Source organism: Pseudomonas sp. S2_B10, from assembly GCF_054668425.1.
The window spans coordinates 2,228,472-2,459,157 of sequence record NZ_CP162768.1 but is presented as its reverse complement, the minus strand read 5'-3'; the positions used below and the strand labels follow the sequence as shown (position 1 = coordinate 2,459,157).

At 59.3% G+C, this 230,686-nt stretch carries 202 protein-coding genes, 7 tRNA genes, 3 rRNA genes and 5 pseudogenes; 127 read left to right on the top strand and 90 right to left on the bottom strand.

The window, feature by feature from the left end; translation table 11 throughout:
• Positions 1–268: 268 nt before the first annotated feature.
• The 6 genes from mdtD to betI form a co-directional block, all read right to left on the bottom strand.
• Positions 269–1,696: a multidrug transporter subunit MdtD gene (mdtD, locus tag AB4O45_RS11025; RefSeq protein ID WP_056786508.1), complete on the bottom strand. Its 1,428-nt coding sequence runs from the start codon at positions 1,694–1,696 to the stop codon at positions 269–271.
• A gap of 190 nt (positions 1,697–1,886) precedes the next feature.
• Positions 1,887–3,224, bottom strand: coding sequence for a TldD/PmbA family protein (locus tag AB4O45_RS11020; RefSeq protein WP_056786510.1), 1,338 nt, complete (start codon positions 3,222–3,224; stop codon positions 1,887–1,889).
• On the bottom strand, positions 3,224–4,666 hold the full coding sequence (locus AB4O45_RS11015; protein WP_460161394.1) for a TldD/PmbA family protein: 1,443 nt from the start codon (positions 4,664–4,666) through the stop codon (positions 3,224–3,226). Before AB4O45_RS11015 ends, AB4O45_RS11020 begins: the two co-directional genes overlap by 1 nt.
• Before the next feature lie 261 nt (positions 4,667–4,927).
• Positions 4,928–6,631, bottom strand: a complete 1,704-nt coding sequence (gene betA, locus AB4O45_RS11010; protein ID WP_252882797.1) for a choline dehydrogenase — start codon at positions 6,629–6,631, stop codon at positions 4,928–4,930.
• 180 nt (positions 6,632–6,811) lie between these two features.
• Positions 6,812–8,284 (bottom strand): betaine-aldehyde dehydrogenase, encoded by a 1,473-nt coding sequence (gene betB / locus AB4O45_RS11005; RefSeq protein WP_039757620.1) that lies wholly within the window; start codon positions 8,282–8,284, stop codon positions 6,812–6,814.
• An 88-nt stretch (positions 8,285–8,372) separates the two neighbouring features.
• Positions 8,373–8,966: a transcriptional regulator BetI gene (gene betI / locus AB4O45_RS11000; protein ID WP_041476768.1), complete on the bottom strand. Its 594-nt coding sequence runs from the start codon at positions 8,964–8,966 to the stop codon at positions 8,373–8,375.
• Between the two features lie 486 nt (positions 8,967–9,452).
• Between betI and AB4O45_RS10995 the strand changes: the two genes are divergently transcribed.
• Complete coding sequence (locus tag AB4O45_RS10995; RefSeq protein ID WP_224787278.1) at positions 9,453–11,393, top strand: BCCT family transporter; 1,941 nt, start codon at positions 9,453–9,455, stop codon at positions 11,391–11,393.
• Positions 11,394–11,662: 269 nt separating this feature from the next.
• Here the strand turns inward: AB4O45_RS10995 and choV are convergent, their stop codons facing one another.
• The 3 genes from choV to AB4O45_RS10980 form a co-directional block, all read right to left on the bottom strand.
• Positions 11,663–12,841, bottom strand: coding sequence for a choline ABC transporter ATP-binding protein (choV, locus tag AB4O45_RS10990; protein ID WP_016772804.1), 1,179 nt, complete (start codon positions 12,839–12,841; stop codon positions 11,663–11,665).
• Positions 12,838–13,683 carry a choline ABC transporter permease subunit gene (gene choW, locus AB4O45_RS10985; protein ID WP_016772805.1) on the bottom strand — a complete coding sequence of 282 codons (846 nt, stop codon included), beginning with the start codon at positions 13,681–13,683 and terminating at the stop codon, positions 12,838–12,840. The genes choV and choW overlap by 4 nt, the downstream gene beginning before the upstream one ends.
• Before the next feature lie 77 nt (positions 13,684–13,760).
• Positions 13,761–14,708 (bottom strand): choline ABC transporter substrate-binding protein, encoded by a 948-nt coding sequence (locus AB4O45_RS10980; RefSeq protein ID WP_016772806.1) that lies wholly within the window; start codon positions 14,706–14,708, stop codon positions 13,761–13,763.
• Between the two features lie 435 nt (positions 14,709–15,143).
• Here AB4O45_RS10980 and AB4O45_RS10975 point away from each other — a divergent pair, with 435 nt between their 5' ends.
• Both AB4O45_RS10975 and gbdR read left to right on the top strand, forming a co-directional pair.
• On the top strand, positions 15,144–16,520 hold the full coding sequence (locus tag AB4O45_RS10975) for an L-serine ammonia-lyase (RefSeq protein ID WP_056786515.1): 1,377 nt from the start codon (positions 15,144–15,146) through the stop codon (positions 16,518–16,520).
• Between the two features lie 547 nt (positions 16,521–17,067).
• Positions 17,068–18,171, top strand: coding sequence for a choline metabolism transcriptional regulator GbdR (gene gbdR / locus AB4O45_RS10970; protein ID WP_007949927.1), 1,104 nt, complete (start codon positions 17,068–17,070; stop codon positions 18,169–18,171).
• 73 nt (positions 18,172–18,244) lie between these two features.
• Here gbdR and AB4O45_RS10965 read toward each other — a convergent pair whose 3' ends face one another.
• From AB4O45_RS10965 to AB4O45_RS10940, 6 genes are all read right to left on the bottom strand, one after another.
• Complete coding sequence (locus AB4O45_RS10965) at positions 18,245–18,508, bottom strand: hypothetical protein (RefSeq protein ID WP_008083190.1); 264 nt, start codon at positions 18,506–18,508, stop codon at positions 18,245–18,247.
• Between the two features lie 388 nt (positions 18,509–18,896).
• Positions 18,897–20,060, bottom strand: a complete 1,164-nt coding sequence (locus AB4O45_RS10960) for a gamma-butyrobetaine dioxygenase (RefSeq protein WP_460161393.1) — start codon at positions 20,058–20,060, stop codon at positions 18,897–18,899.
• A 26-nt stretch (positions 20,061–20,086) separates the two neighbouring features.
• Positions 20,087–20,563 carry a thioesterase family protein gene (locus AB4O45_RS10955; protein ID WP_122706814.1) on the bottom strand — a complete coding sequence of 159 codons (477 nt, stop codon included), beginning with the start codon at positions 20,561–20,563 and terminating at the stop codon, positions 20,087–20,089.
• A gap of 127 nt (positions 20,564–20,690) precedes the next feature.
• Positions 20,691–21,656 carry an L-carnitine dehydrogenase gene (locus AB4O45_RS10950; protein ID WP_150636865.1) on the bottom strand — a complete coding sequence of 322 codons (966 nt, stop codon included), beginning with the start codon at positions 21,654–21,656 and terminating at the stop codon, positions 20,691–20,693.
• 133 nt (positions 21,657–21,789) lie between these two features.
• Complete coding sequence (locus tag AB4O45_RS10945) at positions 21,790–22,677, bottom strand: beta-keto acid cleavage family enzyme (RefSeq protein WP_056786525.1); 888 nt, start codon at positions 22,675–22,677, stop codon at positions 21,790–21,792.
• A 104-nt stretch (positions 22,678–22,781) separates the two neighbouring features.
• Positions 22,782–23,726, bottom strand: a complete 945-nt coding sequence (locus AB4O45_RS10940; RefSeq protein WP_016772813.1) for a choline ABC transporter substrate-binding protein — start codon at positions 23,724–23,726, stop codon at positions 22,782–22,784.
• A 191-nt stretch (positions 23,727–23,917) separates the two neighbouring features.
• Here AB4O45_RS10940 and AB4O45_RS10935 point away from each other — a divergent pair, with 191 nt between their 5' ends.
• Entirely contained in the window at positions 23,918–24,862 is a 945-nt protein-coding gene (locus AB4O45_RS10935) for a GlxA family transcriptional regulator (protein WP_041476759.1), read from the top strand.
• 134 nt (positions 24,863–24,996) lie between these two features.
• Here AB4O45_RS10935 and AB4O45_RS10930 read toward each other — a convergent pair whose 3' ends face one another.
• Positions 24,997–25,413 (bottom strand): DUF3010 family protein, encoded by a 417-nt coding sequence (locus AB4O45_RS10930; RefSeq protein ID WP_095181371.1) that lies wholly within the window; start codon positions 25,411–25,413, stop codon positions 24,997–24,999.
• A gap of 48 nt (positions 25,414–25,461) precedes the next feature.
• The gene (locus AB4O45_RS10925) at positions 25,462–25,863 is read right to left on the bottom strand and encodes a lysozyme inhibitor LprI family protein (protein WP_236167684.1); all 402 of its coding nucleotides are present in this window, start codon (positions 25,861–25,863) and stop codon (positions 25,462–25,464) included.
• A 231-nt stretch (positions 25,864–26,094) separates the two neighbouring features.
• On the opposite strand from AB4O45_RS10925, the gene AB4O45_RS10920 reads away from it, so the two are divergent.
• The 6 genes and pseudogenes from AB4O45_RS10920 to etfB all read left to right on the top strand — a co-directional run bounded on the left by AB4O45_RS10920 (position 26,095) and on the right by etfB (position 33,888).
• A complete protein-coding gene (locus tag AB4O45_RS10920; protein ID WP_024014597.1) occupies positions 26,095–27,072 on the top strand; it encodes a dipeptidase in 978 nt (325 codons plus the stop codon).
• Positions 27,073–27,177: 105 nt separating this feature from the next.
• Entirely contained in the window at positions 27,178–27,708 is a 531-nt protein-coding gene (locus AB4O45_RS10915; RefSeq protein ID WP_039757633.1) for a 4-vinyl reductase, read from the top strand.
• A gap of 15 nt (positions 27,709–27,723) precedes the next feature.
• Positions 27,724–29,784 carry a dimethylglycine demethylation protein DgcA gene (dgcA, locus tag AB4O45_RS10910; RefSeq protein ID WP_252877027.1) on the top strand — a complete coding sequence of 687 codons (2,061 nt, stop codon included), beginning with the start codon at positions 27,724–27,726 and terminating at the stop codon, positions 29,782–29,784.
• Positions 29,785–29,939: 155 nt separating this feature from the next.
• Positions 29,940–31,889, top strand: coding sequence for a dimethylglycine demethylation protein DgcB (dgcB, locus tag AB4O45_RS10905; protein ID WP_460161392.1), 1,950 nt, complete (start codon positions 29,940–29,942; stop codon positions 31,887–31,889).
• Positions 31,889–33,108: pseudogene (gene etfA, locus AB4O45_RS10900) on the top strand (electron transfer flavoprotein subunit alpha). Before dgcB ends, etfA begins: the two are co-directional and overlap by 1 nt.
• A gap of 9 nt (positions 33,109–33,117) precedes the next feature.
• The gene (etfB, locus tag AB4O45_RS10895) at positions 33,118–33,888 is read left to right on the top strand and encodes an electron transfer flavoprotein subunit beta (protein WP_095181374.1); all 771 of its coding nucleotides are present in this window, start codon (positions 33,118–33,120) and stop codon (positions 33,886–33,888) included.
• An 876-nt stretch (positions 33,889–34,764) separates the two neighbouring features.
• Here etfB and gbcA read toward each other — a convergent pair.
• Positions 34,765–36,060 carry a glycine-betaine demethylase subunit GbcA gene (gene gbcA / locus AB4O45_RS10890; protein ID WP_250605877.1) on the bottom strand — a complete coding sequence of 432 codons (1,296 nt, stop codon included), beginning with the start codon at positions 36,058–36,060 and terminating at the stop codon, positions 34,765–34,767.
• 296 nt (positions 36,061–36,356) lie between these two features.
• On the opposite strand from gbcA, the gene gbcB reads away from it, so the two are divergent.
• A complete protein-coding gene (gene gbcB / locus AB4O45_RS10885) occupies positions 36,357–37,457 on the top strand; it encodes a glycine-betaine demethylase subunit GbcB (RefSeq protein WP_016772824.1) in 1,101 nt (366 codons plus the stop codon).
• A 58-nt stretch (positions 37,458–37,515) separates the two neighbouring features.
• On the opposite strand, the gene AB4O45_RS10880 is transcribed toward gbcB, so the two are convergent.
• Positions 37,516–38,280: a hypothetical protein gene (locus AB4O45_RS10880; RefSeq protein ID WP_460161391.1), complete on the bottom strand. Its 765-nt coding sequence runs from the start codon at positions 38,278–38,280 to the stop codon at positions 37,516–37,518.
• 147 nt (positions 38,281–38,427) lie between these two features.
• On the opposite strand from AB4O45_RS10880, the gene AB4O45_RS10875 reads away from it, so the two are divergent.
• On the top strand, positions 38,428–38,595 hold the full coding sequence (locus AB4O45_RS10875) for a hypothetical protein (protein ID WP_163018906.1): 168 nt from the start codon (positions 38,428–38,430) through the stop codon (positions 38,593–38,595).
• Between the two features lie 305 nt (positions 38,596–38,900).
• Here AB4O45_RS10875 and AB4O45_RS10870 read toward each other — a convergent pair whose 3' ends face one another.
• The 3 genes from AB4O45_RS10870 to AB4O45_RS10860 form a co-directional block, all read right to left on the bottom strand.
• A complete protein-coding gene (locus AB4O45_RS10870; protein WP_460161390.1) occupies positions 38,901–40,259 on the bottom strand; it encodes a hypothetical protein in 1,359 nt (452 codons plus the stop codon).
• 104 nt (positions 40,260–40,363) lie between these two features.
• Complete coding sequence (locus tag AB4O45_RS10865; protein ID WP_056786550.1) at positions 40,364–40,849, bottom strand: Hcp family type VI secretion system effector; 486 nt, start codon at positions 40,847–40,849, stop codon at positions 40,364–40,366.
• A gap of 159 nt (positions 40,850–41,008) precedes the next feature.
• On the bottom strand, positions 41,009–42,049 hold the full coding sequence (locus AB4O45_RS10860) for a threonine aldolase family protein (protein WP_016772826.1): 1,041 nt from the start codon (positions 42,047–42,049) through the stop codon (positions 41,009–41,011).
• A 126-nt stretch (positions 42,050–42,175) separates the two neighbouring features.
• Between AB4O45_RS10860 and AB4O45_RS10855 the strand changes: the two genes are divergently transcribed.
• From AB4O45_RS10855 to fdhA, 8 genes and pseudogenes are all read left to right on the top strand, one after another.
• Positions 42,176–42,886: a TraX family protein gene (locus AB4O45_RS10855; protein WP_460161389.1), complete on the top strand. Its 711-nt coding sequence runs from the start codon at positions 42,176–42,178 to the stop codon at positions 42,884–42,886.
• 273 nt (positions 42,887–43,159) lie between these two features.
• Complete coding sequence (glyA, locus tag AB4O45_RS10850; protein WP_252886907.1) at positions 43,160–44,413, top strand: serine hydroxymethyltransferase; 1,254 nt, start codon at positions 43,160–43,162, stop codon at positions 44,411–44,413.
• A gap of 21 nt (positions 44,414–44,434) precedes the next feature.
• A pseudogene (locus AB4O45_RS10845) lies at positions 44,435–45,684 on the top strand (sarcosine oxidase subunit beta family protein).
• Between the two features lie 14 nt (positions 45,685–45,698).
• Positions 45,699–46,028 (top strand): sarcosine oxidase subunit delta, encoded by a 330-nt coding sequence (locus AB4O45_RS10840; RefSeq protein ID WP_090286971.1) that lies wholly within the window; start codon positions 45,699–45,701, stop codon positions 46,026–46,028.
• Positions 46,025–49,042, top strand: coding sequence for a sarcosine oxidase subunit alpha (locus AB4O45_RS10835; RefSeq protein WP_071173849.1), 3,018 nt, complete (start codon positions 46,025–46,027; stop codon positions 49,040–49,042). The genes AB4O45_RS10840 and AB4O45_RS10835 overlap by 4 nt, the downstream gene beginning before the upstream one ends.
• A 142-nt stretch (positions 49,043–49,184) precedes the next feature.
• Positions 49,185–49,817, top strand: coding sequence for a sarcosine oxidase subunit gamma (locus AB4O45_RS10830; protein ID WP_126367130.1), 633 nt, complete (start codon positions 49,185–49,187; stop codon positions 49,815–49,817).
• Between the two features lie 215 nt (positions 49,818–50,032).
• Positions 50,033–50,890, top strand: coding sequence for a formyltetrahydrofolate deformylase (gene purU, locus AB4O45_RS10825; RefSeq protein ID WP_039757644.1), 858 nt, complete (start codon positions 50,033–50,035; stop codon positions 50,888–50,890).
• Between the two features lie 174 nt (positions 50,891–51,064).
• On the top strand, positions 51,065–52,264 hold the full coding sequence (gene fdhA / locus AB4O45_RS10820) for a formaldehyde dehydrogenase, glutathione-independent (protein ID WP_016772834.1): 1,200 nt from the start codon (positions 51,065–51,067) through the stop codon (positions 52,262–52,264).
• A 62-nt stretch (positions 52,265–52,326) separates the two neighbouring features.
• Here fdhA and AB4O45_RS10815 read toward each other — a convergent pair whose 3' ends face one another.
• Complete coding sequence (locus tag AB4O45_RS10815; protein WP_056786558.1) at positions 52,327–52,635, bottom strand: hypothetical protein; 309 nt, start codon at positions 52,633–52,635, stop codon at positions 52,327–52,329.
• 282 nt (positions 52,636–52,917) lie between these two features.
• Here AB4O45_RS10815 and AB4O45_RS10810 point away from each other — a divergent pair, with 282 nt between their 5' ends.
• Positions 52,918–53,475, top strand: a complete 558-nt coding sequence (locus AB4O45_RS10810) for a DUF2780 domain-containing protein (protein ID WP_016772837.1) — start codon at positions 52,918–52,920, stop codon at positions 53,473–53,475.
• A gap of 1 nt (position 53,476) precedes the next feature.
• Here the strand turns inward: AB4O45_RS10810 and AB4O45_RS10805 are convergent, their stop codons facing one another.
• Positions 53,477–54,364, bottom strand: coding sequence for an acyltransferase (locus AB4O45_RS10805; protein WP_460161388.1), 888 nt, complete (start codon positions 54,362–54,364; stop codon positions 53,477–53,479).
• A 278-nt stretch (positions 54,365–54,642) separates the two neighbouring features.
• On the opposite strand from AB4O45_RS10805, the gene rloA2 reads away from it, so the two are divergent.
• The 4 genes and pseudogenes from rloA2 to creD all read left to right on the top strand — a co-directional run bounded on the left by rloA2 (position 54,643) and on the right by creD (position 58,794).
• Positions 54,643–55,149, top strand: a complete 507-nt coding sequence (gene rloA2, locus AB4O45_RS10800) for a retropepsin-like aspartic peptidase RloA2 (protein WP_041476742.1) — start codon at positions 54,643–54,645, stop codon at positions 55,147–55,149.
• Positions 55,150–55,218: 69 nt separating this feature from the next.
• Positions 55,219–55,899, top strand: coding sequence for a two-component system response regulator CreB (gene creB / locus AB4O45_RS10795; protein WP_016772840.1), 681 nt, complete (start codon positions 55,219–55,221; stop codon positions 55,897–55,899).
• Positions 55,899–57,317, top strand: coding sequence for a two-component system sensor histidine kinase CreC (gene creC / locus AB4O45_RS10790; protein ID WP_460161387.1), 1,419 nt, complete (start codon positions 55,899–55,901; stop codon positions 57,315–57,317). The genes creB and creC overlap by 1 nt, the downstream gene beginning before the upstream one ends.
• Positions 57,318–57,449: 132 nt before the next feature.
• A pseudogene (gene creD, locus AB4O45_RS10785) lies at positions 57,450–58,794 on the top strand (cell envelope integrity protein CreD).
• Between the two features lie 199 nt (positions 58,795–58,993).
• On the opposite strand, the gene AB4O45_RS10780 reads toward creD, so the two are convergent.
• The 8 genes from AB4O45_RS10780 to AB4O45_RS10745 form a co-directional block, all read right to left on the bottom strand.
• Complete coding sequence (locus AB4O45_RS10780) at positions 58,994–59,623, bottom strand: glutathione S-transferase (RefSeq protein ID WP_041476739.1); 630 nt, start codon at positions 59,621–59,623, stop codon at positions 58,994–58,996.
• A gap of 163 nt (positions 59,624–59,786) precedes the next feature.
• Positions 59,787–59,966 carry a hypothetical protein gene (locus AB4O45_RS10775; RefSeq protein WP_095181386.1) on the bottom strand — a complete coding sequence of 60 codons (180 nt, stop codon included), beginning with the start codon at positions 59,964–59,966 and terminating at the stop codon, positions 59,787–59,789.
• Positions 59,963–61,093, bottom strand: coding sequence for a PepSY-associated TM helix domain-containing protein (locus tag AB4O45_RS10770; protein WP_460161386.1), 1,131 nt, complete (start codon positions 61,091–61,093; stop codon positions 59,963–59,965). Before AB4O45_RS10770 ends, AB4O45_RS10775 begins: the two co-directional genes overlap by 4 nt.
• 74 nt (positions 61,094–61,167) lie before the next feature.
• A complete protein-coding gene (locus AB4O45_RS10765; RefSeq protein ID WP_460161385.1) occupies positions 61,168–63,594 on the bottom strand; it encodes a TonB-dependent siderophore receptor in 2,427 nt (808 codons plus the stop codon).
• A 179-nt stretch (positions 63,595–63,773) separates the two neighbouring features.
• Positions 63,774–64,748, bottom strand: coding sequence for a FecR domain-containing protein (locus AB4O45_RS10760; RefSeq protein ID WP_460161384.1), 975 nt, complete (start codon positions 64,746–64,748; stop codon positions 63,774–63,776).
• The gene (locus AB4O45_RS10755; protein ID WP_221264883.1) at positions 64,745–65,221 is read right to left on the bottom strand and encodes an RNA polymerase sigma factor; all 477 of its coding nucleotides are present in this window, start codon (positions 65,219–65,221) and stop codon (positions 64,745–64,747) included. Before AB4O45_RS10755 ends, AB4O45_RS10760 begins: the two co-directional genes overlap by 4 nt.
• Positions 65,222–65,569: 348 nt before the next feature.
• Positions 65,570–66,277, bottom strand: a complete 708-nt coding sequence (locus AB4O45_RS10750; RefSeq protein ID WP_460161383.1) for a 3'-5' exonuclease — start codon at positions 66,275–66,277, stop codon at positions 65,570–65,572.
• Positions 66,274–68,208, bottom strand: coding sequence for a putative nucleotidyltransferase substrate binding domain-containing protein (locus AB4O45_RS10745; protein WP_423520338.1), 1,935 nt, complete (start codon positions 68,206–68,208; stop codon positions 66,274–66,276). The genes AB4O45_RS10750 and AB4O45_RS10745 overlap by 4 nt, the downstream gene beginning before the upstream one ends.
• Positions 68,209–68,463: 255 nt before the next feature.
• On the opposite strand from AB4O45_RS10745, the gene AB4O45_RS10740 reads away from it, so the two are divergent.
• A complete protein-coding gene (locus AB4O45_RS10740; protein ID WP_016772851.1) occupies positions 68,464–68,910 on the top strand; it encodes a response regulator in 447 nt (148 codons plus the stop codon).
• Positions 68,911–69,173: 263 nt separating this feature from the next.
• Here the strand turns inward: AB4O45_RS10740 and AB4O45_RS10735 are convergent, their stop codons facing one another.
• Positions 69,174–71,351 carry a malate synthase G gene (locus tag AB4O45_RS10735; protein WP_460161382.1) on the bottom strand — a complete coding sequence of 726 codons (2,178 nt, stop codon included), beginning with the start codon at positions 71,349–71,351 and terminating at the stop codon, positions 69,174–69,176.
• Positions 71,352–71,990: 639 nt separating this feature from the next.
• Between AB4O45_RS10735 and AB4O45_RS10730 the strand changes: the two genes are divergently transcribed.
• Positions 71,991–72,509 (top strand): glycine cleavage system transcriptional repressor, encoded by a 519-nt coding sequence (locus tag AB4O45_RS10730; protein ID WP_016772854.1) that lies wholly within the window; start codon positions 71,991–71,993, stop codon positions 72,507–72,509.
• 223 nt (positions 72,510–72,732) lie between these two features.
• Here AB4O45_RS10730 and rarD read toward each other — a convergent pair whose 3' ends face one another.
• From rarD to AB4O45_RS10705, 5 genes are all read right to left on the bottom strand, one after another.
• Positions 72,733–73,620: an EamA family transporter RarD gene (rarD, locus tag AB4O45_RS10725; protein WP_041476730.1), complete on the bottom strand. Its 888-nt coding sequence runs from the start codon at positions 73,618–73,620 to the stop codon at positions 72,733–72,735.
• 160 nt (positions 73,621–73,780) lie between these two features.
• A complete protein-coding gene (locus AB4O45_RS10720) occupies positions 73,781–74,755 on the bottom strand; it encodes a serine/threonine protein kinase (protein WP_056786600.1) in 975 nt (324 codons plus the stop codon).
• A gap of 165 nt (positions 74,756–74,920) precedes the next feature.
• Complete coding sequence (locus AB4O45_RS10715) at positions 74,921–76,822, bottom strand: PhoX family phosphatase (RefSeq protein ID WP_315435767.1); 1,902 nt, start codon at positions 76,820–76,822, stop codon at positions 74,921–74,923.
• 70 nt (positions 76,823–76,892) lie between these two features.
• A complete protein-coding gene (locus AB4O45_RS10710) occupies positions 76,893–77,657 on the bottom strand; it encodes a TOBE domain-containing protein (RefSeq protein WP_256808065.1) in 765 nt (254 codons plus the stop codon).
• Between the two features lie 186 nt (positions 77,658–77,843).
• Positions 77,844–78,578, bottom strand: coding sequence for a ComF family protein (locus tag AB4O45_RS10705; RefSeq protein ID WP_256808067.1), 735 nt, complete (start codon positions 78,576–78,578; stop codon positions 77,844–77,846).
• Between the two features lie 91 nt (positions 78,579–78,669).
• Here AB4O45_RS10705 and bioB point away from each other — a divergent pair, with 91 nt between their 5' ends.
• The 10 genes and pseudogenes from bioB (at position 78,670) to AB4O45_RS10655 (ending at position 91,054) form a co-directional block, all read left to right on the top strand.
• Positions 78,670–79,725: a biotin synthase BioB gene (bioB, locus tag AB4O45_RS10700; protein WP_056786610.1), complete on the top strand. Its 1,056-nt coding sequence runs from the start codon at positions 78,670–78,672 to the stop codon at positions 79,723–79,725.
• A 159-nt stretch (positions 79,726–79,884) separates the two neighbouring features.
• Positions 79,885–81,063 carry an 8-amino-7-oxononanoate synthase gene (gene bioF, locus AB4O45_RS10695; RefSeq protein WP_423662588.1) on the top strand — a complete coding sequence of 393 codons (1,179 nt, stop codon included), beginning with the start codon at positions 79,885–79,887 and terminating at the stop codon, positions 81,061–81,063.
• Positions 81,056–81,787: an alpha/beta fold hydrolase gene (locus tag AB4O45_RS10690; RefSeq protein ID WP_305381643.1), complete on the top strand. Its 732-nt coding sequence runs from the start codon at positions 81,056–81,058 to the stop codon at positions 81,785–81,787. Before bioF ends, AB4O45_RS10690 begins: the two co-directional genes overlap by 8 nt.
• Positions 81,780–82,588: pseudogene (gene bioC, locus AB4O45_RS10685) on the top strand (malonyl-ACP O-methyltransferase BioC). The gene AB4O45_RS10690 and the pseudogene bioC overlap by 8 nt, the downstream one beginning before the upstream one ends.
• Positions 82,585–83,265: a dethiobiotin synthase gene (gene bioD / locus AB4O45_RS10680; protein ID WP_041476721.1), complete on the top strand. Its 681-nt coding sequence runs from the start codon at positions 82,585–82,587 to the stop codon at positions 83,263–83,265. Before bioC ends, bioD begins: the two are co-directional and overlap by 4 nt.
• 108 nt (positions 83,266–83,373) lie before the next feature.
• Positions 83,374–83,670: a hypothetical protein gene (locus AB4O45_RS10675; protein ID WP_016772865.1), complete on the top strand. Its 297-nt coding sequence runs from the start codon at positions 83,374–83,376 to the stop codon at positions 83,668–83,670.
• A 274-nt stretch (positions 83,671–83,944) separates the two neighbouring features.
• A complete protein-coding gene (locus AB4O45_RS10670; protein ID WP_024014564.1) occupies positions 83,945–85,750 on the top strand; it encodes a phenylacyl-CoA dehydrogenase in 1,806 nt (601 codons plus the stop codon).
• Positions 85,751–85,941: 191 nt separating this feature from the next.
• Entirely contained in the window at positions 85,942–87,231 is a 1,290-nt protein-coding gene (locus AB4O45_RS10665; protein ID WP_039757672.1) for a GGDEF domain-containing protein, read from the top strand.
• A gap of 90 nt (positions 87,232–87,321) precedes the next feature.
• On the top strand, positions 87,322–89,118 hold the full coding sequence (locus tag AB4O45_RS10660) for an acyl-CoA dehydrogenase C-terminal domain-containing protein (RefSeq protein ID WP_460161381.1): 1,797 nt from the start codon (positions 87,322–87,324) through the stop codon (positions 89,116–89,118).
• Positions 89,119–89,275: 157 nt separating this feature from the next.
• Positions 89,276–91,054: an acyl-CoA dehydrogenase C-terminal domain-containing protein gene (locus AB4O45_RS10655; RefSeq protein WP_041476717.1), complete on the top strand. Its 1,779-nt coding sequence runs from the start codon at positions 89,276–89,278 to the stop codon at positions 91,052–91,054.
• 228 nt (positions 91,055–91,282) lie between these two features.
• Here AB4O45_RS10655 and AB4O45_RS10650 read toward each other — a convergent pair whose 3' ends face one another.
• Entirely contained in the window at positions 91,283–92,197 is a 915-nt protein-coding gene (locus AB4O45_RS10650; RefSeq protein WP_460161380.1) for a LysR family transcriptional regulator, read from the bottom strand.
• Between the two features lie 169 nt (positions 92,198–92,366).
• Between AB4O45_RS10650 and AB4O45_RS10645 the strand changes: the two genes are divergently transcribed.
• The 4 genes and pseudogenes from AB4O45_RS10645 (at position 92,367) to AB4O45_RS10630 (ending at position 94,765) form a co-directional block, all read left to right on the top strand.
• Complete coding sequence (locus tag AB4O45_RS10645; RefSeq protein WP_460161379.1) at positions 92,367–93,593, top strand: aspartate aminotransferase family protein; 1,227 nt, start codon at positions 92,367–92,369, stop codon at positions 93,591–93,593.
• Between the two features lie 251 nt (positions 93,594–93,844).
• Positions 93,845–94,199 (top strand): annotated as a pseudogene (locus AB4O45_RS10640) (type II toxin-antitoxin system RelE/ParE family toxin).
• Positions 94,192–94,512, top strand: coding sequence for a helix-turn-helix domain-containing protein (locus AB4O45_RS10635; RefSeq protein ID WP_039757682.1), 321 nt, complete (start codon positions 94,192–94,194; stop codon positions 94,510–94,512). Before AB4O45_RS10640 ends, AB4O45_RS10635 begins: the two are co-directional and overlap by 8 nt.
• Positions 94,513–94,606: 94 nt before the next feature.
• Complete coding sequence (locus tag AB4O45_RS10630) at positions 94,607–94,765, top strand: YqaE/Pmp3 family membrane protein (protein WP_003228885.1); 159 nt, start codon at positions 94,607–94,609, stop codon at positions 94,763–94,765.
• 141 nt (positions 94,766–94,906) lie between these two features.
• On the opposite strand, the gene AB4O45_RS10625 is transcribed toward AB4O45_RS10630, so the two are convergent.
• The 15 genes from AB4O45_RS10625 to rpsU form a co-directional block, all read right to left on the bottom strand.
• The gene (locus AB4O45_RS10625; protein ID WP_460161378.1) at positions 94,907–96,706 is read right to left on the bottom strand and encodes a S9 family peptidase; all 1,800 of its coding nucleotides are present in this window, start codon (positions 96,704–96,706) and stop codon (positions 94,907–94,909) included.
• Positions 96,672–97,844 carry a pyrroloquinoline quinone biosynthesis protein PqqE gene (gene pqqE / locus AB4O45_RS10620; protein ID WP_150743542.1) on the bottom strand — a complete coding sequence of 391 codons (1,173 nt, stop codon included), beginning with the start codon at positions 97,842–97,844 and terminating at the stop codon, positions 96,672–96,674. The genes AB4O45_RS10625 and pqqE overlap by 35 nt, the downstream gene beginning before the upstream one ends.
• Entirely contained in the window at positions 97,816–98,091 is a 276-nt protein-coding gene (gene pqqD / locus AB4O45_RS10615; protein WP_056786642.1) for a pyrroloquinoline quinone biosynthesis peptide chaperone PqqD, read from the bottom strand. The genes pqqE and pqqD overlap by 29 nt, the downstream gene beginning before the upstream one ends.
• A complete protein-coding gene (pqqC, locus tag AB4O45_RS10610) occupies positions 98,088–98,840 on the bottom strand; it encodes a pyrroloquinoline-quinone synthase PqqC (RefSeq protein ID WP_039757691.1) in 753 nt (250 codons plus the stop codon). The genes pqqD and pqqC overlap by 4 nt, the downstream gene beginning before the upstream one ends.
• Before the next feature lie 139 nt (positions 98,841–98,979).
• Entirely contained in the window at positions 98,980–99,891 is a 912-nt protein-coding gene (gene pqqB / locus AB4O45_RS10605; protein ID WP_252877004.1) for a pyrroloquinoline quinone biosynthesis protein PqqB, read from the bottom strand.
• 81 nt (positions 99,892–99,972) lie between these two features.
• Positions 99,973–100,047, bottom strand: coding sequence for a pyrroloquinoline quinone precursor peptide PqqA (gene pqqA / locus AB4O45_RS10600; protein WP_003444522.1), 75 nt, complete (start codon positions 100,045–100,047; stop codon positions 99,973–99,975).
• A gap of 156 nt (positions 100,048–100,203) precedes the next feature.
• A complete protein-coding gene (gene pqqF, locus AB4O45_RS10595; RefSeq protein WP_460161377.1) occupies positions 100,204–102,615 on the bottom strand; it encodes a pyrroloquinoline quinone biosynthesis protein PqqF in 2,412 nt (803 codons plus the stop codon).
• Between the two features lie 38 nt (positions 102,616–102,653).
• Positions 102,654–103,448, bottom strand: a complete 795-nt coding sequence (locus tag AB4O45_RS10590) for a carbon-nitrogen hydrolase family protein (protein ID WP_315435776.1) — start codon at positions 103,446–103,448, stop codon at positions 102,654–102,656.
• Between the two features lie 12 nt (positions 103,449–103,460).
• Positions 103,461–105,143: a flavin monoamine oxidase family protein gene (locus AB4O45_RS10585; RefSeq protein WP_024014552.1), complete on the bottom strand. Its 1,683-nt coding sequence runs from the start codon at positions 105,141–105,143 to the stop codon at positions 103,461–103,463.
• A gap of 223 nt (positions 105,144–105,366) precedes the next feature.
• On the bottom strand, positions 105,367–105,828 hold the full coding sequence (locus tag AB4O45_RS10580) for an Lrp/AsnC family transcriptional regulator (RefSeq protein ID WP_041476707.1): 462 nt from the start codon (positions 105,826–105,828) through the stop codon (positions 105,367–105,369).
• 454 nt (positions 105,829–106,282) lie between these two features.
• Positions 106,283–106,359: transfer RNA gene (locus tag AB4O45_RS10575), tRNA-Ile, on the bottom strand.
• A gap of 15 nt (positions 106,360–106,374) precedes the next feature.
• On the bottom strand, positions 106,375–110,121 hold the full coding sequence (locus AB4O45_RS10570) for a bifunctional diguanylate cyclase/phosphodiesterase (protein WP_460161376.1): 3,747 nt from the start codon (positions 110,119–110,121) through the stop codon (positions 106,375–106,377).
• A gap of 125 nt (positions 110,122–110,246) precedes the next feature.
• Positions 110,247–112,094 (bottom strand): RNA polymerase sigma factor RpoD, encoded by a 1,848-nt coding sequence (gene rpoD, locus AB4O45_RS10565; protein ID WP_024014550.1) that lies wholly within the window; start codon positions 112,092–112,094, stop codon positions 110,247–110,249.
• Between the two features lie 67 nt (positions 112,095–112,161).
• Positions 112,162–114,126: a DNA primase gene (gene dnaG / locus AB4O45_RS10560; protein WP_252887988.1), complete on the bottom strand. Its 1,965-nt coding sequence runs from the start codon at positions 114,124–114,126 to the stop codon at positions 112,162–112,164.
• Between the two features lie 486 nt (positions 114,127–114,612).
• Positions 114,613–114,828: a 30S ribosomal protein S21 gene (rpsU, locus tag AB4O45_RS10555; protein ID WP_002551877.1), complete on the bottom strand. Its 216-nt coding sequence runs from the start codon at positions 114,826–114,828 to the stop codon at positions 114,613–114,615.
• A gap of 199 nt (positions 114,829–115,027) precedes the next feature.
• On the opposite strand from rpsU, the gene tsaD reads away from it, so the two are divergent.
• Entirely contained in the window at positions 115,028–116,053 is a 1,026-nt protein-coding gene (gene tsaD / locus AB4O45_RS10550; protein WP_457265080.1) for a tRNA (adenosine(37)-N6)-threonylcarbamoyltransferase complex transferase subunit TsaD, read from the top strand.
• 23 nt (positions 116,054–116,076) lie between these two features.
• Here tsaD and plsY read toward each other — a convergent pair whose 3' ends face one another.
• Positions 116,077–116,646, bottom strand: coding sequence for a glycerol-3-phosphate 1-O-acyltransferase PlsY (gene plsY / locus AB4O45_RS10545; RefSeq protein ID WP_186568892.1), 570 nt, complete (start codon positions 116,644–116,646; stop codon positions 116,077–116,079).
• 74 nt (positions 116,647–116,720) lie between these two features.
• On the opposite strand from plsY, the gene folB reads away from it, so the two are divergent.
• Positions 116,721–117,077, top strand: a complete 357-nt coding sequence (gene folB, locus AB4O45_RS10540) for a dihydroneopterin aldolase (RefSeq protein ID WP_016772885.1) — start codon at positions 116,721–116,723, stop codon at positions 117,075–117,077.
• A complete protein-coding gene (gene folK, locus AB4O45_RS10535) occupies positions 117,068–117,586 on the top strand; it encodes a 2-amino-4-hydroxy-6-hydroxymethyldihydropteridine diphosphokinase (protein WP_095181407.1) in 519 nt (172 codons plus the stop codon). The genes folB and folK overlap by 10 nt, the downstream gene beginning before the upstream one ends.
• An 85-nt stretch (positions 117,587–117,671) precedes the next feature.
• Here the strand turns inward: folK and AB4O45_RS10530 are convergent, their stop codons facing one another.
• The 11 genes from AB4O45_RS10530 to AB4O45_RS10480 form a co-directional block, all read right to left on the bottom strand.
• Positions 117,672–118,901: a multifunctional CCA addition/repair protein gene (locus tag AB4O45_RS10530; protein ID WP_460161375.1), complete on the bottom strand. Its 1,230-nt coding sequence runs from the start codon at positions 118,899–118,901 to the stop codon at positions 117,672–117,674.
• A gap of 63 nt (positions 118,902–118,964) precedes the next feature.
• Complete coding sequence (locus tag AB4O45_RS10525; protein WP_024014545.1) at positions 118,965–120,527, bottom strand: SpoVR family protein; 1,563 nt, start codon at positions 120,525–120,527, stop codon at positions 118,965–118,967.
• On the bottom strand, positions 120,524–121,795 hold the full coding sequence (locus tag AB4O45_RS10520; RefSeq protein ID WP_460161374.1) for a YeaH/YhbH family protein: 1,272 nt from the start codon (positions 121,793–121,795) through the stop codon (positions 120,524–120,526). The genes AB4O45_RS10525 and AB4O45_RS10520 overlap by 4 nt, the downstream gene beginning before the upstream one ends.
• A 119-nt stretch (positions 121,796–121,914) precedes the next feature.
• A complete protein-coding gene (locus AB4O45_RS10515; protein WP_016772892.1) occupies positions 121,915–123,837 on the bottom strand; it encodes a PrkA family serine protein kinase in 1,923 nt (640 codons plus the stop codon).
• 296 nt (positions 123,838–124,133) lie between these two features.
• Positions 124,134–124,463 (bottom strand): thiosulfate sulfurtransferase GlpE, encoded by a 330-nt coding sequence (glpE, locus tag AB4O45_RS10510; RefSeq protein WP_095181409.1) that lies wholly within the window; start codon positions 124,461–124,463, stop codon positions 124,134–124,136.
• 34 nt (positions 124,464–124,497) lie between these two features.
• Positions 124,498–125,379, bottom strand: a complete 882-nt coding sequence (locus AB4O45_RS10505; RefSeq protein WP_056786666.1) for a symmetrical bis(5'-nucleosyl)-tetraphosphatase — start codon at positions 125,377–125,379, stop codon at positions 124,498–124,500.
• On the bottom strand, positions 125,379–125,759 hold the full coding sequence (gene apaG, locus AB4O45_RS10500; RefSeq protein ID WP_056786669.1) for a Co2+/Mg2+ efflux protein ApaG: 381 nt from the start codon (positions 125,757–125,759) through the stop codon (positions 125,379–125,381). The genes AB4O45_RS10505 and apaG overlap by 1 nt, the downstream gene beginning before the upstream one ends.
• 113 nt (positions 125,760–125,872) lie before the next feature.
• The gene (gene rsmA, locus AB4O45_RS10495; protein ID WP_041476699.1) at positions 125,873–126,691 is read right to left on the bottom strand and encodes a 16S rRNA (adenine(1518)-N(6)/adenine(1519)-N(6))-dimethyltransferase RsmA; all 819 of its coding nucleotides are present in this window, start codon (positions 126,689–126,691) and stop codon (positions 125,873–125,875) included.
• Complete coding sequence (gene pdxA, locus AB4O45_RS10490) at positions 126,688–127,677, bottom strand: 4-hydroxythreonine-4-phosphate dehydrogenase PdxA (protein ID WP_406227690.1); 990 nt, start codon at positions 127,675–127,677, stop codon at positions 126,688–126,690. Before pdxA ends, rsmA begins: the two co-directional genes overlap by 4 nt.
• Complete coding sequence (gene surA / locus AB4O45_RS10485) at positions 127,674–128,996, bottom strand: peptidylprolyl isomerase SurA (RefSeq protein WP_177434216.1); 1,323 nt, start codon at positions 128,994–128,996, stop codon at positions 127,674–127,676. The genes pdxA and surA overlap by 4 nt, the downstream gene beginning before the upstream one ends.
• The gene (locus AB4O45_RS10480; RefSeq protein WP_460161373.1) at positions 128,971–131,769 is read right to left on the bottom strand and encodes an LPS-assembly protein LptD; all 2,799 of its coding nucleotides are present in this window, start codon (positions 131,767–131,769) and stop codon (positions 128,971–128,973) included. The genes surA and AB4O45_RS10480 overlap by 26 nt, the downstream gene beginning before the upstream one ends.
• 130 nt (positions 131,770–131,899) lie before the next feature.
• Here AB4O45_RS10480 and AB4O45_RS10475 point away from each other — a divergent pair, with 130 nt between their 5' ends.
• Genes AB4O45_RS10475 through AB4O45_RS10465 form a run of 3 tightly spaced genes read left to right on the top strand, consistent with a single transcriptional unit; the run spans position 131,900 to position 134,356 of the window.
• Positions 131,900–132,919, top strand: coding sequence for an aminoglycoside phosphotransferase family protein (locus AB4O45_RS10475; RefSeq protein ID WP_095181413.1), 1,020 nt, complete (start codon positions 131,900–131,902; stop codon positions 132,917–132,919).
• A complete protein-coding gene (gene murU, locus AB4O45_RS10470) occupies positions 132,916–133,587 on the top strand; it encodes an N-acetylmuramate alpha-1-phosphate uridylyltransferase MurU (RefSeq protein ID WP_252882769.1) in 672 nt (223 codons plus the stop codon). Before AB4O45_RS10475 ends, murU begins: the two co-directional genes overlap by 4 nt.
• Position 133,588: 1 nt before the next feature.
• The gene (locus AB4O45_RS10465) at positions 133,589–134,356 is read left to right on the top strand and encodes a TerB family tellurite resistance protein (RefSeq protein WP_041476693.1); all 768 of its coding nucleotides are present in this window, start codon (positions 133,589–133,591) and stop codon (positions 134,354–134,356) included.
• A 97-nt stretch (positions 134,357–134,453) separates the two neighbouring features.
• On the opposite strand, the gene AB4O45_RS10460 is transcribed toward AB4O45_RS10465, so the two are convergent.
• Positions 134,454–135,440 (bottom strand): alpha/beta hydrolase family protein, encoded by a 987-nt coding sequence (locus AB4O45_RS10460; protein WP_460161372.1) that lies wholly within the window; start codon positions 135,438–135,440, stop codon positions 134,454–134,456.
• A 73-nt stretch (positions 135,441–135,513) separates the two neighbouring features.
• Between AB4O45_RS10460 and AB4O45_RS10455 the strand changes: the two genes are divergently transcribed.
• The 10 genes from AB4O45_RS10455 to trpE all read left to right on the top strand — a co-directional run bounded on the left by AB4O45_RS10455 (position 135,514) and on the right by trpE (position 148,107).
• Positions 135,514–137,910 (top strand): PAS domain-containing sensor histidine kinase, encoded by a 2,397-nt coding sequence (locus tag AB4O45_RS10455; protein ID WP_460161371.1) that lies wholly within the window; start codon positions 135,514–135,516, stop codon positions 137,908–137,910.
• 84 nt (positions 137,911–137,994) lie between these two features.
• Positions 137,995–138,624: a response regulator gene (locus AB4O45_RS10450; RefSeq protein WP_003228820.1), complete on the top strand. Its 630-nt coding sequence runs from the start codon at positions 137,995–137,997 to the stop codon at positions 138,622–138,624.
• 333 nt (positions 138,625–138,957) lie between these two features.
• A complete protein-coding gene (locus AB4O45_RS10445; RefSeq protein WP_041476689.1) occupies positions 138,958–140,082 on the top strand; it encodes an ABC transporter ATP-binding protein in 1,125 nt (374 codons plus the stop codon).
• Between the two features lie 48 nt (positions 140,083–140,130).
• Positions 140,131–141,174 (top strand): ABC transporter substrate-binding protein, encoded by a 1,044-nt coding sequence (locus AB4O45_RS10440; protein WP_016772907.1) that lies wholly within the window; start codon positions 140,131–140,133, stop codon positions 141,172–141,174.
• Positions 141,175–141,432: 258 nt separating this feature from the next.
• Positions 141,433–142,680 carry an ABC transporter permease gene (locus tag AB4O45_RS10435; protein WP_400557403.1) on the top strand — a complete coding sequence of 416 codons (1,248 nt, stop codon included), beginning with the start codon at positions 141,433–141,435 and terminating at the stop codon, positions 142,678–142,680.
• Between the two features lie 12 nt (positions 142,681–142,692).
• On the top strand, positions 142,693–143,517 hold the full coding sequence (locus AB4O45_RS10430) for an ABC transporter permease (RefSeq protein WP_016772909.1): 825 nt from the start codon (positions 142,693–142,695) through the stop codon (positions 143,515–143,517).
• A 285-nt stretch (positions 143,518–143,802) separates the two neighbouring features.
• Positions 143,803–144,951: an iron-containing alcohol dehydrogenase gene (locus AB4O45_RS10425; protein ID WP_460161370.1), complete on the top strand. Its 1,149-nt coding sequence runs from the start codon at positions 143,803–143,805 to the stop codon at positions 144,949–144,951.
• Positions 144,952–145,065: 114 nt separating this feature from the next.
• Positions 145,066–145,740: a ribulose-phosphate 3-epimerase gene (gene rpe / locus AB4O45_RS10420; RefSeq protein WP_007918813.1), complete on the top strand. Its 675-nt coding sequence runs from the start codon at positions 145,066–145,068 to the stop codon at positions 145,738–145,740.
• Entirely contained in the window at positions 145,737–146,555 is an 819-nt protein-coding gene (locus AB4O45_RS10415; protein ID WP_024014534.1) for a phosphoglycolate phosphatase, read from the top strand. The genes rpe and AB4O45_RS10415 overlap by 4 nt, the downstream gene beginning before the upstream one ends.
• A 70-nt stretch (positions 146,556–146,625) precedes the next feature.
• On the top strand, positions 146,626–148,107 hold the full coding sequence (gene trpE, locus AB4O45_RS10410) for an anthranilate synthase component I (protein ID WP_122612453.1): 1,482 nt from the start codon (positions 146,626–146,628) through the stop codon (positions 148,105–148,107).
• A 173-nt stretch (positions 148,108–148,280) separates the two neighbouring features.
• Here trpE and estP read toward each other — a convergent pair whose 3' ends face one another.
• Positions 148,281–150,188: an esterase EstP gene (gene estP, locus AB4O45_RS10405; protein ID WP_460161369.1), complete on the bottom strand. Its 1,908-nt coding sequence runs from the start codon at positions 150,186–150,188 to the stop codon at positions 148,281–148,283.
• A gap of 407 nt (positions 150,189–150,595) precedes the next feature.
• On the opposite strand from estP, the gene AB4O45_RS10400 reads away from it, so the two are divergent.
• The 4 genes from AB4O45_RS10400 to AB4O45_RS10385 all read left to right on the top strand — a co-directional run bounded on the left by AB4O45_RS10400 (position 150,596) and on the right by AB4O45_RS10385 (position 153,904).
• The gene (locus tag AB4O45_RS10400) at positions 150,596–151,189 is read left to right on the top strand and encodes an aminodeoxychorismate/anthranilate synthase component II (protein ID WP_041476683.1); all 594 of its coding nucleotides are present in this window, start codon (positions 150,596–150,598) and stop codon (positions 151,187–151,189) included.
• A 9-nt stretch (positions 151,190–151,198) separates the two neighbouring features.
• Positions 151,199–152,248 (top strand): anthranilate phosphoribosyltransferase, encoded by a 1,050-nt coding sequence (gene trpD / locus AB4O45_RS10395; RefSeq protein WP_041476682.1) that lies wholly within the window; start codon positions 151,199–151,201, stop codon positions 152,246–152,248.
• Positions 152,245–153,081 carry an indole-3-glycerol phosphate synthase TrpC gene (trpC, locus tag AB4O45_RS10390; RefSeq protein ID WP_041476681.1) on the top strand — a complete coding sequence of 279 codons (837 nt, stop codon included), beginning with the start codon at positions 152,245–152,247 and terminating at the stop codon, positions 153,079–153,081. Before trpD ends, trpC begins: the two co-directional genes overlap by 4 nt.
• A 124-nt stretch (positions 153,082–153,205) precedes the next feature.
• Positions 153,206–153,904 carry a lipoate--protein ligase family protein gene (locus tag AB4O45_RS10385; protein WP_252868379.1) on the top strand — a complete coding sequence of 233 codons (699 nt, stop codon included), beginning with the start codon at positions 153,206–153,208 and terminating at the stop codon, positions 153,902–153,904.
• Here the strand turns inward: AB4O45_RS10385 and crp are convergent.
• Positions 153,901–154,545: a cAMP-activated global transcriptional regulator CRP gene (gene crp, locus AB4O45_RS10380; RefSeq protein ID WP_041476679.1), complete on the bottom strand. Its 645-nt coding sequence runs from the start codon at positions 154,543–154,545 to the stop codon at positions 153,901–153,903. The two genes, AB4O45_RS10385 and crp, sit on opposite strands and share 4 nt — an antisense overlap.
• A gap of 235 nt (positions 154,546–154,780) precedes the next feature.
• On the opposite strand from crp, the gene AB4O45_RS10375 reads away from it, so the two are divergent.
• Together AB4O45_RS10375 and speD are read left to right on the top strand one after the other, a co-directional pair.
• On the top strand, positions 154,781–155,203 hold the full coding sequence (locus AB4O45_RS10375) for an OsmC family protein (RefSeq protein WP_016772921.1): 423 nt from the start codon (positions 154,781–154,783) through the stop codon (positions 155,201–155,203).
• A 237-nt stretch (positions 155,204–155,440) separates the two neighbouring features.
• Positions 155,441–156,235 carry an adenosylmethionine decarboxylase gene (speD, locus tag AB4O45_RS10370; protein ID WP_024014530.1) on the top strand — a complete coding sequence of 265 codons (795 nt, stop codon included), beginning with the start codon at positions 155,441–155,443 and terminating at the stop codon, positions 156,233–156,235.
• 112 nt (positions 156,236–156,347) lie between these two features.
• On the opposite strand, the gene coq7 is transcribed toward speD, so the two are convergent.
• The 6 genes from coq7 to hemJ all read right to left on the bottom strand — a co-directional run bounded on the left by coq7 (position 156,348) and on the right by hemJ (position 160,894).
• Complete coding sequence (gene coq7, locus AB4O45_RS10365; protein WP_252886882.1) at positions 156,348–156,995, bottom strand: 2-polyprenyl-3-methyl-6-methoxy-1,4-benzoquinone monooxygenase; 648 nt, start codon at positions 156,993–156,995, stop codon at positions 156,348–156,350.
• 195 nt (positions 156,996–157,190) lie between these two features.
• Positions 157,191–157,529: a histidine triad nucleotide-binding protein gene (locus AB4O45_RS10360; RefSeq protein WP_017128660.1), complete on the bottom strand. Its 339-nt coding sequence runs from the start codon at positions 157,527–157,529 to the stop codon at positions 157,191–157,193.
• 56 nt (positions 157,530–157,585) lie between these two features.
• Complete coding sequence (locus AB4O45_RS10355) at positions 157,586–158,374, bottom strand: SDR family NAD(P)-dependent oxidoreductase (protein ID WP_041476677.1); 789 nt, start codon at positions 158,372–158,374, stop codon at positions 157,586–157,588.
• A 61-nt stretch (positions 158,375–158,435) separates the two neighbouring features.
• Positions 158,436–159,383, bottom strand: a complete 948-nt coding sequence (locus AB4O45_RS10350; RefSeq protein WP_252886881.1) for a DUF805 domain-containing protein — start codon at positions 159,381–159,383, stop codon at positions 158,436–158,438.
• An 80-nt stretch (positions 159,384–159,463) separates the two neighbouring features.
• Positions 159,464–160,432 carry an NAD(P)H-dependent flavin oxidoreductase gene (locus AB4O45_RS10345; RefSeq protein WP_460161368.1) on the bottom strand — a complete coding sequence of 323 codons (969 nt, stop codon included), beginning with the start codon at positions 160,430–160,432 and terminating at the stop codon, positions 159,464–159,466.
• A gap of 33 nt (positions 160,433–160,465) precedes the next feature.
• Positions 160,466–160,894 carry a protoporphyrinogen oxidase HemJ gene (gene hemJ / locus AB4O45_RS10340; protein WP_039757756.1) on the bottom strand — a complete coding sequence of 143 codons (429 nt, stop codon included), beginning with the start codon at positions 160,892–160,894 and terminating at the stop codon, positions 160,466–160,468.
• A 134-nt stretch (positions 160,895–161,028) separates the two neighbouring features.
• On the opposite strand from hemJ, the gene argC reads away from it, so the two are divergent.
• Together argC and erpA are read left to right on the top strand one after the other, a co-directional pair.
• Positions 161,029–162,063, top strand: coding sequence for an N-acetyl-gamma-glutamyl-phosphate reductase (gene argC, locus AB4O45_RS10335; protein WP_041476674.1), 1,035 nt, complete (start codon positions 161,029–161,031; stop codon positions 162,061–162,063).
• A gap of 147 nt (positions 162,064–162,210) precedes the next feature.
• Positions 162,211–162,561 carry an iron-sulfur cluster insertion protein ErpA gene (gene erpA, locus AB4O45_RS10330; RefSeq protein WP_003228776.1) on the top strand — a complete coding sequence of 117 codons (351 nt, stop codon included), beginning with the start codon at positions 162,211–162,213 and terminating at the stop codon, positions 162,559–162,561.
• Between the two features lie 69 nt (positions 162,562–162,630).
• On the opposite strand, the gene AB4O45_RS10325 is transcribed toward erpA, so the two are convergent.
• Entirely contained in the window at positions 162,631–163,722 is a 1,092-nt protein-coding gene (locus AB4O45_RS10325; protein ID WP_305381630.1) for an anhydro-N-acetylmuramic acid kinase, read from the bottom strand.
• A gap of 3 nt (positions 163,723–163,725) precedes the next feature.
• Entirely contained in the window at positions 163,726–165,150 is a 1,425-nt protein-coding gene (locus AB4O45_RS10320) for a peptidoglycan DD-metalloendopeptidase family protein (protein WP_252868375.1), read from the bottom strand.
• Between the two features lie 212 nt (positions 165,151–165,362).
• Here AB4O45_RS10320 and tyrS point away from each other — a divergent pair, with 212 nt between their 5' ends.
• The 56 genes from tyrS to bfr all read left to right on the top strand — a co-directional run bounded on the left by tyrS (position 165,363) and on the right by bfr (position 209,038).
• Positions 165,363–166,562, top strand: coding sequence for a tyrosine--tRNA ligase (gene tyrS / locus AB4O45_RS10315; RefSeq protein WP_016772931.1), 1,200 nt, complete (start codon positions 165,363–165,365; stop codon positions 166,560–166,562).
• Positions 166,563–167,115: 553 nt separating this feature from the next.
• A 16S ribosomal RNA gene (locus tag AB4O45_RS10310) occupies positions 167,116–168,652 on the top strand.
• A 123-nt stretch (positions 168,653–168,775) separates the two neighbouring features.
• A tRNA-Ile gene (locus AB4O45_RS10305) sits at positions 168,776–168,852 on the top strand.
• A gap of 10 nt (positions 168,853–168,862) precedes the next feature.
• Positions 168,863–168,938, top strand: a tRNA-Ala gene (locus tag AB4O45_RS10300).
• Positions 168,939–169,176: 238 nt separating this feature from the next.
• Positions 169,177–172,070 (top strand): 23S ribosomal RNA (locus tag AB4O45_RS10295).
• A 154-nt stretch (positions 172,071–172,224) separates the two neighbouring features.
• A 5S ribosomal RNA gene (gene rrf, locus AB4O45_RS10290) occupies positions 172,225–172,340 on the top strand.
• The 16S, 23S and 5S rRNA genes sit together here with 2 tRNA genes alongside, the layout of an rRNA operon.
• Before the next feature lie 131 nt (positions 172,341–172,471).
• Positions 172,472–173,425: a bifunctional biotin--[acetyl-CoA-carboxylase] ligase/biotin operon repressor BirA gene (birA, locus tag AB4O45_RS10285; RefSeq protein WP_150638814.1), complete on the top strand. Its 954-nt coding sequence runs from the start codon at positions 172,472–172,474 to the stop codon at positions 173,423–173,425.
• Positions 173,415–174,167 carry a pantothenate kinase gene (locus tag AB4O45_RS10280; RefSeq protein ID WP_095181970.1) on the top strand — a complete coding sequence of 251 codons (753 nt, stop codon included), beginning with the start codon at positions 173,415–173,417 and terminating at the stop codon, positions 174,165–174,167. Before birA ends, AB4O45_RS10280 begins: the two co-directional genes overlap by 11 nt.
• A 7-nt stretch (positions 174,168–174,174) precedes the next feature.
• Entirely contained in the window at positions 174,175–174,606 is a 432-nt protein-coding gene (locus AB4O45_RS10275) for a hypothetical protein (RefSeq protein ID WP_460161367.1), read from the top strand.
• 142 nt (positions 174,607–174,748) lie between these two features.
• Positions 174,749–174,833: transfer RNA gene (locus tag AB4O45_RS10270), tRNA-Tyr, on the top strand.
• A gap of 25 nt (positions 174,834–174,858) precedes the next feature.
• Positions 174,859–174,932 (top strand) — tRNA-Gly (locus AB4O45_RS10265).
• Between the two features lie 27 nt (positions 174,933–174,959).
• Positions 174,960–175,035 (top strand) — tRNA-Thr (locus tag AB4O45_RS10260).
• An 85-nt stretch (positions 175,036–175,120) separates the two neighbouring features.
• Positions 175,121–176,314: an elongation factor Tu gene (tuf, locus tag AB4O45_RS10255; protein ID WP_064361246.1), complete on the top strand. Its 1,194-nt coding sequence runs from the start codon at positions 175,121–175,123 to the stop codon at positions 176,312–176,314.
• A gap of 53 nt (positions 176,315–176,367) precedes the next feature.
• A tRNA-Trp gene (locus AB4O45_RS10250) sits at positions 176,368–176,443 on the top strand.
• A gap of 45 nt (positions 176,444–176,488) precedes the next feature.
• A complete protein-coding gene (gene secE, locus AB4O45_RS10245; protein WP_016772937.1) occupies positions 176,489–176,857 on the top strand; it encodes a preprotein translocase subunit SecE in 369 nt (122 codons plus the stop codon).
• 9 nt (positions 176,858–176,866) lie between these two features.
• A complete protein-coding gene (nusG, locus tag AB4O45_RS10240; RefSeq protein ID WP_007957598.1) occupies positions 176,867–177,400 on the top strand; it encodes a transcription termination/antitermination protein NusG in 534 nt (177 codons plus the stop codon).
• Positions 177,401–177,518: 118 nt separating this feature from the next.
• Entirely contained in the window at positions 177,519–177,950 is a 432-nt protein-coding gene (gene rplK / locus AB4O45_RS10235) for a 50S ribosomal protein L11 (protein ID WP_003176435.1), read from the top strand.
• Positions 177,950–178,645: a 50S ribosomal protein L1 gene (gene rplA / locus AB4O45_RS10230; RefSeq protein ID WP_024014523.1), complete on the top strand. Its 696-nt coding sequence runs from the start codon at positions 177,950–177,952 to the stop codon at positions 178,643–178,645. The genes rplK and rplA overlap by 1 nt, the downstream gene beginning before the upstream one ends.
• 198 nt (positions 178,646–178,843) lie before the next feature.
• The gene (rplJ, locus tag AB4O45_RS10225; protein ID WP_008081912.1) at positions 178,844–179,344 is read left to right on the top strand and encodes a 50S ribosomal protein L10; all 501 of its coding nucleotides are present in this window, start codon (positions 178,844–178,846) and stop codon (positions 179,342–179,344) included.
• A 73-nt stretch (positions 179,345–179,417) separates the two neighbouring features.
• Complete coding sequence (rplL, locus tag AB4O45_RS10220) at positions 179,418–179,783, top strand: 50S ribosomal protein L7/L12 (RefSeq protein ID WP_007962228.1); 366 nt, start codon at positions 179,418–179,420, stop codon at positions 179,781–179,783.
• A 221-nt stretch (positions 179,784–180,004) separates the two neighbouring features.
• On the top strand, positions 180,005–184,078 hold the full coding sequence (gene rpoB, locus AB4O45_RS10215; RefSeq protein WP_016772939.1) for a DNA-directed RNA polymerase subunit beta: 4,074 nt from the start codon (positions 180,005–180,007) through the stop codon (positions 184,076–184,078).
• Positions 184,079–184,142: 64 nt separating this feature from the next.
• The gene (gene rpoC, locus AB4O45_RS10210) at positions 184,143–188,342 is read left to right on the top strand and encodes a DNA-directed RNA polymerase subunit beta' (RefSeq protein WP_016772940.1); all 4,200 of its coding nucleotides are present in this window, start codon (positions 184,143–184,145) and stop codon (positions 188,340–188,342) included.
• Between the two features lie 216 nt (positions 188,343–188,558).
• On the top strand, positions 188,559–188,930 hold the full coding sequence (gene rpsL, locus AB4O45_RS10205) for a 30S ribosomal protein S12 (RefSeq protein WP_003186084.1): 372 nt from the start codon (positions 188,559–188,561) through the stop codon (positions 188,928–188,930).
• 107 nt (positions 188,931–189,037) lie between these two features.
• A complete protein-coding gene (rpsG, locus tag AB4O45_RS10200; protein ID WP_016772941.1) occupies positions 189,038–189,511 on the top strand; it encodes a 30S ribosomal protein S7 in 474 nt (157 codons plus the stop codon).
• Between the two features lie 30 nt (positions 189,512–189,541).
• The gene (gene fusA / locus AB4O45_RS10195) at positions 189,542–191,647 is read left to right on the top strand and encodes an elongation factor G (protein WP_016772942.1); all 2,106 of its coding nucleotides are present in this window, start codon (positions 189,542–189,544) and stop codon (positions 191,645–191,647) included.
• Between the two features lie 31 nt (positions 191,648–191,678).
• Complete coding sequence (gene tuf, locus AB4O45_RS10190) at positions 191,679–192,872, top strand: elongation factor Tu (protein ID WP_064361246.1); 1,194 nt, start codon at positions 191,679–191,681, stop codon at positions 192,870–192,872.
• Between the two features lie 154 nt (positions 192,873–193,026).
• Positions 193,027–193,338 carry a 30S ribosomal protein S10 gene (rpsJ, locus tag AB4O45_RS10185; RefSeq protein WP_003186070.1) on the top strand — a complete coding sequence of 104 codons (312 nt, stop codon included), beginning with the start codon at positions 193,027–193,029 and terminating at the stop codon, positions 193,336–193,338.
• Positions 193,339–193,418: 80 nt separating this feature from the next.
• Complete coding sequence (gene rplC, locus AB4O45_RS10180) at positions 193,419–194,054, top strand: 50S ribosomal protein L3 (protein WP_003228738.1); 636 nt, start codon at positions 193,419–193,421, stop codon at positions 194,052–194,054.
• Between the two features lie 12 nt (positions 194,055–194,066).
• Positions 194,067–194,669, top strand: a complete 603-nt coding sequence (rplD, locus tag AB4O45_RS10175; protein WP_003228735.1) for a 50S ribosomal protein L4 — start codon at positions 194,067–194,069, stop codon at positions 194,667–194,669.
• A complete protein-coding gene (gene rplW, locus AB4O45_RS10170; protein ID WP_002555488.1) occupies positions 194,666–194,965 on the top strand; it encodes a 50S ribosomal protein L23 in 300 nt (99 codons plus the stop codon). The genes rplD and rplW overlap by 4 nt, the downstream gene beginning before the upstream one ends.
• A 14-nt stretch (positions 194,966–194,979) precedes the next feature.
• On the top strand, positions 194,980–195,804 hold the full coding sequence (gene rplB, locus AB4O45_RS10165) for a 50S ribosomal protein L2 (RefSeq protein ID WP_016772943.1): 825 nt from the start codon (positions 194,980–194,982) through the stop codon (positions 195,802–195,804).
• 16 nt (positions 195,805–195,820) lie between these two features.
• Positions 195,821–196,096: a 30S ribosomal protein S19 gene (gene rpsS, locus AB4O45_RS10160; protein ID WP_011336172.1), complete on the top strand. Its 276-nt coding sequence runs from the start codon at positions 195,821–195,823 to the stop codon at positions 196,094–196,096.
• Positions 196,097–196,107: 11 nt separating this feature from the next.
• Positions 196,108–196,440 carry a 50S ribosomal protein L22 gene (gene rplV / locus AB4O45_RS10155; protein WP_003103908.1) on the top strand — a complete coding sequence of 111 codons (333 nt, stop codon included), beginning with the start codon at positions 196,108–196,110 and terminating at the stop codon, positions 196,438–196,440.
• Between the two features lie 13 nt (positions 196,441–196,453).
• On the top strand, positions 196,454–197,140 hold the full coding sequence (gene rpsC / locus AB4O45_RS10150; RefSeq protein WP_003176422.1) for a 30S ribosomal protein S3: 687 nt from the start codon (positions 196,454–196,456) through the stop codon (positions 197,138–197,140).
• 12 nt (positions 197,141–197,152) lie between these two features.
• Positions 197,153–197,566, top strand: coding sequence for a 50S ribosomal protein L16 (gene rplP, locus AB4O45_RS10145; RefSeq protein ID WP_003228729.1), 414 nt, complete (start codon positions 197,153–197,155; stop codon positions 197,564–197,566).
• On the top strand, positions 197,566–197,757 hold the full coding sequence (gene rpmC / locus AB4O45_RS10140; protein ID WP_002555481.1) for a 50S ribosomal protein L29: 192 nt from the start codon (positions 197,566–197,568) through the stop codon (positions 197,755–197,757). The genes rplP and rpmC overlap by 1 nt, the downstream gene beginning before the upstream one ends.
• Positions 197,758–197,759: 2 nt before the next feature.
• Entirely contained in the window at positions 197,760–198,026 is a 267-nt protein-coding gene (gene rpsQ / locus AB4O45_RS10135; protein WP_003194644.1) for a 30S ribosomal protein S17, read from the top strand.
• 23 nt (positions 198,027–198,049) lie between these two features.
• Positions 198,050–198,418: a 50S ribosomal protein L14 gene (rplN, locus tag AB4O45_RS10130; protein ID WP_002555479.1), complete on the top strand. Its 369-nt coding sequence runs from the start codon at positions 198,050–198,052 to the stop codon at positions 198,416–198,418.
• 11 nt (positions 198,419–198,429) lie between these two features.
• On the top strand, positions 198,430–198,744 hold the full coding sequence (gene rplX / locus AB4O45_RS10125; RefSeq protein WP_003186046.1) for a 50S ribosomal protein L24: 315 nt from the start codon (positions 198,430–198,432) through the stop codon (positions 198,742–198,744).
• Positions 198,745–198,764: 20 nt separating this feature from the next.
• On the top strand, positions 198,765–199,304 hold the full coding sequence (rplE, locus tag AB4O45_RS10120) for a 50S ribosomal protein L5 (protein ID WP_003210069.1): 540 nt from the start codon (positions 198,765–198,767) through the stop codon (positions 199,302–199,304).
• 13 nt (positions 199,305–199,317) lie between these two features.
• Positions 199,318–199,623, top strand: a complete 306-nt coding sequence (gene rpsN, locus AB4O45_RS10115) for a 30S ribosomal protein S14 (RefSeq protein ID WP_003186042.1) — start codon at positions 199,318–199,320, stop codon at positions 199,621–199,623.
• A gap of 208 nt (positions 199,624–199,831) precedes the next feature.
• Positions 199,832–200,224 (top strand): 30S ribosomal protein S8, encoded by a 393-nt coding sequence (rpsH, locus tag AB4O45_RS10110; RefSeq protein ID WP_016772944.1) that lies wholly within the window; start codon positions 199,832–199,834, stop codon positions 200,222–200,224.
• A gap of 12 nt (positions 200,225–200,236) precedes the next feature.
• The gene (gene rplF / locus AB4O45_RS10105; protein WP_003228722.1) at positions 200,237–200,770 is read left to right on the top strand and encodes a 50S ribosomal protein L6; all 534 of its coding nucleotides are present in this window, start codon (positions 200,237–200,239) and stop codon (positions 200,768–200,770) included.
• Between the two features lie 10 nt (positions 200,771–200,780).
• Entirely contained in the window at positions 200,781–201,131 is a 351-nt protein-coding gene (gene rplR / locus AB4O45_RS10100; RefSeq protein WP_003186037.1) for a 50S ribosomal protein L18, read from the top strand.
• Positions 201,132–201,134: 3 nt separating this feature from the next.
• The gene (gene rpsE / locus AB4O45_RS10095; RefSeq protein ID WP_007955637.1) at positions 201,135–201,635 is read left to right on the top strand and encodes a 30S ribosomal protein S5; all 501 of its coding nucleotides are present in this window, start codon (positions 201,135–201,137) and stop codon (positions 201,633–201,635) included.
• Between the two features lie 2 nt (positions 201,636–201,637).
• Complete coding sequence (rpmD, locus tag AB4O45_RS10090; protein WP_003176408.1) at positions 201,638–201,814, top strand: 50S ribosomal protein L30; 177 nt, start codon at positions 201,638–201,640, stop codon at positions 201,812–201,814.
• 3 nt (positions 201,815–201,817) lie between these two features.
• Complete coding sequence (rplO, locus tag AB4O45_RS10085) at positions 201,818–202,255, top strand: 50S ribosomal protein L15 (RefSeq protein WP_003228720.1); 438 nt, start codon at positions 201,818–201,820, stop codon at positions 202,253–202,255.
• On the top strand, positions 202,256–203,584 hold the full coding sequence (gene secY / locus AB4O45_RS10080; RefSeq protein ID WP_016772945.1) for a preprotein translocase subunit SecY: 1,329 nt from the start codon (positions 202,256–202,258) through the stop codon (positions 203,582–203,584).
• A gap of 27 nt (positions 203,585–203,611) precedes the next feature.
• Positions 203,612–203,728 (top strand): 50S ribosomal protein L36, encoded by a 117-nt coding sequence (rpmJ, locus tag AB4O45_RS10075; protein WP_002555468.1) that lies wholly within the window; start codon positions 203,612–203,614, stop codon positions 203,726–203,728.
• A 130-nt stretch (positions 203,729–203,858) separates the two neighbouring features.
• Complete coding sequence (gene rpsM, locus AB4O45_RS10070; protein WP_003186020.1) at positions 203,859–204,215, top strand: 30S ribosomal protein S13; 357 nt, start codon at positions 203,859–203,861, stop codon at positions 204,213–204,215.
• A 30-nt stretch (positions 204,216–204,245) separates the two neighbouring features.
• Complete coding sequence (rpsK, locus tag AB4O45_RS10065; RefSeq protein ID WP_002555466.1) at positions 204,246–204,635, top strand: 30S ribosomal protein S11; 390 nt, start codon at positions 204,246–204,248, stop codon at positions 204,633–204,635.
• Positions 204,636–204,653: 18 nt separating this feature from the next.
• Complete coding sequence (gene rpsD, locus AB4O45_RS10060; protein WP_003176404.1) at positions 204,654–205,274, top strand: 30S ribosomal protein S4; 621 nt, start codon at positions 204,654–204,656, stop codon at positions 205,272–205,274.
• A 22-nt stretch (positions 205,275–205,296) separates the two neighbouring features.
• The gene (locus AB4O45_RS10055; RefSeq protein WP_016772946.1) at positions 205,297–206,298 is read left to right on the top strand and encodes a DNA-directed RNA polymerase subunit alpha; all 1,002 of its coding nucleotides are present in this window, start codon (positions 205,297–205,299) and stop codon (positions 206,296–206,298) included.
• Positions 206,299–206,340: 42 nt separating this feature from the next.
• Complete coding sequence (rplQ, locus tag AB4O45_RS10050) at positions 206,341–206,727, top strand: 50S ribosomal protein L17 (protein ID WP_003176402.1); 387 nt, start codon at positions 206,341–206,343, stop codon at positions 206,725–206,727.
• Between the two features lie 239 nt (positions 206,728–206,966).
• Entirely contained in the window at positions 206,967–208,403 is a 1,437-nt protein-coding gene (locus tag AB4O45_RS10045; RefSeq protein WP_315435969.1) for a catalase, read from the top strand.
• A gap of 167 nt (positions 208,404–208,570) precedes the next feature.
• On the top strand, positions 208,571–209,038 hold the full coding sequence (bfr, locus tag AB4O45_RS10040) for a bacterioferritin (RefSeq protein ID WP_016772947.1): 468 nt from the start codon (positions 208,571–208,573) through the stop codon (positions 209,036–209,038).
• Positions 209,039–209,103: 65 nt separating this feature from the next.
• On the opposite strand, the gene uvrA is transcribed toward bfr, so the two are convergent.
• Positions 209,104–211,938, bottom strand: a complete 2,835-nt coding sequence (gene uvrA, locus AB4O45_RS10035; protein WP_039761937.1) for an excinuclease ABC subunit UvrA — start codon at positions 211,936–211,938, stop codon at positions 209,104–209,106.
• A 191-nt stretch (positions 211,939–212,129) separates the two neighbouring features.
• On the opposite strand from uvrA, the gene AB4O45_RS10030 reads away from it, so the two are divergent.
• Both AB4O45_RS10030 and AB4O45_RS10025 read left to right on the top strand, forming a co-directional pair.
• Positions 212,130–213,527 (top strand): MFS transporter, encoded by a 1,398-nt coding sequence (locus AB4O45_RS10030; protein WP_041477665.1) that lies wholly within the window; start codon positions 212,130–212,132, stop codon positions 213,525–213,527.
• A gap of 9 nt (positions 213,528–213,536) precedes the next feature.
• Entirely contained in the window at positions 213,537–214,058 is a 522-nt protein-coding gene (locus AB4O45_RS10025) for a single-stranded DNA-binding protein (protein WP_041477666.1), read from the top strand.
• Between the two features lie 198 nt (positions 214,059–214,256).
• Here the strand turns inward: AB4O45_RS10025 and AB4O45_RS10020 are convergent, their stop codons facing one another.
• The 7 genes from AB4O45_RS10020 to AB4O45_RS09990 all read right to left on the bottom strand — a co-directional run bounded on the left by AB4O45_RS10020 (position 214,257) and on the right by AB4O45_RS09990 (position 219,515).
• A complete protein-coding gene (locus AB4O45_RS10020; protein ID WP_460161366.1) occupies positions 214,257–215,414 on the bottom strand; it encodes a glutathionylspermidine synthase family protein in 1,158 nt (385 codons plus the stop codon).
• 1 nt (position 215,415) lies between these two features.
• Positions 215,416–216,114: a DUF1190 domain-containing protein gene (locus tag AB4O45_RS10015; protein WP_056790788.1), complete on the bottom strand. Its 699-nt coding sequence runs from the start codon at positions 216,112–216,114 to the stop codon at positions 215,416–215,418.
• A gap of 18 nt (positions 216,115–216,132) precedes the next feature.
• The gene (locus tag AB4O45_RS10010; RefSeq protein WP_016772952.1) at positions 216,133–216,558 is read right to left on the bottom strand and encodes a DUF350 domain-containing protein; all 426 of its coding nucleotides are present in this window, start codon (positions 216,556–216,558) and stop codon (positions 216,133–216,135) included.
• A gap of 15 nt (positions 216,559–216,573) precedes the next feature.
• Positions 216,574–217,224 carry a DUF2491 family protein gene (locus tag AB4O45_RS10005; RefSeq protein ID WP_460161365.1) on the bottom strand — a complete coding sequence of 217 codons (651 nt, stop codon included), beginning with the start codon at positions 217,222–217,224 and terminating at the stop codon, positions 216,574–216,576.
• A 208-nt stretch (positions 217,225–217,432) separates the two neighbouring features.
• Positions 217,433–218,131: a PspA/IM30 family protein gene (locus AB4O45_RS10000; RefSeq protein WP_460161364.1), complete on the bottom strand. Its 699-nt coding sequence runs from the start codon at positions 218,129–218,131 to the stop codon at positions 217,433–217,435.
• A 17-nt stretch (positions 218,132–218,148) separates the two neighbouring features.
• Positions 218,149–218,730: a YjfI family protein gene (locus AB4O45_RS09995; RefSeq protein WP_225914461.1), complete on the bottom strand. Its 582-nt coding sequence runs from the start codon at positions 218,728–218,730 to the stop codon at positions 218,149–218,151.
• A gap of 230 nt (positions 218,731–218,960) precedes the next feature.
• Positions 218,961–219,515 carry a cysteine hydrolase family protein gene (locus AB4O45_RS09990; protein ID WP_460161363.1) on the bottom strand — a complete coding sequence of 185 codons (555 nt, stop codon included), beginning with the start codon at positions 219,513–219,515 and terminating at the stop codon, positions 218,961–218,963.
• A 101-nt stretch (positions 219,516–219,616) separates the two neighbouring features.
• Between AB4O45_RS09990 and AB4O45_RS09985 the strand changes: the two genes are divergently transcribed.
• From AB4O45_RS09985 to AB4O45_RS09975, 3 genes are all read left to right on the top strand, one after another.
• Positions 219,617–220,597 (top strand): GlxA family transcriptional regulator, encoded by a 981-nt coding sequence (locus tag AB4O45_RS09985; RefSeq protein WP_460161362.1) that lies wholly within the window; start codon positions 219,617–219,619, stop codon positions 220,595–220,597.
• A gap of 298 nt (positions 220,598–220,895) precedes the next feature.
• Positions 220,896–222,005: a DUF3182 family protein gene (locus AB4O45_RS09980; protein ID WP_315435967.1), complete on the top strand. Its 1,110-nt coding sequence runs from the start codon at positions 220,896–220,898 to the stop codon at positions 222,003–222,005.
• Positions 221,995–222,753, top strand: coding sequence for an alpha/beta hydrolase family protein (locus AB4O45_RS09975; RefSeq protein WP_073475756.1), 759 nt, complete (start codon positions 221,995–221,997; stop codon positions 222,751–222,753). The genes AB4O45_RS09980 and AB4O45_RS09975 overlap by 11 nt, the downstream gene beginning before the upstream one ends.
• Before the next feature lie 83 nt (positions 222,754–222,836).
• Here the strand turns inward: AB4O45_RS09975 and AB4O45_RS09970 are convergent, their stop codons facing one another.
• The 5 genes from AB4O45_RS09970 to AB4O45_RS09950 form a co-directional block, all read right to left on the bottom strand.
• Positions 222,837–223,832 (bottom strand): IS110 family RNA-guided transposase, encoded by a 996-nt coding sequence (locus AB4O45_RS09970; RefSeq protein WP_460066159.1) that lies wholly within the window; start codon positions 223,830–223,832, stop codon positions 222,837–222,839.
• Positions 223,833–224,138: 306 nt separating this feature from the next.
• Positions 224,139–225,128 (bottom strand): lysylphosphatidylglycerol synthase domain-containing protein, encoded by a 990-nt coding sequence (locus AB4O45_RS09965; protein ID WP_122611007.1) that lies wholly within the window; start codon positions 225,126–225,128, stop codon positions 224,139–224,141.
• Positions 225,125–226,399, bottom strand: a complete 1,275-nt coding sequence (gene clsB, locus AB4O45_RS09960) for a cardiolipin synthase ClsB (protein WP_016772961.1) — start codon at positions 226,397–226,399, stop codon at positions 225,125–225,127. Before clsB ends, AB4O45_RS09965 begins: the two co-directional genes overlap by 4 nt.
• On the bottom strand, positions 226,396–227,193 hold the full coding sequence (locus AB4O45_RS09955; RefSeq protein WP_315435966.1) for an endonuclease/exonuclease/phosphatase family protein: 798 nt from the start codon (positions 227,191–227,193) through the stop codon (positions 226,396–226,398). Before AB4O45_RS09955 ends, clsB begins: the two co-directional genes overlap by 4 nt.
• Positions 227,190–228,116: a DUF72 domain-containing protein gene (locus AB4O45_RS09950; protein WP_056790764.1), complete on the bottom strand. Its 927-nt coding sequence runs from the start codon at positions 228,114–228,116 to the stop codon at positions 227,190–227,192. The genes AB4O45_RS09955 and AB4O45_RS09950 overlap by 4 nt, the downstream gene beginning before the upstream one ends.
• 386 nt (positions 228,117–228,502) lie before the next feature.
• On the opposite strand from AB4O45_RS09950, the gene AB4O45_RS09945 reads away from it, so the two are divergent.
• Positions 228,503–230,605: a mechanosensitive ion channel domain-containing protein gene (locus tag AB4O45_RS09945; RefSeq protein WP_460161361.1), complete on the top strand. Its 2,103-nt coding sequence runs from the start codon at positions 228,503–228,505 to the stop codon at positions 230,603–230,605.
• Positions 230,606–230,686: the final 81 nt, after the last annotated feature.

Sequence of the window (230,686 nt, the reverse complement as noted above, 5' to 3'; positions counted from 1 at the left end):
AAAACAAAATGTCGCGCAGTGTAGCAGCCCCGTGCCGGTTTCCTCGACAGTTCTGGACGAACAGCGATTGAACCCGAGGCAGGGATTAACTGTGGCGAGGGGATTTATCTGTGGCGAGGGGATTTATCCCCGATGGGGTGCGCAGCACCCCCAATACCTGCCACCTCGATTCATCAGGCTGACCGCATCCAACCTTTTTGGGGCTGCTGCGCAACCCAGCGGGGATAAATCCCCTCGCCACAGAAGTCAAAGAACTCCTTCAGCAGAATCAGTGTTCGATGTGTTCTTGTGGACGTTTCGCCCGGCGCCCGTCTTCCTTCGACAGTTGCGAGAAGATCGTCGCCGCCAGCATCGCCATCACGCCGACCGTGACGAAGGTCAGCTGGAACGCGCCGAGTACGGTTTCCACGCCATCATTGCCGACCTTCGCAGTGAAGCCACCAAGCAGCGCACCGGCGCAGGCCACGCCGAGGCTCAGCGACAATTGCGCGACCACCGACAGCAAACTGTTGCCGCTACTGGCGCTGGCATCGTCGAGGTCGATCAGCGTCACCGTATTCATCGCGGTGAATTGCAGCGAGTTGATTGCCCCCAGCACCGCCAGCAGGCATAGCAGCAGCCAGTACGGCGTCTGCTCGCTGACCAGGCCCATGCTCGCCAGCATGATCCCCAACGCCAAGGTGTTGCCGGTGAGCACGATGCGATAGCCGAGGCGTTCGATCAGCGGCCGCGCGACCCACTTGGCGACCATCGCCGCAGCGGCCAGCGGCAACATGCTCATCCCGGCTTGCGACGGCGAATAGCCCAACGCCACTTGCAGCAGCAGTGGCACCAGAAATGGCAGAGCACCGCTGCCCAGTCGCGCAAACAGGTTACCGAGAATGCCGACGGCGAAGGTGCGGGTCTTGAACAGTGACGGCGCGAACAGCGGATTCTCGATATGCCCGGCGCGCAGCCAGTACGCCGCCAGACAGGCCATGCCGGCGAACAGCAGCAGCATCACCCGCAGGTGCGGCAGGTGCAGTTCGCCAAGACCTTCCATGGCGATGGTGATGAGGATCATCGCTGCGCCGAACAGCAGAAAGCCGAGGCTATCGAAGCGGGTGCGCTCCGTGCCGCGCAGGTCGGGGATGAATTTCCACACCGCGTAGCAACCGATCACCCCGACCGGCAGATTGATCAGGAAGATCCAGTGCCACGTCACGTATTCCACCATCCAGCCGCCCATGGTCGGGCCGATCAGCGGGCCGAGCAGGCCGGGAATGGTGATGAAACCCATGATCCGCACCAGTTCCGAGCGCGGGTACGCACGCAGCACCACCAGCCGCCCGACCGGCAACATCAGCGCACCGCCGAGGCCCTGGATCACCCGTGCGCCGATAAGCATGCTCAGGCTGCTGGATAACGCGCAGAGCAACGAGCCGAAGCTGAACAGCAGAATCGCGCCGAAGAAGATTTTCTTGGTGCCGAAGCGGTCGGCGATCCAGCCAGAGGCCGGGATCAGCAGGGCCACGGTGAGCATGTAGGCGATGATCACACCCTGCATGCGCAACGGGTCTTCGGCCAGATCGCTGGCCATGGCCGGCAGCGCGGTATTGAGGATGGTCCCGTCGAGGGACTGCATGAAGAACGCAATGGCGACGACCCACGGCAACCAGCGGGCGGTGATGGCGTCGAGAGGCGGGCGGTTGGGCATGGAACCTCTTGTGGGTGGTTAATCCAGATTTTTGTTCAAACATGAAACCCTGTGGCGAGGGGATTTATCCCCGCTGGGTCGCGCAGCGGCCCCAAAAAAGCGGGACTGCTGCGCAGTCCATCGGGGATAAATCCCCTCGCCACAGTTTCTATTACAACAGTTGATCCCCTGTGTGCCGGGGATCTTTGTTTTACAGCGTTAGGGTCAACCGGCTGACCAGCGCCCCCGGCAACAGCGATGACGAGGTATTGCGCTGGCTGTACGTACTCGCCGACAGCAGCAGCTCACGCTCGGTGGTCAGTGCCTCCAACTGCGAACCGAGCAGGTTGTAGGCGCTATCGTCAAAGCGCATGGTGCTGACCGGCGCCTGGATTTCGCCGTTCTCGACCCAGAAGGTCGCGAAGCGTGTCATGCCGGTCATGCGCGCCGCCGGTTGATCCGAGTAGTTCAGATACCACAGGTTGCTGATATACAGCCCGGTGCCCAACTGCTTGAGGATCTCTTGCTGCGACAGATCACCGGCGGCCATGTTCAACGCACTGGGCATCTCGCCGCCGCCCGCACCGTTCGCCGCCAGACCATATTCGGCGGCGCTGCGCGAGCCGACCAGTTGATCGCCGGCCTTGCCTTCGATGATCAGACGCAGATCGCTGCGCGGATAACCCTCGGCGGAAAACGCCGGGCTCAGGGACTCGCTGACTTTTTCATCCAGCGACAGCAACGGGCTGAATGCCTGATCGCCGACGTAGAGCTTCTGTAACGGGCTGCTCTTGCTGGCGATCGATTGCGCCGAGAACCCGCCCCAACTGAGCATGCCCATGATTTCTTCCAGTGCCGCCGGTGCCAGATAGGCGCGGTACTGCCCCGGTGCCAGGGTGCGTAACGGTCGGCCGAGAAACTCCAGCTGTTCGCGTGCCTGGGCGAAACGCCGGGCGAAGCCCTCGTCGCTCCAATCGTGGCCGGCATAGCTGGCCTTCACCGCTTCGCCGTTTTCGTGGAACAGGCTGAAGTCGAAATTGAAGCTGTTGGCTTCATGCCAGCCGAACGCGCCAGCGGAGCTGGCAAAGCCACGGCTGATCGGACCGGCAGCATAAAAACCGACCAGATCGAGACCTTCAGCGGCGGCGCAGATTTGCCCGACGACATCTTCGGTGTCCGGCAGCGGATGCGCTTGTACGTGCGTGCTCTGCCAGCTGTTGTGATTGAGCAGCAAGTACGGGTCCTGCGGCAGCAGCGGCAAGGTTTCGCGCAATTGTTGCAGGCCTTCGGCGAGCCGTTGCAGATCGGCTTCCTGATCCCCGGACAAGGTGATCTGCAGGTCGGCGTGGCGACCGTCGTTGATCAGTTTCAGGCCGACGTTGGCTTGCTGCACTTGCCCGGCCTGGCGAACCTTGGCGTGATTGAAGCGCACGAACGCCGAGGCTTCGGCGGCGTAGCTGAGCGTGAACTGTTCCGGCTCGCGCACGCTGTCGCGCAGCCAGTTGACCATGACCTTGAAGGCGTCGGACTGACGCTTCGAAATGCTCATCAGGCGTCTCCCCCAAACACATCAATGTTGCTGAATACGCAGGCCGGCGAAGCATGGCCGACGCGAATCACCTGGTTCGGTTCGCCCTTGCCGCAGTTCGGCGTGCCCAGCACCTTGACGGTGCTGGCATCGCCGACGGCGCGCAGGCTCTTCCAGATGTGCGCGGAAATCGCCCGGTAGTTGGGGTTTTTTACCACGCCTTTCAGTTCACCATGCTCGATCAACTGGCCCCATTCGCAGCCGAACTGGAATTTGTTGCGCGCGTCGTCGATCGACCACGAACGGTTGGTGCTCATCAGAATGCCGTGCTCGATACCGCCGATCATCTGCTCCAGCGTCTGATCGCCCGGCTCGATGTTGAGGTTGGCCATGCGGTCGATCGGCGGCCGGTTCCAACCGCAGGCGCGGCTGTTGGCAACGCCATCGAGGCCGGCGCGATATTGCGACAGCGCTCCGCCCAGCGGCCGCAGCAACAGGCCGTCGCGAATCAGGAATTGTTTGCTCGCCGCGGTGCCGTCGTCGTCATGGCCGTAGCTGGCGAGTTCTTCCGGGATGCCGGGGTCGAAAGTCACGTTGAGCAAATTCGAGCCGTATTGCAGGCTGCCGAAATCGCTGGTCTTGACGAAACTGGTGCCGGCGTAATTGCGCTCATCGCCGAGGATGCGGTCGAGCTCCAGCGGGTGACCGATGGACTCGTGGATCTGCAGCATCATCTGATCAGGCATCAGCAGCAGGTCGCGCCGGCCTTGCGGGGTGTTCGGCGCGAGCAGCAATTGCAGGGCCTGATCGGCGACTTGCGGACCGGCACCGACCAGGCCGCAACGGCTGATGACGTCGGCGCCACCCTGCTGGCCGAAGTTCTCGCGGCCGAGGCTGCGGGTCTGGCTGTCGTTGCCGTCGTAGGCGGTGACGTCGAGGCTCGGATAGACGAAGCGCTGGGCCTGGCGCAATTCGGCGCCGGCGCTGCTCAGGTAGATCTGCTCGACATGGGTGATGCCGATGCTTACCTGCCAATTGACCAGGCGCTCATCCTTGGGCACCGAGGCGGATTCCGCGCCGAGCAGATCGAAGCATTCGCTCAGGGACGGGAAGGGCTGTTCGAGATTGGGTGAAAAATAATCAGCGCGATCGCTGGAAAGCGGCTGCTCGCGCAGATCGAGCAAGGCGTGCGGCTTGAGCCGGCGGGCCTGTTGCTCAGCGCGCTCGAGAGCGGCTTGCAGGCCTTGTTGCGAGAGGTCATTGGTCGCCGCATAGGCTTCGACGCCATTGACCCGGACGGTGAGCATCGCCCCTTCATCGCGACTCAGGCTAGGCGGTTCGGCGACGTTCTTGCGCACCGACAGAAACTGCCCGGACTCGCGCACATACCGCAGGGAAAAAAATTCAGCGCCCGTGCGCAAGGCAGCAAAGCGCTGCTTGAGCTGGGGGTGGAAATCGAACATTCGGGAACCTCCTTGTAATGGAGTAGCGGCATGGCGACAGCGGGGAGGGGTGAAACGGTTGCGCGAGGTCTAGAGTAGGCCTGCGTGGGGGTAGGATCAAGTGAAGAGGGGGTGTAGGGGGATTTACTGTGCAGCGGGGAAGTGTGTGTTGCTGTGAGGGCCTCTTCGCGAGCAGGCTCGCTCCCACAGGGGATTTGTGAATGCCACAGATCCAGTGTGGGAGCGAGCCTGCTCGCGAAGGCGGCGCCTCGGTACTACGACTTACTGCGTAACCGGGGTGATATCCCGCATCGGCTTGCCTTTGACCGGTGCGCCGTTCGCGACGTAATAAGCAGCGGTGCTGCGCGGCAGCGGCTTGCGGCCACGGATCTTATCGGCGATTTTCTCGGCCATCATGATCGTCGGCGCGTTGAGGTTGCCGGTGGTGATGATCGGCATGATCGAGGCATCGACCACGCGCAGGCTCTGCATGCCGTGCACACGACCTTCGCCATCGACCACGGCCATCTCGTCGGTGCCCATCTTGCACGAGCAGGACGGGTGGAACGCGGTTTCGGCGTGCTCGCGGATGAACTTGTCGAGCTGCTCATCGGTTTGCACTTCGATGCCCGGGCTGATTTCGCGACCACGGTATTGATCGAGTGCCGGTTGCTGCATGATTTCGCGGGTCAGGCGGATGCCGTCGCGAAATTCCTGCCAGTCCTGCTCGGTGGCCATGTAGTTGAAGAGGATGCTCGGGTGCTGGCGCGGGTCCTTGGATTTGACCTGGATGCGACCACGGCTGGGCGAACGCATGGAACCCATGTGCGCTTGGAAACCGTGCTCTTTCACACCGTTGCTGCCGTTGTAGTTAATCGCCACCGGCAGGAAGTGGTACTGGATGTTCGGCCATTCGAATTCCGGACGCGAACGGATAAAACCGCCGGCCTCGAACTGGTTGCTGGCGCCGATGCCGGTGCCGTTGAACAGCCACTCGGCACCGATCGCTGGCTGGTTGTACCAGAGCAGTGACGGGTACAGCGAAACCGGTTGGGTGCAGGCGTATTGCAGGTACAGCTCAAGGTGATCCTGCAGGTTTTCACCGACGCCCGGCAGATCGTGGACCACCGGGATGTCGAGGCTTTCCAGCAGTTTCGCCGGGCCGACACCGGAGCGCTGCAAAATTTGCGGCGAAGCGATGGCGCCGGAGCACAGCAGGACTTCCTTGCGCGCCTTGGCTTCAACACGTTCTTCAGCGTCGCCGATCAGGTAACGCACGCCGACCGCACGCTTGCCTTCAAAGAGAATCTTGTCGGTCAGGGCGTGGGTGACGATGGTCAGGGTCGAACGTTTTTTGGCGATGTCGAGGTAGCCACGGGCGGTGGATGCACGGCGGCCGTTCGGCGTCACGGTGCGGTCCATCGGGCCGAAGCCTTCCTGCTGGTAACCGTTGAGGTCTTCGGTACGCGGGTAACCGGCCTGCACGCCAGCTTCAACCATGGCGTGGAACAGCGGGTTGTTGCCGGCTTTCGGCGTGGTCACGCTGACCGGGCCGTCGCCACCGTGGTAATCGTTCGGGCCGATGTCACGGGTTTCGGCTTTGCGGAAATACGGCAGACAATCGAGGTACGACCAGTCTTCCAGGCCCGGCAGTTTCGCCCAGCCGTCGTAGTCCATGGCGTTGCCACGGATGTAGCACATGCCGTTGATCAGCGAAGAGCCGCCAAGGCCCTTGCCGCGACCGCATTCCATCCGGCGACCGTCCATGTGTGGCTCTGGATCGGTTTCGTAGGCCCAGTTGTAGCGACGACCCTGCAGCGGGAACGCCAGCGCGGCGGGCATCTGGGTACGGAAGTCGAGGCGGTAGTCCGGCCCCCCGGCTTCGAGCAGCAGAACGGTGACGCCTTCGTCTTCAGTCAGACGGGTCGCCAGGGTGTTACCGGCCGAGCCGGCACCGATGATGATGTAATCGAATTCTTGGGACATTGAATGCACCCTCTTTGATAGTGGTCAGGTCGGACCTTGGCGAGTGCTGTGCACTCGAATCGCTGGCAAGCCAGCTCCCACAGGGATTGGGGGCTGCCACAAATTGGGTGGACGACTCCAAACCTGTGGGAGCGGGCTTGCCCGCGAAGAGGCCTTCGCGAGCAATGCAAATCTCGGGTCTTAGAACACCGAGACGTAATCGCCCAGTTCGACCTGTACCGATTTGATGCGGGTGAAGTTGTTCAGCGAGCTGATCCCGTTCTCACGGCCCACACCCGACTGCTTGTAGCCGCCGACCGGCATTTTTGCGTCGGACTCGCCCCAGGCGTTGATCCAGCAGATACCGGCTTCCAGTTGATGAATCACGCGGTGGGCGCGGTTCAGGTCTTTGGTGACGATACCGGCGGCCAGGCCGAAGTCGGTGTCGTTGGCGCGGCGGATCACTTCTTCTTCGGTTTCGTAGGAGAGGATCGCCATCACCGGGCCAAAGATCTCTTCACGAACGATGGTCATGTCGTCGGTGCAGTCGGTGAACACGGTGGGCGCAACGAACGCGCCCTTGGCGAATTCGCCGTCGGTCAGACGACCACCGCCGCACAGGACGCGGGCACCTTGTTCCTTACCTTTTTCGATGTAGGCCAGCACGCTTTCCATGTGGGCGAAGCTGACCAGCGGGCCGAAATTGGTGTTTTCGTCTTCCGGGTTGCCGACGCGGATGCGCGCAACGCGCTCAACGATCTTGGCCTCGAACGCGGCTTTCAGATGCGCCGGTACGAACACGCGAGTGCCGTTGGTGCAGACCTGACCGGAGCTGTAGAAGTTGGCCATCATCGCCGTGTCGGCGGCGCGATCGAGGTCGGCGTCGTCGCAGATGATCAGCGGCGACTTGCCGCCCAGTTCCATGGTCACGTCTTTGAGCGACGAAGCCGAAGCGCTGGCCATGACTTTCTTGCCAGTGTCGGTGCCGCCAGTGAAGGAGATTTTCTCGATGCGCGGGTGCTCGGTCAGCCAGGTGCCGACTTCGCGGCCGCTGCCGGTCAGCACGTTGAACACGCCGTTCGGTACGCCGGCTTCGGTGTAGATCTCAGCCAGTTTCAGGGTGGTCAGCGAGGTGACTTCGCTTGGCTTGAAGATCATCGCGTTACCGGCCGCCAGGGCTGGAGCGGATTTCCACAGCGCGATCTGGATCGGGTAGTTCCACGCGCCGATACCGGCGACCACGCCAAGCGGCTCGCGACGGGTGTAAACGAAAGAGGTGTCACGCAGCGGGATCTGCTCGCCTTCGATGGCGGGCACCAGGCCTGCGTAGTATTCCAGCACGTCAGCGCCGGTGACGATGTCGACGTACTTGGTTTCGGAGAAGGATTTGCCGGTGTCCAGGGTTTCCAGCGCAGCCAGCTCATCGTTGCGCTCGCGCAGGATGTCGACGGCGCGACGCAGGATGCGCGAACGCTCCATGGCGGTCATCGCGGCCCAGATTTTCTGGCCCTTTTCGGCGCTGACCACGGCGCGCTCGACGTCGTCTTTGGTCGCACGTTGCACCAGTGCGAGGACTTCACCGTTCGCCGGGTTGATGGCTTCGAAGGTGGCGTCGCTGCCGGCGTCGGTGTACGCGCCATCGATGTAGAGTTTTTGCAGTTCGAAACGGGCCATAGTGTCCTCGCAAGTGCATTGGTGGTTGGCGTTGACCACCGCGATGACGCTGCGGTGGAGTTCAGGGGCCGAGCATTTTCTGTGTGCTCTAGCTCACCTTCTTGGCCAATTGGAAATCCATGTATTCGTAAGCGATCTGTTGCGCCTGCGCCGTGTCGAAAGCGTCTCCCGACAGCGCGCCGCGCAACCACAAGCCGTCAATCAACGCTGCCAGACCCCGGGCGGCGCTGCGCGCATCTTCGAGCGGCAGCACACGGCGGAACTGGCAGCACAGGTTGGAATACAGACGGTGATCGTTGATCCGCTGCAACCTGTGCAAAGACGGCTGGTGCATGCTGGTGGCCCAGAAGGCCAGCCAGGTTTTCATTGCCGGGCCATTGACCTGGCTGGCGTCGAAGTTGCCTTCGATGATCACCTGCAGATGCGCCCGTGGGTTGTCATCTGCCAGCGCCTGACGGCGCGCGGTGACGCTCTCGCTGAGGGCGGTCATCAGGTACCGCATCGTGGCGGCGATCAGTCCGTTCTTGTCCTGAAAGTAATGACTGATGATGCCATTCGAGACACCGGCCAAACGGGCGATCAGCGCAATGCTGGCGTCCCCCATTCCGACCTGATCGACCGCTTGCAAAGTGGCTTCGATCAATTGTTGGCGGCGGATGGGTTGCATACCGACCTTGGGCATCTTGCACATCTCCTTAGGCCTTCCGAGGGGCGAATGACGCCGATCGGATTGAGGGCCAGTCTATTTTGTTTTGATTGAACGTTCAATCAACAAAGAATAAGATCTGCGACAATTCGTCGCTGCCTACAGAAAATTCCTACGCGTAATGACGATAAAAACCGACACCTGAAACGGCTCGAAACCTGCGCGGGGCATGGCGCGGTTCGCGATTCGATGGACGTGTTGAAAGGGCAAGACGCTCGGGGCCAGGTTTCGGATGAACGTCCGTCGCCTCTGGCCACGAAAGCGAATACGCAACGCCATTTCGGCAGGTTCGGGCTTTTTTCGGAGTGTCTTTATATCACCCGCCGGTCGGCTGCCAACTAACCGATTGGTCGGGTTCCGTGATGCCTTGTGTTCTTCTCTCGCACTGCCTGGAGCATTTGTGCCATGAGTTCTGCCTCGCTAATAAAGACCCCGCCCGAGAAGGTGACGGTCAACGGTTGGGTGTTCTACACCTCGACCGCGCTGATTCTGTTGTTGACCGCCATTCTGATTATCGCCCCGCAAGAGGCCGGCAGAATGTTGGGCATGGCCCAGGCCTGGTTGTCGCGCAGCTTCGGCTGGTACTACATGGTGGTGATCGCTGCCTACCTGGTGTTCGTGGTCGGTCTGGCGTTTTCCTCGTACGGCAAACTCAAACTGGGCAGCAAGGACGACACCCCGGATTTCAGTTACGGCGCCTGGGCGGGGATGCTGTTCTCGTCGGGCATCGGCATTTCGCTGTTGTATTTCGGCGCGTCCGAGCCGCTGGATCACTACTTCAATCCGCCGGAAGGCACCTCGGCCAGCAACATGGCCGCGCGTCAGGCAGTGCAACTGACCTTCCTGCACTGGGGCCTGCACGGCTGGGCGATCTACGCACTGGTCGGCCTGGCCGTGGCGTATTTCGCCTATCGGCATAACCAGCCGCTGGCGCTGCGTTCGGCGCTGTATCCATTGGTCGGCGAGCGTTGGGTCAAAGGCGCTGCCGGGCACGCGGTGGATGGCTTCGGCATGTTCGTGACCCTGCTGGGTCTGGTGACCAACCTGGGGATTGGCTCGCTGCAAGTGTCGTCCGGGCTGGAAAACCTGTTCGGCATGGAGCACAGCAACACCAACCTGCTGATCGTCATCATCGTCATGAGCACAGTAGCGACCATCGCTGCCGTGTCGGGTGTGGAAAACGGCATCCGTCGTCTGTCCAACCTGAACATCGTGCTGTTCAGCGGCCTGCTGATTTTCGTCCTGCTGTTCGGCCCCACTTTGCACCTGCTCAACGGTTTCGTGCAGAACATTGGCGACTATCTCAACGGCGTGGTGCTGAAGACATTCGACCTGTACGTCTATGAAGGCGACAGCGCCAAGTCCGACCGCTGGCTGGGCCTGTGGACCCTGTTCTATTGGGCCTGGTGGATTTCCTGGGCGCCATTCGTGGGGATGTTCATTGCGCGGATTTCCCGTGGCCGCAGCGTGCGTGAACTGGTCGCTGGCGTGCTGCTGATTCCGCTGGGCTTCACTTTGGCGTGGCTGTCGATCTTCGGTAACTCGGCACTGGATCTGGTGATGAATCAGGGCGCGGTGGAGCTGGGCAAGACGGCGCTGGAACAGCCGTCGATGGCGATCTATCAATTGCTTGAGCATTACCCGGCGTCGAAAGTCGTGATTGGTGTGTCGATCTTCGTCGGCTTCGTGCTGTTCCTGACCCCGGCCGATTCCGGCGCGGTGATGATGGCGAATCTTTCCTGCAAGGGCGGTAACGTCGATGAAGACGCGCCGCACTGGCTGCGGATCTTCTGGTCGGTGGTGATCACGCTGGTGACCATCGGCCTGCTGTTCGCCGGCAACTTCGAAGCCATGCAGACCATGGTCGTGTTGGCCGGCCTGCCGTTCTCGGTGGTGCTGATCTGCTTCATGTTCGGCCTGCACAAGGCGATGCGCCAGGACGTGCAGATCGAACAGGAGCAAGCACAACTGGCCGAGCGCGGACGCCGTGGTTTCAGTGAGCGCCTGACGCAACTGGATCTGCAGCCGAGCCAATCGGTGGTGCAGCGCTTCATGGACAAGCACGTCACTCCGGCGCTGGAAGATGCAGCGGCGCAATTGCGCAATCAGGGCATTGAAGTGCAGACGCTGCTGGGCAAGGCCAAGCGTTGCATGGGCGTGCGGGTCGAGATGGAAGAGGGCAACCCTTTCGTCTACGAAGTGAGCCTGGATGGTTATCTGGCGACTCCGACCGAATCGGCGCAATCAGATGAAGCGCGTCAGCGTTATTACCGCGCTGAGGTGTATCTGCACAATGGCAGTCAGGACTATGACTTGATGGGCTTCACCCCGGAGCAGATTACGCGGGATGTGCTGGATCAGTTTGAAAGCCATCGGCAGTTGTTGGGGCGGGTTTATAGCTAAAGTCAAAAGCTGTCCCTCACCCCAGCCCTCCCGAAACGTCGGACCGCCCGTAGGGAGAGGGAGCCGACTGAGGTGTCTGGCGTTGTACATTGACCTGAAAGATCGAGTCGATTATGGATTCGGTAAAGCAAGATCAGGTCGGTGCAGATCTGCAGCATCCCCCGATCGGTCCCCTCTCCCTCTGGGAGAGGGCTAGGGTGAGGGGCTATTCATGACCCAACAAAAAGGGATCGCTCACCGCGATCCCTTTTTTTATCCCACCTGGCGCATTACCCCAGATTCTTGCCCAACAACGCGTGATACAACTCGCTGTCGCCCAGAATCCCCACCACATGATTGTTATCGTGCAGCACCAGCTTGTTGCCGGTCTGATAACGGATCTGCAGCGCGTCACGCATGCCGATGTTCGAGTCCACCAGCGTCGGTTTGCGCTCCAGGCCTTCCACCGCTTGCCCCGGTGCCCAGTTCTGCAGGTTCAGCACCGAGCCGTTCTGCCGCGCGCCTTTGATGGTGTTGCCTTCGGCCAGGTCCAGCCACGAGTCGCCGCCCGGATCGAGGCACACCGAGCCGTTGATGCGTTTGCACTTGTCCAGCGTGCGCATCAGGCTGCGGCCGCAGAGCACGTTGAGCGGATTGGTGTGGGCGACGAAGGTGCGCACATAGTCGTCCGCCGGGTTGAGGACGATTTCCTCCGGCACGCTGTACTGGATGATCCGACCGTCCTTCATGATCGCGATGCGGCTACCCAATTTGAGTGCTTCATCGAGGTCGTGGCTCACAAACACGATGGTCTTGCTCAGCTTGCGTTGCAGCTCGAGCAGTTCATCCTGCAGACCCTGGCGGATCAGCGGGTCGAGCGCCGAGAACGGTTCGTCCATCAGCAGAATGTCGGCGTCCATGGCCAGCGCGCGGGCGAGGCCGACGCGCTGTTGCATGCCGCCGGAAAGTTCGTCCGGCTTCTTGTTGCGCCATTGGGTCAGGCCGACCAGTTCGAGTTTCTCATCGACCAGTTTCTTGCGTTCCTTCTCCGGTCGACCCTGCATTTCCAGACCGAAACTGATGTTCTCGCGCACTGTCAGCCAGGGCATCAGGGCGAACTTCTGGAACACCATGGCAATGCGCTTGGTGCGCATCATCTTCAGCTCGGCGGGCGTGCAGGAGGCGATGTCGATCTGGCGGTTTTCATGCTCGACGAACAGCTTGCCGCGGCTCACGGTGTTGAGGCCGTTGATGCAGCGCAGCAGGCTCGATTTGCCCGAGCCGGAGAGGCCCATCAGCACGCAGATCTCGCCTTTGTTGATGTCCAGCGTGGCTTTTTCCACGCCGACGATCTGCCCGGTCTTCTTCAGGATCTCGTTGCGGGTCATGCCCTGATCGAGCAGCTTGAGTGCCTCGCGCGGGTCCTTGGAGAAGATTACGTCGACGTCTTCGAAGCGAATTATGCTCATGCGTCACCCCCTACTTTGGCGTCGGGTTGTTTGCAGATACGGTCGAGCATGATCGCCAGCAGTACGATTGCCAGGCCTGCTTCGAAGCCCAGCGCAATATCAGCAGTGTTCAGTGCGTTGACCACCGGTTTGCCGAGTCCGTCGGCGCCGACCAGTGCCGCGATCACCACCATCGACAGCGACAGCATGATGCACTGGGTGATGCCGGCCGCGATGCTCGGCATGGCGTGCGGCAATTCGATCCTTGAGAGCAATTGGCGACGCGAGCAGCCGAAGGCCTTGCCGGCGTCCATCAGTTCTTGCGGGACATCACGGATGCCCAGGTAGGTCAGGCGGATCGGCGCCGCGATGGCGAAGACCACCGTGGAGATCAGGCCCGGTACCACACCCAGCCCGAAGAGGGTCAGGGTAGGAATGAGGTAAACGAAGGTCGGCACGGTCTGCATCAGATCGAGCACCGGCCGCATCATGGTGTAGAACATCGGTTTGTGCGCGGCGACGATGCCCAGCGGCACGCCGATCAACACGCAGACCAGGGTGGCGAACAGCACCTGGGCGAGGGTTTCCATGGTTTCCTGCCAGTACCCCAGGTTGAGGATCAGCAGGAACGAGGCGACCACGAACGCGGTCAGGCCCCACTTGCGTTGAATCAGATGGGCAATGATGGCAATCAGGCCAATCAGCACCAGTGGGTTGAACCAGGTCAGCGCAAACGTCACGCCGTGGATCATCGTTTCCAGTGTCACGGCGATTGCGTCGAAGGTGTTGGCGCCGTGTTGCGTCAACCATTCGACGAAGCCCGCGATGTACTGGCCTAAAGGTATTTTCTGATCAATCAGCATGGTAGTGAACGTCCGCATGCAAGGAAATTAACAGCCCGGGCAGGCACGCCTGCCCGGCATAAGCGATGCCCCTCAAATCAAGGCGCGAGCTTGGCTTTCACGGCCTCCAGGCCTGGTTTACCGTCAATGGTGGTCACGCCAGCGAGCCAGGTATCGAGCACCTGTGGATTCTTTTTCAGCCAGGCCTTGGCGGCCGCGTCAGGCTTCATCTTGTCGTCGAGGATGTTGCCCATCAGTTCACTTTCCATGTCGACGGTGAACTCCAGGTTTTTCAACAGCTGACCGACATTGCTGCATTCTTCGGCGTAACCCTTGCGGGTGTTGGTCGCTACGGTGGCTGCGCCGAAATCGGGGCCGAAGAAGTCGTCGCCGCCGGTCAGGTATTGAATCTTGAAGCGCTTGTTCATCGGGTGCGGTGCCCAGCCGAGGAAGACCACGGCGGTGTCGCGCTTCTGCGCCCGGTCGACTTGCGAGAGCATGCCGGCCTCGGAAGATTCGACGATCTTGAAGCCAGCGGTTTTCAGGCCGAAGGCATCCTTGTCGATCATGCTCTGGATCAGCCGGTTGCCGTCGTTGCCCGGCTCGATGCCGTAGATCTTGCCGTCGAGTTCTTTCTTGAATTTGGCGATGTCGGCGAAGTCATGCAGGCCTTTGTCGTACAGGGCTTGCGGCACGGCGAGGGTGTATTTGGCACCCTTGAGGTTGGTGCGCACGGTGTCGACGGTGCCGGCATCGCGATACGGCTTGATGTCGTTCTCCATGGTCGGCATCCAGTTACCGAGAAACACGTCCATGTTCTTGCCGTCGGCCAGCGACTTGTAGGTCACGGGCACGGAGATCATGGTGGTCTTGGTCTTGTAGCCGAGGGCGTTGAGAACAACGGAAGTGGTAGCGGTGGTGGCGGTGATGTCGGTCCAGCCGACATCGGAGAAGTTAACGAGGCTGCACTGTGCCGGTTCTGCGGCTTGCGCCAGTAACGGCAGACTCAGCAGGGCGGCCAACAACAACGACGGGGAACCTTTCATGGATGGACTCCTTGGTGTTTTTTTTGGCAGTGTTCCGACTGTGGACCACCGCACTTATGGGTTGCGGTTGGTGGCGTTTTTGAGACAGCTCTACCGCAGCGCCTTGCAATCGAGTCATCCCGATCATGTACCAGTGAAAATCTGACGCCTACAGGGAGGGTCGTATCCAGTACAGGGATGGTCGCTTCCAGTGTCGGTGACGTCGCTTACAGCTTTTTTCCGCCCCCGATGACCTGCTCGACTGCATAAAAACGGCGTATTTGCGGGGCGAAAACGTGACGACGCTGCTGGACATGACTGCGTCGGTGTCAGACGCCGTGCGCGCCGACAAAAGCCCGATGATGCCGGCATTCGGCGGATCGCAGCTTGAGCGTAGCAGCTCCGCCAGCGGGCGCTTTTGCCGCCCGGACCGGTATTCTCAGGAGCTTCGCAGCAATGGCTATCAGCGTTTTCGACCTGTTCAAAATCGGCATCGGCCCTTCCAGTTCCCACACCGTCGGGCCGATGCGCGCCGCCGCACTGTTTGTCGAGTCGCTGCGCGGCAAGCATCAACTGGAGCAGGTGCGGCGCATCGAGGTGCAGTTGTTCGGATCGCTGTCGGCCACCGGCATCGGTCACGGCAGCGACAACGCGGTGATCATGGGCCTGATGGGCGAGTGGCCGGACGCAATCGACCCGGCGCAGATCGGCCCGCGCATTCAGGCGCTGCGCGAAACTCATACGCTTTTATTGGATGGTCGCCTGTCGGTGCCGTTTGTCTGGGCGCGGGACATGCGCCTGATCGACGAAAACCTGCCATTCCATCCCAACGCCATGACCCTGGTTGCCGAAGGCGAATTCGGTGAGCTGCATCGTGACACCTACTATTCAGTCGGCGGCGGCTTCGTCGTTGATGAGGCGCAAGCGGCCAGCGGTGTGGTCGATCTGGATCGCACCGAATTGCCCTACGACTTCTCCAGTGCGGTCGAGCTGCTGCAGTTGTGCAAAACGCACAACCTGCGCGTCGCCGAACTGATGATGGCCAACGAAAAGGTCTGGCGCAGCGAAGAAGAGATCCGTGCCGGGCTGATGAAACTGTGGCGGGCGATGCAGGATTGCGTCGAGCAGGGTCTCAAGCACGAAGGCATTCTGCCCGGCGGCCTCAACGTGCGACGGCGTGCGGCGAAGTTGCACCGCAGCCTGCAAGAGCTGAATAAACCCAATGTCATCGGCTCGACCCTGAGCGCGATGGAGTGGGTCAATCTGTTCGCCCTTGCCGTCAATGAAGAGAATGCTGCCGGCGGGCGCATGGTCACTGCACCGACCAACGGCGCGGCGGGGATCATCCCGGCGGTGCTGCACTATTTCATGAAGTTCAGCGAAGCGGTCACCGACGCCAACGTCGTCGACTATTTCCTCGGCGCGGCGGCAGTCGGCATTTTGTGCAAGAAGAATGCGTCGATCTCTGGGGCCGAGGTCGGTTGCCAGGGCGAGGTCGGTTCGGCCTGCGCGATGGCGGCGGCAGGGCTGGCGGAGATTCTCGGCGCCACCCCTGAGCAACTGTGCAACGCGGCGGAAATCGGCCTGGAACACAATCTGGGCCTGACCTGCGACCCGGTCGGTGGCCTGGTGCAAGTGCCGTGCATCGAGCGCAATGCGATTGCCGCAGTGAAAGCGATCAACGCGGCGCAAATGGCCCTGCGTGGCGACGGTCAGCACTTTATCTCGCTGGACCGGGTGATCCGCACCATGCGTGATACCGGCGCCGATATGCATGACAAATATAAGGAAACTTCGCGCGGTGGCTTGGCGGTCAGTGCTGTTGAGTGCTGAGCCAGCCACACCGGGGTGAATGCTTCGCGAGCAGGCTCGCTCCCACAATAGATCTCCAGTGAACACAATATTTGTGGACCCCAGATTCCAATGTGGGAGCGAGCCTGCTCGCGAAGGCGCCAGACCAGTCAAAACTGCTCAACAAAAGAACACCCCAATCCAGCCGCGCCACCTTTTGGCGCGTCGCAATCAGACAAGCGTCATTGTCAGTCGTGACTTGTCAGTCGTTACCTGACCGTCCGTCGTCCGTGCTTGCGGTGACACTCTGTGCAAATCCTCTGCAGGCCAGTTCCCACAAGTGCTACCGATCTGCTCACGGGCTGCGCGGCAGGGCTCTCGCGGCATCTGATGGCACTTCGAAATGGCGTGTTCCGAGGTCTCGTATAGACGCGTCGCGAGGTCGTTTTCAGGAGTTATTGAATGGCCGTCCAATTTCAGGCACGGCAATTGCTCTGTCATAACAAAGCCTGCTTTCTCTGTGAGACGCGGGCAATAACAAGAGCCTCCGCCTGAGGCCGCCACCCGCTTTGTGTGAGGAGATACCGCGATGACGTCGTTCAACTCCGGGGCCCAACCCCAGAACCGTGCGCCTCAATCCATCGGCTTTCTGCTGCTGGACAATTTCACGCTGATTTCCCTGGCGTCCGCCGTTGAGCCGCTGCGCATGGCCAACCAGTTGTCCGGTCGCGAGCTGTATCGCTGGAGCACCCTCACCGTCGATGGCGGCCAGGTCTGGGCCAGTGACGGTCTGCAGATCACTCCCGACGCCTCCATGCACAAAGCCCCGCCCCTGGACACGGTGATCGTCTGCGGCGGCATCGGCATTCAACGTACCGTAACCCGTGAACACGTCTCGTGGCTGCAAAGTCAGGCGCGCCAGTCCAAGCGCCTTGGCGCGGTGTGCACCGGCAGTTGGGCGCTGGCCTGCGCCGGTCTGCTCGACGGCTTCGATTGCAGCGTGCACTGGGAATGTCTGGCGGCGATGCAGGAAGCTTTCCCGCGCGTGGCCATGAGCACACGCCTGTTCACCCTCGACCGTAACCGCTTCACCAGTTCCGGCGGTACCGCGCCGCTGGACATGATGCTGCACCTGATCAGCCGCGATCACGGTCGTGAACTGTCGGCAGCGATCTCGGAAATGTTCGTCTACGAGCGCATTCGCAACGAACAGGATCACCAGCGTGTGCCGCTCAAGCACATGCTCGGCACCAACCAGCCGAAGCTGCAGGAAATCGTCGCGTTGATGGAAGCCAATCTGGAAGAGCCGATCGACCTTGATGAGCTGGCAGTGTATGTCGCGGTGTCGCGTCGACAGCTTGAGCGGTTGTTCCAGAAATACCTGCACTGCTCGCCGTCGCGCTACTACCTGAAGCTGCGCCTGATCCGCGCCCGACAACTGCTCAAGCAGACGCCGATGTCGATCATCGAAGTGGCGTCGGTGTGTGGTTTCGTCTCCACGCCGCACTTCTCCAAGTGCTATCGCGAGTACTTCGGCATTCCGCCACGTGACGAGCGCGTCGGCTCCAACACCACCCAGCAGGTAGCCATGCTGCCGCTGCCGCAGGCCATCGTGATGTCGCCGCTGTCGGGGCCGATGTCAGCGCTGAGTCAGGCGCGCAATGAGTCGACGTTTGCCAGCGTAAGGCTGTAGACCGAGTCTGATCGTTCCCACGCAGAGCGTGGGAACGATCAGGTGGGAGCGAGCCTGCTCGCGAAGGGGTTTCTCAGGCGCTGTGGGACTGCTGGTAATCCGCAAGGGCCGGCAACAACTGTTTGTCGATCGCCTGACGCACCGCCGGCTGAATGCTGGCGCCGCTGGTGTACATGTCCTTGACCATCTTGCGCAGTTCGAATGCACGAACATTATCCAGGCCACGCACCGCGCACTCGCAGGCCTGCTCGGCGGTGGTACCGCTCGGCACCTGAATACCCAAGGCCTTGAGCTGGCCCAACAGATCTTCCTGGTCAATCAAATCGGCGTACATCATTACGCAAATCCTTCTGTGGCAACGGAGGTCTTGGCTCGATTCTGGTGGCCCCGACCGGACGCGGCAAGGGCGTTTTTTCGCGGTGGCCGGGACGACTATGAACAGGTCGTTTTCGGCTAACCGACTGGATTGTCGACTAGGCACACTGGCCTCAGCTCGCTTCACGAAGGTTTGGTCACCCTCGCCTGGCAGCTCCTCAACAGTACCCTCCTCAGCTCCGATCCTGTCACGGCTTGATCGGAGTTTTTTTGCCTGTGAATCAGCCAGAGATTTGTTGTTCCCGCTGGCGCTTTCGCGAGCAGGCTCGCTCCCACAGAAGACCGCGTTCATTCAGGGGAATGCGGTTAATAGTGGGAGCGAGCCTGCTCGCGAAGAACGATGACGCGGTTCAACGTTGCAACACCAGAATCCGCGACAACAACTCATCCCGGTCGACATAGCAGCCCTGAAAATGCCGCGCCCCGGTGGCTGGATCAAAGGCATTGCGCGCATGCAGCGTGCGGCGGTTGTCAAAGCACCACAATTCGCCCGGCTTGAGCCGCTGCATCAGCCGGAATCGCGGCTCGCGGGTCATCGCAATCAAGCGCCGATAGGCGCGATACAGCAACGGCATCTGCGCCACCGACGTATCGAACGCCCCGCGCAGAAAGTTGGCCATGCGAATCTCCGCCACCCGGCCCAGCGCATCCAAAGCGATGACCGGCGCCAGGCAGCGATAGTCGCTGTGCCGGTCCTTGTTGCGGAACTCCACGGGTATTTCACACAGGGCCTCAAACAGCTGCGGATCCTCCAGACGCAAGGCGTCGGCGATCGCAAAACCATCGACGAAAATACTCTCGCCACCCTCGGCATCATTCACCAGGCAATGCAGAAATTGCAGCCCCGGTTGCAGCTCGCGAGTCGGCAAATCCGTGTGCAATGGCAGGTTGAAGGCGGTGTAGGCGTTGCTGTCGGCGTCGGCTTTGGATTGCACATTGAACAGCACGCCGAAATTGCTTTCGCGAATGAAGGAAATCCTTTGCGCGATGAGCTTCAGCGAGCCCGGCTCGGTGGGCACGCCGCGCACTTGGGTCAGGCCGATGTCGCGCACGGCGAGCAACCATTGCAGCAGCGCGGCGTTGTCGTTCATCAGCGCGGTGTAGTCGAACACCGGCAACTGCAGATCGCTGTGCCACAAACGGGGCTGCGGTTTGCCGGCCAGGCGTTCGGCGCGGGATTCATCGTCATAGGCATGTGCGCGCAGCCAGCCCGGGTCGAAGCGGCTGAGGTGACCGTCCTGCCAGTCGATGCGCAGGCAGCCATCGCTGTCGATGCGCGTGGCCAGCGGTTGCAAATCCTCGGCGGCATCGACGCTTTCGAAGACTTGCTCGCGAGTGACGCTGTAGACACATTGATCACACGGGCAATTGTCTCGCAGCCATACGTGGTGAAACGGGCTGACACGACCGTCAGCCCATTCGATGACAACGCGATCCGCCAGACCCTGCACGCCACCGAGCGCGCTGATCAACGGATAAGTACGAAAATCGGCAACAGCGACGGCGGTGTTCATGGCGGCTCCTTGGCGATGGGGGGGATTTACCGAGCGGGTGGCAGCGCGATCACGCGGCCGATGTAAGCGGGAGCGGGCAGGTCGGTCTGATCGGCGACGATGGCTTGCAGGCGATGCAACGTATCAGGGCTGAACGGCGCCGAGCGCGGGCCGGCGAGGTCGACGTGCAAAAGCATCTGTTCATTGCCGGCCAGCGCTTGCTCATCGCCGATTTTGTGCAGGCTGTGGTAGAGGTGCAGGCGCTTGCTGTCGTGGCCGATGATTTGTGTGCGCACTTCGACCTCGGTGTCGAGTTTCACTTCGTGCAGATAATTGAGGTGCAGTTCGAGGGTGAACAGCGAGTGGCCGCTGGCCTCGCGGTTGCTGCTGTCCATGCCGAGGCGGTCCATCAGCGCGTCGGTGGCGTAGCTGAAGATCAGCAGGTAGAAGGCGTCGCGCAGGTGGCCGTTGTAGTCGACCCAGTCGGGGATGATGGTGGTTTGGTAGGTGGTGAGGTGGGGCATGGTTTCGGTTCCAACATTGATGATGACTGGACGGCCGTCTTCGCGAGCAGGCTCGCTCCCACATTGAAATGCGTTTACCTGTGGGAGCGAGCCTGCTCGCGAAGGGGCCGGAAGCGCTTTGCAAGGTCTATTCGCTGAAACTCATTCCGTGCTTCTCTTTGGTGGTCTTCACCGCTTCAAGCACCGCCAGCAAACAATCATCACGATAGCGCTCCAGCGCCGAAATGCTGTGCCGACCGAGCTGATCAGTGGTGCCATCGACCACATCATCGATCAGCTTGTCGGTCAGCTCCGGTGCTGGCAGATACGTCCACGGCAACTGCAACGCCGGACCGAATTGCGACATGAAGTGGCGCATGCCGGCATCGCCGCCGGCCAGGGTGTAGGTCAAGAACGTGCCCATGAACGACCAGCGCAGACCAGCGCCAAAACGGATTGCATCGTCGATCTCGCCGGTCGTCGCGACACCGTCGTTGACCAGGTGCAGCGCCTCGCGCCACAGCGCTTCGAGCAAACGATCGGCGATAAATCCGGGCACTTCCTTGCGCACATGCAACGGGCGCATGCCGAGGGATTCGTAGACTTGCATCGCCGCTTGCACCGCTTCCGGCGCGGTATTTTTGCCGCCGACCACTTCCACCAGTGGCAACAGATAAACCGGGTTGAACGGATGCCCGACCACGCAGCGTTCAGGGTGCGTCGAACTCTCGTAGAACTCGCTGGGCAACAGGCCTGAAGTGCTGGAGCCGATCAGCGCATCGGGCTTGGCCGCGGCGCTGATTTTACTGTGCAGATCGAGCTTCAGTTCCAGCCGCTCCGGGGCGCTTTCCTGGATGAAGTCGGCGTCACGCACGCATTCCTCGATGGTCGCGACAAAACGCAGACGATCCTGCGAAGCACCCGGCGCCAGGCCGTTTTTCTCCAGCGCGCCCCAGGCATTGGCCACGCGTTGGCGCAATGCCGCCTCAGCGCCGGGCGCCGGATCCCAGGCCACTACATCGAGGCCGTGGGCGAGCGCGCGGGCGACCCAGCCACTGCCGATGACACCGCTACCGAGAGCGGCGAAGGTTTTGATTTCGGTGATAAAGCGCATGGTGATGTCCTGAAGAGTTCGAAGAGCCCTGTAGGAGCTGCCGAAGGCTGCGATCTTTTGATCTTGCTTCTAAAAAATCAAAGTCAAAAGATCGCAGCCTTCGGCAGCTCCTACAGGTGAAATGGGTGATGGATCAGCCGCGCTGGGTCAGGCCCATTTTTTTGCGACCTTCTGCCGGTGTGAGCACGCGGGCGCCGAGGCGGCTGAGGATTTCCGTGGCGCGTTCAACCAATTGGCCATTGGTCGCCAGCACACCTTTGTCCAGCCACAGGTTGTCTTCCAGGCCGACCCGCACGTTGCCGCCGAGCAGCACCGCTTGCGCCGCCATCGGCATCTGCATGCGGCCGATGCCGAAGCCGGCCCACACCGCGTCGGCGGGCAGGTTGTCGACCATGGCTTTCATCGTGGTGGTGTCGGCCGGTGCGCCCCACGGGATGCCCAGGCACAGCTGGAACAGCGGGTTGTCGAGCAAGCCTTCCTTGATCATCTGCTTGGCGAACCACAGATGCCCGGTGTCGAAAATCTCCAGTTCGGCCTTCACCCCCAGTTCGGTGATGCGCTTGGCGCCGGCGCGCAGTTGCGCCGGAGTGGATACGTAAATGGTGTCGCCGTCGCCGAAGTTCAGCGTGCCGCAATCGAGGGTGCAGATTTCCGGCAGCAACTGTTCAACGTGGGCGAGACGGGTCAGCGGACCGACCAGATCGGTGTTCGGGCCGAACTCCATCGGCTTCTCGCCAGGTCCGATTTCCAGGTCGCCGCCCATCCCGGCGGTCAGGTTGACGATGATGTCGACGTCCGCCTCGCGGATGCGCTCCATCACTTCGCGGTACAGCGCCACGTCACGGCTGAACTTGCCGGTCTGCGGATCGCGCACATGGCAGTGCACCACGGTGGCGCCAGCCTTGGCCGCTTCCACCGCTGCAGCGGCGATCTGTTTCGGGGTGATCGGCACGTGTGGACTTTTGGCGGTCGTGTCGCCAGCACCGGTAAGTGCGCAGGTGATGATGACGTCGTGGTTCATGGTGCGTTTCCTTCAGGCGTGATGGGTCTGTCCGCAGCCCGTTGCGGGGCTGCGAAGCTTGATTGAAATACCCTCTCCCTGTGGGAGAGGGTCAGGGTGAGGGGTTATTTGCTGGTCAGTTGCAGATTTTCAGCGGCCGGTTTGCCATCGAAAGTCGTCACACCTTCAAGCCAGCGCTGTTTGTCTTCGGGGTGATCCTTGAGCCACTGCTTCGCCGACTCGAAGGCATCCTTGTGATCGAGCAGCGGCTGCATCATCCGGCTCTCGGATTCGGCGGTGAACGTCAGGTTGGTCAGCAGGCGGCCGATGTTCGGGCATTGCTCGGCGTACTTCGGTGATGTGACCGTCCACACCGTGGCCATGCCTTCGTTCGGGCCGAGGGCGTCTTCGCTGCCGGTCAGATAGGTCATCTGGATGTTGACGTTCATCGGGTGCGGCGCCCAGCCGAAGAACACTACGGCTTCCTTGCGGCGCACGGCGCGATCGACGGCGGCGAGCATGCCGGCCTCGCTCGATTCGACGAGCTGGAATTTGCCCAGACCAAACTGGTTCTTGGCGATCATCGCTTTGATCTGCGTGTTGGCGCCCGAGCCTGGCTCGATGCCGTAGATCTTGCCGCCCAATTCCTTCTCGAATTTGGCGATGTCGGCGAAGGTTTTCAGGCCCTTGTCAGCCAGATAGGTCGGTACGGCGAGAGTGGCGCGGGCATCTTTCAGGCTCGGTGCTTCGAGCACTTTCACCTGATTGGCCTCGACGAACGGCGTGATGGTTTGCGTCATCAGCGGGTTCCAGTAGCCGAGGAACAGGTCCAGGCGCTGATCGCGAATCCCGGCAAAGATAATCTGCTGGGAGGCGCTGGTCTGTTTGGTGCTGTAGCCGAGGCCGTCGAGCAGGACCTGGGTCATGGCACTGGTGGCGATCACGTCAGTCCAGTTGACCACGCCCATGCGTACGTTCTTGCAGGAGGCCGGTTCGGCCGCCATCACGCCGGTGCTGAAGAAAGCGGTACCGCTGAGTGCAAGAACGCAGCTGCTGATCAGTCGTTTCATGTCGGGTTCCTCGGCAGTTCGATTATTGTGGTTCCCGGCATCTGCGCGCCGGTGAGGCCAAGTTACGCAGCTATAGGCCCGTGAAAGCGCACTGCGGCGACTGGCATTTGCACTGTAGCGACCTGCGCGCTTGAACGCCGCCGATAATCGGCGTATCAACGAGCCACGCGACCCGCCAACCGAGTGCGCCCATGTCCCAGGATTTCTACTTTTTGCTGATGCCGGGGTTCTCCGCCATCGGCTTTATTTCCGCGATCGAACCGTTGCGCGTGGCCAACCGTTTTCGCGGCGAGTTGTACCGCTGGCATGTGCTCAGTGCCGATGGCGGCGCGGTATTGGCGAGCAACGGCATGTCGGTCAACGCCGATGCAGCGCTGGAGCCGCTGAAGAAAGGCGCGACCTTGCTGGTGGTGGCCGGCTTCGAACCGCTGAAGTTCATCACGCCGACGCTGGAACACTGGTTGCGCAGGCTGGACAACGACGGCGTAACCCTCGGTGCGATCGACACCGGCAGCTTCGTCCTTGCCGAAGCAGGCCTGCTCGACGGCCATCGCCTGACCCTGCACTGGGAGGCGATCGATGCCTTCAAGGAATCTTATCCACAGCTCAGCGTCACCCAGGAGCTGTTCGAGATCGACCGGCGGCGGATCACCTCGGCGGGAGGTACGGCCTCGATTGATCTGATGCTCGACCTGATCGCCCAGGCCCACGGCCCGCAACTGGCGATTCAGGTCAGCGAGCAGTTTGTGCTCGGGCGCATACGCCCGCGCAAGGATCACCAGCGCATGGAAGTCGCCACGCGTTACGGCATCAGCAACAAGAAACTGGTGCAGGTGATCGGCGAGATGGAACAGCACAGCGAACCACCGCTGACCACGCTGCAACTGGCGGAGTCGATCAAGGTGACCCGGCGGCAACTGGAGAGGTTGTTCCGGCTGCACCTGAACGATACGCCGAGCAATTTCTATCTGCGGTTAAGGCTGGAAAAGGCCCGGCAGTTGCTGCGCCAGACCGACATGAGCGTGCTCGAAGTGAGCATTGCCTGCGGGTTTGAATCGCCGTCGTATTTCACCCGCAGCTATCGCGCACGTTTCGCCCGCTGCCCCCGGGAAGACCGGCGTACCGCGCAGGCGTGAATGGGCTTGCATGAAAGCAATGTGGGAGCGAGCCTGCTCGCGAAAGCGGTCTGTCATCCAACACTGATGTTGCCTGACACATTGCATTCGCGAGCAGGCTCGCTCCCACATAATTTCCGGCGCCTGAGAGAGGCTTATTTCTTCACCAACGCCGAGCACGCCGCCTTGTAAGCCTCATGCTGATATTTGTTCAACGTCCCGGGCAGGTCAAAGTTGTGCTTCTTGGCCTGGGCATTGATCGTCTGCGGCGACAGCAGCGTTACCTCACAACCATCGAGCAGTTGAAACACGCCCTCGATCTTGAACGTCGTCGGCCCACCGGCAAACTCGCCCTTTTTGCTGCGCTTCTTGATCGCAATCCGGTCCACCGAGTTCTCCCGCACAAACGATGCCACCTGCGCCGCGAACCGCCGCACGTTCGCCGCCTCGTCATCGTCATCCAGAGCAATCTTCTTCGTGGCGAGAGGGACGTGGCTCAACGTCGAACCATCGAGCGCCGCCACGGCGATGATCGCTTCGCTGCCTTTGATTTCAATGCCGCAGATGTTCATGGGAATCCTTAGACTGGCTTAAGAGGTTCAGCTTACAGCTCAAAACACTCACTCCTGCCCAATCGACTCCAAAAACTCCGACCGTTCATCACTCATCCGCGCGACACAGTCATTCTGCGCAATGGTGAAGGCCTTGCTCCCCGCCGTGGACGGGAACGCTTCCACCGCGCAATCCGCATCCCGCGTCTTCAACCACTGCTGCTGGGCGGTTTTCAGTTTGGCGGTGATGTCGGCCAGTTGCGTCGGGTTCTTGCCGTAGGCGGCCTGCATGCGCTCGTTGAGGCTGGCGTAGTTGTCCTTGAGCAGGTCTTCGGCGGTGCTGCGGCTGTAGGCGGAGCATTCCAGGGTCTGGATGTCGTTTTCCACCGCGTCGCACGGGTTGTTCTCGGATTCTTCGGCGGCGTGGGCGCCGGTCGCAATCAGTGCCAGGGCGAGGATTATTGATTTCATTGGGGTCGCTCTAATCCGTTGGTAGGTGCAGGCTGCGGCAGATTCTGGCGCAAGCGCGCGGGCTTGAACAGCCAGCCGATGAGGACGGCTGACGACCCTTTGTCGCGGATTGACGCTTTCGGCAATTCCCCTGTCGTTTTTGCACCCGGTCGCCCCGGCACCGAGGCATATGCTGGCCCCAAAGCGCCGGCAGACGATTCGGCGCATGAATTGCCAATAAGGGGACGCCTGATGAGCCCAGCCGAATTACACGCCGACAGCATCGTTATCGACGGTCTGATCATTGCCAAATGGAACCGCGAGCTGTTCGAAGACATGCGCAAGGGCGGTCTGACGGCAGCCAACTGCACTGTGTCGGTGTGGGAAGGCTTTCAGGCGACCGTGAACAACATCGCTGCCAGCCAGAAACTGATCCGCGAAAACAGCGACCTGGTGATGCCGGTGCGCACCACCGCCGACATCCGTCGCGCCAAGGAGCAGGGCAAGACCGGCATCCTCTTCGGCTTCCAGAATGCCCATGCCTTTGAAGATCAGATCGGCTACGTCGAGGTGTTCAAGCAGCTCGGCGTCGGCATCGTACAGATGTGCTACAACACCCAGAATCTGGTCGGCACCGGTTGCTACGAGCGTGACGGCGGCCTGTCGGGTTTCGGTCGCGAAATTGTGGCTGAAATGAACCGTGTTGGCGTCATGTGCGACCTGTCCCACGTCGGTTCCAAGACCTCCGAAGAAGTCATTCTCGAATCGAAAAAACCGGTCTGCTATTCGCACTGCCTGCCGTCGGGTCTCAAAGAGCACCCGCGCAACAAATCCGATGCAGAGTTGAAGTTCATTGCCGACCACGGCGGTTTCGTCGGCGTGACCATGTTCGCGCCGTTCCTCGCCAAGGGCATCGATTCGACCATCGACGATTACGCCGAAGCGATCGAATACACCATGAACATCGTCGGCGAAGACGCCATCGGTATCGGCACCGATTTCACTCAGGGTCACGGCCAGGACTTCTTCGAATACCTGACCCACGACAAGGGCTACGCCCGCCGCCTGACCAGCTTCGGCAAGATCATCAACCCGCTGGGCATCCGCACAGTCGGCGAATTCCCCAATCTCACCGAAACCCTGCTCAAGCGCGGCCATTCCGAGCGTGTGGTGCGCAAGATCATGGGTGAGAACTGGGTAAGCGTCCTTAAGAACGTCTGGGGCGAATAACGCTTTCTCAAGACCGCCGCCGATCTGCCCCCTCTCCTGCGGGAGAGGGCTGGGGTGAGGGCCGCGGCCAACACTGAACCATCATTTTTCTGGAGTTAAGTTTCCATGGCCAAGATCGCCCCGCAATTGCCAATCGAAGTCGACAGCGAGACCGGTGTCTGGACCTCCGACGCCCTGCCAATGCTGTATGTGCCGCGCCACTTTTTCGTCAACAACCACATGGGCATCGAGGAAGTGCTCGGCGCTGAAGCCTATGCCGAGATCCTCTACAAGGCCGGCTACAAATCCGCCTGGCACTGGTGTGAAAAGGAAGCCGAATGCCACGGCCTGGAAGGCGTCGCGGTGTTCGAGCACTACATGAAACGCCTGTCGCAGCGCGGCTGGGGTCTGTTCAAGATCCAGGACATCGACCTCGACAAAGGCACCGCCAGCGTCAAGCTCGAGCACTCGGCGTTTGTCTATGTCTACGGCAAGGTCGGGCGCAAGGTCGACTACATGTTCACCGGCTGGTTCGCCGGCGCCATGGATCAGATCCTCGAAGCCCGTGGCAGCAAGATTCGTACTGTGGCCGAACAAGTCTACGGGGGCTCCGAAGAGGGCCACGATGACGGCTTGTTTATCGTCAAGCCGTTGTAAGCCGAGGAACCCGCCATGGCTTTCGAAGCAATGTTCCAGCCGATCCAGATCGGCAAACTGACCATCCGCAACCGCGTGCTCAGCACCGCGCACGCCGAGGTCTACGCGACTGACGGTGGCATGACTACCGACCGCTACGTCAAATACTACGAAGAGAAAGCCAAGGGCGGTATCGGCCTGGCCATCTGCGGCGGTTCGTCCGTCGTGGCGATCGACAGCCCACAGGAATGGTGGAGTTCGGTCAATCTGTCCACCGACCGGATCATTCCGCACTTCCAGAATCTGGCCGACGCCATGCACAAGCATGGCGCCAAGATCATGATCCAGATTACCCACATGGGCCGGCGCTCGCGCTGGGACGGCTTCAACTGGCCGACCTTGATGTCGCCCTCGGGCATCCGTGAACCGGTGCACCGCGCCACTTGCAAAACCATCGAGCCGGAAGAGATCTGGCGAGTGATCGGCAACTACGCCCAGGCGGCGCGCCGGGCCAAGGCCGGTGGCCTCGATGGCGTCGAACTGTCGGCAGTGCACCAGCACATGATCGACCAGTTCTGGAGCCCGCGCGTCAACAAGCGCACCGATGAATGGGGCGGCAGCTTCGAAGGGCGGATGAAGTTCGGCCTGGAAGTGCTCAAAGCCGTGCGCGCCGAGGTCGGTGACGACTTCTGCGTGGGCATGCGCATCTGCGGTGACGAGTTCCACCCGGACGGCTTGTCCCACGAGGACATGAAGCAGATCGCCAAGTATTACGACGACACCGGCATGCTCGATTTCATCGGCGTGGTCGGCTCGGGTTGCGATACGCACAACACCCTGGCCAACGTGATTCCGAACATGAGTTATCCACCGGAGCCGTTCCTGCATCTGGCCGCCGGGATCAAGGAAGTGGTCAAGGTGCCGGTGTTGCACGCGCAGAACATCAAGGACCCGAACCAGGCCACGCGCATTCTTGAGGGCGGTTACGTCGACATGGTCGGCATGACCCGCGCGCACATCGCCGACCCGCACCTGATCGCCAAGATCAAGATGGGCCAGATCGACCAGATCAAGCAGTGCGTCGGCGCCAACTATTGCATCGACCGCCAGTATCAGGGCCTGGACGTGCTGTGCATCCAGAACGCCGCGACCTCCCGTGAATACATGGGCGTGCCGCACATCATCGAGAAATCCACCGGGCCGAAACGCAAAGTGGTGATCGTTGGTGCCGGCCCGGCCGGGATGGAAGCAGCACGCGTGGCTGCCGAGCGGGGCCACGACGTCACACTGTTCGAGAAAAAAGACTTCATCGGCGGGCAGATCACCACCGCATCGAAAGCACCGCAGCGTGACCAGATCGCCGGCATCACTCGCTGGTTCCAGCTGGAACTGGCGCGGCTGAAAGTCGATCTGCGCCTGGGCACGGCGGCGGATGCCGACACCATCATGGACCTGCGTCCGGACGTGGTGGTGCTGGCGGTCGGCGGTCATCCGTACCTTGAGCAGAACGAACACTGGGGCGCGGCCGAAGGGCTGGTGGTCAGCAGCTGGGACGTGCTCGACGGCAAGGTTGCGCCGGGCAAGAACGTGCTGGTCTACGACACCATCTGCGAGTTCACCGGCATGTCGGTGGCCGACTTCCTCGCCGACAAGGGCAGCCAGGTGGAGATCGTCACCGACGACATCAAACCGGGCGTGGCCATCGGCGGCACATCGTTCCCGACCTACTACCGCAGCATGTACCCGAAAGAAGTGATCATGACCGGCGACATGATGCTGGAGAAGGTCTACCGCGAGGGCGACAAGCTGATCGCGGTGCTGGAGAACGAATACACCGGCGCGAAAGAGGAGCGGGTGGTCGATCAGGTGGTCGTCGAAAACGGCGTACGCCCGGACGAGGAAATCTACTACGCCCTCAAGGACGGCTCGCGCAACAAGGGCCAGATCGACGTCGAAGCGCTGTTCGCGATCCAGCCGCAGCCTTCGCTGAGCGAGGCGGGTGACGGCTACTTGCTGTTCCGCATCGGCGACTGCGTGGCGCAGCGTAATACTCACGCCGCGATCTATGACGCACTGCGGTTGTGCAAGGATTTCTGACGGCTTGCACCAAACCCTGTGGGAGCGAGCCTGCTCGCGAATGCAATCTGTCAGTTGACGATGATGTCGACTGACTCACCGCTTTCGCGAGCAGGCTCGCTCCCACAGTAAAGCGGATCGTGTTTCTCCAGGTTGCACTGGTGGGAGCTTCACCTATGTTGAACACCCTTCTTCCAATCCTGTTGTTCGCAGCCCTGGGCCTTGCTGTCCTCGGCGCGTTGCGGCGGATGAACATGTGGCGCCGGGGGCGGGCGGCGAAGGTCGACCTGCTCGGCGGTCTGCTGGCCATGCCCAAGCGCTACATGGTCGACCTGCACCACGTTGTGGCGCGGGACAAATACATTGCCAACACCCACGTCGCCACGGCGGGCGGTGCGGTGGCGTCGATCGTGCTGGCCATTCTGGTGCACGGTTTCGGCCTGCATAACCGCATCCTTGGCTACGCCTTGCTGCTGATGTCGGCGGTGATGTTTGTCGGTGCGATCTTCATGTACCTGCGTCGGCTCAATCCGCCTGCACGTCTGTCGAAAGGCCCGTGGATGCGCCTGCCGAAAAGCCTGCTGGCCTTCTCCGCGTCGTTTTTCCTGGTGACCCTGCCGGTTGCCGGGATCCTGCCGGAAAACTTCGGCGGCTGGCTGCTCGCAGCCATCCTCGGTGTTGGCGTGCTGTGGGGCGTGTCGGAACTGTTCTTCGGCATGACCTGGGGCGGGCCGATGAAACATGCCTTTGCCGGTGCGCTGCACCTGGCCTGGCACCGTCGCCCGGAACGCTTTGGCGGCGGGCGCTCGACCGGTCTGAAACCGCTGGACCTGAACAATCCCGATGCGCCGCTGGGCGTGGAAAAACCCAAGGATTTCACTTGGAACCAGTTGCTCGGTTTCGACGCCTGCGTGCAGTGCGGCAAGTGCGAAGCGGCTTGCCCGGCCTTCGCCGCCGGACAGCCGCTGAACCCGAAAAAACTGATTCAGGACATGGTCGTCGGCCTCGCCGGCGGCACTGACGCGAAGTTCGCCGGCAGCCCGTATCCGGGCAAACCGATCGGCGAGCATGGCGGCAATCCGCATCAACCGATCGTCAACGGTCTGGTCGACGCCGAAACCCTGTGGTCGTGCACCACCTGCCGCGCCTGCGTCGAGGAATGCCCGATGATGATCGAGCACGTCGATGCGATCGTCGACATGCGCCGGCATCTGACCCTGGAAAAAGGCGCTACGCCGAACAAGGGCGCCGAAGTCCTCGAAAACCTGATCGCCACCGACAACCCCGGCGGTTTCGCCCCCGGCGGGCGGATGAACTGGGCAGCGGACCTGAACCTCACTCTGCTCAGCGAAAAGAAATCCACCGACGTGCTCTTCTGGGTCGGCGACGGCGCCTTCGACATGCGCAACCAGCGCACCCTGCGTGCCTTCGTCAAAGTGCTGAAGGCAGCGAAAGTCGACTTCGCTGTACTCGGTCTTGAGGAGCGCGACAGCGGCGATGTGGCCCGCCGTCTCGGCGACGAAGCAACGTTCCAGCAGCTCGCCAAACGCAATATCCAGACATTGGCCAAATACAGCTTCAACCGCATCGTCACCTGCGATCCGCACAGTTTCCATGTGCTGAAAAACGAATACGGCGCCTTCGACGGCAACTATCTGGTGCAGCACCACAGCACTTACATGGCCGAGATCATTCAGGCCGGCGCGCTCAACCTCGGGCAGCACAAAGGCAACAGCGTGACCTATCACGATCCGTGCTACCTCGGCCGCTACAACGGCGAGTACGAAGCGCCGCGCGAAGTGCTGCGTGCCCTCGGCATCGAAGTCAAAGAGATGCAACGTTCCGGCTTCCGCTCACGCTGCTGCGGCGGCGGTGGCGGCGCGCCGATCACTGACATTCCGGGCAAGCAGCGCATCCCCGACATGCGCATGGAAGACATCCGCGAAACAGGCGCCGAACTGGTGGCGGTGGGTTGTCCACAGTGCACGGCGATGCTCGAAGGCGTGGTCGAACCGCGTCCGCTGATCAAGGACATCGCCGAACTGGTGGCCGACGCGCTGCTCGAAGACGCCGCGCCAAGCAAGCCTGCCACGCCGGCCAAACGTGAACCTGCGGAGGTGCACTGATGAGCGACATTATCCGCCGCGACCCGCGCGCCGAATGGATTGCGCGCAACCGCCTGCATCCGCTGCACGCGGCGATGCAACCGGCGCAGCACAGTTGGATGGGTCCCAATGGCGTCATCCGCAAGAATCTGCACGGCATGGGTTTTATCGGCCCCAACGGCATCAAACGCATTGACCGCAGCGGCGCGCAGCAGGGGGGGCGGTCAAACGCTCGGCCGCTGTTGAAGTGCAGTTGCCGCTGCATCAGGTACCGGCCCCGGCGTTCTACATCAGCGTGGTGCCGGATATGGTCGGCGGTCGCCTGAGCAGCCACGACCGCGATCTGCTCGGCCTCGCTCACCAACTGGCCGGCACCGATGGTGCGGTGCTCGCCGTGGTGTTCGGCGAGCACAAGGAAAGCGCTTTCGAAACCGCGGGCGTTGATCGCCTGCTGCTGCTCGAAGGCGAGGAATTCAGCGGTTATGCACCGGAACAACGGGTGCAGGGGTTGCGCGCTGTGGATAACCAATTCAACCCGCGTCACTGGTTGCTGCCGGACAGCCGCAGCGGTGGCGGCGAACTCGGCCGGCGCTTTGCTGCTGCACTGGGCGAGCGTCCGGCCACGCGGGTCTGGCAGGTCAAGGATCAGGAGTGCATCGGCCGCGCTGGGGCCGGATTGCAAGACCTGGCGCGTCCAGTGGCGCGGTTGATTCTCGCCGCTGCCGAATGCGCAGAACCGGTCAGCGAAACTCGTCACGAAGCGTTGCCAGTGGAGTTATCCACAAGCGTCGCGCGCAGCTTGTCGCGAATCGAAGATCTTGGTGCCGTGGCGGTGGATCCGGCAGCGATTCCGATGGCCGAAGCGGAGTTCATTTTCTCCGGCGGCAACGGCGTCAAGGACTGGCAGTTGTTCCACGAAACGGCCGCAGCCCTCGGCGCCACCGAAGGCGCTTCGCGGGTGGCGGTGGACGACGGCTTCATGGCGCGCGATCGTCAGGTCGGCGCGTCCGGCACCTGGGTCTCCGCGCGGGTCTATGTGGCTGTGGGTATATCTGGCGCAATCCAGCACCTGCAAGGCATTGGCGCCTGCGACAAGGTGGTGGCAATCAACCTCGATCCGGGTTGCGACATGATCAAGCGTGCCGACCTCTCGGTGATCGGCGAAAGCGCAGAGATTCTGCAAGCGTTGATCGAAGCGGTCGCGGCTTACCGCAACGAAGCCAAGCGCGATGCGGCGTAAGGAAACCCTATGAACACGAACGTTATCAGTCTGGTTTCAATCGGCGCTCACCCGACCTCAGGTCGGCCACGGCGCGCCGATCAGGATGCGCGCGCGGTGGAACTGGGCCTGCAATTGGCTGGGGATAACCTGCAAGTGCTGCACGCCGGTGATGTTGCCGAACCGGCCCTGCGTGCCTATCTGGGCATGGGCCTGGAACAACTGCATGTGCTGGAACAACCCGTTGGCGCCGATGCATTGCCGGCGCTGACCGCGTACCTGCGCGATGCCGGGGCGCAAGTGGTGCTGACCGGCAGTCAGGCGGAAACCGGGGAAGGTTCGGGGATGTTGCCGTTCCTCCTGGCCGAAGGCCTGGGCTGGCCGCTGGTGGTGGGCCTGGCGCAGGTCGAATCAATCAATGACGGTTCGGCGCTGGTCCTGCAAGCGTTGCCGCGCGGGCAGCGACGCCGCTTGAAGGTGAAACTGCCGTTTCTGGCGACTGTGGATAACGCCGCCCCGAAGCCTCGGCAGAGCGCGTACGGCCCGGCACGACGGGGCGAATTGGCTGCCGATGACGTTGAAGTGGTTGAGGACCAATTGTTGGCCGTGGCCACGCTGCAACCGGCCAAGCCACGGCCCAAGCGCTTGAAGGTGATCAAGGCCAAGAGCGGCGCCGACCGGATGAAGGCCGCGACGGCCAAGGCCAGTGGCGGCGGGGGGCAGGTGCTCAAGGGCGTTACCGCGCAGGCTGGGGCTGAAGCGATTCTGAAGTTGCTTATTGAAGAAGGCGTTGTCCGCTAGTCACCCTCTTCCAGGCATGGAATAACCTCTGTGGGAGCGAGCCTGCTCGCGAAAGCTATGGGTCAGTCGATACATGTATCAGCTGATAGTCCGCTTTCGCGAGCAGGCTCGCTCCCACATTGGTATTCATTCACAGTCAATCTTTACTGTTTACCCACAATCCCTGTTGGCGAAGCTGTGGATAACGTGTTCGCCCTTGCTCGCACCCCACGCCATTCAAGCCTTTCAGCCATAAGATCAAAAAATGATCAGCGTAACTCACGGATTTCTCGGGCTTTTCGGTCGGTATAAATTGAGAAGTTGCCCCCAATCTCTGTTGGCGCTTCTGTGGATAAGATGTTCGCTATCAGCTGTAGCCCATATGGAGCAGGGCTTACATGGGTTTGATCAATTATTGATCAAATGTGATCCCCGGGCGCCGAGAGCTGTTAACGCGAAGGGGTTTTCCCCAGTCACAGGTGTTTTTCCACAGGAGATTGAAAGTTGTCCCCGATCTCTGTTGGCGCTTCTGTGGATAACATGTTCGCTACCCGCTACAGGCCTCTGAATACGTGTTGTGTACGAGTGTGATCAAAAAACGATCAATTGTTTTGAGAAACCGCGATTCAGCATAAGTCACGGTTTTTCTTTGCAAATCAGCAGGATATTTTTTGAGTCATCCACAGTTACCCCCATTTGCTGTGGGCGGGTATGTGGATAACTTGTTTGCGGAAGGCTGGAGGGCTTGGTGGGTATGGGTGCGAGGGTGGTTGATCGGAAATTGATCAGTTGGAAGATGTAGCGTGGGTCAGGGCGTCTTCGCGAGCAGGCTCGCTCCCACAGGGGAATGCATTCCACCTGTAAGAGCTGCCGCAGGCTGCGATCTTTTGCTCTTGATCAGCCCTGAACCGGTACGCCTTTGAGGTAAGGCGCTGGCTCAGCCCCGAGGTTGTTCAACATCCTCTCGCTGTACCAGTCGACGAAGTTGACCACGCCGAATTCATAGGTTTTGGAGTAAGGCCCCGGCTGGTAAGCGGTGGAGTTGATCCCGCGCTGGTTTTCCTCAGCCAGACGGCGGTCCTGATCGTTGGTCGCATCCCACACCTGGCGCATGCGCTCGACGTCGTAATCGACACCTTCCACGGCGTCCTTGTGCACCAGCCACTTGGTGGTGACCATGGTTTCCTGGGCGCTGATCGGCCACACGGTGAAGACGATAATGTGATCGCCCATGCAGTGGTTCCACGAGTGCGGCAGATGCAGGATGCGCATCGAGCCCAGGTCCGGGTTCTTGATGCGGCCCATCAGTTTCGCGCAGCCCTGCTTGCCGTCGAGGGTCATCGACACGGTGCCCTTGAGCAGCGGCATGCGCACGATACGGTTGCGCAAGCCGAAACTGGCGTGAGCGTAAGGGATCTTTTCCGCTTCCCAGGCAGCGGCGGAAGCGGCGACGTGATCCTTGAACGCCTGATCGGCGCGCGGATCGGTGACGTCGTCCCATTCCAGCAGGGTTTTCAACAGTTCCGGGTGCGATGCGTTGCAGTGGTAGCACTCGCGGTTGTTTTCCAGCACCAGTTTCCAGTTGGCCTTTTCCATCAAGGTGGTGGTGATCGCCACCTTGGTGTTCTCCATGTCGTACGGTTCCATGTAATGGTTGAGCGTCGACAGGAAGTCATCGATGGCCGGCGGGTTATCTGCCAGGCTGATGAAGATGTAGCCGCCAGCGGTTTTCACGTTCACCGGTTTCAGGCCGTACTGCTTCATGTCGAAGTCGGCGCCCATCTCGGTGCCGGCAAACAGCAGGCGACCGTCCAGTTCGTAAGTCCACTGGTGGTAATGGCAGACCAGTTTGGCGACTTTGCCTTTTTCACTGGTGCACAGGCGCGAGCCACGGTGGCGGCAGACGTTGTGGAACGCGTGCACCACGCCCTCGGCGCCGCGAATGACGATGATCGGGTTCTTGCCGACCTGCAGGGTCAGGTAGTTACCCTTGGCCGGGATCTCGCAGGTCATGCCGGCGATCAACCATTCCTTCTGGAAGATCTCCTGCATGTCGATATCGAACAGGCGCTCGTCGCTGTAGAACGGCTGTGGCAGCGAAAAAGTGCGCTCGCGCTCCTGCAGCATCTGTGCGGTGGCCTTGCGTGCGGGTTCCAGCGGATCGCCCAGGCTGATTTTTGCGGTGACGTCCATCGATGTAATCCTCATGGCCCTCTGCGTGGCCGGCGAAAGTGGCTGATCAGGTGTGCTGCAAAACGGTTGCTACGCAAGGTGTAAAGAAGTCGTCTTGTGTTGGGGCGAGTGTGGGGCCGGCGCTGGGGGGAACCTTATCCATGCGCGACATGGCGCAATCTGTTCCCGACGCGCAAGGCCCGGTGTTCAAGGGCTGGTCGCGATAAGTATGTCAATGTCGCGGATAGGTAAACGCACGGTCTGCGCTATACGCAGAATCGCCGACAAGAGGCCGACAGTCGGCCGTGGAGAACAGCATGTCCAACAGCTTCCTGAATCCGGTCACCACCCAGACCTGGGCCAATGGCCGACACATTGTCCGTTGCGTCAAAGTCATCCAGGAAACCTGGGATGTGCGCACCTTCTGCTTTATGGCCGACCAGCCGATCCTGTTCTTCTTCAAGCCGGGGCAGTTCGTCACCCTGGAGCTGGAAATCGAAGGCCAGCCGATCATGCGCTCGTACACCATTTCAAGCTCGCCGTCGGTGCCGTACAGCTTTTCGGTGACGATCAAACGCGTGCCGGGCGGCAAGGTCTCGAACTGGTTGCATGACACTTTGCATGAAGGTCAGGAGCTGGCGGTGCACGGCCCGGTCGGGCTGTTCAACGCGATCGACTTCCCGAGCCCGAAGGTCCTGTATCTGAGCGGCGGCGTCGGCATCACCCCGTGCATGTCGATGGCGCGCTGGTTCTACGACACCAATGCCAACGTCGACATGACCTTCGTGCACAGCGCGCGCTCGCCGAAAGACATCATTTACCACCGCGAACTCGAGCACATGGCTTCGCGGATCGATAACTTCAGCCTGCACCTGATCTGCGAAAAGCACGGCCTCGGTGAGCCATGGGCCGGGTATCGCGGTTATCTGAATCACAAGATGCTCGAACTGATGGTCCCGGACTTCCTTGAGCGCGAAGTGTTCTGCTGCGGCCCGACGCCGTACATGACCGCGGTCAAACGCTTGCTGGAAGCGGCCGGCTACGACATGTCGCGTTACCACGAAGAATCCTTCGGCGCCACGCCACCCGAGGCCCGCGCCGACGCGGTGGAACAGGCCGAACAAGCCGCCGATGCGCCGGAAATCGACGCCGCGGATTTGCACCAGGTCGAATTCACCGCCTCCGGCAAAAGCATCCGCGTCGGCCCGGGCGAAACCGTCCACGCAGCCGCCGCCAAACTCGGCCTGATGATCCCGAAAGCCTGCGGCATGGGCATTTGCGGGACATGCAAGGTGATGAAACTGGGCGGCGAAGTGGAGATGGAACACAACGGCGGGATTACCGAGGATGACGAGGCGGAAGGGTTTATCCTGTCGTGCTGCAGCGTGCCGAAGGGGGATGTGCGGATTGAGTTTTAAATAGGCATGAACTTGGGTCGATCTCCTAAATGAGGAGATCGACCGGGAAAGTGCTATTTCAAATCAGCCCGAACAAAGCGAGCAGGCCGAAGCCCACAAAGGCAAAGCCAAATATCTGCTGGTATTTATTCAGTTTGAGCAGGTCGCGTTTGAGTTTTGGCGGGAAATTCTTAACATCTCTTGCGCTGACTTTGCCTTGGGAAATGTACCGTGCGGGTCTTTTGAGGATGCCGAAAATCTCACCCAACATATAAATACGTCCCCCCAGGCCCGCTTGCCATAACATGAGCAAAGACGATGTGATTGAACTGCGTTTCAGGCTATTTAGGATCGTTTCCAGTTTTCTCTTGGCGGTATAAAGTAAAATTCCATTTACCACTAAAAGACCTGTGAAACTCACCAGCGTCATGATCACAATTGGATCTTTTACGATATTGTTAATTTGATCTACGGATGAGCTTATTCCCAGGCACATCATAATTGCAAAAAAAATGAAAACCAGTTTGTATAAAATAATCAGGTTCTTTTTCAGTTTTTTGGGGAAGTTTTCGAAGTCTTTCGCGCAAAGTTTTCCTGTGTGAATGTAAAATTCAGGGTTTCGCATGATGTCGAACACTTCTCCCATCATGTAGATTTTGCCCCAAGGACCTCCGTGCCAAAGCATTATCAGTCTGCTCGAAATAGAACTGTTTGTTAGATGGTTCAATATGGTTTCGGTCTTTGTTTTCGCGACATACAACATCACTCCTATCAAAGTAAATATGCCGACGAAGTCTATGATACCAATCAACAAGAATATTTTCTCTGAAGTACCAAGAGTCATTTAACAGCCTCGTATACTTTCTGTGCGATCCATTCGCCGCCTTTCTCGCCCAAAGTCCCGCCGGCGTAATTTCCGAGTCCTGCGTGCCAGATCTACCGGACGGGATGTCCAAAAAACGATGCGCTGAAATAAAGCAGTGGAGTTGAGATGAAGCTGAAAATTAAGATCCGATCAAATGGCTTTGAATTGAAATGTTTGCCTTGGTCTCCAATGATGATTGAAAAAGTCGTCATCAAAACCGCAAGCATAAACATTGCTGACAAGGGGGCTGCTATTTCCAATCCGTTGAATTCGTACCACTGGGTTTTTCTCTGAATTCTGTAAGGTAACTGAATGCTCTGTTTGTAAATTGCGCGAGCAGCAACGATAAACAAGCATAGGGTCGCCAGGTCGCATATTAGAAGTCCACGCCTTCTCGGTGTAAGGGCGAACCATTTTTTTGGCTGCGGCAGGCGTTTTTCAAACCTGCTGCCACAAACATGACATTTGAAAAGCGTCTTTTTATTTTTGGCACTGCATGTTTTGCATATTTTTGTTCGTGGTTTCATAAAGAAAGACGCTATTTGGTTCTGCTTGGAGTGTTCGCTGGTTTTATATTGGGAAATGTTTGGTCAGGCGACTTATCGAGAATCTTGGTAAATTATCTCAGCAGCATCTTCGCCCAATGTTTCACCTATTATTACCGCTGCAAGAGATCCGACGCCCACCGCTACTGCACCGCAGACCAAGGTGCCAACTCCTCCTGTCGGAACGCCTATTCCCAGACAAATTTTCGCTGCTAGTGGCGCAGTCAAGAGGCGACTGCTGATTGCTCCTCCAACCATGCCACCCATAAAGCTTCCGGTTTCCGTGAATTTCACCTTTTCACACGCCTCGGTATTCCCATGCAGGCACACATCCTGCATCTTCAAGGCCGAGGCGCCACCGCCTACTGCTGTGCCGATCCAGCCGCCATATTTGACGTACTGTGACGCTTGGCTGATAGCCCGAATATGTGTGGCATAACCTGGGTTCTGGCCGATGCCGCCAGCCTTTCTCCAGCGGTGCACAAGGTGAGGATGATCGATGCCGAGAGCGGTCTTGAGGCTCGGGTGATCCGGGAGACCAATGCTTTGCCGCGTGAACCGGTTGAGATGGACGTCCAGTTTTTCCAGCAACTGCGCACGTTGTTTTTTGAACGGCTTCGAGTTCAGGCTGCCATTTGCGTCCAGCGTATGAACATGCAGCTTCTCAAGATCCGCGAGGACATTTTTTATGCCATCCAGATGATTGGCCGCCATGGCCGTGACGACCCCGATCACTTTTGATTCATAGGCGAGTGCGGTCTGGATCACGCCATAGTGCTGCGCCATGAAATCCGCTTCTTCCACGGTCAGCGGTTCCAGCGTCGCACTGACGAAACGCGCGGTCTGCATCAGCAATGCTTCCTCGTATGTGCATTGCTGATTGTCAGGGTCGCTCAGCACGATCATCGAACCGGCTTTAATCATGTCCGGGGTCGGATTCAAACTTCTGAATCTGGCGATGACATTCGGGTTGGCGGAGGGGAGCAGTTGTGCCTCAAGCTTCTCGGCGACAATGCTTTTCGGCACGATGTAAAAACCCGGCTCCGATGGGGCCGGACGATCTTGCGGCCAGTGCTCGCTGGGGAAGAACTTCAAGTCGTTGATGGGGTGAGGGCTGCGCGCGGTGCTGCTGTTATTAACGCGCGCCACCCTGAGGTTCTGCTGATGAATCGCGCGCAGCAACCTGTCTGGATCGGAGCGCGAGGCAGGCTGCCTGAGCATCGATAACGGGCGTTTTTTCACCGCTTCAGGAACGGCACCTTTGGTGCCGCGTACCAGAACTCTGGATTGGTTCAGAAGATGACGCTGTTCCTGTGCAAAGGCGTCAAGGCCCATGTCCGCTGAAAGGCGGCCGCTGGCGACATCATCGACAATGCCCTTGGCGAAGCGCGCGACCTCCTGATTGAACTGCACGCGCGCACTGCCGAATGCCAGATGACGTGAGCCGACTGTCTGTGCCTGTGCGAGCAGCTTGCCGGCAACGTGTCGAACGTCGCTGAGACCATGGCGCCGATCGCTCAACCTTCTTCGCCCCACGAGGCATGGCCGCTGGTCCCGGCGAGGTGATGCACCCAGCTGATGCCACGATAACGAATGGCGACCTGCTCCTGAGGTTCCGCGTCGTTGTGCAGAATGACGTGGGGCATATCCAGGTTCAGTTCGGTTAGCACCGCACCGTCGATCGAGACAGAAAAGTATTTTTCCTGCTGACCCTGAGGGGAGGTTCGGTAGAAGTTGATCTTGCAGTCGATCTCTTCACGGTTGGCCAGTGCCTGGGCCAGCAGCGGTGAAGATTTGTCGACGACTTTGGTGACAATGACCGGCGCGTGGGTGGCTCGGTGAGAGTTGTCGAGGTTGGCGAGGTTGTGGCTGTACGACAGCACCATGATTTCATCGGTGTGTGCCGCCTGATATCTGTTGCCCACCGAATCAGGCGTTGAGCAGCCTGCCGAAATCAGCCCTTGGGTCTTGCCCGTGATCGTCATGTAGCCGGGAATTGCCATCGCGTGCGCTCCTTGAATCGGGAGCAAGCAGTCTATGGCGGGATTTTTGTGCTTTCTGTAGGCCTTGGTGTAGGCCGATTCTGAAAATGCAGGTCCGCGACGCGCAGCCTCTGGGTTGCATTCCCGTGCTGAGCATGGGAATGCAACTTGGGAGGGGAATCAGGCCGACATGACCTCGCGAATATCGCGCGCCAGTTCGCGCACGCGTTCTTCTTCGGTGTCCCAGGAGCACATGAAGCGTGCGCCGCCCTTGCCGATGAAGGTGTAGAAGCGCCAGTTCTTTGCAGTCAACGCAGCGATGGCCGGCTCGGACAGTTGCAGGAACACGCCGTTGGCCTGCACCGGGAACATCAGTTCGACCCCGGGAATGTCGCTGACCAGTTCTGCCAGCAGTTGCGCGCAGTGGTTGGCGTGGCGGGCGTATTTGAGCCAGGCGTCGTTTTCCAGAATGCCGACCCACGGTGCCGACAAAAAGCGCATCTTCGACGCCAGTTGCCCGGCCTGCTTGCAGCGGTAGTCGAAGTCTTCGGCCAGTTTGTGGTTGAAGAACAGGATCGCTTCACCCACCGCCATGCCGTTTTTCGTGCCGCCGAAGCACAGCACATCAACGCCGGCTTTCCAGGTCAGATCGGCGGGCGAGCAGCCGAGGAATGCGCAAGCGTTGGAGAACCGCGCGCCGTCCATGTGCAGGTGCAGGCCCAGCTCTTTGCAGGTTGCGCTGATGGCGCGGACTTCTTCCGGGGTGTAGACGCTACCGACTTCGGTAGCTTGAGTCAGGGTTACCACGCGCGGTTTCGGGTAGTGGATGTCCTGACGCTTGAGTGCGACTTCGCGGATCGATTGCGGGGTGATCTTGCCGTTTTCAGTGCCGGCGATCAGCAGCTTCGAGCCGTTGGAGAAGAATTCCGGAGCGCCGCATTCGTCGGTTTCGACGTGGGCGGTTTCCGAGCAGATCACGCTGTGGTAACTCTGGCACAGCGACGACAGGGCCAGCGAGTTGGCGGCGGTGCCGTTGAAGGCGAAGAACACTTCGCAGTCGGTTTCGAACAGTTTGCGGAAATGATCGGCCGCGCGGGCGGTCCATTCATCGTCGCCGTAAGCGCGCTGGTGGCCGTGGTTGGCCTGTTCCATGGCAGCCCAGGCTTCAGGGCAGATCCCGGAATAGTTGTCGCTGGCGAATTGTTGGCTCTTGTCGGTCATGGCCGGCTTCCGTAATCGAGACTCTTGTGAAGGCTCGTGGTCAATGAGGATGCGCACTTTACCGAAGATCTTCCGGGGAGCACATGCGATGTCGGGTGGGGAAAATTACCAGTTTATGGGCCGATTATGCACCTGAGCCAACGCGACGGTGCTCTGGATCTGCTCAAGTGGCTGGCGTTGCTGAGCATGTTGCTCGATCACCTGCGATATGTCGGCTTCTCCGCCGATTGGTTGTATGTGCCCGGGCGATTGGCGTTTCCATGGTTTTGCCTGGCGATGGCGGCGAATCTGGCACGAGACGGTTCGCGCAAAATGGAATGGCGCTATCTGGGCTGGCTGTTGCTGTTCAGTGCAATCAGCGAAATCCCTTATCGCTTTTATATCCCCGACCCTGACACGTTCAACGTGATGCCGACGCTGGCGCTGGGCTTGCTGGTGGCGCGCGGCTGGCAAGACTCAGCGTCGGTGCCACGGTTGCTCGCGCTGGCCGCGCTGGTGGTTGCGGCGGTTTTTTCAGAACGACTGATGTTCGGTTTCTTCGGTGTATTGTTGCCGTTGGCGATGCTGCTGGTGTTGCGCCGACCTTGGTATTTCAGCCTGTTGCCGGGGCTGGTGTGTCTGGCGGCGAACCAATGGCAGGTGCTGCTCGAATCGGCGCGTTTCGGCAACAGCGTGGCGATGCTTGGGCTGGCGGCCTGTGTGTTTGCGCCGATGCTCGGAATGTTCTTGTTGCGACATGGGCGACATGTCCGGCCTCCACCGATGCGGCGCTGGGCATATGCGCTGTATCCCGCGCATTTCTTCCTGCTGCTTGCCATCCGCCAAATCATCGCCTGATCCCTGTGGGAGCGAGCCTGCTCGCGAAAGCGGTCTGCCAGTCAACTTCTATGTCGGATGTGCCGGCCTCTTCGCGAGCAGGCTCGCTCCCACAGTGGATCTCCGGCGTTTCGAAGAGAGCATTTCCAGCCATGTCGTAAACGCACCTTTGCGTGGCGCGCGCAGGCATTTGAGCTGTCTGTGCCGGTCATACCATCGCATCAAAGGGCACTGCCATCATTGCCAGTGCCTTACCGAGACGAATGGCGCACAGATGCCGCTGGGAGAGACGCGATGTTCAGCAAGCAAGACCAGATCCAGGGTTACGACGATGCACTGCTGGCGGCGATGAATGCCGAGGAGCAACGTCAGGAAGATCACATCGAGCTGATCGCGTCGGAGAACTACACCAGCAAGCGCGTCATGCAGGCGCAAGGCAGCGGCCTGACCAACAAATACGCCGAAGGCTATCCGGGCAAGCGCTACTACGGTGGCTGCGAGCATGTGGACAAGGTCGAAGCACTGGCCATCGAACGCGCCAAGCAACTGTTCGGCGCCGACTACGCCAACGTCCAGCCGCACTCCGGCTCCTCGGCCAACAGCGCCGTGTATCTGGCGCTGATCCAGCCGGGCGACACTATCCTCGGCATGAGCCTGGCCCACGGCGGTCACCTGACCCACGGCGCCAAAGTGTCGTCCTCGGGCAAGCTCTACAACGCCGTGCAGTACGGCATCAACACCGACACCGGGCTGATCGACTACGACGAAGTCGAGCGTCTGGCCGTCGAGTGCAAACCGAAAATGATCGTTGCCGGTTTCTCCGCTTACTCAAAGACTCTGGACTTCCCGCGCTTCCGTCAGATCGCCGACAAGGTCGGTGCGCTGCTGTTCGTCGACATGGCCCACGTCGCCGGTCTGGTTGCTGCCGGCCTGTACCCGAACCCGCTGCCGTACGCCGACGTGGTCACTACCACCACGCACAAGACCCTGCGCGGTCCGCGTGGCGGGCTGATCCTGGCCAAGTCCAACGAAGAGATCGAGAAGAAGCTCAACGCCGCCGTTTTTCCCGGTGCCCAGGGCGGCCCGCTGATGCACGTCATCGCCGGTAAAGCGGTGTGCTTCAAGGAAGCACTGGAGCCTGGCTTCAAGGCTTATCAGCAACAAGTGATCGACAACGCCCAGGCGATGGCCAGCGTGTTCATCAAGCGCGGCTACGATGTTGTGTCCGGCGGCACCGACAACCATCTGTTCCTGGTCAGCCTGATCCGTCAGGGCCTGACCGGCAAGGACGCCGACGCCGCGCTGGGCCGTGCCCACATCACGGTGAACAAGAACGCCGTGCCGAACGACCCGCAGTCGCCGTTCGTGACCTCGGGCCTGCGCATCGGCACCCCGGCGGTGACCACGCGCGGCTTCAAGGTCAGCCAGTGCGAAACCCTCGCCGGCTGGATCTGCGACATCCTCGACAACCTCGGCGACGCCGATGTCGAGGCCGATGTCGCCCAGCAGGTCTCGGCCCTGTGCGCAGACTTCCCGGTTTATCGCTGAGTCGGTTTTGGAGTAATGACTATGCAACGCTATTCCGGCTTCGGCCTGTTCAAACACTCGCTCAGCCACCACGAAAACTGGCAGCGCATGTGGCGCACGCCAACGCCGAAAAAGTCTACGACGTGGTCATCGTCGGCGGCGGCGGGCACGGCCTGGCGACGGCCTACTATCTGGCCAAGGAGCACGGCATCACCAATGTCGCCGTGGTCGAGAAGGGCTGGCTGGGCGGCGGTAACACCGCGCGCAACACCACCATCGTGCGCTCCAACTACCTGTGGGACGAGTCGGCGCACCTCTACGAACACGCGATGAAATTGTGGGAAGGCCTGTCGCAGGATCTCAACTACAACGTGATGTTCTCCCAGCGCGGCGTTTATAACCTGTGCCACACCCTGCAGGACATCCGTGATTCCGAGCGTCGGGTCAGCGCCAACCGCCTCAACGGCGTCGACGGCGAATTGCTCGACGCCAAGCAGGTTGCGGACGAGATTCCGTACCTGGACTGCTCGAAAAACACCCGCTACCCGATCATGGGCGCAACCGTGCAGCGTCGCGGCGGCGTCGCCCGACACGATGCCGTGGCCTGGGGCTTCGCGCGTGCCGCCGATGCCTTGGGCGTGGACCTGATCCAGCAGACCGAAGTGATCGGTTTCCGCAAGGAAAACGGTGTGTGCATCGGCGTCGAAACCAACAAGGGTTTCATCGGCGCCAAGCGCGTCGGCGTGGTGACGGCCGGTAACTCCGGGCACATGGCCAAGCTTGCCGGTTTCCGCCTGCCGATCGAATCCCACCCGCTGCAAGCGCTGGTGTCCGAGCCGATCAAGCCGATTATCGACAGCGTGATCATGTCCAACGCCGTACACGGTTACATCAGCCAGTCCGACAAGGGCGACCTGGTGATCGGCGCCGGTATCGACGGCTACAACGGCTACGGCCAGCGTGGTTCGTACCCGGTAATCGAACACACCATCCAGGCCATCGTCGAGATGTTCCCGGTGTTGTCCCGCGTACGCATGAACCGCCAGTGGGGCGGTATCGTCGACACCACGCCGGACGCCTGCCCGATCATTTCGAAAACTCCGGTCCCGAACATGTTCTTCAACTGCGGTTGGGGCACCGGCGGTTTCAAGGCAACGCCTGGCTCGGGCAACGTGTTTGCCGCGAGTCTGGCCAAGGGTGAAATGCACCCATTGGCTGCACCTTTCTCCATCGACCGTTTCCACAACGGTGCGTTGATCGATGAACACGGCGCTGCTGCGGTTGCCCACTAACAGGAGAAATCCCCATGTTGCATATCTTCTGTCCTCACTGCGGCGAACTGCGCTCTGAAGAGGAATTCCACGCATCCGGTCAGGCGCACATCCCGCGCCCGCTCGACCCTGGCGCCTGCACTGATGAAGAGTGGGGTGATTACATGTTCTTCCGCGATAACCCGCGCGGTCTGCACCACGAGTTGTGGGACCACGTTGCCGGTTGCCGCCAGTACTTCAACGTCACTCGCGATACCGTGACCTACGAGATTCTCGAGAGCTACAAGATCGGCGAGAAGCCGCAATTCACCGACAAGGCTGGCACTGCGAAAACAGCCACGACGGCGCTGGGAGAGAAGGTATGAGCCAGACCAATCGCCTGTCCAACGGTGGACGGATCGACCGCAACAAAGTGCTGAGCTTCACCTTCAACGGCCAGACCTACAAAGGCTATGAAGGCGACTCGCTGGCTGCTGCACTGATTGCCAACGGCGTCGATATCATCGGCCGCAGCTTCAAGTATTCGCGTCCTCGCGGCATCTTCGCGGCCGGTTCCGAAGAACCGAACGCCGTGCTGCAGATCGGTGCCACCGAAGCCACGCAGATTCCCAACGTGCGCGCCACGCAACAGGCGTTGTATCAGGGCCTGGTCGCCACCAGCACCAATGGCTGGCCGAGCGTCAACAACGACATGATGGGGATTCTCGGCAAGGTCGGCGGCAAGCTGATGCCGCCGGGTTTCTACTACAAAACCTTCATGTACCCGCAATCGTTCTGGATGACTTACGAGAAGTACATCCGCAAGGCTGCCGGCCTCGGCCGTTCGCCGACCGAGAACGATCCGGACACCTACGACTACATGAACCAGCACTGCGACGTGCTGATCGTCGGTGCCGGCCCGGCCGGTCTCGCCGCAGCCCTGGCCGCTGCGCGCAGCGGTGCCCGCGTGATTCTGGCCGATGAGCAGGAAGAGTTCGGCGGCAGCCTGCTCGACTCGCGCGAAAGCCTCGACGGCAAACCGGCGATGGAATGGGTCGCCAGTGTCATCGCTGAATTGAAGAACACCCCGGACGTGCTGCTGTTGCCGCGCGCCACGGTCAACGGTTACCACGACCACAACTTCCTGACCATTCACGAACGCCTGACCGATCACCTCGGCGACCGCGCGCCGATCGGTCAGGTGCGGCAGCGCATCCACCGTGTCCGCGCCAAGCGCGTGGTGCTGGCGACCGGCGCCCACGAGCGTCCGCTGGTGTACGGCAACAACGACGTGCCGGGCAACATGCTAGCCGGCGCGGTGTCGACCTACGTGCGTCGTTATGGCGTAGCGCCGGGCAAAAAACTGGTGCTGTCGACCAACAACGATCACGCCTATCGCGTCGCTCTGGATTGGCTCGATGCCAGTCTGCAAGTGGTCGCCATCGCTGATGCCCGCAGCAATCCGCGCGGTGCATTGGTCGAAGAAGCGCGCGCCAAAGGCATTCGCATCCTCACCGGCAGCGCCGTCATCGAAGTGCGTGGCAGCAAGCGTGTGACCGCTGCCCGCGTCGCCGCGATTGACGTCAAAGCACACGCCGTAACCAGTCCGGGCGAATGGCTCGACTGCGATCTGGTGGCCAGCTCCGGTGGTTACAGCCCGGTGGTTCACCTGGCTTCGCACCTCGGCGGCAAACCGGTCTGGCGCGAAGACATTCTCGGTTTCGTACCGGGCGAAGCACCGCAGAAGCGCGTGTGCGTCGGTGGCATCAATGGCGTCTACGCGCTGGGCGATTCGCTGGCCGACGGTTTCGAAGGTGGCGTGCGCGCTGCCGCTGAAGCCGGTTTCCAGACCGTCGAAGGCGTGTTGCCGAAAGCCCTGAGCCGTCTCGAAGAGCCGACCCTGGCGCTGTTCCAGGTGCCGCACGAGAAGAACTCGGCGCGTGCACCGAAGCAATTCGTCGACTTCCAGAACGACGTCACCGCCGGTGGTATCGAATTGGCGACCCGCGAAGGTTTCGAGTCGGTCGAGCACGTCAAACGCTACACCGCGCTGGGCTTCGGCACCGATCAGGGCAAGCTCGGCAACGTCAACGGTCTGGCCATTGCCGCCCGTTCGCTGAACGTGACCATCCCGCAGATGGGCACCACCATGTTCCGTCCGAACTACACGCCGGTGACCTTCGGCGCCGTGGCCGGTCGACACTGCGGGCACATCTTCGAACCGGTGCGCTACACCGCGCTGCATGCCTGGCATGTGAAGAACGGCGCCGAGTTTGAAGACGTCGGTCAGTGGAAACGTCCCTGGTACTTCCCGAAAAACGGTGAAGACCTGCACGCGGCGGTCAAGCGCGAATGCAAAGCCGTGCGCGACAGCGTTGGCCTGCTCGATGCTTCGACCCTCGGCAAGATCGACATTCAAGGCCCGGATGCCCGCGAGTTTCTCAACCGCGTGTACACCAACGCCTGGACCAAGCTCGACGTGGGCAAGGCTCGCTACGGTTTGATGTGCAAGGAAGACGGCATGGTCTTCGACGACGGTGTGACGGCTTGCCTGGCCGACAACCATTTCGTCATGACCACCACCACCGGCGGCGCGGCTCGCGTGCTGCAATGGCTGGAGCTGTACCACCAGACCGAATGGCCGGATATGAAGGTGTACTTCACCTCCGTTACCGATCACTGGGCAACCATGACCCTGTCCGGGCCGAACAGCCGCAAGCTGCTCAGCGCCGTGACCGACATTGATCTGAGCAACGAAGCGTTCCCGTTCATGACCTGGAAAGAAGGTCTGGTCGGCGATGTGCCGGCGCGGGTGTTCCGTATTTCGTTCACTGGTGAGCTGTCGTACGAAGTCAACGTGCAGGCCGATTATGCGATGGGCGTGCTGGAGAAAATCGTCGAGGCCGGCAAGCAGTACAACCTGACGCCGTACGGCACCGAAACCATGCACGTGCTGCGGGCCGAGAAGGGCTTCATCATCGTCGGCCAGGACACCGACGGCTCGATGACCCCGGACGACCTGAACATGGGCTGGTGTGTCGGTCGCACCAAACCGTTCTCGTGGATCGGCCAGCGTGGCATGAACCGCGAAGATTGCGTCAAGGATCAGCGCAAACAACTGGTGGGCCTCAAGCCGATCGATCCGACCAAATGGCTGCCGGAAGGTGCGCAGCTGGTGTTCAACACCAAACAGGCGATCCCGATGACCATGGTCGGCCACGTGACCTCCAGCTACGCGCACAACTCCCTCGGTTATTCGTTTGCCATGGGTGTGGTCAAGGGCGGTCTCAAGCGCATGGGCGAGCGGGTGTTCGCACCGCTGGCCGATGGCAGCGTGATCGAGGCGGAGATTGTTTCTTCGGTGTTCTTCGATCCGAAGGGTGAGCGGCAGAACATCTGACAACCTCGGGAGCGGTGGGCGGGCGGCTATTCGCGAGCAGGCTCGCTCCCACATTCGATCGCGTTCCCCTGTGGGAGCGAGCCTGCTCGCGAAGGCGGCGGCACAGCAACCACAGGAACCAACAGAATTCAGAAGGTGCTTTATGACCACAGCCAATGTTTACCAGCAACGCCCGACCACCGGCGCCCGTGCCGAGTCGTCGCTGCACCATGCCGACCTCGCCAGCCTGGTCGGCAAGGGCCGCAAGAACGCCGGCGTGATCGTGCGGGAAAAGAAACTCCTCGGCCACCTGACCATTCGTGGTGATGGTCACGATGCCGCGTTCGCTGCCGGTGTGCACAAGGCGCTTGGCATTGAATTGCCCGGTGCGCTGAGCGTAATCGTCAAAGGCGAAACCAGCCTGCAATGGATGGGCCCGGACGAGTGGCTGCTGATTGTGCCAAGCGGTGAGGAATTCGCCGCCGAGCAGAAACTGCGCGAAGCGCTGGGCGATCTGCACATTGCTATCGTGAACGTCAGCGGCGGCCAGCAGATTCTCGAATTAAGCGGCCCGAACGTGCGTCAGGTGCTGATGAAGTCGACCAGCTACGACGTGCACCCGAACAGCTTCCCGGTCGGCAAAGCGGTGGGCACGGTGTTCGCCAAGTCGCAGTTGATGATCCGTCATACGGCGGAAGACACCTGGGAATTGCTGATCCGTCGCAGCTTCTCGGATTACTGGTGGTTGTGGTTGCAGGATGCTTCGGCCGAGTACGGGCTGAGCGTTCAGGCCTGAAGATCAAAAGCCACCCCCTCACCCCAGCCCTCTCCCCCTGAGGGGGAGAGGGGGAAAGGGAGCAGATTTGTGTGTTTTTCGAGCCTGAGTTCGACGCGCTATTTCAGGTCGGCGTAGCTCGAAAGAACACCTCGGTCAGTCCCCTCTCCCTCTGGGAGAGGGCTAGGGTGAGGGAAAACCTGACACCCCGCACAACGAACAGGAGTCACCGCACCATGAGCCGCGCCCCAGACACATGGATTCTGACCGCCGACTGCCCCAGCGTCCTCGGCACGGTGGACGCGGTCACGCGTTTTCTGTTCGAGCAGGGCTGTTACGTCACCGAGCACCACTCGTTCGATGACCGCCTCTCCGGGCGTTTCTTCATTCGCGTGGAATTCCGTCAGCCCGACGGCTTCGACGAACAATCCTTCCGCGCCGGGCTGGCCGAGCGCGGGCAGGCGTTCGGCATGCTCTTCGAACTGACCGCACCGAACTACCGGCCGAAAGTGGTGATCATGGTCTCCAAGGCCGATCACTGCCTCAACGACTTGCTCTATCGCCAGCGCATCGGCCAGTTGTCGATGGACGTCGCGGCGGTGGTGTCCAACCATCCGGATCTCAAGCCGTTGGCCGACTGGCACCAGATTCCCTACTACCATTTCCCTCTCGACCCCAATGACAAGCCGGCGCAGGAGCGTCAGGTCTGGCAGGTGATCGAAGAAGCCGGCGCCGAACTGGTGATCCTCGCCCGCTACATGCAGGTGCTATCGCCGGAGCTGTGCCGCAAGCTCGACGGCAAGGCGATCAACATTCATCACTCGCTGTTGCCGGGCTTCAAGGGCGCCAAGCCTTATCACCAGGCTTACAACAAGGGCGTGAAACTGGTGGGCGCGACGGCGCATTACATCAATAACGACCTTGATGAAGGGCCGATCATTGCCCAAGGCGTCGAGGCGGTGGATCACAGTCATTACCCCGAAGACCTGATTGCCAAGGGCCGGGATATCGAAGGCCTGACCTTGGCGCGGGCGGTTGGGTATCACATCGAAAGACGAGTTTTTTTGAACGCCAACAGAACCGTCGTTCTCTAGATCGCTTTCGCGAGCAGGCTCGCTCCCACAGGGTATGCATTCCAATGTGGGATCGAGCCTGCTCGCGAAGGGGCCGTAACAAACAACGCAAGACCAACAAGCAATACCCGAGCACTCAACGCGCTGCCCAACCGGGGCAACGCAGTTCCATAAAAACAACAGCGAGGTGAAAGCATGTCTGGCAATCGTGGTGTGGTGTATCTCGGCGCTGGCAAGGTCGAAGTACAGAAAATCGACTACCCGAAAATGCAGGACCCGCGCGGTCGCAAGATCGAGCATGGGGTCATTCTCAAAGTGGTTTCCACCAACATCTGCGGCTCCGACCAGCATATGGTGCGCGGCCGGACCACGGCGCAGACCGGTCTGGTGCTGGGGCACGAGATCACCGGTGAGGTGATCGAAAAGGGCTCCGACGTCGAAAACCTGAAGATCGGCGATCTGGTCTCCGTTCCGTTCAACGTGGCTTGCGGGCGCTGCCGTTCCTGCAAAGAGCAACACACCGGCGTCTGCCTGACCGTCAACCCGGCCCGTGCCGGCGGCGCATACGGTTACGTCGACATGGGCGACTGGACCGGTGGCCAGGCTGAATACGTGCTAGTGCCGTACGCCGACTTCAACCTGCTGAAACTGCCGGATCGCGACAAGGCCATGGAGAAAATCCGCGACCTGACCTGCCTCTCCGACATCCTCCCGACCGGCTATCACGGCGCGGTTACTGCCGGCGTCGGTCCGGGCAGCAGCGTTTACATCGCCGGCGCCGGTCCGGTCGGCCTGGCCGCTGCCGCTTCCGCACGTTTGCTCGGTGCTGCGGTGGTGATTGTCGGCGACGTCAACACCATCCGCCTGGCCCACGCCAAGGCCCAGGGCTTTGAGGTCGTCGACCTGTCCAAAGACACCCCGCTGCACGAACAGATCGCCGCGCTGCTGGGCGAGCCGGAAGTCGATTGCGCGGTGGACTGCGTTGGCTTTGAAGCACGCGGCCACGGCCACGACGGCGTCAAGGCCGAAGCCCCGGCCACGGTGCTCAACTCACTGATGGGCGTGGTGCGCGTTGCCGGCAAGATCGGTATCCCGGGCCTGTACGTCACCGAAGATCCGGGCGCCGTCGACGCTGCCGCGAAAATGGGCAGCCTGAGCATTCGCTTCGGCTTGGGCTGGGCGAAATCCCACAGCTTCCACACTGGGCAAACTCCAGTGATGAAGTACAACCGCCAACTGATGCAGGCGATCATGTGGGATCGCATCAACATCGCTGAAGTAGTCGGCGTGCAAGTGATCAGCCTCGATCAGGCGCCAGAAGGTTACGGCGAGTTCGATGCGGGCGTGCCGAAGAAGTTTGTGATTGATCCGCATAAGTTGTTCAGTGCGGCGTAAGTTCTACCCATGTAAGAAGGGCAGCCGATCGGGCTGCCCTTTTTTGTTCTGAACACGATCAGTTATTTAAAGGCGCATTTGCGGGCGTCACCATCCTTGGTTGCACACTCATCACCATTCCAATTGCTACCGGTGGCTTGAACCGGAGTGTCGTTTCTGTAGCCAGCCGAGACGCCAAGGTCTGCCTCACCTTCGTATCGGCAGATGACAACTGAATTAGCAGTGTCTTTATCTTTAAGTCGGGCAGAAGTGAAGGTTACATCTTCGGCGCCTTGCGCATGAGTCACTGATATCGTTGGGCAGGTTGCAGCATAGGCAGTACTCATCATGGTCAGACCAAGCAGGGCGCCAGTGACAATTTTCAACTTCATCTTTTCGTACTCCGTTACGTAATTGGAGTGGAGATATTCACTTGCATCGTTATGACTGCCAACTGTCAGATCTGACAGTTGGTTAGTTCCAATCGAAATAAATAGTCGGGTTTTCAGTGTGAAGTCGAATAGTGAAGTGGCTATTCAACGATTGAACAATTCATTTAGGTGAGTGCGTAGAGAAGGGGATGCGCCGCGAGGAACATGCCGCCCAATACCCGGTCAAATCGGCAGTTTCGTCGCCGTTGTCCGGTGGCAGCTTTTCCACAAGAGGATGTCTGAATGAAGATTTCACGCGGTTTTGCCCTGGCATCGCTCCTGACTCTGGCGGCCGGGCCGGTGTTTGCCGGGTTCAGTTTGAACGACGTGGCCGGTGCGGTAGCGGGGATGCAGGGTGGTGACAAGGCGGCCGCTGCGGCGCCGACCTCGGAGACCGCTGGTTTGTTGAGTGCGCTGAGTGCGCTGGACGTCACGCCGGAGCAGGCTGTTGGCGGTACCAGTGCGATGCTCGGGCTGGCGAAGAATCAGTTGAGCAGCACCGACTACTCGCAACTGGCCAAGGAAGTGCCGGGCATCGACAAACTGTCCGGTGGCAGCGGCAATCTGGCGGCGCTCGGGGCTTTGCTCGGTTCGTCCGGCAAGTCCGCAGGTCTTGAAAATGCGCTGGGCAATGTCAAAGACACTAACGACCTGAACAACGCGTTCAGCGCGCTGGGCATGGACAGCGGCATGATCGGCCAGTTTGCCCCGGTGTTGCTGCAATATCTCGGTCAGCAGGGCGTCGGTGGTTCGCTGTTGAGCAGCCTGGGCAGCATCTGGGGCACCGGCACCGGCACTTGAGTCAGCCGCGCTCGTTGCGCAGCTCGACGATGCGCTGATCCTTCTCGGTCCAGAGCTGGTTGACCCAGTTCTGGACGCGCTGGCGAAACGCCGGATCTTTCTCGTAATCGCCCTGCCACAGCGCCGGGTCGAGTTCGCGGGTCCTGATGTCGATGATCACTCGCGGCACGTTGCCGCTGATCAGGTCCCAGAAGCCCGGGATCTTTTCCTGCGGATACACCACCGTCACGTCGAGCATCGCGTCGAGCTGTTCACCCATCGCCGCCAGCACGAACGCCACGCCGCCGGCCTTGGGTTTGAGCAAGTGGTTGAACGGTGATTCCTGCTGGGTGCTTTTCGCCAGGGTGTAGCGCGTGCCTTCCAGATAATTCACCACCGTCACCGGCTGGCGCTTGAACAGCTCGCACGCCGCTTTGGTGATTTCCAGATCCTTGCCTGCCAGCTCGGGGTTCTTTGCCAGAAAGGCTTTGGTGTAGCGCTTCATGAACGGGTAATCCAGCGCCCACCACGCCAAGCCCAGGAACGGCACCCAGATCAGCTCTTTCTTCAGAAAGAACTTGAAGAACGGCGTGCGCCGGTTGAGGGTCTGGATCAGTGCCGGAATGTCGACCCACGATTGATGGTTGCTGACCACCAGATAGGACGTGTCGCGGCGCAGATCGTCGCCGCCGCGAATGTCCCACTGCGTCGGGATGCACAGCTGGAAGATCAGCTTGTCGATTTCGGCCCAGGTCTCGGCGATCCACATCACCGCCCCCGACGCGTAATCCCGCCAGCGCCCGGGTGCGACCAGCTTGAGCAGGGCAAACACCATCAACGGCCCGATCAGGATCAGGGTGTTGAGCAACAGCAGCAGGGTGACGAAACAGCCGGTGAGCAGGCGGCGCATAAGCAACTCTATGAAGTGGCAGGGGCGAGCCATGATAAGCAGCTTCACGCGACAGGCCAAATCGGCGCTGACGAATGTTTCACTTTTTGCCGGGTATGCTTCGCTCAAGATTGGATCTGAATGCACTGGCCTCTTCGCGAGCAGGCTCGCTCCCACAGGGGAATGCATTTCAAATGTGGGAGCGAGCCTGCTCGCGAAGAGGACCGAAGCGAACGAATAACTCGGCGCGTGTCTAAAACTCCAGTCCGCCGCCCTCAATTTCCAAGGAAGCCCCTTACGTGAAATCCCTCCTTGCTCTGTTTGCCCTCGTTGCGCTGCCGGTCATGGCCGCCGAGCCGACGCTGTACGGTCGCTACGAGTACATCGCGCTGCCGGAAATCGGTGGCGAAGTGCTCAAGGCCAAGATGGACACCGGCGCGCTGACCGCCTCGCTGTCGGCCAAGGACATCGAGACGTTCACCCGTGATGGCGACGACTGGGTGCGTTTCCGCCTCGCCACCAAGGACGCCAGCAACAAGGTTTTCGAGCACAAGGTCGCGCGGATCAGCAAGATCAAAAGCCGTTCCGACGAGGACGATGAAGAGCGCGACAGCAGCGATGTCGCCAAGCGCCCGGTGGTCGATCTGGAACTGTGCCTGGGCAACGTCAAGCGCACCGTCGAGGTCAATCTGACCGACCGCAGCCACTTCAACTATCCGCTGCTGATCGGCGCCAAGGCTTTGCGTGAGTTCGGCGCGGCGGTCAACCCGGCGCGGCGTTACACCGCCGACAAGCCTGACTGCTAAGTGGTCTGATTGACGTAACCCCGGGCTTGGGGCACCGTTCGCGCACTAACTGCCACGGGCTCGGACGCCATGCCGCACATCCTGATTGTCGAAGACGAAGCGGCAATAGCCGACACACTGATTTTTGCCTTGCAGGGCGAGGGGTTCAGCACCACGTGGCTGAACCTCGGCGCGGCGGCGCTGGAGCATCAGCGGCAGACGCCGGCCGACCTGATCATTCTCGATATCGGTTTGCCGGACATCAGCGGCTTCGAGACTTGCAAGCAACTGCGGCGCTTCACGGAAGTGCCGGTGCTGTTTCTCAGCGCCCGCGACGCCGAGATCGACCGCGTGGTGGGCCTGGAGATCGGTGCCGACGATTACGTGGTCAAGCCGTTCAGCCCGCGTGAAGTGGCCGCGCGGGTCAAAGCTATCCTCAAACGCATGGCGCCGCGGCCAACCCTGGAAGCAGGCTCAACGCTGTTTCGCATCGATGCCGAACGCGTGCAGATCAGCTATCGCGGCCAGCCGCTGAGCCTGACCCGCCATGAATTCCGCTTGTTGCAATGCCTGCTCGAACAACCTGAGCGAGTGTTCAGCCGCGAGCAATTGCTTGATGCGCTGGGCGTTGCCGCTGATGCCGGTTACGAGCGCAGCATCGACAGCCACATCAAAAGCCTGCGCGCCAAGTTGCGCCTGGTGCGCGCCGAGGCCGAGCCGATCCAGACCCATCGCGGCCTCGGTTACAGCTACAGCCCGGGACACAGCTGATGTCGCTGGGGCTGCGGATCTTTCTGGTGTACGTGCTGTTTGTCGGCCTGACCGGTTATTTCGTCCTCAACACGGTCATGGAAGAAATCCGCCCCGGCGTGCGTCAGTCCACCGAAGAGACGCTGGTGGACACCGCCAACCTGATGGCAGAAATCCTGCGCGACGATTTCAAGGCCGGCACCCTCAGCGAGAACCGCTGGCCGCAATTGCTCCGCGCCTATGGCGAGCGCCAACCGCAAGCGACCATCTGGGGCTTGCCGAAAAATCAGGTCAACCACCGCATCTACGTCACCGACGCCAAGGGCATCGTCGTGCTCGACTCCAGCGGCGTCGCGGTCGGCCAGGATTATTCGCGCTGGAACGACGTCTACCTGACCCTGCGCGGCGAGTACGGCGCACGCTCCAGCCGCAGTGATCCTGACGATCCGAGCTCTTCAGTGATGCACGTCGGTGCGCCGATCCGCGACAACGGCAAGATCATCGGCGTGGTCACCGTGGCCAAGCCCAACAGTTCGTTGCAACCCTACGTTGATCGCACCGAGCGGCGCTTGCTGTTTTACGGCGCCGGACTGATCGGCCTCGGTCTGCTGTTCGGTGCACTGTTGTCGTGGTGGCTGAGCCGTGCGCTACATCGTTTGACCGGTTATGCCCAAGCGGTCAGCGAAGGCCGGCGCGTGGAAGTGCCGCATTATCGCGGCGGCGAGCTGGAGCAACTGGCGACGGCGGTCGAGCAGATGCGCACGCAGCTCGAAGGCAAGGCCTACGTCGAGCGTTATGTGCACACCCTGACCCATGAATTGAAAAGTCCGCTGGCGGCGATCCGGGGTGCGGCGGAGTTGCTGCAAAGCGAGATGCCGGCCGTCCAGCGTTTGCGCTTTGTCAGCAACATCGACAGCGAAAGCGCGCGGATGCAGCAGTTGATCGAGCGCCTGCTCAACCTGGCGCAGGTCGAACAGCGCCAAGGGCTGGAAGAACGGGTGGCAGTACCGCTGGCGCTGTTGGTCGCAGAACTGCTCAAGGCGCAGGCCGCGCGGATCGAGGGCAAACAACTGCGCGTCGAGCAAGCGATCGGCGAGGATCTGCTGTTGATTGGCGAGCCGTTTCTGCTACGCCAGGCGTTGGGCAATCTGCTTGAGAACGCGCTGGATTTCACCCCGGCGCAGGGCCTGTTGCGCTTGAGCGCCGAGCGGGTTGGCGAGCAGATCGAGTTCCGCCTGTTCAACCAGACCACGCCGATTCCCGATTACGCCTTGCCGCGTCTGACCGAACGCTTCTACTCGTTGCCGCGCCCGGACAGCGGACGCAAAAGCACCGGGCTGGGGCTGAACTTCGTTGAAGAAGTGGTCAAGTTGCATGGCGGGGTGATGCGCATTGGCAATGTCGAGGGCGGGGTTGAGGTGGTATTGCGCTTGCCGTGAGACCCAGTTGCTGCCTTCGCGAGCAGGCTCGCTCCCACAGGAGAATGCATTCTCCACACAATCTCCATATTCCCCCCACACTGCCACCACAGCGCATCCCCAGACTCTTCCCATCCAAACAGGGAGAGTCCCATGAACAAGAATCTGACCATCAAGCTCGGCGCGATTGCCTTGTTGATCCTGCTGTTGCTGATACCGCTGTTGATGATCGACGGCATCATCGACGAACGTCAGCAACTGCGCGACGGTGTGCTCGAAGACATCGCGCGCAGTTCCAGTTACAGCCAGCAGCTGACCGGGCCGGTGATGGTAGTGCCGTATCGCAAGGTGGTGCGCACCTGGAAAACCAACGAGAAAACCAACAAGCGCTACGAAGAAGTCAGCGAAGCGCGCGGGCGTCTGTACTTTCTGCCGGAGCGTTTCGAGCTCGATGGCCAGGTGCAGACCGAGCTGCGCAAACGCGGTATTTACGAGGCGCGGCTGTTTCACGCCGATAACCGTATCGACGGGCATTTTTCCCTGCCGGCGCAGTTGGGCATCAAGGAAAATTTTGCCGATTACCAATTCGACGCGCCGTTCCTCGCCGTCGGTATCAGCGATATTCGCGGCATCGAAAACGCGCTGAAACTCGAGCTCGCCGGCCAGCAACTGGACTTCGTGCCAGGCAGCGAAGTGGCCTGGATCGGCGAGGGCGTACACGTGACCCTGCCGGCGCTGGATGCCAGCAAAGCCACGCAACTGACCTTCGGTTTCGACCTGCGCCTGCAAGGCACCGGCTCGCTGCGTGTGGTGCCGGTGGGCAAGACCAGCAGTGTCAGCCTCGCTGCCAACTGGCCGCACCCCAGCTTCGTCGGAAACTTCCTGCCGGCCAAGCGCGAGATCAACGATCAGGGGTTCAGCGCCGACTGGCAGACCTCGTTTTTCTCCACCAACCTGCAAGAGGCGATGGAGCGCTGCGTCGCTGGCGACTGTGATGCACTCAACGGGCGCAGCTTCGGCGTCAGCTTCATCGACCCGGTGGATCAGTACCTGAAGAGCGACCGGGCGATCAAATACGCGCTGCTGTTCATCGTCCTGACATTCGCCGGTTTCTTCCTCTTCGAAGTGCTCAAGAGCCTCGCGGTGCACCCGGTGCAATATGCCTTGGTCGGTGTCGCGCTGGCGTTCTTTTACCTGCTGCTGTTGTCGCTGTCGGAACACATCGGTTTTGCGCTGGCGTATCTGTTGTCGGCGAGTGGCTGCGTGTTGCTGATCGGCTTCTATGTCAGCCACGTCCTGCGCAGCGCGCGGCATGGCTTGAGTTTTTCGGCGGGGCTGGCGGCGCTGTATGGCCTGCTGTACGGATTGCTAAGTGCCGAGGATTACGCGCTGCTGATGGGCTCGCTGATGCTGTTCGGTCTGCTCGGGGTGTTCATGGTACGGGATTGGTTTGAAACCGGCCAGGCCGCTGGAGTTTGATGTGGAGGCGATGCAATGAGCGGGTTGAGGGCTGAGCGCAGGGAAGTGGCGGTTCTGCTGACGCTGATTGTTGCAGCGCTGCCGCCAGAACCGAGGTGGTGCCATCGCTGGCAAGCCAGCTCCCACAGGATATATGCCGACACACAGGTCAGCGGTCTGTCCCGATTCAATGTGGGAGCTGGCTTGCCAGCGATGGGGGCAGATCAGGCGCCGCAGAATCAGGGCTTGGGCATTGTCGCCATCATGGACGGTCGCTGACTCACTTCAAAATACCAGTTGGCCAGTTGCGGATTGGCCGCGCGCCAGTCCATGTCCGGGAAGCGCAGATCCAGATAGCCCAGTGCGCAGGCCACGCTGATCGCCGCGACATCGAAATGGCTGGTCAGCTCGGCAATTGCTTCGTTTTCCAGCACGGCGAGGGCGCGGCGGATCTTGTCGCGCTGGGCGTCGAGCCATTCGTCCCAGTGTTTTTCCACCGGGCGCAGCACAGTTTCATAACGCACCATCACCGAGGCATCCATGATCCCGTCAGCCATCGACGCCAGGGTCAGGCGCCGCCAGCGCGCCGCACCTTCCCGGGGGATCAGCGGATTGCCGACGTGCTGCTGGTCGAGGTACTCGAGGATGACGCGGCTGTCATGGATGACATTGCCGTCGGCCAAGCGCAGGGCGGGGATCTTGCTCAACGGGTTGTCGGCGATCAGCGCCGGGTCCGGGCTGACCGGGCTGAGCACGCAGTCCTGCAGCGCGACACGATCCTGCTGACCGGTTTCGTGCAGCAGCACCATGACTTTGCGGACAAAGGGCGACAGGGTGTTGTGGTACAGGGTCATGCTGGGGGCGGACATGGGCAAGGTCTCGATCAGGACAATGATCGGGCAGCATAGCCTGCTCGCGTGCGGCGCAGAACCCATGTGGGAGCGAGCCTGCTCGCGAAGGCGTCGTGACAGTCGACTTTGATGTTGAATGTCTGGGCGCTTTCGCGAGCAGGCTCGCTCCCACAAGGGATTCTCAGCGTCGCGGCAGTAAACCTCTTATCGCCAGAAATGCCGGCACGCCAAGCCCGACCCAGCTCAACGCATCCCAGATTCCATCCCCCAGCAACGCCGCAAACAGCCCCGCCGCACTGAGCAAGGCGATCACGATCGGTGTGCTGAAAACCTTCCAGAAACTCGACTGACGCGGCTTCATGCCGAGGCCTCCGCCGCTTCCAATACAGGCTTGGCCGCCTTGCGCCGCACCACCCACAAATACACACCACTGGCCAGCACGATGATCGTCAGCACATCCAGCGTCGCCCAGAGAATCTTCATCGGCATGCCGCCGTAGTCACCAAAGTGCAGCGGCTGCGACATGCCCATGGCGTCCATGTACCACGGCCGTTCGGCCACGGCGGTGACCTGCAAGGTCGTGGCGTCGATCAGCACCGGCGTCAGCAGGTGCGAGGTCAGGTGCGTGCCGCCCTTCATGAATACCGAGTAATGGTGCTCGCTGGAAAAACGGGTGCCGGGGAAGGCGATGAAATCCGGTTTCATCCCCGGTGCGACTTCCTCGGCGATGTCGAGCAGCCGCGTGGCCGGCGCCAGTTGAGTCAGCGGCGGCGCATCGCGATACGGCGCGATCAGCGTGGTCAGTGCATCGTTGCGCCAGGCGGCGATGAGCAGGTCGGCGCAGGCGCTGATCACCCCGGTCACGCCCACCACCAGGCACCAGGTCAAAGTGACGACGCCGATCAGGTTGTGCAGATCGAGCCAGCGCAGTCTTGTCGACTTGTCCTGGCGCACGGTGCCAAATTTCAAGCGGCGCATGAACGGCAGGTACAGCACCGTGCCGGAGACGATCGCCACGACAAACAGCAGCCCCATGAACGCCAGCAGCAGCTTGCCCGGCAGCCCGGCGAACATGTCGACGTGCAGACGCAGGATGAACAGCATCAAACCGCCATTTGCCGAAGGGGTTTCCAGCGCTTCGCCAGTACGCGCATCGAGCATGAAGGTGTGCGAAGAGTTCGGCTCGGTGTCGGCCGTCCTGGCCATGATCGCGAACGCCGCGTTCGGCTCTTCGTCGTCATAACCGAAGTACTGCATGACTTCGTCCGGGCGATGTTTCTGCGCGGCATCGACCAGTTGCTGCAGGTCGAGTTGCGGCGTGTCGGCCGGCATCTCGCGCAGTTCCGGGGCGTTGCCCAACGCGTGATCAATCTCGTGGCTGAAAATCAGCGGCAGACCGGTCAGCGCCAGCATCAGCAGAAACACCGTGCAGATCAGGCTGGTCCAGGTGTGGATGAACGACCAGCGGCGGATGGTTTTACTTTTCATTGCATGACCTTCAAAAACACCAAAGCCGTCCGGTACGGACGGCCTGGGAACAGGGCCTGTTTCAGCTCACTGGCTTACCACTTGTAAGTGGCGCTGGCGACGACACTGCGCTGGTCGCCGTAGTAGCAGTAGAAGCTGTCGCAGGTGGAAATGTAGTCCTTGTCGAACAGGTTGGTCGCATTCACCGCCAGCGACGCACCTTTGAGGCTGTTGTCCAGACGGCCGAGATCATAATGCACGCTGGCGTCGAACACGGTATAGGCATCGGCCTTGCCCAGCCAGGTGTTGGCCTTGTCGCCGTAGGTGTTGCCGGTGTAGCGCACGCCGGCACCAATGCCGAAACCGTCGAGCACGCCGGCGTGCCAGGTGTAGTCGGTCCACAGCGAGGCTTGTTGGTTGGGCATCAGTTGCAGACGATTGCCCTTGTCGATGCCTTTCTGCACTTCGGACTTGGCCAGGGTGTAGGCGGCGATGACTTTGAGGTTGTCAGTCACATCCGACACGGCCTCGAGTTCCAAGCCTTTGACCTTCACTTCGCCGGTCTGGCTGGTCACCGAAACGTTGTTGACGAAGGTGTTCACCGCGACGTTCTTCTGGGTCAGGTCATACACGGCGGCGGTCAGCAGGGTCTTGCTGCCCGGCGGCTGGTATTTGATGCCCAGTTCCCACTGCTTGCCTTCGGTTGGCTTGAGCGAGCCGGTCGAGGTGGCATCGGCGCCCGTGGTCGGCTGGAACGATTCGGCGTAGGACAGGTACGGCACGAAGCCGTTATCGAAGACGTAACTGAGCGCCGCGTTGCCGCTGAATTTCTTGTCACGCTGGGTGTTGGTGGTGTCGCTCTGGTTGATGAATTGGGTGCTGGTGTGCACCCAGTCTTCACGGCCGCCGAGGGTCAGGCGCCACTGATCGAGGGCCATTTGGTCCTGCACGTAGAGGCCGGTCTGGTAGGTCTTCTGGTTGTAGTCGTAAAACGCGGTGGAGCGCGCCGGACGTACGATCGGCTGGCCGTAGATCGGGTTGATGACGTTGGTTTGCAGACCATCGCCAAAAATCGAGGTGTAGTTGGTGTTGCTGCGCTGGTGATCCAGACCCAGCAGCAAGGTGTGGCGAACCTCACCCGTGGCGAAGTCGGCCTGGAAGTTGTTGTCCACGGCAAACTGGCTGATGTCTTCGTCGACGCTGGTGCTGGTGCGGCCGACGTTGCCCTCTGCATCCACGGTGGTGAACGGATAGGAACCAGGGGTCAGCGACTGGAACGACAGGTCCGACTTGGTGTAGCGCAGGTTCTGCTTGAACTGCCAGACATCGTTCAACCGATGCTCGAAGGCATAACCCAGCGCATAGTAGGTGCGATCGTAGTATTCCCAATCCGGATCGCCGAGATTCTTGTGATGGGAAATATCACCGAGCGGCGATTTGATCTTCGTGCCCTGGATCGGCAGAAACTGGCTGGTGATGCCGGTGTCATCGCGGGTGAACTGGCTCAGCAGAGTGAGTTTGGTGTCGTCACCGATGTTCCAGGTCAGGCTCGGCGCGATGTTGTAGCGCTTGTTGTCGACGTGGTCGACCTGCGTGCCGCTGTCGCGCACCACGCCGCTGAGGCCATAGAGAAACTGCCCGGCCTCATCGATCTTGCCGGTGCTGGCGAAGTTGATCTGGCGGTGATTGTCGCTGCCGTATTGCAACTGGATTTCGCTGCTGGCTTCAGCGCTCGGGCGGCGGCTGACCATGTCGAGCAAACCGCCCGGCGGGGTCTGGCCGTACACCGACGAAGCCGGGCCACGGAGCAGGGCGAGGCGGTCGAGGTTCCAGGTTTCCTGTTTCGGGTTGGCGTACACGCCTTTGGGCAGCGGCAGGCCATCGAGGAACTGGGTCGGCTCGAAACCGCGTACGCGCAGCCAGTCGGCACGGGTGTCGCTGCCGTAGCTGCTGGCGGTGATGCCCGGCATGTAGCGCACGGCGTCATCGAGGCTGTGCACGCTGCGGTCGTCCATTTGCTGGCGGGTCGCCACCGAAATCGAACGCGGTGCTTCGACCAGCGCAGTGTCGGTCTTGGTGCCGGCGGCGGTGCGAGTCGCGGTGTAGCCTTCGACCGGGCCCCAGGCGCTTTCGAAGTTTTCCACGCCGATGACCGAAGTTTCCGGCAGGGCCAGCGTGCCTTCCGGCACGGCCACCAGGGTGTAAGTGCCGGCGCTGCTCTGTTCCAGTTGCAGACCGGTGCCGCGCAAAGCCGCGCGCAGGGCGCCGGCGGCGTCGTACTGGCCGTTGACCGGCGCCGAGGTTTTGCCGGCGGCCAGCGCAGGATTGAGCGACAGGGCGAGGCCGCCCTGGCTGGCGATCTGGTTCAGGGTGGTCGACAGCGGCGCCGCCGGCAGGTTGTAGGCGCGCACGCTGGACGCTTGCTCAGCGGCGAGCAACGGGCTGCTGATCAGCGGCGTGCCGAAAGCGATGGCAAAAGCCAGCAGACTGGGGCGCAACAAGGTGTCTGGCGAACGGGACATACGGCGGCTCCTGAATGGAAATATTTCTCAATTGCCTGTGTGCCGGACGAGATTGGAAAAGTGATAGGGCTCGGTGGAAATTATTTTTTGCTGGAAAGGTTGTTGGGGCTGATGCCGTCATCGCGAGCAGGCTCGCTCCCACATTGATCGTTCCCACGCCGAGCGTGGGAACGATCATGTCAAGGGAAGGAGGGCTCCGCCTTCGCCACGGTGACCCAATACGGCGTATGACGCTCGATCTGCACCGGCAAGGTTGGCAGCAACGCGCTCAGGGCCTTGTCGGTGTCGTGCAACGGAAAGCTGCCGGTAATGCGCAGATCGGCCACTTCCGGCGCCACGCCCAGATGGCCACGACGATAGCGCCCCAGCTCGTGCACCAGATCGCCCAGCCGTGCGTTGTCCACCACCAGCATGCCGCGCGTCCAGGCATCGGTGCCTGGGGCGAGGGCGGCAATCGAGCCCAGCCCGTCACTGCGCAGCAACACCTGCTGGCCTTCGCGCAGAATCTGTTCTTGCGGGTTGGCCTGGGCATGGGCCGCGACCGCCGACTGCAACACGCTCAGGCGGGTGCCATCGTCCTCGCGCTTGACCAGAAAGCGCGTGCCCAGCGCGCGCATGCTGCCTTCGCGGGTTTCGACGATAAACGGCCGCGCATCGCCATGCCCGGTTTCGACGAGGATTTCGCCTTCCTGCAACACGATCAAGCGGCGCTTGTCATCGAAATGGACGTCGACCGCGCTGTGGGTATTAAGGTTGAGCAGGGTGCCGTCGGACAGGCGCACGCTGCGCTGTTCACCGGTGGCGGTGCGTTGATCGGCGAGCCAGTAATCCAGCGGCAGATAGCGCTCGCTGACAAACAGTCCCAGCCCGAGGATCACCACGACACTGGCCAGCCCGCTGCCGAGTTTTCGCACGCGCCGACGGATGCCTTCGCGCGATTGCAGCAACGCACTTCGGGCCGGGCCTTTGGCGACGCTGAAACGCTGATCGAGCATGCCCAACTGGCGCCACGCGCGGGCGTGTTCCTCATGGGCCGCATGCCACTTGGCGAATTCCTCGCGCTCCAGCGCGGTGCTCGAGTCGAGGGTCAATTGCCAGGCAATTGCCGCGTCCAGCACATGCGCCGGCACCGGGCGCGAACTGGCCGCCGTCATGTCGGCTCACCGTACAGGGCGATGTAGCACTGGCGCAGACCTTGGGCCAGATACTGCCGCACGCGCGGCACTGACACGCCGAGTCTGGCGGCGATTTCGCCGTGGCTGAGGCCGTCGAGGCGGTTATACAGGAAGGCCGCACGAGCCTTGGTCGACAACTTGCCGAGCAGGCGATCGATGGCCTTTAGGTCGTCGAGGATCATTTGCTGTTCTTCCACCGACGGCTGTTCGTCTTCGGGGATCAGCATCAGTTCGGTGAGGTAGGCCTGTTCCAGCGCGGCGCGGCGGAAGTAGTCAAACAACAGGCCTTTGGCGATCGCCACCAGAAACGCCCGAGGTTCGCGCGGCGTCAGCAGCTCGTCGCGGTTGAGCAGGCGCACGAAGGTGTCCTGGCTCAGGTCCTCGGCACGCTGCGGACACGCCACATTGCGCCGCAACCACGCCAGCAGCCAACCGCGATGGTCGCGATACATCGCACCGACGAGCTCACTGTGGGGGTTGGGCACTGACGACACCGGACATCACCGATTGGGAAATGTTAACTAACGAGAATAGTTCGCGATTCTGGCAGAGGTGGGAATGGTTAGCAATTGGCCACTGGTCAGGTGATGAATCAAGGGCAGCCCCTCACCCTAGCCCTCTCCCGGAGGGGAGAGGGGACTGATCGGGGGATATTCTGGAGGTACACCGACCTGAACGATTTTCAGCGATTCCTCAATCGACTCGGTCTTTCAGGTCGATATAAGGCTTCAGACACCACTATCGGCTCCCTCTCCCCTCCGGGAGAGGGCTGGGGTGAGGGGCTTTTGATCTGAATGATTCTAAAAGGACGGCGCCTGCTGCCTGCGCTTCCACTGACTCAACCGCTGCTGCAACTGCAACGGACTGTAGATCTGCTGCGCCCGCGCGCGGCTGAACAGAATCAATGCCAATTCTGCCGTGGCCAGTGCATCGGCACTCGCGTTATGCCGCTCGAACACTTCGAGCCGGAACCACTCGATCCACTCATCCAGCCCGGCCTCGCGAATCTGCGCCTGCGGACATAACAGCGGCGCAATGTCCGCCACATCCAGAAACACATGCTGCAGCTTATGCCCCAAGTGCTCCTTCACTGCACGCCCGAGCATGTGCTGATCGAACGGCGCATGAAACGCCAGCACCGGGCTGTCGCCGATGAACTCCAGCAACTCCAGCAACGCTTCCGCCGGGTCGCTGCCTGCGGCAATCGCATTCGGTCCCAAGCCATGAATCAGCACGCTGGGGCTGAGCTTCAATTCGCGACATTGCAGCGTGCGCTCGAACTGCTGACGGAAATCGATCGCGCCGTCCTCGATCACCACCGCGCCGATCGACAGGACCCGATCCTTGCTCATATTCAGGCCGGTGGTTTCCAGGTCCAGCACCACCCAGCGCTGCTCACGCAGGCTGCATTCGCTCAGCTCGGCAAGCGCCGGCAGATTCGCCAGCCGCTGCTGTAGATCCGCCGACACAACGGGACTTGACGGGCGCAGCCAGGAAAACAGGCTCATAGCTGATACCGCAAGCTCAGGCTGCTCTGCAGGCGTTGCGCCTGCCGCAGGGATTCACGCAGGATGCGCCGGTCAAGGTGATTGAGGCTGTCGGGATCGACGCGGTTGGAGTACGGCTGGTTCTCCCGGGTCTGGAGCTGATGCTGCTGCATGCGCGTTTGCTGAATGAAGTGATAGGCCTCTTCATACGCCGCGCCGTCGAGCGGCTCGATGACTTGTTTATCGACCAATTGGCGGAAGCGCTCGAGGGTGTTGTTGGCATCGATGCCGTTGGCCAGCGCCAGCAACCGGGCGCCGTCGACGAACGGCGTCAGACCCTGAATTTTCAGATCCAGCGTGGCCTTCTCGCCGTTCTTGCGTGCCAGCACGAACTCACGGAAGCGCCCAACGGGAGGGCGATTGCGCAGGGCATTTTCGGCGAGCATGCGCTGGAACAGACGGTTGTCAGCGACTTGATCGAGAATGCCCCGGCGCAATTGCTCGCAGCCTTGCTCATCGCCCCAGACCACGCGCAGGTCGAAATAAATGCTCGAGCCCAGCAGGTTCTCCGGCGTGGCTTCGCGGATGAACGCGGCAAAGCGCCGTGCCCATTCGGCCCGCGACAGACACAGCTCGGGATTGCCGGCCATGATGTTGCCCTTGCACAGAGTGAAACCGCACTGCGCCAGGCTCTGGTTGATCTGCTGGGCAATCGGCAGCAGCTTGCCGCGTATTTCTGCTGCGTGCGCGGCATCGCGCGCGTCGAAGAGAATGCCGTTGTCCTGATCGGTGTGCAGCGTCTGCTCACGCCGGCCCTCGCTGCCGAAACACAGCCAACTGAACGGCACACCCGGGTCGCCCTTTTCCGCGAGGGTCAGTTCGATGACCCGGCACACCGTGTGATCGTTGAGCAGGGTGATGATGTGGGTGATTTGCGTCGACGACGCGCCGTGGGCGAGCATGCGTTCGACCAGTTGGCCGATCTCGCCGCGCAAGGTCACCAGTTGCTCGATCCGTTGCGCGCTGCGGATGGTCCGGGCCAGGTGCACCAGATCGACCCGTTGCAGGGAGAACAGATCACGCTCGGACACCACGCCGCACAGGCGTTGATCCTTGACCAGACAGACGTGAGCAATGTGCCGCTCGGTCATGGCGATCGCCGCATCGAAGGCGCTGTGATCCGGCGACAGATAAAACGGTGATCGAGTCATGTGCTGTTCGATGGCGTCGCTGAAATCGCCGACACCTTCGGCGACCACATGGCGCAAATCGCGCAGGGTGAAAATCCCCAGCGGCGCCTTGTGCTCATCCACCGCGACGATGCTGCCGACCTGTTGCTCGTGCATCAGCTTCACCGCTTCACGCAACGGCGTCTCGGCGCTGCAGGTCACCGGATGACGCATCGCGAGTTCACCGAGACGAGTGTTCAGCGAGTATTGGGTGCCGAGGGTTTCCACGGCTTTTTGCTGGACTTGCTGGTTGACCTGATCGAGCAGGCTGCTGACCCCACGCAAGGCGAAATCGCGGAAGGCGCTGGAAAGGGCGAACAGTTTGATGAACGCCAGTTTGTTCAGTTGCAGGCAAAAGGTGTCTTCGCCCGCCAGATGTTCGGTGCGCGTGGCGCGCTCACCGAGCAGCGCGGCCAGCGGAAAGCATTCGCCGGTGGTGATTTCGAAGGTGGTTTCGGTGCCGGGCTTGGTGATGTGCTGGCGTTCGCCGACCACCCGACCCTGTTTGACGATATAAAAGTGCTCCACCGGGCCGTCAGCCGGTTTGATGATGCTCTCGCCCTGGGCAAAAAAACGCAGCTGACATTGCTCCACCAGATAGGCGAGGTGGGCGTGTTCCATCTGATTGAAGGGCGGGAAGCGCTGGAGGAATTGCAGGGTGCCCTGAATGTTCTGCAACACCGCGGTTTTCCCTGCCTGGGTGAAGGCGTCCGCTTTGCTCATAACCATTACCGCAGTCTTTTTCGAATTGTTGTTGTCGGATCGTTGCCACCATGGTCGACCCCGGCGGGCAGGGTGCCCATTGGACGTAAGTCTAGGTTTTGCCACCATTGGCCGATTTTCGGAAATAACCTACGCAAAAGCTCGGAAAAGCTTGCGCTAGCCACTTGGAAAAAATTCCGACGAAGTGCACATTGAAGCGCTGTCCGGTGATGTCTGACGACTTGCCAGGGATTGTTTGAACATTTAGAGAGCGCCATGTCCGACCACGATATTTTGAGCGACGCCGAGCGGGAAGCGCTCAGCGCAGTGATGCTCGAACCTGATCTGCCGCCGCAGCGTGTCCTGATCGTCGACGACGACAAGGACGCCCGCGAGCTGTTGTCGGAGATACTCGCGCTGGACGGCATTCGCTGCATGACCGCAGCCAGCGGTGAAACCGCGCTGAAAATGCTCGATGAAAAGCCTTCGATCGGTCTGGTGATTACCGACCTGCGCATGGGCAATGTCGACGGCCTCGAGCTGATTCGCCAGGTGCGTGAATCGGTACGGGCAGCGATGCCAATCATCATCGTCTCCGGCGATGCCGACGTGAAAGATGCGATCGAAGCGATGCATTTGAGCGTGGTGGATTTTCTGCTCAAGCCGATTGATACGGGCAAGTTGCTTGAGTTGGTGAAGCATGAATTGGGCATTGAGCCCTAGAAGCCCCTCACCCTAACCCTCTCCCAGAGGGAGAGGGGACTGACCGCGGTGAATGTTGGAGGTACACCGACCTGAATTTCATGAGTCGAACTCAGGAATTGAAACTTCCCCAATCTGCTCCCTTTCCCCTCTACCCCTTGGGGGAGAGGGCTGGGGTGAGGGGGATGGATCTCAAGCCCACCACAACAATCCAACCCACCTCACAAACAAAAAGGCCCTGATCTCTCGATCAGGGCCTTTTTCACTTCCAGCGTCAGCGCAAATTACAGACCATTCGCGGCCTTGAACTCGCGACGACGACGGTGCAGCACCGGCTCGGTGTAGCCGTTCGGTTGCCTGGTGCCTTCGATCACCAGTTCGACCGCCGCCTGGAAGGCGATGTTGCTGTCGAAGTCCGGTGCCAGCGGGCGATACAGCGGGTCGTTGGCGTTCTGACGGTCGACCACCGGCGCCATGCGCTTGAGGCTTTCCATCACTTGCTCTTGGCTGACGATACCGTGGCGCAGCCAGTTGGCGATGTGCTGGCTGGAGATACGCAGCGTCGCACGGTCTTCCATCAGGCCAACGTCGTTGATATCCGGGACTTTGGAGCAACCGACACCTTGGTCGATCCAGCGCACCACGTAACCGAGAATGCCTTGGGCATTGTTGTCCAGTTCGTTCTTGATCTGCTCTGGCGTCCAGCTTGGGTTCACTGCCAATGGAATGGTGAGGATGTCGTCCACCGAGGCGCGCGCACGTTTGGCCAGTTCGGCCTGACGCGCAAACACATCGACCTTGTGGTAGTGCAGCGCGTGCAGCGCAGCGGCAGTCGGCGATGGCACCCAGGCAGTGTTGGCGCCGGCGAGTGGGTGAGCGATTTTCTGCTCAAGCATCGCTGCCATCAGATCCGGCATCGCCCACATGCCTTTACCGATTTGCGCACGACCTTGCAGGCCGGTGCTCAGACCGATGTCGACGTTCCAGTTCTCGTAGGCGCCGATCCACTTCTCGGCCTTCATGTCAGCCTTGCGCACCACTGGGCCGGCCTCCATGGACGTGTGGATTTCGTCGCCGGTACGGTCGAGGAAACCGGTGTTGATGAACACCACGCGCTCGCTGGCCGCCTTGATACAGGCCTTGAGGTTGACCGTGGTGCGGCGCTCCTCGTCCATGATCCCGACTTTCAGGGTGTTGCGCGGCAAGCGCAGGACATCTTCGATACGCCCGAACAGCTCGTTGGTGAACGCCGCTTCTTCCGGGCCGTGCATTTTCGGTTTGACGATGTACACCGAACCGGTGCGGGTGTTGCGCCGCGAAGTGTTGCCGTTGAGGTTGTGCATTGCCGCCAGACAAGTCACCAGACCATCGAGAATGCCTTCCGGCACTTCGTTGCCTTGGCTGTCGAGGATCGCATCGATGGTCATCAGGTGGCCGACGTTGCGCACGAACAACAGCGAACGACCGTGCAGGGTCACTTCACCGCCGTTGGGCGCGGTGTAGGTGCGATCCGGGTTCATGGTGCGGGTGAAGGTCTGGCCGCCCTTGGACACGGATTCCGCGAGGTCGCCCTTCATCAGGCCGAGCCAGTTGCGGTAGATCACCACTTTGTCGTCGGCATCGACGGCGGCCACGGAATCTTCGCAGTCCATGATCGTGGTCAGCGCCGCTTCCATGAGGATGTCTTTGACGCCGGCGGCGTCGGTCTGGCCGACCGGGGTGCTGGCGTCGATCTGGATTTCGAAGTGCAGGCCGTTGTGCTTGAGCAGAACGGCGATCGGCGCGTTGGCGTCACCCTGGAAACCGATCAACTGAGCGTCATCGCGCAGGCCGCTGTTGCTGCCGCCCTTGAGCGTCACGACCAGTTTGCCGTCAGCGATCCTGTAGCGGGTCGAATCGACGTGGGAGCCGGCGGCCAGTGGCGCGGCTTCGTCGAGGAAGGCGCGGGCGAAGGCGATGACTTTGTCGCCACGCACCTTGTTGTAGCCTTTGCCTTTTTCCGCGCCACCGTCTTCGCTGATCGCGTCGGTGCCGTAGAGGGCGTCGTACAGCGAACCCCAGCGGGCGTTCGAGGCGTTGAGCGCGAAGCGCGCATTCATCACCGGCACGACCAGTTGCGGGCCGGCGGTGCGGGCGATTTCATCGTCGACGTTTTGCGTCGTCGCCTGGAAATCAGCCGCTTCTGGCAGCAGATAACCGATCTCTTGCAGGAAAGCTTTGTAGGCCACGGCATCGTGCGCCTGGCCGGCATGCTGCTGATGCCAGGCATCGATGCGCGCCTGGAAGTCATCGCGTTTGGCGAGTAGGGCTTTGTTCTTCGGCGCCAGGTCATGAATGACCTTGTCGGCACCTTCCCAGAATTGTTCGGCGGTGAGGCCGGTACCGGGAATGGCTTCGTTGTTCACGAAGTCGAACAGGACTTTGGCGACCTGCAGGCCACCGACTTGAACGTGTTCAGTCATTGCTTGCCTCACTCTGCTCAGCTATTTCGCTTTTCAGCTCGTCAATTTAACAATGAAGCTTCCGGCCATTTAAACCACAAACCTGCGGACCAGTACATGCCATTGCTGGCGGCTGGGCTAGGACCAATCAACGGCTTGGAGGCCTTGCTGACGGGGCTTTCAGGGTTGCGAAGGGCCTTGGGCAGACATCGATCCAGCGTTATGTAGTGCGCGCTGCGGCATACTACATGATGAGTTGCGCTTGTGAAAATCAGACTAATTACGTCGTTCTGCGACCTCATGACGCATTGCGGTCACGTCGCGGAACGGGATGTTCTCAAAAAAGCATTGGATTGTTCCAGCTAAATATCGAAAGTTGTACACATAATTGCTATTTGGCTGCTATGGCGCAGTTTGGCGTCTCCACCTTTGCGATGAGCGAATCTGTGGCGAGGGGATTTATCCCCGTTGGGTGGCGAAGCCGCCCCCTGCGGTCCGGCTGGCAGACCCAATTGGCAGGACTCACGACTGCTGCGCAGCCGGACGGGGATAAATCCCCTCGCCACAGGTCATCATCTGCCAGCACTGGGTCAGGCTGAATCAATCCGCTTGCCTATACTTGCCCTTCGATAACAAAAGTCATGACAAGAGGGCTGCGCCATGGACCATCTCGTACTCACCGTTTTCGCCCCGGACAAGCCCGGGCAGGTCGAGCGCATCGCCCAATGCATTGCCGAGCACGGCGGCAATTGGCTGGAAAGCCGCATGTCACGCATGGCCGGGCAGTTCGCCGGGATTCTGCGCGTGGGCGTGCCGGCGGAGGCTTACGACGAACTGGTCGATGCCCTGCAAGCGCTGTCGGCCCATGGCATTCGGGTATTGATTGCCGAAAGCGGAGTGGAGCAGTCCTGCACGTGGAAACCGATCGCCATGGAACTGGTCGGCAATGACCGGCCGGGTATCGTCCGCGATATCACTCGGCTGTTGAGCGAGCAGGGCGTAAACCTGGAGCGACTGGTAACTGAGGTGCGCCCGGCGCCGATGAGCAGCGAGCCGCTGTTTCACGCCGAGGCGATTCTCGCGGTACCACTGACGCTGTCGCTGGATGTGTTGCAGGCGCGCCTGGAAACCCTGGCCGATGATCTGATGGTCGAACTGGTGTTACGCACAGAGGTTTAAACGTTCACAGGGTTATTCAGGTTTAACGTGCACCTGCCTGTGGATAACCTGTAGAGACAGACCGCCACGCCACGCCGGCCGTGGCTTTGCGCAGGTTGATCAAAAAATCGCCAACATTCAGTGACTTGCGCACAAACGGCGGGGATCACGCTGTGGATAAGCTTGGGAAGGAACGATGCAGGCCACGAGAACCGTGGCCTGCGGAGGTTTGTGCGTTTTTTGATCAGGCGCGCCGGCGCAAACTTATCCACGCATCAACGCTGTAGACCGCCAGACCGGCCCAGATAAACATGAACGCGACCAGCGTGCTGGACGACAAATGCTCGCCAAACAGCAGCACGGCTTGCAGCAACACCAGCGTCGGCGCGATGTATTGCAGGAAGCCGATGGTGGTGTAGGGCAAGTGGCGGGTGGCGGCGTTGAAACACACCAATGGCACCAGCGTCACCGGGCCGGCAGCCACGAGCCACCAGGCTTCAGAGGTGGTCCAGAAGGCCGGCTGCACACTCGTGGCAGTCTGATTGAACAGCAACCATGCGATCGCAATCGGCACCAGCATCCAGGTTTCCACTACCAGCCCCGGCAACGCCTTGACCGGCGCCTGCTTGCGGATCAGGCCGTAGAAACCGAAGGTCAGCGCCAGCGCCAGCGACACCCACGGCAAGCTGCCGACCTGCCACACCTGCTGCGCCACGCCGATGGCAGCGAGACCGACCGCGACCCACTGCATGCGCCGCAGCCGTTCGCCAAGGATCACCATGCCCAACAGCACGTTGACCAGCGGATTGATGTAGTAACCCAGACTCGCCTCGAGCATGCGGCCGTTGTTCACCGACCAGACATAAGTCAGCCAGTTGGCCGCGATCAGCGTGCCGCTCAGGGCCAGAATCGCCAGGCGTTTTGGATTGTCGAGCAGCTCGCGCAGCCAGCCCGGGTGTTTCCATACCATCAGTAGCAATGCACCGAACAACGCCGACCACAGCACCCGATGGATGATGATCTCGACGGCCGGGACTTCAGCGATGGCTTTGAAATAGATCGGGAACAGGCCCCAGATGATGTAGGCGCTCAGGCCCAGAATGTACCCGCGACGCGGGTTGGCGGCTTGCATGCAGAATCCTTGCTCAGGCAGCTGACAAAGAAAGGATTGTAAGGAGGTTGTATAGATGTGTCGTGTCAGAAAGCAAAAAGATCGCAGCCTTCGGCAGCTCCTACAGGGATATGCATTCCAAGGTAGGAGCTGCCGAAGGCTGCGATCTTTTGATCTTTTATCAGAAGAGTTTCAGCGGCTCTTCATTCAGTGCCGCCAGCTGCTCACGCAACGCCAGCACCTGGTCGCCCCAATACCGCTCGGTGCCAAACCACGGAAAGCTGTGCGGGAACGCCGGGTCGTCCCAGCGCCGCGCCAGCCAGGCGCTGTAGTGCATCAGGCGCAGGGCGCGCAACGGTTCGATCAGCGCCAATTCGCGCGGGTCGAAATCATGGAATTCGTTGTAGCCGTCCATCAATTCCGATAGCTGCCCGAGACACTCCTGGCGATCGCCGGCAAGCATCATCCAGATGTCCTGCACCGCCGGGCCCATGCGGCAGTCGTCGAGGTCGACGATATGGAACATCTCGTCGCGGCACATCATGTTGCCGGGGTGGCAGTCACCGTGCATGCGGATGTTCTGGTGCGGCGTAGCGGCGTAGACATCTTCGACGCGTTTGAGCAGGTCGCGGGCAACCGACTCGTACGCCGGCAGCAGGCTCTTGGGAATGAAATTGCCTTCGAGCAAAGTGTTCAGCGAGGCATGGCCGAAGTTCTGCACGGCGAGGGCTTCGCGGTGCTTGAACGGCTTGGTACCGCCCACCGCATGCATGCGCCCGAGCAACTGGCCGAGGCGATACAGCTGATCAAGGTTGCCCGGCTCCGGCGCGCGGCCCCCACGGCGCGGGAACAGGGTGAAGCGGAAACCGGCGTGCTCATGCAGGGTTTCACCGTTATGGATCAGCGGCGCTACCACCGGAATGTCGATGTCGGCCAGTTCGAAAGTGAACTGGTGCTCTTCGAGGATGGCCTCGTTGGTCCAGCGCTGCGGACGATAAAACTTGGCAATCAGCGGCTCGGAGTCTTCGATACCGACCTGATAAACACGGTTTTCGTAGCTGTTGAGCGCCAGAATGCGCGCGTCGCTGAGGAAGCCGATGCTTTCAACGGCATCCAGGACGAGATCGGGGGTGAGGGTTTCAAACGGGTGGGCCATGCTGACTCCTGCGCGCAGCAGGCTGCTGCGTCCGGCTCGGCATGGTAGCGCAGATGGCGGCGGCGGAGGTGGTTGGTGTCATTGCTGATGCCATCGCTGGCAAGCCGGCTCCCACAGGTTTTGCGCAAGACCTGTGGGAGCTGGCTTGCCAGCGATGAGGGTTTATCAGGCGCCGACAATCCCGCCGTCTTCGCGCGTAATCGCCATCACCGAAGACCTTGGCTTGCCGTTGGGCAGGTGCTCGGGGAAGGTCGAACCGCCGTTCTCGCCTGGATGCTGGATGCCGACAAACAAGGTTTTCTGATCCGGCGAGAAGCTGATCCCGGTCACTTCGCAACCCACCGGCCCGACCATGAAACGGCGAATCTCACCGGTCGCAGGATCGGCGCAGAGCATCTGGTTGTTGCCCATGCCGGCGAAGTCGCCAGCGTTGCTCGAGTCGCCGTCGGTGAGGATCCACAGGCGTCCGGCCTTGTCGAAACCCAGACCGTCGGGGCTGTTGAACATGTTCTGCGGGGTGATGTTCGATGAGCCACCCTTCGGCGTCCCGGCATGCACGCCCGGGTTGCCGGCGACCACAAACAGATCCCAGGCAAATGTCTTCGAGGCGTGATCGTCGCGGTCGGTGCGCCAGCGCAGAATCTGCCCATAGACGTTCTTCTCGCGCGGGTTCGGCCCGCCCACCGGTTGCCCGTCTTCACCGCGCTTGGCGTTGTTGGTCAGGGTGCAATAAACCTGGCCGTCCTTGGGGCTGACGACGATCCACTCCGGGCGGTCCATGCGTGTTGCGCCAACCACACTGGCGGCAAGGCGCGCGTGGATCAGCACTTCGGCCTGATCGGCAAACCCGCTGCTGGCGTCGATGCCGTTCTTGCCGTGGGTCAGTTCGATCCACTGGCCCTGGCCTTTCGGGTGATCAGGGTTGCCGTCGCCGGCATCGAATTTGGCTACATACAACGTGCCGTGATCGAGGATGTCGCGGTTGGCTTTCTGATTGCGATGGTTGATGCGGTCGCGGCTGACGAATTTGTAAATGAACTCGCCACGCTCGTCGTCGCCCATGTACACCACAGCGCGACCATCGTCGGTCTCGGCGAGTGCGGCGTTTTCATGCTTGAAGCGGCCCAGCGCGGTGCGTTTGACCGGAGTCGATTGCGGATCGAATGGGTCGATCTCGACCACCCAGCCGTGACGGTTGAGCTCGTTGGGGTTCTTGGCCATGTCGAAGCGCGGGTCGTGCGGGTGCCAGTTGATGTCCTTGCTGCTGGCGACAACGCCATAGCGCTTTTGCGCGGCATCGAATTGCTGCTGGGCGTTGCTGCTGCCGAAGCAGTCGGTGAAGTTTTCTTCGCAGGTCAGATAGGTGCCCCACGGCGTCTTGCCGTTGGCGCAGTTCTGGAACGTACCGAGGACTTTTTTGCCGTGCTTGTCGGCGGCGGTTTTCATCAAGTCGTGGCCGCGGGCCGGACCGCTGATGCGCAGCGGCGAGTTGCCGTGGATGCGGCGGTTGTAGCGCGAGCCCTGGACGAATTGCCACTGGCCGTTCTTGCGCTGCACTTCGATCACCGACACGCCTTCGCAGGCCAATGCCTTGCGCACATCCTCAGCTGACTGCGGCATGCCGCCATGCGGATATAGATAGCGATAGTTGGTGTATTCGTTGTTGATTGCCATCAGCGCGCGGTTCTTGTCGTCCGGGAAGGCGAACAGGCTCATGCCGTCGTTGTTGTCGCCGAACTGCACTTCCTGTGCGGCAGCGGTGCCGTTACCGCTCGGGTCGAAGGCTGGGCCGTTCTTGTGCAGCGGCTGGCCCCAACTGATCAGCACCGAAGACTTGTAGCCCTTGGGCAGACTGATGGCGTCGGTGGTCGCTGCCGGGATGCTCTCGAAACCGAGCAGGCGGCTGTTGCCGGCGCTGACACTGGCGGCCATGACGCTGCGGCTCAGCAGGTTGCCGCCGAGGAACATCGCCGCGCCGCACAAGGCACCGGCGCTGATGAAACCGCGACGGCTGAGGCCGACCATTTTTTCCAGATCAGTGGATTGGTTTTCTTCTAATAGGCTCACATCAGGCTCCCTGCTTGGTTATGGGCAACACCTTAATGCGGGTCGATGACGCTTTTGTGGCAAGGGCTAATCAGAGCGGGGTGCCGATCAGCACGTTAGATGGTGCGCATTGCACCTGCACCGGATTGCCGACCTCCAGCCTGTGGTTGCGCAAGTGCAGCGGTTCGGCCAAGGCGCAAAGTGTCTGGCCGTTGGGCAGGGAAATGCGCACCTCGCTGGGACCGTCCTCGGCATCGAGGATCGCTTCGATGGTGCCGCGCAGGACATTGTGTCCGGGCGTTGCCGACTGATCGGCGCCGAGCAACTCAAGCCAGCCAGCCTTGATCAGCGCCATCACTTCGGTACCGACCTGCAATTCCAGATGTACGGTGCTGTCATGGGTGATCTGCGCCTCCAGAGCAATGCCTTCGGCCAGTTCAAGGTGGATCAAGTCATTGCGCCCCTGCGCCTGAATCGCTGCCACCGTGCCATGCAGCTGATTGCGCGCGCTGGTCCTGAGCATCAGGCGCCCGAGCAGGTCGAGATCACTGGCGTCTTCGGCCGCTTCCAGCACCTGCGCCTGCAACGCCTGCAATTTCTGATACAGGCGCAGCACTCGCTCGCCCTCGCTGGACAATCTGGCGCCACCGCCACCCTTGCCGCCCACCACGCGCTCGACCAAGGGTTTCTGCGCCAGGTTGTTCAGCTCATCGATTGCATCCCACGCCGCCTTGTAACTGAGCCCCGCGCTTTTCGCCGCACGGGTGATCGAGCCTTGCTCGGCGATGTGTTGCAGCAGGGCAATGCGCTGCGGGCGGCGGACGATGTGCTGGGACAGCAGGGTGGGCAGGGACATGGCAGAACGCTTCTGGCTCGGGCGATGAAATGGACGTTGGCCACTTGAAGCGCATGAGTCAAGCCTGACGCAAAGCCCCCTGTGGGAGCGAGCCTGCTCGCGAAAGCGGTTTGACCAACAACAGCTTTGTTGAATGTGATGCCCATTCGCGAGCAGGCTCGCTCCCACACGATATCTGTATTCGCTTCAGGTACCGGGCTTCGGCGTACGGGCCAGGCAATACACATCAACCCGCGCCGCACCTGCATTCATCAGCAACCGCGCCAATGCCTGAGCGGTTGCTCCAGTAGTCAGGACGTCGTCAACCAGCGCGCAATGGCGGCCACTGACCTGCGCGTCAGGCGCCAGCGCAAAGGCATTGCGCAAGTTGCGTTTGCGCGCCTTGGCGTCGAGATCCTGCTGGGCGTCGGTGTCCATGACTCGCCTTAGAAGCTGTTCTTCACAGGGCAAATCCAGCGAAACACTCAACCAGCGCGCGAGCATCGCCGCTTGATTGAATCCTCGCCGACGCAGGCGTTTATTCGCCAACGGCACCGGCAGCAGCACATCAGGTCGCGGTAAGTCCTCGGCGAAGCGATGCTGCAGGTATTGGCCGAGAACGTCAGCGAGCAGGTGACCAAACGGCCATTTCGCGTTGTGTTTAAACCGTGTAATCAGACTGTCCACGGGGAAGCCATAAACCCAGGGCACGGCGACCTGTTCGAAGGCCGGAGGCTCTAGCAGGCATTCGCCGCAAGTCAGGCCATCCGCCGCCAGTGGCAAAGCGCAGCTCTGACAATGGCTGCCGAGCCAGGGCAGTTCGGTTTCGCAGGCCTCGCACATTGGCATTTGTGCATCTGCGGGCTCATCGCACAGCAAACAGGTCTGTACGTTTTTTAAACAGATGTAAACCTGCCCTTGGTATTGCGGTTGACAGCGCATCGCTCTTCCTTAAATATGCCGAACATCCGTGTAGCGCCTGTGGGTATTCCGTTTTCCCCAGCGCCAGCCAAGCATAACCAAGGAATTGCCCATGAGCGCGAGCACCACCGCCACCCTGCGTCACGATTGGTCTCTGGCCGAAGTCAAAGCACTCTTCGTACAGCCATTCAACGACTTGCTGTTCCAGGCGCAAACGGTGCACCGCGCACATTTCAACGCCAACCGCGTGCAGGTCTCGACACTGCTGTCGATCAAGACCGGCGCCTGCCCGGAAGACTGCAAGTACTGCCCGCAGTCCGGGCACTACAACACCGGGCTGGAAAAAGAAAAACTGATGGAAGTGCAGAAGGTCCTCGAAGAGGCGGCCCGCGCGAAAGCCATTGGTTCGACGCGGTTCTGCATGGGCGCAGCGTGGAAACATCCGTCGGCCAAAGACATGCCGTATGTGTTGAAGATGGTTGAAGGAGTAAAAGCCCTCGGCCTGGAAACCTGCATGACCCTCGGCCGTCTCGATCAGGAGCAGACTGAAGCGCTGGCCAAGGCCGGTCTCGATTACTACAACCACAACCTCGACACCTCGCCGGAGTTCTACGGCAGCATCATCACCACCCGCACTTACAGCGAGCGCCTGCAGACGCTGGCCTATGTGCGCGAGTCGGGAATGAAAATCTGCTCCGGCGGCATTCTCGGCATGGGCGAATCGCTGGACGATCGCGCCAATCTGCTGATCCAGTTGGCCAACCTGCCGGAGCACCCGGAATCGGTGCCGATCAACATGCTGGTAAAAGTCGCCGGCACGCCGCTGGAAAACGCCGAAGACATCGACCCGTTCGACTTCATCCGCATGCTCGCCGTCGCGCGCATCCTCATGCCGCAATCCCACGTGCGCCTGTCCGCCGGTCGCGAAGCGATGAACGAGCAGATGCAGGCCCTGGCATTTTTCGCTGGCGCCAACTCGATTTTCTACGGCGACAAATTGCTCACCACCGCCAACCCGCAGGCGGACAAGGACATGCAATTGTTCGCGCGCCTCGGTATCCAGCCGGAGGCTCGCGAAGAGCACGCGGATGAAGTGCACCAAGCGGCGATCGAGCAGGCGCTGGTGGAGCAGAAGAGCAGCGAGCAGTTCTATAACGCTGCCATCTAAAAGCTGCACGGATTGCGCTGAAGGAATGCAAAACCCCTGTGGGAGCGAGCCTGCTCGCGAAAGCGGTTTGGCCGCGAATATCCATGTTGGATGTGACGCCCATTCGCGAGCAGGCTCGCTCCCACAGGGGATCTGTGTCATTTGAAAATCGAGGCCTGCATGTCATTCGATCTCGCCGCACGCCTTGCTGCCCGCCGTGCCGACAACCTCTACCGCCACCGCCCGCTGCTCGACTCGCCGCAAGGCCCGCAAGTCGTGGTCGACGGCCAACCGCTGCTCGCTTTCTGCAACAACGATTATCTGGGCCTGGCCAATCATCCGCAGGTGATCGAAGCCTGGCGCGCCGGTGCCGAGCGCTGGGGGGTCGGCGGTGGCGCGTCGCATCTGGTGATCGGCCACAGCAGCCCGCATCACGCACTGGAAGAAGCACTCGCCGATCTGACCGGGCGCCCACGTGCACTGCTGTTCACCACCGGCTACATGGCCAACCTCGGCGCGGTCACCGCGCTGGTCGGGCAGGGCGATACGGTGCTCGAAGACCGGCTCAATCACGCTTCGTTGCTGGACGCGGGCCTGTTGTCCGGCGCGCGTTTCAATCGCTATCTGCACAACGACGCCGAAAGCCTGGGCAAACGCCTGGAGAAAGCCACCGGCAACACGCTGGTGGTCACCGACGGTGTGTTCAGCATGGACGGTGACATCGCCGACCTGCCGGCGCTGGCCCGCGCGGCCAAGGCCAAAGGCGCGTGGCTCATGGTCGACGATGCGCATGGCTTCGGCCCGCTGGGCGCCAACGGCGGCGGTATTGTCGAGCATTTCGGCTTGAGTCAGGACGATGTGCCGGTGCTGGTCGGCACCCTCGGCAAAGCCTTCGGCACCGCCGGGGCCTTTGTCGCTGGCAGCGAAGAGTTGATCGAAAGCCTGATCCAGTTCGCCCGCCCGTACATCTACACCACCAGCCAACCGCCGGCGCTGGCCTGCGCGACGCTGAAAAGCCTCGAGCTGTTGCGCAGTGAACACTGGCGCCGTGAGCATTTGCAGACACTGGTCCGCCAGTTCCGCCACGGCGCCGAGCAGATCGGGCTGGAGCTGATGGACAGCTTCACGCCGATCCAGCCGATCATGATCGGCGATGCCGGACGCGCGGTGCGACTGTCACAAATGCTCCGCGAGCGCGGCTTGATGGTGACCGCAATTCGCCCACCGACCGTGCCGGCCGGCAGCGCGCGGTTGCGCGTCACTCTGACCGCCGCCCACAGCGAGGCACAGGTGCAACAGTTGCTGGAAGGGTTGGCAGATTGCTTCGCCCGATTGTCGTTGGAGCCAAGCCATGCGTAATCGTCTGATCCTGCTGCCCGGCTGGGGCCTCGGCGTGTCGCCGCTGGAACCGCTGGCCGCAGCATTGCGCGGCCTCGACGAACATCTGCAAGTCGAGATCGAACCGCTGCCGGAGCTGGACTCCGCTGACCTTGAAGACTGGCTCGACGAACTCGATGCGCGCATTCCGCAGGAAGTCTGGCTTGGTGGCTGGTCGCTGGGCGGCATGCTCGCCAGCGAACTGGCGGCACGACGCGGCGAGGCGTGCTGCGGGCTGCTGACGCTGGCGAGCAACCCTGCGTTTGTCGCCCATGAGCAGTGGCCGAGCGCGATGCCTGGCGAGACCTTCGATGCGTTTCTTGCCGGTTGTCAGGCCGACCCGCGTACCACGCTCAAGCGCTTCTCTCTTTTATGTGCGCAAGGTTCGCCAGATCCGCGTGGCTTGTCGCGCTTGCTGCTCGCTGGCGCGCCGGCAACCGCGCCGGCCGCGCTGATGGCAGGTCTGGAGCTACTCGCGCAGCTGGACACACGCCAGGCGTTGCAGGCGTTTCGCGGGCCGCAGTTTCATCTGTTCGGCGGGCAGGACGCGCTGGTTCCGGCGGAAGCGGCCGGCGCATTGTTCGCGCTTTTGCCGGATATCGAAATTGGTCTGATCGAACAGGCCAGCCATGCTTTCCTGCTGGAAGACCCGCATGGAGTCGCGGGCGCGATCCAGGCTTTTCTACATGAGTGCGCTGATGACTGATCTGTCCCTTGTGCTGCCTGAGGGCTTGCCCGACAAGCGCCAGGTGGCGGCGTCTTTTCCCGCGCTGCGGCCAGTTACGACAGTGTCGCGGAGTTTCAGCGTGACGTCGGCACACAGTTGCTCGGGCGCTTGCCAGCGAGTTTCACGCCGTCGCGTTGGCTTGATCTCGGTTGCGGCACCGGCTACTTCACCCGCGCGCTGGCCTCGCGTTTCACCCAGGGCAGCGGTGTCGCGCTGGACATCGCCGAGGGCATGCTCAATCACGCACGGCCGCTGGGTGGCGCTGAGCATTTCATTGCTGGCGATGCCGAAAGGCTGCCGTTGCAGGACGCGAGCTTTGATCTAATTTTCTCCAGCCTTGCAGTGCAGTGGTGCGCCGACTTCGAGGCGGTGCTCAGCGAAGCCTTGCGCGTACTTAAACCGGGGGGGATTTTTGCGTTTGCTAGTCTCTGTACAGGGACGCTGTTCGAGTTGCGTGAGAGTTGGCAGCAGGTCGACGGGCTGGTGCACGTCAATCGCTTCCGCGCCTTCGCCCGCTATGAACAGTTATGTGCCGGCAGTGGCATGCGCATTTTGGCGCTGCAGAATCAGCCGCACGTGTTGCATTACCCGGATGTGCGCAGCCTGACTCATGAGTTGAAAGCGCTGGGCGCACACAATCTGAATCCCGGCCGGCCGGGCGGTTTGACCGGACGGGCGCGGATTCTCGGGCTGATCGACGCGTATGAGCGGTTCCGTCAGGCGTCGGGGCTGCCGGCAACGTATCAGGTGGTATACGCCGTGTTGGAGAAACCTCTATGAGCGCAGCCTATTTCGTCACCGGTACCGACACCGATGTCGGAAAGACCACCGTTGCTGCCGGATTGCTCCATGCGGCGCGGTCGGCAGGCTTGAGCACGGCGGCGGGCAAACCGGTGGCATCGGGTTGCGACGTCACGCCCAAGGGCTTGCGCAATTCCGACGCCCTGGCGCTGCTGGCCGAATGTTCGTTGCCGCTGACTTATCAACAGGTCAACCCGGTGGCGTTCGAGCCAGCGATCGCTCCGCATCTGGCGGCGCGCGAAGCAGGAGTGGCGCTGACGGTGCAATCGCTGCTGGCGCCGATGCGCGGGATTCTGGCGATGAACGCCGATTTCACCCTGATCGAAGGCGCGGGCGGCTGGCGGGTGCCGTTGGCGGATCAGGACAATCTCTCGGACCTGGCGATTGCACTGAAGCTGCCAGTGATTCTGGTGGTGGGCGTAAGGTTGGGCTGTATCAGTCATGCGTTGCTAACCGCCGAGGCTATTGCCCGGGATGGTCTGCAATTGGCGGGGTGGGTGGCGAATATCATCGATCCGAAAACTTCGCGGCTGGAGGAAAACCTTGCGACCCTGGCCGAGCGCATCCCCGCGCCGTGCCTGGGGCGGGTGCCGAAACTCAAGGCGTTGAGCGCCGAAGCGGTGGCCGAGCATTTGCAACTGGATTTGCTCGATTAAGTTTCTCGCTATGAACAGGCACTGTGCCATTAGTGTTTTTGACGGGTGTTTTGCTGGCGCGTCTGCTTCAATGGCGAGCATTGATCCTTTGCAAGGATGAGAGTGACTATGGAAATCTCCGGTAACACAGCTTTTTATGCGGGGCTGAGCTCGATTCAGTCCGGGCAGAACCGCGTCGATCAGGCTGCCAGCCAGATCGCCAACAACACTATCGAACGTTCGGTGACCAGCCAGTCGTCCGAAGTGCAGGTCAATCGCCTGCGCGGTGTGGATCGCGCACAAGAATCGGATCTGGCGAGCAATATCGTCGAGCTGTCGCAGGGCAAGATCCAGGCAGAGTTGGGTGTGAAGGTGGCCAAGGCATCCGACGAAGTGCTCGGGACGATCATCGATACTTTCGCCTGATTGAGTTTGTTGTAGACCCCGAAACGCCGCGCCCTGTCGCGGCGTTTTTCGTTTAAGTCCTTCTTGCTCAACTAATCTTTTTACAACGCCCGTGGCTTACGTGAAGTCGCGGCGATTTCTCGTCTCCGGCATTTGGAGAGCGTGATGACGAACGGCAAAAGATCGATGCTTGACAAGATTTCGGCGTAAACGTATGTTTCAAACAACTGTTTGACCGTCACAACAATTCAACACGGTCGTTCATTCCCGGTTACATCAGCAGAGGTTTATCGCTATGCCTGACTACAAGGCCCCCTTGCGTGATATTCGCTTCGTTCGTGACGAACTGCTCGGCTACGAAGCGCACTATCAGAGCCTGCCAGCGTGCGCAGACGCCACGCCGGACATGGTTGACGCCATCCTCGAGGAAGGCGCCAAGTTTTGTGAGCAGGTACTGGCGCCGCTGAACCGCGTGGGCGACATCGAAGGCTGCACCTGGAGCGAGTCCGGCGTGAAAACCCCGACTGGCTTCAAAGAGGCGTACAAGCAATTCGTCGAAGGCGGCTGGCCAAGCCTGGCGCACGACGTCGAGCACGGCGGTCAGGGTCTGCCTGAGTCGCTGGGCTTGGCAGTGAGCGAAATGGTTGGCGAAGCCAACTGGTCGTGGGGCATGTACCCAGGTCTGTCGCACGGTGCGATGAATACCATCTCCGAGCACGGCACCCCAGAGCAGCAGGAAGCCTATCTGACCAAACTGGTCTCCGGCGAATGGACCGGCACCATGTGCCTGACCGAACCGCACTGCGGCACCGACCTGGGCATGCTGCGCACCAAGGCCGAGCCTCAGGCCGACGGTTCCTACAAAGTTTCCGGCACCAAGATCTTCATCTCGGCCGGTGAACACGACATGGCCGACAACATCGTCCACATCGTATTGGCGCGTCTGCCCGATGCTCCGGCTGGCACGAAAGGCATCTCGCTGTTCATCGTTCCAAAGTTCCTGCCAAACGCCGATGGCACCATTGGCGCGCGCAACGCAGTGAGCTGCGGTTCGCTGGAACACAAGATGGGCATCCACGGCAACGCCACTTGCGTGATGAACTTCGACGGCGCCACCGGTTACCTGATCGGCCCGGCGAACAAAGGTCTGAACTGCATGTTCACCTTTATGAACACCGCTCGCCTCGGTACCGCACTGCAAGGTCTGGCTCACGCCGAAATCGGCTTCCAGGGCGGTCTGAAATACGCTCGTGATCGCCTGCAAATGCGCTCGCTGACTGGCCCGAAAGCGCCGGACAAAGCCGCTGACCCGATCATCGTCCACCCGGACGTGCGCCGCATGCTGTTGACCATGAAGGCGTTCGCCGAAGGCAACCGCGCGATGGTCTACTTCACTGCTAAGCAGGTCGACATCGTCAAATACGGCGTCGATGAAGAAGAGAAGAAGAAGGCCGACGCACTGCTGGCGTTCATGACCCCGATCGCCAAAGCGTTCATGACCGAAGTCGGTTTCGAAGCCGCCAACCACGGCGTGCAGATCTACGGCGGCCACGGTTTCATCGCCGAGTGGGGCATGGAGCAGAACGTTCGCGACAGCCGCATTTCGATGCTGTACGAAGGCACCACCGGCATCCAGGCCCTCGACCTGCTCGGCCGCAAAGTGCTGATGACTCAAGGCGAGGCTCTGAAAGGCTTCACCAAGATCGTCCACAAGTTCTGCCAGACCAACGAAGGCAACGAAGCCGTCCAGGAATTCGTCGCGCCGCTGGCTGCACTGAACAAGGAATGGGGCGAGCTGACCATGAAGGTCGGTATGGCTGCCATGAAAGATCGCGAAGAAGTCGGCGCGGCCTCCGTGGATTACCTGATGTACTCCGGTTATGCCTGCCTGGCCTACTTCTGGGCAGACATGGCACGTCTGGCTGCGGAAAAACTGGCTGCCGGCACCAGCGACGAGGCGTTCTACACCGCCAAGCTGCAAACCGCGCGCTTCTACTTCCAGCGCATCCTGCCGCGTACCCGTACGCACGTGGCCACTATGCTGTCGGGTGCTGGCAACCTGATGGACATGAAAGAAGAAGACTTCGCACTGGGCTACTAAGCCTTAACGCAGTCTGACGAAAACCGCTGCTCCCGTTAGGGGGCAGCGGTTTTTTTGTTTGCGGATCGCTCAGATAGTCGAGCTTCCGGCCGTTACAGAGACCGTGTGTGATCTGGATCACATTGTATGGGCTTGGCCGCACTTTGCAGGCACAATGCCATCTCTTTGCTATGACGGGTCGGAGCTTACCCTTGCCGCGTTCTTCCGCTGTACGTTTCAGCCATTTCCTGCCATCACTGCTGTTATTGCTTGCGGGGCTGGCGGCTGCGTACGTCAAAGACCTCAGCGTATTCTTCACGTCACTGTTCAACGTCCTGCCGACATTGGTTCTGCTCCTCGGTGGCGCGTATTGCGCGGTGTACCGACGTCAGCGCGAACTGTTTCTGATGCTGACGGTGTACATCGCCTACTTTCTGCTGGACACCCAGACAGATTTCTACCGCGACAACGGCAAGGTCCGCGAAGACGCTGCGGTGGTGTTTCATCTGGTCTGCCTGTTGTTGCCGCTGTTGTTCGGGCTGTTCGCCGCATGGCAGGAACGTACCCATCTGTTTCAGGACATGGTCGCGCGCTTTGCCGTGCTGCTGGCATTTGGCAGCGTGGCGCTGGGACTGGAGCAAAGTTACCCACAGGCGCTGCTGCTGTGGTTGTCGGAGATCCGCTGGCCGGCGCTGCATGGGGCATGGATGAGTCTCATCCAGTTGTCCTATCCGGTGTTCATCTCGGCCTTCCTGCTTCTGGCCTGGCAATACTGGCGCAACCCGCGCCCGTTGCACGCGGCGCAACTGGTTGGCTTGCTCGGTGTGTTCTGGATGCTGCCGAAGACCTTCATTCTGCCGTTCACCCTGAACATCATGTGCAGCCAGGTGATGCTGATGATCGCCGCCGCCGTTGCGCATGAGGCTTACCAAATGGCCTTCCGCGACGAGCTCACCGGCCTGCCGGGACGACGTGCGCTCAACGAACGTATGCAGCGACTGGGGCGCAACTATGTGCTGGCGATGAGCGACGTCGATCATTTCAAGAAATTCAACGACACCCATGGCCACGATGTCGGTGACCAGGTGCTGCGCCTGGTCGCCAGCAAACTGTCGAAAATCAGCGGTGGCGGTAGGGCGTATCGCTACGGCGGTGAGGAATTTGCCTTGGTGTTCGCAGGCAAGACCCTTGAGGAGTGCATGCCGCACCTGGAAGTGATCCGTGAATCGATTGCGTCTTACAGCATTCAGTTACGCAACCAGGAAAACCGCCCGCAGGATGATCAGCAAGGTCGCCAGCGCCGTAGCGGTTCTGGGGCTTCGGCGGTGTCGGTGACGGTGAGTATCGGCGTCGCCGAACGTGTCGAGCAGCGCACCCCTGAAGAAGTGCTCAAGTCCGCCGACCAGGCGTTGTACAGCGCCAAGGGCGCCGGGCGTAACTGCGTCATGGCGTTCGGGCAGAACCGCCGTGGCGCGGTGCGCATGGACGCTGCTGCGGGTTGAGTGATGACGGCGCATTCAGCGCCTGCACAGTGATTGTCGCGCGTGGTGGCCAGCAGTAGGTTGAACAAATCTGCTGACGGAGAAGCCACCATGCCCGAGTACAAAGCTCCCCTGCGCGACATGCGCTTTCTGATCGATCACGTCTTCGACTTCCACTCCAGCTACGCCAGTCTCGGCGCGCATGACGCCAGCCCGGACATGATCAGCGCGATCCTCGAAGAAGGCGCGAAGTTCTGCGAGAACGTTCTGGCACCGCTCAATCGCAGCGGCGACGAAGAGGGCTGCCATTTCGACAACGGCGTGGTGACAACGCCTACAGGCTTCAAGCAGGCCTTCGCACAATATGTCGAGGGCGGCTGGCACGGTTTGGCGGCTGATCCGGCTTACGGTGGCCAAGGGTTGCCGAGTTCGCTGGGGCTGGTGATCAGCGAGATGGTCGGCTCCAGCAACACGTCCTGGGGCATGTACCCCGGCCTGACCCACGGCGCGATGTCGGCGATCCACGCCCACGGCACCGCCGAGCAGAAAGACACCTACCTGAGCAAACTCACCGCTGGCCAGTGGACCGGCACCATGTGCCTGACCGAAGCGCACTGCGGCACTGATCTGGGCATCATCAAGACTCGCGCGGTGCCCCGGGCCGACGGCAGCTACGCGATCACCGGCAGCAAGATTTTCATCTCCGCTGGTGAGCATGACCTGAGCGACAACATCATCCATCTGGTCCTGGCGAAGCTGCCGGACGCACCGGCCGGAACCAAGGGCATTTCACTGTTTATCGTGCCCAAGTTTCTGCCCGATGCAGCAGGCGAAGCGGGTGAGCGCAACGGCGTTTCCTGTGGCTCGATCGAGCACAAGATGGGCATCAAGGCTTCTGCTACGTGCGTGCTGAATTTCGATGCCGCCACGGGTTACTTGATCGGCGAGCCGAACAAGGGCCTCAACTGCATGTTCACCATGATGAACCATGCGCGGCTTGGTACTGGCATGCAGGGGCTGTGTCTGGGCGAGGCGAGTTTTCAGGGCGCGATCAAGTACGCCAATGACCGCCTGCAGATGCGCGCCCTGACCGGTGCCAAATCGCCGGAAAAACCTGCCGACCCGATCATCGTTCACCCCGATGTGCGACGCATGTTGCTGACCATGAAAGCCTTCAACGAAGGCAACCGCGCGCTGACCTATTTCACCGCGCAGATGCTTGATGTTGCGCACCTGAGCAGCGATGCCGATGCGCGTCAGGAGGCCGAAGACCTGCTGGCGTTGCTCACGCCGATCTGCAAGGCGTTCATGACCGACACCGGGCTGGAAGTGACCAATCACGGCATGCAGGTATTCGGCGGCCACGGCTTCATTCGTGAGTGGGGCATGGAGCAACTGGTGCGCGATTGCCGGATTGCGCCGATCTACGAAGGCACCAATGGCATTCAGGCGCTCGACCTGCTCGGGCGCAAGGTGCTGGGCAGTCAGGGCAAGCTGCTGCGCGGCTTTACCAAAATCGTCCACAAGTTCTGCGCAGCGAACGCCGAACATGCGCAGCTGGGCCGCTTCGTCGCGCAACTCAACGGGCTCAACCAACAGTGGGGCGACCTGACCATGAAGGTCGGCATGGCGGCCATGAAGAACCCGGACGAAGTCGGTGCTGCGTCGGTGGATTATCTGATGTACAGCGGCTACATCATCCTGGGCTACCTGTGGCTGCGCATGGCGTTGGTTGCTCAGGCACAGCTGGAGGCGGGCGAGGGTGAGGCTGATTTCCTCAAGGGCAAACTGGCGACGTGCGAGTTCTACTTCAAGCGCTTGCTGCCGCGTACGGCTGCGCATCAGGCGGCGATCGAGGCGGGGAGTGATTGTTTGATGAATCTGCCGGCGCAGGCGTTTGCTTTGTAGAGCAGATCGAAAGATCGCGGCGATCTTTTTCCGGTGACCAAAAATAACAAATCAGTCACCGGTTGACCCTATGTGTCGCAAAAGTTGTTGAGGTACACTCCGGATCAACGAAAACATCATTCCACGAACCACCTGTTTAGATCTTGCGAGGTTTGCCATGGCTGACTACAAAGCGCCGCTGCGCGATATGCGCTTCGTCCTCAATGAAGTGTTCGAAGTCGCCAAACTCTGGGCCGAGCTGCCGGCGCTGGCCGAGACCGTCGACGCCGAAACCGTTGAAGCGATTCTCGAAGAGGCCGGCAAGGTCACCAGCAAAAGCATCGCGCCACTGAGCCGTGCCGCTGACGAGGAAGGTTGCCATTGGGCGGACGGTGCCGTCACCACCCCGGCCGGTTTCCCACAGGCTTATCAGACTTATGCCGAAGGCGGCTGGGTCGGCGTCGGCGGTGATCCGGCCTACGGCGGCATGGGCATGCCCAAAGCCGTGTCGGCGCAGGTCGAAGAAATGGTCAACTCCGCCAGCCTCGCGTTCGGTCTGTACCCGATGCTGACCGCCGGCGCCTGCCTGTCGATCAATGCCCATGCCAGCGAAGAACTGAAAGCTGCGTACCTGCCGAACATGTACGCCGGCATCTGGGCCGGTTCCATGTGCCTGACCGAGCCGCACGCGGGCACCGATCTGGGGATCATTCGCACCAAAGCCGAACCTCAGGCCGACGGTTCCTACAAGGTCAGCGGCACCAAGATCTTCATCACCGGCGGCGAGCACGACCTCACCGAGAACATCATTCATCTGGTACTGGCCAAGCTGCCTGATGCGCCGGCCGGTCCAAAAGGTATTTCGCTGTTCCTGGTGCCGAAGTTCATGGTCAATGCCGACGGCAGCCTCGGTGCGCGTAACCCGGCCAACTGCGGTTCGATCGAGCACAAGATGGGCATTCAGGCCTCGGCGACCTGCGTGATGAACTTCGACGAAGCCGTGGGTTATTTGGTCGGCGAGCCGAACAAAGGCCTGGCGGCGATGTTCACCATGATGAACTACGAGCGCCTGGGTGTTGGTATTCAAGGCCTGGCCACGGGCGAGCGCTCTTATCAGAACGCTGTTGAATACGCGCGCGATCGTCTGCAGAGTCGTTCGCCGACCGGTGCGCAGAACAAGGACAAAGTCGCTGACCCGATCATTGTTCACCCGGACGTGCGGCGCATGCTGCTGACCATGAAAGCCTCGAACGAAGGCGGCCGTGCGTTCTCCACGTATGTAGCGATGCAACTGGACACCGCCAAGTTCAGTGAAGACGCGACCACCCGCAAGCGCGCGGAAGATCTGGTGGCGTTGCTGACGCCGGTGGCGAAAGCCTTCCTGACCGACCTGGGTCTGGAAACCACTGTCCACGGCCAGCAGATTTTCGGCGGCCACGGCTACATCCGCGAGTGGGGCCAGGAGCAACTGGTGCGTGATGTGCGCATCACCCAGATCTACGAAGGCACCAACGGTATTCAGGCGCTGGATCTGGTCGGGCGCAAGATCGTTGGCAGTGGCGGCGCGTTCTACCAGCTGTTCGCTGACGAGATCCGCCATTTCACCGCAACCGCCAGTGCTGATCTGGGCGAGTTCACCAAACCGCTGAACGATGCCGTCGACACCCTCGACGAGCTGACCGCTTGGCTGCTGGACCGGGCGAAAAACAATCCGAACGAAATCGGCGCGGCCTCGGTCGAATATTTGCAAGCGTTCGGCTACACCGCTTACGCCTACATGTGGGCGTTGATGGCCAAAGCCGCGCTGGGCAAGGAAGCGCAGGAGGATTTCTATGCGAGCAAGCTGGGCACCGCGCGCTTCTATTTCGCCCGTCTGCTGCCGCGTATCCACTCGTTGAGCGCGTCGGTCAAGGCCGGTAGCGAGTCGCTGTTCCTGCTGGATGCGGCGCAGTTTTGATCCTGTAGACGTCATGTAAGCATTTGCTTACGTGACGTGCTGCTGTTCTCCCATATCAGTATATTGGATCCACGGCTAATCTACATTTCATGGACGTCGCGCAGGAAGCGCAAAGTAAACAACACGGACACGTAGGATTCTGCCAGGGTGGCGGAGTGAAATGGATGTCAGGGAAACAGTCTGCAAAGCCCCGCTTCGGCGGGGTTTTCTTTTGCCTGAAGAAAAGTTTCAGGCGAGCGGATCAAGGGGCGGCTTCGTTTCGCGGTCGATCACCTCTTCAAGCAATGTCCGCAGCAATGCCAACGAGGCCTGCTGGCGTTGCACATCACGGCACACCAGGCCAACTTGCAACGGCACCCGTGGTTCGCTCAGCGGTTTCCATAGCAGATCTTCATCGTCATATTCCTTTTGCGAACGTCCCGGCAGCACCGTTGCCAGCCTGGTGTGCGGCAGGCTATCGAGAATCCCCAGCATAGTGTTCAACTCGGCCTGCACCTGCGGGCGTCGTCCGAGGCTGGTCAGTTGTGCCTGCCAGATCTGTCGGATCTGGAACTCTTCGCCGAGCAGCAACATGGGCAGCTCAGCAGCCTGGCGCATCGAGACCTTCTTGAACTCGCGCAAGGGATGGTCCGCCGGGATGACCAGCGTCAGTTCATCTTCGTACAGCAACACACCGTGCAGACCGGGTTGGCGCGGTGGCAGATAGCTGATGCCGATGTCCAGGGAACCATTGAGCAGACGCCGTTCGATTTCCAGCCCGGTCAGTTCATAGATTTGTACCACCAGATGCGGCTGCGCCTTGCGCACACGCTCGAGCATCTGCGGCACAAGGCTGGTGTGCACCGTTTGCAACACACCGATCGCCAGTGTGCGCAGTGCCTGACCCTTGAAACTACCCAACGCCTCGCACGCCCGCTGCAAGCCATCGAGCAATGGCAACGCGTGGTTGTACAGCGTATGCGCAGCGAGGGTCGGCAGCAGGCGTTTACTGCTGCGTTCGAACAGGGTTACGTCGAGGTTCTGCTCCAGCTGACGGATCTGTTGCGACAGCGCCGGTTGCGAGATCGACAAGCGCTCAGCCGCACGGCCGACATGGCCTTCTTCGTAGACCGCGACGAAATAACGCAGTTGTTTGAAATCCATAAGTAGCGCTTATCGAAATGGCTGAGAAATCGAAATGGCCTGAAGCCGTTTGCGCGCCTAGTCTAACCGCATTCACAAGGCTTGCAGGGCCAGAAAGCGTGACGAATTCCATTTGCTTCGTTCGTGATTACATAGGCAGTTCAAAAAACCTCCAGCGAGGTTTTTCCGCATGAATCTGTTCAGTTTGCGGCGTCAGACGCCGAGTCTGGATGACCTCTGCTTCGAGGCGGGGCCATCCGCTATGACCGACCATCTCAATGCCCAACGCCTGATGCCCAGCGTCGATCGGCCGCAACAAGTGTTCGTTCGCGGCCAGGGTTCATGGCTATGGGACAGCAACGATCGCGCCTACCTCGACTTTTCCCAGGCCGGCGGCGCCAACAGCCTTGGCCACAGCCCCACGGCGCTGGTCAAAGCCATCGCCAATCAGGCCCAGGCGCTGATCAATCCAGGCTGCAATCTGCACAATCGCGGCATGCTCAGCCTCGCCGAGCGTCTGTGCGCCAGCACGTCCAGCGAACAGGCGTATCTGCTCAACAGTGGCAGCGAGGCTTGTGAGGCGGCGATCAAACTGGCGCGCAAATGGGGGCAGCTGCATCGCGGCGGCGCCTCGCGGATCATCATGGCTGAGCAGGGTTGTCATGGCCGCAGTCTGGCGACGATTGATCGAGTGCCATTCAACGACCTGCCGGCGCTGCATGCGGCGGTAGACGCGCAGACCGTGGCGATCATGCTGGAGCCGATCCAGAGCGATGCCGGGGTCATTCCCGCGACCGGGCACTACCTCAAAGGGGTCGAGCGACTGTGTCGTGACCTGGGCATTCTGCTGATTCTCGACGAAGTGCAGACCGGTATCGGCCGCTGCGGCAGCTTGCTCGCCGAACAGTCCTACGGCATTCGCGCCGATATCGTCGTGCTCGGCAAAGGCCTTGGCGGCGGCTTGCCATTGGCGGCTTTGCTGGCGCGGGGCACGGCCTGCTGTTTCGGCGTTGGCGAATTGTGCGGCACTCATCACGGTAATGCACTAATGACGGCGGCCGGTCTGGTAGTGCTCGACAGCATCCATGACCGCAGCTTTCTCCAGCAGGTTAACGACAGCGGCCAGCATTTGCGCGAAGGCCTTGCGCGACTGGCGCACCGCTACGGCCACGGCGAGTTGCGCGGCCAAGGCCTGTTTTACGGGTTGACGCTGTCCGACGAATGCGCCGACGCCGTCGTCCATGGCGCACTTCACGAAGGCCTGATATTGAACGCCGCGCAGCCTGACTGCCTGCGCTTCACCCCGGCCCTCACTGTCAGCAAAGCCAACATCGACGAAATGCTCCTGCGCCTGGGCCGCGCCTTCTCGCGAGTGCGCACCGCCCAAGTGCAATGTCGCAAGGGCATTGCCGTGTGAGCTGAGCAGCCCCAACCGATTACTCGAACCGTCTCGCGGTATAACGCACGCCCCACGCCTGATTCTTTTGGCGTGGGGCGTTTTTTTTGTGGCCGGGTTTTACAGACGTGATTTAGAGCTTGAGGGATCGTACTGTGGATGGTCTTTTAGAGAATGCCAGCAAGGGATGCGGCTACGGCCAGATCGGTATCACCGAAAAAGCCGTTTTGCGATCTGTACCACTAGGTGGTATGTTTTTGGAAGGGATACCTATGCCATTGAGGCTGTTCAAGACCAAACGCTTCGCCCTCCAGGCCAGTAGGCGTGGATCACAGATGAAGAGTTGCAAGAGGCGTTTCACCAGATGCTTCAGGGACAGGCGGACAATCTTGGCGGAGGCGTGTGGAAGAAGCGCTTGAAGGCGAACCGTCACCGTTCGATTGTTTTGGCAAATGTGGACGTCACTGGATCTACCAAGTGCTTTTCGCCAAGCAGGATCAAAGCAATATCACGCCAACAGAATTGAAGGATTTACGTAAATTGGCAAAGGTCTATGCGCAACTGACCGAAGCGCAGATCAGCGACTTGTTGGCGATGAAGGAGTTTGTGGAGATATGTCATGAGTAAGAAATTCAAAAGTGAAGTTTTTGAATCGATACACGAATCAGCCGGGGCGTTGCTTGCTGTCGGAGCAATAAACAAGGCAACGATGCGAGAATTCGATGACTCCTGTCTGGCATCGGTTCCCTTAGCGATCCCGGCTGAGGAGATCAAGGCGCTACGCGAGCGAAACAAGGTCAGCCAACCGGTATTTGCACGCTATCTCAACACAAGTGCATCCACGGTGAAGCAGTGGGAATCGGGTGACAAACATCCCAGCGGTATGGCGCTCAAACTACTGAGCATCGTACAAAAACATGGGTTGAAAATTCTCGCTTGAGCCTGACGAGCTATTGCACTGAACCCTGACGAACGGCGCGTGTCGATTAGCTTGTATGGCTCAAGTGAGCCAACCCCCATTCAGGAGCTGCCCCATGGATTTCATTCGTATCATCATCGCTATTCTGTTGCCGCCACTGGGCGTGTTTCTGCAGGTCGGGTTTGGCGGGGCGTTCTGGCTGAACATTCTGCTGACGCTGTGCGGCTACATCCCAGGGATCGTGCATGCGGTGTATATCATCGCCAAGCGTTGAGTCCAGCGGCGTCTGATCAATAGCTATCGCGGGCAAGCCCGCTCCCACAGTGTTATGAGTGATCACAATTTTTGTGTACACCAAATAACCTGTGGGAGCGGGCTTGCCCGCGATTGAGCGACGCAGTCTCAAAGTGAGGGCTCAGTCAGTTAGCTCCATCACTCGCCGATAAAACGTCCACTCCTGCTCCAGCGCATGCGCCTGGTTGGCCGCGCGGCGGAAGCCGTGGCGTTCGTCAGGGTAGTAATGCGCTTGGACCGGGACGCCGTTGTGCTCCAGCGCCGCGACCATGTCGCGGGTCTGTTGCGGCACGACCACCGCGTCCAGTTCACCCTGAAAGAAAATCACCGGCACGCGAATGTTATCGGCGTGCAGCAATGGCGTGCGGGCGGCATAGCGTTCGGCATCTCGCTCGGGATCGCCGATCAGCCAGTCCAAATAATCGCCCTCGAACTTGTGCGTAGCGCGAGCCAACGCGACCGGATCGCTGACGCCGTAGAGGCTGGCGCCTGCGCGGAAAACCTGTCTGAACGCCAGCGCACAAAGCGTTGTGTAGCCACCCGCACTGCCACCGCGAATGAACGCGCGGTCGCCATCGATCAAGCCCTGTCCGGCGAGATGGCTGACCACCGCGCAGGCATCCTCGACATCCACCTCGCCCCAGCGCAGATGCAGCGCTTGGCGATATTCGCGACCATAGCCACTGCTGCCGCGATAGTTGAGGTCGGCGACAGCAAAGCCGCGCTGCGTCCAGTACTGGATGCGCGGGTCGAGTATCGGATAGCACGCCGACGTCGGGCCGCCGTGGATAAACACCACCAGCGGAGGTTTCGCTTCACCGCTCATGGCCGGGTAAAAGAAACCGTGCGCCTCGCCGGAGCCGCTCGGATAACGCAAGGTCTGCGGACGGCTGATGCGTTCGGCAGGCAATGGAGCCACGCCGCCAGCGAGGATTTTCACGGCATGCGACACACGATCAATGGCGATCACTGCCGACGGGCTGGTCGGCGATGCAGCGATGCAATAGATGAATTGTTGATCCATCGCCAAGTGGCGGAAGCGGCTGTAGTCACTGCTGAAATCTTCATTTCCAAGGGCCAGGCGACCGAAACCATCCTCGCTCCAGCTGGCTAAAAATTGATCACCGACAGGCAGCCACGTGCAGCCGCCTAGCTGCCACGGCGCGGGAGCGTGATCGGCCGCGGCACTCGGTAGCGCGTGCAAGCCATCGGACGTTTCGCCCCACGGCTGCCAGTAGCCGCCACGGTCCGTCAGGCAACAGAGCCGCCCATCAGCGTCGAATCGCGGCTGCTGGATCGACTCCTCGATCTGCTCACCGGCAACACAGCGAGGCGCAGAAAAATCGCCTTGCGCGACCATCAAGCGCGTCGAGGTCCACGGCTGATGCGGGCGACTCCACTCGATCCACGCCAGCCGCTGGCCATCGGGGCTGAGCGTTGGTGACGCATAAAAATCCGCACCCTCGGCCAGCACCTGTCGCGTACCGGTCGCCAGATCAATTGCCACCAGGCGATGCCGATCCTGCTGCTCTTCAACCGCCAATACCCGGCCAGCGGCGAATTGCAGATCGCCGTAGCGGCAGTCAGTCGACGTCAGCGCGACCGGCTCGCCACCCAGCGCTTGCCGATACAACTGCTGATCCGCTTCATTGACGAAAACCACCCCGTCAGGCGTCAGACAAAACGCACCACCGCCATATTCGTACACGCGGCTACGCACGCTGAAGCCGTCCGGCGTAAGACGTTTCGCTACGCCATCGCGCCAATGCCAGATCCGGCATGCGGCATCCTCGGGGCGGTATTCATTCCAGAACACGCCATGGGCGCCGAGCTGCAGTTCGGCGAAGTCGGTTCCGGCGGCGACGGCTTGGGCTGCGCTGAAAGGCTCAGCCCTTGGCGATGAGGCGTGAGTTTCGTTCATTGCGAAAGGCCAGTTGTTCGATGGTTTGAGTGGCGGTCTCGGCTTCTTCGCGGGCCTTGAGGATCACGCCGTGATGTTCGGACTTGCTGCACACCGGGTCGGCATTACTGGCGTCGCCGGTGAGCATGAACGCCTGGCAGCGGCAGCCGCCGAAGTCTTTTTCTTTCTCGTCGCAAGAGCGGCACGGCTCGGGCATCCAGTCGTAGCCGCGAAAACGGTTGAAGCCGAACGAGTCATACCAGATGTGTTGCATGCTGTGATCGCGCACGTTGGGAAACTGCACCGGCATCTGGCGGGCACCATGGCAGGGCAGCGCGGTGCCGTCCGGGGTGACGGTCAGGAAGATGCTGCCCCAGCCGTTCATGCAGGCTTTCGGGCGTTCTTCGTAATAGTCCGGAGTGACGAAAATCAGCTTGCACGGATGCCCTTCGGCTTCCAGCCTGGCCCGGTATTCGTTGGTGATGCGTTCGGCGCGCACCAGTTGCTCCCTGGTCGGCAGCAGGCCAACACGGTTGAGCTGCGCCCAGCCGTAGAACTGGCAAGTGGCGAGTTCGACGAAGTCGGCCTCCAGCGCAATGCACAGTTCGATAATGCGGTCGATCTTGTCGATGTTGTGCCGATGGGTGACGAAGTTCAGCACCATCGGATAGCCGTGGGCCTTGACTGCGCGAGCCATTTCCAGCTTTTGCGCAAAGGCCTTTTTCGAACCGGCGAGCAGGTTGTTCACTTGCTCGTCGCTGGCCTGAAAACTGATCTGGATGTGATCGAGCCCGGCCTTTTTGAAGTCGCTGATCTTCTGCTCGGTCAGGCCAATGCCGGAGGTGATCAGGTTGGTGTAGAAACCCAACTGCCGCGCTTCACGGATCAGTTCGGCCAAGTCCTGACGCACCAGCGGTTCGCCGCCGGAAAAGCCCAATTGCGCCGCGCCCATCTCCCGCGCTTCGCGGAACACCTTGATCCATTGCTCGGTGGTCAGCTCTTTGCCCTGCTCGGCGAAATCCAGCGGATTGGAGCAGTACGGGCATTGCAGCGGGCAGCGGTAGGTCAGCTCGGCGAGCAACCAAAGGGGCAGGCCGACTTCAGGTTTCGGCGGTACTTGCACTGACGAATCAGGCAAGTTCGATCCAGTGCTGCGCACGGGCAACCTCCATGAATTGCTCGATGTCGTCACCGAGCTCGGGCACGCCGGGGAACTGCTCGTCGAGTTTGGCAATGATCGCCGCGACATCGCGCTCACCGTCAATCAAGCCGCCGATCAGTGCGGCGCTGTCGTTGAGTTTGATCATGCCTTCAGGGTAGAGCAGCACGTGACCTTTTTGCGCCGGCTCGTATTGGAAGCGATAGCCCGGGCGCCAGCTCGGCACTTTGCTGCGGTCGAAGCTCATAAGATGATTCCTTTATGCCAGACCCGTTGTTCGGTCACGCTGTGATACGGCGGACGGTTCAGTTCGTAGGCCATGCTCATGGCATCGAGCATGCTCCAAAGAATGTCCAGTTTGAACTGGAGAATTTCCAGCATGCGCTCCTGGCCTTCGCGGGTCTTGTAATGCTCAAGGGTGATCGCCAGCCCATGCTCGACGTCACGCCGCGCCTGACCGAGGCGGGTGCGGAAATATTCATAACCGGCCGGGTCGATCCATGGGTAATGCTGCGGCCAACTGTCCAGACGCGACTGGTGGATCTGCGGCGCGAACAGTTCGGTCAGCGAGCTGCTGGCGGCCTCCTGCCAACTGGCGCGACGGGCGAAGTTGACGTAGGCATCGACGGCGAAACGCACGCCGGGCAGCACCAGTTCCTGGGAGCGCAGTTGGTCCGGGTCGAGGCCAACAGCCTGGCCCAGACGCAGCCACGCTTCGATGCCGCCGTCTTCACCGGGCGCGCCGTCGTGGTCGAGCAGGCGCTGAATCCACTCGCGGCGGATTTCCCGATCCGGGCAATTGGCGAGGATCGCTGCGTCCTTCAGGGGAATGTTCACCTGATAGTAGAAGCGGTTGGCGACCCAGCCCTGAATCTGCTCGCGGGTCGCACGGCCTTCGTACATCGCCACGTGGTAAGGGTGGTAGATGTGGTAGTAGGCGCCCTTGGCGCGCAGGGCCGCTTCGAATTCGGCGGGGGACAGCGGGGTGTCGGTCATGTCTGTTCTCCGGGAACAACCCTGGAAATCTCTGGTGTCTGTGCTGGCCTCTTCGCGAGCAGGCTCGCTCCCACAGTTGATCGCATTCCATTGTAGGAGTGAGCCTGCTCGCGATAGACCGCGCAGCGGTCTCGATTGCTTAAAGCACGATACTCATGCCATCAAACGCTACTTCAACGTCACGCCGCGCCAGTTCGGCACGCTCCGGCGAATCCTCGTCGAGGATCGGGTTGGTGTTGTTGATGTGGATAAGTACCTTGCGCTGCTCGGGCAACTGCTCCAGCACTTCGAGCATACCGCCGGGGCCGTTCTGCGCCAGATGGCCCATCTCGCGACCGGTGCGGGTGCCGACGCCACGGCGCTGCATTTCATCGTCATCCCACAGCGTGCCGTCGACCAGCAGGCAATCGCTGCCCGCCATGATTTCCAGCAACGGCGCATCGACCTTGCCCAGCCCTGGCGCGTAGAACAGCTTGCCGCCAGTGTTGAGGTCTTCAACGATCAAACCGATGTTGTCGCCCGGATGCGGATCGAAACGGTGCGGCGAATACGGCGGCGCGGCGCTGCGCAACGGCAACGGGGTGAAACGCAGATTCGGGCAGGCGGCTACGGTGAAGCTCTGGTCGAGCTCGATACGGTTCCAGTCCAGCCCGCCGTTCCAGTGGGTGAGCATCTTGAACAGGGGAAAACCGGTGCTCAGGTCTTCGTGAACCATGTCCGTGCACCACACCTGATGCGGGCAGCCTTCGCGCAGACTCAGCAGGCCGGTGGTGTGGTCGATCTGGCTGTCCATCAGGATGATCGCGCTGATGCCGGTGTCGCGCAGGGCCCGGCCCGGTTGCATCGGGGCGAAGCTTTGCAGTTGCGCGCGGATGTCCGGCGAGGCATTGCACAGCACCCAGTTCACGCCGTCATCGGAAATGGCGATGGACGATTGGGTGCGGGCCTTGGCGTTCAGGCTGCCGTCGCGAAAACCTGCGCAGTTGACGCAGTTGCAGTTCCACTGCGGAAAACCGCCACCGGCGGCCGAACCCAGAATCTGGACGAACATGAACGCTCCATCATTTCAACGCGGAAAATAAAACGCCTCGGCGAGCCGAGGCGTTGCACTGCGATTCTGCGTAGGCAGAACTCAGCGGCTGGCGAAGTACATGGTGACTTCGAAGCCGATACGCAGGTCGGTGTAAGCAGGTTTGGTCCAGGCCATGAGATGTCTCCTTCTGAGGGTTGGGATAGCGCTATCCATAGTTATAGTCCACGGCAGCGCGGTGATGTTCCAATTAGTTAGGCGGCTATGTTACTCAAAATTTCAACGCCGTGACCCGTGAATCTTTGAGAAAGCTCCTTGCAGCCTCGGTAATGATCAGTTTGTCACTTGCCACGGCGCGTCCGGCATCGATTCATTGGCCAGGCAATGCCAGCCGCCCTCGGCATTGATCAGGCGCTGCGCAGCGGCCAGCAAAGCCTGGCGATCGAGTTGCCGGATCGCCGTGACCAACTGCTCCCGGTAATCCGACGAATGGCCGGCAAGTTTGCCTTGCCAGAGGAGTTCGGCGGCATCCTTGGTGGACAGTGTGGTGTCGTCGAACTGATCGGCGAGGCTTTGACGCTGTTGCTCGAGGCTTGCTTCATCGAACGTTTCGATCAGCGCGGGAATGCCGTTGAAAAACTCTTGAATATATTCGAGCAACTCGGCGGCCGAAGTCGTCGGCGATTGCACGCCAAACACAATCGCGGTCCTGCCGTGCAATTGACGCAGCGCGCTGAACACGGCGTACCCCAATTGCAATTCGACACGCAGGCGCTGATAGAAAGGCGTCTGGTACAACTGAGCCAGAAGGCGCCACGCTGCTTCATCAGCGATGTCGCTGCTGGCAGTCGGGCAGATCAGCAGCAAGGCGTGTTCGCTGGAGGCCGTGTTGATCTGGCTCCAGTGGTACTTGCCTTGGGCGATCGGTGTCACCGGTAGCTGATTGTCCGGTGTGCCGGGAATGCGGCTCAGCGCCAGGCCCAAGGCTGACTGGGTTTGTTGGTTAAGGCCTAGAGCGAGGCCGTCCCAGCGCGAAGTTGTCCACAGCTGATTGGCGTCATCGCTGGTTTCAATCGTGGGCAGGCATTTCTCTGGCAACGCTTCGAGTAGTTGGCGGATCGGCATCGACGGTATCTGCACCTCGTCGCGCGGCGAATCGGCGTCGATCATCGTCAGACATTTCAGCGCATGCTCGAGGATGCTGGGCATCGGTTCCTGTAGTCCGGTCATTTTCAGCAGGCATTGGTTACCTGCGGCGCTGAAAGACAAGTCCACTCCGGCTTCGGACGCATCCTGTCGGGTCTGGCGCAAACTGCGCTGCAATCTTGAGCGCAGATCGGCGCTGGCCGTCGTCTCGACCTGCCAGCGCAGGTAAATCGCGCCCTCATCGCTGTTGTCCGGCAGCGCCTGGCTGAACTGCATCGGCGATCGCTCGCGGCGACTGCGCGAGCGATCCTGGGCGAAGGTGCGCAGGCCACGGTGGGCGCTGGTCTGGCCGCGAATCAGCCCGGCGTTTGCCAGTGGCTCGCTGGCTCGCAGAAAAGGATTGGCGGCGGGCAGATGCCAATGATCGCTGAAGTTATCCACAACGCCGATTTCGCGAAGGATGTGCTCAAGTGCGGCAGCGCCGGATTCGGACAGGACGAATGCTTGCTGCTCAATGTCTAGGCGCGCCAGTTGCAACGCGCCGCTGACTTGCTGCTGGCGCTGAAGCAGGGCGGCGTATTCCTCGCGCAACGGCGTCCAGTCCTGACGGGCGAAGAAGCTCAGCCATTCCAGCAGGTGTTCGCGAATGGTATCCAGGCGGTCGCCGCCAGCATTGAATTGAAGATGCAGCAGCGCTTGGCCGGCGAACTGGTAAAGCGGCGTGGCTTTCAGGCTGTCAGCCAGACTCTGTTGATGCAGGTATGCGAGCAATCCACCAGGTTTTGCGCTATTCAACCAATGACAGAGAAAAGCCATCGCCTCGGCGGATGACTCGGGCAACGCGTCGAAAGCAAATAACAGGTTCGTGTGAGCGCCGACCTGTTGATAACTTTTCACTGCCAACGGTGGCGGTGCGGCCTGGGCAACTTTATCCCCAACCGGCAACACTGCTGCGAATTGCTGCGCCAGCTCCCGAAGCTCATCGATACTTTGTGGCCCGACCAGACTCAGGCTCATTTGCCCGGTTCGATAAAAGCGCTGATGGAAATCTTTCAGCGCCGACTGAAACCCAGGCGATTCGACCTGCAAGCTGTCCCGATTGCCCGCATGAAAACCGCGCAACGGGTGCTGCGCGGGTAAACCTTCATACAGGGCAAACTGCTGCTGTGCTGTCGGATCCTGCGACCAGGCGACAAATTCCGCCTGCAGCACTTCCCGTTCACGCAGTTGATCGTCCCGATTCATCCGTGGCCGGGCGAGCATGTCTGACAGACGCTCGAGCCCCGCGCTGAAGGACGACACAGGCAACTCGAAGAAAAAATCCGTGGTGCGCTCACGGGTGCTGGCATTTACTTGGCCGCCGTGACGTTGCACGTAGGCCATCAGCCCTTCGTCTGTGGGAAAACGCTCGGTGCCGAGAAACAGCAAGTGCTCAAGAAAATGCGCCAGCCCCGGCCATGCCAATGGCACGTCATGGCTGCCGGCCGCCACGCGCAACGCGGCAGCGCTGCGCTTGAGACCGGGCACGTGGCGCAGGGTCACGCGCAGGCCGTTGGCCAGGGTTTCAGAGTGGGGGCGGAGATGAGTCGGCGCGGGCATGGGCACTTCCAGAACAGTGAAGTGCCCATGCTAGCGGATTAGCGGCGGTTGAGCGCGCCGTAAAGCTCCGGGCGGCGATCGCTGAGATAGCGATTGGCCTGGCGTGAATCGTTCATCAGTTGTCGGTCCAGTTCGCCGACGATCAACGCCTCGTCCAGACCTGCCAGAGCGATGCGGCTGCCGTCCGGCGCGGCAATGCTGCTTTGCCCGCAATACTGGATATCGCCTTCATGTCCGCAGTAATTGGCGTAAGCCACGTAGCACTGGTTTTCGAAGGCGCGGGCACGCACGGTGACATCGGCAACGAAATCGAACGGAATCATGTTGGCCGTCGGCACCACGATCAGCTCGGCGCCGGCCAAGGCCAGGCGCCGCGCGTTTTCCGGGAACTCCAGGTCATAGCAGATCAGGAAGCCGAGCTTCCAGCCGTTCAGCTCAACCACCGGCAAGTCGGAGTCACCGGGGCTGAACATCGACCGATCGAGGTCGCCGAACAGATGCGACTTGCGGTAATTGCACAGGCGCTCGCCGTAGGCGTCGATCAGTTGCACGGCGTTGTAGATCTGCCCGTCGGCGGTGCGCTCGGGGTAGCCGTAGACGATCGCCAGACCCGCAGCCTTGGCAATCCGGCCGATCTGCTGCGCCCATTCACCGTTATAGACCTCGGCCAGCGTGCTGACCGCTTCGGCGCCGATGTTGTAGCCGGTCATGAACATCTCCGGCAGCACCAGCAGATCGGCGCCTTTGGCCTCCATCGCTACTTGATGCAGGCGATGCAGGTTGGCGGCGGGGTCCAGTGGCAGCGGTGGACATTGGTAAACGGCTACGCGCATCGGGGAATCCTCTTACTCGGGCAGGGCGATAGGGCCGATGTCTTTGAACACATCACCCGGTCCCGGGTTCTCTTTATGTGTGGATCCGCCGAAATGTTTCATGATCCCCCACACCGCGTTGAGCGAAGTCTGCACCGCGCCCTCGACCCACGCTGGTGTCCACGACACGTCGTCGCCGGCGATGAAAATCCCGCGCTGTTCGGCCGGCATGTCGTCCTGCATGAAGTGCGCGTACATGCGCTGGTTGTAGCGGTAATGGCCGGGCAGGGCGCCTTTGAAGGCACCGAGGAAATACGGATCGGCTTCCCACGACACGGTGATCGGGTCGCCGATGATCCGCGCGGCGATGTCGACTTTCGGGTAGATCTTTTTCAGTGCGTTCAACGCCAGCTCAACGCGTTTTTCCACCGGATGCGGGAGCATTTTCAACGCGTCGCTCATCCACGAGTACGACAGGCAGATCACCCCCGGCTTGTCGTCGCCGTTGTCGAACAGATAGGTGCCACGGGTCAGGCGATCGGTGAGGGTCATGCTCATCACGTCGCGGCCGGTCTCCGGATCCTTGTCCTTCCAGAATGGCCGGTCGACCATCACGAAGGTTTTCGACGACTGCATGTAGCGCGTGCGGTCGAGGGCCATCCACATCTTCTGCGAGAACAGGGTTTCATCGCATTCGATCTGAGTGGTCAGCAGCCAGCTCTGGCAGGTTGTCAGGACGGCGGCGTATTCGCGGGTGTCACCGTTGTTGTCGGTAACGGCGAAACGGCCCTCCGGTGCGTGAGCAATTTTCTTCACGCCGGAACGCGGCGCGCCACGGTGCAGGGATTTCAGGCTGGTGCCGGCCGGCCAGTGCACGCAGCGCTCCGGCACATGGCGCCAAATGCCCTGTGGCACCTGCTCGACGCCACCGACCACCAGATGTTGGTGATCGTCGCAATTGGTCATCACCACGCGGAAGATTTCCAGCATCGAATTGGGGAAGTCCGAATCCCAGCCGCCGGTGCCGAAACCGACCTGCCCGAACACTTCGCGATGCTGGAACGACAATTTGGCGAAGGCTTTCGAGGTGGCGACGAAGTCATAAAAGGTCCGGTCGTCCCACAGCGGCACCAGCTTGTTCCACAGCTCTTTCAGGCGCGGCACATCGCGATCGCGAATGGCTTGCTGGATATCGGAGAACTGCGAACCTGCTTCCAGCGCATCTGCCCAGGCGTCAGCGACTTCCTGGAACAAAGCAGGAAGATCCTTCAGGCTTTCGGCGTAATAGGTTTCGCCTTCCAGATCGATCACGGTACTGCCCGAAGCACCGGTCAGCGGGTTGGGGAAAGGCTTGGTTTCGAGGCCGAGCTTGTCCACGTAGTGATAGAACGCCGTGGAGGACACTGGAAAGCGCATGCCGCCAAGCTCCGCGACGATGGCGTCGGTACCGTTGAAGGCTTGCGAGCGCAGACGACCGCCGAGTTTCGACGCCTCGTACACCACCGGTTTCAAACCGAGTTTCATCAGTTCATACGCAGCCACCAGACCGGCAATGCCCGCCCCGACAATCGCCACCTCAGCGCCATGGTGCTGCTCGGGAATGCTCCCCAGGCCGGCGGGATGCTCGATCCAGTCGTCAAACGCGAACGGAAAGTCCGGACCGAAAATGGTGACTGGTTTTTTTCCGTCTGCAGGATGGCGGTTGTTCTTGTTCATGGCTGACCTTGTTGACGACCCGACGCAGGATTCGCGTCTGAGTATAGGAAAAGATGTCAGCCATTCTAGGGAGCGTGGAGCGCGTTAATAAGGCGCAATGTGTCGTCATTTTGCATGATTATTGTGCAGATTGACGATTGCAGGCTGCATACCGACCAAAGTGTGGGAGCGAGCCTGCTCGCGAAGAGGCTCTGAAATTCACCCGAGAAGCTCGATCAAAATCTTAAACCGGCTGACCCCGATCAATCTTGCTACTCAGAATGATCGACGTCGTGGTCTTCTCCACCCCATCGACGCTGCCAATCTGATCCAGCAGCTGATCGAGCTGCTCCGGCGAATCGGTGCGTAACCACGCCACATAATCAAACTCGCCACTCACCGCACACAACTGCTGCACCTGCGCCATCGCACTCAAACGCCGCAACACGTCCTTGCCGGAACGCGGCTGCACCTTGATCCCGACGTACGCCTGCAAGCCACCATCGACCACACGCTGACCAAGACGCACGCCATAACCGGTGATCACTCTGGCCTTTTCCAGCCGGGCCAGGCGCGACGTCACCGTCGTGCGAGCAATGCCTAGCTGACGGGCGAGCATGGCCACGCTTTCGCGGGCGTTGATTTGCAGCGCGGCGATTAGCTGACGGTCGATTTCGTCGAGGATGGGTTGGCGGGTGTCTGGCAAGGTGGGCTCCGATGGCGTGGGCGATGAGATTGCCGATGGTACAGGGTCAAGCGCATTGGGGCATATTTGGAACCCATCGCTCGATGAGAGGGATAACGGCTGTGACGGTTGCTCTTGTCAGGTTCAAGGGCTATGATCGGTACGTCAGCACAGACCGGAACTTTGTAAGCAAAGGGTGTTGATTTCGGTGGCGCAAGCCACTCCTAGCCAGTGAGCGGGATAAGCGGGAAACCGTAAAAGGACAGGCCGATATTTCAGATTTACAGAAAGCCCCGTTGCGCAAGCATCGGGGCTTTTTGCTTTCTCTCACACGGATTTTTGTCTAACCGCTCAAAACCGCAGCTTAGGATCTTTCCTACAGCTCTGGTTAGGTCTTCCGAACATTGCGCCCGCCGAGACGAAACCCAACCACTCGCCCACAAAAAAGCCGCGCATCAAGCGCGGCTTTTCAATTTGGTGGGCCCACACGGACTCGAACCGTGGACCAAAGGATTATGAGTCCTCTGCTCTAACCAACTGAGCTATAGGCCCTCAGTAGGCCGCGGATTATAGCGACGGTTTCGCGGCTGTGCTATCCGAAAAATCCGATACGGTTATATGCAGAAACGTCGCGGCGAATTCGTCCGGGGGCAGCGGCAGGCTGACGATGTAGCCCTGGATCTGTTCACAACCTTCTGCGGCGAGGAATTGTTGTTGCGCCTGGGTTTCCACGCCTTCGGCAATCACGGTGAATTGCATGCTGCGGCCGAGCGCGATGATGGCGCGCACAATGGCCGCGTCGTGGGGGTCGTCAGGCAGTCCGCGGACGAAGGACTGGTCGATCTTGAGGATGTCCAGCGGCAGGCGTTTGAGATAGCTGAGCGAGGAGTAGCCGGTGCCGAAGTCATCGATCGCCAGTTGCACGCCGAGGTGTTTGAGCTGGTGCAGCACTGCCAGCGCCTCTTCGGCCTGACTCATGATGAAATTCTCGGTAATTTCCAGTTGCAGTAAATCCGGCCTGAGGCGGTTGTCCTTGAGCAGTTGCTCGATGCGCACCAACAGGTTCGGCTGACGCAGCTGCGCGCCAGCGAGGTTTACCGAGAGCGGCCCGAGCGGTTGGTAGATCCGGCTCCACTCGAACATTTGCCGGCAAGCGGTTTCGAGCACCCAGTCACCGATCTGCAGGATCATGCCGTTCTCTTCGGCCAGCGGAATGAAATGCTCGGGCGGCACGTCGCCGAAGGTTGGGTGGCGCCAGCGAATCAGCGCCTCTGCACCGACCAGACTGTGGTCGACCAGGCTGATTTTCGGTTGGTAATAGAGAAACAGCTCATCGCGCTCGATGGCGCGGCGCAGTTCGTGTTCCAACGCTACGCGCTCGCTGGCTTGGGCGGTGAGGTCGCGGGTGTAGCTTTCGACGCGGTTACGCCCCTTGGCTTTGGAGCGGTACATCGCCGCGTCGGCGTTTTTCACCAGTGTGGCGACATCGCAGCCGTCGCGGGGATAAAGGCTGGTGCCGATGCTCGCGCTGATAAAAAACTCGTGTTCGCCGGCCTGGAACGGTGCACCGAAGCAGTTGAGCAGTTTCGTCGCGATGTTGTCGGCGTCGCTGGCTTGCTGCAGGCCCGGTAGCAGAATGATGAACTCGTCGCCGCCCAGCCGCGCGACCGTGTCGATATCGCGCAATTGTTCTTTCAAGCGCACGGCAATGCCCTTGAGCAACAGGTCGCCGACCGGGTGGCCGAGGCTGTCGTTGATGTGTTTGAAACGGTCGAGATCGAGAAACAGCACGGCACCCTGGCCGCCATTTTCCTGCTGGCTGGTCAGGGCCATTTGCAGGCGGCTCTCGAACAAGGTGCGGTTTGGCAAGCCGGTGAGCGGGTCGTGGTGAGCCTGGTAATCGAGCTTGGCCTGGGCATGCTTGAGGCTGGAAATATCGGCGAACACCGCGACGAAGTGGGTGATGAACTTGTCGCGATTGCGCACGGCGCTGATGGTCAGCCAGCTTGGGTACAGCTCGCCGTTCTTGCGCCGGTTGGAAATCTCGCCCTGCCAGTGGCCTTCGTCGGTCAATTGGTGCCACATCGCCGCGTAGAAAGCGCTGTCATGCAGCCCTGACGCCAGCAAGCGTGGCGTGTGGCCCAGCGCTTCACTTTCGCTGTAACCGGTGATTTCGGTGAAAGCGCGATTGACGGCGCTGATGTGTTGTTGAGTATCGGTGATCAACACGCCCTCGGCGGTGCTCTCGAAAACGGTCGCGGCCTGCTGCAGTTTTTCCTGCATGAGATGGCGTTCGGTGATGTCGCGGGCGATGGTCAGCATGCAATCCTCGTCGCCGATCGGCAGCGGTCGACTGGACACTTCGCACAGGCGAATCTGCCCGTCGCTGCGACGGATGTGGCAAGTGAAGTCGCGGACAAACCCGTCGCGCTTTAGCAGATCGAGCATCTGCTTGCGTTCGTTGAGGTTGACCCAGATGCCCAGATCCAGCGTTGAACGATCCACCGACATGGCGCTGTTGAAACCAGTGATACGACTAAAACCTTCGTTGACCTCCAACAGCAGGCCGTCGCTCTGGCGCGACAGCAACAGGCCATCCGGCGACGCATGGAAAGCCTTGGCGAACTTCTCTTCAGAGGTTTGCAGTTGCTGTTGGGTTTCCTTGAGCTGGCTGATGTCGCGAACTACCACCACCAGCGCCGGGGTGGTGTCGAGGTCGAAAGGCTCGGCGGAAATCAGCCCGGTGAACAATTGGCCGTTGTTGCGGCGAAAGGGCATTTCCAGATTACGGATGCTGCCGGCCTGCAAACGCTGCAAGAGGCCCGGCCCCACCCCGGGGATGCCCCAGATATTGAGGTTGGTGGCGGTCTGGCCGATCACCTCCTCGGCCCTAAGGCCGATCTGCTCTTCGAAGGCCTCGTTGACCTCCAGCAGGCAGCCGTCGGACAGGCGTGCAATCACCAGAATGTCCGGGCATTGCTCGAACACCGAAGCGAACTTCTGCTCGGACAGGCGCAGCGCTTCTTCGGTGCGTTTGATTTCGCTGATATCGATCATCAACCCGCGCATCACCGGTTCGTGGCCATGCTCGATCAGGCTGACAATGTCGCGCACCCACAGGCAGCGGCCGTCGGCGGTGATCACGCGATAATCGACGATGTGATCGCGGCCCTGGCGCAGCGCTTCCCTGCAATAGTTCTGCGTGCGGGTCAGGTCGGCCGGGTGAATGATGTTGTGCCAGAAACCCGGAATCAGCCAGTGAGACTGTGGATACCCGAGCAGGTCTTCAGCATGGGGCGAAACATAGCTGTAGGTGAAGTCGCTCATCCGCGCTTCCCAAGCGATCGCCGACAAGCTCTCCACCAGACCGCGGTAGTGATATTCGCTGCTGCGCAATTCCTGTTCGAGGTCGATGCGCCGGCTGATTTCCGAGCTCAGGCGGCGGTTGATGCGAATCACCACGGCCAGCACCGTCATCAACAACAACAGGCCGGGCAGGCCATACATCAGCAGATCTGACCAGAACGTGCGGTGGTCGAGCACATTACCGACCCAATGTTCCTGAATGCTGCTGATTTCCGCCGGTGTCATGTCGGCCAGGACTTTATCGAGAATGCCCACCAACATCTTGTTGTAGCGGGGCACGGCCATCGCCAGTTGATAGCGATACGGGGTCTCGCCACTGACGTAGAGCCCGTCAAGCTTGAGCTGGCGCAGGCTCCACACACTGGAAGCCAGGTCGCCAACCACCGCGTCCACTTCATCGGTCGCCAGGGCTTGCAGCGCCGAACTGACATTGGGCATGGCCACCAGATTCAGATCGGGATGGTGAGTGCGCAGCAGTTCGTGAGGAGCGTAGTTTTCCACTACGGCGATTTTCAGACCGTACAGGTCGTCGAGTTTGCGCGGCTGGGCCCCGCCGACATGGGCCAGAATGACGATCGGGAAGTCGAGGTACGGCCGGGTAAATGACAGGTAATTCTGGCGTTCCGGCGTGGACATGATTCCCGGCAGCAAATCGATCTTGCCTTTTTTGACCTGCTCCAGCACCACCGTCCAGCTTGCCGGTTCGATGGGCGTCAGCTTGATCGCCAAACGTTGGCGAATCACGTCGATATAGTCAGCGGCGAGACCCTGATAGCGGTTCTGGTCGTCACGAAATTCGAAAGGCGGCCACGACGCGTCGACACCCAGGCGCAAGTCAGGGTGAGCCGCCAGCCAGCTGCGTTCTTCATCGGTGAGAGTCAGCGCGTCAGCCGTGGCGGTGCAGATCATCAATGACAGCAGAAAAAGCACGGGCGCCAGTCTGGGCATAACGCTCTCGTCAGGGCTTGGGATGATTGTTTCGAGTGTAGACGGGGTACGCGACGGGGAGGGCGGAGCGGGGAATTTAATCTGCCATAAAACAAAACCCCCGGCCTGGGCCGGGGGTTCTGGTATCACTCGTCGAGGAAGGAGCGCAGATGCTCGCTTCGCGTCGGGTGGCGCAGCTTGCGCAGCGCCTTGGCTTCGATCTGACGGATCCGCTCACGCGTTACGTCAAACTGTTTGCCCACCTCTTCTAGCGTGTGGTCGGTGTTCATGTCGATACCGAAACGCATGCGTAGTACCTTGGCTTCACGGGCAGTGAGGCCGGACAGCACTTCGCGAGTCGCTTCCTTCAGGCTTTCCACTGTGGCGACATCGATTGGCGACTGCATGGTCGAGTCTTCGATGAAGTCGCCCAGATGGGAGTCTTCGTCATCACCGATCGGGGTTTCCATGGAGATCGGCTCTTTGGCGATCTTCAGTACCTTGCGGATCTTGTCCTCAGGCATTTCCATGCGTTCGCCCAGCTCTTCCGGAGTCGGTTCGCGACCCATTTCCTGCAACATCTGCCGGGAAATACGGTTGAGCTTGTTGATCGTCTCGATCATGTGCACCGGGATACGGATGGTGCGCGCCTGGTCGGCGATCGAGCGAGTGATCGCCTGACGGATCCACCAGGTGGCATAAGTCGAGAACTTGTAACCGCGACGGTATTCGAACTTGTCCACCGCCTTCATCAGGCCGATGTTGCCTTCCTGGATCAGATCGAGGAATTGCAGGCCGCGGTTGGTGTACTTCTTGGCGATCGAGATCACCAGACGCAGGTTGGCTTCAACCATCTCTTTTTTCGCGCGGCGGGCCTTGGCCTCACCGATCGACATGCGACGGTTGATGTCCTTGATTTCTGCGATGGTCAGGCCGGTCTCGGTTTCCAGCGCAATCAGCTTCTGCTGGCAACGGATGATGTCCGGCTGCACGCGACCGATGGCTTCGGCGTACTTGCTCTTGCCTTTGGCCAGGGCGTCGGACCAGCTTTCGTCGACTTCGTTGCCCGGGAACTGACGCAGGAAATCGGCGCGCGGCATACGTGCATCACGTACGCACAGCTGCATGATCGCGCGCTCTTGCTGACGCAGGCGATCCAGGGCACTGCGTACACGCTCGACCAGGGCTTCGAATTGCTTCGGCACCAGTTTGATCGGCATGAACAGCTCGGCCAGGGCCAGCAACTCGGCAACGGCTGCCTTGTTGTGACGACCGTGCTTTTTCAGGGCCTTGCGGGTGATTTCCATCTGGTCGGCGACGGCACCGAAGCGCTGCGCAGCGATGACCGGATCCGGACCGCTTTCGGCTTCTTCTTCATCGTCGGAAGATTCGGCATCATCGTCGTCGGTATCGTCGTCGGCCTTGACGGCTTTCGGGTCAACCGGCGGCGGCACTTCTGCCGCAGGCGGCGCGATGCCGTCGTCCGGGTCGATATAACCGCTCAGGACGTCGGACAGGCGACCACCTTCGGTGGTGACGCGGGTGTACTCGGAGAGAATGTGGTCAACCGTGCCTGGGAAGTGCGCAATCGCGCTCATCACTTCACGAATGCCTTCTTCGATCCGCTTGGCGATTTCGATTTCGCCTTCACGGGTCAGAAGCTCGACCGTACCCATTTCACGCATGTACATGCGCACCGGGTCAGTGGTGCGACCGATATCGGTCTCCACCGCCGCCAACGCAGCGGCTGCTTCTTCCGCAGCGGCCTCGTCGGTATCGGCGTCGGCCAACATAAGGGCGTCCGCATCCGGAGCACTCTCGTGTACGGGGATCCCCATGTCGTTAATCATGCGGATGATGTCTTCCACCTGCTCCGGATCTGAAATATCCTCGGGCAGGTGGTCGTTGACCTCGGCGTAAGTCAGATACTTCTGCTCACGACCCAGTTTGATCAACTCAATAATACGAGACTGCTGTTGCGCTTTTCCGGACATAACACCCTATCCACTGAAGGTCTTGGCGGGCAAAAAACAAGCCGAGGATTATACCTGAGCTATGACCTCACGCGCCAGTTGAGGTCGGGTTTGATGCGGAAACATTGCGACTTAAAAGGTCGCGCAGTTGATTTTTCTCTTCGACGCTCAGTTCGCTTTGCCGCGCTTTCCTGAGTAACTGTTCGAGATTTCGCTCGCGTTGGCGGGCGGACAAGCTAGTAATGGTGTCGAAAAACTGTTGTTCAAGGTTATCTCCGTCAATCAGCCATTCCTTTTCTGCCAGCGCCTTGAGCAAGCGACCCTGTTCAGTACCGTGCCATCGCGCGATCAGCTGAAATGAGTTTAGCTTGGGATTCTTCTGTACGGCTTCGAGCAGGGCCACAAGCAGCTGGGCGTTGGTCTGATTTTCATCGGCAATGTGCCCGGCGTCTTCGACGCGCTTGGCCAGTTGCGGATGATGGAGCAATGTTCGCAGTGCCGTCAGGGTTGGCGATTCAACGCCAATCGGCGTACGCGGGCGCTGCTGTTCGCGATCGCCACCACGCTTGCCGTTCTTGTCCCACGGTTTCTTGTCCCACTTCTTGCCGCCGGCGCCGGGTTTCTTCGGCGTCCATTCCTGCTGCGGCACATACATGTCCTGTGCCTGCGGCTGATGGTAGTCGCTGTAGTCCGGCATGGCGTCATAATCGAAGCCCGGATCGTAGGCGGGCGGTGCTTCCTGCGGCGCACTCTGAACCAATTGGCTGACGGTTTCGCTGCTCAGGCCAGTGATTTCGGTCAGGCGCTGACGCATGAGAATACGCAGGTTTGCGCCCGGCACCTTGTCGATCAATGGTGCGGCGAGGGTGGCCATGTGCGCCTTGCCCTCAAGAGAGCGCGGGTCGGATTCTTCGGTCAGTTGCTGGAAAAAATAATCGGCCAGCGGCTGCGCGTGCTGATTGATGCGCGCCTTGAATGCGTCGGTGCCTTCCGCGCGAACCAGGGTGTCCGGGTCTTCGCCTTCGGGCAAAAACAGGAACCGCGCGCGACGACCGTCCTGCAGGCACGGCAGGGTCGCTTCCAGTGCACGCCAGGCTGCGTTGCGGCCGGCCTGGTCGCCGTCGAAGCAGAACAACACGTTCGGGACGACGCGGAACAAGCGCTTGAGGTGTTCTTCGCTGGTCGCGGTACCCAGCGTGGCGACGGCATTGCGCAAGCCTTGCTGGGCGAGGGCTATGACGTCCATGTAACCCTCGACGACGATGATTTCGTCGAGGTTGCGATTGTTCTTGCGTGCTTCATAAAGGCCGTAGAGTTCCTGGCCTTTATGGAATACCGGGGTTTCCGGTGAGTTCAGGTACTTGGGCTTGTCGTCGCCCAGTACGCGACCGCCGAAGGCGATGATCCGTCCACGGGTATCGCGAATCGGGAACATCACGCGATCGCGGAAGCGGTCATAGCGTTTGCCGGTTTCGGCGTTCTCGATCAGCAGGCCAGCTTCGATCATGGCCTTCTGTTGCAACGTGTCGCTGCTCAGATGCTTGAGCAGGTTGTCCCAGCCCGGCGGCGCAAAACCGAGGCCGAAATCCCGAGCGATCTCGCCCGTCAGCCCGCGCCCCTTGAGGTAATCCACCGCAGCCTTGCGCGACGGATGACTCTTGAGTGCCTGCCGGTAAAAATCAGCGGCGGCGGTCAGCAGCGGGTACAGCGGCGAATCGGTCGGCTGGCGCGGCTTGCGCTCGCGACCGCTTTCTTCGCGGGGGATTTCCATGCCGGCGGCTTTGGCCAGATCTTCGACGGCCTGGGGGAAGTCCAGGTTGTCGTGATCCATGAGAAAGCCGAGGGCGTTGCCGCCGGCGCCGCAACCGAAGCAGTAATAGAACTGTTTGTCGGGGCTGACGCTGAATGACGGGGTTTTCTCTTTATGGAACGGGCAGCAGGCGGTGTAGTTCTTGCCGGCCTTCTTCAATTGCACGCGCGAGCTGACCACGTCGACGATGTCGGTGCGGTTCAGCAGGTCGTCAATGAAGCTCTGGGGAATCAGCCCGGCCATGGCGTTCTCGTCGTCTGCGCTGCAATAAATCCGTTGCGACAGGCCGTCGGACGCGGGCCATTGCTGGAAACGCACAAAAAGTGCGGCTCGACCGGTGTCGTCTGCGTAATCGCTGTCGGGAAGTGTATCTGCCGAAAATCCACTGACGTTAGTACCTATCAGTCTTCGACTATGTGAAAGTGTTGCGCTGAATCCGCTGACGGCCGATTGTCGACCTCGGATAGCTCAATAAAGCGGGCACGCATGCAGGTGCCTTGGGCTGATCGTCGTAAGAGGAATCAGTGGGTGTGCTCGTCAGTAGCCTTGAAAGGCTCGTCAGAAAAGACGTGCACCGCTGGCAAAAGAGCCAGGCCTGACGCGGTGAAGCAGATTTGTCTCGGTCGCATCGGCGGCGTCGACGGTGAAGCATCAAGCGTTTTACGCAAATGCCATTAGCCCGGCTGAGGGCCGGGCTTAGGCAAGAAGCTTGCTACGAACGTCTGTGGATTAGTACAGACGAACGGCGCGGCGCTGTTCGCGCTGAACTTTCTTGGCGTGACGCTTAACAGCGGCTGCTGCCTTGCGCTTACGCTCAGAAGTTGGCTTCTCGTAAAATTCGCGGCTACGAACTTCAGCCAGTACACCGGCTTTTTCGCAGGAGCGCTTGAAACGACGCAGAGCTACGTCGAAGGGTTCGTTCTCTTTTACTTTGACGGCTGGCATCCAGAGCTACCTTCATTCATTACCGGGGTCAACATCCTCGCGGCAAAAGAGCACTTGAAGACGTCGGTTTTTAAGGGTTGCGGATGTTAACCCCTCATCGCTCGGAATGCAAAGCCTCTGATCGAAAACCGCTGGTCGGGGCATCACGTGGCGACTATTATGCGCGCCTTCGAATTCAGCCTAAACAAGGCGCAAACCCATGCTAGTACTGGGATTAGAAACCTCCTGCGACGAAACCGGCGTCGCATTGTATGACAGTGAACGCGGTCTGCTGGCCGACGCGCTGTTCAGTCAGATCGACCTGCACCGTGTCTATGGCGGTGTGGTGCCGGAGCTGGCCTCGCGTGACCACGTCAAACGCATGCTGCCCTTGATCCGTCAGGTGTTGGCCGAGGCCGACTGCGTGCCGACCGAGATCGATGCAATCGCCTATACCGCAGGTCCTGGCCTGGTCGGCGCGTTGCTGGTCGGTGCTTCCTGCGCGCAGGCGCTGGCGTTTGCCTGGGGCATTCCGGCTCTCGGTGTGCACCACATGGAAGGCCACTTGCTGGCGCCGATGCTGGAACCGAAACCGCCGGAATTTCCGTTCGTCGCTTTGTTGGTTTCCGGTGGTCATACCCAGTTGGTTCAGGTCGACGGCATTGGCCAATACAGCCTGCTCGGCGAGACGCTCGACGATGCGGCCGGCGAAGCTTTCGACAAAACCGCGAAGATGATGGGCCTCAATTACCCCGGCGGGCCGGAAATCGCCAAGCTGGCCGAGAAGGGCGTCGCAGGACGTTTCACCTTTCCGCGTCCGATGTGTGATCGCCCGGGTCTGGACTTCAGTTTCAGCGGCTTGAAAACCTTCGCCCTCAATACCTGGCAGCAATGCGTCAGCGCCGGGGACGACGGCGAGCAAGCCCGTTGCGACATCGCGCTGGCGTTCCAGCAGGCCGTGGTGGAGACTTTGACCATCAAGTGCAAGCGCGCCCTGAAACATGCAGGCATGAAGCGACTGGTGATTGCCGGCGGCGTCAGCGCCAACAAGGCGTTGCGGGTTTCGCTGGAAAAGATGCTCGGCGATATGAAGGGTGATGTGTTCTATGCGCGCCCGGAGTTCTGCACCGACAATGGCGCGATGATCGCATTTGCCGGTTGCCAGCGCCTGAAGGCCGGCCAGCAGGAAAGTCTGGCCATCACCGTGCAGGCACGCTGGCCAATGGAGCAGTTGTCGGCGCTGTAATGAGCGACGCTCATGGACGGCAGTCAGAAATGCCGTTCGCGCCCGGCAAACAGGTCGCGTAGATTGCCGCGATGGCGCCAGACAATCAGCAAGGTCAGCGCGCTCATTGGCAGCAAGGCTTCCGGCTCCTGCCAGGCCAGCAATGGCAGGGTCAGTGGCGTGGCAATCAGCGCCGCCAGCGAGCTGGTGCGAGTCAGGTAGAACGTCAGCAGCCAGGCGCACACCGCCAGCAGCGCGGCGGGTGGATACAGACCGAGCAGCATGCCGGCGGCAGTGGCAACGCCTTTGCCGCCGCGAAAGCGAAAGTACAAAGGGAACAGGTGACCGATCACGGCGCACACGCCAATCCAGGCCTGATCCTGCAGTGAAAGGCCCGCGCCCGAGGCGATCAGCACCGGCAGCAGGCCTTTGCACAGATCACCGAGCAGGGTCAGGATCGCCAGTTTGCGACCGGCCAGGCGCAGCATGTTGGTGGCGCCGGCATTACCCGAGCCACTCATTCGCGGGTCCGGATTTCCGGTCAGGCGGCTGAGCAAAATGGCAAAGGACAGCGAGCCGAGCAGGTAGGCGAGAATCGCCAGTAGCCAAAACATGCTAACTATTCCGGGCGAGGACGCCCTGATTCTAACGGCGCATCGCGCCCTTGTCGTGCAGCGGAGAGAAGTGCTTGGACAGAGTGTTTATCGAGGGCCTGGAAGTCGACACCGTGATCGGTGCCTACGACTGGGAGCGCGGCATCCGTCAGTGCCTGCGTCTTGATCTGAGCTTCGCCTGGGACAATCGCCCGGCCGCCGCCGGTGACGACCTGACCCTGGCGCTCGATTACGCCAGTGTTTCCACGCGCATTCAGGCCTTCGCCGAGCAGGCGCAGTTCCAGCTGGTCGAAACCTTCGCCGAGCGTCTGGTTGAAGTGCTCATGGCCGAATTCAAGATCACCTGGGTGCGACTGAAACTGACCAAACCGGGCGCCGTTCCAGCGGCCAAGGGTGGTGTGGGTGTGGAGATCGAGCGCGGATGTCGCTGACTCAGGTCTACCTCGGGCTCGGTAGCAATATCGAGCGCGAAACCCATTTGCGCGCCGGTCTCGATGCGCTGGCCACGTTCCTGGTGGATATCCGTTGTTCGGCGGTGTTCGAGAGCCAACCGGTGGGCATCAAGAGCGGGCCGTTCTTCAATTTCGTGGTCTCGGCCTACACCGATCTGCCGTTGATGGAGCTTGACCGCCGCTTGAAATTCATCGAGGCGGACAACGGTCGTTATGCCCCGGATCGCAAAGGTCTGCCGCTGGATATCGACGTGCTGCTGTATGGCGATCTGGTGGGTAATTTCGATGGATTGATGCTGCCGCGTGCTGAAATCCTGAAAAATGCCTTTGTGCTGTGGCCGCTGTCGTTGATTGCGCCGGATCGGGTGCATCCGGGAGTGGGCAAGAGCTTTGCGATGTTGTGGGCTGAAGCGCAGATTGATCAGGTGTTGGCGCCGGTTGCGTTCGAATGGCGGGGGGAGCAGCTCACGCCTTCGGATTTGCGGTGATATCAAATGCGCTTTCGCGAGCAGGCTCGCTCCCACATTGGATCGAGGTCTCATGTGGGAGCGAGCCTGCTCGCGAAGTTTTTTATCAGGCTGTCGCCGCCTCTTTGTAGGCTTTCAACGCCTTCAGTCGTTCCCGCTTCAGCGCTTCGCCCAGTTCCGGCCCCTTGAATCCCTGCTCCAGCAACGGCTGCACCGCCACCGCTCGCGCAGCCTTCGCCGCTCCGCGCAAATAATCGGCCTGTGGATAACTGCGCTGCTCCAGGCCCTTGCGGCCACGGGCGTCCATCTCGCACGCGGCGATAAATTCCTCGAAGCGCTGTGGCCGGCGATAGATATCGAAACTTTGCAGCAACTCCAACAGCGTCGAGGCTTTCAGCTCCAGCGCCCGGTGCCCATGGGTGTGGTATTGCCCGACCAGCAGCGCCAGTTCCTGACAGTCTTTGGGGACTTTGAAGCGCTCGTTGACCGCTTTGATCAGCTTCAGCCCGGTGTGCTCATGGGCGATATGCCGAGGCCATTCGTCTTCCGGCGTCAGGCCTTTGCCCAAGTCGTGCAGCAGGCAGGCCCAGCGCACCGTCAGCGGCTGCCTGTGCAGGGCTGATTGCTCCAGCACGCTCAGGGTGTGCAAGCCGGTATCGATTTCCGGGTGATGAGTTTCCGGCTGGGGTACGCCGAACAGGGCATCGATTTCCGGTATCAGCTCTTTGAGCGCGCCGCAGTCGCGCAATACCTGGATGAAGACCTGTGGATGGTCTTCCAGCAACGCCCGGGAAATTTCCTTCCAACTGCGTTCGGCAGTCAGAGCCTGCAGTTCGCCGGACTCACTGAGCTGACGCATCAGGTCCATGGTCTCGTCGGCGACCGTAAAGCCCAATCCTGCGTAGCGCGCAGCAAAACGGGCAACGCGCAGCACTCGCAGCGGATCTTCGGCGAATGCCGGGGATACATGGCGCAGGATTCGTGCTTCGAGATCGCGCTGACCATGGTACGGATCGGTCAGGTTGAGCTGATCGTCCTCGGCCATGGCATTGATCGTCAGGTCGCGGCGAATCAGGTCTTCTTCAAGCGTCACTTCGGGACTTGCGTAGAAGGTGAAGCCGCCGTAACCCCGGCCACTCTTGCGTTCCGTACGGGCGAGGGCATATTCCTCACCGGTTTTGGGGTGCAGAAACACCGGAAAGTCGGCGCCAACCGGGCGGTATCCCTTGGCGAGCATTTCCTCCGTGGTGGCGCCCACCACGACCCTGTCGATGTCAGCGACCGGCAACCCCAACAGGCGATCACGTACTGCGCCGCCAACCTTGTAAACCTGCATAAAAAACCTCCGTCAGTCCGACAGGATAACCCTTGCGTCAGACTTTCGGAGGCCGGAACCGGATCAAAGATGAATCACGGCCAGATCGAGCCGGCCGTAATCGCCTTCGCTGTGTTCACTGCGTGGCGGCACGTGATGGGTTTTCATGATCTGGTCGCCTTGCAGGGTTTCCAGATGAATGTCGAAGCCCCAGAGCCGGTGCAGGTGCTTGAGGACTTCTTCGGTGGAGTCGCCCAAGGGTTTGCGGTCGTGCTGCTGATGGCGCAGGGTCAGCGAGCGATCGCCCCGTCGATCGATGCTGTAGATCTGCACGTTCGGCTCACGATTGCCGAGGTTGTATTGCGCTGCCAGGGTTTCACGGATGATGCGGTAGCCGCCCTCATCATGAATGGCCGGCACCAGCAAGTCGTCTTTCTGGTCGTCATCGAGAATGCTGAACAGCTTCAGATCGCGGATCACCTTGGGCGACAGGTACTGCAGGATGAAGCTCTCGTCCTTGAAACTGCTCATGGCGAACTTGATGGTCGACAGCCAGTCGGAACCGGCGATGTCCGGGAACCAGCGGCGATCCTCTTCGGTAGGCTCTTCGCACATGCGCCGAATGTCGCGGTACATGGCGAAACCCAATGCATAGGGGTTGATGCCGCTGTAGTACGGACTGTCAAAGCCAGGCTGAAACACCACGCTGGTGTGCGAGGTGAGGAACTCCATCATGAAACCGTCGGTCACCAGGCCTTCGTCATACAGGTCATTCATCAGCGTGTAATGCCAGAACGTTGCCCAGCCTTCGTTCATGACTTGGGTCTGGCGCTGCGGATAGAAATACTGGGCGATCTTGCGCACGATGCGCACGATTTCGCGCTGCCAGGGTTCCAGCAGCGGCGCGTGTTTCTCGATGAAATAGAGGATGTTTTCCTGCGGTTCGGCCGGGAAGCGGGCGTTGTCCTTGTCGCTGTATTTGTCCGCGCCTTTGGGAATGGTGCGCCACAGATCATTGATCTGCTTCTGCATGTGCTCCTCGCGATCCTTCTGCCGCCGGCGCTCTTCTTCGGCGGAAATCGGATACGGGCGCTTGTAGCGGTCGACACCGTAATTCATCAGGGCATGGCAGGAATCGAGCAGGTCTTCCACGGCATCGATGCCGTGGCGCTCTTCGCACTGCATGATGTACTGCTTGGCGAACACCAGGTAATCGATGATCGAACTGGCGTCAGTCCAGGTACGGAACAGGTAGTTGCCCTTGAAGAAGCTGTTGTGGCCATAGCAGGCATGGGCCACCACCAGCGCCTGCATGCAGATGGTGTTTTCTTCCATCAGATAGGCGATGCACGGGTCGGAGTTGATCACGATCTCGTAAGCCAGGCCCATCTGTCCGCGACTGTAGGATTTCTCTGTGCTGAGGAAGTGTTTGCCGTAGGACCAGTGGTGATAGCCCAGCGGCATGCCCACTGAGGCATAGGCGTCCATCATCTGCTCGGCGGTGATCACTTCGATCTGGTTGGGATAGGTGTCCAGAGCATAACGGGCCGCGATCCGGGCGATTTCGCGGTCGTAGGTCTGGATCAGCTCGAATGTCCATTCGGAGCCGGTGGAAATCGGTTGGCGCTTCTGCTCTTTGGCGGTCATGTCACTAACCTGCGCTGGAAGAGTTCACGGAAGACCGGATAGATATCTCCGGCCGAGACCAGTTGCTGCTGGGCAAACGTGTCAGAGAAGGCTTCGGCGATGCGTTCGTATTCGTACCACAGGGCCTGATGTTCGCGCGGGGTGATCTCCACATAAGTGTAGTACTGCACAAACGGCATGATCTGGTTGATCAGGATGTCGCGGCAGATCGGCGAATCGTCGTTCCAGTTGTCGCCATCGGAGGCCTGAGCGGCGTAGATGTTCCACTCGTTGCTCGGATAGCGCTCGGCCATGATTTCCTGCATCAGCTTCAGGGCGCTGGAAACAATGGTGCCGCCGGTCTCACGAGAATAGAAAAACTCCTCTTCGTCCACTTCCCGGGCGCTGGTGTGGTGACGGATGAACACCACGTCGATCTTGTCGTAGTTACGCTTGAGAAACAGGTACAGCAGGATGAAAAAGCGCTTGGCGATGTCCTTGGTGGCCTGCGTCATAGAACCGGACACGTCCATCAGGCAGAACATCACTGCTTTGGAACTGGGATTGGGTTGCTTGACCAACAGGTTGTATTTCAAGTCGAAGGTGTCGAGGAACGGCACGCGGTGAATGCGCGCGCTGAGTTTCTCGATTTCAGCTTCGAGTTCCTGAATATCGCCGAAGTTGTCCGGTTCTTCGCGCTTGAGCCGCGCCAGCTCTTCCTTGGCTTCGCGCAGTTTCGCGCGACTGCTGCCGGACAGGGCGATACGACGCGCATGAGCCGAGCGCAACGTGCGGATGATATTGATGCGTGAAGGGTTACCTTCGTTGCTGATCCCGGCGCGGACGGTTTTGAACGTGTCGGTGCCGGTCAGGTTGCGTTTGACCAGATTCGGCAGTTCCAGGTCTTCGAACATGAACTCGAGGAACTCTTCCTGCGTGATCTGGAAGACGAACTCGTCCATGCCTTCGCCGGAATTGCCAGCCTTGCCCGGACCGCGCCCACCTCCGCCGCCCGGTGGACGGGCGACATGTTCACCGGCCGTGAACTCTTTGTTGCCGGGATGCACCACGGTCTGTTTGCCGCCGCGTCCGTGATGAAGCACCGGTTCGTCGATGTCGCGACCGGGAATGCTGATCTGTTCACCGTGCTCCATATCGGTGATGGAACGGCGACTGACTGCCTCTTCGACAGCCTTCTTGATGTGGTCACGGTAACGCCGCAGAAAACGCTGACGGTTTACCGTGCTCTTGTTCTTGCCATTGAGGCGTCGGTCGATCACATAGCTCATAAGGCCCCTCCGGGGAGCTTCAAGTTTTGAGCTGCAAGCTGCAAGTGGAAGCGAATGCCCGTGTGTCAGGGTTCACACGCTTTGTTCTTGCAGCTTGTGGCTTATAGCTTGCAGCTGCCTCACTGCGACTTGCGGACCCGCAGGTACCATTCGGACAGCAGGCGTACCTGTTTATCGGTGTAGCCACGTTCAACCATTCGCGTAACGAAGTCGTTGTGTTTCTGCTGATCCTCCTTGCTGGCCTTGGCGTTGAAGCTGATGACGGGCAGCAGGTCTTCGGTGTTGGAGAACATTTTCTTCTCGATGACCACCCGCAGTTTTTCGTAGCTGAGCCAGGTCGGGTTCTTGCCGTTGTTGTTAGCCCGAGCGCGCAGGACGAAGTTGACGATCTCGTTGCGGAAATCCTTCGGATTGCTGATGCCGGCCGGCTTCTCGATTTTTTCCAGCTCTTCGTTCAGGGCTACGCGGTTGAGGATCTCGCCGGTTTCCGGGTCGCGATACTCCTGGTCCTGAATCCAGAAATCCGCGTACAGCACGTAGCGATCGAAGATGTTCTGGCCGTATTCGCTGTAGGACTCCAGATAAGCGGTCTGGATTTCCTTGCCGATAAACTCGATGTAGCGCGGCGCCAGGTATTCCTTCAGATAGCGCAGGTAACGTTCGCGGGTTTCGGCCTGGAACTGTTCCTGTTCGATCTGTTGTTCAAGCACATAGAGCAGGTGCACCGGGTTGGCGGCGATTTCATGCGGATCGAAGTTGAACACCTTGGAGAGGATCTTGAAGGCGAAGCGGGTCGACAGGCCGTTCATGCCTTCGTCGACACCGGCCGAATCGCGGTACTCCTGAATCGACTTGGCCTTCGGATCGGTGTCCTTGAGGTTTTCGCCGTCGTAGACGCGCATCTTCGAATAGATGTTGGAGTTTTCCGGCTCCTTGAGGCGCGACAACACGGTGAACTGCGCGAGCATTTTCAGGGTGTCCGGTGCGCAGTGCGCCTTGGACAGGGAGCTGTTGAAAAGCAGTTTGTCGTAGATCTTCACTTCGTCGCTGACGCGCAGGCAGTACGGCACTTTGACGATGTAGATCCGGTCGATGAACGCCTCGTTGTTCTTGTTGTTGCGGAAGGTGTGCCACTCCGATTCGTTGGAGTGAGCCAGCAGGATGCCGGTAAACGGAATCGCGCCGAGGCCTTCGGTACTGTTGTAGTTGCCCTCCTGGGTAGCAGTCAGCAATGGGTGCAGCACCTTGATCGGCGCCTTGAACATTTCGACGAATTCCATCAAGCCCTGGTTGGCCCGGCACAACGCACCGGAGTAGCTGTAGGCATCGGCGTCGTTCTGCGGGAATTCTTCGAGTTTGCGGATATCGACCTTGCCGACCAGCGCCGAGATGTCCTGGTTGTTCTCGTCACCGGGTTCGGTCTTGGCCACGGCAATCTGATTGAGGATCGACGGGTACAGCTTGACCACGCGGAACTGGCTGATGTCGCCGCCGAATTCGGCCAGGCGCTTGGTCGCCCATGGCGACATGATGGTGTTCAGGTAGCGCCGTGGAATGCCGAAATCTTCCTCGAGGATCGCGCCATCTTCGGTGGCGTTGAACAGACCCAGAGGCGACTCGAAGACCGGCGAGCCCTTGATGGCATAAAAGGGCACTTTCTCCATCAGCTGTTTCAGCTTCTCGGCCAGGGACGATTTACCGCCACCGACGGGGCCGAGTAGATAAAGAATCTGTTTCTTCTCTTCCAGGCCTTGGGCGGCGTGGCGGAAATACGAGACGATCTGGTCGATGCATTCTTCCATCCCGTGGAAGTCTTCAAAGGCCGGATAGCGGCGGATCACCTTGTTGGAGAAGATGCGCGACAGCCTCGAATTGGTCGAAGTGTCGAGCAGTTCCGGTTCGCCGATCGCCATCAACAGACGTTCGGCGGCGGAAACGTAGGCGCTGCGATCGTTTTTGCACAGCTCCAGGTACTCCTGCAGAGAGAGTTCTTCCTGGCGTGTGGATTCGAAGCGTTGTTGGAAGTGGCTAAAGATACTCATGACGTCACCTCGCTCGATACGTGGAGCCGACGCCGGATCACTCAGTCGATGCTGGCAGCAGTCGCTGTGGCAGCTGCTGTTTACCCCCCAGAATTCTCCCACGGTCGACAAACCGCGAAAGCTACTCCCGATGACCCGCGCGCCGGTGTACCGGCTCTCCCCTGTTTTGGATGGCCTGCGCTTAAGGATAGTTGGGAATTCGAGAGGTAAAGGCGAGATACGTAATTAGTTGTGGCAGACCGTTCGTCTGCCGCGCGCAGGCCCACGGCAGCCGGGGCCTGCGCTGCGCAAAAAAATTATTCGGCGGTGCCTTGCGCGGTTTCCGACGGATAAGTCGTACGCCACAGCTCAAAGCCGCCGTCCATGCTGTAAACGTCGGAGAAGCCTTGGCTGACCAGATAGGCGGCTGCGCCCTGGCTGGAATTGCCGTGGTAGCAGACCACGACGGTCGGTGCATCGAGGTCGGCGCCTTGAATGAAAGCGTGCAGGGAATGGTTGTCGAGATGTTTGGAGCCGCTGATGTGCAGCGCGGCAAAGGTCGCCGGATCGCGTACGTCGACTACGACTGCGCCCTGTTCACGCAGGGCCTGCGCCTGTTCCGGGGGGATTCGTTTGAATTCGGTCATGACAAAGTACCTGTTGCTCTACTGAAGGCGCAGTCTAACGCGAGGCGTTGACGGGCGAATCGTTAGGGGTGAGTGGGGCGACTGATGGCGCAAGTCCGCCGTGCTCGTCGCATTTGCATGACAGGCGTTCGCCGCTGTCGACGTTCATAAGCGTCAGGCTGCCGCCCCATACGCATCCGGTGTCCAGCGCGGAAATGCCCGGCTCGTGGATATTGCCCTCGAGCGCGGCCCAGTGACCGAAGATGATGCGCAGGCCTTTGGTCTTGCGCTCCTTGTGCTGAAACCACGGCTTGTAGCCGGGCGGCGCGCTGTCGAGGCCTTCCTTGCTTTTGAGGTCGAGTTTGCCCTCAGCGGTGCAAAAGCGCATGCGCGTGAAGTAATTGGTGATCACCCGCAGCCTATCAATGCCTTTGAGGTCGTTGTCCCATTTCGCCGGTTCATTGCCGTACATACCGTCAAGGTAGGCGGGGAATACGTTGTCGTCACGCAGGGCGGTCTCGACTTCGGCGGCGCACTTCAACGCACGGCGCAGCGACCATTGCGGCGGGATGCCAGCATGGACCATCGCAACATCGCGTGTTTCGTCGTAATGCATCAGCTTTTGCTGGCGCAGCCATTCCATCAATTGCGGGCCGTCGGGAGCCTCGATGATTTCGCGCAGTGTGTCGCTTTTCTTCAGGCGCTCGATCTTCTTCGCGGCGGCCAGCAGGTGCAGGTCGTGATTGCCGAGCACGCAGACCAGCGACTCACGCATGCCAAAGAGAAAACGCAGGGTTTCCAACGACTGCGGGCCACGGTTGACCAGATCGCCGACCAGCCACAGCCGGTCAAGCGCCGGGTCGAAGGCAACTTGTTTGAGCAGGCACTTGAGCGGTTCGAGGCAGCCTTGCAGGTCACCGACGGCATACGTCGTCATCAGTGCAGGGCTCCGGGCACGGCGAGGCGAAACGGTTTGATGACGGCATCGAAATGTTTGCCGTCGTCGGCGAGCATTTGATAAGTGCCCTGCATGGTGCCGACCTTGGTGGTCATCACTGTGCCGCTGGTGTAGACATGGCTCTTGCCTACATTGATCGACGGTTGCTGGCCGACGACGCCTTCACCGCGCACGTGTTCGACATGGCCGTCACCATCGGTGATCACCCAGTGCCGGGACAGAAGCTTGGCCGCAACCTTGCCGTTGTTCTGTACGGTGATGGTGTAGGCGAAGGCGAAACGGTCGTGTTCGGGTTGCGATTGGTCTGGCAGATAGCGGGTGACGACGCTGACATCGACCTGATAACGGGAATCGGACATGCAAGAAGGCCTTAATGAAGCGGAACGCGGGGCGTAGCTGATGGGGAATCAGTCTAGGCAAGTATCGGGCAGTAAACCAGAGTGGTGTGCTGCCCGATAGCGTTCATCGCGGGTCAGTCGGCAGCGGGAGCTGCCGGGACCTGTATCGCGAGCTGGTCGGCCAGGCGCACGAATGCAGCCAGATCCAGCTGCTCGGGACGCAGGCTGCCATCGACGCCGGCGGCTTCGATTTCGGCATTGCTGAGCAATTGCTTGAGGGTGTTGCGCAAGGTTTTGCGGCGCTGATTGAAGGCTTCGCGTACCACGCGCTCCAGCAACTTGTGATCCTTGGCCGGGTGCGGCAGTACCGCGTGGGGCACCAGACGAACGATCGCCGAGTCGACTTTCGGCGGCGGGTTGAATGCGCCCGGGCCGACGTTGAACAGATGTTCCACGCGGCAATGGTACTGGACCATGATCGACAGACGACCCCAGTCACCGCCACCCGGGCCTGCGGCCAGGCGCTCGACCACTTCTTTCTGCAACATGAAGTGCATGTCACGAATGATGCCGGCGTTGTTCAGCAGATGAAAAATCAGCGGCGTGGAGATGTTGTACGGCAGGTTGCCAACCACCCGCAGGCTGTTCGGTGCGGCGTTCAGCGTATTGAAGTCGAACTTCAGCGCATCGCCCTGATGCAGGTTGAAATTACTCATGCCGGCAAACTGCTGATTGAGGATCGGGATCAGATCCTTGTCGAGTTCCACTACGTCGAGTTGCGCGCCGGAGCCGAGCAGGCCCTGCGTCAGCGCACCCTGACCGGGGCCGATTTCCAGCAGGCGATCGTCAGGCTTGGCATGGATGGAGCGCAGGATGCGGTCGATAACGCCGGCATCGTGGAGGAAGTTCTGACCAAAGCGTTTGCGCGCCTTGTGTTGATATTGCTCGTTCATAAACGGGTCTCGGCCATCTGGTAGGCGGTTTCCAGGGCGACTTGCAGGCTGCCGGTGTCGATCCTGCCGCTGCCGGCCAGATCCAGGGCGGTGCCATGGTCGACCGAGGTGCGGATGATCGGCAGGCCCAGCGTCACGTTGACGGCAGCGCCGAAGCCTTTGTACTTGAGCACGGGCAAGCCCTGGTCGTGGTACATCGCCAGCACTGCGTCGCAGTGCTCCAGATATTTGGGGGTAAACAGAGTGTCGGCAGGCAGCGGGCCACGAAGGTCCATGCCCTCGCCGCGCAGGCGCTCTAATGTCGGTTCGATGATGTCGATTTCTTCATGGCCCAGGTGGCCGCCTTCACCGGCATGCGGGTTGAGACCGCAGACCAGGATGCGTGGCCGGGCGATGCCGAATTTGTCTTGCAGGTCGGCGTGCAGGATTCGCGTGACCCGCTCCAGCCGCTCCGGGGTGATCGCGTCGGCAATCTCGCGCAGGGGCAGGTGAGTGGTGACCAGCGCCACGCGCAAACCGCGAGTGGCCAGCATCATCACTACCTGCGCGGTGTGCGTCAGGTCGGCGAGAAATTCTGTGTGTCCAGAGAACGCTATACCCGACTCGTTGATCACACCTTTGTGCACCGGCGCGGTGATCATCCCGGCGAAGTCGCCATTCAGGCAGCCGTTGCCGGCGCGGGTCAGGGTTTCGAGGACGAATGCCGCGTTGGCCTTGTCCAGTTGCCCGGCGATTACCGGTGCGCTGAGCGGCGTGTCCCAGACGTACAGGCTGTTGGCCGGTGCTGGAACATCTGGCCACTGACCCGGCGCGACATCCAGCAGATTGACGGCCAGCCCCAACTGCGCGGCCCGCTCAAGGAGCAGGTCGCGGCTGGTGATGGCAATCAGGGGATGTGGCTGGGCTTGCGAGGCGAGCAGCAGGCACAGGTCGGGACCGATGCCGGCTGGTTCGCCGGGTGTCAGCGCGAAACGCGTGGGTTTCACTGCGCTGCCTGGTCTGCACCAGGGAGTTTGATCTCTACGTATGCTTCGTCACGGATCTGACGCAGCCAGGTTTGCAGCTCTTCATCGTATTTGCGGTTACGCAGTACAGTCATTGCTTGCTGCTCACGGGCCTGTTCGGTGCCGTCAGTGGCGCGACGGCCAAGGACTTCCAGCACGTGCCAGCCGTATTGGGTCTGGAATGGCTTGGACAGCTGACCTTGTGGGGTCGAAGCCATCACTTCGCGGAATTCCGGTACCAGCACGTTCGGGTCGATCCAGTTCAGGTCGCCGCCGTTGAGGGCGGAACCCGGATCTTCCGAGTAGTTTTTCGCCAGCTCGGCAAAGTCTTCGCCGGCGGTGATGCGGTCATACAACGATTGCACCAGTGCCTTGGTCTTGGCTTCGTCGCGGATCGGGCTCGGCTTGACCAGGATGTGGCGGACATGCACTTCGTCGCGCATCTGCGCTTCGCCGCCACGTTTGCCCAGCAGCTTCAGAATGATGAAGCCGCCCGGCGTGCGCGCAGGCTGAGTGATGTCGCCAACCGCCATGCTGCTCAGCTCACGATCGAACGGAGGTGGCAGTTGTGCGGCTTTACGCCAGCCCATCTCGCCGCCTTCCAGCGCGTTGTCGCTACCGGATTTGGCCACGGCCATCTGACCGAAGTCGGCGCCTTGCTTGAGCTGCTGGTATACATCCATCGCCTGACGATAAGCGCTCTGAATGGCTTCAGAGTTGGCGCTTTCCGGGGTCGGAATCAGGATGTTGGCCAAGTGCAGTTCTTCGGACAGCTGCATCTTACCGAGGTCGGAGGCGAGGAAGTTCTTCACTTCCTGCTCGGACACCTGGATACGCTCCGCCACACGACGCTGACGCACACGGCTGATGATCATTTCGCGCTTGATCTGATCACGGGCGTCGTCATAGTTCAGGCCGTCACGAGCCAGTGCAGCACGAAACTGATCGACACTCATGTTGTTGCGCTGAGCAATGGTGCCGACAGCCTGGTTCAACTCTTCGTCAGTGATGCGGATGCCCGAGCGTTCGCCGATCTGCAGTTGCAGGTTTTCGACGATCAGACGCTCGAGCACTTGCTGATCGAGCACACCCGGAGGCGGCAGACCGCCACCGCGCTTGGCGATGGTCTGCTGAACTTCGTGAACGCGTTGGTCCAGTTGGCTCTGCATGACCACGTCGTTATCGACGATCGCCACCACTTTATCGATGGACTGTACGGCGGCGTTGGCCGCCGTACCCAGGAACAGCGCGCCCAGCAGCACCGGGCGCAGACAATCAGAAAGCTTGGTCTTCACGTTCACGATAACCTTGAATGCCTTTGTCGAGGAAGCTCTCTACCTTGGCGCCAGTCAGGCCGCCGAGTCCCTTCAGAACAATTTGGAGGAAGATGCCATGGTCGCCTTTTTCGTTTTCCGGGGCGTTCTGACTGTTTTCGTCATAGGCGACCCAGTAACGGTTGATCAGGCGCAGTTTCCAGCAGCAGTTGTCGTATTCGAAACCACCGAAGGCTTCCAGCGTGCGATTGCGGTTGTAGTCGTACTGCCAGCGACTGATGGCGTTCCACTGCGGAACGATCGGCCAGATGACCGAGAAGTCATGCTGCTGGATCTTGTAGTAGTCCTTCACGTAGCCAGGTTGACCCGGGGTGCCGTAGTCGCCGCCGCCCACCGACCATTGACCAGTATTCTGGTCGTATCGAACCTGGTCGTTGCGATAGCGGTAACCGGCGTTGATGACCTTGTTCGGGTTGTCCGCAGGCTGGTAATGGAACATCGCGCTGCCGGAGCGCGGGCTGCGGCTGTCCGGATCCCAGTTGTAATCGGCAGTGGCGCGCCAGTCACGGTTCCAGCGGTATTCATATTCGAGCGCGTACGGCGAAACACTGGATTTGGAGTCTTCACGAGTTTTCGCATCGATACCAGGCAATTGCACTTCGCGGTTCTTGAAGTAGTACGCCTGGCCCACGCTGATGCGCTGACGTTCAAACCCGTTTTCTTCGATCCAGCGACTGGTAACGCCCAGCGATAGTTTGTTCTCGTCGCCTACACGGTCGGCGCCGGAGAAGCGGTTGTCGCGGAACAGCGAAGAGTAATTGAAGGTATATTCGCTGGTGTCGAATACTGGAATGTCTTCCTGATCTGTCTCGGGAACATAGAGGTAGAACAGGCGTGGTTCCAGAGTCTGGCGGTAATTCTTGCCGAAGTAGGAAGTATCGCGATCGAAATACAGGCCGCTGTCGATGCTGGCAATCGGGACGCCGCGGCTCTGGTTGCTGTCGAACTTGCCGTAAAGCTTCTGGTTTTCCGGCGACAGCGCATCAATCTGGGATTTGCCGGTGTTATCCAGATCAAGCTGATACTGCGTGTACTGATACTTCAACGATGGTTTGAGGAAACCATAGGTCCAGTTCATCGGCAGGCTGACGCCCGGCTTCAGATTCAGGCGATCACCGTTAGCGCGGGCCAGACCGCTGATGTTTGTGTCCAGACGACGCTCGGCAATGCCATCTTCATTGATGAAGTCGCCATCACGTAGATCGCGATCGAAACGAACCAGCTCGGTCTCGTAATCGAAATTCAGACCTTCCGGATGGTACGGCAGCTGACCATTGAAGGTGATCTGCGGCAGACGACCATACGGTGTGATGTTGGAAACGGTAGCCAGCTGATATTGCTGAGCATTCAGGCGTGCGGTGTAGTTGTCGCCACGGTAGCTGACCGCACCCTGCTGATTGACGAAATCATCGCTCTTCACACCAATCTGATCGGTCTGCAGATCCTGGAAGTAATACGGGTCGCTGATCTTGGTGTAGTCGACCTGGGTCAGCACGCGGGAGTCGAGACCGCCCTTGTGCTGCCAGTTGTACATATAGCGAGTGTCTTTGTAGTCGGACTGAAGCTTGCGATCGTCGTTCTCATCGTTGAGATACGCCGCACCGAACTGACCTTCACTCGACTTGGTCAGGTAGCGGAACTCGCCCTCCACCAGCATGCCGCGCTTGCTCATGTAGCGCGGGTACAACGTGGCGTCATAGTTCGGCGCCAGGTTGAAGTAGTAAGGAGTGACCAGCATGAAGCCGGTGTCGCTGCCCGAACCAATGGTCGGCGGCAGGAAGCCTGACTGGCGACGGTCGTCGATCGGGAAATAGATGTACGGGGTGTACAGAATCGGGATGTCTTTGACGCGCAACGTCACGTTGGTAGCGGTACCGAAACCGGTGGCCGGGTTCAAGGTGATGTTGTTGCCCTTGAGCTGCCAGGCGTTGCTGTTCGGTTCGCACGTGGTGTACGTGCCGTCCTTCAGGCGGATGATCGCGTTTTCAGCACGCTTGGCGTACAGCGCGTTACCGCGGATGCGCGATTTGTGCATCACGTATTCGGCGTTGTCGACCTTGGCTTCACCGGTGTCGAGCTGCACATCGGCGTGGTCGCCGACGATCAGCGCGCCGTTGTCGCGGATGCGCACGTTGCCGGCCAGTTCGCCACGGCTCTCGGCCTGATACAGATTGGCCTCGTCGGCTTCGACCTGCATGCTGCCCTGACGCATGATCACGTCACCGGCAAGGCTGGCGACCTGGGTGTCCTGCTCGTAACGCGACGCTTTGGCACCGATGAAGGTCGGCGCGTCACTTTTATTCGTCTTGTCATTCATGCCAGGACGAATCGGTTCGATATAGGAACCAGAGCAGTAAGGACCGGTCTCGGCCAATTGGGCGGCGGTGAGCTTCTCGCGCGGAACCCAGTCGAGGTGACTGTAGTCTTCGCTACGGGATTTCAGGCCGCGGCCCTTGGACTCGGTGACCAGTGCGGTTTTCGCGCCAGTGTCGGCGTCGGAACCCTTGTCGGCCGCAGGCTCGCCGGCGGCGCTGACGGCACTGCCGTCATGCACCGGGCGCGGCGGCAATGCCGCGGCGGGCGACTTGGGCGCACAGTCCCAGCCACCCGTAGCCGAGACGGAGCAGTCATACTGCTCGGCGGCAACAACGAATTGACTGGCCAGAGGTTGCATAGCCAGCAGACTGCCGGTTACCAACAATGGAAATTTTTTACGAAACGCGGGGGATTTCAATGCCATCTTATTAGTCCGGGCTTCCTGCGTGCCATCTGCCCGCGGTGTGGGCCGCACGCCTCTCGATGGTCTGAAAAAGATGCTGGATAATAAAGCATGACCCGCTTGACGGCTAGCGCCGTCGGAGACCCTTGCAATGCCTGACCAAGATGTACGCTTGCAACACCTGAAAGTTTGGCTCGATGAGCAGTTGGCAAAGCTGTTTGCCGAGCAGGGCTGGGGCACCGTGCCCCCGGCCACGTTGACCGCGGCCAGCAGCGACGCGAGTTTCCGCCGCTACTTCCGCTGGGAGGGCGATGGTCGCAGCTTCGTCGTGATGGACGCGCCGCCACCCCAGGAAAACTGCAAACCGTTCGTGGATATCGCTTTTTTGCTGGCGAAATCCGGAATTAATGTGCCGAAAATTTACGCCGAAGACCTCGAACGCGGTTTTCTTTTGCTCAATGACCTGGGCAACAAGACCTATCTCGACGTCATCGATGGCGAAAATGCCGACGCGTTATTCCACGATGCCCTGCAAGCGCTGTTGGCTTTTCAACAGTTGCCGATGGTTGCGCCGTTGCCCAGTTACGACGTCGCCTTGTTGCGTCGTGAGCTTGAGTTGTTCCCCGAGTGGTACGTCAAGCATGAGCTGGGCGTCGAGTTCGATGCGGCCCAGCAGCAACAGTGGCAGCACATCAGCGAGCTCTTGATCGACAGCGCGCTGGCGCAGCCGAAAGTGCTGGTGCACCGCGACTACATGCCGCGCAACCTGATGCTCAGCGAGCCGAACCCTGGCGTGCTGGACTTCCAGGACGCGGTGTACGGCCCGGTGACCTACGACGTGACTTGCCTGTTCAAGGACGCTTTCCTCAGCTGGCCGGAAGAACGTGTACGCGGCTGGCTGGAAAGTTATTGGCAGCAAGCCTCGGCACTGGACATTCCGGTGCAAGCTGATTTCGAAGACTTCCTGCGCGCCAGCGACTTGATGGGCGTGCAACGTCACCTGAAAGTCATCGGCATCTTCGCGCGTATCTGCCATCGCGATGGCAAGCCGCGTTATCTGGCCGATGTGCCGCGCTTCTTCTCTTATATAGAAGCAGTGATCGCCCGCCGTCCTGAACTGGCGGAGCTGCAAGCGCTGTTCAGCAGCTTGCGTGCTGGAGCGACGGCATGAAGGCAATGATTCTGGCGGCGGGCAAAGGCGAGCGTATGCGCCCGCTGACCCTGACCACGCCGAAACCGCTGGTGCAGGCCGCTGGCGTGCCGCTGATCGAGTATCACCTGCACGCCCTCGCGGCTGCAGGCTTCAACGAAATCGTCATTAACCACGCCTGGCTCGGTCAGCAGATAGAGGATCATCTGGGTGACGGTTCGCGTTTCGGCCTGAGCATCCAGTACTCGCCGGAAGGCGAGCCGCTGGAAACCGGTGGCGGGATTTTCCGTGCGCTGCCGTTACTAGGTGACGATGCGTTTCTGGTGGTCAACGGCGACATCTGGACCGATTACGACTTCAGCGTGCTGCACCAGCCGATCAATGGCCTGGCGCATCTGGTGCTGGCGGACAATCCGGCGCATCACCCGAAAGGCGACTTCACTCTCATCGACGGCAAAGTGCAGGACGGCGAGCCTGATGCGCAGACGCTGACCTACAGCGGCATCGCCGTGCTGCATCCGCAGTTGTTCGATGGTTGCAGCGATGGCGCCTTCAAGCTCGCGCCTCTGCTGCGCAAGGCCATGGACAAAGATGAAGTGACGGGCGAGCGTCTGAAGGGGCATTGGGTGGATGTCGGTACCCACGAGCGTCTGGCCGAAGCCGAAGCCTTGATAAGAGCGAGTCACTGAGATGCTGTGGCCAGGGACTCTGATTGGAGCCGGAGTGGGGTACGCGATTGCCAGCATTCCGGGGGCCATGCTTGGGGCGTTGTTGGGGCAGGCGCTGGATCGGCGCCTGCACTTGCAGAGCTGGGGACACTTACGCGAAAAGCTCGGCGGCCGACCGATGCTGCGCAACGATGAACTGCTGTTCGTGTTGCTCGGGCGTCTGGCCAAGAGCGACGGGCGCGTCACTGACGGGCATATCCAGCAGGCGCGCAATGAAATGCGCGCGCTGGAAATGAGCGAGCCGGCGACACGGCGGGCAATTGCCGCGTTCAATCGCGGCAAGTCCGGCAGCGACAATCTGCGCGGCTATCTGCGTCGTCTGAGTTCTCAACCGCACGCGGCCGAAGGTGTGTTGCGCGCCTGTTGGCGAATGGTTTGGGCTGATGGTCGCGCCGGGGTCAGCGAACGCGAGTTGCTGGCGCAGTGGGGCAAGTGGCTCGGCTGGACGTCGCAGCAGGTGCAAGCGCTGGCCAGCGATTACGAGCCGGGCAAGCGGCCGATCGTCAGTGCGGCAGTGAGCTATCAGGAGGCGATGAAGCTGCTTGGGGTGTCGGCGAGCAGTGAGCCGGCACAGATCAAGCGCGCTTACCGGCGATTGCTCAGTCGCCATCACCCGGACAAAATCGCCGGCAGCGGCGCGACCCCGGCGCAGGTGCGTGACGCGACCGAGCGTACGCGGGAACTGCATAGCGCCTATACGCTGATTCGCGAGCGACGGGATTTTCGCTGACCCTTGAAGATCAAAAGATCGCAGCCTTCGGCAGCTCCTACCTTTGGAATGCATTTTTCCGGTAGGAGCTGGCGAAGGCTGCGATCTTTTGCTTTTATCAGTCCGTATTTTGTGGATTCAACCAGCCCCGCACCCGCCGAAACAACTGTTCCTGCTCAGCCTTCTTGTCCGGCAACACCTTCAGCGCCACCTGGCTGAACGCCGAGGTCTTCAGGCGCTTGCTCGCCTGCATGCGCTCCAGCGCCGCGTTGCGATCCAGCGCTCTGTCCATATAGAAAATATCCACCGTCGGCAGCTTCAGCGTCGGCGTCAGTTCGGCGAGTGGCGGCAGGGCTTTGGTCGGGACTTGCGCGTCAACCATGACCAGTTTCTCCACCTGAGGCGTTTGTCTCTCACTGAGAAAACGCGCCGCCCAGTAGGCGCCGGTGCCGTGACCGAGCACGACAATGCTGCGCGCGCTCTGCTGTTCGGCATAGGCAATCGCTGCGTCGATCCGTCCGAAAATGCGCTCGGCGTCGGCTTTGGTTTGTTCTTCGCTGGTCTCGGCCACTACCTGTTCGGCAACTTCCGCTTCCCCACCAGCGGCCTGTTCGATCGGTTGTGCGGTGGTGGCGTCTTTGCTTGTGGTTTCCGGGGCTTTCGGCGCGGCGGTCGGTTCGATCACGCGCGGAGCAAGGGCGTCGCCTTGCAGATCCGGCAGGGTGATACTAAGGCTGCTCCACTCGGCGTCCGGCAATTTGCCTCGCAACGGGCCGATTGCCTGCGGCCAGTCAGCGGTTTCGCCGGCACCGGGAACGATGATCACCGCGCCTTTGGGCTCGGCGCTGTTGGCCGGTTTCCACAGGGCGAGGAAAGTTTCGCTGCCAGCCTGCAGTTGTTGCTGCTCTTGCGCCGGCAGTTTACGTTGCAGTGCGGCGGCCTCTTCCTGACTACGCTCAAGCAGTGGCTGGCGCTCGGCCGGTTTTTCCTCGGCGGGTTTATCCGTGGCGGCGGGCGCCGGGTCGGCGGCTTCGGCGGAAAACGCACAAGGCAGGATCAGCGACAGGCACAATGCTGGCAGTGTCAGGCGGTAGACAGAGGGCATCGGTTATTCCAGGCCAGAAAGTATCCCGGCAGCCTAATGGGTTGGTCAGAATTTGTCAGTGTATGAGACTTCAATGAAGCGATTTTGCTGCCTGTGGGTTATCGGCTGTTTGTGGTTTCCCTTGATGGGCTGGGCGGCGCCTGCGCCGCCGGGCCATGCCGCGCAATTGTCGCCAGAGCAGCAACAATGGCTGGCGCAGCACAACGAATTGCGCGTCGGCCTGGTGTTGCAGGCGCCTTACGCGACCTACGATCGGCGCTTGCAGCGATTGTCCGGGGCAAATGTCGAGTTGATGAAGCTGCTCGCCAGAACCTTGGGCGTGGAGCTGAGCTGGCGCAACTTCCAGGATCTCGGGGCGCTGGAAAACGCTTTGCGCGAGAGCGAGATCGACATCGCTCCGGGCCTCAGCCAGACCCCGAGCGCGCTGCGCCTCTGGCAGTTTTCCGACCCCTACATGCGCGTGCCGCAACTGGTGGTCAGCGATCAGAAAAGCAGCGGCGCGGTCGATCTGGAAAAGCTCGACAGCCAGACCCGCGTCGCCGTGCGCATGCCGAGCAGCACCGCCGATTATCTGCGCAGCAACTATCCGCACTTGAATTTGCAAGGCGTGCCGTTGGAACGTCAGGCCTTGCAACTGCTGTTGAGTCAGCAAGCCTCCTACGCAGTGGTCGACGAAGCGCAGTTGGGGCGTCTGTCGGTGGAGCCGGAGTTTGCCGAACTGGTGGTGGTCGGCGATATCGGCCTGCCGCAGTTGCTGCGCGTGGCCTCGCGGCGCGATTGGCCGGAACTGGCCGACATCGTCCAGAGCGCCTTGCGCGCAATACCGGCCAAGGATCTGGAACAACTGCACAACCAATGGCTGCAGCCGAAGTACCCACGGCTGACCGAATCGCCGGGGTTCTGGCAGAACCTCAGCCTGTTGTTCGCGGTGATGCTGCTCAGTTGCGCGGCCATCGTGGTGTGGCAGCGGCGCCAACAGCGCAGCCTCGAACAACGCTTGCTCAGCGCCCGCGAAGACATCGCGTTGCGCGCCGCCAGTGAAGAGGCGCTGCGGCTGACACAGTTTTCCATCGACCAAAGCACCGTCGGCATCCTCTGGGTCAATTGGGACAGCCATGTGCGTTACGCCAACCGCGCGGCGGAAAACATGCTTGGTTATCCCTCGGGCGGGCTGATCGAGCGGCCGCTGATCGATTTCGAGCCCGGCCTGCACATGGATCGCTGGCTCAATCTGTGGAAGCGTGCGCGGGCCAGTGAAGAAGGGCCGCTGAGCTTCGAAACCAGCTGCCTGCGCGCCGATGGCAGTGTGCTGCCGGCGGACGTTTCCCTGAGCTTTCTGCGTTTTCGCGACAGTGAATATCTGGTGGTCTACCTCACCGACGTCACCGACCGCCGCCGCGCGCTCGCCGCTTTGCAGGAAAGCGAGGCGCGCCTGCAAGGCATCGCCGCCAACGTTCCGGGTCTGGTGTTCAGGCTGGAGCGGGCACCGGTCACCGGGCAGATCGACTTTGCCTACATCAGTGAGGGCAGCGAAAGTCTGGTCGGTTATGCACCGGCAGCCATCGCCCATCGCGACATGGGCCTGCGCAGTCTGGTGCACCCCGATGACAGGGCCAGTTATCACCGTACCCAGGATCAGGCGCTGGACACTGACAGCGATTGGTCGTGGCAGGGCCGCATCGTCACGCGCCGGGGCGAGCAGCGCTGGGCCGAGATCAAGGCGATCACCCGCCAGCTGGAGGATGGCGCCTACGTGTGGGACGGCATTGTCTGGGACATCAGCGAAAGCAAACGCATCGAGCTGGAACTGGCGGCCTCGCGCGAGCAACTGCGCGAACTGTCGGCGCACCTGGAAAGCGTGCGCGAAGAAGAGAAGGCGCGCATCGCCCGGGAAGTTCATGATGAGCTGGGGCAGATGCTCACCGTGCTGAAACTGGAGACATCGATGTGCGAACTGGCCTACGCGCAACTCGATCCGGGTCTGAACGAGCGGCTCAACAGCATGAAGCGCCTGATCGCGCAGTTGTTTCAGCTGGTGCGCGATGTGGCGACGGCGTTGCGTCCGCCGATTCTCGATGCCGGGATTGCCTCGGCGATCGAGTGGCAGGCACGACGCTTCGAGGCACGCACGCAGATTCCGTGTCTGGTGCAGGTGCCGGACAACCTGCCGGCGCTCAGCGATGCCAAAGCGGTGGGGCTGTTCCGGATTTTGCAGGAGGCACTGACCAACGTGATGCGCCATGCTCAGGCGCACACGGTGGAGTTGACGCTGGAGCTTGCGGGCGATGAATTGTGTCTGACCGTCAGCGATGATGGCGTAGGATTTGTCGCGGCCGAGGGTAGGCCGACGTCGTTTGGTCTGGTTGGCATGCGTGAGCGGGTGCTGATCATGGGCGGGCGGCTGGAGCTGGTGAGTGAGCCGGGGGAGGGCACCAGTCTTCAAGTGTGGGTGCCGGTAAGTGAGGTCTGAGGTTTTGTATTGTGAGTGCTGACGCCTTCGCGAGCAGGCTCGCTCCCACAGGGACTGGTGTGTACCTGAAATCTGGAGAAAAACGTGATCCGTGTACTGGTAGCCGAAGACCACACCATCGTCCGCGAGGGCATCAAGCAATTGATCGGCCTGGCCAAGGATCTGCAAGTAGTGGGGGAGGCGAGCAATGGCGAGCAACTGCTCGAAACCCTGCGCAGCGTGCCGTGCGAGGTGGTGCTGCTGGACATCTCCATGCCCGGCGTCAACGGCCTGGAAGCGATCCCGCGCATTCGGGCGCTGAACAATCCGCCGGCGATTCTGGTGCTGTCGATGCACGACGAAGCGCAAATGGCCGCGCGCGCCTTGAAGGTCGGCGCGGCCGGGTATGCGACCAAGGACAGCGATCCGGCGCTGCTGCTCACGGCGATCCGCAAAGTTGCGGCGGGCGGGCGTTACATTGACCCGGAACTGGCCGACCGCATGGTCTTCGAAGTCGGCCTGACCGATACCCGGCCGCTGCATTCGCTGTTGTCAGAACGCGAATTCTCGGTGTTCGAACGCCTGGCCCAAGGCGCCAACGTCAACGATATCGCCCAGCAACTGGCCTTGAGCAGCAAGACCATCAGCACGCACAAGGCGCGGCTGATGCAGAAGCTCAACATCACCTCGCTGGCGGAGCTGGTGAAATATGCGATGGAGCACAAACTCCTTTGACCGTCACCGCCCTCATGTGAGAGCGAGCCTGCTCGCGAAGGCGGCGTAACAGTCAGCCATTCAGTTTGATGACCCACCGCATTCGCGAGCAGGCTCGCTCCCACAGGTTCGGAGTTGGCATATCCATTAGCGACAGACGCTTTTGCCTTTACTAGCGGCTTGCAGCTTGCCCCTTGCCGCTGCGTTTGCCCAAACGCGCCATCCTTGTAGGGCATTCCCTACCCCCAACCTTCCATTGCGCTTAAGCGATTCTCTCCTGCACCCCGATTTGCGTGGCCGCCGCCAGCCACTAGGCTTGATGAACAAGCAGTCATCAACAACAAAGGTGTGGGTATGAGCCAGGTCGATACAAGCGCAGGGACCAGTGATGTGCTGGTCAGCTTTCGTGGTGTGCAGAAGAGCTACGACGGCGAGAACCTGATCGTCAAAGACCTCAACCTGGACATTCGCAAGGGCGAATTTCTTACCCTGCTCGGGCCGTCCGGTTCCGGCAAGACCACCAGCCTGATGATGCTCGCCGGTTTCGAAACGCCGACCGCCGGTGAAATCCTTCTGTCCGGGCGTTCGATCAACAACGTACCGCCGCACAAGCGCGATATCGGCATGGTGTTCCAGAACTACGCGCTGTTTCCGCACATGACTGTCGCGGAGAACCTTGCTTTCCCGTTGACCGTGCGCGGCTTGAACAAAAGCGATGTCAGCGAGCGGGTGAAGAAAGTCCTCAGCATGGTTCAGCTCGATGCCTTCGCTTCGCGCTATCCGGCGCAGTTGTCCGGCGGTCAGCAGCAGCGTGTGGCACTGGCCCGCGCGTTGGTGTTCGAGCCGCAACTGGTACTGATGGACGAACCGCTGGGCGCCCTCGACAAACAACTGCGTGAACACATGCAGATGGAGATCAAGCACCTGCACCAGCGCCTCGGCGTGACCGTGGTCTACGTGACCCACGATCAGGGTGAAGCACTGACCATGTCCGACCGCGTTGCCGTGTTCCATCAAGGCGAGATTCAGCAGATTGCGCCGCCGCGCACGCTCTACGAAGAGCCGAAAAACACCTTTGTCGCCAACTTCATTGGCGAGAACAACCGCCTCAACGGTCGCCTGCTCAGCCAGAGCGGCGAGCGCTGCGTGGTCGAGTTGGGTCGTGGCGAAAAGGTCGAGGCACTGGCAGTCAACGTTGGCCAGACCGGCGAGCCGGTGACCCTGTCGATCCGTCCGGAGCGCGTCAGCCTCAACGGTTCGAGCGATCAATGCGTCAACCGCTTCTCAGGGAGGGTGGCGGAATTCATCTATCTGGGCGACCACGTCCGGGTGCGCCTGGAAGTCTGCGGCAAGACCGACTTCTTCGTGAAACAACCGATTGCCGAGCTCGATCCTGCGCTCAGCGTCGGCGACGTGGTACCGCTTGGCTGGCAGGTCGAGCACGTTCGTGCGCTCGATCCGCTTTTAGAGGCGCACTAAGCGCCCCGGCAATACCAACACCAACCCTGCACGTGGAGAGAACAATAAATGTTGAGATCCCTGAAGTTCACCGCCCTGACTCTGGGCCTGATGGGTGCGACCGGCGCAATGGCCGCCGGCCCGGACTTGACCGTGGTGTCGTTTGGCGGGGCGAACAAGGCGGCGCAAGTCAAAGCCTTCTATGCACCGTGGGAAGCGGCGGGTAACGGCAAGATCGTCGCTGGCGAATACAACGGCGAGATGGCCAAGGTCAAAGCCATGGTCGACACCAAGAGCGTGTCGTGGGATCTGGTCGAAGTTGAATCGCCAGAGCTGTCCCGGGGTTGCGACGAAGATATGTTCGAGCAACTCGACCCGGCCCTGTTCGGCAAGACCGAAGACTACGTCAAAGGCGCCATTCAGCCGTGCGGCGTAGGTTTCTTCGTCTGGTCGACCGTACTGGCTTACAACGCTGACAAGCTGAAAACCGCGCCGACCAGTTGGGCGGATTTCTGGGACACCAAGAAATTCCCGGGCAAGCGCGGCCTGCGCAAAGGCGCCAAGTACACCCTCGAATTCGCTTTGATGGCCGACGGTGTGGCGCCGAAAGACGTCTACAAAGAGCTGGCAAGCAAGGGTGGCCAGGATCGCGCGTTCAAGAAACTCGATGAGCTCAAGCCAAGCATTCAGTGGTGGGAAGCCGGTGCACAACCGCCGCAATACCTCGCTTCCGGTGACGTGGTGATGAGCTCGGCGTACAACGGTCGCATTGCGGCGGTGCAGAAAGAATCCAACCTGAAAGTGGTGTGGAACGGCGGCATCTACGACTTCGACGCCTGGGCCATCCCGAAAGGTCTGGATGCCAAACGCGCGGAAGCGGCGAAGAAATTCATCGCCTTCTCGGTGCAGCCGCAGCAGCAAAAGACCTACTCGGAAAACATCGCCTACGGCCCGGCCAACACCCAAGCCGTGCCGCTGCTGGCCAAGGATGTCCTGAAAGACATGCCGACCACCCCGGAAAACATCGCCAACCAGGTGCAGATCGACGTCAGCTTCTGGGCTGACAACGGCGAGCAACTGGAACAGCGTTTCAATTCCTGGGCGGCGAAATAACCACTTATTTACCTGTATGGAGATGGCAAGGGGGCTTTTGTGGTGAGGGGATTTATCCCCGTCGGGTTGCGAAGCAGCCCCAAAGCCATACCCGCTCGGTGGGTCAGATAAACCGCATTCTCAGGTTTTACGACTGCTGCGCAGCCGAACGGGGATAAATCCCCTCGCCACCAGGCTCGCTCCCACAGGTAGCAGTGTTTCAACGCAACAGAGGTGGTTCGCCACCTCTGTAACGATCAAAGATTTGCGGAGTACGTCATGGCCATCGCCGTTCCCCTGAACGAGGGCGCCAGCCCCACTTTGAAGCAGAAGCTCAAGCACGCCGAGCGGGTCAACCGCTGGAAGGCCCAGGCACTGATTGCGCCGCTGGTGCTGTTTCTGCTGCTGGTGTTTCTGGTGCCGATCGTGGCGCTGCTCTATAAAAGCGTCGGCAACCCGGAAGTGGTTGGCGGCATGCCGCGCACTGTCACTGCCATCGCGAGTTGGGACGGCCGTGGTCTGCCGGCCGAGCCGGTGTACAAGGCGGCCAGCGAAGACCTCGCCGAAGCCCGCAAAAACCAGACGCTGGGCGATCTGTCCAAGCGCTTGAACATGGAGTTGGCCGGCTACCGCAGCCTGCTGACCAAAACCGCCCGCGCGCTGCCGTTCGCCAGCGAACCGGCCTCCTACAAAGAAGCGCTGGAAGCGCTCGACGAACGCTGGGGCGATCCGGCTTATTGGCAAGCGGTGAAACGCAACACCAGCAGCATCACTCCGTATTACCTGCTGGCGGCGGTCGATCACCGTATCGATGACCTTGGCGAACTGGCCCCGGCCACCCCGGATCAGGCTATCTACCTCGACATCTTCGCCCGCACCTTCTGGATGGGCCTGGTCATCACCGCGATCTGCCTGCTGCTCGCCTATCCATTGGCCTACCTGCTGGCGAACCTGCCTTCGCGGCAGAGCAACCTGCTGATGATCCTGGTGCTGCTGCCGTTCTGGACCTCGATTCTGGTGCGGGTCGCCGCGTGGATCGTGCTGCTGCAATCCGGCGGCCTGATCAACAGTGCGCTGCTGGCCATGGGCATCATCGATAAACCGCTGGAACTGGTGTTCAACCGCACCGGCGTGTACATCTCGATGGTGCACATTCTGCTGCCGTTCATGATTCTGCCGATCTACAGCGTGATGAAAGGCATCTCGCCGACCTACATGCGCGCGGCGATTTCCCTCGGCTGTCATCCGTTCGCCAGTTTCTGGCGGGTGTACTTCCCGCAGACCTACGCCGGCGTTGGCGCCGGCTGCCTGTTGGTGTTCATCCTCGCCATCGGCTACTACATCACCCCGGCGCTGCTCGGCAGCCCGAACGACCAAATGGTCAGCTACTTCGTCGCTTTCTACACCAACACCAGCATCAACTGGGGCATGGCCACCGCGCTCGGCGGCTTGCTGTTGCTGGCGACCGTGGTGCTTTATCTGATCTACAGCTGGCTGGTCGGCGCCAGTCGCCTGCGCCTGAGCTAAGGGGAATTTGCGATGCTGAGTCCTTACATGTCGCCCATTGAACGGGTGTGGTTCTACAGCCTGCGGATCCTCTGCGGCCTGATTCTGTTGTTTCTGATCCTGCCGGTGCTGGTGATCATTCCGCTGTCGTTCAACTCGGGGAGTTTCCTGGTCTATCCGCTGCAGGGTTTCTCGCTGCAGTGGTACCACGACTTCTTCGCCTCGGCGGAATGGATGCGTGCACTGAAGAACAGCATCATCGTCGCCCCGGCGGCGACGGTGCTGGCGATGATCTTCGGCACCTTGGCGGCGATCGGCCTGACCCGTGGCGACTTCCCCGGCAAGTCGCTGGTGATGGCGCTGGTGATTTCGCCGATGGTGGTGCCGGTGGTGATCATTGGCGTGGCCAGCTATCTGTTCTTCGCGCCACTGGGGCTGGGTAACAGCTTCTTCTCGCTGATCGTCGTGCATGCGGTATTGGGTGTGCCGTTTGTGATCATCACCGTGTCGGCGACTTTGCAGGGCTTTAATCACAATCTGGTGCGTGCGGCGGCGAGTCTGGGTGCTTCACCCCTGACGGCGTTCCGCCGGGTGACCTTGCCGCTGATTGCGCCGGGAGTGATTTCCGGGGCGCTGTTTGCCTTTGCGACTTCTTTCGATGAAGTGGTGGTGACGCTGTTTCTCGCCGGGCCTGAGCAGGCGACATTGCCTCGGCAGATGTTCAGCGGGATTCGCGAAAACCTCAGTCCGACGATTGCGGCTGCTGCGACGTTGCTGATTGCCTTCTCCGTCATCCTGCTGCTGACGCTGGAATGGCTGCGCGGGCGTAGCGAGAAACTGCGTACTGCGCAGGTCTGAGATCAAGGTCAAAAGCCACCCCTCACCCCAGCCCTCTCCCCAAGGGGGCGAGGGGGAAGGGAGCAGATCTTCGTGGCTTTCGCGGCCGGAGTTCGACTCGGTAATTCAGGTCGATGTATTTCGAGAGTACAACCCGGTCAGTCCCCTCTCCCTCCGGGAGAGGGTTAGGGTGAGGGGCTCTTGATCTTCCTATCCGATCAACCATTCACACCCTGAATAGCAGACAACCCCAAATCCCCAGCTAATCTTGTGCCCGGCTCCCATATCTATAAGAGGCTGCGCACCATGAGTCTGTCCCAGTTCAAAATCGCTCATAAACTGATCACCGGCGCCGCAGCCATCGAACAACTGGCCGCCGAACTCACCCGTCTGGACATCGATAACCCGCTGATCGTCACCGACGCCGCGCTGGTCAAGTCCGGTACTGTCGAGCTGGCGCTGGTGCAACTCGGCGGGCGCGAATACGAGATTTTCGACCGTGTACTGCCCGATCCGGAAATCGCCATCGTCGAAGACTGCATGCGCGCCTATCGCGAAGGCGGCCATGACGGTTTGATCGGCTTCGGGGGCGGCAGCGCCATCGATATTGCCAAAAGTGTCGCCGCCTACGCCGGATATCACGGCGCGCTGGAAGATCTGTTCGGCGTCGATCAGGTGCCGCGCAAAGGCCCGCCGCTGATCGCCATCCCGACCACCGCCGGCACTGGTTCTGAAGTCACCAACGTGGCGATCCTCTCGGACAAGGTCGCGCAGTTGAAGAAAGGCATCGTCAGCGACTATCTGTTGCCGGACGTGGCGCTGGTCAGTCCGCAAATGACCCTGACCTGTCCGCGCAGTGTTACCGCCGCCAGTGGTGTCGATGCACTGGTGCACGCCATCGAATCCTACCTGTCGGTGAATGCCTCGCCGATCACCGACTCCCTCGCCATTGGCGCAATCAAGTTGATCGCCAGCGCCTTGCCCAAGGCCTACGCCAACGGCGCCAACCTGCAAGCCCGCGAAGACATGGCCACCGCCAGCCTCATGGCCGGCATGGCGTTCGGTAACGCCGGGGTCGGTGCGGTGCATGCGTTGGCGTATCCGCTGGGCGGGCGCTTCAACATTGCCCACGGTGTCAGCAACGCCTTGCTGCTGCCCTATGTGATGACCTGGAACAAAATGGCCTGTGTCGAACGCATGCAGGATATTGCCGAAGCCATGGGCGTGAAGACCGCGCATCTGAGCGCCAGCGAAGCCGCGGACAAAGCCGTGCAGGCCATGACCGACCTGTGCGCGGCGGTGGAAATCCCTGCCGGGCTGCGCAGTTTCGGCGTACCTGAGGAAGCAATTCCGGCGATGGCCGTGGAGGCCGCCGGCATCGAGCGCTTGATGCGCAACAACCCGCGCAAACTCAGCGCCGGCGACATCGAGAAGATCTACCGCGCGGCTTACTGAGGCGCGGTCGCTGAGGGCTCATGGCACAACCCAATCATCGCGGTCCCGGTGCGCGCGTGGAAACTTGAGGTATACAATGCGCGCCATCGTGATTTAGCTCAGCACAGGTGCGTCATGCAGCCCTTCGTAATTGCTCCGTCGATCCTCTCCGCCGACTTCGCCCGCCTCGGCGAAGAAGTGGACAACGTTCTCGCCGCCGGCGCCGACTTCGTCCACTTCGATGTCATGGACAACCACTACGTGCCCAACCTGACGATCGGCCCGATGGTCTGCGCGGCGCTGCGCAAGTACGGCGTCACCGCGCCGATCGACGCGCACCTGATGGTCAGCCCGGTGGACCGCATCGTCGGCGACTTCATCGAAGCCGGCGCGACTTACATCACCTTCCACCCGGAAGCCACTTTGCACGTCGATCGCTCGCTGCAACTGATCCGCGAAGGTGGTTGCAAATCCGGTCTGGTGTTCAATCCGGCGACTCCGCTGGACGTGCTCAAGTACGTGATCGACAAGGTCGACATGGTCCTGCTGATGAGCGTCAACCCGGGCTTCGGCGGGCAAAAGTTCATCCCCGGCACCCTCGACAAATTGCGTGAAGCGCGCGCCATCATCGACGCCTCGGGGCGCGACATCCGCCTGGAAATCGACGGCGGCGTCAACGTCAACAATATCCGCGAAATTGCCGCTGCTGGTGCTGACACCTTCGTCGCCGGCTCGGCCATTTTCAACGCGCCGAACTATCAGGAAGTCATCGACAAGATGCGTTCCGAACTGGCACTGGCGCGCCCATGAGCGGTTTTGAGCAGTTGTTCCCGGGGCAACTGCCACGGTTGGTGATGTTCGATCTGGATGGCACGCTGATCGATTCGGTTCCCGACCTGGCGGCGGCGGTGGACACCATGCTGCTCTCCCTCGGCCGTCCGCCGGCGGGCATCGAAGCGGTGCGCGAATGGGTCGGCAATGGCGCGCCGGTGCTGGTGCGTCGGGCCTTGGCCGGTAGCATCGATCATTCGGCGGTGGATGACGCCGACGCCGAGCGCGCACTGGAGATTTTCATGGAGGCGTACGGCGCCAGCCATGAACTGACCGTGGTCTATCCCGGTGTGCGCGACACGCTCAAGTGGCTGCACAAACAAGGCGTGGCCATGGCGTTGATCACCAACAAGCCGGAGCGCTTCGTCGCGCCGCTGCTCGATCAGATGAAAATCGGCCGCTACTTCAAGTGGATCATCGGCGGCGATACCCTGCCGCAGAAGAAGCCTGACCCGGCGGCGCTGTTTTTCGTGATGAAAATGGCCAACATTCCGGCCTCGCAATCGTTGTTCGTCGGCGACTCGCGCAGTGATGTGCAGGCGGCGAAAGCAGCGGGGGTCAAGTGTGTGGCGCTGAGTTACGGCTACAACCATGGCCGGCCGATTGCCGAGGAGTCCCCGGCACTGGTGATCGACGATTTGCGCAAACTAATTCCCGGTTGCCTGGATCTGGCCGGTGGGATAACGTTGCCCGACGCTGTTCAACCCCCTTCTGGAAACGCCATCGTGGTGGTCACCCGCAAACTCTGGATGAAAGTCATCAAGGCCCTGGCCCGCTGGCGTTGGCGCGCCTGACTGATTCTGGCCGGCCCTGCCGGCGCGTTTGCATACCTGACTGATTGCACCTCACACCACGAGGCACCTTATGAATCGCGAAGAATTCCTGCGTCTGGCCGCTGATGGCTATAACCGCATCCCGTTGGCCTGCGAAACCCTGGCCGACTTCGACACGCCGCTGTCGATCTACCTGAAACTGGCCGACCAGCCCAACTCCTACCTGCTCGAATCGGTGCAGGGCGGCGAGAAATGGGGCCGTTACTCGATCATCGGCCTGCCGTGCCGCACCGTGCTGCGCGTACATGACCATCACGTCAGCATCACCGTTGATGGCGTCGAGACCGAAAGCCATGACGTCGAAGACCCGCTGGCCTTCGTTGAAACCTTCAAAGCGCGCTACAACGTGCCGACCATCGCCGGCCTGCCGCGCTTCAACGGTGGACTGGTCGGTTACTTCGGTTACGACTGTGTGCGCTATGTCGAGAAGCGTCTGGGCAAATGCCCGAACCCGGATCCGCTGGGCGTGCCGGACATTCTGCTGATGGTTTCCGACGCTGTTGTAGTGTTCGACAACCTGGCCGGCAAGATGCATGCGATCGTCCTCGCCGACCCGGCCCAGGCCGATGCCTTCGAGCAAGGTCAGGCGCGTTTGCAGGAACTGCTCGAGCAACTGCGTCAGCCGATCACCCCGCGTCGTGGCCTGGATTTCAGCAAACAGCAATCGGCCGATCCGGTGTTTCGTTCGAGTTTCACTCAGGACGATTACGAAAAAGCCGTCGACACCATCAAGGAATACATCCTTGCCGGCGACTGCATGCAGGTGGTGCCGTCGCAGCGCATGTCGATCGACTTCAAGGCTGCGCCGATCGATCTGTATCGCGCGCTGCGTTGCTTCAACCCGACGCCGTACATGTACTTCTTCAACTTCGGCGATTTCCACGTCGTCGGCAGTTCGCCGGAAGTGCTGGTGCGCGTCGAAGACAACCTGATCACCGTGCGCCCGATCGCCGGCACGCGCCCACGCGGCGCCACCGAAGAAGCCGATGTGGCGCTGGAGCAGGACCTGCTCTCGGATGACAAGGAGATCGCCGAGCACTTGATGCTGATCGATCTGGGCCGCAACGATACCGGGCGAGTCTCGGAAATCGGCTCGGTGAAGCTCACCGAGAAAATGGTCATCGAGCGTTATTCCAATGTGATGCACATCGTCTCCAACGTCACCGGCCAGTTGAAGTCGGGCCTGACCGCAATGGACGCACTGCGGGCGATCCTGCCGGCGGGTACGTTGTCGGGTGCGCCGAAAATTCGCGCGATGGAAATCATCGACGAACTTGAGCCGGTCAAGCGTGGCGTGTATGGCGGTGCGGTCGGTTACTTCGCCTGGAACGGCAACATGGACACCGCCATTGCCATTCGCACGGCGGTGATCAAGAACGGTGAATTGCACGTGCAGGCCGGCGGCGGCATCGTCGCCGACTCGGTGCCGGCGCTGGAATGGGAAGAAACCCTGAACAAACGCCGCGCGATGTTCCGCGCCGTGGCCCTGGCCGAGCAAACCCCGGACGCCTGATCCACGCAATTTCCCATGTGGGAGCGAGCCTGCTCGCGAAGAGGGTGTGTCAGTCACCGTTGATATTGACTGACCCAGCGCTTTCGCGAGCAGGCTCGCTCCCACATTGGGTTTTGTGTTGAGGCATAAAAAAAGCGGCGCCCTGACAGGCGCCGCTTTTTTGCATCTACGACTCAGAAATCCAGCACAACCCCGACATTCAGGCCCTGCTGCTTGAAGTCATCATCCTTGCGGAACGTATAACCCCCACGCAGCGCCAGATCTGCCGTCAGCTTGTGACTGACACCCAGGCTCAAGCGGTTCAGGTGACTTGCCGGTGTGTAGCCTTCAAGGGTGAAGTCATTGGCCGGCAGGGTATTGAGGGCGATGTTGACCTTCTGCACGTCATCTTCGTACTCACGCTCATGAGCGTATTCGCCATACACCTGGGTTTGCGCGGTGAAGTTGTACTTGCCTTGAATCCCCAGGCCCAAGCGTTTCGAATCGCGGCTCTGGTCATCGAAGGTCAGCGCGGTGGCGCGGTTGCTCTTTTCCGAGTAACCGTCGACGTCGACACTGGCGTAATCGGCGCTGACAAACGGCGACAGATGCCATTGGCTGCCCGGTTGCGCAATGTCATAGCCCAGGCGCGTGCTGAACGCCCACAGACTGCCGTCGGTATCGCCTTTCTCCGCGCCCTCGCTGGCGCCGAGGTCGAACTTGCGCTTGAGGTTGTCGTAGTCGAGTTTGCCGCCGGTCAGCGCCGCGTCGGCCCACCAGCGGTTCTGCTGGAACTGGGCAAACGCGGTGGCCATGTAGCTGTTGAGTTTGTAATCGGAGTCGTTGTGCCCGGCCTCGAGATTCTGCCGGTACAAACCGGCTGCCACGCCCACGCGCCAAGCCTCATTGAGGCGATAGCTGCCGCCGACGTTGAGGTTGTAACCGCTGCCATCGGCGCTGGCGCCGCTGCTTTGGCTGTCGACATCCAGACGCTGTCCGCCGGCCGAGACAATCGCACGCCATTGGCCGACCGCTTGCCAGTTCTCCCAGTCCGCCTGCCATTGGTTACGCAATTCATCCTGATGCGCGCGCACCGTGCCGTGGGCCATCTCCGGTAGAAGGCTCAATTCCCACGGCGCAGCCAAGAGCGAATAGGCGTAATCGGCGATCAGTTTTTGCCCGGATTCGGTCGGGTGTACGCCATCGTTGTAGATCAGCTTGGTCGGATCCGGCGTGGCGCTGTTGATCCCGTAGCGGGCGTTTTCCGTGCAGCTGTTGCCACTGAAGCAGGTCGCGGTGAGGTTCTGGTCGGTAGCCAGACCAAAGCGCCCCGGGTCGGCGAAGACTTCCGAGAGCAGCACCGGAATGTTCAGCGGAATGACTTCGGCGTCGATGCCTTGCAGGCGCGTCACCAACTGACTGTTGAACTGGTTGGCGAGGGTGCTGCTGAACGCTTGCAGCGGCGTGCCGTTCAGAGCAGGTGTCAGGCCCACGTCGGGCAGCAGCCAGACCATCACGTATTTGGCGCCAGCGGTCTGCAGGGTCTGCACGCTGTCGGCCAGTCGATCGGCTGCGGCGTTGGCCTGGGGCAGGCTGAGGATGCGGCCCTGGAGGAAATCGTTGCCGCCACCGGAAATGTAATACAGCGCATTCGGGTCGGCGCGGAAGCCGTTCGACGGCAGGTACCCTGCGCGGGTGCGTTCACCGGTGGCCGATTGTGTAGTGATCGAATCGAGAATCTGGTCGGTGCGATAGCCACCGACTGCCCAGTTGTTGCCGTCGGGCTGGCCGTTTTCCGCGCGCACTGCGGAGCTGGAAGAGGCTGTCTGGTCGGCCGAAAAACCCAGGCGGCCGCCAAGCAGCTGGGTGGAATTCAATGAAAAAACTTCGCCGCTGCCATCCTGATACACCGGCCCGGTACGGTTGGTGTAACGCTCGGTGGAGCCCGCCGGGCCGCCCGTGTCGGCGAAGGTGCCGGCATCGTTGAGGCTGTCACCGAAGACGATGAAACTGGAATAAGGATTGGGCGCTGCATTGGCCTGGGCGCAGGCGAGTGCGAGCAAGCAGCTGGCCAGCGGTACAAACAACGTCTGTCTGATCATGAGCAAGTCCGTTTATTTATTGTTGTAGGTGAACGAAACGACAGTACCAAAAACGTTCGGCCTTTTGCCATCGGTCGCGAATCCTTCTGCCGTTTTATAACCCGCAGGCCCCGCCATATTGCACGCTCCGCCCAGCTAAGTTACTGTGCCGGAACGTATGAACGAGACCTTCCCCGTGTTGATCACCAGCAAACTTCTGGATCAAGTCATCAAGGCACACGCCCGCTGGCGTTGGCGCGCCTGAATCTTCTCTGCCGGCTCCGCCGGATCTGTATCGCTTTGCCTTCCTTGTCTGTTTGAAATGCCGCTGTGCTGGCGCCCTGTGCGCGTCCGACATCGCGCAGCCACCCGCGGGCAAGTCATCTGAAGGCTGTCATCAAGTCAGAATTCAAGAGGTTCGAAACGCCATGTTGCTGATGATCGACAACTACGACTCCTTTACCTACAACGTTGTGCAATACCTCGGCGAGCTGGGTGCCGAGGTCAAAGTGGTGCGCAACGACGAACTGACCATCGCCGAAATCGAAGCGCTGAATCCCGAGCGCATCGTGGTTTCCCCGGGGCCGTGCACGCCCACCGAGGCGGGCGTTTCCATTGATGCGATCAAGCACTTCGCCGGCAAGCTGCCGATCCTCGGCGTCTGCCTCGGCCACCAGTCCATCGGCCAGGCCTTCGGCGGTGATGTGGTGCGTGCCCGCCAAGTCATGCACGGTAAGACTAGCCCGGTATTCCACGAGGACAAGGGCGTGTTCGCCGGCCTCAATCATCCGCTCACTGTTACCCGTTACCACTCGCTGATCGTCAAGCATGACAGCCTGCCCGATTGCCTCGAGCTGACCGCATGGACCCAGCACGACGACGGCTCGGTCGACGAGATCATGGGCCTGCGTCACAAGACCCTGAACATCGAGGGTGTGCAGTTCCACCCCGAATCGATCCTCACCGAGCAGGGTCATGAACTGTTTGCCAATTTCCTCAAACAAACCGGCGGCACGCGCTAAGGACTTCCCATGAATATCAAGACAGCCCTCAGCCGTATCGTCGAACACCTCGACCTCAGCACCGATGAAATGCGCGATGTGATGCGCGAGATCATGACCGGCCAGTGCACCGAAGCGCAGATCGGCGCGTTTATGATGGCCATGCGCATGAAAAGCGAGAGCATCGACGAAATCGTCGGCGCCGTGTCGGTGATGCGCGAGCTGGCCGATCAGGTCGAGCTGAAAACCCTCGACGGCGTAGTCGATGTGGTTGGCACCGGCGGTGACGGTGCGAATATCTTCAACGTATCGACCGCGTCTTCCTTTGTTGTCGCAGCCGCCGGTTGCACCGTCGCCAAGCACGGCAACCGCGCGGTGTCCGGCAAGAGCGGCAGTGCCGATCTGCTGGAAGCTGCCGGCATTTATCTGAACCTGACCCCGGTGCAGGTCGCGCGCTGCATCGACAACGTCGGCATCGGTTTCATGTTCGCCCAGACTCACCACAAAGCGATGAAGTACGCCGCCGGCCCGCGCCGCGAACTCGGTCTGCGCACGCTGTTCAACATGCTCGGCCCGCTTACGAATCCGGCCGGTGTGAAACATCAGGTCGTCGGCGTATTCACTCAGGCGCTGTGCCGGCCATTGGCCGAAGTCTTGCAAAGACTGGGCAGCAAACACGTTCTGGTCGTGCATTCGAAGGACGGCCTGGACGAATTCAGCCTCGCCGCGCCGACTTTTGTTGCCGAGTTGAAGAACAACGAAATCACTGAGTATTGGGTCGAACCGGAAGACCTCGGCATGAAGAGCCAGAGCCTGCACGGCCTGTCGGTTGAAGGCCCGGAAGCGTCGCTGGCGCTGATCCGCGATGCCCTCGGCAAGCGCAAAACCGAAAACGGCCAGAAAGCTGCCGAGATGATTGTGCTCAATGCCGGTGCGGCGCTGTATGCCGCCGACCTCGCAAGCAGTCTGAAACAAGGTGTGGAGCTGGCGCACGACGCGCTGCACACCGGCCTCGCTCGGGAAAAACTCGAGGAGCTGGGTGCCTTTACCGCGGTATTCAAAGTGGAGAATGAAGGATGAGTGTACCGACGGTTCTGGAAAACATTCTGGCGCGCAAGGTTGAGGAAGTCGCCGAGCGCAGCGCTCGGGTCAGCCTGAGCGAGCTGGAAAGTCTGGCCAAGGCGGCCGATGCACCCCGTGGTTTTGCCCAGGCGTTGCTGGCGCAAGCGAAGAAGAAACAACCGGCCGTGATTGCCGAAATCAAAAAGGCTTCGCCGAGCAAAGGCGTGATCCGCGAAGACTTCGTCCCGGCAGACATTGCCAAGAGCTACGAAAAGGGTGGGGCCACCTGTCTGTCGGTGCTGACCGATATCGACTACTTCCAGGGCGCCGATGCCTACCTGCAACAGGCGCGCGCCGCCTGCAAATTGCCGGTGATCCGCAAGGATTTCATGATCGATCCGTACCAGATCGTTGAAGCTCGCGCGCTTGGCGCCGATTGCGTGCTGTTGATCGTCTCCGCACTGGACGACGTGAAAATGGCCGAGCTGGCCGCCGTGGCCAAAGGCGTCGGTCTCGACGTGTTGGTGGAAGTGCACGACGGTGACGAACTGGAGCGCGCGTTGAAAACCCTCGACACGCCGCTGGTCGGGGTCAACAACCGCAACCTGCACACATTCGACGTCAGCCTGGAAACCACCCTCGACCTGCTGCCGCGCATCCCGCGCGATCGCCTGGTGATCACCGAAAGCGGCATCCTCAATCGGGCCGACGTCGAGCTGATGGAAATCAGCGATGTGTACTCGTTCCTGGTCGGCGAAGCGTTCATGCGCGCGGAAAATCCAGGCATTGAATTGCAGCGCCTGTTCTTTCCGGAGCGTGGTGTGCCGATCAGTGGTTCGACCCTCGACTGACCGAGTCGACCTCATTCGCGAGCAGGCTCGGTCCCACAGGGAAATGCATTCCAGTGTGGGAGCGAGCCTGCTCGCGAAGAGGCGCTAAATTCCGCTAAAGAGATTCAATCTGCCGGAGCTCACCATGTCGTTGCCAACCCCGCTGACCATCGAATCCGGCCTGCAAGCCGAACAGGACTTGCTGGCCTCGGTCTGCGCCGGCGACGCCGAATTCGGCCTGCTGTTCTGGCAACCCACCGATCGCGCGCTGGTCATGCCGCGCCGCCTCAACCGTCTCCCGCATTTCGACCACGCCTGCGAAGTTTCCGCTGCTGCTGGCTGGCCGGTGCTGTTGCGTGAAACCGGCGGTGAGCCCGTCCCGCAATCCGCTGCGACCGTCAACATTGCCTTGGTATATGCCCCGCCTCGCAGCGAAGGCGATCTGAACCGCATCGAAACCGGCTACCGCCGCCTGTGCGATCCGATCTGTCAGTTGCTGGATGAGTTGGGTGGCACCTCGTCGGTCGGGGAAATCGACGGCGCATTCTGCGACGGCCGTTTCAACGTCAATCTCGACGGTCGCAAGATGGTCGGTACCGCCCAGCGCTGGCGCCAGAGTCAGGGAGGCCAGCGTCCGGTTGGCCTGGTGCATGGTGCGATGCTGATGGATGACGAGCGCGAAGCGATGGTTGCTGCGGTCAATCGCTTCAATGAAGCCTGCGGCCTGGAGCAGCGGGTGAGGGCGCAAAGCCACATTGCCCTGTATGAGAAATTCAACGCGCCACAGGCATTGGCGCGTCTCGATGAATTGTTTCGTTTGATGCTGGCGCAGATTTACGTCTAGCGCGTGCCGAAGACCACCATGGTCTTGCCTTTCACATCGACCAGGTTGCGTTCTTCCAGATCCTTGAGCACGCGGCCGACCATCTCTCGAGAACAGCCGACGATACGACCGATCTCCTGGCGGGTGACCTTGATCTGCATGCCGTCCGGGTGAGTCATGGCGTCCGGTTGTTTGCACAACTCCAGCAGGCAGCGGGCGACTCGGCCAGTGACATCGAAAAACGCCAGGTCGCCGACTTTGCGCGTGGTGTTACGCAGGCGTTGTGCGATTTGTCCGCTGAGGGCGTAAAGAATGTCTGGATCCTGCTGCGACAGTTCGCGGAACTTGGCGTAGCTGATTTCGGCGGTTTCGCATTCAACTTTGGCACGCACCCAGGCGCTGCGTTCCTGCTCCTGACCTGCCTGCTCGAACAGACCCAGTTCGCCGAAGAAATCCCCGGCGTTCAGGTAAGCGATGATCATCTCGCGACCATCGTCGTCTTCGATGAGGATGGTGACCGAGCCTTTGATGATGAAAAACAGCGTGTCCGAGCGATCCCCGGCGCAGATGATATTGCTCTTGGCCGCATGACGCCGGCGCTGGCAATGCATCAACAGCTTGTCGATGTTCTTGATTTTGGGTGTGGGGGTAATAGCAACCATGGTTGTATCCCGAAAAGACTGCACGGTGATGTTTGAGTTTTTATGAGGCGCTGAAGGCGGTCGCTACAGGGCTGACGAATTGGCGCCAGCGAATTGGCGCCAGCTTACCAGACACTTCGTCGAAAATTCGAGAAATTACCTACAGCCAGAAAGCATCCGTCCTAGGACGTCGTTCCTGTCGGGACAAAGTGCTGTGCTAAGCTGGCGACCCTTTTTTTACAGTGGAGTCTGGGCGATGAAGGCACGCATCCAATGGGCTGGCGAAGCCATGTTCCTCGGCGAATCCGGCAGCGGTCATGTCGTGGTAATGGACGGCCCGCCAGATGCCGGTGGCCGTAACCTCGGGGTTCGCCCGATGGAAATGCTCTTGCTGGGTGTCGGCGGTTGCAGCAACTTCGACGTGGTCAGCATCCTGAAGAAGTCGCGCCAGGCCGTTGAAAGCTGTGAAGCCTTCCTTGATGCCGAGCGTGCGACTGAAGATCCCAAGGTGTTTACCAAGATCCACATGCACTTCGTGGTCAAGGGCCGGGGCCTGAAGGAAGCTCAGGTCAAGCGCGCCATCGAGCTGTCGGCCGAGAAGTATTGCTCGGCGTCGATCATGCTCGGCGCGGCTGGCGTGGCAATCACCCACGATTATGAAATCGTCGAACTCGGCTGAACCGACATTCAACTATCATAAAAGCAGTGCAGACTCTGGCGATCCCCCGCTGACGTCTGCATAATGCGCCACTTTTTTCAGGGCAGTGATCGGTCAGCCGACGGGTCATCCGCCTGAACAGATAACCAAAATCGCCATCGCGAAGAGGTGTTAACCGTCCTACGCAGGTGCGTTGTTCGCACTTGACGGGCATGCTTGATCACGCGGCCGCGCCGCATACATAGAGAGTTTTTAACGGTGAAAAGCAAACTCAAGCTCCACGGGTTCAATAACCTGACAAAGACCTTGAGCTTCAACATCTATGACATCTGCTACGCGGAAACCCCGCAAGACCAGCAGGCTTACGTTGAGTACATCAATCAAGAGTACAACGCGAAACGCCTGACGCAGATTCTCACAGAAGTTGTCGAGATCATTGGTGCCAACATCCTGAACATCGCCAGTCAGGACTATGAACCCCAGGGCGCCAGCGTCACGATTCTGATTTCGGAAGAGCCGGTAACCCCGACTGACAGCCAGATCGAAGAATCGCCGGGCCCGTTGCCCGAAATTATTCTGGCCCACCTCGACAAGAGCCACATCACGGTGCACACCTATCCGGAAATCCATCCGGACGACGGTATTGCAACGTTCCGTGTGGATATCGACGTGTCGACCTGTGGTGTCATTTCACCGCTCAAAGCGCTCAACTTCCTCATTCACCAGTTCGATTCGGACATCGTGACCGTGGATTACCGTGTGCGCGGTTTCACCCGTGACGTTGAAGGCAACAAGCACTTCATCGACCACGAGATCAACTCGATCCAGAACTACCTCTCCGAAGACACCCGCGACGCGTACCAGATGACCGACGTGAACGTGTACCAGGAAAACCTGTTCCACACCAAAATGCTGCTGAAGAACTTCGAACTGGACAACTACCTGTTCGGCGACGCCACCAGCAACCTCTCGCCCGAGCAACGTGCCCAGGTGACCGACCGTGTGAAACACGAAATGCTGGAAATCTTCTACGCGCGCAATATGCCGACCTAAGATTCCCGGAAACAAAAAAGGCGACCTCCTGGTCGCCTTTTTCATGCTTCAGACAAAACCCCCTGTGGGAGCTGGCTTGCCAGCGATAGGGCAATGTCGGGCGATACATATCTCAGATCCGATAAGTACTCTTGGTCATCACCTTGGCCAACAAGCTCATCCCGAACTTGACCGGCGCCGGAAAACGAAACCCGCCCGCATCCAGGGCACTTTCCGCATGGTGTTCTTCATCGATGCGCATCTGCTCAAGAATCGCCCGGGACTTCTCGTCCTCGGCCGGCAATTGCTCCAGATGTTCGTTCAAGTGTTTGCAGACCTGATGCTCGGTCGCCGCAACGAAACCAAGGCTAACCTTGTCGCTGATCAGTCCGGCGACCGCGCCGATACCGAACGACATGCCGTAAAACAGTGGATTCAGCACGCTGGTGTGGCTGCCCAACTGATGGATGCGCTGCTCACACCAGACCAGATGATCGATCTCTTCTTCAGCCGCGTGCTCCATGGCCGCGCGTACCTGCGGCAACTTGGCGGTCAGCGCTTGCCCCTGATACAGCGCCTGAGCGCAGACTTCGCCAGTGTGGTTGATACGCATCAGGCCGGCGACGTGGCGAGTGTCTTCATCGCTCATCTGCGTATCCGGTTGCAGAATCGCCGGCGACGGGCGGTACGGCTGACCACTGGAGGGCAACAGCGTGCGCATCGCGGCATCGGCTTGCAGCAGCAGACGGTCTATGGGCGAGTAGTGACGTTGGGTAGTCATGCTGACCTCCGGGAAGAATCTCGGCGGCCAGTTTAACCGAATCGGCCGGCGAGGGTTTGCGCTGGGTCACTTCCTGCGCGGTCAGGCTTTTTTGTGGGAGCGAGCCTGCTCGCGAAAGCGGATTATCGGATACTGAAGTGTTGAATGTATCGGCGCCTTCGCGAGCAGGCTCGCTCCCACAGTTGTTGTCGCCAATCAGCCCGGCGGCCAGTTCATCTGGCGCTGACCCAGCACGTGCATATGAATGTGATAGACAGTCTGCCCACCAAGTTCATTGCAGTTCATCACCACGCGGAAGCCCTCTTCGCAACCCAGTTCCAGCGCCAGACGCTGCGCGGTGAACAGGATGTGCCCGGCCAGCGCCTTGTCGTCTTCGGTCAGGTCGTTGAGCGTGCGCACCGGTTTTTTCGGGATTACCAGAAAGTGCACCGGAGCCTGGGGGGCGATGTCGTGGAAGGCCAGAACCTGGTCGTCCTCGTAAATGATCTTCGCCGGGATTTCCCGGTTGATGATCTTGGTGAACAGAGTATCCACTGCTGTTTCTCCGTTGAGTTGGGCTGAATCGAGTGTACCGCTTCGAAGTTGTCTTCCTAGCGGGGGCAGTAAGCTTTGTTGATCATGCCGACGATGGTGCGATTGAGCCAGCGCGAACCCAGCCGCGGCAGGAACGCCAGCCAGCGATTGCGTCGTCCCGGAATGATGATGGCGCGGTTTTTATCCAGTGCGCGTACGGCATGCAGTGCCACTTCTTCCGGACTCATCAGCGAGTGGCTGCTTTCGATCTTTTCGCTACTCATCTGTGCGGTTCGGAAGAACGGTGTGCGCGTCGGGCCGGGGCACAGCACCGAAACTTTCACGCCGCTTTGTTTGAGCTCCACGCGCAAGGCTTCGGAAAAATGCAGCACATACGCTTTGCTGGCGTAGTACGTGCTCATCCACGGGCCAGGACTGTAGGCGGCGACCGACGCGACGTTGAGAATCTGCCCGCCACCCAGCAGCGCCATGCTGTTACCCACCGCATGGCAGAGGCGGGTGAGGGCGAGGATATTGACCTCGATGAGGTCCTGCTCAGTCATCCAGTCCTGCGCGAGGAACGGCCCGCAAGTGCCGATGCCGGCGCAGTTGACCAGCAGATCGATCTGCCGGTCGCCTTCTTCCAGCTCCAGCAAAAAGCCCGACAGGCGCAACGGTTCGCCGAGATCGCAGGCACGAAACAATACTTCGACATCGAAGCGCTGGGTCAGCTCGATGGCGATACTTTCCAGCTGATCACGCTGCCGTGCCACCAGAATCAGGCTGCGGCCGCGCCGGGCCAGTGCTTCGGCCATGGCCAGGCCGATGCCGCTGGAAGCACCGGTGATCAGAGCGTAACGGGTCATGCAGTTCTCCATCGCAACAGCTCCGCGCCGGCGACGCGATTGTCGCGGCAGGGAGCGCTGTTCATTCTTGCGCAGAGTCTACAGGGGCCTGCGCCGGTTCGGCTGCCTCGTCGGCGGAAATCACTGGCGGTTCGACGACCTCAACTTCGTCGGTGGTCACCGCGCCGCTGTCATAGCTGCTCTCCAGATTGCTTTCATATTCTTCCTGCACAGCCGAGAAGCCGCCAAGAAGGCCTCCGGCAAAAATCAGTGCGAAGAATACGATCCATAACGAGCACAGCACTTTGACGGCCGTGCTGTTCGGCGGTGGTGGCGGGCCATAGCGGTTGGCGCCGGCATTGCCGGGTACGACCATCATCACCAGCGGGAAAAAACTGCCGACGAACGGCACCAGATTCAACAACCACAGCCAGCCCGACCAGCCGATATCGTGCAGGCGCTGAACGCTGAACAGAATGCTGACGATCATGAAGCCGAGGAACAGGAAGACCGCCAGAATGCCGCCGAGGATCAGGCCTGTGGTTGAATCGCCACTGACCAGACCCAAGGCAATCAAGGCAAACACACCGACGATGGGCAGGGTCACCAGGCTCAGGACCATGGTCCAGGCGAGAAAGCGCAGGCGACCGATCCGGCCTTCGACGCTGAATGGCTTGAGCGTGGCGAATGGCGGCAGAGCTTCACCGACATTGGCGCGCGGTGGGGCGTAAGGCGAGTCCGGTTCCGCCACAGCTGCAGGGTTATCGTGGACATCCGCCAGATTCAGCTCGATGGCGGTTTCCGCTTCGATCCGCGCATCGATCCCGGTTTTGTTCAATGCCTGCAGATACGTCTGGGCATCGCTGTGGGACAGATCACGTTTGAGGGCGATGGTGCGGCCATTGAACAGGCGCTCGATGGCGGCCACATCGCTTTTGAACAGATCCGCCAGATTCAGTTTGGCGGTGGTGAGGTCGACGCCGGGCTGCAGCGCGCCGTCGAAGACGATCTTGTAACGGGTGTCGCTCATGGCCGAGGCATCCTTGTCGCGATTGGGTTTGCAGTAGTCAGTTCAAGGCCAGTCTGACAGCGACTGGCCGGGGGTATTGCTCAGCGCGGCCAGCGTTCCGGCAGCTGTGCGGCGCGCGCCTGAGCCTGACGATATTCTGCGTCGAGCCGCGCAATCAACTGATCCACGCTTGGCAGGTCACCAATCTGGCCAACACCCTGGCCCGCCGACCACACGGTCTTCCAGGCTTTGGCTTCATCGTTGATCGGCTTTAGCTTGTCGCCGAAGTTCACCTCGCCCTTACCTTGCAGTGCCGCCATGTCGAAACCGGCCGCCTCCAGGCTCTGGCGCATGAAACTGGCCGGCACTCCCGACACTGCTGGAGTATGAATGATGTCGGCAGCCTTGGCTGTCAGCAGCATGTCTTTGTAGGCGTCAGGCGCGTGACTTTCTGTGGTGCCGATAAATCGCGTACCGAAGTAGGCCAAATCCGCGCCGAGCAGTTGCGCGGCGAGAATCTCATGGCCGTGGTTCAGACATCCTGCAAGCAAGAGTGTCTTGTCGAAGAACTCACGGATCTCGGCAATCAGCGCAAACGGGCTCCAGGTACCAGCATGCCCGCCGGCACCGGCCGCGACGGCAATGAGCCCGTCGACACCGGCTTCAGCGGCTTTCTCGGCATGGCGCCGCGTGGTCACGTCGTGAAACACCAGACCGCCATAGCTGTGCACCGCGTCGACCAGTTCCTTCACCGCGCCGAGGCTGGTGATAACGATCGGCACCTTGTGCTCGACGCAAATGTCCAGATCCGCCTGAAGGCGCGGGTTGCTGTGGTGAACAATCAGGTTCACCGCATAAGGGGCCGGATTATCCAGCGTCGCCACGCCCGCTTCGATCTGTTCCAGCCAAGCCTTGAACCCACTGCTTTCGCGTTGGTTCAGCGCCGGAAAGCTGCCGACCACACCATTGCGGCAGCAGGCGAGCACCAGTTCCGGATTGGAGATCAGGAACATCGGTGCCGCCACCACGGGCAGACGCAGACGTTGTTCGAGCAAAGCGGGCAGCGACATTGTGAACACCCCGAAGATTTTTATTGATTGAAGTTAGAACGGCTTGACCACGACCAGAATTACGATAGCCAGCAATATCAGAACCGGCACTTCATTGAACCAGCGATAAAAGACATGGCTGCGGGTGTTTTCGCCACGGGCAAAGCGTTTGACCTGCGCGCCGCACATGTGGTGGTAGCCGATCAGCAATACGACCAGGGTCAGTTTGGCGTGGATCCAGCCGCCCTGGCTGAAAAGGCTAGGGTTGAGGTAGATCAGCCAGCCACCGAAGATCAGCGTGGCGATCATCGCCGGGCCCATGATGCCGCGATACAGCTTGCGCTCCATGACGCTGAAGCGTTCCTGGCTGATCGTGTCTGCGCTTTGCGCGTGGTAAACGAACAGGCGCGGCAAGTAGAACAGTCCGGCAAACCAGCAGACGACGCTGACAATGTGAAACGCTTTGAGCCATAGATAGAGCATTTTTGGGTATTCCCTCATTCACGGTAGCCAGATAGTAGAGGCTTGAGCGTCCGCGCGTCACCTTGGCGGTTGTCGCAGGCGCGCGCGGCCCCTATTATCGACGGCTTTCCAGTGGGTTCGTTGAGGGCAGGTTTATGGTCAAGGTCGGTATCGTCGGCGGCACGGGTTACACCGGTGTCGAACTGCTGCGTCTGTTGGCACAGCATCCGCAGGCAGAAGTGGTCGTCATCACTTCCCGATCCGAGGCCGGTCTGGCCGTGGCTGACATGTACCCGAACCTGCGCGGTCACTATGACGGGCTGGCCTTCAGCGTGCCGGACGTGAAAACCCTTGGCGCCTGCGATGTGGTGTTTTTCGCCACGCCGCACGGTGTGGCTCACGCCTTGGCAGGCGAACTGCTGGCGGCGGGCACCAAGGTCATCGACCTGTCCGCCGACTTCCGTCTGCAAGACGCTGATGAATGGGCCAAGTGGTACGGCCAGCCGCACGGCGCGCCAGATCTGCTGGACGAAGCTGTTTACGGGTTGCCGGAAGTCAATCGCGAGCAGATCAAGAAAGCGCGCCTGATTGCGGTACCAGGTTGCTATCCGACCGCAACGCAATTGGGTTTCCTGCCATTGCTGGAAGCAGGTCTGGCTGACGCATCGCGTTTGATCGCCGACTGCAAATCCGGTGTCAGTGGTGCCGGGCGTGGCGCGGCTGTAGGTTCTTTGTACTCCGAGACGTCGGAAAGCATGAAGGCCTACGCGGTAAAAGGTCATCGCCACCTGCCGGAAATTCGCCAGGGCCTGCGTCGCGCGGCGGGCAAGGATGTCGGCCTGACCTTCGTACCGCACCTGACGCCGATGATTCGCGGTATTCACTCCACGCTCTATGCGACTGTGGTCGATCGCTCGGTGGATCTGCAGGCGCTGTTCGAAAAGCGCTACGCCAACGAACCGTTCGTCGATGTAATGCCAGCCGGCAGCCATCCGGAAACCCGTAGCGTGCGCGGCGCCAACGTGTGCCGCATCGCCGTGCATCGTCCACAGGATGGCGATCTGGTGGTGGTACTCTCGGTGATTGACAACCTGGTCAAGGGCGCGTCGGGCCAGGCGGTGCAGAACATGAACATTCTGTTCGGACTGGATGAGCGCTTCGGTCTGTCCCACGCCGGTATGCTTCCTTAACGGCCGTCACAGGTCAGGCGCCGCAAGCTTGAAGCTCACCGCTTGAAGCTTGCAGCTGCCTTTCTAATAGTTGACCAATTTTCTAGGACAAGCGGATAATGCGCGTCATCACGCATTATGGCGGCGTAACGCCGGGAGATAGTCAGCATGAGCGTCGAATCCTTCACCCCCACGGCTTTGCAATTCACCCAAGGTGCTGCGCACAAGGTGAAGAGCCTGGTCGATGAAGAGGGGAATGATCGCTTGAAGCTGCGCGTATTTGTTACGGGCGGCGGTTGTTCAGGGTTTCAATACGGTTTCACCTTCGATGAAGATGTTGCCGAGGACGACACCATTGTCGAGCGCGAAGGCGTGAGTCTGGTGGTTGATCCGATGAGTTTCCAGTACCTGGCCGGTGCGGAGGTGGACTACCAGGAAGGTCTGGAAGGTTCGCGCTTCGTGATCAAGAACCCGAACGCGACAACGACTTGTGGTTGCGGGTCGTCGTTCTCGATCTGATCGCGCTTTACAGCACACAACAAAACGCCGCAGAGCCTTTCGGTTCTGCGGCGTTTTTGTTTCTGAAGGTTATGCCGGGTAGATGGCGCCGAGGACGCGCAGGCCGCGAGCGCCGGTGACGCTTGGCCGATTGGCGGCGATGCCTTCCAGGCAGCAATGGGCGAGCCAGGCGAAGGCCATGGCTTCCACCCAATCTGGATCAACCCCGTGAGTTGCGGTGCTGGCCACTTGGGTATTTGGCAGCAGGTCCGCCAGACGTTTCATCAGCGTGGCGTTGTGCGCGCCGCCGCCACAGACCAGCAGTTCCTGAGTGCCCGATTGAGCGCTTTGTAGCGACTCGACGATGGTCTGCGCAGTCAGTTCCAGCAGCGTGGCCTGAACGTCTTCGGCTGCGAAGGTTGGCAGGTTCGAAAGATGCTGTTCCAGCCATGGCAGATTGAAGACTTCCCGGCCCGTACTTTTCGGGCCTTTGGTCACGAAGAACGGGTCGCTTAGCAGTGCCTTGAGCAGGGTTGGTTCAACCTTGCCGGTCGCAGCCCATTTGCCGTCCCGGTCATAGTTCTCGCCCCGTTGCCGGCTAATCCAGGCGTCCATCAGAACATTTCCCGGCCCGCAGTCGAAACCGGCTACAGGTTTGTTCGGCTCAATCAGGCTGAGATTGCTGAATCCACCGACATTCAAGACTGCCTGGTTACCGCTACGCTCTTCAAACAACGCTTCATGAAAGGCTGGCACCAGAGGCGCACCTTGGCCACCCGCTGCGACATCGCGACTGCGGAAATCGCTGACGACGGTAATACCGGTCAACTCAGTCAGCAGGGCTGGATTACCGATCTGCACGGTAAACCCGCGCGCCGGCTCATGGCGAATGGTCTGACCGTGGCTGCCGATAGCGCGGATTGCTTCGGGCTTGAGTTGTTGCTGCGCGAGGAGGGTGTGAATGCCCAACGCGGCAAGTTCGACCCAGTGTTGCTGGGCAATCGCCGAGCGGGCGATCTCGTCGGGGCCGCTGGCGCACAAGCCAAGCAGCTCGGCGCGCAGGGAGTCAGGCATTGGCAGGTAGTGGGTGGCGATCAGTTTGATCGCCGAGGTCTGCTCGATCAGGGCGATGTCCAGCCCGTCGAGACTGGTTCCGGACATCACACCGATATACAGGGCCATGGCTTAGCGCTTGCTCGAAGCCAGCATGGTGGCCTTCTCTTGATCCATGCGCGCCATCAGTGGCTGGCTCTGCGCGAGGAAGCGCGCGCGTTCGGACTTGGCGATCGGATCGGCCATTGGCAGCTTCTGGCCCAGCGGATCGACGTGAACGCCGTTGACCTGGAACTCATAGTGCAAATGCGGGCCGGTGGACAGTCCGGTGGTGCCGATATAGCCAATGACTTGACCTTGCTTGACGCTGCCACCGGTTTTCACGCCTTTGGCAAAGCCTTGCATATGGCCATAGAGCGTACGGTAAGTGTTGCCGTGCTGAATGATCACAGTGTTGCCATAGCCACCACGACGACCGGCCAGCAACACTTTGCCGTCACCGGCAGCCTTGATTGGCGTACCCCGTGGCGCTGCGTAATCGACACCTTTGTGGGCGCGGATCTTGTTGAGGATCGGGTGCTTGCGGCCCATGGAAAACTTCGAGCTGATGCGGGCGAAGTCAACAGGGGTGCGGATGAAGGCCTTGCGCATGCTGTTGCCATCGGCAGTGTAATAGCTGCTGTTGCCTTGTTTGTTGGTGTAGCGAACGGCGGTGTAAGTCTTGCCGCGGTTGGTGAAGCGCGCCGACAGGATCGGGCCGGTGCCGACGGCCTTGCCGTTGATGACTTTCTGCTCGTAGATCACATCGAATTCATCGCCCTGACGAATGTCCTGCGCGAAGTCGATGTCGTAGCCAAAGACACTGGCCATGTCCATGGTCAGGCTGTGAGAAAGACCGGCGCGGGCTGCGGACTGCGACAGTGAGCTGTTGATGACACCGTGGACGTAGGCAGTGCGAACAGTTGGCTTGGCAGTCACTCGGTTGAACGAATAACCCTTGTCATTCTTGGTCAGGGTGATGGTTTCAACGTCGCTGACCTTGCTGTGCAGGCTGGTCAACTGGCCTTCCGGACTCAGTTCGAACTCGAGTTTCTGGCCGCGCTTGAGCTGGCTGAACTGTTTGGCTTGCTTGTCGCTTGCCAGTACTTCGTGCACGGAGGCTGCAGGCAGACCGACTTTTTCAAACAGGGTAGACAGTGTATCGCCTTTGGAAACCACGACTTCACGGTGCCCAGGCTCTTTCGGTTTCTCAGCAGGCGCCACAGGTGCTGGCGCGGTTTCAGCGGTTTGTGCGGTGTTTTCGTCGCTGTTTTCGATTTGTGCGAACGGCGAAGCTGCGGGCTCGTTTGTGGCTTGAGCCGCATCAGCAGCGTCTTGATCTTGTGTCAGTTGTTCAGCAGGACTTTCCAGTTCAAGACTCAGAGTCGTCTTTTTGGCTTCAACATCGCTGGAGGGAAATACCAGCAGCGCCAGGCTGAGAAGGGCGGCGATTCCACTTGCGGCGAGCAGGTGGGTCTTCGGGTAAAGCGGGGGCGCTTTAGACGGTTCTGTGGTCATAGGTAATTTTTGACTTTGAAATAGATGAATTGGAAAAGATGAATGACATGATGAAGATGAAATAACTGTATAAAATATAACCAAATCATCGCTGAAGCAAGTCTACAGACCTCGGGTCTGTGGATTGGTGTCCGTGCGCCGGGCAAAACTTGTAATTGGTGCGCGTTCTTGTATGGTTGGTTCCCTTTGAATCTGAGCCTTGCGGGTCTGTTATGAAGTCGGTTGAAGAGCAGCTAGCGCTGATTAAACGTGGTGCGGAAGAACTGTTGGTCGAGTCCGAGCTGGTCGAGAAGCTCAAGCGCGGCCAACCCCTGCGTATCAAGGCTGGTTTCGATCCGACCGCTCCGGATCTGCATCTGGGTCATACGGTGCTTATTAATAAGCTGCGCCAGTTCCAGGAGCTGGGGCACCAGGTCATCTTCCTTATAGGTGACTTCACCGGGATGATCGGTGATCCGAGTGGCAAAAGCGCAACGCGTCCACCGCTGACGCGTGAACAGGTTCTGGAAAATGCTGAGACTTACAAGACTCAGGTTTTCAAAATCCTTGATCCGGCGAAAACCGAAGTTGCCTTCAACTCCACCTGGATGGACAAGATGGGGCCGGCGGATTTCATTCGCCTGACTTCGCAATACACGGTCGCTCGCATGCTTGAGCGCGATGACTTCGACAAGCGCTACACCACCAACCAGCCAATCGCTATTCACGAATTCCTCTATCCGCTGGTTCAGGGTTATGACTCGGTCGCGCTGCGCGCGGATGTCGAGCTGGGCGGTACCGATCAGAAATTCAATTTGCTGATGGGGCGTGAGTTGCAGCGTGGGTATGGTCAGGAGGCACAGTGCATTCTGACCATGCCATTGCTGGAAGGTCTGGATGGCGTGAAGAAGATGTCCAAGTCGTTGGGCAACTATGTCGGTATCCAGGAAGCGCCAGGCGTCATGTACAGCAAGCTGGTTTCCATCCCGGATGCGCTGATGTGGCGTTACTTCGAGTTGCTCAGCTTTCGCTCGATGGATGAGATCAACGCCTTCCGGGCTGACGTCGAAGCTGGAGCGAATCCTCGCGACATCAAAATCAAGCTGGCTGAAGAGATCGTTGCGCGCTTCCATGGTGAAGAGGCTGCGGCGAATGCTCACCGAGGCGCCGGCAACCGTATGAAGGATGGCGAGCTTCCAGATGACTTGCCTGAGATCGAGCTGTCTTCGGTTGAGGATATGCCGATCGCTGCCGTCCTTAATAAGGCAGGCCTGGTGAAGAACTCGGCGGCGGCGCGTGATCTGTTGGCGGCGGGCGGAGTCCGGGTCGATGGTGAAGTGGTTGATCGCTCCTTTATATATGTACTGGGCACGACTCACGTTTGTCAGGCCGGCAAGAAGGCTTTTGCACGTATTACGCTGAAATCTGAATAAAGTTGGAATTGGGGGTTGACGGCGAATTTTAGAAGTCTATAATTCGCCCCACTTCCGGCGCAGTCGAAATGGAAAACTCCTTGAGATTCAAAGAGTTATGCAGTTTTCGACAGCGGCTTGCTTCAGATCATTGAAGCCTGGAAGGAGTTGAAAGAGCAGTGATGTGTAGCTCTTTTAACGGTTCGATCTTCTCGGTCGAAAGCGGAGAAAAAGAGGTGTTGACAGCAGCGATTAACGCTGTAGAATTCGCCTCCCGCTAACGAGAGATCGGAAGCGCAAGTGGTTGAAGTTGTTGAAGAATTCTTCGAAAACTTCTGAAAATAATCACTTGACAGCAAATGAGGCTGCTGTAGAATGCGCGCCTCGGTTGAGACGAAAGATCTTAACCAACCGCTCTTTAACAACTGAATCAAGCAATTCGTGTGGGTGCTTGTGCAGTCAGACTGATAGTCAACAAGATTATCAGCATCACAAGTTACTCCGCGAGAAATCAAAGATGTAACCAACGATTGCTGAGCCAAGTTTAGGGTTTCTTAAAAACCCAAAGATGTTTGAACTGAAGAGTTTGATCATGGCTCAGATTGAACGCTGGCGGCAGGCCTAACACATGCAAGTCGAGCGGATGAAAGGAGCTTGCTCCTGGATTCAGCGGCGGACGGGTGAGTAATGCCTAGGAATCTGCCTGATAGTGGGGGACAACGTTTCGAAAGGAACGCTAATACCGCATACGTCCTACGGGAGAAAGCAGGGGACCTTCGGGCCTTGCGCTATCAGATGAGCCTAGGTCGGATTAGCTAGTTGGTGAGGTAATGGCTCACCAAGGCGACGATCCGTAACTGGTCTGAGAGGATGATCAGTCACACTGGAACTGAGACACGGTCCAGACTCCTACGGGAGGCAGCAGTGGGGAATATTGGACAATGGGCGAAAGCCTGATCCAGCCATGCCGCGTGTGTGAAGAAGGTCTTCGGATTGTAAAGCACTTTAAGTTGGGAGGAAGGGCAGTAAATTAATACTTTGCTGTTTTGACGTTACCGACAGAATAAGCACCGGCTAACTCTGTGCCAGCAGCCGCGGTAATACAGAGGGTGCAAGCGTTAATCGGAATTACTGGGCGTAAAGCGCGCGTAGGTGGTTTGTTAAGTTGGATGTGAAATCCCCGGGCTCAACCTGGGAACTGCATCCAAAACTGGCAAGCTAGAGTATGGTAGAGGGTGGTGGAATTTCCTGTGTAGCGGTGAAATGCGTAGATATAGGAAGGAACACCAGTGGCGAAGGCGACCACCTGGACTGATACTGACACTGAGGTGCGAAAGCGTGGGGAGCAAACAGGATTAGATACCCTGGTAGTCCACGCCGTAAACGATGTCAACTAGCCGTTGGGAGCCTTGAGCTCTTAGTGGCGCAGCTAACGCATTAAGTTGACCGCCTGGGGAGTACGGCCGCAAGGTTAAAACTCAAATGAATTGACGGGGGCCCGCACAAGCGGTGGAGCATGTGGTTTAATTCGAAGCAACGCGAAGAACCTTACCAGGCCTTGACATCCAATGAACTTTCCAGAGATGGATTGGTGCCTTCGGGAACATTGAGACAGGTGCTGCATGGCTGTCGTCAGCTCGTGTCGTGAGATGTTGGGTTAAGTCCCGTAACGAGCGCAACCCTTGTCCTTAGTTACCAGCACGTAATGGTGGGCACTCTAAGGAGACTGCCGGTGACAAACCGGAGGAAGGTGGGGATGACGTCAAGTCATCATGGCCCTTACGGCCTGGGCTACACACGTGCTACAATGGTCGGTACAAAGGGTTGCCAAGCCGCGAGGTGGAGCTAATCCCATAAAACCGATCGTAGTCCGGATCGCAGTCTGCAACTCGACTGCGTGAAGTCGGAATCGCTAGTAATCGCGAATCAGAATGTCGCGGTGAATACGTTCCCGGGCCTTGTACACACCGCCCGTCACACCATGGGAGTGGGTTGCACCAGAAGTAGCTAGTCTAACCTTCGGGAGGACGGTTACCACGGTGTGATTCATGACTGGGGTGAAGTCGTAACAAGGTAGCCGTAGGGGAACCTGCGGCTGGATCACCTCCTTAATCGACGACATCAGCTGCTGCATGAGCTCCCACACGAATTGCTTGATTCATTGAAGAAGACGATAGAAGCAGCTTTAAGCTCCAAGCTGATAGCTCTGAGCTAACAGTTACAAGCTCGAAATTGGGTCTGTAGCTCAGTTGGTTAGAGCGCACCCCTGATAAGGGTGAGGTCGGCAGTTCGAATCTGCCCAGACCCACCAATTTTGTTATGGGGCCATAGCTCAGCTGGGAGAGCGCCTGCCTTGCACGCAGGAGGTCAGCGGTTCGATCCCGCTTGGCTCCACCATAAACTGCTTCGAAGTTTGAGAGTTTAGAAATGAATATTCGAGCTGAATATTGATTTCTAGTCTTTTGATTAGATCGTTCTTTAAAAATTTGGGTATGTGATAGAAAGATAGACTGAACGTTACTTTCACTGGTAACGGATCAGGCTAAGGTAAAATTTGTGAGTTCTCTTAGTTGAGAAATTCGAATTTTCGGCGAATGTCGTCTTCACAGTATAACCAGATTGCTTGGGGTTATATGGTCAAGTGAAGAAGCGCATACGGTGGATGCCTTGGCAGTCAGAGGCGATGAAAGACGTGGTAGCCTGCGAAAAGCTTCGGGGAGTCGGCAAACAGACTTTGATCCGGAGATGTCTGAATGGGGGAACCCAGCCATCATAAGATGGTTATCTTGTACTGAATACATAGGTGCAAGAGGCGAACCAGGGGAACTGAAACATCTAAGTACCCTGAGGAAAAGAAATCAACCGAGATTCCCTTAGTAGTGGCGAGCGAACGGGGACTAGCCCTTAAGTGGCTTTGAGATTAGCGGAACGCTCTGGAAAGTGCGGCCATAGTGGGTGATAGCCCTGTACGCGAAAATCTCTTAGTCATGAAATCGAGTAGGACGGAGCACGAGAAACTTTGTCTGAATATGGGGGGACCATCCTCCAAGGCTAAATACTACTGACTGACCGATAGTGAACTAGTACCGTGAGGGAAAGGCGAAAAGAACCCCGGAGAGGGGAGTGAAATAGATCCTGAAACCGTATGCGTACAAGCAGTGGGAGCAGACTTTGTTCTGTGACTGCGTACCTTTTGTATAATGGGTCAGCGACTTATTTTCAGTGGCGAGCTTAACCGAATAGGGGAGGCGTAGCGAAAGCGAGTCTTAATAGGGCGTCTAGTCGCTGGGAATAGACCCGAAACCGGGCGATCTATCCATGGGCAGGTTGAAGGTTAGGTAACACTGACTGGAGGACCGAACCGACTACCGTTGAAAAGTTAGCGGATGACCTGTGGATCGGAGTGAAAGGCTAATCAAGCTCGGAGATAGCTGGTTCTCCTCGAAAGCTATTTAGGTAGCGCCTCATGTATCACTGTAGGGGGTAGAGCACTGTTTCGGCTAGGGGGTCATCCCGACTTACCAAACCGATGCAAACTCCGAATACCTACAAGTGCCGAGCATGGGAGACACACGGCGGGTGCTAACGTCCGTCGTGAAAAGGGAAACAACCCAGACCGTCAGCTAAGGTCCCAAAGTTATGGTTAAGTGGGAAACGATGTGGGAAGGCTTAGACAGCTAGGAGGTTGGCTTAGAAGCAGCCACCCTTTAAAGAAAGCGTAATAGCTCACTAGTCGAGTCGGCCTGCGCGGAAGATGTAACGGGGCTCAAACCATACACCGAAGCTACGGGTATCACCTTCGGGTGATGCGGTAGAGGAGCGTTCTGTAAGCCTGTGAAGGTGAGTTGAGAAGCTTGCTGGAGGTATCAGAAGTGCGAATGCTGACATGAGTAACGACAATGGGTGTGAAAAACACCCACGCCGAAAGACCAAGGTTTCCTGCGCAACGTTAATCGACGCAGGGTTAGTCGGTCCCTAAGGCGAGGCTGAAAAGCGTAGTCGATGGAAAACAGGTTAATATTCCTGTACTTCTGGTTATTGCGATGGAGGGACGGAGAAGGCTAGGCCAGCTTGGCGTTGGTTGTCCAAGTTTAAGGTGGTAGGCTGAGATCTTAGGTAAATCCGGGATCTTAAGGCCGAGAGCTGATGACGAGTTACCCTTTGGGTGACGAAGTGGTTGATGCCATGCTTCCAAGAAAAGCTTCTAAGCTTCAGGTAACCAGGAACCGTACCCCAAACCGACACAGGTGGTTGGGTAGAGAATACCAAGGCGCTTGAGAGAACTCGGGTGAAGGAACTAGGCAAAATGGCACCGTAACTTCGGGAGAAGGTGCGCCGGTGAGGGTGAAGGACTTGCTCCGTAAGCTCATGCCGGTCGAAGATACCAGGCCGCTGCGACTGTTTATTAAAAACACAGCACTCTGCAAACACGAAAGTGGACGTATAGGGTGTGACGCCTGCCCGGTGCCGGAAGGTTAATTGATGGGGTTAGCTAACGCGAAGCTCTTGATCGAAGCCCCGGTAAACGGCGGCCGTAACTATAACGGTCCTAAGGTAGCGAAATTCCTTGTCGGGTAAGTTCCGACCTGCACGAATGGCGTAACGATGGCGGCGCTGTCTCCACCCGAGACTCAGTGAAATTGAAATCGCTGTGAAGATGCAGTGTATCCGCGGCTAGACGGAAAGACCCCGTGAACCTTTACTATAGCTTTGCACTGGACTTTGAATTTGCTTGTGTAGGATAGGTGGGAGGCTTTGAAGCGTGGACGCCAGTTCGCGTGGAGCCATCCTTGAAATACCACCCTGGCAACTTTGAGGTTCTAACTCAGGTCCGTTATCCGGATCGAGGACAGTGTATGGTGGGTAGTTTGACTGGGGCGGTCTCCTCCTAAAGAGTAACGGAGGAGTACGAAGGTGCGCTCAGACCGGTCGGAAATCGGTCGTAGAGTATAAAGGCAAAAGCGCGCTTGACTGCGAGACAGACACGTCGAGCAGGTACGAAAGTAGGTCTTAGTGATCCGGTGGTTCTGTATGGAAGGGCCATCGCTCAACGGATAAAAGGTACTCCGGGGATAACAGGCTGATACCGCCCAAGAGTTCATATCGACGGCGGTGTTTGGCACCTCGATGTCGGCTCATCACATCCTGGGGCTGAAGCCGGTCCCAAGGGTATGGCTGTTCGCCATTTAAAGTGGTACGCGAGCTGGGTTTAGAACGTCGTGAGACAGTTCGGTCCCTATCTGCCGTGGACGTTTGAGATTTGAGAGGGGCTGCTCCTAGTACGAGAGGACCGGAGTGGACGAACCTCTGGTGTTCCGGTTGTCACGCCAGTGGCATTGCCGGGTAGCTATGTTCGGGAAAGATAACCGCTGAAAGCATCTAAGCGGGAAACTTGCCTCAAGATGAGATCTCACTGGAACCTTGAGTTCCCTGAAGGGCCGTCGAAGACTACGACGTTGATAGGTTGGGTGTGTAAGCGCTGTGAGGCGTTGAGCTAACCAATACTAATTGCCCGTGAGGCTTGACCATATAACACCCAAGCAATTTGCTGACCTGAAAAGGCACCAGATTGCGGTGTGTGAAGACGAAACGAACCGAAAGTTCGAAATTCACAAAAACCTAGCTGTCACATACCCAATTTGCTGAAGCGAGGCCATCCGGTCCCGAGTCAGTACCCGAATTTCTTGACGACCATAGAGCGTTGGAACCACCTGATCCCATCCCGAACTCAGCAGTGAAACGATGCATCGCCGATGGTAGTGTGGGGTTTCCCCATGTGAGAGTAGGTCATCGTCAAGATTAAATTCGAAACCCCAATTGCGAAAGCAGTTGGGGTTTTGTTTTGCCTGCGAGAAATGTGTCCGCTTGATTTCTATGCAACGGCCCGGGGCATGGCTATTATGCGGGCCTCATTATGAGGCGATACCTGCATGCTGACGTTGTTGAACCTACTGAAGGATGGACGATTCCATTCCGGACAGGACTTGGGCGTTGCCCTGGGAATTAGCCGAAGTGCTGTATGGAAGCAGCTACAACAGCTTGAAGCTGAACTCGGCCTGTCGATCCATAAAGTTCGCGGTCGCGGATATCAATTGTCGGCGCCTCTGATGCTCCTTGATCCACTTGAAATAACCAGGAAGATGCCCGAATGGCCGGTGCGTGTGTTCGACTCCGTCGACTCGACAAATGCCGAAGCTTTGCGCTCTATCAGTGAGGGCGCCCCCGCGCCGTTTTTGGTGCTCGCGGAGCGACAATTGGCAGGCCGTGGTCGTCGAGGCCGCAAGTGGGTGAGCCCATTTGCGGAAAATCTTTATTACAGCCTGGTTCTTCGAATAGATGGCGGCATGCGTCAGCTTGAGGGGTTGAGCCTTGTTGTTGGCTTGGCCGTGATGCAGACCTTGCGAAGCGCCGGCGTGCCCAATGCCGGTTTGAAGTGGCCCAACGATGTTTTGGTGGGTAACAAGAAAATAGCCGGCATCCTGCTCGAACTCGTCGGCGATCCGGCGGATGTATGTCATGTTGTATTGGGTATAGGAATCAACGTGAATATGCAGGTTGCCGATGAGGTCGACCAGCAATGGACTTCTATAAAACTGGAGTCAGGCAAAGCCTGCGATCGCAATGCTCTGGTGGTTGAGTTGAGTAATCAACTCAAAGCTTATACCCATAAACACCAGCTCAACGGGTTCGCAAGTCTGCAGGCAGAATGGGCGGAAAATCATCTGTGGCAGGGTCGATCCGTGTCGTTGATCGCGGGTAACAGCCATATCGATGGGATAGTGCTCGGGATTGATAGCCAAGGCGGGTTGCGCTTGATTGTAGATGGTGTTGAAAAAGTCTTTAGTGGTGGAGAGCTCAGCCTGAGGTTGCGTGATGATTCTTGAGCTTGACTGCGGCAATAGTTTTATCAAATGGCGCGTGCTGGATGCGTCGGCGAGTGGGCTGGTTTCGGAAGGGGTTGTAGATTCCAATCAGGCTTTGCTTGAGAGTCTACGGATCATAAAGCCGCTCTCGCTGCGCAAGTGTCGTTTGGTAAGCGTCAGGACTAACGAGGAAACCAGCGCTTTAACCGAAATGCTTGAGCGCGCGTTCGGTATTCCTATCGTGTGTGCGAAACCCGCCCGCGAGATGTCCGGTGTTCGAAACGGCTATGAAGACTATGAGCGTCTGGGGCTTGATCGCTGGCTGGCGATGCTCGGCGGCTTCCACCTGGCTGCCGGAAGTGCTTGCCTGGTTCTCGATTTCGGTACCGCGGTCACTGCCGATTTTGTCGCGGCTGACGGTGAGCATCTCGGGGGGTTCATTTGTCCTGGTATGCCTTTGATGCGAAACCAGTTGCGCACCCATACCCGTAAAATTCGTTATGGTGATGAAGCAGCAGAGCGCGCCCTTTCCAGTCACGTCCCGGGACGGACCACCGTTGAAGCGGTGGAGCGCGGTTGTTCTTTGATGCTGAGGGGCTTCGTTCTCACTCAATTAGAGCTGGCTCGAGCGTACTGGGGAGAGCAATTCGCCGTCTTTATTACGGGAGGGGATGCCGAGTTGGTTAAAGGCGTCGCGCCTGACGCCAGGGTTGTGCCCGACCTGGTTTTTGTCGGCTTGGCGATGGCTTGTCCCTTGTCTTGAGGTTTATATGCGTTGGTTGTTCCTGCTGCTGGTTGTACTCAATGTTTTTTACTATGTCTGGCATCAGCAGGAAGCGCCCTTGCGAGCCAAAGATGTAACGCCTCTTAATCTGTATCGTGGTTCGCAGCAGGATATCCGTCTGCTGAGCGAAACCGCAGGTGAAGGTCGAAGAGGCGAGGTGGCGCCGCGTCAGCAGTGCTTGTTCCTTGGTGGATTTTCTGGCGAAGATTCAATTGCCAGGTTGCAACAGCGTCTGGTGGCGATGAAAGTCAATGTGCAATCCCTGCCGAAAGATGCTGCCGGAAGCGGGTACTGGCTGGCAGCTGCGCCGGACAGCCAGCGTTTGTTGGGCGATCTGCAGTTGCAAAACCTTTCCAAGGAATTCAATGAGTTAAAACATAAAATAATGCTGTGCGAAGGGGTTGCACCTGCTCAATAGTTTGCATAGAATGGCGCCCGCTCCACAGCGAACACCTTAAACGGGATTCGAAGTGAAGCGTGTCAACGCAGCTAACCTCAGGTTTTTAAATGAGAAAATGCTTGACAGGGGTTTGGCATGATATAGAATGCCGGCCTGATTAGGAGGGGTTCCCGAGCGGCCAAAGGGATCAGACTGTAAATCTGACGTCTACGACTTCGAAGGTTCGAATCCTTCTCCCTCCACCAGATTTAAGCGTGAGCTGCAGGCTCCGCGGGTATAGTTTAGTGGTAGAACCTCAGCCTTCCAAGCTGATGATGCGGGTTCGATTCCCGCTACCCGCTCCAAGTTTGCAGGTTGTGCAAAAGGGTTTTGCTCTTGTAGCTCAGTTGGTAGAGCACACCCTTGGTAAGGGTGAGGTCAGCGGTTCAAATCCGCTCAAGAGCTCCATATAACAAGGCAGATATGAAAATATCTGCCTTTGTTTTAATGGTTGATATTGTTTGTCTAATTTCTTCTGTAGAGGGTGATATCGATGGCTAAGGAAAAATTTGATCGTTCCCTGCCCCACGTCAACGTTGGGACCATTGGTCACGTTGACCACGGTAAAACCACTCTGACTGCTGCTCTGACTCGCGTTTGCTCCGAGGTTTTCGGTTCTGCAATCGTTGACTTCGACAAGATCGACAGCGCACCAGAAGAAAAAGCTCGCGGTATCACCATCAACACCGCGCACGTTGAGTACAACTCGAAGATCCGTCACTACGCTCACGTTGACTGCCCAGGTCACGCTGACTACGTGAAGAACATGATCACCGGTGCTGCTCAGATGGACGGCGCTATCCTGGTTTGCTCGGCCGCTGATGGTCCGATGCCGCAAACCCGTGAGCACATCCTGCTGTCCCGTCAGGTTGGCGTTCCGTACATCGTGGTCTTCCTGAACAAGGCTGACCTGGTAGACGACGCTGAGCTGCTGGAACTGGTTGAGATGGAAGTTCGTGACCTGCTGTCGACTTACGACTTCCCGGGCGACGACACTCCGATCATCATCGGTTCGGCTCGTATGGCGCTGGAAGGCAAAGACGACAACGAGATGGGCACCACTGCCGTCAAGAAGCTGGTTGAAACTCTGGATGCCTACATCCCAGAACCAGTTCGTATGATCGACAAGCCATTCCTGATGCCAATCGAAGACGTATTCTCGATCTCGGGTCGCGGTACTGTTGTGACTGGTCGTATCGAGCGCGGTATCGTTCGCGTTCAGGATCCGCTGGAAATCGTTGGTCTGCGTGACACCACCGTTACTACTTGCACCGGTGTTGAAATGTTCCGCAAGCTGCTCGACGAAGGTCGTGCTGGCGAGAACTGCGGCGTTCTGCTGCGTGGTACCAAGCGTGACGACGTTGAGCGTGGCCAGGTTCTGGTCAAGCCAGGTTCGGTCAAGCCGCACACCAAGTTCACCGCAGAAGTTTACGTTCTGAGCAAGGAAGAAGGCGGTCGTCACACTCCGTTCTTCAAAGGCTACCGTCCACAGTTCTACTTCCGTACTACTGACGTGACTGGTAACTGCGAGCTGCCAGAAGGCGTTGAAATGGTAATGCCAGGTGACAACATTCAGATGACTGTTACCCTGATCAAAACCATCGCGATGGAAGACGGTCTGCGTTTCGCTATCCGTGAAGGCGGTCGTACCGTCGGCGCTGGCGTCGTAGCAAAAATCATCGAATAAGCGGTTGTAATGTATTTTTCGGGCCGGCATAATGGTCGGCCTGATTTTGTTTTAGGTCAGTAGCTCAATTGGCAGAGCGACGGTCTCCAAAACCGTAGGTTGGGGGTTCGATTCCCTCCTGACCTGCCAGATTCACTCGGTGTATCTGGCTTTCTTTTCACAGGATCTTCATAGATGACTCCTAAAGCTGAAGCTCAAGGCTCTCGCTTCGATCTGCTCAAGTGGCTTGTAGTAGTCGCTTTAGTGGTTGTTGGCGTTGTTGGCAATCAGTATTACGCTGCTTCGCCGATCCTGTACCGTGTACTCGCTTTGCTTGCCATTGCTGCCGTAGCTGCCTTTGTAGGCCTGCAAACCGCGAAGGGCAAGTCTTTCTTTGTACTGGTTAAGGAAGCTCGCACCGAGATTCGTAAAGTCGTGTGGCCAACTCGCCAAGAAACCACGCAGACCACGCTGATTGTCGTGGCTGTTGTTCTGGTTATGGCGTTGCTGTTGTGGGGTCTTGATTCCCTGCTAGGCTGGCTTGTTTCCTTGATTGTCGGCTAAGGGTGTCCCGTGGCTAAGCGTTGGTATGTTGTGCATGCTTACTCGGGTTACGAGAAGCATGTGATGCGCTCGCTGATCGAGCGCGTAAAGCTGGCTGGCATGGAAGATGGCTTCGGCGAGATTCTGGTTCCCACTGAAGAAGTGGTTGAGATGCGTAACGGCCAGAAGCGCAAAAGCGAACGGAAGTTCTTTCCAGGCTATGTGCTGGTCCAGATGGATATGAACGAGGGTACTTGGCACTTGGTCAAGGATACTCCTCGGGTGATGGGTTTTATCGGCGGTACCGCTGACAAGCCTGCGCCAATTACAGATAAAGAGGCAGAAGCGATTCTGCGTCGCGTTGCTGATGGTAGCGACAAGCCTAAGCCGAAGACATTGTTCGAGCCAGGTGAGACGGTGCGTGTCAACGACGGTCCATTCGCTGATTTCAATGGCGTTGTGGAAGAAGTTAACTACGAAAAGAGCCGGATCCAAGTGGCTGTGCTCATTTTCGGTCGCTCTACTCCGGTGGAGCTCGAGTTCAGTCAGGTCGAGAAGGTCTAACTGGACAAGCAATCCCAACCCCGCAGCCTTAGGCTGTGGGGTTTTGTCGTCACTGGGATAAACGCGCAAGTAACCGGGGAGCCTTTCGAGGCGTTCGAACCCGTAATTGGAGTGCCTCATGGCCAAGAAGATTACCGCTTACATCAAGCTGCAAGTGAAGGCCGCTCAGGCTAACCCAAGTCCACCGGTTGGTCCTGCTCTGGGTCAGCACGGCGTGAACATCATGGAATTCTGCAAGGCTTTCAACGCCCGTACCCAGGGTCTTGAGCCAGGTCTGCCGACTCCAGTGATCATCACTGTCTACAGCGATCGTAGCTTCACTTTCGAAACCAAATCCACCCCTGCTTCGGTTCTGCTGAAGAAGGCGGCCGGTCTGACCAGCGGTTCCGCTCGTCCGAACACCGTTAAGGTTGGCACCGTTACCCGTGCTCAGCTGGAAGAAATCGCGAAAACCAAAAACGCGGATCTGACTGCAGCTGATATGGATGCAGCCGTGCGTACTATCGCCGGTTCTGCTCGTAGCATGGGCCTTAACGTGGAGGGTGTGTAATGGCTAAGCTGACCAAGCGTCAAAAGGCTATCGCCGGCAAAATCGAAGCAGGCAAGGCCTACAACATTGTAGACGCCGCTGCTCTGCTGGCCGAGCTGTCGACTGTCAAGTTCAGCGAGTCGTTCGACGTTGCTGTAAACCTGGGTGTAGACCCGCGTAAATCCGACCAGGTTGTTCGTAGCGCTACTGTGCTGCCACACGGCACTGGCAAGACCGTTCGCGTTGCTGTGTTCACCCAGGGTCCAGCTGCTGAGGCCGCTCTGGCTGCCGGCGCTGATCGTGTAGGTATGGACGACCTGGCTGCCGAAATGAAAGGCGGCGACCTGAACTATGACGTAGTGATCGCATCCCCGGATGCCATGCGCGTTGTAGGTCAGTTGGGTCAGATCCTCGGTCCACGTGGCCTGATGCCTAACCCTAAAGTCGGCACCGTAACTCCAGACGTAGCCAACGCGGTCAAGAACGCCAAGGCTGGTCAGGTTCGTTATCGCACCGACAAAAACGGCATCATCCACACTTCCGTTGGCAAGATCGGCTTCGACGCCGTCAAGCTGAAGGAAAACGTTGAAGCCCTGATCGCTGATCTGAAGCGTATCAAGCCAGCTTCCTCGAAAGGTATTTACGTCAAGCGCGTTACCCTGAGCACCACTATGGGCCCAGGTCTGGTTATCGACCAGAGCTCGCTCGACGCGTAAGACAAAGGTTGGCGCGGATTGCCGCGCCAATTGAAAGATTGGGGTCCCTGCCTGGCGGGGGCTATCCAAGACCGTAGGCGGCGCAAGCCTTAAACCTCAAGCCTACGCAGATGGTGCTCCCGGTTCCTTACCGAATCAGACACCAAAACGAAATTCGGTTCCGATCGAATGAAACGGTAACAAGCAGGAGTTAAACCCGTGGCAATTAATCTCGAAGACAAGAAGGCCATCGTCGCTGAAGTCAACGAGGCTGCCAAAGTCGCTCTGTCCGCTGTCGTGGTTGATGCACGTGGCGTAACAGTAGGCGCAATGACCGGACTCCGTAAAGAGGCTCGTGAAGCTGGCGTTTACGTACGTGTTGTACGTAACACCCTGCTCAAGCGCGCTGTTGCTGACACTCAATACAGTGTTCTCAACGACGTGTTCACCGGCCCGACCCTGATTGCATTCTCGAACGAACATCCGGGCGCTGCTGCCCGTATCTTCAAAGAGTTTGCCAAGGGTCAGGACAAGTTCGAGATCAAGGCAGCTGCGTTCGAGGGCAAGTTCCTCGCAGCTAATCAGATCGACGTACTGGCAACTCTGCCGACCCGTGACGAAGCAATTTCTCAGCTGATGAGCGTGATTCAAGGCGCAACCAGCAAATTGGCTCGTACTCTGGCGGCAATTCGCGACCAGAAAGAAGCTGCCGCAGCCTAAGGCTCGTCACTTCTCGCGTTTTTTGTTTATTTCGATGGTCGCGTAGGCCGTCCCCCAATTCAGGAATTGAGTCATGTCTCTGACTAACGAACAAATCATCGAAGCAATCGGCCAGAAATCCGTAGTGGAAATCGTTGAGCTGATCAAAGCGATGGAAGAAACCTTCGGTGTTACCGCTGCTGCCGCTTCGGCTGGCCCAGCTGTAGCTGCTGCTGCTGTTGAAGAGCAAACCGAGTTCAACGTTGTTCTGCTGGAAGCTGGCGAGAAGAAGGTTAACGTGATCAAGGCAGTTCGTGAACTGACCGGTCTGGGCCTGAAAGAAGCCAAAGAGAAAGTAGACGGCGCTCCTCAGGTTGTAGCTGAAGGCGTTTCGAAAGAAGCGGCTGAAGACGCCAAGAAGAAGCTGGAAGAAGCAGGCGCTAAAGTCGAGCTGAAGTAAGCATCGACTTTGCTCCTCCAGCCCGAGCGTCAAGCGACAGGCTGATGGCTGGTGGCTCTTGCCACCGGCCTTTTTCCGTTATTGGCAGCCGACTGGGTCGGTGCTGATAAAGGCGCTGTAACCACCCGATGCGGTGGCGCAAACCATGGGGTTTGCACGATTTTCTGGCTGCTCCCGTCGGGAGGGGCCAAACAAGCAGGTGACCAAGCTGGGGAACGCTGATGGCTTACTCATATACTGAGAAAAAACGTATCCGCAAGGACTTTAGCAAGTTGCCGGACGTCATGGATGTGCCTTACCTCCTGGCCATCCAGCTGGATTCGTATCGTGAATTCTTGCAAGCGGGAGCGACTAAAGATCAGTTCCGCGACGTGGGCCTGCATGCGGCCTTCAAATCCGTTTTCCCGATCATCAGCTACTCCGGCAATGCTGCGCTGGAGTACGTCGGTTATCGCCTGGGCGAACCGGCATTTGATGTCAAAGAATGCGTATTGCGCGGTGTAACTTTCGCCGTACCTTTGCGGGTAAAAGTGCGCCTGATCATTTTCGACAAAGAATCGTCGAACAAAGCGATCAAGGACATCAAAGAGCAAGAAGTCTACATGGGTGAAATCCCCCTGATGACTGAGAACGGTACCTTCGTAATCAACGGTACCGAGCGTGTTATCGTTTCCCAGCTGCACCGTTCCCCGGGCGTGTTCTTCGACCACGACCGCGGCAAGACGCACAGCTCCGGCAAACTGCTTTACTCGGCTCGCATCATTCCTTACCGCGGTTCGTGGCTGGACTTCGAATTCGACCCGAAAGACTGCGTCTTCGTGCGTATCGACCGTCGTCGCAAACTGCCGGCTTCGGTACTGCTGCGCGCACTCGGTTACACCACCGAAGAAGTGCTGGACGCGTTCTACACCACCAACGTATTCCACCTGAGCGGCGAAACCCTCAGCCTGGAACTGGTGCCATCGCGCCTGCGTGGTGAAGTTGCGGTTCTGGACATCCAGGACGAGAAGGGCAAGGTCATCGTTGAGCAAGGCCGCCGTATTACCGCGCGCCACATCAACCAGATCGAGAAAGCCGGTATCAAGACGCTGGACGTGCCACTGGACTACGTCCTCGGCCGCACCACCGCCAAGGCTATCGTGCACCCGGCTACCGGCGAAATCCTGGCCGAATGCAACACCGAGCTGAACACTGAAGTCCTGGCAAAGATCGCCAAGGCCCAGGTCGTTCGCATCGAGACCCTGTACACCAACGACATCGACTGTGGTCCGTTCGTCTCCGACACACTGAAGATCGACTCCACCAGCAACCAATTGGAAGCGCTGGTCGAGATCTATCGCATGATGCGTCCGGGCGAGCCGCCAACCAAAGACGCTGCCGAGACCCTGTTCAACAACCTGTTCTTCAGCCCTGAGCGTTATGACCTGTCTGCGGTCGGCCGGATGAAGTTCAACCGTCGTATCGGTCGTACCGAGATCGAAGGTTCGGGCGTGCTGTGCAAGGAAGACATCGTCGCGGTACTGAAGACTCTGGTCGACATCCGTAACGGTAAAGGCATCGTCGATGACATCGACCACCTGGGTAACCGTCGTGTTCGCTGCGTAGGCGAAATGGCCGAGAACCAGTTCCGCGTTGGCCTGGTACGTGTTGAGCGTGCGGTCAAAGAGCGTCTGTCGATGGCTGAAAGCGAAGGCCTGATGCCGCAAGACCTGATCAACGCCAAGCCAGTGGCTGCGGCGGTGAAAGAGTTCTTCGGTTCCAGCCAGCTGTCGCAGTTCATGGACCAGAACAACCCGCTGTCCGAGATCACCCACAAGCGTCGTGTCTCTGCACTCGGCCCTGGCGGTCTGACTCGTGAGCGCGCAGGCTTCGAAGTCCGTGACGTACACCCGACTCACTACGGTCGTGTCTGCCCGATTGAAACGCCGGAAGGTCCGAACATCGGCCTGATCAACTCCCTGGCTGCGTACGCTCGCACCAACCAGTACGGCTTCCTGGAAAGCCCGTACCGCGTGGTGAAAGAGGGTGTGGTCACCGACGAGATCGTGTTCCTGTCCGCTATTGAAGAAGCCGATCACGTGATCGCGCAGGCTTCGGCGACCATGAACGAGCAGAAAGTCCTGATCGACGAACTGGTTGCCGTACGTCACCTGAACGAATTCACCGTCAAGGCGCCGGAAGACGTCACCCTGATGGACGTTTCGCCGAAGCAGGTTGTGTCGGTTGCAGCGTCGCTGATTCCGTTCCTCGAGCACGACGACGCCAACCGTGCGTTGATGGGTTCGAACATGCAGCGTCAGGCTGTACCGACTCTGCGCGCTGACAAGCCGCTGGTAGGTACCGGCATGGAGCGTAACGTAGCCCGTGACTCCGGCGTTTGCGTCGTGGCTCGTCGTGGTGGCGTGATCGACTCCGTCGACGCCAGCCGTATCGTGGTTCGTGTTGCCGATGACGAAGTTGAAACCGGTGAAGCCGGTGTCGACATCTACAACCTGACCAAATACACCCGCTCGAACCAGAACACCTGCATCAACCAGCGTCCGCTGGTACGTAAAGGTGATCGCGTTCAGCGTAGCGACATCATGGCCGACGGCCCGTCCACCGACATGGGTGAGTTGGCACTGGGTCAGAACATGCGCATCGCGTTCATGGCATGGAACGGCTTCAACTTCGAAGACTCCATCTGCCTGTCCGAGCGTGTTGTTCAGGAAGACCGTTTCACCACGATCCACATTCAGGAACTGACCTGTGTGGCCCGTGACACCAAGCTTGGCCCAGAGGAAATCACTGCGGACATCCCGAACGTGGGTGAAGCTGCACTGAACAAGCTGGACGAAGCCGGTATCGTTTACGTAGGTGCTGAAGTAGGCGCAGGCGACATCCTGGTGGGTAAGGTCACTCCGAAAGGCGAGACCCAACTGACTCCGGAAGAAAAACTGCTGCGTGCAATCTTCGGTGAAAAAGCCAGCGACGTTAAAGACACCTCCCTGCGCGTGCCAACCGGCACCAAAGGTACTGTCATCGACGTACAGGTCTTCACCCGCGACGGCGTTGAGCGTGATGCTCGTGCACTGTCGATCGAGAAGTCCCAGCTGGACGAGATCCGCAAGGATCTGAACGAAGAGTTCCGCATCGTTGAAGGCGCGACTTTCGAACGTCTGCGTTCCGCACTGGTAGGCCACAAGGCCGAAGGCGGCGCCGGCCTGAAGAAAGGTCAGGACATCACCGACGAAGTACTCGACGGTCTTGAGCACGGCCAGTGGTTCAAACTGCGCATGGCTGAAGATGCGCTGAACGAGCAGCTCGAGAAGGCTCAGGCCTACATCGTTGATCGTCGCCGTCTGCTGGACGACAAGTTCGAAGACAAGAAGCGCAAACTGCAGCAGGGCGATGACCTGGCTCCAGGCGTGCTGAAAATCGTCAAGGTTTACCTGGCAATCCGTCGCCGCATCCAGCCGGGCGACAAGATGGCCGGTCGTCACGGTAACAAGGGTGTGGTCTCCGTGATCATGCCGGTTGAAGACATGCCGCACGATGCCAATGGCACCCCGGTCGACGTGGTCCTCAACCCGCTGGGCGTACCTTCGCGTATGAACGTTGGTCAGATTCTCGAAACCCACCTGGGCCTCGCGGCCAAAGGTCTGGGCGAGAAGATCAACCGGATGGTCGAAGAGCAGCGTAAAGTCGCTGAACTGCGCACTTTCCTGGACGAGATCTACAACCAGATCGGCGGTCGTAACGAAGATCTGGACAGCTTCTCCGATCAGGAAATCCTCGATCTGGCGAACAACCTGCGTGGCGGCGTTCCAATGGCCACTCCAGTGTTCGACGGCGCCAAGGAAAGCGAAATCAAGGCCATGCTGAAACTGGCAGACCTGCCGGAAAGCGGCCAGATGCAGCTGACCGACGGCCGTACCGGCAACAAGTTCGAGCGTCCAGTTACCGTTGGCTACATGTACATGCTGAAGCTGAACCACTTGGTAGACGACAAGATGCACGCGCGTTCTACCGGTTCTTACAGCCTGGTTACCCAGCAGCCGCTGGGTGGTAAGGCGCAGTTCGGTGGTCAGCGTTTCGGGGAGATGGAGGTCTGGGCACTGGAAGCATACGGTGCTGCTTACACTCTGCAAGAAATGCTCACAGTGAAGTCGGACGATGTGAACGGCCGTACCAAGATGTACAAGAACATCGTGGATGGCGATCACCGTATGGAGCCGGGCATGCCCGAGTCCTTCAACGTGTTGATCAAGGAAATTCGTTCCCTCGGCATCGATATCGATCTGGAAACCGAATAACACGTGACGCGAATCGAGAGCGGGGCAGGATTGCCCGCTCTCTGCTCCGCCAGGAGGAAAGGCCTTGAAAGACCTACTGAATTTGCTGAAAAACCAGGGTCAAGTCGAAGAGTTCGACGCCATCCGTATCGGATTGGCCTCGCCGGAGATGATCCGTTCGTGGTCGTTCGGTGAAGTTAAAAAGCCGGAAACCATCAACTACCGTACGTTCAAACCTGAGCGTGACGGCCTGTTCTGCGCCAAGATCTTTGGCCCGGTAAAGGATTACGAGTGCCTGTGCGGTAAGTACAAGCGCTTGAAGCACCGTGGTGTGATCTGCGAGAAGTGCGGCGTTGAAGTTGCACTGGCCAAGGTTCGTCGTGAGCGCATGGCGCACATCGAGCTGGCTTCGCCGGTTGCCCACATCTGGTTCCTGAAATCGCTGCCGTCCCGTATCGGCCTGCTGATGGACATGACCCTGCGTGATATCGAGCGCGTTCTCTACTTCGAGAGCTATGTCGTTATCGATCCAGGCATGACCACCCTTGAAAAAGGTCAGCTGCTGAACGACGAGCAGTACTTCGAAGCGCTTGAAGAGTTCGGTGACGATTTCGATGCCCGCATGGGTGCTGAAGCTGTCCGTGAACTGCTGCACGCTATCGACCTGGAGCACGAGATTGGCCGTCTGCGCGAAGAGATTCCGCAAACCAACTCGGAAACCAAGATCAAGAAGCTGTCCAAGCGTCTGAAGTTGATGGAAGCCTTCCAGGGTTCCGGCAACCTGCCAGAGTGGATGGTACTGACCGTTCTGCCGGTTCTGCCGCCAGATCTGCGTCCACTGGTCCCGCTGGATGGCGGTCGTTTCGCGACCTCCGACCTCAACGATCTGTATCGTCGAGTGATCAACCGTAACAACCGTTTGAAGCGCCTGCTGGATCTGTCCGCTCCGGACATCATCGTGCGCAACGAAAAGCGCATGTTGCAGGAAGCGGTCGATGCACTGCTCGATAACGGTCGTCGTGGCCGCGCTATCACCGGTTCCAACAAGCGTCCTCTGAAATCCCTGGCTGACATGATCAAGGGTAAGCAGGGTCGTTTCCGTCAGAACTTGCTCGGTAAGCGTGTTGACTACTCCGGTCGTTCGGTAATTACCGTAGGCCCGACCCTGCGTCTGCACCAGTGCGGTCTGCCGAAGAAGATGGCTCTCGAGCTGTTCAAGCCGTTCATTTTTGGCAAGCTGGAAATGCGTGGTCTGGCGACCACCATCAAAGCGGCCAAGAAAATGGTCGAGCGCGAACTGCCAGAGGTTTGGGACGTTCTCGCTGAAGTGATTCGCGAACACCCGGTTCTTCTCAACCGTGCACCGACCCTTCACCGTCTGGGTATCCAGGCGTTTGAACCGGTACTGATCGAAGGTAAGGCTATCCAGCTGCACCCGCTGGTCTGCGCCGCGTACAACGCCGACTTCGACGGCGACCAAATGGCCGTGCACGTACCGCTGACACTGGAAGCCCAGCTCGAAGCGCGTGCGTTGATGATGTCGACCAACAACATTCTGTCGCCAGCCAACGGTGAGCCAATCATCGTTCCGTCGCAGGACGTTGTATTGGGTCTGTACTACATGACTCGTGAAGCGATCAACGCCAAGGGCGAAGGTCGTGTGTTCGCGGATCTGCAGGAAGTCGACCGTGTGTTCCGTGCCGGCGAAGCCGCACTGCACGCCAAGGTCAAGGTTCGTATCAACGAAACCGTCAACGACCGTGACGGCAACAGCGTGAGCGGTACCCGTATCGTCGACACCACTGTCGGCCGTGCGCTGCTGTTCCAGGTTGTGCCGAAAGGTCTGTCGTTCGACGTCGTCAACCTGCCGATGAAGAAAAAGGCGATCTCCAAGCTGATCAACCAGTGCTACCGCGTGGTTGGTCTGAAAGAGACCGTGATCTTCGCTGACCAGTTGATGTACACCGGTTTCGCTTACTCGACCATCTCCGGCGTTTCGATCGGTGTTAACGACTTCGTTATCCCGGATGAAAAAGCCCGCATCATCGGTGCAGCCACCGACGAAGTGAAAGAAATCGAGAGTCAGTACGCCTCCGGCCTGGTAACCCAGGGCGAGAAGTACAACAAAGTGATCGACCTCTGGTCGAAAGCGAACGACGAAGTTTCCAAGGCGATGATGGCCAACCTCTCGAAAGAGAAAGTCATCGACCGTCACGGCGACGAAGTCGACCAAGAGTCTTTCAACTCGATGTACATGATGGCCGACTCGGGTGCGCGGGGTTCCGCAGCACAGATTCGTCAGCTGGCCGGTATGCGTGGTCTGATGGCCAAGCCGGACGGTTCCATCATTGAAACGCCGATTACTGCGAACTTCCGTGAAGGTTTGAGCGTACTTCAGTACTTCATCTCGACTCACGGTGCTCGTAAAGGTCTGGCGGATACCGCGTTGAAAACTGCGAACTCCGGTTACCTGACTCGTCGTCTGGTAGACGTGGCGCAGGATCTGGTTGTAACCGAGATCGATTGCGGCACCGAACACGGTCTGCTGATGACTCCGCACATTGAAGGCGGTGACGTTGTAGAGCCGCTGGGTGAGCGCGTATTGGGTCGTGTCATTGCCCGTGACGTATTCAAGCCGGGTACCGAGGACGTTATCGTTCCTGCCGGCACTCTGGTTGACGAGAAGTGGGTCGAGTTCATCGAGCTGAACAGCATCGACGAAGTGATCGTGCGTTCGCCGATCAGCTGCGAAACCCGCTATGGCATTTGCGCCAAGTGCTACGGCCGTGATCTGGCTCGTGGTCACCAGGTGAACATCGGTGAAGCGGTCGGCGTTATCGCTGCCCAGTCCATCGGTGAGCCGGGTACCCAGCTGACCATGCGTACGTTCCACATCGGTGGTGCGGCAAGCCGTACTTCCGCAGCCGACAGCGTTCAGGTGAAGAATGGCGGTACCGTCCGTCTGCACAACCTGAAGCACGTTGAGCGAGTGGATGGTCACCTGGTTGCTGTGTCCCGTTCCGGTGAGCTGGCAATCGCTGACGATTTCGGTCGTGAGCGCGAGCGTTACAAGCTGCCGTACGGTGCTGTGATTTCGGTTAAAGAAGGTGACAAGGTCGACGCTGGCGCAATCGTGGCCAAGTGGGATCCGCACACTCACCCGATCGTTACCGAAATGAAAGGTACCGTGACCTACGTGGGCATGGAAGAAGGCATCACGATCAAGCGTCAGACTGACGAATTGACCGGTATGACCAACATTGAAGTACTCGACGCGAAAGATCGTCCAGCTGCCGGCAAGGAAATCCGTCCAGCAGTGAAGATGGTCGACGACAACGGCAAGGATCTGTTGCTGCCAGGCACTGACGTTATCGCTCAGTACTTCCTGCCAGCCAACGCCCTGGTCGGTGTGGCTGACGGTGCGAAGATTGCGATCGGTGATGTTATCGCTCGTATCCCGCAGGAAACTTCGAAGACCCGTGACATCACCGGTGGTCTGCCGCGTGTTGCCGACCTGTTTGAAGCGCGTCGTCCGAAAGAAGCGTCGATTCTGGCTGAAGTCAGCGGCACCATCGCGTTCGGTAAAGAGACCAAGGGCAAGCGCCGTCTGGTCATTACCCCGAACGACGGTAGCGATCCGTACGAAGAGCTGATTCCGAAGTGGCGTCACCTGAACGTCTTCGAAGGCGAACAGGTAAACCGCGGCGAAGTTATCTCCGACGGTCCAAGCGATCCGCACGACATCCTGCGTCTGCTGGGTGTAAGCGCGCTGGCCAAGTACATCGTCAACGAGATCCAGGACGTTTATCGTCTGCAAGGCGTGAAGATCAACGACAAGCACATCGAGACCATCCTGCGTCAGATGCTGCGTAAAGTTGAGATCTCCGAATCCGGCGATTCCAGCTTCATCAAGGGCGACCAGATGGAACTGACTCACGTTCTGGTAGAGAACGAGCGTCTGAGCGCGGAAGACAAGTTTGTCTCCAAGTTTACTCGCGTTCTGCTGGGTATCACCAAGGCGTCGTTGTCCACCGAATCGTTCATCTCGGCGGCTTCCTTCCAGGAAACCACCCGCGTACTGACCGAAGCGGCAGTCACCGGCAAGCGCGATTACCTGCGCGGCCTGAAAGAAAACGTAGTCGTGGGTCGTCTGATCCCGGCCGGTACCGGTCTTGCCTATCACAGCGAGCGCAAGCGTCGCCGTGATGCCGACAAGCCGTTGCGCGTAAGCGCCAGTGAAGTGGAAGCTGCACTGACCGAAGCGCTGAACTCGAGCGGTAACTGAGTTCTGCGATAAACGAGAGTGAGGCCCTGATCGCTCCGTTCGTCGAATCGAGACATTAAGTCAAGGTTCGATGGGCGGGGAGGTCGGGGCCTTGCCTTGACTGGAATCAAGATCCTCTTTAGACTCTTGATCCCCTAAATTTGGCGGGAATTCGTTCCTGCCATTTTGCTTTTCTTGCAAGACAATAGCGTCGCAAGACAACAGTGGAGCTAGTAGATGGCAACTATCAACCAGCTGGTACGTCAGCCGCGTAAGCGTATCGTCGAGAAATCCGACGTACCTGCGCTGCAGAACTGCCCGCAACGTCGTGGCGTGTGCACCCGTGTGTACACCACCACGCCGAAAAAACCTAACTCGGCACTGCGTAAAGTATGCCGTGTGCGTCTGACCAACGGTTTCGAGGTTTCCTCGTACATCGGTGGTGAAGGCCACAACCTGCAAGAGCACAGCGTGGTACTGATCCGCGGCGGTCGTGTAAAAGACTTGCCAGGTGTTCGTTACCACACCGTTCGCGGCTCCTTGGATACTTCCGGCGTTAAAGGCCGTAACCAGGGTCGTTCGAAGTACGGTACCAAGCGTCCGAAGTAATCGGCCGTTTTGCAGATTTTTATTTTATTGAGTCGATAAGAGTAAGGTCGGGCACGCATCCTCTGGATCTGTCCCGAGCTAACCTGAAGACCGCTTGAGGGCTTATCATGCCAAGACGTCGCGTAGCAGCAAAGCGTGAGATTCTGGACGATCCGAAATACGGAAGCCAGATCCTCGCCAAATTCATGAACCACGTTATGGAAAGCGGCAAGAAAGCCGTTGCCGAGCGTATCGTTTATGGTGCCCTGGAAACCGTTGCGGCCCGTAAGGCTGGCACCGATCCCCTGGAACTCTTCGAAAAAGCACTCGACGCCATCGCTCCGCTGGTCGAAGTGAAGTCGCGCCGCGTTGGTGGTGCTACTTACCAGGTTCCGGTCGAGGTTCGTCCTTCCCGTCGTAACGCTCTGGCAATGCGCTGGTTGGTAGACTTCGCCCGTAAGCGCGGCGAGAAGTCTATGGCTCTGCGTTTGGCTGGCGAACTGCTGGATGCTGCTGAAGGTAAAGGTGCTGCTGTTAAGAAGCGTGAAGACGTGCACCGTATGGCCGAAGCTAACAAAGCTTTCTCGCACTACCGCTTCTAATTTTAGCTTCACTAATTTTGCGAGGGCTTTATGGCTCGTACTACTCCGATTAGCCGCTACCGTAACATCGGTATCGTCGCTCACGTGGATGCTGGTAAAACCACCACCACCGAGCGCGTACTGTTTTACACCGGCAAAAGTCACAAAATGGGCGAGGTGCATGATGGCGCCGCGACCACAGACTGGATGGTTCAGGAGCAGGAGCGTGGTATTACCATTACTTCTGCTGCCATTACCGCCTTCTGGAAAGGTTCCGAGAAGCAGTACTCTCACGAGCACCGTTTCAACGTAATCGATACCCCGGGCCACGTTGACTTCACCATTGAAGTTGAGCGTTCCCTGCGCGTACTCGACGGCGCTGTCGTTGTGTTCTGCGGTACTTCGGGTGTTGAGCCGCAGTCGGAAACCGTATGGCGTCAAGCCAACAAATACGGCGTTCCACGTCTTGTTTACGTAAACAAGATGGACCGTGCCGGCGCCAACTTCCTGCGCGTGATCGGTCAGATCAAGCAGCGTCTGGGTCACACTCCGGTGCCGATCCAGTTGGCCATCGGTTCCGAAGACAACTTCCAGGGTCAGATCGATCTGATCAACATGCAAGCTGTCTACTGGAACGACTCCGACAAAGGTATGGTTCCTGTTCGCAAGGACATTCCTGCCGAGCTGCAAGAGCTGGCGGAAGAGTGGCGCAACAACATGGTTGAAGCTGCCGCCGAAGCCAACGAAGAGCTGATGAACAAGTACCTGGAAGGCGAAGAGCTGTCGATCGAAGAGATCAAGGCTGCTTTGCGTCAGCGTACTATCGCCGGCGAAATCGTTCTGGCCGTTTGCGGTTCTTCGTTCAAGAACAAGGGCGTTCCCCTGGTTCTCGACGCCGTTATCGACTACCTGCCTGCTCCGACCGACATTCCTGCTATCAAGGGTTCCAACCCTGATAACGAGGAAGAAGAGATGGAGCGTCATGCAGACGACAACGAGCCTTTCGCGGCTCTGGCGTTCAAGATCGCTACCGACCCATTCGTGGGTACTCTGACCTTCGTCCGCGTTTACTCGGGCGTGTTGAACTCCGGCGACGGCGTGATCAACTCGGTCAAAGGCAAGAAAGAGCGCGTGGGTCGTATGGTGCAAATGCACGCAAACGCCCGTGAAGAGATCAAGGAAGTACGCGCTGGTGACATCGCGGCCCTGATCGGCATGAAGGACGTCACCACTGGTGAAACCCTCTGCAACGCTGACAAGCCAATCATCCTGGTTCGCATGGACTTCCCGGAGCCGGTTATTTCGGTTGCCGTAGAGCCTAAGACCAAGGATGACCAGGAAAAAATGGGTATCGCTCTGGGCAAACTTGCTCAGGAAGACCCGTCTTTCCGCGTTAAAACTGATGAAGAGACTGGTCAGACGATCATCTCCGGCATGGGCGAGCTGCACCTGGACATCCTGGTTGACCGGATGCGCCGTGAGTTCAACGTCGAAGCCAACATCGGCAAGCCTCAGGTTTCGTATCGTGAGCGCATCACGAAGAACTGTGAAATCGAAGGCAAGTTCGTTCGTCAGTCCGGTGGTCGCGGCCAGTTCGGTCACTGCTGGATCCGTTTTGCTCCTGCTGACGAAGGTCAGGAAGGTCTGCAATTCGTGAACGAAGTTGTAGGTGGTGTGGTTCCTAAGGAATACATCCCGGCTATCCAGAAGGGTATCGAAGAGCAGATGAAGAACGGCGTTGTTGCCGGCTATCCGCTGATCGGCCTGAAGGCTACCGTGTTCGATGGTTCTTACCACGACGTCGACTCCAACGAGATGGCGTTTAAAGTGGCTGCTTCCATGGCGACCAAGCAACTGGCCCAGAAGGGTGGTGGTGAGTTGCTCGAGCCGATCATGGCGGTAGAGGTTGTTACGCCTGAAGACTATATGGGTGATGTGATGGGCGACCTTAACCGTCGTCGCGGCATGATCCAGGGTATGGAAGACACAGTGTCCGGCAAGGTTATCCGTGCCGAGGTTCCACTGGGTGAGATGTTCGGTTATGCGACCGACGTTCGTTCCATGTCCCAGGGTCGCGCAAGCTACTCTATGGAATTCAAAAAATATGATACGGCTCCGTCGCACATCGTCGAATCCGTAACCAAAAAACAAGGCTGATTCAGCCCCTTTAGGCTAGGAGTTAATTGTCGTGGCTAAAGAAAAATTTGATCGTTCCCTACCGCACGTCAACGTTGGCACCATCGGTCACGTTGACCACGGTAAAACCACTCTGACTGCTGCTCTGACTCGCGTTTGCTCCGAAGTTTTCGGTTCTGCAATCGTTGACTTCGACAAGATCGACAGCGCACCAGAAGAAAAAGCTCGCGGTATCACCATCAACACCGCGCACGTTGAGTACAACTCGAAGATCCGTCACTACGCTCACGTTGACTGCCCTGGTCACGCTGACTACGTGAAGAACATGATCACCGGTGCTGCTCAGATGGACGGCGCTATCCTGGTTTGCTCGGCCGCTGATGGTCCGATGCCGCAAACCCGTGAGCACATCCTGCTGTCCCGTCAGGTTGGCGTTCCGTACATCGTGGTCTTCCTGAACAAGGCTGACCTGGTAGACGACGCTGAGCTGCTGGAACTGGTTGAGATGGAAGTTCGTGACCTGCTGTCGACTTACGACTTCCCGGGCGACGACACTCCGATCATCATCGGTTCGGCTCGTATGGCGCTGGAAGGCAAAGACGACAACGAGATGGGCACCACTGCCGTCAAGAAACTGGTCGAAACTCTGGATGCCTACATCCCAGAACCAGTTCGTATGATCGACAAGCCATTCCTGATGCCAATCGAAGACGTATTCTCGATCTCGGGTCGCGGTACTGTTGTGACTGGTCGTATCGAGCGCGGTATCGTTCGCGTTCAGGACCCGCTGGAAATCGTTGGTCTGCGTGACACCACCGTTACTACTTGCACCGGTGTTGAAATGTTCCGCAAGCTGCTCGACGAAGGTCGTGCCGGCGAGAACTGCGGCGTTCTGCTGCGTGGTACCAAGCGTGACGACGTTGAGCGTGGCCAGGTTCTGGTCAAGCCAGGTTCGGTCAAGCCGCACACCAAGTTCACCGCAGAAGTTTACGTTCTGAGCAAGGAAGAAGGCGGTCGTCACACTCCGTTCTTCAAAGGCTACCGTCCACAGTTCTACTTCCGTACTACTGACGTGACTGGTAACTGCGAGCTGCCAGAAGGCGTTGAAATGGTAATGCCAGGTGACAACATTCAGATGACTGTTACCCTGATCAAAACCATCGCGATGGAAGATGGTCTGCGTTTCGCTATCCGTGAAGGCGGTCGTACCGTCGGCGCTGGCGTCGTAGCCAAAATCATCGAGTAAGACTTTTAAAGTCAGCTTGATGGATTGAAAAAGCCCCCGCTCAGCGGGGGCTTTTTTATTGGGTTGACACCTATCGGGGGCGTCTATAGAATTGCGCCTCCTTTTAACGGGCGTATTGCGCCCGGTGGGAATAGCAGCCGGAGTCTGAAATCCAATGCAAAATCAGCAAATCCGTATCAGGTTGAAGGCTTTTGACCATCGCCTGATCGACCAATCAACCCAGGAAATCGTGGAAACCGCGAAACGTACTGGTGCTCAAGTGCGTGGTCCAATTCCACTGCCTACCCGTAAAGAGCGGTTCACCGTTCTGGTTTCCCCGCACGTCAACAAAGACGCGCGTGACCAGTACGAGATCCGCACTCATAAGCGTGTTCTGGACATCGTCCAGCCAACGGATAAAACCGTTGACGCGCTGATGAAGCTTGATCTTGCGGCCGGTGTGGAAGTGCAGATCAGCCTCGGCTAAGACTCGGTCTTGGTCGTGTAACGCTCTGAAATGGGCGGCCATAGCGGGTGAAAGCCCCGTACACTCATGAGGTTTACAACATGACTATTGGTGTAGTCGGTCGTAAATGCGGTATGACCCGTATTTTCACCGAAGAAGGTGTCTCCATTCCGGTCACGGTCATTGAGATCGAGCCGAATCGCGTCACCCAGTTCAAAACTGAAGAGACCGATGGCTATCGTGCAGTGCAAGTCACTGTCGGCGAGCGTCGCGCTTCGCGTGTAACAGCAGCTCAGGCTGGCCACTTCGCTAAAGCGAACGTTGCCGCTGGTCGCACCACCATGGAATTCCGCCTTGAAGAAGGCGAGTACCAGGCTGGCGATCTGATCAACGCTGAAATCTTCGCCGCTGGTCAACTGGTTGATGTAACCGGTCAGTCCAAGGGTAAAGGCTTCCAGGGTACGATCAAGCGTTGGAATTTCCGCGGGCAAGATAACACCCACGGTAACTCCGTATCCCACCGCGTCCCAGGCTCTATCGGCCAGTGCCAGACTCCTGGTCGTGTATTCAAGGGCAAAAAAATGTCCGGTCATATGGGCGCTGAGCGCGTGACCGTGCAGTCCCTGGAAGTAGTGCGCGTGGACGCTGAACGCAATCTGTTGTTGGTCAAGGGTGCTGTTCCTGGCGCTACTGGCGGCAACCTGGTTGTACGTCCAGCAGCCAAGGCTCGCGGTTAAGGGGAAGCTGACATGCAATTAAATGTAAATGACGCTCAAGCGATCGAAGTTTCCGAACTGACATTTGGCGGCGAATTCAACGAGACGCTGGTTCACCAAGCAGTCGTGGCCTACATGGCCGGCGGCCGTCAAGGTAGCAAGCAGCAGAAGACCCGTTCCGACGTTCGTGGTGGCGGCAAGCGCCCATGGCGTCAGAAAGGTACTGGCCGTGCTCGTGCCGGTACTATCCGTAGCCCAATCTGGCGTGGCGGCGGTACAACTTTCGCAGCTCGTCCACAGGATCACTCCCAGAAGCTGAACAAGAAGATGTATCGCGCAGCAATGCGTTCCATCCTTGCTGAGCTGGTGCGTACTGATCGTCTGGTCGTGGTTCAGGATTTCGCTGTTGAAACTCCGAAAACCAAAGATCTGCTGGGCAAACTGAACAACATGAGCCTGACCGACGTTCTGATCGTGTCGGACGCTGTTGATCAGAACCTGTACCTGGCTGCTCGCAACCTGCCGCACGTAGATGTACGTGACGTGCAAGGTTCCGATCCAGTTAGTCTGATCGCATACGACAAGGTGTTGATCACCGTGTCGGCCGTGAAGAAATTCGAGGAGCTGCTGGGATGAACCAGGAACGCGTATTTAAAGTTCTGCTTGGCCCGCACGTTTCCGAGAAGGCTACGGTTCTGGCAGACAAGAAAGGCCAGTTCGTTTTCAAGGTTGCTACTGATGCAACCAAGCTGGAAATCAAGAAGGCCGTCGAAAGCCTGTTCAGCGTGAAAGTAGAGCGCGTCACTACCCTGAACGTTCTGGGTAAGAGCAAGCGCACTGCTCGCGGTCTGGGCAAGCGTAATGACTGGAAGAAGGCAGTTATCTCCCTTCAGCCAGGCCAAGATCTCGATTTCAGCAGCAGTGCTGAGTAAGGAAGGGGTGCATCATGGCAATCGTTAAATGCAAACCGACTTCCCCTGGCCGCCGTTTTGTGGTCAAGGTGGTCAACCAGGAGCTGCATAAAGGCGCTCCTCACGCACCGCTGCTCGAGAAAAAATCGAAGTCTGGTGGTCGTAACAACAATGGCCGTATTACCACTCGTCACATCGGTGGTGGTCATAAGCAGCATTACCGTATGGTCGATTTCCGTCGCAACGACAAAGATGGCATCGTCGCCACTGTCGAGCGTATCGAATACGATCCAAACCGTACTGCTCACATCGCACTGCTGTGCTACGCAGACGGCGAGCGTCGCTACATCATCGCCCCTAAAGGCGTGAGTGCTGGCGACCAGCTGATCGCAGGCGCTCTGGCTCCAATCAAGCCAGGCAACGCTCTGCAACTGCGCAACATTCCAGTCGGTTCTACCGTACACGGCATCGAATTGAAGCCAGGTAAAGGTGCACAGATCGCTCGTTCCGCTGGTGCTTCGGCTCAGTTGATCGCTCGTGAAGGTGTCTACGTGACCCTGCGTCTGCGTTCCGGTGAAATGCGTAAAGTCCTGGCTGAATGCCGTGCGACCCTGGGTGAAGTCTCGAACTCCGAGCACAGCCTGCGTTCGCTGGGTAAAGCTGGTGCCAAACGCTGGCGTGGCGTTCGCCCAACCGTTCGTGGTGTTGCCATGAACCCGGTTGACCACCCACATGGTGGTGGTGAAGGTCGTACCTCTGGTGGTCGTCATCCGGTATCGCCATGGGGCTTCCCGACTAAGGGCGCGAAGACTCGTGGTAATAAGCGTACCGACAAAATGATCGTCCGTCGTCGCAAGTAAATAGAGGGATACGACAGTGCCACGTTCTCTGAAAAAAGGTCCTTTTATTGATCTTCACCTACTGAAGAAGATCGAAGTGGCGGCGGAAAAGAACGATCGCAAACCAATTAAAACCTGGTCGCGTCGTTCGATGATCCTGCCACAAATGGTCGGTCTGACCATCGCAGTACACAACGGTCGTCAGCACGTCCCAGTTCTCGTTAACGAAGACATGGTCGGCCACAAACTGGGCGAGTTCGCCGGTACCCGCAACTATCGCGGGCACGTGGCTGACAAGAAAGCCAAGCGTTAAGGGGTAAGGAAATGGAAGTAGCCGCTAAGTTGTCGGGCGCTCGAATCTCCGCCCAGAAAGCCCGCTTGGTCGCCGACCAGATCCGCGGGAAGAAGGTGGGCGAAGCGCTCAACCTGTTGGCTTTCAGCAGTAAGAAAGCCGCCGAGATCATGAAGAAAGTGCTGGAGTCGGCCGTAGCCAACGCCGAGCATAACGAAGGCGCAGACGTTGATGACCTCAAGGTCAGCACCGTTTTCGTCAACGAAGGGCGTTCGCTGAAGCGCATCATGCCACGTGCCAAAGGCCGTGCTGATCGCATCGTCAAGCGGTCTTGCCATATCACTGTCAAGGTTGCTGACAAGTAACGGAGTCGAAGAGATGGGTCAGAAAGTACATCCCATTGGCATTCGCCTGGGAATCGTCAAGGAGCACACCTCCGTCTGGTACGCAGACGGTCGGACTTATGCGGACTACTTGTTCGCAGATCTGAAAGTGCGTGAGTATCTCCAAGACAAACTAAAAAGCGCGTCCGTAAGCCGTATCGATATCCATCGTCCGGCCCAAACTGCACGCATCACCATCCACACCGCTCGTCCAGGTATCGTTATCGGGAAGAAAGGTGAAGATGTTGAGAAACTGCGTCAGGACCTGACCAAGCAAATGGGTGTGCCTGTGCACATCAATATCGAAGAGATCCGCAAGCCGGAGCTCGACGGTATGCTGGTTGCGCAGAGCGTAGCTCAGCAGCTGGAGCGTCGTGTAATGTTCCGTCGCGCTATGAAGCGCGCTGTACAGAACGCCATGCGCATTGGTGCCAAAGGCATCAAAATCCAAGTGAGCGGTCGTCTCGGCGGTGCTGAAATCGCACGTACTGAATGGTATCGCGAAGGTCGTGTGCCACTGCACACCCTGCGTGCCGACATCGACTATGCCAACTACGAAGCTCACACCACTTACGGTGTGATCGGTGTAAAGGTTTGGATCTTCAAAGGCGAAGTTATTGGTGGTCGCCAAGAAGAACTGAAACCACAAGCACCAGCGCCTCGTAAAAAAGCTGCTAAGTAAGGGGTACGCCAAATGTTGCAACCAAAGCGTACGAAGTTCCGCAAGCAGATGACCGGCCACAACCGTGGTCTGGCACTGCGCGGTAGCAAAGTCAGCTTCGGCGAGTTCGCGCTGAAGTCTGTTGCTCGTGGTCGTCTCACCGCTCGTCAGATCGAGTCAGCGCGTCGTGCTCTGACCCGTCACGTAAAACGTGGCGGCAAGATCTGGATCCGTGTATTCCCGGACAAGCCGATTTCCAAGAAGCCTCTCGAGGTTCGTATGGGTAAAGGTAAGGGTAACGTGGAGTACTGGGTTGCCCAGATTCAGCCAGGCAAAGTCCTGTATGAAATCGAGGGTGTTTCTGAAGAGCTGGCGCGTGAGGCTTTCGCCCTGGCTGCTGCAAAGCTGCCGCTCGCCACCTCCTTTGTTAAACGGACGGTGATGTGATGAAAGCGAATGAACTTCGTGAAAAATCCGCACAGCAGCTGAACGAGCAACTGCTCGGCTTGCTGCGCGACCAGTTCAATCTGCGCATGCAGAAAGCAACTGGCCAGTTGGGGCAGTCTCATCTGCTCTCGCAAGTTAAGCGTGACATCGCTCGCGTGAAGACTGTGCTCAACCAGCAGGCAGGTAAGTGATCATGGCTGAAGCCGAAAAAACTGTCCGTACGCTGACTGGCCGTGTTGTCAGCGACAAGATGGACAAAACCATCACCGTTCTGATCGAGCGTCGCGTAAAGCACCCGATCTACGGTAAATACGTTAAGCGTTCGACTAAGCTGCACGCGCACGACGAAACCAATCAGTGCCACATCGGCGACAAAGTCACTATTCGTGAAACTCGTCCGATGGCCAAGACCAAGTCTTGGGCGCTGGTTGATGTTCTCGAACGCGCTGTGGAAGTCTAAGGGCTAGGGGTCGGAGAAATTATATGATTCAGACTCAATCCATGCTCGATGTGGCCGATAACAGCGGCGCTCGCCGTGTTATGTGCATCAAGGTGCTGGGTGGCTCCCATCGTCGTTACGCTGGTATCGGTGACATCATCAAAGTTACCGTGAAGGAAGCAATTCCTCGCGGTAAAGTGAAAAAAGGCCAAGTGATGACTGCTGTTGTAGTCCGCACTCGTCACGGCGTACGTCGTGCTGATGGCTCCATTATCCGCTTTGATGGCAACGCTGCTGTTCTTCTGAACAACAAGCAAGAGCCGATCGGCACCCGTATCTTTGGGCCAGTGACCCGTGAACTTCGTACTGAGAAGTTCATGAAGATCGTCTCGCTCGCCCCAGAAGTGCTGTAAGGAGATCCGACATGCAAAAGATTCGTCGTGACGACGAGATCATCGTGATCGCCGGCAAAGACAAAGGTAAGCGCGGTAAGGTGCTGAAGGTTCTTGCTGACAACCGTCTGGTTGTTGGTGGTCTGAACCTGGTCAAGCGTCATACCAAGCCTAACCCGATGTCGGGCGTACAGGGCGGTATCGTCGAGAAAGAAGCGCCACTGCACGCTTCCAACGTCGCCATCTTCAACGGCGAAACCAACAAGGCTGACCGCGTTGGTTTCAAAGTAGAAGACGGTAAGAAAATTCGTGTCTTCAAGTCGACCCAAAAAGCGGTTGATGCTTGAACACTGCTAGGTAGAAGACCATGGCACGACTAAAAGAGATTTACCGGAAGGAAATCGCTCCGAAACTTAAGGAAGAACTTAAGCTTTCGAACGTGATGGAAGTTCCGCGCGTTACCAAAATCACCCTGAACATGGGTCTGGGCGAAGCGATCGGCGACAAAAAAGTCATCGAGCACGCTGTTGCTGACCTGGAAAAGATCACCGGCCAGAAAGTCGTTGTGACCTACGCTCGTAAATCCATCGCTGGCTTTAAAGTCCGCGAAGGATGGCCGATCGGCGTCAAAGTGACCCTGCGCCGTGAGCGTATGTACGAGTTCCTGGATCGTCTGCTGTCGATCTCCCTGCCTCGGGTTCGCGACTTCCGCGGCCTGAATGCCAAGTCCTTCGATGGTCGCGGCAACTACAGCATGGGCGTGAAAGAGCAGATCATCTTCCCGGAAATCGACTACGACAAGATCGATGCTCTCCGCGGTCTGGACATTACCCTGACCACCACTGCCAAGAACGATGATGAAGGCCGCGCTCTGCTGCGTGCTTTCAAATTCCCGTTCCGCAACTGATTGGAGTAGGAAAATGGCCAAGAAGAGCATGAAGAACCGTGAGCTGAAGCGTCAGCTCACCGTTGCCAAGTACGCCACCAAGCGTGCAGCGCTGAAAGCTATCATCGTCGATCTGAACGCAAGTCCAGAAGCGCGTTGGGAAGCTACCGTAGCTCTGCAGAAGCAACCACGTGACGCAAGCGCTTCGCGCATGCGTAACCGTTGCCGCCTGACTGGTCGTCCGCACGGCGTGTACCGCAAGTTCGGCCTCGGCCGTAACATGCTGCGTCAAGCTGCAATGCGTGGTGACGTACCAGGTCTGGTTAAAGCCAGCTGGTAACAGTTGTCAAAGTCTCGATGTTCGGGTTCGCAAGAACCTGACCATCGGTGGCCTTGAATCTGAATCAAGCCCCTTTTGGGGCTTGATTCATTTCTGGGGTGTGTCTAGAATGACCGGCTCGCCTGAGCCCGTGTTTTTCTGCCCGGAAGTTCTCGGCGACAAGTAGTAGCCGCAAGGCTAATTTTTTTGTATTAGGAGCGTCTAGCCCATGAGTATGCAGGACCCGTTAGCGGACATGCTAACTCGAATCCGTAATGCCCAGATGGCTGAAAAGTCTGTCGTAAGCATGCCGTCTTCCACGTTGAAGGCTGCTGTAGCAAAAGTCCTGAAGGACGAAGGTTACATCGCGGATTTTCAGATCACCACCGACGCCAAGCCGTCGCTGTCCATCTCGCTGAAGTACTTCGAAGGCCGTCCGGTTATCGAAGAAGTGAAGCGCGTTAGTCGTCCAGGCCTGCGTCAGTACAAGTCCGTTGAAGATCTGCCGAAAGTTCGTGGCGGTCTTGGCGTGTCTATCGTCTCCACCAACAAAGGTGTGATGACTGATCGTGCTGCGCGCGCTGCCGGTGTCGGCGGCGAAGTTCTTTGCACTGTGTTCTAAGGGGGGATAAGCATGTCTCGCGTCGCTAAGAACCCCGTTAAGCTGCCAGCCGGTGTCGAAGTCAAATTCGCAGGCCAACAGCTTTCGGTGAAGGGTGCCAAGGGCACTCTTGAACTGAACATCCATTCGTCCGTTGAGATCGTTGAAGAAGCTGGTGAGCTGCGTTTCGCTGCTCGCAATGGCGATCAACAAACTCGCGCAATGGCCGGTACCACGCGTGCGTTGGTAAACAACATGGTCCAGGGCGTAAGCCAAGGCTTCGAGCGCAAGCTCCAGCTGGTCGGTGTTGGTTACAAAGCGCAAGCAAAAGGTCAGGTTCTGAACCTGGCTCTTGGCTTCTCGCACCCAGTGGATTACGAACTGCCGGAAGGCATCACCGCTGAGACTCCTAGCCAGACCGATATCCTGATCAAGGGCATCGACAAGCAGCTGGTAGGTCAAGTGGCCGCCGAGATCCGCGACTTCCGTCCACCAGAGCCGTACAAAGGCAAAGGTGTGCGCTACGCGGACGAAGTCGTCCGTCGTAAAGAAGCCAAGAAGAAGTAGGGCATAGCAAATGACCGACAAAAAAGTTACTCGACTGCGTCGCGCTCGCAAAGCACGCCTGAAAATGCACGAACTCGAAGTCGTGCGTCTCTGCGTGTTCCGCTCGTCGCAGCACATCTACGCCCAGGTCATCTCGGCCGACGGCAACAAAGTCCTGGCAAGTGCCTCGACTTTGGATAAAGAACTGCGTGATGGTGCCACTGGCAACATCGACGCGGCCACAAAGGTTGGCCAGCTGGTCGCTACGCGTGCTAAGGCCGCTGGCGTATCGCAAGTGGCTTTCGACCGCTCTGGCTTCAAGTACCATGGCCGCGTTAAAGCGCTGGCTGATGCTGCTCGTGAAGCTGGGCTGGAGTTCTAAGTTATGTCAAATAACGACCAAAAGCGCGACGAAGGCTACATCGAGAAGCTGGTTCAAGTTAACCGCGTAGCCAAAACCGTTAAAGGCGGCCGTATCTTCACTTTCACCGCGTTGACCGTGGTTGGTGATGGTAAAGGGCGTGTTGGCTTCGGCCGTGGCAAGTCGCGTGAAGTGCCTGCTGCGATCCAGAAGGCAATGGAAGCTGCTCGCCGCAACATGATTCAAGTTGACCTGAACGGCACCACTCTGCAGTACGCAATGAAGTCCGCTCACGGCGCTTCGAAGGTGTACATGCAGCCTGCTTCTGAAGGTACCGGTATCATCGCTGGCGGCGCTATGCGTGCTGTCCTCGAAGTTGCTGGCGTTCAGAACGTTCTGGCCAAGTGCTACGGCTCGACTAACCCGGTAAACGTGGTTCACGCCACTTTCAAGGGTCTGAAGGCTATGCAGTCTCCTGAGTCCATCGCTGCCAAACGTGGCCTGCGTGTTGAGGAGATCAAGTAATCATGGCTACCGTTAAAGTTACGCTGATCAAAAGCATGACCGGCCGCATCCCTAACCACAAACTGTGCGTTAAGGGTCTGGGTCTGCGTCGCATCGGTCACACTGTAGAAGTCCAGGATACTCCCGAGAATCGCGGGATGATCAACAAGGCTTACTACATGCTGCGTGTCGAGGGTTAATCGATGAAACTCAATGATCTGAGTCCAGCGCCGGGTTCCCGTCGCGAAAAGCATCGTCCGGGCCGTGGTATCGGTAGTGGTTTGGGCAAGACTGGTGGCCGTGGTCACAAAGGTCAGACCTCCCGCTCCGGTGGCACCATCGCTCCAGGCTTTGAAGGCGGTCAACAGCCGCTGCATCGTCGTCTGCCTAAGTTCGGTTTCGTTTCCCTGAAAGCCATGGATCGCGCAGAAGTGCGTTTGTCCGAGCTGGCTAAAGTGGAAGGCGACATCGTTACTGTGCAGTCCCTGAAAGATGCCAACGTGATCAACGTCAACGTACAGCGTGTGAAAATCATGCTGTCCGGTGAAGTGACTCGCGCTGTCACTATCGGCAAGGGAATCGGCGCCACCAAAGGTGCGCGTGCGGCTATCGAAGCAGCTGGCGGCAAGTTCGAGGAATAAATGGCTAAGCAAGGTGCTCTCTCTGCGCTCGGCAAAGGCGGTATGTCTGAACTCTGGGCTCGTCTGCGTTTTCTGTTCCTGGCGATTATCGTCTACCGAATAGGCGCACACATCCCGGTTCCAGGTATCAACCCGGACCGACTCGCAGACCTGTTTCGACAGAATGAGGGGACCATTCTTAGCTTGTTCAACATGTTCTCCGGCGGCGCGCTGGAACGGATGAGCATCTTTGCACTGGGGATCATGCCGTACATTTCGGCATCGATCATCATGCAATTGATGACCGCCGTCAGCCCGCAGCTGGAGCAGTTGAAGAAGGAAGGTGAAGCTGGCCGTCGCAAGATTAGCCAGTACACCCGCTACCTCACCGTCGCTCTCGCTCTGGTCCAGGCTATTGGCATGTCCATTGGTCTGGCGGGGCAGGGCGTCGCGTTCACTGGTGACTTTGGCTTCCATTTCGTCGCGGTAACCACATTTGTGGCTGGTGCGATGTTCATGATGTGGCTGGGTGAGCAGATTACTGAGCGTGGTGTTGGCAACGGTATCTCGATGTTGATTTTTTCGGGTATCGTCGCCGGTCTTCCGAGAGCAATCGGGCAGTCTTTCGAGTCTGCGCGTCAGGGTGATATCAACATCTTCGCCCTGGTTGCCATCGGTTTGCTGGCAGTAGCGATTATCGGTTTCGTGGTGTTCATTGAGCGTGGTCAGCGTCGTATCGCTGTTCATTACGCCAAGCGTCAGCAGGGCCGCAAGGTTTTTGCTGCGCAGACAAGCCACTTGCCGCTGAAGGTGAACATGGCCGGTGTTATTCCGGCTATTTTCGCGAGCAGCATTTTGCTGTTCCCGGCTTCGTTGGGTGCCTGGTTCGGTCAGTCTGAAGGTATGGGCTGGTTGCAGGACATCTCGCAGTCGATCGCTCCTGGTCAGCCGTTGAATATTCTGCTGTTTAGTGCAGGGATTATTTTCTTCTGCTTCTTCTATACGGCGTTGATGTTCAATCCGAAAGACGTAGCGGAAAACCTGAAGAAGTCCGGTGCCTTTATTCCGGGCATTCGTCCAGGTGAGCAGTCTGCGCGCTATATTGATGGCGTTCTGACCCGCTTGACCCTGTTCGGTGCTCTTTACATGACGGCCGTGTGCCTGTTGCCCCAATTCCTGGTGGTTGCAGCAAACGTTCCGTTCTACCTTGGCGGGACCTCGTTGCTGATCGTGGTCGTGGTTGTGATGGACTTCATGTCCCAAGTACAATCGCACCTCGTTTCGCACCAGTACGAATCCCTGATGAAGAAAGCCAACCTGAAGGGTTACGGCAGCGGCATGTTGCGCTGAGTACCCATAAGGTTCGAGGAGTTGGTGATGAAAGTTCGTGCATCGGTGAAAAAGCTGTGCCGTAACTGCAAGATTATTCGCCGCGAAGGTGTTGTTCGAGTAATTTGCAGCGCGGAACCGCGTCACAAACAGCGCCAAGGCTGAGTGTGATTGTGCTTCAAGCCCGGTAGCTAGTGCGCTACCGGGTTGATTATTTGTTATTACAGCGATATTATCTCGCGCCCTATTTCTTGGCTTCCGGGGCGTAGGTAGCTGTCAATTGGAGTCCCACTGAATGGCCCGTATTGCAGGCGTTAACATTCCAGATAACAAGCATACTGTTATCTCGCTGACCTACATCTATGGTGTTGGTCGCACTACTGCGCAGAAGATCTGTGCAGTGACTGGGGTAAACCCAGCAGCAAAGATCAAAGATCTGAGCGACGAGCAAATTGAACAGCTGCGTGGCGAAGTGGCGAAGTTCACCACTGAAGGTGACCTGCGTCGCGAAATCAACATGAAAATCAAGCGCTTGATGGACCTCGGTTGCTATCGCGGTCTGCGTCATCGTCGTGGTCTGCCAGTACGCGGTCAGCGTACCAAGACCAACGCGCGTACCCGTAAAGGTCCGCGTAAGCCGATCCGCAAGTAATCGCCCCAGCGAATCGACAGGAATTTAATCATGGCAAAACCTGCTGCTCGTCCTCGTAAAAAAGTTAAAAAGACAGTGGTTGATGGCATCGCCCACATCCATGCATCTTTTAACAACACCATCGTGACCATTACCGACCGTCAAGGTAACGCTCTTTCCTGGGCTACCTCCGGTGGTTCGGGTTTCCGCGGTTCCCGCAAGTCCACCCCGTTCGCTGCTCAAGTAGCTGCTGAACGTGCTGGTCAAGCTGCGCTGGAATACGGCCTGAAAAACCTCGACGTCAACGTCAAGGGTCCAGGTCCAGGTCGTGAATCCGCAGTCCGCGCTTTGAACGGCTGTGGCTACAAGATCGCCAGCATCACCGACGTGACGCCAATCCCGCACAACGGGTGCCGTCCGCCGAAGAAGCGCCGCGTGTAATCCAGGAGATTGTAAAGAATGGCTCGTTACATTGGTCCAAAATGCAAACTCGCTCGTCGCGAAGGCACCGATCTCTTCCTGAAGAGCGGCGTGCGCGCGATCGAATCGAAGTGCAACATTGAAGCAGCACCTGGTATCCACGGCCAGCGCCGCGGTCGCCAGTCCGACTACGGCACCCAACTGCGTGAGAAGCAGAAGGTCCGTCGTATCTACGGCGTTCTCGAGCGTCAGTTCAGCGGCTACTACAAAGAAGCTGCTGGCAAGAAAGGTGCAACCGGTGAAAACCTGCTGCAACTGCTCGAATGCCGTCTGGACAACGTTGTATACCGTATGGGCTTTGGTTCGACTCGTGCCGAATCCCGTCAACTGGTATCGCACAAGTCGATCAGCGTTAACGGTCAGACCGTAAACGTTCCGTCGTATCAGGTTCGTGCTGGTGACGTGGTTGCAGTTCGCGAGAAAGCAAAAAACCAGCTTCGCATTGTCCAAGCTCTCGATCTGTGTGCCCAACGTGGCCGCGTAGAATGGGTAGAAGTAGACACTGAGAAGAAGTCGGGCGTTTTCAAGAACGTTCCTGCTCGCAGTGATCTGTCCGCCGACATCAACGAAAGCCTGATTGTCGAGCTCTACTCCAAGTAAGGGCTAGAAAATAGGTGCATCCATGCAGATTTCGGTAAATGAGTTCCTGACACCCCGCCACATTGATGTGCAGGTTGTCAGTCCAACCCGCGCCAAGATCACTCTCGAGCCTCTCGAGCGTGGTTTTGGCCACACCCTGGGCAACGCGCTGCGCCGCATCCTGTTGTCCTCAATGCCCGGCTGCGCAGTAGTCGAGGCCGAGATTGACGGTGTGCTCCACGAGTACAGCGCCATCGAAGGTGTACAGGAAGACGTAATTGAAATCCTGTTGAACCTTAAAGGTCTGGCCATCAAGCTGCACGGTCGTGACGAAGTTACGCTGACCTTGTCGAAGAAGGGTTCGGGGGTGGTTACCGCTGCCGATATTCAGCTGGATCATGATGTCGAGATCGTTAATCCCGATCACGTAATCGCTAACCTGGCGTCTAACGGCGCCCTGAACATGAAGCTCACCGTAGCTCGTGGTCGTGGTTATGAACCAGCCGACTCGCGTCAGAGCGATGAAGACGAAAGCCGCAGCATCGGTCGCTTGCAGCTCGACTCTTCGTTCAGCCCGGTTCGCCGTATCGCTTACGTGGTGGAAAACGCCCGTGTCGAGCAGCGTACCAACCTGGACAAGCTGGTTATTGATCTGGAAACCAACGGTACCCTGGATCCTGAAGAGGCTATCCGTCGCGCTGCAACCATCCTGCAACAGCAGCTGGCTGCGTTCGTCGACCTCAAAGGTGAAAGTGAGCCGCTGGTTGTCGAGCAGGAAGACGAGATCGATCCGATCCTGCTTCGCCCGGTTGACGATCTGGAACTGACTGTACGTTCGGCTAACTGCCTTAAGGCGGAAAACATCTACTACATCGGCGACCTGATTCAGCGTACCGAAGTAGAGCTGTTGAAGACTCCGAACCTGGGCAAGAAATCCTTGACTGAAATCAAGGACGTTCTGGCCTCCCGCGGTCTGTCCCTCGGCATGCGCCTCGACAACTGGCCGCCTGCAAGTCTTAAGAAGGACGACAAGGCGACTGCCTGATCGTCGTAATCACCGAACGTAGTGTTTGGTAAGGAATGAACCATGCGTCATCGTAAAAGTGGTCGTCACCTGAGCCGCACCAGCTCGCACCGCAAGGCCATGTTCCAAAACATGGCGGTGTCGCTGTTCGAGCACGAGCTGATCAAAACTACTCTGCCAAAAGCCAAAGAACTGCGCCGCGTTGCCGAGCCGCTGATCACTCTGGCCAAGACAGACAGCCTGGCTAACCGCCGTCTGGCTTTCGACCGTACTCGTTCGAAAGCTATCGTTGGTAAGCTCTTCAACGACCTGGGCAAGCGTTACGCTACCCGTGAGGGTGGCTACCTGCGCATCCTCAAGTGCGGTTTCCGCGCTGGCGACAACGCGCCTATGGCGTACGTCGAGTTGGTTGATCGTGCTACTGCTGGCGAAGCTGTATCCGCCGAGTAAGACGTCAGTCTGAAACGAAAAACCGGGCCTAGTGCCCGGTTTTTTGTGTCTGTAAGAAATGCGCCGTCCATACAAGTTTCTGACATGGTTGAACTGCCACTATGTGCCGGGAAAACATAATTAGTAATTATCTATCGATGCTTGCAGGTTAATGAATTTGTAGCTGTAACGTCGATGATCAATACTTCCCGCCAAGCCCATTAGCCGGCAGTTCAAGACTGACAGAGGAAGAAGACCGCATGAGCCAGACCAAGACGCTTACAACCGCCAGTGGCGCGCCAGTCGCTGATAACCAGAATTCCCGTTCCGCCGGCCCACGCGGTCCGCTGCTTCTCGACGATTTCCATCTCATCGAAAAACTCGCGCACTTCAACCGTGAAAACATTCCCGAGCGCCGTGTCCACGCTAAAGGTTCGGGCGCTTACGGTACGTTCACCGTCACCCGTGACATCACGGAATACACCAGTGCCAAGCTGTTTGAATCGGTAGGCAAGCAAACGCCAACCTTTCTGCGCTTTTCTACCGTAGGTGGCGAGCGTGGTTCGGCCGACACTGAGCGCGATCCGCGCGGCTTCGCCTTGAAGTTCTACACCGAGGAAGGCAACTGGGACATCGTTGGCAACAACACGCCAGTGTTCTTCATCCGTGATCCGCTGAAGTTTCCGGACTTTATCCACACGCAAAAGCGTCTGCCGCAAAGCAACTTGAAAAGCGCGCAGATGATGTGGGATTTCTGGTCGCATTCGCCTGAGGCGCTGCACCAGGTCACTATCCTGTTTTCTGATCGTGGCATCCCTGACGGCTATCGCCATATGCATGGCTTCGGCAGTCACACTTACAGCCTGATCAACGCCAAGGGCGAGCGTCACTGGGTGAAGTGGCACTACAAGACTCAGCAAGGCATCAAGAACCTGGCACCAGCCGAGGCCGCCCGTTTGGCCGGTACCGACCCGGACTATGCGCAACGTGACCTGTTCGAAGCGATCAAGCGTGGTGAATTCCCGAAATGGCGCGTGTGCATTCAGATCATGACCGAAGCCCAGGCGGCGGCTCATTACGAGAACCCATTCGACGTGACCAAGACCTGGTCGCAGAAGGAGTTTCCGTTGATCGAAGTTGGTGAGCTGGAATTGAACCGCAACCCGCTTAACTACTTCGCTGAAGTCGAGCAGGCTGCGTTTGGCCCGAGCAACATGGTGCCAGGCGTGGGTCTGTCGCCAGACCGCATGCTGCAAGGTCGCGTATTCGCCTACGCTGACGCGCACCGCTACCGTGTGGGCACCAACCACCAGCAATTGCCGGTGAACGCTCCGCGCAGCCCGGTGAATACTTATCAGCGTGACGGCTCTATGGCGTTCGGCAGCAATGGCGGCGCGGCGCCGAACTATGAACCGAACAGCTACGTTGAGTCGCCGAAGCAAGCGCCGCATTACGTGGAGCCAGCGCTGGCCTTGAGTGGTGCCGCTGATCGCTATGATCACCGCGAAGACACCGACTACTACAGCCATGCCGGTGCCTTGTTCCGCTTGATGAGCGAAGAGCAAAAAGCGCTGCTGGTCAGCAACATTGCCGGCGCAATGGCGGGTGTTTCCAGCGACGTCGTCGATCGCCAGTTGCAGCATTTCTACAAAGCCGATCCAGCGTATGGAGAAGCAATCGCAGAGCTGCTCAACTGACAGCTTAACGTAGTCTAAACGAGAAGCAGAACCGCCCTCATTTGGGCGGTTTTTGCGTTATTTGGCCCGCTTTTCTCAGAATATCTTCGCTTTTATTGCGCGAAGCGAGTGACCTTCCGGTCAGGTTGGTTCAAACTACAGACTTTCAGGAAGGGAGATGTAGGGCGATGCAAGGCCACCCAGATGTAATCGATTACCTCAATACGTTGCTGACCGGCGAACTGGCCGCGCGTGACCAATATTTCGTTCATTCGCGGATGTATGAGGACTGGGGGTTCACCAAGCTCTACGAGCGCATCAACCACGAGATGGAAGAAGAAGCCGGCCACGCCGATGCGTTGATGCGGCGGATTCTGATGCTCGAAGGCACGCCGCGCATGCGTCCGGATGATCTGGATGTCGGCACCACCGTGCCTACGATGCTCGAAGCTGATTTGCGCCTCGAATACAAAGTCCGCGCTGCGCTGTGCAAAGGCATCGAACTTTGCGAGCAACACAAAGACTACGTCAGCCGCGAAATACTGCGGGTTCAGCTCAACGACACCGAAGAAGATCACACCTACTGGCTGGAAAAGCAGCTGGGCCTGATCAAGCTGATCGGTCTCGAGAACTACCTGCAATCCCACGCGTCCTGATTACGACGGTTACAAAAAAGCCCCTGGCACTTCAACGGTGACAGGGGCTTTTTCATGCCTGGCAGTTACGCCCGATCGCGGATCAGCAGTGGCTTGAGGTAATGGCCGGTGTGAGATTGCTTCATCTCGGCAACTTCCTCCGGCGTACCGGTGGCAATGATCTGCCCGCCTTTGGAACCGCCTTCAGGACCGAGGTCCACCAGCCAGTCAGCGGTCTTGATCACATCGAGGTTATGCTCGATGACAACCACGGTGTTGCCGTGATCGCGCAGACGATGCAGAACATCGAGTAACTGCTGGATATCGGCGAAGTGCAGGCCGGTGGTCGGCTCGTCGAGAATGTACAGGGTCTTGCCGGTATCGCGTTTGGACAGCTCGCGCGACAACTTGACCCGCTGTGCTTCACCGCCGGACAGGGTCGTCGCCGACTGCCCGAGCTTGATGTAGGACAGGCCGACATCCATCAGCGTTTGCAGCTTGCGCGCCAGTGCCGGCACTGCATCGAAGAACTCCCGAGCTTCCTCGATGGTCATTTCGAGGGTCTCGTGGATGCTCTTGCCCTTGTACTTGATTTCAAGGGTTTCGCGGTTGTAGCGCTTGCTCTTGCACACATCGCAGGGCACGTAGATGTCCGGCAGAAAGTGCATTTCCACCTTGATCAGGCCGTCGCCCTGGCACGCTTCGCAGCGACCGCCCTTGACGTTGAACGAGAAACGCCCCGGGCCGTAACCCCGGGAGCGCGACTCGGGCACGCCGGCAAACAGTTCGCGGATCGGCGTGAACAGCCCGGTATAGGTCGCCGGGTTGGAGCGCGGCGTACGACCGATCGGGCTCTGGTCGATGTCGACGACTTTGTCGAGATGTTCCAGACCTTTGATGCTGTCATGTGCGGCCGCTTCCAGCGTGGTCGCACCATTGAGCGCCGTGGCGCTCAGCGGGAACAGCGTGTTGTTGATCAGTGTCGATTTGCCCGAACCGGATACGCCAGTCACGCAAGTCAGCAAGCCGATCGGGATGTCCAGATCGACATTGCGCAGATTGTTGCCGCGCGCACCTTTGAGCGACAGGTTGAGCTTCTTGTTGCGCGGCGTGCGTTTGGCCGGCACTTCGATCTTCACCCGGCCGGACAGGTATTTGCCGGTCAGCGAGTCAGGGTGTGCCATGACTTCGTCCGGCGTGCCCTCGGCAACGATCTGCCCGCCGTGCACACCGGCGCCCGGGCCGATATCGACGACATAGTCAGCCAGACGAATCGCGTCTTCATCATGCTCGACCACGATTACCGTGTTGCCGATATCGCGCAAATGCTTGAGCGTACCGAGCAGCCGATCGTTGTCGCGCTGATGCAGGCCAATGGATGGTTCATCGAGGATATACAGAACGCCGACCAGGCCGGCGCCAATCTGGCTGGCCAGACGAATCCGTTGCGCCTCGCCACCGGAGAGCGTGTCCGCGCTGCGATCCAGCGACAGATAGTCGAGTCCGACGTTGACCAGGAACTGCAGACGCTCGCGAATTTCCTTGAGAATCTTGTCAGCGATCTCGCCACGCCGACCGGTCATCTTCAGCGCACCGAAGTATTCACAGGCATCGCCGATCGGCAGATTGGTCACTGCCGGCAGGGTTTTCTCACCGACCCAGACGTGCCGGGCTTCGCGGCGCAAACGCGTGCCACGGCAATCCGGGCAGGCCTGATGGCTGAGGAACTTGGCCAGCTCTTCGCGCACGCTCGCCGATTCGGTTTCGCGATAGCGTCGCTCAAGATTCGGCACGATGCCCTCGAAAGGGTGCGAGCGTTTGACGATGTCGCCACGGTCGTTCAGGTATTTGAAGTCGACGTTCTGCGAGCCGCTGCCGTGCAGGATGAACTTCTGCTGCTCGGCGCTCAGGTCGTTGAAGGGCTTGTCCAGACTGAATTTGTAGTGCGAGGCGAGTGAGCCAAGCATCTGGAAGTAATAGACGTTGCGCCGGTCCCAGCCACGGATCGCGCCCTCGGCCAGGGTCAGCTCGCCATTGACCAGACGCTTGATGTCGAAGAACTGCTTCACACCCAGGCCATCACAGGTCGGGCAGGCGCCGGCCGGGTTGTTGAAGGAAAACAGCTTGGGTTCCAGCTCGCTGATCGCATGGCCGCAGATCGGGCAGGCGAAGCGTGCGGAGAAGATCATTTCTTCGCCGGGCTCGTCGTCCATCGGCGCGACCAGGGCAATGCCGTCGGCGAGTTTCAGCGCAGTCTCGAAAGACTCGGCGAGGCGCTGCTGCAGATCGGCGCGGACCTTGAAGCGGTCAACGATCACATCGATCGAATGCTTCTTCTGTTTATCCAGCTTCGGCAGCTCGTCGAGCTCGCAAATGCGTCCGTTGACCCGAGCGCGGACGAAACCTTGCGCACGCAATTCTTCGAAGACCGACAGGTGTTCGCCTTTGCGTTCGCGGATCACCGGCGCCAGCAGCATGAGTTTGCTGCCTTCCGGCTGCGCCAGCACCAGATCGACCATCTGGCTGACGGTCTGCGCCTCCAGTGGAATGTCGTGATCCGGGCAACGCGGCGTACCCACGCGGGCATAGAGCAAGCGCAGGTAGTCGTAGATTTCGGTGATGGTGCCGACCGTGGAACGCGGGTTGTGCGAGGTCGACTTCTGTTCGATGGAGATCGCCGGCGACAGGCCTTCGATGGTGTCGACGTCGGGTTTTTCCATCATCGACAGGAACTGCCGAGCGTAAGCCGACAGCGATTCGACATAGCGGCGCTGACCTTCGGCATACAGCGTGTCGAACGCCAGGGACGACTTGCCGGATCCGGACAGGCCGGTGATGACGATCAGCTTGTCCCGTGGCAGGGTCAGGTCGATGTTCTTCAGGTTGTGGGTACGGGCCCCACGTATCAGGATCTTGTCCAAAGTGGCCTCGCTTGGCGGGCGTCGAAAACGTAGGAGTATACGGGCAAATACTGGATGGATGCACACTATCCAACGAAGGGCGTTTTGCCGTTCATGAAGAGAGTTTCATCTATACGCGTCATAGCGTCGCGATATACCCCGTCTTCCGATGGGACTGGTAGAATCGCCGCCGGTTCACACGAGGTTTTTCCATGCACGATCCCCACAGCGAACGCATGAGTGGCAGCGAGACCCGCGCGGCGAGCGGTCTGGCCCTGGTGTTCGCCTTCCGTATGCTTGGCATGTTCATGGTGTTGCCGGTGCTGGCGACCTATGGCATGGATCTGGCGGGAGCGACCCCGGCCCTGATCGGGCTGGCGATTGGCGCTTACGGTCTGACCCAGGCAATTTTCCAGATTCCGTTCGGGATCATTTCCGACCGCATCGGTCGCCGGCCGGTGATCTACCTCGGCCTGATCGTGTTCGCTCTCGGCAGTGTTCTGGCTTCCCAGGCCGATTCGATCTGGGGTGTGATCGCCGGGCGGATCCTGCAGGGCGCCGGGGCGATTTCCGCAGCGGTGATGGCGCTGCTTTCCGACCTGACCCGCGAGCAGCATCGCACCAAAGCCATGGCGATGATCGGCATGACCATCGGCCTGTCGTTTGCCGTGGCCATGGTGGTCGGGCCGTTACTGACCAGTGCGTTCGGGCTGTCCGGGCTGTTCCTCGCCACTGGCGCCATGGCGCTGGTCGGCATCCTGATCATCATGTTCATGGTGCCGCAATCCACCGGGCCGTTGCAGCACCGTGAGTCCGGCGTCGCCCGGCAGGCACTGATGCCGACGCTCAAACACCCGGACCTGCTGCGCCTGGATCTGGGCATCTTTGTGTTACATGCCATGTTGATGTCGAGCTTCGTGGCCTTGCCGCTGGCACTGGTGGAAAAAGCCGGTCTGCCCAAGGAACAGCACTGGTGGGTCTACCTCACCGCGCTGCTGATTTCGTTCTTCGCCATGATCCCGTTCATTATCTACGGCGAGAAGAAACGCAAAATGAAACGAGTTTTGCTCGGCGCCGTCATGACATTGATGCTGACTGAACTATTCTTCTGGCAGTTCGGCGACAGCCTGCGTGCTCTGGTGATAGGTACGGTGGTGTTTTTCACCGCGTTCAATCTGCTCGAGGCATCGTTGCCGTCGCTGATCAGCAAGGTTTCACCGGCAGGCGGCAAGGGCACGGCCATGGGCGTGTACTCCACCAGCCAGTTCCTCGGTTCGGCACTCGGCGGGATACTCGGCGGCTGGTTGTTCCAGCATGGCGGTCTGTCGGTTGTGTTCCTCGGATGCGCCGCGCTGGCTGCACTTTGGCTGGCCTTTGCTGTTACCATGCGCGAACCTCCCTACGTGACGAGCCTGCGCTTGCCGTTGTCGCCCGAAGCGATCCGCGAAGCGGGTCTGGTCGAGCGCCTCAAGGCCCTGGTAGGGGTAACAGATGCAGTGATAGTCGCCGAAGAGGCGGCTGTTTACATCAAACTGGACAAAGAATTAGTGGATCGCACCACCCTCGAACGCCTGGTCAACAACCCGGCCGGGGCTGCGTGCGACGCTTAGGAGAACGTTATGGCCCGTGGGGTTAACAAAGTCATATTGGTCGGCACTTGCGGCCAGGATCCCGAAGTTCGCTACCTGCCTAACGGTAATGCCGTGACCAACCTGAGTCTGGCCACCAGCGAACAATGGACCGACAAGCAGACCGGTCAGAAGGTCGAGAAAACCGAGTGGCACCGTGTGTCGATGTTCGGCAAGGTTGCCGAGATCGCCGGTGAATACCTGCGCAAGGGTTCGCAGGTCTACATCGAAGGCAAGCTGCAGACCCGCGAGTGGGAAAAGGACGGCATCAAGCGTTACACCACTGAAATCGTGGTCGACATGCAAGGCACCATGCAACTGCTCGGCGGCCGTCCACAACAGGGCGACCAGCAAGGCGGCGGCAACAACTACCAGCAGCAGGCGCCACGTCAGCAGGCACCGCGCCCGCAGCAGTCGGCTCCACAGCAGCGTTCGGCTCCGCAAGCACCGCAGCAGGCCGCACCGCAACCGGCTCCGGATTTCGACAGCTTCGATGACGATATTCCGTTCTGATTTGCCGCTGTAACCGTCTTGAATGAAAAAGGCCCGTCGCTTAAACGACGGGCCTTTTTTGTGAGGCAATTTCAGCGCGACCCCTATCACCCGTAGGAGCTGACGAGTGCAACGAGGCTGCGATCTTTTGATGTTGCTTCTGAAGATCAAAAGATCGCAGCCTCGTTGCACTCGTCAGCTCCTACATGAGGAATTGTTTCAGTCGAGGATCAGGTGCGGCAAAAATCGACTTGAATCCTTGGTGATCAGACTATTGTCTTCACGCACACCAATCCCCGCTGCCTCATCGCCAATCACCCACGAGCCAATCAGCGTGTAGCTGTCGCCAAACTTCGGCAGCGGTGCGAACTCCTGCAGGATGAATGGCGCATCGGTGTAAGGCCCGTCCTCTTTGACGATCAGACCTTCCACTGTTTGCAGTTCGATGTTGGCACCTTCGCGGGAAAAGTACGGCTTGCGCACCCAGCCCTTCGGCACCGCACTCTGCGGATTCGGATCAAGGTGCGCAGCGAGCAGATTCGGATGTCCCTTGTGCAATTCCCACAGCAGCGGCAGGGCACCTTTGTTCGACAGAATCGCCTTCCACGCCGGTTCGAAAAACTGCGTATCGCATTCGGCGATCGCTGCGCCGAACGGCTCGTGGAAGATGAATTCCCAGGCGTGCAGCTTGAACAGGTGCGGGATCCAGCGATCCTGCAGATCGACGAAACGACCTTCAGCCGTCAGGCCAATGTCTTCGATATCGATGTGGCGTGATTCGATGCCGACCTTTTCCGCGATCAGCCGCAGGTAATCGGTGGTGCCTTTGTCCTCGACCGAGTCCTTCATCGACGCAAAGTAGAACGGCCGCTTCAACTGCAACTCGGCGAAGGCCTGATGCAGCTTGGTGTCGATGCTGTTGAACTGGTCGGCATGCCGGGGCAAGGTGCCGCGTTCGATGCATTGTTCCAGCCAGCCCCACTGAAACGCCGCTGCCTCGTAGAGGCTGGTCGGCGTGTCGTAGTTGAGCTCCAGCAGTTTCGCCGGACCGCTGCCGCTGTAGGAAAAGTCCATGCGACCGTACAGATGCGGATGACCCTCGCGCCAGGAGGTGCGGACCATGTCGTAGTACGCCGCCGGGATACTCAGGCGATCGAGCAACTCCTCGCTGTTGACGACGCGATCCACCAGGTCCATGCACATCTCGTGCAGTTCGGTGGTCGGGTCTTCGAGATCGTTTTCGATTTGCGCGAGGCTGAACTGGTAGTAGGCGCTTTCGTCCCAGTACGGTTCGTCGTCGATGGTGTGGAACAGGAAACCGAGGCTTTCGGCGGTGTGTTTCCAGTCGGGGCGCTCGGCGCAGTGGATCTTTTTCATGTCAGCTGCTCGAGCGTCCGGAACTGCTGCCCCAGCCACCCCAACCGCTGCGGGCACTCGACTGGCTGCCGAAACCGCCGCGCGAAGTCGACGACGCAACGTTCACCGGTTTGCTCTTGCTGCTCTCGTAATCCGACTGGCTGCGCGAGGTTGTGTCAGCTCGGCGGTACTGCGTTGAGGTGTTGTACGGCTGGCGCGTTTCGCGATCACGGTAAACGGTGCGTTCGGCGTTGTTGCTCATTGCGTTGCCGATCAGCCAGCCGGTCAGCCAGCCATTGCCGCCACCACCTGAGCCACCGGAATAGTGCGAGCCGCCGTGGCTGGCGCTGCTGCTCGTGGTGTCTCCCGCCGGCATTTGCGAATTGGCGATGGCATCAAGATCCTGCGGCGTCTCGGCATTGCCCGGCACTTTGAAGCCGCCGAGTTTCGGCACGAAACGGCCATCGGAATTTTTCTGACACCAGCCAGCGGCAAAGTCTGCGTCGCACTTGGCCTTGTCGTTGTAGGCCGGGGCGATGCGCCGGTGTTCGTTCAGGGCGGCGACGTAGGCGCTGGAGCAGAGATCGGCGGCCAATTCGGCGTCGACACACTGTTCAACGCTCTGGAAGTTGCGCGGCTGATCCAGCGCCGCTGCTTCACCGGAAATCGCCATCGCCACCGATGCGGCGAGGGACAATTGCACGTATTTGCTGCGTTTCATCGAGAGGCTTCCTGCCGGTCAGTGGGACGGGGTCATGCACGCGGCATTGAGCATGCCGACGCTGATCGCCACGGCAGCCACATAGATGCCGGCCGCCACTTCGCCGTTGGCGATGCGCTGGGACGTGCCCTTGAGCACCAGCCCGGTCGCAACGAACGCCAACAGCTGCACGACGGCGGCGATGACCGCCCAGAGGACGAAGTCGAGCACGTTGACCGAGTAGGCGATCACGTTGCTCGCCGGAATCGCGAAACCGATGATCGCCCCGGACAGGGCAATGGCGGCGGCAGTATTGCCGGCGCGGATCAGCTCGAATTCCTTGTGCGCGGTGATGCGCGTGTAGACGAATTGAAACAGCATGAACAGCAACACGGCGCCGATCAGGTAGACGACAAAACCGACCAGCGCGGTTTTGTTCAGAGAAACGGCCAAGACTTCCAGCATGAAAAACTTCCTTTTTTAGATGGCGCTCAAATCAGTCGTGTACAGCGAGATGCCGAGCGAAGTGCTCAGGCTGACGGTGCCTTCTTCGTCCTGTTCGACGGAGAACAGCAGCAGTTCGCGGCGATCGGTCAGGCCGGTGTCGCGGGCATACAGCATGGCGTGGTGCTTGATGGTGTAGGACTCGTCCGGATTGACCACGTGTTCGGTCATTGGCACCAGTTCAGTCTGATGCAGTTCGGTGCCCCATTCGCGGGTGTATTCAACAACGTCGTGGTGGTAGGTCGGCAGACCGATCAGGCTGTTGGGGCCGGCCAGACGCTGCAGTTCGGCGTCACTGTTGACCGTCACATAGCTGATGTAATTGAACAGGGTGACCGACTCGACCTGATCATCGCCGGTGACGTGGATCTGCACCCAGAAATCCTCGTCGTTCATGTAATAGCGATGCAGTTTGTTGGACTGGCCGAGATCGACCCAGCCGGCGCTCCACACCGCTTGATCGAATGGCACCCGCACCGAAGTCGAGCCTTCCAGCAGCAACGCCAGGGTCGTGTCGAAGCGCACGCCTTTGCCTTGTGCCATGCCCAGCGGACCGCTGGCGGCGGTGGTCGTTGGCGCAGCGGTCTGCCAATTGCTGGTGCCGAGCAAGTCTTTAAACCATCCCATGGGTACGTTCCTTGAAGCGGGTGGAGGTGTTCGGGTGAAAAAGTGGCGGTAGTGTAACGGGCGAAGCGGTGAACGAGCAGGGGCAATTACGCCGCAAAACCATGTGGGAGCGAGCCTGCTCGCGAATGGGTTGTGTCAGTCACTCGATTATTTGACTGTCACGACGCTTTCGCGAGCAGGCTCGCTCCCACAAGTTACCGTTCAGTCATTACTGCGCGGACTTCTGCTTCAGGCGCTTAAGGATCGCATTGGCGCTGCCTTCGTTCGGCGTGATGCCGGCGTCGCGCAGTTTGCGTTCCAGGTCGTTGCCGGTAGAGGCGTCGGCCAGTTCGTCCGCTGCGCTCAGCTCGGCAGCGCGTTGCTGCTGCTTGGCTTGCAGGCGGTTCAGGGTGCCGACCGCGGTTTCCAGTTTGCCGTTGGCGCCGCCGCTGGCAATCGAGGCGCTGACCTGGGCTTTCTGCACGCTATCGCGGGCCTTGGCCATGTCCACTTGCTGGCGCAGGCTCTTGATCCGCGATTCGGCTTTGCTGATGTCTTTGCGCATGTTGTCGGCGTAGGCGCCGAATTCATCGCTGAGTTTCTTCTCGGCAGCGAGGTCGTTGGTCAGGGTCGAAATCGCTTCGGCCACTTCCAGCGCCAGGTCTTCACGGCCGGCATTCAACGCGGCCACAGCCTTGGCTTCGAGGTCCTTGATCTTGGCGTCGTATTCGCTGACGCGGTCGGCGGCCAGTTTGTGCTTGGCCATGATCGTTACCAGTTCGCGGCGGGCATTGGACAGCGCGGTGTCCGCGTCGCGGATTTCCTGATCGAGGATGCGCAGGGCCTGCTGGTCGGCGATGGCTTCGCCGACTTCATTGGCGCCGCCGCGCAGTGCGGTGAACAACTTGCTCCAGATGGACTGAGTCATTGGATATTCCCTGTTGATTACTTGAAGAAGTGTTCGAAGGCTTCGCTGGCGCGCTGCACGTTGTCGACCAGGGTTTTCACCTCGGTGACGACGTTGGTCAGGCTCGAATCAGCACTGAGCGCGCCGAACATGTTGTAGACGGTCTGCCCGTTCGGCATCGATTCGATCCCGATCGAAGACAGCGGGAACATCTCGCGGCTGCGCAGCACGGCATCGTTGAACGCCTGGACATTGCTGATCGAATCGATGTCCACCAGCACGGTGTCGACGATGATCTGCTGGCCGGCCAGGGCGATGTGAATCGGCAGGCCGCCGAATTCGTTCATTTCCAGCTTGATGCTCGGCTCGGAGCTCTGGATCAGGGACAGCGAAATCTCTTGGGAAGCCACCTCGTCCAGCGCCTTGAGGGCATTGAAGAGGCTGTCGATGGTCCAGTTGTTGCCTGCGCTCATGTATTTCTCCGACATGAAAGAGCCAGCCAGAATCGGTTGGCGTAGCTGTTGCTCCATTTGCTTGAGCAAGCTTCGGTTTTCCGGAAGCACCCAAGTTTCGTGTTTCACATAACCGGCGGCGGCCAGGCCTGCGCGCATCTGCTTCATGTAGAAGCTCGACGGTTTTTTCGCGGACGTCTTGCCACGTTCGCCCTTGGGGCTGGCTGCGGCAGGCGTCGGAGTGCGGCTTGTCATGGCTGGAATCCGGTTATGAGCGTCTCACGCGTGGGCCACACTACAACCAATGCAAAGTGCCATCAATGACTCACGCGTGAGATTTTCATGACAGACGCAAAAAGGCCCGCAACGCGGCGGGCCTGTGGATTGCGCTGTTGTTGCTAGGCGTTGCTGTGCAGGAACTGCTCAGTCGATACCACGCTGGAGTAGGCAAAACCCAGCGCCGCCATGAATGCTGCGTGCACATGGGCGGCCGGCACCGTCAGGCCGTTGAATTCAAGGTCACGGCTGGCGCAGGCATCGTGAATCACCGTGACCGCATACCCCATGTCCGCCGCCGCGCGGGTGATGCCATCGACGCACATATGGCTCATGCTGCCGACCACCACAAGGTCGGTGATGCCGTGTTCGTCGAGCACCGATTTCAGCTCAGTCTCACGGAACGAGTTGACGAAGTGCTTGAGCACCACCGGCTCGTCGGCGCGGTTGAGCACTTTCGGATGCAGTTTCGCGCCTTCGGAGCCGGGAGTGAAAAAAGGCGCATCGTCGGAGGTGAATTCATGCCGAATGTGCACCACCGGATCGCCCGTTTCGCGGAAGGCTGCGATCAGCCGTGCGGCATTATCGGCAGCGGCGTCGGCGCCGACCAGCGGCCACTTGCCTTGGGGGAAGTAGTCGTTCTGGATATCGACTACGATGAGCGCTTGCTTGGCCATGGGATTGTCCTCGAGACGGTGATTGGGTGTGGCCTCAGTATTGGCGCTGGCCGAGGATTCGAGGATTGGCCGCACCGACAATAGACGGGGGAAAACTGACAATGGCTGCACAAAGAGCCGCCACCGCTGAACTGGGCGTGCTGATTTACCCCGGCGCGCAACTGGCGGCGGTGCACGGTCTGACCGACCTGTTCGCCGTGGCCAATCGCATCGCTGCCGAGTATCAGGCTGTGCAATTGCCCGTGCTGCGAGTCAGTCACTGGCAGGTCGATGGCGAGCAGTTGCCGGCGCGGGTCTATGACAGTCATCCCGGTGCCGAAGGCGCTTTGCTCGCCGTGCTGATTCCGCCGTCCCTCGGCGGGTTCGATGCGGCGCAGATGACCGTGAGTCTTGCGCAATGGCTGCGCGATCAGCATGCGCGCGGCGCAACGCTTGGTGGTGTCTGTGTGGGCTCGTTGATGCTCGCCGAAAGCGGCTTGCTCGACGGTCGCAGCGCCACCACCCACTGGACCTCGGCCCAGGCTTTCGCCGAGCGTTACCCGAAGATCAAGCTGAAGGCCGACACGCCGATTGTCGACGACGGCGACCTGATCACCACGGCCGGGCTGATGGCCTGGTCGGAATTGGGGTTGCGCCTGGTCGATCGCTTGCTCGGCCCGAGCATCGCCACCGCGACCGCGCGTTTTCTGGTGATGGAACACAGCGACAGCGCCAGTGAATGCGGAAGCAATTTCGCACCGATCCTCAGCCATGGCGACGCGGCGATTCTCAAGGTCCAGCACTGGCTGCAAAGCACCGGGGCGACGGATGTTTCGCTGACGGCAATGGCCGAGCGTGCGGGACTTGAAGAGCGTACTTTCCTGCGCCGATTCCGCGCCGCGACAGGCTTGAAACCGACCGAGTACTGCCAGCACCTGCGGGTCGGCAAGGCGCGGGAAATGCTCGAGTTCACCAATGGCACGATCGACCACATTGCCTGGACTGTCGGCTATCAGGATCCGGGCGCGTTTCGTTCGATCTTCAAGAAGATCACCGGGCTGGGGCCGAGTGATTACCGTGGGCGGTTTGGTCTGACGCGGTAGCCTGGGCACTGGAGTAACCCTGTGGGAGCTGGCTTGCCAGCGATGCGATCAATCAGTTGCAAAACAGGTGACTGATCCACCGCCATCGCTGGCAAGCCAGCTCCCACAGGTTTTTGCACAGGACCACGGATCGTGCAATTTGCCGGAGTTTTGCGCGCTGTCGTGCAGTTTGAAACAGGCGTGATGCCAGCACTTATCTGGCAAACGCCTGTTAACCGGGCGATTGCGGCCGATTGCTCATTGGCCTGATCTCTGCAATTTCCCTGAGTGAACCCATCGACTGATGCAAGGGGAACGCATGACCCCGACACCCAGCAACAAAATCGTCGTGGCCCATTCGGTGCGTGCCGAGGCGCCGCAACATGAAGTCGAGACCAACAAGGCTCTGGCGCGCTGGTTGGCGCAGATTCTCGGCTGCAAATTCGGCGGCAGTTACGATCCGGCCAAACATCAGGGCCGCGAGCTGTATCTGCTGCCGACACAAACCATCGTTGGCGCCGCCCACGCTCAAGCGCTGGGCATCAAAGGCCCCGATGACTTGTGGGGCGGTTACGTCGAATACGATTTCATCTGCACCAAAGCTATCAGCCACGGTTTGCGCAGTCATCTGGCGCACGCGCCGCAGGGCTGGTCGCCGCTGTTTTCGGAGCGGGTGCGCAACGTTGTGCTCGACGGTCTCAGCGTATTTGCCCTGGAAGATGCACGGCCCGCCGCCGAGCATCTGTTGTACGCCGGGCCGATTCGCTTGAAGCCGATTCACGCTTGCGCCGGTCGCGGTCAGGAAGTGATCAAAAGCCTCGACGCGTTCGATGAGATCCTCGCGCGGCCCGAGGCGCAAAGCCTGTTCAGCGACGGCGTAGTGCTGGAGCAGGACTTGAGCAACGTCGTCACCCACAGCGTCGGCCAGTCGTTCATCGGCGGCAAAGTGTTGAGCTACTGCGGTGATCAATACTTGACCGAGGACGGCCTGGGCGAAGAGGTCTACGGCGGTTCGAATCTGCTGGTGGTGCAAGGGGGCTATGACCAATTGCTCGCGCTGGATCTGCCTGATGATGTGCGTCTGGCCATCGAACAGGCACAGGTCTTCGACAGCGCCGCCAACGAAGCCTACCCGCACTTCTTCGCCTCGCGGCGCAATTACGATATCGCCCAAGGCCTCGACGCCAGCGGCAACCCGCGCAGCGGCGTGCTCGAACAATCCTGGCGCATGGGCGGTGCCAGCAGCGCTGAAGTGGCCGCGTTGCAGAGCTTCGTCAACGATCCACAGATGCGCGCCATCCGTGTGTCGTCGGTGGAAACCTACATCGATCAGGCGCTGCCGGCGGACGCCATCGAGGTCTATCGCGGCCCGGCGGAAAACAGCGCATTTCTTCTCAAATATGTGACGGTCCAATCCTATGACGGCTAGAAGCGAATGCATTCAAATCGACATTGATGACGAACAGATGAGCGGGACCTTTCTCAGTCCCAAATCGAAAGTCCCGGGGGTGTTGTTTGTTCACGGTTGGGGCGGCAGTCAGGAACGTGATCTGGAGCGGGCCAAAGGCATCGCCGGCCTGGGTTGCGTATGCCTGACCTTCGACCTGCGCGGGCACACCGGCGGCACAGGAATTCCGCTGACCCGGGTGACCCGTGAAGACAATCTGCGTGATTTGCTGGCGGCCTACGATCGCCTGCTGGCGCACCCGGCCCTCGACACTTCGGCGATCGCCGTGGTCGGCACCAGTTATGGCGGCTATCTGGCCTCGATCCTGACGTCACTGCGCCCGGTGCGCTGGCTGGCGCTGCGCGTACCGGCGCTGTACCGCGACGAGCAATGGCACACGCCCAAACGCGATCTGGACAAGGCCGACCTGCGCGATTATCGCGGCACGCTGGTGCGCGCCGACAGCAATCGCGCCCTGCATGCCTGTTCGCAATTCACGGGCGACGTGCTGTTGGTGGAATCGGAAACCGACGACTTCGTGCCCCACGCGACGATCATGAGTTACCGCGCCGCATGTCAGCAGACTCACTCATTGACTCATCGGATTATTGATGGCGCCGATCACGCATTGAGTGATCCAGTTTCGCAGCAGGCCTACACCTCGATCCTGGTGGACTGGATTACCGAGATGGTGGTGGGGGAGCGGTTGAGCATTATCCAATCCAGATGATCTGTCGCATGTACCGGCCCCTTCGCGAGCAGGCTCGCTCCCACAGGTTGAACGCATTTCAAATGTAGATACTCTGTTCACGGTCAAGCTTTTTGGGTGTGTTTATCGCTAAAAAGCTTGGCTGTACTGAAGTCTTCGCCTGCCCGCATGCAGGCCCATAGTCCGGTCAGGTATTTGCGCATGACTGCGACAATAGCCTGCATCTTCCTCTTTCCTCGAGCCACCAAGGCTTCGTAAAACGCTTTAACGTTCGGGTCGCAACGTATGGCGGTCAGCGCAGGCATGTACATCGCTGATCGCAAATAGGCATTGCCGCCCTTACTTATCCGGCCGGGTTTATCAATGCTGGTGCCTGATTGCGTGAGTCGGACATCGAGTCCGGCATGGCGGCTGACCTGCGCTGACTTGAGCGTTACCGGTAAGGTCGTCAGTTCAGCCAGCGCCGCAAATACTGAGATCTCACCCATGCCAGGGGCGGCGATCATGTGGGCGAACTGGGCGCTCAACGTTGGGCAGTTGTCGATCAATGCACGACCCGCTAGTCGGAAACGCTCGATTCGTTTGTCAAAGGCGTTGATGGCTTCTTCTTCGTCTTCAATCAGCATCAGAAGAGTTGTTTGAGTGGCTTTTAGTGCATGCAGCTCGTTTTTGGCGCGGGTGCGATGACCCGTCAAACGATTGATGTGGCGACCGATAGCGCGTAGCTCAAGCTGTATTGAAGTGGGCGGCGTCCACAACCTTGGGCTCATGCGTTCGCCGTACTCAGCTAATAACTGGGCATCGATTGCGTCCGTTTTGCTGTTTTTCAGCATCAGTTTTGCAAAGTTGTGAAAACTCTTCGGATTGATAACCGAGACTGGCAAACCCGCCGCAGCGAGCTCCATGGCCAAGTCCAGATAGTAGATTCCTGTGGCTTCCATCACCACAGACATAGGCTTGAGCTCAAGCAATTTGCCGACAGCAGCTTTGCGCCCCGCCGGTGTCTGGTCGATATTGCACTGACCTGCAAAGCGGCCGCCATTGCGCCAGCCCATCGCTGTAGTGCGAGATCCCACATCCAAGCCGACGTGCATGTTCATGCTTTCAACTCCAAGAGAACTGAGTTAAAAATGCTTCCTGGTTCCCCTGACCTCGAACTTCATGCCACTGCAACCTTGTAATGCGAAGTCCGACTCGTCGGCTTCTCGATACTCTTCGTGGTGGGCAATGAGGCGGGGGGACCTCTCTACATACAAGGTCAGGAGCAAGTCCTGCCTTAAGGAGCGATCGGTCTCCCCCAGAAACACATCTTCGTATGTCGCACCAGCGAGCTTAGATCTCATTCATGCTGGTGTGTGGGGAACATACAAGGAGCTGCCGAAGGCTGCGATCTTTTGATCTTGATTCTAATGTGTGGGTTTCTTCTCGATTCGCAGTGCCTTTGCCTTGGCCTCCACCACCAGATACATCACCACCGTGATCAACAGCGGCAGCAGAAAATAAATCGCCCGATACGCCAGCAATCCCGCGACCAGACTGCCGCGCGACGCCTCGTGCTGCAGCAGCGCCACGAACACCGCCTCCAGCACACCCAGCCCCGCCGGAATGTGCGTAATGACCCCGGCAATCGCGCTGATCAACAGCACCCCAAGCACCAGCGGATAATCCAGTTTGCTTGGCAGCAGAGTGAAGATCACCGCCGCCATCAGCGACCAGTTCAACGCGCCCAAGAGCAATTGCAGCACCGCCATGCGCAGCGACGGCAGGTTGATTTCCACGCCGCGAATCGACCACTCGCGGCGTTTGGAAAACTGACACGCCGCCAGATAGCCGGCGCTGACCAGCAGCAATAACACCCCGACCAGTTGCAAGGCCGAACTGCTGAGTTTCCAGCCCGGCGGCATCGTCACCAGACCGCTGCTGAACACTACGCCAGCGATGGTCATGTAGCCGAACCAGTTGGTTGCCAGGCTCAGGCCGAGAATCTTGGCAATGTTGCCTTTGCTCACGCCCAGCCGCGAATACAAGCGATAACGCATGGCGATGCCGCCGACCCAGGCGCTGAGATTGAGGTTGAAGGCGTAGCTGATGATGCCCACCGGCAGGATCTGCTTCCAGGTCAGGTCCTGACGAATGTAGGTGCGGCCAATCAGGTCGAAACTGGCGTACACCAGAAAGCTCAGCAACGTCAGGCTGGCGGCGATGATCAGCGTGCGCACCTTGAAATCGGCGAGGGTCTCCAGCACCTCGGCCCATTCGATGCGCGTAGCGAACATCGTCAACAGGACGATGAGCGCGAGAAAAAACAGGATGGTCAGCGGACGTTTCCAGCGGCTCCATTTCGACGGCGCCGCTTGTGCCGAATGGCTATCGGAATGGACTTCGGAATGACTCATGGACGCGCACCTCGGAAAGGCTTCAGACGCGGTTTATGCGCCGGCAGCCAACCGGCCATGGCCGGGAAGTGCCGTAGGAAGTGAAACACCAGAAAGCCCACGGTCATGTGCCAGATGCGCCCGCGCGGCAACAGTTTGGCGTCCATGGCTTTGCAGTGGTTCTGGCTGAGATCTTCGAGGCGTTCGTACAGGTGCTGATTGAACGCGCGGTCGCGGATCAGCACGTTGGCTTCCAGATTCAGCGACAGGCTCAGCGGGTCGAGATTGCTCGAGCCCACGGTGCTCCAGTCATCGTCGACCAGCGCGACCTTGCCGTGCAGCGGGCGCTGGCAGTATTCGTGAATCTGCACGCCGGCACGCAGCAGATAATCGTAGGTCATGCGCGCCGCCAGTTTGGCTACGAGCATGTCGGGCTGGCCTTGCAGGATCAGCCGCACCTCGACGCCACGGCGGGCGGCGTTGCGGATTTCGCGCAGCAAACGGTAGCCGGGAAAGAAGTAGGCGTTGGCGATGATCACCCGGCGCTTGGCCTTGCGCAGCACCTGCAGATAGACGTCTTCGATATCGGTGTTGTGTTGATCGTTATCGCGGAACACCAGGCGCACCTGGCCGTCGTGATCGGTGAAGGCCATTTCCTCCAGACGCTGGCGCCGGCGTTGCCACCAGAACCGCGCGCGCCCGGGGCGACCGCTTTGCAGCAGGGCGAAGTGATGGATATCGGCGACCACCGGGCCCTGGATCTCCACCGAGTAATCCTGCTTGGCTTCGGGGCCGAAATCGGCCAGATGATCGCCGGAAAAATTGATCCCGCCAATGAACGCGATCAAACCATCGACCACTACGATCTTGCGGTGCAAGCGGCGGAACCAGTTGGTGCGTATGCCCAAATGTTTTGGCGCCGGATCGAAGATCTGCAAGTGCACGCCGGCATCGCTCAAGGCCGACAGATAGCCAGTGCTCAGCTCGCCACAGCCGAAGCCGTCGAGGCTGACCGTGGTGCGCACGCCACGCTGGGCGGCTTCGATGAGGATCTGCTGCAACTCGGCGCCGACCTTGTCTTCGAAGACGATGAAGGTCTCCAGCAGGATCTCGCTCTTGGCTGCGCGCATCGCTTCGAACACGCGGGGGAAATATTCCTCGCCGTTCTCCAGCAGCTCTACGCGGTTATTGCTGTGCCATTGATACTCGACGTCAACGTGGCCGGGCTCGCGCACCGGCGGATTCAGCGGGACCGGGTCGACGGCAGATTTTTCCAGTGGCGCACTGTTCATAGTTCAATCTCCACCGATAACGGTGCGTGGTCGGAAAGGTGGGACCAGGGCCGGTTGGTCAATACTTTTGGCCGGCTGGCCTTGAGGTTGCGTACGTAGATGCGGTCGAGTCGTAGCGCTGGCAGCCGCGCGGGAAAACTGCGCGCCGGTTTGCCGTACTGCTCGGCGAACACTTCGCGCAGGCCACAGGGCTTGAGCTGCGCATCGGCGCGCTGGCGCCAGTCATTGAAATCGCCAGCGACGATCACCGCGGCATCGGCGGGCAATTCGGCGAGACGTTGCATCAGCAGATCCAGTTGCGCGTTGCGGTGGCTCTCGCGCAGGCCCAGATGCACGCAGATCGCGTGCACTTCGGTGCCGTCGCCAGGCAGGCGCAGCACGCAATGCAACAGGCCGCGGTTTTCATGGCCGCTGATCGACACGTCGAGGTTGTCGTGGCGGATGATCTGGAATTTCGACAGCAGCGCATTACCGTGATCGCCCGCCGGGTACACCGCGTTGCGCCCGTAGGCGAACTGCGGCCAGAGGCTGTCGGCGAGAAATTCGTATTGCGGCATCGTCGGCCAGTTGTCGTAGCGTTTCGGATGCTGCTCGTGAGTGCCGTGCACTTCCTGCAGAAAAACCACGTCGGCGGCGACGCTGCGCACCGCTTCACGCAGCTCCGGCAGGATGAAACGCCGGTTCAGCGCGGTGAAGCCCTTGTGGGTGTTGACCGTCAGTATGGTGAAGGTGCGCACCGAGGGCGCAACCACGGAGCCTTCGTCGGTGAAACCGACCGGTTCGGGAATGCTCATGACAGAACTCCTTCTGCGGCGACTTGCCCGGGAGTTGTGGCGAGGTCTTTGTCGAGGTCCAAGCGCTGCAACAAGTTGCGTGCGTCGTAGGGCGCGCGGACTTTGATGTCGTTGTCGAAGTAGCAGAACACTTCGCGGGATTTGCGCGCACGGGGTTTCAGGCGTGGGGCTATCAGGTGGGCGTCCTCTGGCTGTTTACCGTGATGCCAGGCGTCGATGCGCTCGGCCCAGCGCTTGAGCGCTTGCTCGGAATAACCGCTGGCGTAGAGCTCTTCGGCGCCGTGCAGGCGCAGATAGACGAAGTCGCTGGTGAGGTCTTCGCGGTACGGCCATTTGCCGGCGGTGTCGGCAATGACCAGCGCGGTGTTGTGGCGTTTGAGCAGGCGCACGAATTCCGGATCGATGAAACTTTCATGACGGATTTCCACCGCATGGCGCAGCGGTTTCTTGCGCCAGGCTTTGACGCTGGCGTGGCCGGGAAGATGCGAGTCGTGCTGGCGGGCGAGGGCGGCTGCGGCTTGGGTATCGTGGGGCAGTTGCGCAAGAAAGTGATCGAAGCGCTCGGCGTCGAATTTGAAATTCGGCGGAAACTGCCAGAGGATCGGCCCGAGTTTTTCCTTCAGCTCCAGCACGCCCGAGGCAAAGAAATTCGCCAGCGGCTTTTCGATTTCGCGCAAGCGGCGCACGTGGGTGATGAAGCGCGGCGCCTTGACGCTGAACACGAAGTCATCGGGCGTTTCGGCGTACCACTGGGCGTAACGTTCGGGGCGTTGCAGGGCGTAGAACGATCCATTGATTTCGATGCTGTTGACCGCGCGGGAGGCGAACTGCAATTCGCGCTTCTGCGCCAGTCCCTTCGGGTAGAAATCCCCGCGCCACGGGGCGTAGCGCCAGCCTGAAATACCGATGTGAATCGTCGCCATCCCATCCTCCCGTAGAAAGTCCTCGTGTTGCCGATGTTCTGTGATGACTGCGGCGGGGGCGGGAAAGTTTCGGTGGCGTTACGGACGGTCGCGGGTGAAGCGAAGATCAAGAGCTTACCCCCTCACCCCAACCCTCTCCCCCAAGGGGGCGAGGGGGAAGGGAGCAGATCTTCATGCCTCCTGAAATCGCGTACGACTGTGAAGGGAGCAGATCTTCATGGTCTTCAGGACTTGAGTTCGACTCAAGACGTGCAGTTGATGATTTTGGTCTGCAACTCGGTCGGCTCCCTCTCCTGGGGGAGAGGGCTGGGGTGAGGGGGCTCTTGAACTTGCCGCGCAATTACCGATCAGTTCCTTACCAGGGTCAGCCACGGGAGATCGGAGCTTTGCGCAATTTCAGGATCGCCATTCTGCTGGGAGCGCTGCTGTGCTTGGGCGTCAACACATCGCAAGCCGTCGCGCTACCGGGCGTTCCGGCTGCCGCCGACACGGCAGAGAAACCCGCCGAACCGGAACCGTTGGTGCAGGGCGGTCTGCTCGGGGCGATCAGTACGAGCATCGACGATGTGCAGGAAAAACTCGATCTCAACGAACACCTGGTCGATGCCTGGCGGCTGCGTGCTGACCGCGCGGCGGATGAGGTCGATCGGCTGGTCAAGCAACCGTCGAATCGCTCGGGCTGGAGCGTGGCAGGGGATTTCCTCACGTTGTCGGGAGTGTGGCTGGGCAGTTTCGCCCTGCTCACCGTGCTCGGCAGTCTGCTGGCAAAGCGTCTGCGTGAGGGCCGCTGGTTGCGCACCCGCCAGCGCAGTCAGGATCTGCTCGGCTACGTGCTGCCTTTCACCGTGCCGGCGCTGATCTGCCTGCCGCTGACGCTGTATGTCAGCCATTTTCTGCAAGCTTCGGTGGGCCGTGCGCTGGCGCTGTGTCTGGCCTACGCCACCAGCAGTGGCATTTTCTCCACGTCGATGTTGTTGTGCGTGGTGGTGATGTTCAACGTCGGGCACAAGCGCGCCGCCGCGCGAATCATCCGTGAATACTGCCCGCGACCGCTGTTCCTGATCGGCTTTCTCGCCGCTCTCAGCGATGCCCTGACCAGCCCGCAGATCGCCCGACAATTGGGCGGCAATATCACCAGCAGCATCGCCGTGTTCACCGGGCTGATCGCCTCGGTGATTTTCGGTCTGCTGGTGGTTCGCCTGCGTCGGCCGGTGGCACATCTGATCCGCAATCGCCCGCTGGCCCAGCGTTTGAAACAACCGTCGCTGCAGGAATCGCTGCGGATATTTTCCGGGCTGTGGTATTGGCCGATCGTGCTGATGGTGCTGGTCTCGGCAGTCAGCCTGATCGGCATCGGCGAGGACAATCAGAAAGCCCTGCGCTGTGCCTTGTTCACCACCGTGCTGCTGATCGCCACGGTGTTTCTCAGCACGGTGTTGCAGCACCTGTTCAAGTCGCGCAAAGCCGAAGCGATCCAGCGCAGCAGTGCCTACAAGGAACGCTTTCTCAGCCTGTTGCATGCGTTGCTGCGCATCGTCATGGCGATTGTGTTCATCGATATTCTCGGGCGGATCTGGGGCGTGTCGTTGCTCGATTTCGCCCAGAGCAGCACCGTCGGTCGAGCGATCAGCAACGCCTTGAGCAGCATCGGCCTGATCTTCCTGGTGACGTGGCTGCTGTGGGTGGTGCTCGACACGGCGATTCAGGAGGCACTGAAACCGCCGCTGAGCAAACGCGCGGCACGCCAGCCGAGCACGCGGGTGAAAACCATCCTGCCGTTGTTGCGCAATGCGATCAAAATCATCCTCGTGGTGATCTGCGCGATTACTACCATGGCCAATCTGGGGATTAACGTTGCGCCTCTGTTGGCTGGTGCGGGGGTGGTCGGCCTGGCCATCGGTTTCGGTTCGCAGCAACTGGTGCAGGACGTCATCACCGGGTTGTTCATCATCATCGAAGACACCCTGTCGATCGGCGACTGGGTGGTGCTCGATTCCGGCCACGCTGGCACGGTGGAAGGCCTGACCATTCGCACCTTGCGCCTGCGCGACGGCAAGGGTTTTGTGCACTCGGTGCCGTTCGGCCAGATCAAGGCTGTGACCAACCAATCACGCCAGTTCGCCTTCGCATTTTTCTCGGTGCAGTTCACCTACGACACCGACGTCGACAAAGCCATTGAGCTGATTCGCGAGGCCGGTGATTCGATCCGCGAAGACCCGTTCCTCAAGTACAACCTGCAAGGGCCGCTGGATGTGTTTGGCGTGGACAAGATGGATCTCAACGGCGTGGTGCTTACGGCGCAATTTCGCACGGTGTCCGGCGGGCAGTATGCGGTGAGCCGCGCGTTCAACCAGCGCTTGAAGAAGCTTGTGGATAACACACCCAATGTGCATTTTGCGCAGACTTATCCACAGCAGGTTCTGTTGCCAAAGCGACAGGAGGAGGGGGCGGTGGTTGCGGATGAGGTACCGCAGGAGTCGCGGACCTGACGCCTGTTTGTGTAGAGACAGGGCCGGCGCTTTCGCGAGCAGGCTCGCTCCCACAGGGGCAATGGGATTGGACTGTGGGAG

Coding starts and splice junctions, on each gene's coding strand:
- estP (WP_460161369.1), bottom strand. CDS start 150,188: ATGATCAGACAGACGTTGTTTGTACCGCTGGCCAGCTGCTTGCTCGCA.
- AB4O45_RS10630 (WP_003228885.1), top strand. CDS start 94,607: ATGGATTTCATTCGTATCATCATCGCTATTCTGTTGCCGCCACTGGGC.
- AB4O45_RS09955 (WP_315435966.1), bottom strand. CDS start 227,193: ATGAGCATTCCCGAACCGGTCGGTTTCACCGACGAAGGCTCCGTGGTT.
- glyA (WP_252886907.1), top strand. CDS start 43,160: ATGTTCAGCAAGCAAGACCAGATCCAGGGTTACGACGATGCACTGCTG.
- betI (WP_041476768.1), bottom strand. CDS start 8,966: ATGCCCAAGGTCGGTATGCAACCCATCCGCCGCCAACAATTGATCGAA.
- AB4O45_RS10925 (WP_236167684.1), bottom strand. CDS start 25,863: ATGAAATCAATAATCCTCGCCCTGGCACTGATTGCGACCGGCGCCCAC.
- crp (WP_041476679.1), bottom strand. CDS start 154,545: ATGGTTGCTATTACCCCCACACCCAAAATCAAGAACATCGACAAGCTG.
- argC (WP_041476674.1), top strand. CDS start 161,029: ATGGTCAAGGTCGGTATCGTCGGCGGCACGGGTTACACCGGTGTCGAA.
- AB4O45_RS10745 (WP_423520338.1), bottom strand. CDS start 68,208: ATGAGCAAAGCGGACGCCTTCACCCAGGCAGGGAAAACCGCGGTGTTG.
- rplQ (WP_003176402.1), top strand. CDS start 206,341: ATGCGTCATCGTAAAAGTGGTCGTCACCTGAGCCGCACCAGCTCGCAC.
- AB4O45_RS10625 (WP_460161378.1), bottom strand. CDS start 96,706: ATGAACGAAACTCACGCCTCATCGCCAAGGGCTGAGCCTTTCAGCGCA.
- creB (WP_016772840.1), top strand. CDS start 55,219: ATGCCGCACATCCTGATTGTCGAAGACGAAGCGGCAATAGCCGACACA.
- rpsE (WP_007955637.1), top strand. CDS start 201,135: ATGTCAAATAACGACCAAAAGCGCGACGAAGGCTACATCGAGAAGCTG.
- AB4O45_RS10455 (WP_460161371.1), top strand. CDS start 135,514: ATGAAGCGATTTTGCTGCCTGTGGGTTATCGGCTGTTTGTGGTTTCCC.
- betB (WP_039757620.1), bottom strand. CDS start 8,284: ATGGCCCGTTTCGAACTGCAAAAACTCTACATCGATGGCGCGTACACC.
- rplP (WP_003228729.1), top strand. CDS start 197,153: ATGTTGCAACCAAAGCGTACGAAGTTCCGCAAGCAGATGACCGGCCAC.
- AB4O45_RS10045 (WP_315435969.1), top strand. CDS start 206,967: ATGAGCCAGACCAAGACGCTTACAACCGCCAGTGGCGCGCCAGTCGCT.
- trpC (WP_041476681.1), top strand. CDS start 152,245: ATGAGTGTACCGACGGTTCTGGAAAACATTCTGGCGCGCAAGGTTGAG.
- dgcB (WP_460161392.1), top strand. CDS start 29,940: ATGTTGAACACCCTTCTTCCAATCCTGTTGTTCGCAGCCCTGGGCCTT.
- rpmC (WP_002555481.1), top strand. CDS start 197,566: ATGAAAGCGAATGAACTTCGTGAAAAATCCGCACAGCAGCTGAACGAG.
- AB4O45_RS10720 (WP_056786600.1), bottom strand. CDS start 74,755: ATGGCCCACCCGTTTGAAACCCTCACCCCCGATCTCGTCCTGGATGCC.
- AB4O45_RS10935 (WP_041476759.1), top strand. CDS start 23,918: ATGTCCCAGGATTTCTACTTTTTGCTGATGCCGGGGTTCTCCGCCATC.
- AB4O45_RS10660 (WP_460161381.1), top strand. CDS start 87,322: ATGCCCGAGTACAAAGCTCCCCTGCGCGACATGCGCTTTCTGATCGAT.
- AB4O45_RS10810 (WP_016772837.1), top strand. CDS start 52,918: ATGAAGATTTCACGCGGTTTTGCCCTGGCATCGCTCCTGACTCTGGCG.
- AB4O45_RS10530 (WP_460161375.1), bottom strand. CDS start 118,901: ATGCAGGTTTACAAGGTTGGCGGCGCAGTACGTGATCGCCTGTTGGGG.
- AB4O45_RS10025 (WP_041477666.1), top strand. CDS start 213,537: ATGGCCCGTGGGGTTAACAAAGTCATATTGGTCGGCACTTGCGGCCAG.
- betA (WP_252882797.1), bottom strand. CDS start 6,631: ATGTCCCAAGAATTCGATTACATCATCATCGGTGCCGGCTCGGCCGGT.
- AB4O45_RS10875 (WP_163018906.1), top strand. CDS start 38,428: ATGAAGCTGAAAATTAAGATCCGATCAAATGGCTTTGAATTGAAATGT.
- AB4O45_RS10980 (WP_016772806.1), bottom strand. CDS start 14,708: ATGAAAGGTTCCCCGTCGTTGTTGTTGGCCGCCCTGCTGAGTCTGCCG.
- AB4O45_RS10855 (WP_460161389.1), top strand. CDS start 42,176: ATGCACCTGAGCCAACGCGACGGTGCTCTGGATCTGCTCAAGTGGCTG.
- rplW (WP_002555488.1), top strand. CDS start 194,666: ATGAACCAGGAACGCGTATTTAAAGTTCTGCTTGGCCCGCACGTTTCC.
- AB4O45_RS10020 (WP_460161366.1), bottom strand. CDS start 215,414: ATGAAAAAGATCCACTGCGCCGAGCGCCCCGACTGGAAACACACCGCC.
- choV (WP_016772804.1), bottom strand. CDS start 12,841: ATGAGCATAATTCGCTTCGAAGACGTCGACGTAATCTTCTCCAAGGAC.
- AB4O45_RS10975 (WP_056786515.1), top strand. CDS start 15,144: ATGGCTATCAGCGTTTTCGACCTGTTCAAAATCGGCATCGGCCCTTCC.
- AB4O45_RS09985 (WP_460161362.1), top strand. CDS start 219,617: ATGGCTGCACAAAGAGCCGCCACCGCTGAACTGGGCGTGCTGATTTAC.
- rpe (WP_007918813.1), top strand. CDS start 145,066: ATGCAGCCCTTCGTAATTGCTCCGTCGATCCTCTCCGCCGACTTCGCC.
- rpoB (WP_016772939.1), top strand. CDS start 180,005: ATGGCTTACTCATATACTGAGAAAAAACGTATCCGCAAGGACTTTAGC.
- rpsN (WP_003186042.1), top strand. CDS start 199,318: ATGGCCAAGAAGAGCATGAAGAACCGTGAGCTGAAGCGTCAGCTCACC.
- AB4O45_RS10920 (WP_024014597.1), top strand. CDS start 26,095: ATGAGCCCAGCCGAATTACACGCCGACAGCATCGTTATCGACGGTCTG.
- rplB (WP_016772943.1), top strand. CDS start 194,980: ATGGCAATCGTTAAATGCAAACCGACTTCCCCTGGCCGCCGTTTTGTG.
- mdtD (WP_056786508.1), bottom strand. CDS start 1,696: ATGCCCAACCGCCCGCCTCTCGACGCCATCACCGCCCGCTGGTTGCCG.
- AB4O45_RS10740 (WP_016772851.1), top strand. CDS start 68,464: ATGTCCGACCACGATATTTTGAGCGACGCCGAGCGGGAAGCGCTCAGC.
- murU (WP_252882769.1), top strand. CDS start 132,916: ATGAAGGCAATGATTCTGGCGGCGGGCAAAGGCGAGCGTATGCGCCCG.
- AB4O45_RS10805 (WP_460161388.1), bottom strand. CDS start 54,364: ATGCGCCGCCTGCTCACCGGCTGTTTCGTCACCCTGCTGCTGTTGCTC.
- AB4O45_RS10940 (WP_016772813.1), bottom strand. CDS start 23,726: ATGAAACGACTGATCAGCAGCTGCGTTCTTGCACTCAGCGGTACCGCT.
- rplX (WP_003186046.1), top strand. CDS start 198,430: ATGCAAAAGATTCGTCGTGACGACGAGATCATCGTGATCGCCGGCAAA.
- AB4O45_RS09950 (WP_056790764.1), bottom strand. CDS start 228,116: ATGGCGACGATTCACATCGGTATTTCAGGCTGGCGCTACGCCCCGTGG.
- AB4O45_RS10440 (WP_016772907.1), top strand. CDS start 140,131: ATGTTGAGATCCCTGAAGTTCACCGCCCTGACTCTGGGCCTGATGGGT.
- AB4O45_RS10690 (WP_305381643.1), top strand. CDS start 81,056: ATGCGTAATCGTCTGATCCTGCTGCCCGGCTGGGGCCTCGGCGTGTCG.
- AB4O45_RS10705 (WP_256808067.1), bottom strand. CDS start 78,578: ATGCGCTGTCAACCGCAATACCAAGGGCAGGTTTACATCTGTTTAAAA.
- rarD (WP_041476730.1), bottom strand. CDS start 73,620: ATGCAAGCCGCCAACCCGCGTCGCGGGTACATTCTGGGCCTGAGCGCC.
- AB4O45_RS10780 (WP_041476739.1), bottom strand. CDS start 59,623: ATGTCCGCCCCCAGCATGACCCTGTACCACAACACCCTGTCGCCCTTT.
- AB4O45_RS10860 (WP_016772826.1), bottom strand. CDS start 42,049: ATGACCGACAAGAGCCAACAATTCGCCAGCGACAACTATTCCGGGATC.
- AB4O45_RS10010 (WP_016772952.1), bottom strand. CDS start 216,558: ATGCTGGAAGTCTTGGCCGTTTCTCTGAACAAAACCGCGCTGGTCGGT.
- fusA (WP_016772942.1), top strand. CDS start 189,542: ATGGCTCGTACTACTCCGATTAGCCGCTACCGTAACATCGGTATCGTC.
- AB4O45_RS10350 (WP_252886881.1), bottom strand. CDS start 159,383: ATGAGCGACACCCGTTACAAGATCGTCTTCGACGGCGCGCTGCAGCCC.
- AB4O45_RS10635 (WP_039757682.1), top strand. CDS start 94,192: ATGAGTAAGAAATTCAAAAGTGAAGTTTTTGAATCGATACACGAATCA.
- rplD (WP_003228735.1), top strand. CDS start 194,067: ATGCAATTAAATGTAAATGACGCTCAAGCGATCGAAGTTTCCGAACTG.
- AB4O45_RS10015 (WP_056790788.1), bottom strand. CDS start 216,114: ATGAAACGCAGCAAATACGTGCAATTGTCCCTCGCCGCATCGGTGGCG.
- rpsL (WP_003186084.1), top strand. CDS start 188,559: ATGGCAACTATCAACCAGCTGGTACGTCAGCCGCGTAAGCGTATCGTC.
- rplR (WP_003186037.1), top strand. CDS start 200,781: ATGACCGACAAAAAAGTTACTCGACTGCGTCGCGCTCGCAAAGCACGC.
- rpsD (WP_003176404.1), top strand. CDS start 204,654: ATGGCTCGTTACATTGGTCCAAAATGCAAACTCGCTCGTCGCGAAGGC.
- rplN (WP_002555479.1), top strand. CDS start 198,050: ATGATTCAGACTCAATCCATGCTCGATGTGGCCGATAACAGCGGCGCT.
- rplL (WP_007962228.1), top strand. CDS start 179,418: ATGTCTCTGACTAACGAACAAATCATCGAAGCAATCGGCCAGAAATCC.
- AB4O45_RS10480 (WP_460161373.1), bottom strand. CDS start 131,769: ATGGCATTGAAATCCCCCGCGTTTCGTAAAAAATTTCCATTGTTGGTA.
- AB4O45_RS10415 (WP_024014534.1), top strand. CDS start 145,737: ATGAGCGGTTTTGAGCAGTTGTTCCCGGGGCAACTGCCACGGTTGGTG.
- AB4O45_RS10445 (WP_041476689.1), top strand. CDS start 138,958: ATGAGCCAGGTCGATACAAGCGCAGGGACCAGTGATGTGCTGGTCAGC.
- bioD (WP_041476721.1), top strand. CDS start 82,585: ATGAGCGCAGCCTATTTCGTCACCGGTACCGACACCGATGTCGGAAAG.
- dgcA (WP_252877027.1), top strand. CDS start 27,724: ATGGCTTTCGAAGCAATGTTCCAGCCGATCCAGATCGGCAAACTGACC.
- AB4O45_RS10755 (WP_221264883.1), bottom strand. CDS start 65,221: ATGTATCGCGACCATCGCGGTTGGCTGCTGGCGTGGTTGCGGCGCAAT.
- AB4O45_RS10950 (WP_150636865.1), bottom strand. CDS start 21,656: ATGCGCTTTATCACCGAAATCAAAACCTTCGCCGCTCTCGGTAGCGGT.
- purU (WP_039757644.1), top strand. CDS start 50,033: ATGAGCCGCGCCCCAGACACATGGATTCTGACCGCCGACTGCCCCAGC.
- AB4O45_RS10515 (WP_016772892.1), bottom strand. CDS start 123,837: ATGAGTATCTTTAGCCACTTCCAACAACGCTTCGAATCCACACGCCAG.
- AB4O45_RS10385 (WP_252868379.1), top strand. CDS start 153,206: ATGTCGTTGCCAACCCCGCTGACCATCGAATCCGGCCTGCAAGCCGAA.
- AB4O45_RS10650 (WP_460161380.1), bottom strand. CDS start 92,197: ATGGATTTCAAACAACTGCGTTATTTCGTCGCGGTCTACGAAGAAGGC.
- AB4O45_RS10520 (WP_460161374.1), bottom strand. CDS start 121,795: ATGAGCTATGTGATCGACCGACGCCTCAATGGCAAGAACAAGAGCACG.
- rpsH (WP_016772944.1), top strand. CDS start 199,832: ATGAGTATGCAGGACCCGTTAGCGGACATGCTAACTCGAATCCGTAAT.
- AB4O45_RS10645 (WP_460161379.1), top strand. CDS start 92,367: ATGAATCTGTTCAGTTTGCGGCGTCAGACGCCGAGTCTGGATGACCTC.
- AB4O45_RS10915 (WP_039757633.1), top strand. CDS start 27,178: ATGGCCAAGATCGCCCCGCAATTGCCAATCGAAGTCGACAGCGAGACC.
- AB4O45_RS10710 (WP_256808065.1), bottom strand. CDS start 77,657: ATGTCCCTGCCCACCCTGCTGTCCCAGCACATCGTCCGCCGCCCGCAG.
- rplF (WP_003228722.1), top strand. CDS start 200,237: ATGTCTCGCGTCGCTAAGAACCCCGTTAAGCTGCCAGCCGGTGTCGAA.
- rplC (WP_003228738.1), top strand. CDS start 193,419: ATGACTATTGGTGTAGTCGGTCGTAAATGCGGTATGACCCGTATTTTC.
- AB4O45_RS10375 (WP_016772921.1), top strand. CDS start 154,781: ATGAAGGCACGCATCCAATGGGCTGGCGAAGCCATGTTCCTCGGCGAA.
- bioF (WP_423662588.1), top strand. CDS start 79,885: ATGTCATTCGATCTCGCCGCACGCCTTGCTGCCCGCCGTGCCGACAAC.
- AB4O45_RS11015 (WP_460161394.1), bottom strand. CDS start 4,666: ATGTTCGATTTCCACCCCCAGCTCAAGCAGCGCTTTGCTGCCTTGCGC.
- AB4O45_RS10675 (WP_016772865.1), top strand. CDS start 83,374: ATGGAAATCTCCGGTAACACAGCTTTTTATGCGGGGCTGAGCTCGATT.
- AB4O45_RS09980 (WP_315435967.1), top strand. CDS start 220,896: ATGACCCCGACACCCAGCAACAAAATCGTCGTGGCCCATTCGGTGCGT.
- trpD (WP_041476682.1), top strand. CDS start 151,199: ATGAATATCAAGACAGCCCTCAGCCGTATCGTCGAACACCTCGACCTC.
- trpE (WP_122612453.1), top strand. CDS start 146,626: ATGAATCGCGAAGAATTCCTGCGTCTGGCCGCTGATGGCTATAACCGC.
- AB4O45_RS10945 (WP_056786525.1), bottom strand. CDS start 22,677: ATGAACCACGACGTCATCATCACCTGCGCACTTACCGGTGCTGGCGAC.
- rpsM (WP_003186020.1), top strand. CDS start 203,859: ATGGCCCGTATTGCAGGCGTTAACATTCCAGATAACAAGCATACTGTT.
- rpsQ (WP_003194644.1), top strand. CDS start 197,760: ATGGCTGAAGCCGAAAAAACTGTCCGTACGCTGACTGGCCGTGTTGTC.
- AB4O45_RS10525 (WP_024014545.1), bottom strand. CDS start 120,527: ATGACCGCCAAAGAGCAGAAGCGCCAACCGATTTCCACCGGCTCCGAA.
- rpsJ (WP_003186070.1), top strand. CDS start 193,027: ATGCAAAATCAGCAAATCCGTATCAGGTTGAAGGCTTTTGACCATCGC.
- pqqC (WP_039757691.1), bottom strand. CDS start 98,840: ATGACCGACACCCCGCTGTCCCCCGCCGAATTCGAAGCGGCCCTGCGC.
- AB4O45_RS09975 (WP_073475756.1), top strand. CDS start 221,995: ATGACGGCTAGAAGCGAATGCATTCAAATCGACATTGATGACGAACAG.
- AB4O45_RS10345 (WP_460161368.1), bottom strand. CDS start 160,432: ATGTCGCTGCCCGCTTTGCTCGAACAACGTCTGCGTCTGCCCGTGGTG.
- choW (WP_016772805.1), bottom strand. CDS start 13,683: ATGCTGATTGATCAGAAAATACCTTTAGGCCAGTACATCGCGGGCTTC.
- AB4O45_RS10750 (WP_460161383.1), bottom strand. CDS start 66,277: ATGAGCCTGTTTTCCTGGCTGCGCCCGTCAAGTCCCGTTGTGTCGGCG.
- bioB (WP_056786610.1), top strand. CDS start 78,670: ATGAGCGCGAGCACCACCGCCACCCTGCGTCACGATTGGTCTCTGGCC.
- AB4O45_RS10055 (WP_016772946.1), top strand. CDS start 205,297: ATGCAGATTTCGGTAAATGAGTTCCTGACACCCCGCCACATTGATGTG.
- gbdR (WP_007949927.1), top strand. CDS start 17,068: ATGACGTCGTTCAACTCCGGGGCCCAACCCCAGAACCGTGCGCCTCAA.
- gbcB (WP_016772824.1), top strand. CDS start 36,357: ATGTCCAACAGCTTCCTGAATCCGGTCACCACCCAGACCTGGGCCAAT.
- rpsC (WP_003176422.1), top strand. CDS start 196,454: ATGGGTCAGAAAGTACATCCCATTGGCATTCGCCTGGGAATCGTCAAG.
- birA (WP_150638814.1), top strand. CDS start 172,472: ATGCTGACGTTGTTGAACCTACTGAAGGATGGACGATTCCATTCCGGA.
- pqqB (WP_252877004.1), bottom strand. CDS start 99,891: ATGTTCGTCCAGATTCTGGGTTCGGCCGCCGGTGGCGGTTTTCCGCAG.
- AB4O45_RS10570 (WP_460161376.1), bottom strand. CDS start 110,121: ATGCCCAGACTGGCGCCCGTGCTTTTTCTGCTGTCATTGATGATCTGC.
- rplA (WP_024014523.1), top strand. CDS start 177,950: ATGGCTAAGCTGACCAAGCGTCAAAAGGCTATCGCCGGCAAAATCGAA.
- etfB (WP_095181374.1), top strand. CDS start 33,118: ATGAACACGAACGTTATCAGTCTGGTTTCAATCGGCGCTCACCCGACC.
- AB4O45_RS10425 (WP_460161370.1), top strand. CDS start 143,803: ATGAGTCTGTCCCAGTTCAAAATCGCTCATAAACTGATCACCGGCGCC.
- AB4O45_RS10965 (WP_008083190.1), bottom strand. CDS start 18,508: ATGATGTACGCCGATTTGATTGACCAGGAAGATCTGTTGGGCCAGCTC.
- rpsU (WP_002551877.1), bottom strand. CDS start 114,828: ATGCCAGCCGTCAAAGTAAAAGAGAACGAACCCTTCGACGTAGCTCTG.
- AB4O45_RS10030 (WP_041477665.1), top strand. CDS start 212,130: ATGCACGATCCCCACAGCGAACGCATGAGTGGCAGCGAGACCCGCGCG.
- AB4O45_RS10840 (WP_090286971.1), top strand. CDS start 45,699: ATGTTGCATATCTTCTGTCCTCACTGCGGCGAACTGCGCTCTGAAGAG.
- AB4O45_RS10760 (WP_460161384.1), bottom strand. CDS start 64,748: ATGACGGCGGCCAGTTCGCGCCCGGTGCCGGCGCATGTGCTGGACGCG.
- AB4O45_RS11020 (WP_056786510.1), bottom strand. CDS start 3,224: ATGAGCATTTCGAAGCGTCAGTCCGACGCCTTCAAGGTCATGGTCAAC.
- rplE (WP_003210069.1), top strand. CDS start 198,765: ATGGCACGACTAAAAGAGATTTACCGGAAGGAAATCGCTCCGAAACTT.
- AB4O45_RS10505 (WP_056786666.1), bottom strand. CDS start 125,379: ATGACGACGTATGCCGTCGGTGACCTGCAAGGCTGCCTCGAACCGCTC.
- AB4O45_RS10670 (WP_024014564.1), top strand. CDS start 83,945: ATGCCTGACTACAAGGCCCCCTTGCGTGATATTCGCTTCGTTCGTGAC.
- AB4O45_RS10735 (WP_460161382.1), bottom strand. CDS start 71,351: ATGACTGAACACGTTCAAGTCGGTGGCCTGCAGGTCGCCAAAGTCCTG.
- AB4O45_RS10280 (WP_095181970.1), top strand. CDS start 173,415: ATGATTCTTGAGCTTGACTGCGGCAATAGTTTTATCAAATGGCGCGTG.
- AB4O45_RS10730 (WP_016772854.1), top strand. CDS start 71,991: ATGGACCATCTCGTACTCACCGTTTTCGCCCCGGACAAGCCCGGGCAG.
- AB4O45_RS09995 (WP_225914461.1), bottom strand. CDS start 218,730: ATGAAGCAGATGCGCGCAGGCCTGGCCGCCGCCGGTTATGTGAAACAC.
- AB4O45_RS10435 (WP_400557403.1), top strand. CDS start 141,433: ATGGCCATCGCCGTTCCCCTGAACGAGGGCGCCAGCCCCACTTTGAAG.
- rpmJ (WP_002555468.1), top strand. CDS start 203,612: ATGAAAGTTCGTGCATCGGTGAAAAAGCTGTGCCGTAACTGCAAGATT.
- secY (WP_016772945.1), top strand. CDS start 202,256: ATGGCTAAGCAAGGTGCTCTCTCTGCGCTCGGCAAAGGCGGTATGTCT.
- AB4O45_RS10275 (WP_460161367.1), top strand. CDS start 174,175: ATGCGTTGGTTGTTCCTGCTGCTGGTTGTACTCAATGTTTTTTACTAT.
- AB4O45_RS09970 (WP_460066159.1), bottom strand. CDS start 223,832: ATGAACATGCACGTCGGCTTGGATGTGGGATCTCGCACTACAGCGATG.
- plsY (WP_186568892.1), bottom strand. CDS start 116,646: ATGTTTTGGCTACTGGCGATTCTCGCCTACCTGCTCGGCTCGCTGTCC.
- AB4O45_RS10400 (WP_041476683.1), top strand. CDS start 150,596: ATGTTGCTGATGATCGACAACTACGACTCCTTTACCTACAACGTTGTG.
- AB4O45_RS10585 (WP_024014552.1), bottom strand. CDS start 105,143: ATGAACAAGAACAACCGCCATCCTGCAGACGGAAAAAAACCAGTCACC.
- AB4O45_RS10960 (WP_460161393.1), bottom strand. CDS start 20,060: ATGAACACCGCCGTCGCTGTTGCCGATTTTCGTACTTATCCGTTGATC.
- gbcA (WP_250605877.1), bottom strand. CDS start 36,060: ATGGACGTCACCGCAAAAATCAGCCTGGGCGATCCGCTGGAACCCGCA.
- AB4O45_RS10865 (WP_056786550.1), bottom strand. CDS start 40,849: ATGGCAATTCCCGGCTACATGACGATCACGGGCAAGACCCAAGGGCTG.
- pqqD (WP_056786642.1), bottom strand. CDS start 98,091: ATGAGCTTCGACCGCAGCAAAGTGCCGAGCTGGCGCCCGGGCTATCGC.
- rsmA (WP_041476699.1), bottom strand. CDS start 126,691: ATGAACGAGCAATATCAACACAAGGCGCGCAAACGCTTTGGTCAGAAC.
- secE (WP_016772937.1), top strand. CDS start 176,489: ATGACTCCTAAAGCTGAAGCTCAAGGCTCTCGCTTCGATCTGCTCAAG.
- rpoD (WP_024014550.1), bottom strand. CDS start 112,094: ATGTCCGGAAAAGCGCAACAGCAGTCTCGTATTATTGAGTTGATCAAA.
- AB4O45_RS10830 (WP_126367130.1), top strand. CDS start 49,185: ATGACCACAGCCAATGTTTACCAGCAACGCCCGACCACCGGCGCCCGT.
- AB4O45_RS10325 (WP_305381630.1), bottom strand. CDS start 163,722: ATGGCCCTGTATATCGGTGTGATGTCCGGAACCAGTCTCGACGGGCTG.
- dnaG (WP_252887988.1), bottom strand. CDS start 114,126: ATGGCCGGGCTGATTCCCCAGAGCTTCATTGACGACCTGCTGAACCGC.
- coq7 (WP_252886882.1), bottom strand. CDS start 156,995: ATGACTACCCAACGTCACTACTCGCCCATAGACCGTCTGCTGCTGCAA.
- AB4O45_RS10590 (WP_315435776.1), bottom strand. CDS start 103,448: ATGCGCGTAGCCGTTTACCAATGTCCACCGCTGCCACTGGACCCCGCC.
- glpE (WP_095181409.1), bottom strand. CDS start 124,463: ATGACCGAATTCAAACGAATCCCCCCGGAACAGGCGCAGGCCCTGCGT.
- tuf (WP_064361246.1), top strand. CDS start 175,121: ATGGCTAAGGAAAAATTTGATCGTTCCCTGCCCCACGTCAACGTTGGG.
- AB4O45_RS10005 (WP_460161365.1), bottom strand. CDS start 217,224: ATGGGATGGTTTAAAGACTTGCTCGGCACCAGCAATTGGCAGACCGCT.
- rpsK (WP_002555466.1), top strand. CDS start 204,246: ATGGCAAAACCTGCTGCTCGTCCTCGTAAAAAAGTTAAAAAGACAGTG.
- AB4O45_RS10955 (WP_122706814.1), bottom strand. CDS start 20,563: ATGCCCCACCTCACCACCTACCAAACCACCATCATCCCCGACTGGGTC.
- AB4O45_RS10460 (WP_460161372.1), bottom strand. CDS start 135,440: ATGCCCTCTGTCTACCGCCTGACACTGCCAGCATTGTGCCTGTCGCTG.
- AB4O45_RS10765 (WP_460161385.1), bottom strand. CDS start 63,594: ATGTCCCGTTCGCCAGACACCTTGTTGCGCCCCAGTCTGCTGGCTTTT.
- AB4O45_RS10880 (WP_460161391.1), bottom strand. CDS start 38,280: ATGACTCTTGGTACTTCAGAGAAAATATTCTTGTTGATTGGTATCATA.
- tyrS (WP_016772931.1), top strand. CDS start 165,363: ATGAAGTCGGTTGAAGAGCAGCTAGCGCTGATTAAACGTGGTGCGGAA.
- AB4O45_RS10815 (WP_056786558.1), bottom strand. CDS start 52,635: ATGAAGTTGAAAATTGTCACTGGCGCCCTGCTTGGTCTGACCATGATG.
- AB4O45_RS10465 (WP_041476693.1), top strand. CDS start 133,589: ATGCTGTGGCCAGGGACTCTGATTGGAGCCGGAGTGGGGTACGCGATT.
- AB4O45_RS10770 (WP_460161386.1), bottom strand. CDS start 61,093: ATGAAAAGTAAAACCATCCGCCGCTGGTCGTTCATCCACACCTGGACC.
- AB4O45_RS10355 (WP_041476677.1), bottom strand. CDS start 158,374: ATGACCCGTTACGCTCTGATCACCGGTGCTTCCAGCGGCATCGGCCTG.
- erpA (WP_003228776.1), top strand. CDS start 162,211: ATGAGCGTCGAATCCTTCACCCCCACGGCTTTGCAATTCACCCAAGGT.
- tsaD (WP_457265080.1), top strand. CDS start 115,028: ATGCTAGTACTGGGATTAGAAACCTCCTGCGACGAAACCGGCGTCGCA.
- bfr (WP_016772947.1), top strand. CDS start 208,571: ATGCAAGGCCACCCAGATGTAATCGATTACCTCAATACGTTGCTGACC.
- AB4O45_RS10655 (WP_041476717.1), top strand. CDS start 89,276: ATGGCTGACTACAAAGCGCCGCTGCGCGATATGCGCTTCGTCCTCAAT.
- AB4O45_RS10835 (WP_071173849.1), top strand. CDS start 46,025: ATGAGCCAGACCAATCGCCTGTCCAACGGTGGACGGATCGACCGCAAC.
- AB4O45_RS10475 (WP_095181413.1), top strand. CDS start 131,900: ATGCCTGACCAAGATGTACGCTTGCAACACCTGAAAGTTTGGCTCGAT.
- rpsG (WP_016772941.1), top strand. CDS start 189,038: ATGCCAAGACGTCGCGTAGCAGCAAAGCGTGAGATTCTGGACGATCCG.
- rplO (WP_003228720.1), top strand. CDS start 201,818: ATGAAACTCAATGATCTGAGTCCAGCGCCGGGTTCCCGTCGCGAAAAG.
- rplK (WP_003176435.1), top strand. CDS start 177,519: ATGGCCAAGAAGATTACCGCTTACATCAAGCTGCAAGTGAAGGCCGCT.
- AB4O45_RS09965 (WP_122611007.1), bottom strand. CDS start 225,128: ATGAGTCATTCCGAAGTCCATTCCGATAGCCATTCGGCACAAGCGGCG.
- AB4O45_RS10775 (WP_095181386.1), bottom strand. CDS start 59,966: ATGAAGCCGCGTCAGTCGAGTTTCTGGAAGGTTTTCAGCACACCGATC.
- AB4O45_RS10320 (WP_252868375.1), bottom strand. CDS start 165,150: ATGACCACAGAACCGTCTAAAGCGCCCCCGCTTTACCCGAAGACCCAC.
- folK (WP_095181407.1), top strand. CDS start 117,068: ATGTCGCTGACTCAGGTCTACCTCGGGCTCGGTAGCAATATCGAGCGC.
- AB4O45_RS09990 (WP_460161363.1), bottom strand. CDS start 219,515: ATGGCCAAGCAAGCGCTCATCGTAGTCGATATCCAGAACGACTACTTC.
- apaG (WP_056786669.1), bottom strand. CDS start 125,759: ATGTCCGATTCCCGTTATCAGGTCGATGTCAGCGTCGTCACCCGCTAT.
- hemJ (WP_039757756.1), bottom strand. CDS start 160,894: ATGCTCTATCTATGGCTCAAAGCGTTTCACATTGTCAGCGTCGTCTGC.
- pqqF (WP_460161377.1), bottom strand. CDS start 102,615: ATGCCCGCGCCGACTCATCTCCGCCCCCACTCTGAAACCCTGGCCAAC.
- rpmD (WP_003176408.1), top strand. CDS start 201,638: ATGGCTACCGTTAAAGTTACGCTGATCAAAAGCATGACCGGCCGCATC.
- AB4O45_RS10930 (WP_095181371.1), bottom strand. CDS start 25,413: ATGAACATCTGCGGCATTGAAATCAAAGGCAGCGAAGCGATCATCGCC.
- fdhA (WP_016772834.1), top strand. CDS start 51,065: ATGTCTGGCAATCGTGGTGTGGTGTATCTCGGCGCTGGCAAGGTCGAA.
- clsB (WP_016772961.1), bottom strand. CDS start 226,399: ATGAACAGTGCGCCACTGGAAAAATCTGCCGTCGACCCGGTCCCGCTG.
- rplV (WP_003103908.1), top strand. CDS start 196,108: ATGGAAGTAGCCGCTAAGTTGTCGGGCGCTCGAATCTCCGCCCAGAAA.
- AB4O45_RS10430 (WP_016772909.1), top strand. CDS start 142,693: ATGCTGAGTCCTTACATGTCGCCCATTGAACGGGTGTGGTTCTACAGC.
- creC (WP_460161387.1), top strand. CDS start 55,899: ATGTCGCTGGGGCTGCGGATCTTTCTGGTGTACGTGCTGTTTGTCGGC.
- AB4O45_RS10000 (WP_460161364.1), bottom strand. CDS start 218,131: ATGACTCAGTCCATCTGGAGCAAGTTGTTCACCGCACTGCGCGGCGGC.